General features: G+C 45.8%; 212 protein-coding genes, 1 pseudogene and 2 riboswitches (1 of these 215 cut by a window edge). Of the genes and pseudogenes, 33 read left to right on the plus strand and 180 right to left on the minus strand.

Features of this window, described 5'->3' with window-relative positions; genetic code table 11:
* On the plus strand, positions 1–95 hold a 95-nt coding region (locus tag LRL21_RS22950; protein ID WP_240415445.1), incomplete at its 5' end, for an IS3 family transposase.
* A gap of 64 nt (positions 96–159) precedes the next feature.
* Here LRL21_RS22950 and LRL21_RS22955 read toward each other — a convergent pair.
* The 3 genes from LRL21_RS22955 to LRL21_RS22965 all read right to left on the minus strand — a co-directional run bounded on the left by LRL21_RS22955 (position 160) and on the right by LRL21_RS22965 (position 3,170).
* Positions 160–1,026 carry a metal-dependent hydrolase gene (locus LRL21_RS22955; protein ID WP_240418133.1) on the minus strand — a complete coding sequence of 289 codons (867 nt, stop codon included), beginning with the start codon at positions 1,024–1,026 and terminating at the stop codon, positions 160–162.
* Between the two features lie 63 nt (positions 1,027–1,089).
* Positions 1,090–2,073 (minus strand): Gfo/Idh/MocA family protein, encoded by a 984-nt coding sequence (locus tag LRL21_RS22960; RefSeq protein ID WP_240418135.1) that lies wholly within the window; start codon positions 2,071–2,073, stop codon positions 1,090–1,092.
* 89 nt (positions 2,074–2,162) lie between these two features.
* Positions 2,163–3,170, minus strand: a complete 1,008-nt coding sequence (locus LRL21_RS22965) for an aldose 1-epimerase (protein WP_240418136.1) — start codon at positions 3,168–3,170, stop codon at positions 2,163–2,165.
* A 207-nt stretch (positions 3,171–3,377) separates the two neighbouring features.
* Between LRL21_RS22965 and LRL21_RS22970 the strand changes: the two genes are divergently transcribed.
* From LRL21_RS22970 to LRL21_RS22985, 4 genes are all read left to right on the plus strand, one after another.
* The gene (locus tag LRL21_RS22970; RefSeq protein ID WP_076233338.1) at positions 3,378–3,926 is read left to right on the plus strand and encodes a PadR family transcriptional regulator; all 549 of its coding nucleotides are present in this window, start codon (positions 3,378–3,380) and stop codon (positions 3,924–3,926) included.
* Positions 3,919–5,436, plus strand: coding sequence for a DHA2 family efflux MFS transporter permease subunit (locus LRL21_RS22975; protein ID WP_240418137.1), 1,518 nt, complete (start codon positions 3,919–3,921; stop codon positions 5,434–5,436). The genes LRL21_RS22970 and LRL21_RS22975 overlap by 8 nt, the downstream gene beginning before the upstream one ends.
* Positions 5,437–5,543: 107 nt before the next feature.
* Positions 5,544–5,717, plus strand: coding sequence for a hypothetical protein (locus LRL21_RS22980; RefSeq protein WP_240418138.1), 174 nt, complete (start codon positions 5,544–5,546; stop codon positions 5,715–5,717).
* Complete coding sequence (locus LRL21_RS22985) at positions 5,678–6,139, plus strand: hypothetical protein (RefSeq protein WP_240418139.1); 462 nt, start codon at positions 5,678–5,680, stop codon at positions 6,137–6,139. The genes LRL21_RS22980 and LRL21_RS22985 overlap by 40 nt, the downstream gene beginning before the upstream one ends.
* A 359-nt stretch (positions 6,140–6,498) precedes the next feature.
* Here LRL21_RS22985 and LRL21_RS22990 read toward each other — a convergent pair whose 3' ends face one another.
* The 11 genes from LRL21_RS22990 to cobJ form a co-directional block, all read right to left on the minus strand.
* Entirely contained in the window at positions 6,499–7,059 is a 561-nt protein-coding gene (locus LRL21_RS22990) for a nitroreductase family protein (RefSeq protein ID WP_240418140.1), read from the minus strand.
* 42 nt (positions 7,060–7,101) lie between these two features.
* A complete protein-coding gene (locus tag LRL21_RS22995; RefSeq protein WP_240418141.1) occupies positions 7,102–8,592 on the minus strand; it encodes a cobyrinic acid a,c-diamide synthase CobB in 1,491 nt (496 codons plus the stop codon).
* Entirely contained in the window at positions 8,582–9,832 is a 1,251-nt protein-coding gene (locus LRL21_RS23000; protein WP_240418142.1) for a cobalt-precorrin 5A hydrolase, read from the minus strand. The genes LRL21_RS22995 and LRL21_RS23000 overlap by 11 nt, the downstream gene beginning before the upstream one ends.
* Positions 9,829–10,611 (minus strand): precorrin-4 C(11)-methyltransferase, encoded by a 783-nt coding sequence (gene cobM / locus LRL21_RS23005; protein WP_240418143.1) that lies wholly within the window; start codon positions 10,609–10,611, stop codon positions 9,829–9,831. Before cobM ends, LRL21_RS23000 begins: the two co-directional genes overlap by 4 nt.
* Entirely contained in the window at positions 10,611–11,321 is a 711-nt protein-coding gene (cobI, locus tag LRL21_RS23010; RefSeq protein WP_076233331.1) for a precorrin-2 C(20)-methyltransferase, read from the minus strand. Before cobI ends, cobM begins: the two co-directional genes overlap by 1 nt.
* On the minus strand, positions 11,314–12,612 hold the full coding sequence (gene cbiE / locus LRL21_RS23015; protein ID WP_240418144.1) for a precorrin-6y C5,15-methyltransferase (decarboxylating) subunit CbiE: 1,299 nt from the start codon (positions 12,610–12,612) through the stop codon (positions 11,314–11,316). Before cbiE ends, cobI begins: the two co-directional genes overlap by 8 nt.
* Before the next feature lie 470 nt (positions 12,613–13,082).
* A complete protein-coding gene (locus LRL21_RS23020; RefSeq protein WP_240418145.1) occupies positions 13,083–14,198 on the minus strand; it encodes a cobalt-precorrin-5B (C(1))-methyltransferase in 1,116 nt (371 codons plus the stop codon).
* 14 nt (positions 14,199–14,212) lie between these two features.
* The gene (locus LRL21_RS23025; protein WP_240418146.1) at positions 14,213–14,863 is read right to left on the minus strand and encodes a precorrin-8X methylmutase; all 651 of its coding nucleotides are present in this window, start codon (positions 14,861–14,863) and stop codon (positions 14,213–14,215) included.
* Between the two features lie 5 nt (positions 14,864–14,868).
* Complete coding sequence (gene cobK, locus LRL21_RS23030; protein ID WP_240418147.1) at positions 14,869–15,642, minus strand: precorrin-6A reductase; 774 nt, start codon at positions 15,640–15,642, stop codon at positions 14,869–14,871.
* Positions 15,643–15,659: 17 nt separating this feature from the next.
* A complete protein-coding gene (locus tag LRL21_RS23035; protein WP_240418148.1) occupies positions 15,660–16,760 on the minus strand; it encodes a sirohydrochlorin chelatase in 1,101 nt (366 codons plus the stop codon).
* Positions 16,761–17,183: 423 nt separating this feature from the next.
* Positions 17,184–19,073, minus strand: a complete 1,890-nt coding sequence (gene cobJ, locus LRL21_RS23040) for a precorrin-3B C(17)-methyltransferase (RefSeq protein WP_240418149.1) — start codon at positions 19,071–19,073, stop codon at positions 17,184–17,186.
* A 174-nt stretch (positions 19,074–19,247) separates the two neighbouring features.
* Positions 19,248–19,462, minus strand: a riboswitch (cobalamin riboswitch).
* A 221-nt stretch (positions 19,463–19,683) separates the two neighbouring features.
* Between cobJ and LRL21_RS23045 the strand changes: the two genes are divergently transcribed.
* Positions 19,684–19,863: an anti-repressor SinI family protein gene (locus LRL21_RS23045; RefSeq protein WP_240418150.1), complete on the plus strand. Its 180-nt coding sequence runs from the start codon at positions 19,684–19,686 to the stop codon at positions 19,861–19,863.
* Positions 19,864–19,934: 71 nt separating this feature from the next.
* On the opposite strand, the gene LRL21_RS23050 is transcribed toward LRL21_RS23045, so the two are convergent.
* From LRL21_RS23050 to LRL21_RS23115, 14 genes are all read right to left on the minus strand, one after another.
* Entirely contained in the window at positions 19,935–20,273 is a 339-nt protein-coding gene (locus tag LRL21_RS23050) for a helix-turn-helix domain-containing protein (RefSeq protein ID WP_240418151.1), read from the minus strand.
* 161 nt (positions 20,274–20,434) lie between these two features.
* Positions 20,435–20,848, minus strand: coding sequence for a VanZ family protein (locus tag LRL21_RS23055; RefSeq protein WP_240418152.1), 414 nt, complete (start codon positions 20,846–20,848; stop codon positions 20,435–20,437).
* A complete protein-coding gene (locus tag LRL21_RS23060; protein WP_240418153.1) occupies positions 20,832–21,170 on the minus strand; it encodes a helix-turn-helix domain-containing protein in 339 nt (112 codons plus the stop codon). The genes LRL21_RS23055 and LRL21_RS23060 overlap by 17 nt, the downstream gene beginning before the upstream one ends.
* 360 nt (positions 21,171–21,530) lie before the next feature.
* Positions 21,531–22,703, minus strand: coding sequence for a DegT/DnrJ/EryC1/StrS family aminotransferase (locus tag LRL21_RS23065; protein WP_275900864.1), 1,173 nt, complete (start codon positions 22,701–22,703; stop codon positions 21,531–21,533).
* A gap of 44 nt (positions 22,704–22,747) precedes the next feature.
* Positions 22,748–23,437, minus strand: a complete 690-nt coding sequence (locus LRL21_RS23070) for an HAD family hydrolase (protein WP_240418155.1) — start codon at positions 23,435–23,437, stop codon at positions 22,748–22,750.
* Positions 23,427–24,416, minus strand: a complete 990-nt coding sequence (locus LRL21_RS23075; protein WP_240418156.1) for an ATP-grasp domain-containing protein — start codon at positions 24,414–24,416, stop codon at positions 23,427–23,429. The genes LRL21_RS23070 and LRL21_RS23075 overlap by 11 nt, the downstream gene beginning before the upstream one ends.
* A complete protein-coding gene (locus LRL21_RS23080; protein WP_275900876.1) occupies positions 24,403–25,008 on the minus strand; it encodes a sugar transferase in 606 nt (201 codons plus the stop codon). The genes LRL21_RS23075 and LRL21_RS23080 overlap by 14 nt, the downstream gene beginning before the upstream one ends.
* A gap of 22 nt (positions 25,009–25,030) precedes the next feature.
* Positions 25,031–25,993: a glucosamine inositolphosphorylceramide transferase family protein gene (locus tag LRL21_RS23085; RefSeq protein ID WP_240418158.1), complete on the minus strand. Its 963-nt coding sequence runs from the start codon at positions 25,991–25,993 to the stop codon at positions 25,031–25,033.
* Between the two features lie 17 nt (positions 25,994–26,010).
* Positions 26,011–27,090 (minus strand): EpsG family protein, encoded by a 1,080-nt coding sequence (locus LRL21_RS23090; RefSeq protein WP_240418159.1) that lies wholly within the window; start codon positions 27,088–27,090, stop codon positions 26,011–26,013.
* Positions 27,091–27,110: 20 nt separating this feature from the next.
* Positions 27,111–27,995 (minus strand): glycosyltransferase family 2 protein, encoded by an 885-nt coding sequence (locus tag LRL21_RS23095; protein WP_240418160.1) that lies wholly within the window; start codon positions 27,993–27,995, stop codon positions 27,111–27,113.
* A gap of 5 nt (positions 27,996–28,000) precedes the next feature.
* Positions 28,001–29,119: a glycosyltransferase family 1 protein gene (locus LRL21_RS23100; protein WP_240418161.1), complete on the minus strand. Its 1,119-nt coding sequence runs from the start codon at positions 29,117–29,119 to the stop codon at positions 28,001–28,003.
* Positions 29,104–30,258: a glycosyltransferase family 4 protein gene (locus LRL21_RS23105; protein WP_240418162.1), complete on the minus strand. Its 1,155-nt coding sequence runs from the start codon at positions 30,256–30,258 to the stop codon at positions 29,104–29,106. The genes LRL21_RS23100 and LRL21_RS23105 overlap by 16 nt, the downstream gene beginning before the upstream one ends.
* Before the next feature lie 12 nt (positions 30,259–30,270).
* A complete protein-coding gene (galU, locus tag LRL21_RS23110; protein WP_240418163.1) occupies positions 30,271–31,194 on the minus strand; it encodes a UTP--glucose-1-phosphate uridylyltransferase GalU in 924 nt (307 codons plus the stop codon).
* 15 nt (positions 31,195–31,209) lie between these two features.
* A complete protein-coding gene (locus LRL21_RS23115; RefSeq protein WP_240418164.1) occupies positions 31,210–33,042 on the minus strand; it encodes a polysaccharide biosynthesis protein in 1,833 nt (610 codons plus the stop codon).
* A 400-nt stretch (positions 33,043–33,442) separates the two neighbouring features.
* Here LRL21_RS23115 and LRL21_RS23120 point away from each other — a divergent pair, with 400 nt between their 5' ends.
* Positions 33,443–36,505 (plus strand): right-handed parallel beta-helix repeat-containing protein, encoded by a 3,063-nt coding sequence (locus tag LRL21_RS23120; RefSeq protein WP_240418165.1) that lies wholly within the window; start codon positions 33,443–33,445, stop codon positions 36,503–36,505.
* A 117-nt stretch (positions 36,506–36,622) separates the two neighbouring features.
* Here LRL21_RS23120 and LRL21_RS23125 read toward each other — a convergent pair whose 3' ends face one another.
* The 19 genes from LRL21_RS23125 to LRL21_RS23215 all read right to left on the minus strand — a co-directional run bounded on the left by LRL21_RS23125 (position 36,623) and on the right by LRL21_RS23215 (position 58,623).
* Positions 36,623–37,678: a glycosyltransferase family 2 protein gene (locus tag LRL21_RS23125; protein ID WP_240418166.1), complete on the minus strand. Its 1,056-nt coding sequence runs from the start codon at positions 37,676–37,678 to the stop codon at positions 36,623–36,625.
* 46 nt (positions 37,679–37,724) lie between these two features.
* Positions 37,725–40,118, minus strand: coding sequence for a right-handed parallel beta-helix repeat-containing protein (locus LRL21_RS23130; protein WP_240418167.1), 2,394 nt, complete (start codon positions 40,116–40,118; stop codon positions 37,725–37,727).
* 69 nt (positions 40,119–40,187) lie between these two features.
* On the minus strand, positions 40,188–41,732 hold the full coding sequence (locus LRL21_RS23135) for a lipopolysaccharide biosynthesis protein (RefSeq protein ID WP_240418168.1): 1,545 nt from the start codon (positions 41,730–41,732) through the stop codon (positions 40,188–40,190).
* Positions 41,733–41,747: 15 nt separating this feature from the next.
* Positions 41,748–43,016 (minus strand): peptidase, encoded by a 1,269-nt coding sequence (locus LRL21_RS23140; protein WP_240418169.1) that lies wholly within the window; start codon positions 43,014–43,016, stop codon positions 41,748–41,750.
* A gap of 53 nt (positions 43,017–43,069) precedes the next feature.
* Positions 43,070–44,041 (minus strand): polysaccharide pyruvyl transferase family protein, encoded by a 972-nt coding sequence (locus LRL21_RS23145; RefSeq protein WP_240418170.1) that lies wholly within the window; start codon positions 44,039–44,041, stop codon positions 43,070–43,072.
* 38 nt (positions 44,042–44,079) lie between these two features.
* Positions 44,080–45,279: a glycosyltransferase gene (locus LRL21_RS23150; RefSeq protein WP_240418171.1), complete on the minus strand. Its 1,200-nt coding sequence runs from the start codon at positions 45,277–45,279 to the stop codon at positions 44,080–44,082.
* A gap of 1 nt (position 45,280) precedes the next feature.
* The gene (locus LRL21_RS23155; protein ID WP_240418172.1) at positions 45,281–45,913 is read right to left on the minus strand and encodes an acyltransferase; all 633 of its coding nucleotides are present in this window, start codon (positions 45,911–45,913) and stop codon (positions 45,281–45,283) included.
* A gap of 26 nt (positions 45,914–45,939) precedes the next feature.
* Positions 45,940–46,677, minus strand: a complete 738-nt coding sequence (locus LRL21_RS23160; protein WP_240418173.1) for a glycosyltransferase family 32 protein — start codon at positions 46,675–46,677, stop codon at positions 45,940–45,942.
* A gap of 188 nt (positions 46,678–46,865) precedes the next feature.
* Positions 46,866–48,683, minus strand: a complete 1,818-nt coding sequence (locus tag LRL21_RS23165; RefSeq protein ID WP_240418174.1) for an ABC transporter ATP-binding protein — start codon at positions 48,681–48,683, stop codon at positions 46,866–46,868.
* The gene (locus LRL21_RS23170) at positions 48,683–49,882 is read right to left on the minus strand and encodes a nucleotidyltransferase domain-containing protein (protein WP_240418175.1); all 1,200 of its coding nucleotides are present in this window, start codon (positions 49,880–49,882) and stop codon (positions 48,683–48,685) included. Before LRL21_RS23170 ends, LRL21_RS23165 begins: the two co-directional genes overlap by 1 nt.
* Positions 49,883–49,893: 11 nt before the next feature.
* Positions 49,894–50,358 carry a lasso peptide biosynthesis B2 protein gene (locus tag LRL21_RS23175; RefSeq protein WP_240418176.1) on the minus strand — a complete coding sequence of 155 codons (465 nt, stop codon included), beginning with the start codon at positions 50,356–50,358 and terminating at the stop codon, positions 49,894–49,896.
* A 9-nt stretch (positions 50,359–50,367) separates the two neighbouring features.
* Entirely contained in the window at positions 50,368–50,664 is a 297-nt protein-coding gene (locus tag LRL21_RS23180; protein WP_240418177.1) for a lasso peptide biosynthesis PqqD family chaperone, read from the minus strand.
* Positions 50,630–51,622: an aldolase gene (locus LRL21_RS23185; RefSeq protein WP_240418178.1), complete on the minus strand. Its 993-nt coding sequence runs from the start codon at positions 51,620–51,622 to the stop codon at positions 50,630–50,632. The genes LRL21_RS23180 and LRL21_RS23185 overlap by 35 nt, the downstream gene beginning before the upstream one ends.
* A gap of 113 nt (positions 51,623–51,735) precedes the next feature.
* Positions 51,736–51,882, minus strand: coding sequence for a paeninodin family lasso peptide (locus tag LRL21_RS23190; RefSeq protein ID WP_240418179.1), 147 nt, complete (start codon positions 51,880–51,882; stop codon positions 51,736–51,738).
* 15 nt (positions 51,883–51,897) lie between these two features.
* Positions 51,898–53,838: a lasso peptide isopeptide bond-forming cyclase gene (locus LRL21_RS23195; protein WP_240418180.1), complete on the minus strand. Its 1,941-nt coding sequence runs from the start codon at positions 53,836–53,838 to the stop codon at positions 51,898–51,900.
* A 317-nt stretch (positions 53,839–54,155) separates the two neighbouring features.
* A complete protein-coding gene (locus LRL21_RS23200; RefSeq protein WP_240418181.1) occupies positions 54,156–55,850 on the minus strand; it encodes a hypothetical protein in 1,695 nt (564 codons plus the stop codon).
* A gap of 17 nt (positions 55,851–55,867) precedes the next feature.
* Entirely contained in the window at positions 55,868–57,160 is a 1,293-nt protein-coding gene (locus tag LRL21_RS23205; protein ID WP_240418182.1) for an efflux RND transporter periplasmic adaptor subunit, read from the minus strand.
* A gap of 55 nt (positions 57,161–57,215) precedes the next feature.
* Positions 57,216–57,848, minus strand: coding sequence for a CpsD/CapB family tyrosine-protein kinase (locus LRL21_RS23210; protein ID WP_240418183.1), 633 nt, complete (start codon positions 57,846–57,848; stop codon positions 57,216–57,218).
* 13 nt (positions 57,849–57,861) lie between these two features.
* Positions 57,862–58,623 carry a YveK family protein gene (locus tag LRL21_RS23215; protein ID WP_240418184.1) on the minus strand — a complete coding sequence of 254 codons (762 nt, stop codon included), beginning with the start codon at positions 58,621–58,623 and terminating at the stop codon, positions 57,862–57,864.
* 339 nt (positions 58,624–58,962) lie between these two features.
* On the opposite strand from LRL21_RS23215, the gene LRL21_RS23220 reads away from it, so the two are divergent.
* Positions 58,963–59,253: a hypothetical protein gene (locus LRL21_RS23220; protein ID WP_240418185.1), complete on the plus strand. Its 291-nt coding sequence runs from the start codon at positions 58,963–58,965 to the stop codon at positions 59,251–59,253.
* A 114-nt stretch (positions 59,254–59,367) separates the two neighbouring features.
* Here LRL21_RS23220 and LRL21_RS23225 read toward each other — a convergent pair whose 3' ends face one another.
* Both LRL21_RS23225 and LRL21_RS23230 read right to left on the minus strand, forming a co-directional pair.
* Positions 59,368–60,225 carry a polysaccharide deacetylase family protein gene (locus tag LRL21_RS23225; protein ID WP_240418186.1) on the minus strand — a complete coding sequence of 286 codons (858 nt, stop codon included), beginning with the start codon at positions 60,223–60,225 and terminating at the stop codon, positions 59,368–59,370.
* Positions 60,176–60,805 carry a sugar transferase gene (locus LRL21_RS23230; RefSeq protein ID WP_240418187.1) on the minus strand — a complete coding sequence of 210 codons (630 nt, stop codon included), beginning with the start codon at positions 60,803–60,805 and terminating at the stop codon, positions 60,176–60,178. Before LRL21_RS23230 ends, LRL21_RS23225 begins: the two co-directional genes overlap by 50 nt.
* Before the next feature lie 174 nt (positions 60,806–60,979).
* On the opposite strand from LRL21_RS23230, the gene LRL21_RS23235 reads away from it, so the two are divergent.
* Complete coding sequence (locus LRL21_RS23235) at positions 60,980–61,348, plus strand: helix-turn-helix domain-containing protein (RefSeq protein WP_240418188.1); 369 nt, start codon at positions 60,980–60,982, stop codon at positions 61,346–61,348.
* Positions 61,349–61,422: 74 nt separating this feature from the next.
* On the opposite strand, the gene LRL21_RS23240 is transcribed toward LRL21_RS23235, so the two are convergent.
* The 3 genes from LRL21_RS23240 to LRL21_RS46350 form a co-directional block, all read right to left on the minus strand.
* Positions 61,423–61,614, minus strand: a complete 192-nt coding sequence (locus tag LRL21_RS23240; protein WP_240418189.1) for a hypothetical protein — start codon at positions 61,612–61,614, stop codon at positions 61,423–61,425.
* Positions 61,615–61,768: 154 nt separating this feature from the next.
* On the minus strand, positions 61,769–62,218 hold the full coding sequence (locus LRL21_RS23245; RefSeq protein WP_240418190.1) for a hypothetical protein: 450 nt from the start codon (positions 62,216–62,218) through the stop codon (positions 61,769–61,771).
* An 88-nt stretch (positions 62,219–62,306) separates the two neighbouring features.
* Positions 62,307–62,576: a hypothetical protein gene (locus LRL21_RS46350; RefSeq protein WP_338044665.1), complete on the minus strand. Its 270-nt coding sequence runs from the start codon at positions 62,574–62,576 to the stop codon at positions 62,307–62,309.
* Between the two features lie 171 nt (positions 62,577–62,747).
* Between LRL21_RS46350 and LRL21_RS23255 the strand changes: the two genes are divergently transcribed.
* The 3 genes from LRL21_RS23255 to LRL21_RS23265 all read left to right on the plus strand — a co-directional run bounded on the left by LRL21_RS23255 (position 62,748) and on the right by LRL21_RS23265 (position 66,573).
* Positions 62,748–64,319, plus strand: coding sequence for a glycoside hydrolase family 26 protein (locus LRL21_RS23255; protein ID WP_240418192.1), 1,572 nt, complete (start codon positions 62,748–62,750; stop codon positions 64,317–64,319).
* Between the two features lie 171 nt (positions 64,320–64,490).
* Positions 64,491–65,123 (plus strand): DUF2306 domain-containing protein, encoded by a 633-nt coding sequence (locus LRL21_RS23260; protein ID WP_240418193.1) that lies wholly within the window; start codon positions 64,491–64,493, stop codon positions 65,121–65,123.
* A 157-nt stretch (positions 65,124–65,280) separates the two neighbouring features.
* A complete protein-coding gene (locus tag LRL21_RS23265) occupies positions 65,281–66,573 on the plus strand; it encodes a homocysteine synthase (RefSeq protein WP_240418194.1) in 1,293 nt (430 codons plus the stop codon).
* Positions 66,574–66,660: 87 nt separating this feature from the next.
* On the opposite strand, the pseudogene LRL21_RS23270 reads toward LRL21_RS23265, so the two are convergent.
* Together LRL21_RS23270 and LRL21_RS23275 are read right to left on the minus strand one after the other, a co-directional pair.
* Positions 66,661–66,864: pseudogene (locus LRL21_RS23270) on the minus strand (class I SAM-dependent methyltransferase); the annotation flags it as partial.
* A gap of 126 nt (positions 66,865–66,990) precedes the next feature.
* Complete coding sequence (locus tag LRL21_RS23275; protein ID WP_076233293.1) at positions 66,991–67,302, minus strand: DUF2325 domain-containing protein; 312 nt, start codon at positions 67,300–67,302, stop codon at positions 66,991–66,993.
* Positions 67,303–67,908: 606 nt separating this feature from the next.
* On the opposite strand from LRL21_RS23275, the gene LRL21_RS23280 reads away from it, so the two are divergent.
* A complete protein-coding gene (locus tag LRL21_RS23280) occupies positions 67,909–68,238 on the plus strand; it encodes a PadR family transcriptional regulator (RefSeq protein ID WP_076233292.1) in 330 nt (109 codons plus the stop codon).
* Positions 68,235–69,548, plus strand: coding sequence for an FtsW/RodA/SpoVE family cell cycle protein (locus LRL21_RS23285; RefSeq protein ID WP_240418196.1), 1,314 nt, complete (start codon positions 68,235–68,237; stop codon positions 69,546–69,548). The genes LRL21_RS23280 and LRL21_RS23285 overlap by 4 nt, the downstream gene beginning before the upstream one ends.
* Before the next feature lie 136 nt (positions 69,549–69,684).
* Here the strand turns inward: LRL21_RS23285 and LRL21_RS23290 are convergent, their stop codons facing one another.
* From LRL21_RS23290 to LRL21_RS23305, 4 genes are all read right to left on the minus strand, one after another.
* Entirely contained in the window at positions 69,685–71,643 is a 1,959-nt protein-coding gene (locus LRL21_RS23290) for a dihydroorotate dehydrogenase (RefSeq protein WP_240418197.1), read from the minus strand.
* Between the two features lie 182 nt (positions 71,644–71,825).
* The gene (locus tag LRL21_RS23295; RefSeq protein ID WP_240418198.1) at positions 71,826–72,608 is read right to left on the minus strand and encodes a hypothetical protein; all 783 of its coding nucleotides are present in this window, start codon (positions 72,606–72,608) and stop codon (positions 71,826–71,828) included.
* Positions 72,609–72,644: 36 nt separating this feature from the next.
* Positions 72,645–72,902, minus strand: coding sequence for a hypothetical protein (locus tag LRL21_RS23300; RefSeq protein WP_240418199.1), 258 nt, complete (start codon positions 72,900–72,902; stop codon positions 72,645–72,647).
* Positions 72,903–73,168: 266 nt separating this feature from the next.
* Positions 73,169–77,971 carry a DUF2252 family protein gene (locus tag LRL21_RS23305; protein WP_240418200.1) on the minus strand — a complete coding sequence of 1,601 codons (4,803 nt, stop codon included), beginning with the start codon at positions 77,969–77,971 and terminating at the stop codon, positions 73,169–73,171.
* A gap of 300 nt (positions 77,972–78,271) precedes the next feature.
* Between LRL21_RS23305 and LRL21_RS23310 the strand changes: the two genes are divergently transcribed.
* Complete coding sequence (locus tag LRL21_RS23310; protein WP_240418201.1) at positions 78,272–78,613, plus strand: MerR family transcriptional regulator; 342 nt, start codon at positions 78,272–78,274, stop codon at positions 78,611–78,613.
* Positions 78,614–78,949: 336 nt separating this feature from the next.
* On the opposite strand, the gene solA is transcribed toward LRL21_RS23310, so the two are convergent.
* From solA to LRL21_RS23370, 12 genes are all read right to left on the minus strand, one after another.
* Complete coding sequence (solA, locus tag LRL21_RS23315) at positions 78,950–80,083, minus strand: N-methyl-L-tryptophan oxidase (RefSeq protein ID WP_240418202.1); 1,134 nt, start codon at positions 80,081–80,083, stop codon at positions 78,950–78,952.
* Positions 80,084–80,124: 41 nt separating this feature from the next.
* Positions 80,125–81,099, minus strand: coding sequence for a THUMP domain-containing class I SAM-dependent methyltransferase (locus tag LRL21_RS23320; protein WP_240418203.1), 975 nt, complete (start codon positions 81,097–81,099; stop codon positions 80,125–80,127).
* A 74-nt stretch (positions 81,100–81,173) separates the two neighbouring features.
* Complete coding sequence (locus LRL21_RS23325) at positions 81,174–81,947, minus strand: NUDIX domain-containing protein (RefSeq protein WP_240418204.1); 774 nt, start codon at positions 81,945–81,947, stop codon at positions 81,174–81,176.
* Positions 81,948–82,124: 177 nt separating this feature from the next.
* Entirely contained in the window at positions 82,125–82,472 is a 348-nt protein-coding gene (locus tag LRL21_RS23330; protein ID WP_240418205.1) for a 4Fe-4S binding protein, read from the minus strand.
* A complete protein-coding gene (locus LRL21_RS23335; RefSeq protein WP_240418206.1) occupies positions 82,469–84,109 on the minus strand; it encodes an FAD-dependent oxidoreductase in 1,641 nt (546 codons plus the stop codon). The genes LRL21_RS23330 and LRL21_RS23335 overlap by 4 nt, the downstream gene beginning before the upstream one ends.
* A 25-nt stretch (positions 84,110–84,134) precedes the next feature.
* The gene (locus tag LRL21_RS23340; protein ID WP_240418207.1) at positions 84,135–85,172 is read right to left on the minus strand and encodes an ABC transporter substrate-binding protein; all 1,038 of its coding nucleotides are present in this window, start codon (positions 85,170–85,172) and stop codon (positions 84,135–84,137) included.
* 35 nt (positions 85,173–85,207) lie between these two features.
* Positions 85,208–85,540 carry a 4Fe-4S dicluster domain-containing protein gene (locus LRL21_RS23345; RefSeq protein WP_240418208.1) on the minus strand — a complete coding sequence of 111 codons (333 nt, stop codon included), beginning with the start codon at positions 85,538–85,540 and terminating at the stop codon, positions 85,208–85,210.
* The gene (locus LRL21_RS23350) at positions 85,537–87,141 is read right to left on the minus strand and encodes an FAD-dependent oxidoreductase (protein ID WP_240418209.1); all 1,605 of its coding nucleotides are present in this window, start codon (positions 87,139–87,141) and stop codon (positions 85,537–85,539) included. The genes LRL21_RS23345 and LRL21_RS23350 overlap by 4 nt, the downstream gene beginning before the upstream one ends.
* A gap of 41 nt (positions 87,142–87,182) precedes the next feature.
* Complete coding sequence (locus LRL21_RS23355; protein ID WP_240418210.1) at positions 87,183–88,028, minus strand: ABC transporter permease; 846 nt, start codon at positions 88,026–88,028, stop codon at positions 87,183–87,185.
* Positions 88,025–88,888 carry an ABC transporter permease gene (locus tag LRL21_RS23360; protein WP_240418211.1) on the minus strand — a complete coding sequence of 288 codons (864 nt, stop codon included), beginning with the start codon at positions 88,886–88,888 and terminating at the stop codon, positions 88,025–88,027. Before LRL21_RS23360 ends, LRL21_RS23355 begins: the two co-directional genes overlap by 4 nt.
* 23 nt (positions 88,889–88,911) lie before the next feature.
* Positions 88,912–89,688, minus strand: coding sequence for an ABC transporter ATP-binding protein (locus LRL21_RS23365; protein WP_240418212.1), 777 nt, complete (start codon positions 89,686–89,688; stop codon positions 88,912–88,914).
* A 328-nt stretch (positions 89,689–90,016) separates the two neighbouring features.
* Positions 90,017–91,966, minus strand: coding sequence for a sensor domain-containing diguanylate cyclase (locus LRL21_RS23370; RefSeq protein ID WP_240418213.1), 1,950 nt, complete (start codon positions 91,964–91,966; stop codon positions 90,017–90,019).
* 187 nt (positions 91,967–92,153) lie between these two features.
* Here LRL21_RS23370 and yhfH point away from each other — a divergent pair, with 187 nt between their 5' ends.
* Positions 92,154–92,348: a protein YhfH gene (yhfH, locus tag LRL21_RS23375; RefSeq protein WP_240418214.1), complete on the plus strand. Its 195-nt coding sequence runs from the start codon at positions 92,154–92,156 to the stop codon at positions 92,346–92,348.
* A 33-nt stretch (positions 92,349–92,381) separates the two neighbouring features.
* Here yhfH and LRL21_RS23380 read toward each other — a convergent pair whose 3' ends face one another.
* Positions 92,382–92,783 carry a hypothetical protein gene (locus LRL21_RS23380; protein ID WP_240418215.1) on the minus strand — a complete coding sequence of 134 codons (402 nt, stop codon included), beginning with the start codon at positions 92,781–92,783 and terminating at the stop codon, positions 92,382–92,384.
* Between the two features lie 194 nt (positions 92,784–92,977).
* A complete protein-coding gene (locus tag LRL21_RS23385; RefSeq protein ID WP_240418216.1) occupies positions 92,978–93,310 on the minus strand; it encodes a FlxA-like family protein in 333 nt (110 codons plus the stop codon).
* A 355-nt stretch (positions 93,311–93,665) separates the two neighbouring features.
* Here LRL21_RS23385 and LRL21_RS23390 point away from each other — a divergent pair, with 355 nt between their 5' ends.
* The 4 genes from LRL21_RS23390 to LRL21_RS23405 all read left to right on the plus strand — a co-directional run bounded on the left by LRL21_RS23390 (position 93,666) and on the right by LRL21_RS23405 (position 97,094).
* A complete protein-coding gene (locus LRL21_RS23390) occupies positions 93,666–95,429 on the plus strand; it encodes a hypothetical protein (RefSeq protein ID WP_240418217.1) in 1,764 nt (587 codons plus the stop codon).
* A 127-nt stretch (positions 95,430–95,556) separates the two neighbouring features.
* Positions 95,557–95,991, plus strand: a complete 435-nt coding sequence (locus tag LRL21_RS23395) for a hypothetical protein (RefSeq protein ID WP_240418218.1) — start codon at positions 95,557–95,559, stop codon at positions 95,989–95,991.
* Positions 95,992–96,047: 56 nt separating this feature from the next.
* Positions 96,048–96,557, plus strand: coding sequence for a GAF domain-containing protein (locus LRL21_RS23400; RefSeq protein ID WP_240418219.1), 510 nt, complete (start codon positions 96,048–96,050; stop codon positions 96,555–96,557).
* Between the two features lie 33 nt (positions 96,558–96,590).
* Positions 96,591–97,094, plus strand: a complete 504-nt coding sequence (locus LRL21_RS23405; protein ID WP_240418220.1) for a GNAT family N-acetyltransferase — start codon at positions 96,591–96,593, stop codon at positions 97,092–97,094.
* Here the strand turns inward: LRL21_RS23405 and LRL21_RS23410 are convergent, their stop codons facing one another.
* The 3 genes from LRL21_RS23410 to LRL21_RS23420 all read right to left on the minus strand — a co-directional run bounded on the left by LRL21_RS23410 (position 97,095) and on the right by LRL21_RS23420 (position 99,702).
* The gene (locus LRL21_RS23410; protein ID WP_240418221.1) at positions 97,095–98,141 is read right to left on the minus strand and encodes a hypothetical protein; all 1,047 of its coding nucleotides are present in this window, start codon (positions 98,139–98,141) and stop codon (positions 97,095–97,097) included.
* 200 nt (positions 98,142–98,341) lie between these two features.
* A complete protein-coding gene (locus LRL21_RS23415; RefSeq protein ID WP_420832481.1) occupies positions 98,342–99,268 on the minus strand; it encodes an SPFH domain-containing protein in 927 nt (308 codons plus the stop codon).
* Positions 99,268–99,702 carry an NfeD family protein gene (locus LRL21_RS23420; RefSeq protein WP_240418222.1) on the minus strand — a complete coding sequence of 145 codons (435 nt, stop codon included), beginning with the start codon at positions 99,700–99,702 and terminating at the stop codon, positions 99,268–99,270. Before LRL21_RS23420 ends, LRL21_RS23415 begins: the two co-directional genes overlap by 1 nt.
* Positions 99,703–99,949: 247 nt before the next feature.
* Between LRL21_RS23420 and LRL21_RS23425 the strand changes: the two genes are divergently transcribed.
* Positions 99,950–100,906, plus strand: coding sequence for a sigma-70 family RNA polymerase sigma factor (locus LRL21_RS23425; protein ID WP_240418223.1), 957 nt, complete (start codon positions 99,950–99,952; stop codon positions 100,904–100,906).
* Between the two features lie 118 nt (positions 100,907–101,024).
* Here LRL21_RS23425 and LRL21_RS23430 read toward each other — a convergent pair whose 3' ends face one another.
* The 27 genes from LRL21_RS23430 to LRL21_RS23560 form a co-directional block, all read right to left on the minus strand.
* Entirely contained in the window at positions 101,025–101,441 is a 417-nt protein-coding gene (locus LRL21_RS23430) for a VOC family protein (RefSeq protein ID WP_240418224.1), read from the minus strand.
* A gap of 166 nt (positions 101,442–101,607) precedes the next feature.
* Positions 101,608–102,120 carry an SRPBCC family protein gene (locus tag LRL21_RS23435; protein WP_240418225.1) on the minus strand — a complete coding sequence of 171 codons (513 nt, stop codon included), beginning with the start codon at positions 102,118–102,120 and terminating at the stop codon, positions 101,608–101,610.
* Between the two features lie 44 nt (positions 102,121–102,164).
* Complete coding sequence (locus LRL21_RS23440; protein WP_240418357.1) at positions 102,165–102,503, minus strand: DUF1801 domain-containing protein; 339 nt, start codon at positions 102,501–102,503, stop codon at positions 102,165–102,167.
* Positions 102,503–103,126, minus strand: a complete 624-nt coding sequence (locus LRL21_RS23445; protein WP_240418226.1) for a TetR/AcrR family transcriptional regulator — start codon at positions 103,124–103,126, stop codon at positions 102,503–102,505. The genes LRL21_RS23440 and LRL21_RS23445 overlap by 1 nt, the downstream gene beginning before the upstream one ends.
* A gap of 273 nt (positions 103,127–103,399) precedes the next feature.
* Positions 103,400–104,272, minus strand: a complete 873-nt coding sequence (locus tag LRL21_RS23450) for a carbohydrate ABC transporter permease (protein ID WP_240418227.1) — start codon at positions 104,270–104,272, stop codon at positions 103,400–103,402.
* A 44-nt stretch (positions 104,273–104,316) separates the two neighbouring features.
* On the minus strand, positions 104,317–105,273 hold the full coding sequence (locus tag LRL21_RS23455; protein ID WP_240418228.1) for an ABC transporter permease: 957 nt from the start codon (positions 105,271–105,273) through the stop codon (positions 104,317–104,319).
* An 88-nt stretch (positions 105,274–105,361) separates the two neighbouring features.
* The gene (locus tag LRL21_RS23460; protein WP_240418229.1) at positions 105,362–106,984 is read right to left on the minus strand and encodes an extracellular solute-binding protein; all 1,623 of its coding nucleotides are present in this window, start codon (positions 106,982–106,984) and stop codon (positions 105,362–105,364) included.
* Positions 106,985–107,196: 212 nt separating this feature from the next.
* A complete protein-coding gene (locus LRL21_RS23465; protein WP_240418230.1) occupies positions 107,197–109,518 on the minus strand; it encodes a helix-turn-helix domain-containing protein in 2,322 nt (773 codons plus the stop codon).
* Positions 109,519–109,885: 367 nt separating this feature from the next.
* On the minus strand, positions 109,886–110,500 hold the full coding sequence (locus LRL21_RS23470) for a glycoside hydrolase family 73 protein (protein ID WP_240418231.1): 615 nt from the start codon (positions 110,498–110,500) through the stop codon (positions 109,886–109,888).
* A complete protein-coding gene (locus LRL21_RS23475; protein WP_240418232.1) occupies positions 110,497–110,820 on the minus strand; it encodes a hypothetical protein in 324 nt (107 codons plus the stop codon). The genes LRL21_RS23470 and LRL21_RS23475 overlap by 4 nt, the downstream gene beginning before the upstream one ends.
* Before the next feature lie 40 nt (positions 110,821–110,860).
* Positions 110,861–111,136 carry a hemolysin XhlA family protein gene (locus LRL21_RS23480; protein WP_076233256.1) on the minus strand — a complete coding sequence of 92 codons (276 nt, stop codon included), beginning with the start codon at positions 111,134–111,136 and terminating at the stop codon, positions 110,861–110,863.
* A gap of 87 nt (positions 111,137–111,223) precedes the next feature.
* Complete coding sequence (locus tag LRL21_RS23485) at positions 111,224–111,838, minus strand: DUF4376 domain-containing protein (RefSeq protein ID WP_240418233.1); 615 nt, start codon at positions 111,836–111,838, stop codon at positions 111,224–111,226.
* A 12-nt stretch (positions 111,839–111,850) separates the two neighbouring features.
* Positions 111,851–114,922 (minus strand): hypothetical protein, encoded by a 3,072-nt coding sequence (locus LRL21_RS23490; protein ID WP_240418234.1) that lies wholly within the window; start codon positions 114,920–114,922, stop codon positions 111,851–111,853.
* 18 nt (positions 114,923–114,940) lie between these two features.
* Positions 114,941–115,582 carry a hypothetical protein gene (locus tag LRL21_RS23495; protein WP_240418235.1) on the minus strand — a complete coding sequence of 214 codons (642 nt, stop codon included), beginning with the start codon at positions 115,580–115,582 and terminating at the stop codon, positions 114,941–114,943.
* Positions 115,575–116,750 carry a baseplate J/gp47 family protein gene (locus tag LRL21_RS23500; RefSeq protein ID WP_240418236.1) on the minus strand — a complete coding sequence of 392 codons (1,176 nt, stop codon included), beginning with the start codon at positions 116,748–116,750 and terminating at the stop codon, positions 115,575–115,577. Before LRL21_RS23500 ends, LRL21_RS23495 begins: the two co-directional genes overlap by 8 nt.
* Positions 116,740–117,099 carry a contractile injection system sheath initiator gene (locus LRL21_RS23505; protein ID WP_240418237.1) on the minus strand — a complete coding sequence of 120 codons (360 nt, stop codon included), beginning with the start codon at positions 117,097–117,099 and terminating at the stop codon, positions 116,740–116,742. Before LRL21_RS23505 ends, LRL21_RS23500 begins: the two co-directional genes overlap by 11 nt.
* The gene (locus LRL21_RS23510) at positions 117,081–117,530 is read right to left on the minus strand and encodes a Gp138 family membrane-puncturing spike protein (protein ID WP_240418238.1); all 450 of its coding nucleotides are present in this window, start codon (positions 117,528–117,530) and stop codon (positions 117,081–117,083) included. Before LRL21_RS23510 ends, LRL21_RS23505 begins: the two co-directional genes overlap by 19 nt.
* Positions 117,527–118,321: a phage protein gene (locus LRL21_RS23515; protein ID WP_240418239.1), complete on the minus strand. Its 795-nt coding sequence runs from the start codon at positions 118,319–118,321 to the stop codon at positions 117,527–117,529. The genes LRL21_RS23510 and LRL21_RS23515 overlap by 4 nt, the downstream gene beginning before the upstream one ends.
* Positions 118,314–118,640, minus strand: a complete 327-nt coding sequence (locus tag LRL21_RS23520) for a phage baseplate plug family protein (protein WP_240418240.1) — start codon at positions 118,638–118,640, stop codon at positions 118,314–118,316. Before LRL21_RS23520 ends, LRL21_RS23515 begins: the two co-directional genes overlap by 8 nt.
* Before the next feature lie 18 nt (positions 118,641–118,658).
* The gene (locus tag LRL21_RS23525; RefSeq protein ID WP_240418241.1) at positions 118,659–119,102 is read right to left on the minus strand and encodes a phage baseplate protein; all 444 of its coding nucleotides are present in this window, start codon (positions 119,100–119,102) and stop codon (positions 118,659–118,661) included.
* On the minus strand, positions 119,090–121,528 hold the full coding sequence (locus LRL21_RS23530; protein ID WP_240418242.1) for a phage tail tape measure protein: 2,439 nt from the start codon (positions 121,526–121,528) through the stop codon (positions 119,090–119,092). Before LRL21_RS23530 ends, LRL21_RS23525 begins: the two co-directional genes overlap by 13 nt.
* A gap of 45 nt (positions 121,529–121,573) precedes the next feature.
* Positions 121,574–121,774 carry a hypothetical protein gene (locus tag LRL21_RS23535; RefSeq protein WP_076233247.1) on the minus strand — a complete coding sequence of 67 codons (201 nt, stop codon included), beginning with the start codon at positions 121,772–121,774 and terminating at the stop codon, positions 121,574–121,576.
* Positions 121,755–122,048, minus strand: a complete 294-nt coding sequence (locus LRL21_RS23540) for a hypothetical protein (protein WP_076233246.1) — start codon at positions 122,046–122,048, stop codon at positions 121,755–121,757. Before LRL21_RS23540 ends, LRL21_RS23535 begins: the two co-directional genes overlap by 20 nt.
* Before the next feature lie 49 nt (positions 122,049–122,097).
* Positions 122,098–122,493, minus strand: a complete 396-nt coding sequence (locus LRL21_RS23545; RefSeq protein ID WP_240418243.1) for a phage structural protein — start codon at positions 122,491–122,493, stop codon at positions 122,098–122,100.
* Between the two features lie 30 nt (positions 122,494–122,523).
* Positions 122,524–123,543: a DUF3383 family protein gene (locus LRL21_RS23550; RefSeq protein WP_240418244.1), complete on the minus strand. Its 1,020-nt coding sequence runs from the start codon at positions 123,541–123,543 to the stop codon at positions 122,524–122,526.
* A gap of 12 nt (positions 123,544–123,555) precedes the next feature.
* Positions 123,556–124,047: a phage neck terminator protein gene (locus LRL21_RS23555; protein WP_240418245.1), complete on the minus strand. Its 492-nt coding sequence runs from the start codon at positions 124,045–124,047 to the stop codon at positions 123,556–123,558.
* A 267-nt stretch (positions 124,048–124,314) separates the two neighbouring features.
* Positions 124,315–124,845 carry a sigma-70 family RNA polymerase sigma factor gene (locus LRL21_RS23560; RefSeq protein WP_240418246.1) on the minus strand — a complete coding sequence of 177 codons (531 nt, stop codon included), beginning with the start codon at positions 124,843–124,845 and terminating at the stop codon, positions 124,315–124,317.
* A 342-nt stretch (positions 124,846–125,187) separates the two neighbouring features.
* Here LRL21_RS23560 and LRL21_RS23565 point away from each other — a divergent pair, with 342 nt between their 5' ends.
* Together LRL21_RS23565 and LRL21_RS23570 are read left to right on the plus strand one after the other, a co-directional pair.
* Positions 125,188–125,628, plus strand: coding sequence for a helix-turn-helix domain-containing protein (locus LRL21_RS23565; protein WP_076233951.1), 441 nt, complete (start codon positions 125,188–125,190; stop codon positions 125,626–125,628).
* Positions 125,629–125,678: 50 nt separating this feature from the next.
* Positions 125,679–126,086, plus strand: a complete 408-nt coding sequence (locus LRL21_RS23570; protein ID WP_240418247.1) for an ImmA/IrrE family metallo-endopeptidase — start codon at positions 125,679–125,681, stop codon at positions 126,084–126,086.
* On the opposite strand, the gene LRL21_RS23575 is transcribed toward LRL21_RS23570, so the two are convergent.
* From LRL21_RS23575 to LRL21_RS23725, 31 genes are all read right to left on the minus strand, one after another.
* Complete coding sequence (locus tag LRL21_RS23575) at positions 126,083–126,664, minus strand: hypothetical protein (protein WP_240418248.1); 582 nt, start codon at positions 126,662–126,664, stop codon at positions 126,083–126,085. The genes LRL21_RS23570 and LRL21_RS23575 overlap by 4 nt on opposite strands.
* A gap of 445 nt (positions 126,665–127,109) precedes the next feature.
* Positions 127,110–128,219 (minus strand): toxic anion resistance protein, encoded by a 1,110-nt coding sequence (locus LRL21_RS23580; protein ID WP_240418249.1) that lies wholly within the window; start codon positions 128,217–128,219, stop codon positions 127,110–127,112.
* A gap of 21 nt (positions 128,220–128,240) precedes the next feature.
* Positions 128,241–128,882, minus strand: coding sequence for a hypothetical protein (locus LRL21_RS23585; RefSeq protein WP_240418250.1), 642 nt, complete (start codon positions 128,880–128,882; stop codon positions 128,241–128,243).
* Between the two features lie 327 nt (positions 128,883–129,209).
* On the minus strand, positions 129,210–130,262 hold the full coding sequence (locus LRL21_RS23590; protein ID WP_240418251.1) for an ATP-grasp domain-containing protein: 1,053 nt from the start codon (positions 130,260–130,262) through the stop codon (positions 129,210–129,212).
* On the minus strand, positions 130,259–131,095 hold the full coding sequence (locus tag LRL21_RS23595; protein WP_240418252.1) for an HAD family hydrolase: 837 nt from the start codon (positions 131,093–131,095) through the stop codon (positions 130,259–130,261). The genes LRL21_RS23590 and LRL21_RS23595 overlap by 4 nt, the downstream gene beginning before the upstream one ends.
* Positions 131,092–132,240 carry a cysteine protease StiP family protein gene (locus LRL21_RS23600; protein WP_240418253.1) on the minus strand — a complete coding sequence of 383 codons (1,149 nt, stop codon included), beginning with the start codon at positions 132,238–132,240 and terminating at the stop codon, positions 131,092–131,094. Before LRL21_RS23600 ends, LRL21_RS23595 begins: the two co-directional genes overlap by 4 nt.
* On the minus strand, positions 132,237–133,664 hold the full coding sequence (locus tag LRL21_RS23605) for a phosphoribosyltransferase family protein (RefSeq protein WP_240418254.1): 1,428 nt from the start codon (positions 133,662–133,664) through the stop codon (positions 132,237–132,239). The genes LRL21_RS23600 and LRL21_RS23605 overlap by 4 nt, the downstream gene beginning before the upstream one ends.
* Complete coding sequence (locus tag LRL21_RS23610; protein ID WP_240418255.1) at positions 133,597–134,811, minus strand: HpcH/HpaI aldolase/citrate lyase family protein; 1,215 nt, start codon at positions 134,809–134,811, stop codon at positions 133,597–133,599. The genes LRL21_RS23605 and LRL21_RS23610 overlap by 68 nt, the downstream gene beginning before the upstream one ends.
* Positions 134,812–134,893: 82 nt before the next feature.
* Complete coding sequence (locus LRL21_RS23615; protein WP_240418256.1) at positions 134,894–135,676, minus strand: TerC family protein; 783 nt, start codon at positions 135,674–135,676, stop codon at positions 134,894–134,896.
* 26 nt (positions 135,677–135,702) lie between these two features.
* A complete protein-coding gene (locus LRL21_RS23620) occupies positions 135,703–137,085 on the minus strand; it encodes a TerD family protein (RefSeq protein ID WP_240418257.1) in 1,383 nt (460 codons plus the stop codon).
* Positions 137,086–137,121: 36 nt separating this feature from the next.
* Positions 137,122–137,703, minus strand: coding sequence for a TerD family protein (locus LRL21_RS23625; RefSeq protein ID WP_240418258.1), 582 nt, complete (start codon positions 137,701–137,703; stop codon positions 137,122–137,124).
* Between the two features lie 107 nt (positions 137,704–137,810).
* Positions 137,811–138,386 carry a TerD family protein gene (locus tag LRL21_RS23630; RefSeq protein WP_240418259.1) on the minus strand — a complete coding sequence of 192 codons (576 nt, stop codon included), beginning with the start codon at positions 138,384–138,386 and terminating at the stop codon, positions 137,811–137,813.
* A gap of 52 nt (positions 138,387–138,438) precedes the next feature.
* The gene (locus LRL21_RS23635; protein WP_240418260.1) at positions 138,439–139,029 is read right to left on the minus strand and encodes a TerD family protein; all 591 of its coding nucleotides are present in this window, start codon (positions 139,027–139,029) and stop codon (positions 138,439–138,441) included.
* Positions 139,030–139,104: 75 nt separating this feature from the next.
* Positions 139,105–139,551: a tellurite resistance TerB family protein gene (locus tag LRL21_RS23640; protein WP_338044667.1), complete on the minus strand. Its 447-nt coding sequence runs from the start codon at positions 139,549–139,551 to the stop codon at positions 139,105–139,107.
* A gap of 229 nt (positions 139,552–139,780) precedes the next feature.
* On the minus strand, positions 139,781–140,674 hold the full coding sequence (locus LRL21_RS23645) for a nucleoside hydrolase (protein WP_240418262.1): 894 nt from the start codon (positions 140,672–140,674) through the stop codon (positions 139,781–139,783).
* Positions 140,675–140,731: 57 nt separating this feature from the next.
* Positions 140,732–143,095, minus strand: a complete 2,364-nt coding sequence (locus LRL21_RS23650; protein WP_240418263.1) for a helix-turn-helix domain-containing protein — start codon at positions 143,093–143,095, stop codon at positions 140,732–140,734.
* 29 nt (positions 143,096–143,124) lie between these two features.
* Positions 143,125–146,250, minus strand: a complete 3,126-nt coding sequence (locus LRL21_RS23655) for a glycosyl hydrolase (protein WP_240418264.1) — start codon at positions 146,248–146,250, stop codon at positions 143,125–143,127.
* A gap of 32 nt (positions 146,251–146,282) precedes the next feature.
* The gene (locus LRL21_RS23660) at positions 146,283–147,314 is read right to left on the minus strand and encodes a sialidase family protein (protein ID WP_240418265.1); all 1,032 of its coding nucleotides are present in this window, start codon (positions 147,312–147,314) and stop codon (positions 146,283–146,285) included.
* Positions 147,315–147,338: 24 nt separating this feature from the next.
* Positions 147,339–148,988: an extracellular solute-binding protein gene (locus LRL21_RS23665; RefSeq protein WP_240418266.1), complete on the minus strand. Its 1,650-nt coding sequence runs from the start codon at positions 148,986–148,988 to the stop codon at positions 147,339–147,341.
* Between the two features lie 135 nt (positions 148,989–149,123).
* Positions 149,124–150,008: a carbohydrate ABC transporter permease gene (locus tag LRL21_RS23670; RefSeq protein WP_240418267.1), complete on the minus strand. Its 885-nt coding sequence runs from the start codon at positions 150,006–150,008 to the stop codon at positions 149,124–149,126.
* Positions 150,009–150,024: 16 nt separating this feature from the next.
* Positions 150,025–150,906, minus strand: a complete 882-nt coding sequence (locus tag LRL21_RS23675; protein WP_240418268.1) for an ABC transporter permease — start codon at positions 150,904–150,906, stop codon at positions 150,025–150,027.
* 537 nt (positions 150,907–151,443) lie between these two features.
* The gene (locus LRL21_RS23680; protein ID WP_240418269.1) at positions 151,444–152,655 is read right to left on the minus strand and encodes a glucuronate isomerase; all 1,212 of its coding nucleotides are present in this window, start codon (positions 152,653–152,655) and stop codon (positions 151,444–151,446) included.
* A 32-nt stretch (positions 152,656–152,687) separates the two neighbouring features.
* On the minus strand, positions 152,688–154,253 hold the full coding sequence (locus tag LRL21_RS23685; RefSeq protein ID WP_240418270.1) for a type 2 periplasmic-binding domain-containing protein: 1,566 nt from the start codon (positions 154,251–154,253) through the stop codon (positions 152,688–152,690).
* Between the two features lie 24 nt (positions 154,254–154,277).
* Complete coding sequence (locus LRL21_RS23690; RefSeq protein WP_240418358.1) at positions 154,278–155,114, minus strand: carbohydrate ABC transporter permease; 837 nt, start codon at positions 155,112–155,114, stop codon at positions 154,278–154,280.
* A gap of 77 nt (positions 155,115–155,191) precedes the next feature.
* Positions 155,192–156,148 (minus strand): ABC transporter permease, encoded by a 957-nt coding sequence (locus tag LRL21_RS23695; protein WP_076233980.1) that lies wholly within the window; start codon positions 156,146–156,148, stop codon positions 155,192–155,194.
* A 184-nt stretch (positions 156,149–156,332) separates the two neighbouring features.
* The gene (locus LRL21_RS23700; protein WP_240418271.1) at positions 156,333–158,138 is read right to left on the minus strand and encodes an alpha-L-fucosidase; all 1,806 of its coding nucleotides are present in this window, start codon (positions 158,136–158,138) and stop codon (positions 156,333–156,335) included.
* A 22-nt stretch (positions 158,139–158,160) separates the two neighbouring features.
* On the minus strand, positions 158,161–159,975 hold the full coding sequence (locus LRL21_RS23705) for a cache domain-containing sensor histidine kinase (protein WP_240418272.1): 1,815 nt from the start codon (positions 159,973–159,975) through the stop codon (positions 158,161–158,163).
* Positions 159,972–160,988: a response regulator gene (locus tag LRL21_RS23710; RefSeq protein ID WP_240418273.1), complete on the minus strand. Its 1,017-nt coding sequence runs from the start codon at positions 160,986–160,988 to the stop codon at positions 159,972–159,974. Before LRL21_RS23710 ends, LRL21_RS23705 begins: the two co-directional genes overlap by 4 nt.
* A gap of 300 nt (positions 160,989–161,288) precedes the next feature.
* Positions 161,289–163,613, minus strand: coding sequence for a glycoside hydrolase family 95 protein (locus tag LRL21_RS23715; protein WP_240418274.1), 2,325 nt, complete (start codon positions 163,611–163,613; stop codon positions 161,289–161,291).
* A 62-nt stretch (positions 163,614–163,675) separates the two neighbouring features.
* A complete protein-coding gene (locus tag LRL21_RS23720; protein ID WP_240418275.1) occupies positions 163,676–165,238 on the minus strand; it encodes a type 2 periplasmic-binding domain-containing protein in 1,563 nt (520 codons plus the stop codon).
* Positions 165,239–165,448: 210 nt separating this feature from the next.
* Positions 165,449–167,116 carry a PAS domain S-box protein gene (locus LRL21_RS23725; RefSeq protein ID WP_240418276.1) on the minus strand — a complete coding sequence of 556 codons (1,668 nt, stop codon included), beginning with the start codon at positions 167,114–167,116 and terminating at the stop codon, positions 165,449–165,451.
* 349 nt (positions 167,117–167,465) lie between these two features.
* Positions 167,466–167,557: riboswitch (cyclic di-GMP riboswitch) on the plus strand.
* On the opposite strand from LRL21_RS23725, the gene LRL21_RS23730 reads away from it, so the two are divergent.
* The 3 genes from LRL21_RS23730 to LRL21_RS23740 all read left to right on the plus strand — a co-directional run bounded on the left by LRL21_RS23730 (position 167,538) and on the right by LRL21_RS23740 (position 169,091).
* A complete protein-coding gene (locus tag LRL21_RS23730; RefSeq protein WP_240418277.1) occupies positions 167,538–167,828 on the plus strand; it encodes a hypothetical protein in 291 nt (96 codons plus the stop codon). Its footprint overlaps the riboswitch before it by 20 nt.
* Before the next feature lie 173 nt (positions 167,829–168,001).
* Positions 168,002–168,616 carry a nitroreductase family protein gene (locus tag LRL21_RS23735; protein ID WP_076233991.1) on the plus strand — a complete coding sequence of 205 codons (615 nt, stop codon included), beginning with the start codon at positions 168,002–168,004 and terminating at the stop codon, positions 168,614–168,616.
* A gap of 127 nt (positions 168,617–168,743) precedes the next feature.
* Entirely contained in the window at positions 168,744–169,091 is a 348-nt protein-coding gene (locus LRL21_RS23740; protein WP_240418278.1) for a 2Fe-2S iron-sulfur cluster-binding protein, read from the plus strand.
* Between the two features lie 130 nt (positions 169,092–169,221).
* On the opposite strand, the gene LRL21_RS23745 is transcribed toward LRL21_RS23740, so the two are convergent.
* From LRL21_RS23745 to LRL21_RS23785, 9 genes are all read right to left on the minus strand, one after another.
* Positions 169,222–169,899 carry a GntR family transcriptional regulator gene (locus LRL21_RS23745; protein ID WP_240418279.1) on the minus strand — a complete coding sequence of 226 codons (678 nt, stop codon included), beginning with the start codon at positions 169,897–169,899 and terminating at the stop codon, positions 169,222–169,224.
* A gap of 148 nt (positions 169,900–170,047) precedes the next feature.
* Complete coding sequence (locus LRL21_RS23750) at positions 170,048–170,344, minus strand: hypothetical protein (protein ID WP_240418280.1); 297 nt, start codon at positions 170,342–170,344, stop codon at positions 170,048–170,050.
* 21 nt (positions 170,345–170,365) lie between these two features.
* Positions 170,366–170,839, minus strand: coding sequence for a RidA family protein (locus LRL21_RS23755; RefSeq protein ID WP_240418281.1), 474 nt, complete (start codon positions 170,837–170,839; stop codon positions 170,366–170,368).
* Between the two features lie 59 nt (positions 170,840–170,898).
* A complete protein-coding gene (locus LRL21_RS23760) occupies positions 170,899–171,183 on the minus strand; it encodes a 2Fe-2S iron-sulfur cluster-binding protein (RefSeq protein ID WP_240418282.1) in 285 nt (94 codons plus the stop codon).
* 86 nt (positions 171,184–171,269) lie between these two features.
* Entirely contained in the window at positions 171,270–171,743 is a 474-nt protein-coding gene (locus tag LRL21_RS23765; RefSeq protein WP_240418283.1) for a GlcG/HbpS family heme-binding protein, read from the minus strand.
* A 43-nt stretch (positions 171,744–171,786) separates the two neighbouring features.
* The gene (locus LRL21_RS23770; protein WP_240418284.1) at positions 171,787–173,265 is read right to left on the minus strand and encodes an aldehyde dehydrogenase family protein; all 1,479 of its coding nucleotides are present in this window, start codon (positions 173,263–173,265) and stop codon (positions 171,787–171,789) included.
* Positions 173,266–173,337: 72 nt separating this feature from the next.
* Positions 173,338–174,048, minus strand: coding sequence for an iron-containing redox enzyme family protein (locus tag LRL21_RS23775; protein ID WP_240418285.1), 711 nt, complete (start codon positions 174,046–174,048; stop codon positions 173,338–173,340).
* A 102-nt stretch (positions 174,049–174,150) separates the two neighbouring features.
* The gene (locus LRL21_RS23780; RefSeq protein WP_240418286.1) at positions 174,151–175,554 is read right to left on the minus strand and encodes a hypothetical protein; all 1,404 of its coding nucleotides are present in this window, start codon (positions 175,552–175,554) and stop codon (positions 174,151–174,153) included.
* Positions 175,555–175,556: 2 nt separating this feature from the next.
* Positions 175,557–176,303, minus strand: coding sequence for a creatininase family protein (locus LRL21_RS23785; RefSeq protein ID WP_240418287.1), 747 nt, complete (start codon positions 176,301–176,303; stop codon positions 175,557–175,559).
* 138 nt (positions 176,304–176,441) lie between these two features.
* Between LRL21_RS23785 and yyaC the strand changes: the two genes are divergently transcribed.
* Positions 176,442–177,029, plus strand: a complete 588-nt coding sequence (gene yyaC / locus LRL21_RS23790) for a spore protease YyaC (RefSeq protein ID WP_240418288.1) — start codon at positions 176,442–176,444, stop codon at positions 177,027–177,029.
* Positions 177,030–177,060: 31 nt separating this feature from the next.
* Here yyaC and LRL21_RS23795 read toward each other — a convergent pair whose 3' ends face one another.
* The 13 genes from LRL21_RS23795 to LRL21_RS23855 form a co-directional block, all read right to left on the minus strand.
* Positions 177,061–178,455, minus strand: a complete 1,395-nt coding sequence (locus LRL21_RS23795) for a hypothetical protein (RefSeq protein ID WP_420832482.1) — start codon at positions 178,453–178,455, stop codon at positions 177,061–177,063.
* Positions 178,456–179,014: 559 nt separating this feature from the next.
* The gene (locus LRL21_RS23800) at positions 179,015–180,004 is read right to left on the minus strand and encodes an aldo/keto reductase (protein WP_240418290.1); all 990 of its coding nucleotides are present in this window, start codon (positions 180,002–180,004) and stop codon (positions 179,015–179,017) included.
* Positions 180,005–180,096: 92 nt separating this feature from the next.
* Complete coding sequence (locus LRL21_RS23805) at positions 180,097–180,930, minus strand: AraC family transcriptional regulator (protein WP_240418291.1); 834 nt, start codon at positions 180,928–180,930, stop codon at positions 180,097–180,099.
* 516 nt (positions 180,931–181,446) lie between these two features.
* Positions 181,447–182,334: an ABC transporter permease gene (locus LRL21_RS23810; RefSeq protein ID WP_240418292.1), complete on the minus strand. Its 888-nt coding sequence runs from the start codon at positions 182,332–182,334 to the stop codon at positions 181,447–181,449.
* Complete coding sequence (locus LRL21_RS23815) at positions 182,315–183,094, minus strand: ABC transporter ATP-binding protein (protein WP_076234003.1); 780 nt, start codon at positions 183,092–183,094, stop codon at positions 182,315–182,317. The genes LRL21_RS23810 and LRL21_RS23815 overlap by 20 nt, the downstream gene beginning before the upstream one ends.
* 4 nt (positions 183,095–183,098) lie before the next feature.
* Positions 183,099–184,163: an ABC transporter substrate-binding protein gene (locus LRL21_RS23820; protein ID WP_240418359.1), complete on the minus strand. Its 1,065-nt coding sequence runs from the start codon at positions 184,161–184,163 to the stop codon at positions 183,099–183,101.
* Between the two features lie 36 nt (positions 184,164–184,199).
* Positions 184,200–185,246, minus strand: coding sequence for a Nif3-like dinuclear metal center hexameric protein (locus LRL21_RS23825; protein WP_240418293.1), 1,047 nt, complete (start codon positions 185,244–185,246; stop codon positions 184,200–184,202).
* A gap of 484 nt (positions 185,247–185,730) precedes the next feature.
* On the minus strand, positions 185,731–186,084 hold the full coding sequence (locus LRL21_RS23830) for a Na-translocating system protein MpsC family protein (RefSeq protein WP_240418294.1): 354 nt from the start codon (positions 186,082–186,084) through the stop codon (positions 185,731–185,733).
* A 50-nt stretch (positions 186,085–186,134) separates the two neighbouring features.
* The gene (locus LRL21_RS23835; RefSeq protein WP_240418295.1) at positions 186,135–186,503 is read right to left on the minus strand and encodes a DUF4180 domain-containing protein; all 369 of its coding nucleotides are present in this window, start codon (positions 186,501–186,503) and stop codon (positions 186,135–186,137) included.
* A 743-nt stretch (positions 186,504–187,246) separates the two neighbouring features.
* Positions 187,247–188,197: an MTP-1 family protein gene (locus LRL21_RS23840; protein ID WP_240418296.1), complete on the minus strand. Its 951-nt coding sequence runs from the start codon at positions 188,195–188,197 to the stop codon at positions 187,247–187,249.
* 33 nt (positions 188,198–188,230) lie between these two features.
* Complete coding sequence (locus LRL21_RS23845) at positions 188,231–189,763, minus strand: extracellular solute-binding protein (RefSeq protein ID WP_240418297.1); 1,533 nt, start codon at positions 189,761–189,763, stop codon at positions 188,231–188,233.
* A gap of 57 nt (positions 189,764–189,820) precedes the next feature.
* Positions 189,821–190,693: a carbohydrate ABC transporter permease gene (locus tag LRL21_RS23850; protein WP_240418298.1), complete on the minus strand. Its 873-nt coding sequence runs from the start codon at positions 190,691–190,693 to the stop codon at positions 189,821–189,823.
* 52 nt (positions 190,694–190,745) lie between these two features.
* Positions 190,746–191,681 carry an ABC transporter permease gene (locus LRL21_RS23855; RefSeq protein ID WP_420832483.1) on the minus strand — a complete coding sequence of 312 codons (936 nt, stop codon included), beginning with the start codon at positions 191,679–191,681 and terminating at the stop codon, positions 190,746–190,748.
* A gap of 292 nt (positions 191,682–191,973) precedes the next feature.
* Between LRL21_RS23855 and LRL21_RS23860 the strand changes: the two genes are divergently transcribed.
* Positions 191,974–194,292, plus strand: a complete 2,319-nt coding sequence (locus LRL21_RS23860) for a helix-turn-helix domain-containing protein (protein WP_240418299.1) — start codon at positions 191,974–191,976, stop codon at positions 194,290–194,292.
* 308 nt (positions 194,293–194,600) lie between these two features.
* On the opposite strand, the gene LRL21_RS23865 is transcribed toward LRL21_RS23860, so the two are convergent.
* The 14 genes from LRL21_RS23865 to LRL21_RS23930 all read right to left on the minus strand — a co-directional run bounded on the left by LRL21_RS23865 (position 194,601) and on the right by LRL21_RS23930 (position 214,410).
* Positions 194,601–195,482, minus strand: coding sequence for an ADP-ribosylglycohydrolase family protein (locus tag LRL21_RS23865; protein WP_240418300.1), 882 nt, complete (start codon positions 195,480–195,482; stop codon positions 194,601–194,603).
* Positions 195,483–195,631: 149 nt separating this feature from the next.
* Positions 195,632–198,370 carry a DUF5054 domain-containing protein gene (locus tag LRL21_RS23870; protein WP_240418301.1) on the minus strand — a complete coding sequence of 913 codons (2,739 nt, stop codon included), beginning with the start codon at positions 198,368–198,370 and terminating at the stop codon, positions 195,632–195,634.
* A 104-nt stretch (positions 198,371–198,474) separates the two neighbouring features.
* Entirely contained in the window at positions 198,475–199,752 is a 1,278-nt protein-coding gene (locus LRL21_RS23875; RefSeq protein ID WP_240418302.1) for a CehA/McbA family metallohydrolase, read from the minus strand.
* Positions 199,753–199,809: 57 nt separating this feature from the next.
* Positions 199,810–200,673: a carbohydrate ABC transporter permease gene (locus tag LRL21_RS23880; RefSeq protein WP_240418303.1), complete on the minus strand. Its 864-nt coding sequence runs from the start codon at positions 200,671–200,673 to the stop codon at positions 199,810–199,812.
* A 1-nt stretch (position 200,674) separates the two neighbouring features.
* A complete protein-coding gene (locus LRL21_RS23885) occupies positions 200,675–201,526 on the minus strand; it encodes an ABC transporter permease subunit (RefSeq protein WP_240418304.1) in 852 nt (283 codons plus the stop codon).
* A gap of 131 nt (positions 201,527–201,657) precedes the next feature.
* Complete coding sequence (locus tag LRL21_RS23890) at positions 201,658–203,094, minus strand: extracellular solute-binding protein (protein ID WP_240418305.1); 1,437 nt, start codon at positions 203,092–203,094, stop codon at positions 201,658–201,660.
* A 75-nt stretch (positions 203,095–203,169) separates the two neighbouring features.
* Positions 203,170–204,183 carry a LacI family DNA-binding transcriptional regulator gene (locus tag LRL21_RS23895; protein ID WP_240418306.1) on the minus strand — a complete coding sequence of 338 codons (1,014 nt, stop codon included), beginning with the start codon at positions 204,181–204,183 and terminating at the stop codon, positions 203,170–203,172.
* Positions 204,184–204,427: 244 nt separating this feature from the next.
* The gene (locus LRL21_RS23900) at positions 204,428–205,642 is read right to left on the minus strand and encodes a VWA domain-containing protein (RefSeq protein WP_240418307.1); all 1,215 of its coding nucleotides are present in this window, start codon (positions 205,640–205,642) and stop codon (positions 204,428–204,430) included.
* Positions 205,643–205,645: 3 nt separating this feature from the next.
* The gene (locus tag LRL21_RS23905; protein ID WP_240418308.1) at positions 205,646–208,126 is read right to left on the minus strand and encodes a DUF5682 family protein; all 2,481 of its coding nucleotides are present in this window, start codon (positions 208,124–208,126) and stop codon (positions 205,646–205,648) included.
* Positions 208,084–209,175 carry an ATP-binding protein gene (locus tag LRL21_RS23910; RefSeq protein WP_240418309.1) on the minus strand — a complete coding sequence of 364 codons (1,092 nt, stop codon included), beginning with the start codon at positions 209,173–209,175 and terminating at the stop codon, positions 208,084–208,086. The genes LRL21_RS23905 and LRL21_RS23910 overlap by 43 nt, the downstream gene beginning before the upstream one ends.
* Positions 209,151–211,049 carry a HEAT repeat domain-containing protein gene (locus LRL21_RS23915; RefSeq protein ID WP_240418310.1) on the minus strand — a complete coding sequence of 633 codons (1,899 nt, stop codon included), beginning with the start codon at positions 211,047–211,049 and terminating at the stop codon, positions 209,151–209,153. The genes LRL21_RS23910 and LRL21_RS23915 overlap by 25 nt, the downstream gene beginning before the upstream one ends.
* A gap of 50 nt (positions 211,050–211,099) precedes the next feature.
* On the minus strand, positions 211,100–212,569 hold the full coding sequence (locus tag LRL21_RS23920; RefSeq protein ID WP_240418311.1) for an SWIM zinc finger family protein: 1,470 nt from the start codon (positions 212,567–212,569) through the stop codon (positions 211,100–211,102).
* 135 nt (positions 212,570–212,704) lie between these two features.
* Complete coding sequence (locus LRL21_RS23925) at positions 212,705–212,974, minus strand: hypothetical protein (RefSeq protein WP_240418312.1); 270 nt, start codon at positions 212,972–212,974, stop codon at positions 212,705–212,707.
* 95 nt (positions 212,975–213,069) lie between these two features.
* The gene (locus tag LRL21_RS23930; protein ID WP_240418313.1) at positions 213,070–214,410 is read right to left on the minus strand and encodes a hypothetical protein; all 1,341 of its coding nucleotides are present in this window, start codon (positions 214,408–214,410) and stop codon (positions 213,070–213,072) included.
* An 83-nt stretch (positions 214,411–214,493) separates the two neighbouring features.
* Between LRL21_RS23930 and LRL21_RS23935 the strand changes: the two genes are divergently transcribed.
* Together LRL21_RS23935 and LRL21_RS23940 are read left to right on the plus strand one after the other, a co-directional pair.
* Complete coding sequence (locus LRL21_RS23935; protein ID WP_240418314.1) at positions 214,494–214,730, plus strand: DUF6953 family protein; 237 nt, start codon at positions 214,494–214,496, stop codon at positions 214,728–214,730.
* 218 nt (positions 214,731–214,948) lie between these two features.
* Positions 214,949–215,560 carry a TVP38/TMEM64 family protein gene (locus LRL21_RS23940; protein ID WP_240418315.1) on the plus strand — a complete coding sequence of 204 codons (612 nt, stop codon included), beginning with the start codon at positions 214,949–214,951 and terminating at the stop codon, positions 215,558–215,560.
* A 10-nt stretch (positions 215,561–215,570) separates the two neighbouring features.
* Here the strand turns inward: LRL21_RS23940 and LRL21_RS23945 are convergent, their stop codons facing one another.
* The 4 genes from LRL21_RS23945 to LRL21_RS23960 all read right to left on the minus strand — a co-directional run bounded on the left by LRL21_RS23945 (position 215,571) and on the right by LRL21_RS23960 (position 220,847).
* Positions 215,571–217,004 carry a tetratricopeptide repeat-containing glycosyltransferase family 2 protein gene (locus LRL21_RS23945; protein WP_240418316.1) on the minus strand — a complete coding sequence of 478 codons (1,434 nt, stop codon included), beginning with the start codon at positions 217,002–217,004 and terminating at the stop codon, positions 215,571–215,573.
* Between the two features lie 50 nt (positions 217,005–217,054).
* Positions 217,055–219,310, minus strand: a complete 2,256-nt coding sequence (locus tag LRL21_RS23950) for an Ig-like domain-containing protein (protein WP_240418317.1) — start codon at positions 219,308–219,310, stop codon at positions 217,055–217,057.
* Between the two features lie 153 nt (positions 219,311–219,463).
* Positions 219,464–219,673 (minus strand): hypothetical protein, encoded by a 210-nt coding sequence (locus tag LRL21_RS23955; RefSeq protein WP_240418318.1) that lies wholly within the window; start codon positions 219,671–219,673, stop codon positions 219,464–219,466.
* 130 nt (positions 219,674–219,803) lie between these two features.
* Positions 219,804–220,847, minus strand: coding sequence for an AI-2E family transporter (locus LRL21_RS23960; protein WP_240418319.1), 1,044 nt, complete (start codon positions 220,845–220,847; stop codon positions 219,804–219,806).
* Between the two features lie 453 nt (positions 220,848–221,300).
* Between LRL21_RS23960 and LRL21_RS23965 the strand changes: the two genes are divergently transcribed.
* Positions 221,301–222,032: a hypothetical protein gene (locus LRL21_RS23965; RefSeq protein ID WP_240418320.1), complete on the plus strand. Its 732-nt coding sequence runs from the start codon at positions 221,301–221,303 to the stop codon at positions 222,030–222,032.
* Positions 222,033–222,040: 8 nt separating this feature from the next.
* Here LRL21_RS23965 and LRL21_RS23970 read toward each other — a convergent pair whose 3' ends face one another.
* The 3 genes from LRL21_RS23970 to LRL21_RS23980 all read right to left on the minus strand — a co-directional run bounded on the left by LRL21_RS23970 (position 222,041) and on the right by LRL21_RS23980 (position 225,862).
* Entirely contained in the window at positions 222,041–222,967 is a 927-nt protein-coding gene (locus tag LRL21_RS23970) for a hypothetical protein (protein ID WP_240418321.1), read from the minus strand.
* Positions 222,968–222,991: 24 nt separating this feature from the next.
* Complete coding sequence (locus LRL21_RS23975; protein WP_240418322.1) at positions 222,992–224,809, minus strand: ATP-binding protein; 1,818 nt, start codon at positions 224,807–224,809, stop codon at positions 222,992–222,994.
* A gap of 135 nt (positions 224,810–224,944) precedes the next feature.
* Positions 224,945–225,862 (minus strand): nucleoside hydrolase, encoded by a 918-nt coding sequence (locus tag LRL21_RS23980; protein WP_240418323.1) that lies wholly within the window; start codon positions 225,860–225,862, stop codon positions 224,945–224,947.
* A 138-nt stretch (positions 225,863–226,000) separates the two neighbouring features.
* On the opposite strand from LRL21_RS23980, the gene LRL21_RS23985 reads away from it, so the two are divergent.
* Both LRL21_RS23985 and LRL21_RS23990 read left to right on the plus strand, forming a co-directional pair.
* Positions 226,001–226,756, plus strand: a complete 756-nt coding sequence (locus LRL21_RS23985) for a helix-turn-helix transcriptional regulator (protein ID WP_240418324.1) — start codon at positions 226,001–226,003, stop codon at positions 226,754–226,756.
* 68 nt (positions 226,757–226,824) lie between these two features.
* Positions 226,825–227,172 carry a hypothetical protein gene (locus tag LRL21_RS23990; protein WP_240418325.1) on the plus strand — a complete coding sequence of 116 codons (348 nt, stop codon included), beginning with the start codon at positions 226,825–226,827 and terminating at the stop codon, positions 227,170–227,172.
* Positions 227,173–227,253: 81 nt separating this feature from the next.
* Here the strand turns inward: LRL21_RS23990 and LRL21_RS23995 are convergent, their stop codons facing one another.
* The 4 genes from LRL21_RS23995 to LRL21_RS24010 all read right to left on the minus strand — a co-directional run.
* On the minus strand, positions 227,254–228,222 hold the full coding sequence (locus LRL21_RS23995; RefSeq protein WP_240418326.1) for an aldo/keto reductase: 969 nt from the start codon (positions 228,220–228,222) through the stop codon (positions 227,254–227,256).
* Positions 228,223–228,260: 38 nt separating this feature from the next.
* Positions 228,261–228,929, minus strand: coding sequence for a dihydroxyacetone kinase subunit DhaL (gene dhaL / locus LRL21_RS24000; RefSeq protein ID WP_240418327.1), 669 nt, complete (start codon positions 228,927–228,929; stop codon positions 228,261–228,263).
* A gap of 359 nt (positions 228,930–229,288) precedes the next feature.
* Complete coding sequence (locus LRL21_RS24005) at positions 229,289–230,284, minus strand: dihydroxyacetone kinase subunit DhaK (RefSeq protein ID WP_240418328.1); 996 nt, start codon at positions 230,282–230,284, stop codon at positions 229,289–229,291.
* 392 nt (positions 230,285–230,676) lie between these two features.
* Positions 230,677–230,686, minus strand: partial view of a helix-turn-helix domain-containing protein gene (locus LRL21_RS24010; RefSeq protein ID WP_240418329.1) — the final stretch only. 2,315 nt of this gene lie beyond the right edge of the window; 10 of the gene's 2,325 nt are visible here — the last part of the coding sequence; its start codon lies off the right edge, out of view — the gene reads right to left on this strand; its stop codon occupies positions 230,677–230,679.

Here is a 230,686-nt window from a genome sequence, read left to right on the forward strand (position 1 = left end):
GATATATCCAGTATTACAACCACAAACGCATAAAGGCAAAACTAAAGGGCATGAGCCCGGTACAATACCGGATTCACACCCATAAGGGAGCCTAATATATATTGTCTAACTTTTTGGGGTCACTTCATCCTGCACTTTCGGAGGTGGTCGGTTTTGCGTTTATTTATGAATATTTTCAAATAGGAAGGATTGCCCATTTCGATAAAAACGCGGATCATAAATGCCAAGCTGCTGCTCATCGTCCACAACCACTACGAATGGTGACCATTCATATAAGGTTCTGGCTTTGGGATTGTCAGTGAACAGGCGATCAAGATTGGCATTCTCGCTGGACTGCAAGGCAATCTGCAGCTTGGGGTCAGTAAATACGGTAGCCTCGCTGATTTCCACCTTGTCACCCTTTTTGCCAATGATTTGGAATTGTCCGGGCACAAATCCGGCGGAAAGAGCAAGCTGGTCATAGCGACTCGCATGCTGATCGTATAGTACATAGCCTTGCACAGATTGAATGATAAAATGACAAGCCAGCAGCAAGCCGACAATCCGATATACCCGATAAGATTTCACTGGCTTGCGAAGCTTCACGAACAGCAGACCGCCCAGCATGATGACCCATAGTGTCACATCAACGATCGGCACGGTGCCAAAGGTGATTCTCTGAGAAGAAAATGGCTCCAGGTACCCTGTGCCCCATGCATTGAACAGATCGCTTGTGTCATGAATCCAAACCGCCAGCAGTCCGAGTCCGAACAACTGCCAGCTGCCGGTTTTAAAAAACAGTTTATTCAACAGTGCCAGCAGTGCTGCCCATACCGGAACCAGAAAGATGGAATGAGTCAGACCGCGATGCCACATTTGGTAGCGTCCAGTCGTATCCCACCAGGCCGAGATCACATCGATATCCGGGATTTGCGAGCCGCCCACTGCGGTTACAAACAATGCTCTCTTTGCATTGCGGCTGTAGCCAGCCTTGTTCACTGCTGCATATAAGGTGAGTCCGAATAATGTATGTGTAATGGTGTCCATGCTTAAGAGCCTGCTCCTCTCGTTTCCCTTGCCAGTCTTGCCCGAGTCCGAAGCTCTGTCGAATTATCCGCTAAATTCATCAAGGCGCACCGGTAGGCCCGATGCGGCCGAATGCAGGGCGGCTGTTGTTACAGCCTGCGTCCGCAGGGAATCCGCATAGGTTGATAAAATACGTGAGTTGTCTCCTGTTCTGACCGCATGAAAAAAAGCTTCATGCTCACGAACATAAGGATTGTTCTGATTCGCGTACTCGCATACAGACGCTCGACTGATTTCCTTTAAGCTTTTGTCGGACAGCTCCAGCACACCTTGATCCGTGTACACATGCAGCCCAATCGGACCTGAGCCCGGCAGTATGCAGGTGTTCGATATGGTCGCTACCGCACCGCTGACCAGCTTGAGCGTTACAGTACCCACATCGGGTGTCGTAACTCCATCTTCCTTCTCATGCATCACACGGTTGGCGTACGCTGCATATACTTCCTTGACCTCGCCCATCGTATAACGCAGCAAATCCACCATATGCGAGGTTTGCTCAATAAATTGACCACCTGATCCGTCCTGTCTGCGCCACCATGGAACCTTCGGCATACTTCCCATCCAATACCCGAGAGCCATTCCTACAGTTCGATCCTTTAAAAGCTCAAGCGCCCTTTGTGTAGAATCCATATAACGGAAATGATAGCCGATTGAGGTAATAAGCGGCCTGGCTTGGATACGACTGGCTATGTCCGCAGGCTGCAACAGGTCCAGACCGAGCGGCTTTTCAAGCAAAAAGGGGATCCCGCGTTCAATCAACGCATATTCAATCTCTCCGTGCGCCATGGGGGGGACGCATACGAATACGGCATCCAGCTTCTGTTGATCCAGCATAAGTGTCAGTGAGTCGTAGCCGACAGCACCGTTCCAATCAGCCGCAGCCTGCTCTGCTTTTTCCAAGCGGGTTGCACAAAAGGCGCGAACCTGCACACCTTCCATTTTGCTTAACAGATTGCAATGAAAACGCGTAAATCCCCCGGTTCCAACGAATCCGATTTGTAAGGTCATCGGCGCTCCCTCCTTTGTATATCCGATGAGTAAGTCCCGCTGCGAGGCTATAAAACAACGGCAGCGGGCTACGTAAGATTATACCGAGTTTATTGGTGCTCAACGTATAGCCGGCTTGAAGCGGTCCATTCGGCACCAGGTGCCAGCAGCTGGAACCCGGTAACTTCGTCCGGTAAAGCTATATTAGGCGCATTGATTGCCCAGGTCTGAGGCTCTGGACAAATAAATCCGCTCACACCGTCATCATTCCATATCGTCCAATGCCCAAAGGCTGGGTCAACTTCATAAACCAGACTGATTTGTCGCTGCTGATCCGTGAGAACCGCTCCGTAGAAGTCTGAGCCCTTATGCTGGATAGTTCCCCCGGTCAAATGCCTCGCATAAGCTTCGCCAGTAGGTCGAATACCGTCTTGACGCAGCTTCCGGTCCATGTCGTCCAGTGGTAATAATACTCCCGTAGGCAGAAACTCCGAAGTCAGCTCCCATTGCTTATCGACGGATACCCGCAGCGTGTAGTCCAGCTCCTGACCCTCCTGATGAAAGGGGACTTTAAGTGCAGTATGAAAGCCTACACCCAATGGCATCGGTTCATCGCTCAGATTTGTAATCCGGATTTGCTGTTCAAGACCCTGCTCCGATAAGAAATAAGTTAATACATATGTAAATTCATGCGGATAATAGGCATACATGTCGCCATCGCGATTCATGTTCATCAATAGGCTAACCTCAACTGACCCGTCCTCGCGAACACCGGATGATTGGATCTGCCATGGTCTTTTATGGAGAATACCATGCATAAACACCTTGCCATCCGAACTATTAAGTGGAAATGTGTAATCGCGATGAGGTGTGGAGAAAATTCCCCCTTCAATCCGATTGGGTGGGAACAAAGGCGGTATCCCGTATCTTTGACCTGATTGGCGAAGCTGTTGGATGGTGCCAGGAGTACGTAAAAAGCTCAAGCCTTCCTCAGGACGGCTCAGTTCAACCATATTAGCACCCAGACCCGGAACGATAACTGCCTGATAACCTCCGGCATTTAATTGAATGGCTGGCTCGTCGTAAAATTGTACATTTTGAACTGAAGCTTGACTCATGCCTATCATCCTCCCAAATTTGCTGTTGTCGGTATAAAATTCCCCTTCCTATTATCTATCAAAATGTGCTGCAGCGCAAAGAACAGCAGGGACAATTCATTATTTATTTTACAAAAAAGCATACTTGTATCATGCGTTTATATATTGACTCGATATATATCATGCATTTATAATACATTTATTAGCTATCAGGGAGGCATACCGTTTATGACAGGTCAAGATGTAATACTTGGAATTTTGGCAGTTGAACCGAAATCCGGCTACGATATCAAAAAGAAGTTTGAGGATTTATTTTCCTACTTTTTTGATGCGAGCTACGGCACAATCTACCCCACGCTTGGCAAGCTGGAAAAGGAAGGATTAATTACGAAGGAGAGCGTTGTCCAGCAAGGGAAGCCCAACAAGCATGTATATTCGATTACCGAACAAGGCAGAATGAAATTCCAGAGCTATTTAGAAAGCGACATTCAGGAAAATGTGCTTCGTTCTGATTTCATGGTTCGTCTTATTTTTGGAGAATTAGCTGATCCACAAATGGTCGCTGGTTGGATAAACAATGCCTTACAGCGGTCACAGGCGGAGCTGCTCAGTTTGGAAAATGATTATGAACGTATGGGCCCCCAAATGAGTCCCACTCAGGAGTTATGTATCCAGATTGGTATCGGCAATATTCGGAGCCAGGTCCAGGTGCTGCAGGATGGTATTGCACGACTCCGTACAATTAACAACAATATGGAGGCGCCATCACATGAGTAAGCGGACGAACGGATTTATTTTACTGGCTATGGCACTTGGGTTGTTGATGGCGTCGCTTGATAATACGATCACCTCAGCTGCCGTCAGCCACATCATTAAGGACATCGGTGGATTTGATAAAATGAGCTGGGTTTTCACGGCCTACATGCTGGCGGCTACCAGTACGATGCTAGTGTTCGGGAAAATGTCCGACTTATTCGGCCGAAAACGATTTTATTTAATTGGCATTGCTATTTTTCTTCTCGGCTCCGCATTATGCGGACTCGCGCAAAATATCGATCAGTTAATCTGGTTTCGCGCACTGCAGGGAATCGGTTCCGGGGCTCTCTTCCCCATCAGCTTTACGATCATCTACACGATGTTCGCTGATCCGAAGCAGGCTGCCAAGCTTTCCGGGGTTTTTGCTGGCATCTTTGGCATCTCCTCCGTTGCGGGTCCACAGATTGGCACGCTGTTGTCGGATTACTGGGGATGGCGTTGGTGTTTTTACGTCAATGTACCGCTTGGTGCTTTGTCCTTTCTCGTACTGCTGATCGCTTTGAAGGAGTCACGTTCAGACCGTAAGCCCAAGATTGATTATCTCGGGACCGTCCTGTTGATCATTTCCACGATTTCGTTGATGTTGGCTATGGAATGGGGCGGCAAAAGCTACCCTTGGGCGTCGTGGCAAATTATCGGTTTATTCGCAACAGCTGTGATCGGCACGATCCTGTTCGTCCTTACCGAGCTAAAAGCCGAAGAACCGATACTGCCGCTGCAATTATTTCGCAACCGCATGATTGTCGGTACCAGTATTGCTTGCTTATGCCAAGGCGCCATTATGTTCTCAGCCATTACTTATTTGCCTATGTTTTCTGTAGCTGTACTTGGCAACACGAACTCCAATGGCTTGCTGACACCGATGATGTTCTCGCTGATGGTTGGGGCCGTTGTATTCGGAGGCCTGCAGACGCGCTTCTCCTTCCGGTCCTTGATCATCGTATCCATGCTGATGGGCATCGTTGTTACGTTTCTGCTCAGCAGGGTTGCTCATGATGCCTCTACTGTATACATGATTTCCTTGATGGTGATGCTTGGGTTTGGCGCCGTTGGTCCCTTGATGAGTGTAGCGCAAAATGCCGTTGCATACAGTGTCGACCCTCGTTACATCGGTATCAGCTCGTCCATTGTTGGCTTCTGGCGTAATATCGGCGGTATACTCGGAGCGACCTTGACTGCCACTATCGTAAACAATCAGCTTGCACAGATGATACGAAATGGATCAGAGGCACACCACATTCCTGCTGATAAAATCGATACACTGGCCAATCCCGAATTGTTAGTCCGTGCCGCCGCTAGCATACCTCAGGAAATTCGTGAGTTCTTACGTGACTCACTCGGTACGGCGATTAATCACGGGTTTATGATTGCCATCATCTTTGCTGTAATAGGTGTTCTGGCAGGAATCCTGTCCGGTCCGGGCAAATTTGATAAAATGAAACAGCGAGCAGGCGCTAAAGAGGCGGCTTAAATGGGTTTTACCTTGGGAGAGCAGAACAAGTTCTTAGCGCCTTCTTCTTCCTGTTGCCATAAGAAAAACCTGGCCAAGGCCAGGTCCTTATCTAGACCCATACAGCTGTGCGCGAGAAGGAACTGGGTATGGGGCTCCGGTCGCTGTTGAAGTTCGGATTGCAGAACCCTGATGGACGGGTACCTACAGTAGCGTCGTTAAATCTGGAACGGATTCTAGCAACCGTTACTTGTGCTCATGTATGGGGGCAATTGGCGCTACTGGAGCCACAGGAGCCGTAGGCGCTGTGATTGTTGTGGAGGTGACTTCTTTTGTGGAAGGCGCCTTTACTTCATTTAATGCCGGGGAAGCTTTAGAGGCTTTGGATGGTTCAGCTACCGGTGCTTTGGATGTTACTTGTTCCGGGGCTGGCTTTGAAGCCGGGGGTGATTCCGCTGCTAGGGCTTTGGAGGACACACTAGGTACCGATTTGGGAGCAACTTCAGGTGATGTGGTCATCACTTCTGTCTGTGTCGGGACGATTTCAGTTGGAGCTGCTTTTGGTGCTGTCGTCGAACTTGTTGATGCCTTTAAGGCTTGGGTTCCAGGGGCAGTTGTCGTCTTCGAAGGCGCTACAGGTGAAGCGGGTGTGGACGGCACTCCTTGCAATGGCTTCGCGGACTCTGGTACAGGTACTGTTACAGGGGCCGGCAGGTTTATCTGAGCAACACCCGATATGATCTTATCGCTTGATAATATCAAGGCAGCAGCTGATAAGATTGCAACGCCTCCAATACTCCCCCAGATCACCCACTGCTTTTTCATTTCATTACGCCTCCTTTCTGGATAAACATCGTCAAATGGTTGCTAAGCAAATAGGCGTTGAGGTGGTGTGCCCATGAAAGGGAGTGACAGAAGCCCAAGAAACGAACTCGTTACCAACATCTAACATCAGGTAATTAGGCAGCTTACCCCATTCAGTGTAAGCCACCCCTAACCTGGTATCACCACTTTTAAGCATACATATTTATCAAGACCGTTTTTCGTACAAACGTTAATTAAGCCTCGACTTAGACAAAGCGTTTATTGTAAAAATGTCGTTTTATCCCGATGAGGTGTTCTTGCAGTTGCCGCAGGCTCATCAATCGGATATCCAATAAACACAGTACCGATAACCTTTTTATTTTCAGGTGAACCGATAAACTCATGCATCCGTTCGTCATGGACCAGACCTATCCCACGAGTCCGCCATACCAAACCAAGTCCCAGCTCCCCTGCGGCAAGCCACATGGAATGAATGGCGCAGGCTGTGGCATATTCATTATCCTTGGACGATGCAGGATCATTCGGGATTACATCGGACGTCACTACAATGACGAGCGGGGTTGCGGTAAGTACCTTCAATGACTCCTCAACAAGCTTCGGTTTGGTCGGAAAACGCTCCTCCAAATAGGAAAGTGCCAGCGCCTCATAACGCTGCTTGGCTTCACCGCGGATCACATAAAAGTGCCAAGGCTCGCGCAGTCTGTCATTAGGCGCTAAGGCCGCAGCTTCGAGCAGAGCATCGATTTTTTCATCTTCGACTTCAATGGGTTGAACATTTCGGGTTGCGCGCCGCTTGCGCAGCAATTCCATAACAGACATGATTCATGATTCCCCTCTCGTTGGCTTGTACTTTATTGTGCTTTATTGTGCTTTATTGTGCTTATACTGCTTGCATTGTTCTACCCACCGCTGTGCTAAAGCCGGCTCGGATGCAAAATGAATATGTGTATATCCGGCGATCAAATTTCCTTGCTCGTTCAGATAGCCTTCCGGCTTGGTCCCACGCAGTCCCTTGGTAACGTACGCATGGCGCAACGCCAGCTCTGGCTGGGTAACTGACTCTTTCATGCTCTGTGACTGGCTGATATGAGACTGTGCGTCATCGGTTTGTATATCTGCCGCCACTCCGGGTTGAAACGTAGAATAATGAAATTCATGGCCTTTGGCCTTATCAGCAGCGCCGAGCAGGAAGTTGCCTTCAGTGCCGGTAATTTCCCGATAACCAAGAGCAGCGAGCTTTTTTTGCATGCGGACGGTACCAGGAATCAGTCCCAGCATCGGATAGGTTTGACCATTCGTATTTCCTATCGAATCCGTTAAATACATGAATCCTCCGCATTCTGCCAGCGTAGGCAGCCCACCGGAGATCGCTTCGCGAATCGACTGACGTACAGGCTCGGCTTCATCCGCTGCCAGCTTGTCAGCAAACTCCTCGGGAAAACCGCCTCCAAGATACAGACCATGCACATCCGCGGGAAGCGACTCGCCAGCAAGAGGGGAGAAATAGATGCACTTGGCTCCATTTGCTTCCAGCAGCTCGATATTTTCCTGATAATAAAAGTTAAAGGCTGCATCTTTGGCAACAGCAATCGTAACCTGCGGCTGCGGCAGGCTATCTGCTGGCATAAATATTCGCGGGCTGTCCTTTGAGAGCTCAACTTTCGGAGATTCCGCCAGCTCCCAAATGCGCTGAACATCGACGGTACTCGAGATTAAAGTGGACAAGCCGTCAAAAAACGGCTGCAGCTCTCCTCTCTCTATAGAAGGAACGAGACCCAGATGGCGCTCGGGCATCGAGAGTTGATCGTCGCGCAGCACATACCCAAGCACCGGAATGCCACATTCCTGCTCAATCGCCTCACTTACAATCCGGTGATGATTAGTGCTGCCTACTCTGTTGGCAATCACACCGACAATTCGTACGCGCGGCTCCATACACTGAAAGCCTTTGACGATAGCAGCAGCACTGCGCGCCATGCTCTGGCAATTCACGACCAGCAGAACAGGCGCATCCAGCAGCATGCTGATCTCGGCGGTGCTGCCTTCGTTGTTTTTCGGGTTTTTGCCATCATAGAACCCCATAACCCCTTCAATGATCGAAATATCGGCGTCATGGCTGGCTCTTGTATAAATTTCCTTAACAGTATCGTGAGACAGCATATAGCTGTCGAGATTACGTGAATTGCGCCCGGTTACAGCGGTATGAAACGTAGGATCGATGTAATCAGGTCCACATTTAAAGCCTTGGACTTGATGACCGAGATTTCGAAGAGCCGCCATCAAACCGATGGTTAGTGTAGTTTTACCGACACCGCTTCCGGTTCCGGCTATTACGATTTTTCTATCTGCCATCGGCTTGTACCCCTGCTCGATTGTTGTTCACTGCCGATGATGCTGCTGTGGACGCCTCTTTTGAAGCATCTGATGCATTAACCCCAGCAGCCTCCTGTGCTGAATTCTCAGCCAGCTTCACAAAATCGATGACACCGACAGAAATCGTCACGTTGCCGGACTTCTTCTTGGTCAGAACAAGCTTGGATGCTCCTGAGTACAGCTTCGCTGCAGGCTCGCTGACGCCATATGCGCCAGTAAACCGATGTACGGTATCGGAGGGCGCCTCGATATGCATTTCGTTTAATTGCTCAGGGGTATAGGTCACCAGCGGCCAGTTATACTTGTGAGTGACAGCAAGCAGCCCTTCCTCATCCTTTTTCAGATCAATCGTGCAGATGGCCTTGACGCTCTTGATCGAGAACTGCAATTCGGCCAATGTTTCGGTGATCACAGCCTCAATTTCCTCGGCAGCTGTGCCGCGGTTGCAGCCGATACCCAGTGCAAGCACCTTCGGACGATACAGCACACCATTATTTAGTATCGCTTCTTCAGTTGCAGACAGTACACGGTGCGTGACAACAAGCGCTGCCTGCGGCTGTGCGGCCAGTGCAGCCTCGACAGACTTATACTCTCGTATGGTCGCAGGCAGGGGAGAATCATGCAGCCACCAGCCCGGCTCACCGGACTCTTGCACGACGGCAACCTGCTCCTCGTTAACGACTGAGGCGCTGACCGGAGTCAGCTTCGCCGCGGATTCCCAAACCCAGCCGAAGCGGCGGCCGAATAGATCCACGGCTATCGTTTTTTGCACATCGGAGGCAGTTGTAATAACAGCTCTGGCACCGATAGCCGCAGCGACCTCGCGGGTCAGCTCATTCGCACCGCCCAAGTGACCGGATAGCATGCTGATTACGTGCTCTCCTTTATCATCGATGACGACAATGCCGGGATCTGATTTTTTATCAACCAGCAAGGGGGCTATCATTCGAACCACAGCACCCAAGGAAATGATCGTGATGATGCCTTTATAAGCAGGAAATAAAGCAGGGAACAGCATTCTTACACTGCCCTCGAACAGCTGAATACCGAGCTCCGCTTCGTCGCCGCGAGCAAACTTGGACATATAATACAAATCCGAATGAGAAAATGATTGCTGCAGCTTGCGGGCAAGCTCGACACCGTGCTTCGTAATAGCTACAATCGCGTAATCGCCATTTTGCTCAATCTGTGGAAATTGACCCTCGACTAAGCTGATCATGAGGGCTTCACTCCTCTGCGGAAACGATGCGTGAATTCCTTGTCATACAGCTTGGAGCGATATTCTTCATTGCTATGAATATCCGGGTCCAGCGCCCAGCCGGCCAAAATCATTGCATGGGAACGAATCCCATGCGCACGCATGTCCTGCTCCAGATTGGCGATTGTCGTACGCACGATGAGCTGATCAGGCCAAGTGGCACGCTGCACAACCGCAACCGGCGTATCCTCGCTCCAGCCAGCTTCCAGCAGATCACCGACGACTTTTTTGACCAATGTGGCACTAAGGAATAAGGCAAGCGTGCAGTGATGGGCCGCCAGGTCTTTAAGCTTTTCCAATTCAGGTACAGGCGTCCTGCCTTCCGCACGTGTGAGAATCAGTGTCTGCGTCAGCTCGGGAATCGTCAGCTCGGCACCAATCGCCGCGGCCGAGGCGAATACAGAGCTGACACCGGGAATGACCTCGTAACCGACGCCTTCTTTTTTGAGCAGAGCAATCTGCTCCATAATCGCCCCGAACACGGCAGGGTCACCCGTATGTACACGGGCAACCATTTTACCCTGACGTACGCGATCCACCATGATATCGACCATTTCCTTAAGGTCCATACCCGCGCTTTTCAAAATCTCCGCTTCCGGCTTCGCCTTGGCAATCAGGTCTTCATTAACCAATGAATCTGTATAAAGAACAACATCGGCCTCCTGCAGCAAACGTAAGCCTTTAACCGTAATCAAGTCCGGGTCGCCGGGACCGGCTCCAATAATATAGATTTTATCCATTATTTTCTCACCACCATTAATGTTAAGTATTCCAGTTCACGGCCTTCCAGCACGCGAATATCCCGCCAAATCATTTCTTCCGAGGAGGTTACTTTCGTCAGCACGGATGCCTTATCAACCAAACCAAGATCACCCAGCACACGCAGCATCAGATCAATCACCTTGGCCACCTTGATAAATACGATACAATCATGGGATTCGATTGCATACCGCATTTTATCGTAGTCATCTGTAGCCGGAACAATCGCGATTTTCTCATCACCATCCGCCATCGGCAGCCCCAGTCGTGAGGCTGATGCATTCACCGAGGAGATGCCCGGAATGGATACGATCTTCACCTCCGGGTGTCGCTCCGCCATTAACCTCATCAAATGAATAAATGTACTGTAAATCATCGGATCACCCTCAGTGACAAAAGCAACATCCTTGCCCTGCTCCAAATGCTGCCATACCGCATCCACGGTTTTATTCCATTGCAGCTCCAAAGCATCGCGGTCTCTCGTCATTGGAAAGATCAGCGGAACCATAATTTTCTCTTCCGTGTTGACATAAAGCTCTGTAATGGCTAAGGCGTAGCTCTTGGCTCCCCGCTTTTTGCGCGGATATGCGATAACCGGTGATTCCTTCAGAAGCCGGAAAGCCTTTACCGTAATCAGCTCCGGGTCACCGGGCCCAACACCCAAGCCATACAAAATACCTAAGTTACTCAACTGCCTTCGTCTCCTTTACTGCTGCACTCTCCGGCTCTTGATGCCGGGCCGTTATAATATAAACAGGGTTAAGTCCCTCAAATCGGGTCATATCCAAAATCGGCTTGCTCCGTGAAATTTGTGCCAAAGTAATATTCGTAGCAAAACCTTCCTCGGCAAATGTTCGGTTAGCCTCATATAAGTTTTCAATCGTCACCGCATTAAGCACGATTCTGCCACCAGGCCGCAGTCGTGTGCAGCACACATGCAGCAGCTCTTTCATTTCACCGCCGCTGCCTCCTATGAACACCGCATCAGGATCGGCAAAAGTCTCCAAGCCTTGTGGTGCGCGCCCCTGAATAGCTGTTAGATCAGCGCGAAAACGCGTCATATTTTCCAGGCAGTTGGCTAGATCCGCTTCATTCTTTTCAATGGCATACACCGCGCCTTGTCTGGCAATGCGTGCTGCTTCAATCGCTACCGAGCCGGTACACGTTCCAATATCCCAGACAATGCTGTCAGACCGAAGCCCCATCTGGGCAAGACTCAGAACCCGGATTTCCTTCTTGGTGATCAGACCCTTATCCGGCTTGCGCTGAGCAAACAGCTCATCGTCAATACCAAACGGCCACTGAGGCAACTCTACGCTGGAAATACCTGGTCTTTGACGTAAAATAACGACATTGAGTGGCGAAAAAGCTTCCGTCGCCTGCTCAGCCAATTCCTGCAGCTCATACCAGCCAGTACGTTCGCTCGGTCCGTCCAGGTTTTCCGCAACAAACACACGATATTCGGTCATACCAAAAGCGAGCAAATAACGGGCAATCTCCTGCGGGCTGTTTGTTTCATCCGTGAGCAGCGCTACCTTCTTCTTGCCGTCGATGCGTTGAGCCAAGCCCTTTATACTCCGACCGTGAACGCTCACAACCTCGGCATCCTGCCAGCTCTCTCCCATTCGTGCAAAAGCAAGCTGGATCGAGCTCAGATTCGGATACACCTCAACCGCCAGCTTGGAGCTCAAATACCCGCCAATCCCGTAAAAAAGCGGATCGCCCGAGGCCAGCACCACGACACTGCGTCCCTGCTCCGACTCTGCCTTCAAACGGGCTGCCAGCTCACTCAAACCACCTTTAATAATCAGCTGCTCTCCCTGATGATCAGGAAAAAATTGCAGCTGACGCTCACCACCAACCAGCAGCTCACTGCTGTCGATCCAATCTGCATACAGGGGCAACAGGCTATCCCTTCCGTTATCCCCTATGCCGATCACTTTGGGCTTCTTTATTTGTACATGCGGTTGTTGTCCGCTCATGGTTTAGTCTCCTTAAAGCGTTGCTTCTGCAACGCTGACTTCTTAAAAGTACGGATGAATAGGTCCCGCTTCGCGTGCGGATCATTCCTCCGATCGCTGTTGTCTCCAGATTTCTTGATGGTATAAGACATTTAGCGGTAGAAATCCAGAGACAAAGGCGAGCGCTTCGCTTCTACAGAACGATTCCGCCCACTCCGCTCTATATTCATCGGACTTTAGAGCGTTCCAGAGGAACGCTTGAAATCGCTTATCGTCTTCTTGAAAACATTACGTAACCATAATCTTATGGAAAACGCATGTTCTTTCTATTTTTAAAAACCCGGTGAATACAGAGCGGAGTGACCGTGGTGTTCTGGAGAAGCGTCAGCGTTCACCTTTGTTCCCGAATTTTAACCATTACATGTCTTATACAATCAGAAAAATTCGGGAACAACAGTGATCGGAAGAATACTTCGGTCGTGCAGCGGCACTTATTCACTTTTTCTCCGCGAACTGCCCAGCAATACAGCCTTCATCGAAATAATTACGGTATCCAGCTCCATACCGCCCCCCACTTCTTTCAAGCCCATGTCACAGCAGTAGCTGCTCAATAGCTCAAAAAAACCAGGGTATCCCCACTCCTGCATCCAGTCCCCGACCAAGGCTGCTGTGTTTGCTCCCCGAATCATTTCTGCCTGCTCCTCCGTGGCTCCGGCCTCCAGAGCAACCTTGGCGAGAAAACCAAAATCTATCGGTGCGCTTTTGCTGTGCACCATCATCACACCCTGCGCGATTTTGGAAAATTTGCCCATCATTCCAACCATCGTTACGCGCTTAATGCCTTGTCGCTTGCAATGCAGCAGGGCAAATCCGACAAAATCACCCATTTCTACAAAAGCTTCCTCAGGTAGCTCGGGATACATATCAATGCCATACTTCTCCGTCCGTCCGCCTGTCGATAGCACGATATGCTCGCAGCCGCATTTGACAGCGACCCGAATAGCCTGAGCCACACTCGCTTTATAGGCGGCTGTAGAAAAAGGTACCACTGTCCCCCGCGTACCGAGGATAGAGATACCACCGATGATGCCAAGCCTGCCGTTCAAAGTCTTTTTGGCGATTTCCTCGCCGTCCGGGACTGATATAACGACTCGTACACCACGGTCCAGCTCGAACTGTTTCAGCACATCGTTTGCTGCCTGACGAATCATTTTGCGAGGAACCGGGTTGATGGCCGCCTCTCCAACCTCAACCGGCAAGCCAGGCTTCGTAACACGTCCGACGCCAATACCGCCATCAAGCTCAATACCGCTCTCGTCCCGCCACGTAACCTCAGCAATAATCCGCGCTCCATGAGTCGCATCCGGGTCATCCCCGCCATCCTTGATCACCTCGGTTTCCGCTCGCTCTAACGTAAATTCGCAGCGTACTATCGTGAATGTCACATCTTGACCGATAGGCAAATGAATCGTAGCTTCCGTCTGCTCGTCCTGCGTGATTAGCGCCGTTAGAGCGGCTTTCGCCGCCGCCGCCGCGTTAGAGCCTGTCGTGTATCCATGGCGCAGTGGCTTGGCTTCTTGTGCTTCCTTGCTCCCGGACTTGTCCATCGCCATAGTGTGACCTAGCCCAGCCGTTCAGCCATCAGCGAGATCGCATTCACCGTTGCCACCGCTACCGGACTGCCGCCTTTACGTCCAATATTTGTAATAAACGGAATATCCAGCTTCGCCAATTCATCCTTCGATTCCGCAGCCGATACGAAGCCGACCGGTACACCTACGATAAGACCCGGCTTGGCAGCACCCTCTTTGACAAGTCGAATAAGCTCCAGCAATGCCGTAGGTGCATTCCCAATTGCATAGATGGCACCCTCCGCTTCAAGAATCGCCTTACGGATCGAAATAATCGCACGTGTCGTATTCAAACGCTTCGCTTCCTCCATCACATCAGGATCAGAAATATACACACGCACGTCACCGCCAAATTTGGCAATTCTCGGCTTGCTGATGCCAACCTGTACCATTTGTACGTCGGCAACGACAGGTCTTCCTTCGCGAATAGCACGAATTCCCGCTGTAATGGCATCTCTATGGAAAACAAGGCTGCGTCCTAGCTCAAAATCCGCAGAGGCATGAATAACACGCTGCACAACCGGATACTGCTCCTCTGTAAAAGGATGCTCGCCAAGCTCCTCCGTGATCATTTCAAAGCTGCGTTCCTCAATCTCCTGCGGCTGTACCGTCAATGGTTTAAATTCCGTTTTAAAATCCATCCTGCTTATTCCCCCTTCAATAGTTCGTTCAGCTTCTTGATCACATCTTCAAAATCACTGAAATGTACCCCATACTCAACCTCTGGCCGTCCAATCATGATCGTTTCAATACCAAGCTCCAGCGCCGATTCCAGCTTCTCATCGACAGCTCCTACCTTGCCGCTCTCCTTGGTGATCATCAGCGTGACTTTATAATGCTCATATAGTGCCGTATTTAAAGCTTTGGAAAAGGGTCCTTGCATCGCGACAATATTTTTTTGCAGCAGTCCAAGCTCTTCGCACTTCTCCATGTTATCTCGACGGGGAAGCATCCGCGCTACCAAGGTCGTATTTGGCTCATTCAACAATCGTTTGGCAAAAATATGCAGTGTCTTGCTGCCCGTTGTCAGCATAATGACACCCTGCTTGGCCGCGGCTATCTCTGCTGCCTGCTCGTAGTCATCAGCATAGGTAATCAGCGGATTGCCATCAAAAGTAAGCCGATCCCGTTCATAACGAATATAAGGCACGTCCGTTTCGCGGGCAGCGGTAATTGCGTTCTTCGAGGCTTCCTCGGCAAAAGGATGCGTAGCATCTACAATCGTACGAATACTGCGCTCCTTGACTAATGCAGCTAACTGCTCGGCAGTTAACCGGCCTACCATTACAGGCAGTCCGGCATTCTCCATCGATTGCGCAGCGCTGTCTGTTACTACAGTAGTAAGCAGGTCATAACCCGTCTGCTGAATGGACGCAGCAAGCTCTCTTGCGTCGCTGGTTCCGGCCATTACTAATATCATCGTTACGCCCCCTTCTATTAGGATGATGCAACAGTCTTGTTGTTGACAGGCTGTTTAGGGTTGCCATGATCTTCGTCATGCGAATGATCGTGGTCAGTCTCATTATGGACATGAGGATGATCGTGGTGGTGGTGATCGTCATGGTGGTGGTCGTGATCATGGTGATCATGTCCATCTGTATGTTTATGATCGTGAGTATGATCATGATCGTGCCCATGATGATGATCGTGGTCGTGGTCATGATGATGATCGTGTCCGTGATGATGATGATCGTCATGATCATGGTGGTGGTGATCGATATGCTCCATCGCGGCGATCCGGTACTGGCACATATCACAGTTCATTTTGGCTTCGCCCTGCAAAGCTTCCGTTGCACGTTCTATCAAAATTTGCCGCAGCTTCGGATGAAATCCAAAGTAATCGGCTAATGAAAATTGATGCTCGGGGTAACGTTCTTCAAAGGTTTCCAGCATGCTCTCCATCCGTTTGATCAGAACGCCCGTGAATAAAAAGTAGGGAAGTATAATGACCTTGCGGGCGCCGAGCTTCAAACATCGTTCCATCCCCTCTTCCAGCAAAGGAGCGGTTACACCAATGAACGCCGTTTCTACCCATTTTACCTTCAGCTTTTCCCAAAATAACCGGGAGATTTTGAACAGATCGCTGTTAGCGTCAGCATCGCTGCTGCCTCGTCCCACGACCAATATGGCCGTTTCTTCCAGTTCCTGTCCTTGCTCCTGCAAGGTAGCTTCCGTGATTCCGGCCGCTCCCAGTCGTGATGTAAGAATGTCCAAAACCTGCTCATGCACACCTATCGGCCTGCCATAATTGAAACGAATTGACGGGTGACGCAGCTTAGCCTCGTCAATAGCTGCAGGAATATGAATCTTGGCATGTCCAGCAGAAAATAAAGTAATAGGCACCACAGCGATCTGCGTCGCACCCTTGGCTACACATTGATCAATTCCCTGACGAATGTTCGGCTTCTCGAACTCCAAAAAGCACGTTTCAACGAGCGGCCCTTGAAGCTCCTTCGCAATCGCGCCAACAAATTGTCTGATTTCTTCATTACCCTCGGCATCTTTACTACCATGCCCTACAAATAATACAGCGTTCATGGGTTACCTCCTTATAGTTTTCCGAGGAAAACTGCATCGTAAGCTCTAACTGTGTTTCATAATCAAAACTAACTTCATAAAACGAAAGCTTCATATCACTTGGAAAAACTATTTTTTAAATACCTAAACACCATCTTACCGAAGCGGCTGTTATGCAAAACTTCTTATATAGAAGCATCTCTCTCAAAATAAGCGTCTGATCCGATATAAAACATCATAACAGCAGCAACTTTCATACGAAAAGTAACGGGTACGATGTAAAACATCGCTAGAACTAAACAATCGAGCAAAGTGAATGCAATAGCTCTCCCTAACGATGTTTTACATCGTTGCAGCTGCCTGTAGCTTTGATTCATTCGGCCATACGATGTTTTGCATCGTTACAAGCCTCATATTCGTATGGCCTATCCATTCTAAAAGCTCCTAATCTCCGCAAATTGCATTTTCTATAGTAAAGACAGGCAAATCTTGATGACGGTAGCCTTCAAGCTCCTTGACTCTTTTAAAAAACTTATGGAATCTTTCATTTGGATGACCTTCGGTTACGTATCGGTGCATAATATTTTCAATCGTTGTGACCAAATCCTCAGGCTTGATCCCTTCAGCAACCGGCTGAGCCGGGTGAACATTGCGACCTACGGTTTTACCGCCCAGGAACAAGTCGAACTTCTCCCTGCGGTAGACGATTCCGATGTCCTCGTTGACGGCACCATAGCAGGCCATCCCGCAGCCATTGAAGCCGATTCGCATTTCTTTGGGAACGCCCAGCCCACCGAGCTTCGCCTGCAGCTCCTCAGCATAGGGAATAGACTCGCCCTTCTCGCCATTGCAAAAATCGCAAGCCTTTACCTGTGCGACATCACCAATCGGAGCCAGCAAAAATCCCTCCATGCTAAGCTTTTCCGTAATTTCAGCTGGATTGTCTGTAGGTACACGCAGGATCAGTTGATGATGTGGTGTATATTCCATCGATCCCTTGTCGCCAACAACAGCTGCCAAAGTCAGCATCTGCTTCGCCGTAAACTGCTTGTTGGCCACGCCTGGGCTGACAGCCAGCTCAAAGATCGACTGCTGCCTGAACAAACCTGCTGTGACTGCAGCAGGTGCTGCAGTCACCACAGATGGTGCCGCCAACGTGTTGACTACTGCCACTCCGTTCCTTCGATCTACAAGCTGCAGTGCCTCCATAGCCAACAGCAGCGGATCTGCGCTGACCTGCCGTTCAGCAACTGCTGCAGCACTCGGCCCAACAGCAGTGAAGACACCTGCCAGCTTCGGTGTGCCTGTTGTTCCCGGGCTTGGTGATACAGAGCTCGCTAACGAGGTACCAGGCTGGCGGATTGCCGCTGACGTCGTCCCACCGTTCGGGATGCGCTCATCCTCCTCGTCATCCCATTCTTCATCGTCTATATCCTCAATCAGGGAGCCACCTTCTTCTTCGGATTCCCATTCATCCTCGTACTCGTCATTCGCTTCCTCAGGCAGCTGCTCCAGCGCCCAAGGCTCGGCTTCCTGCCGCAGCCGCTGATGCGGCCGCAGTGGTTGCACATCGGCACCCAGCGTGTACTTACGCTGGTAGCCACGGGGCGTAATCATCAATCCGTCATAGACCATTGTTGACGAATTGCCGATGATAACCGTAGTCAGCATGCCGATATCGTGATCCAGCATATCCCGCAGGTTCGTCAGTACGATATGCTGACGATCCCGATAAGCGCTTTTTACTATGCCGACCGGTGTTTCCGGCGAACGATACTTCAGCAGTATCCGCTGTGTCTCCACAATTTGCCGGGTCCGTCTGCCGCTGCGCGGATTGTACAAGGCGATAACGAAGTCCGCCTGTCCAGCCGCTTCAACCCGCCGTTCAATTAACTCCCAGGGCGTCAAATGGTCGCTTAGACTGATTGTACAAGAGTCATGCATAATCGGTGCGCCCAGCAGTGAAGCCGATGAGTTAATCGCCGAAATACCGGGAATAATCTCAACCTCCACGCCACTCTCCGGATGCCAGCCCTTTTCCATCAATACTTCGTATACAAGACCCGCCATCCCGTATACGCCAGCGTCACCGCTCGAAATGACAGCAACCTTTTTCCCTGCTTCGGCCTGCCGTACTGCCTCTTGGGCACGGCTTACTTCCTCGGTCATACCCGTTCTTACAATTTGCTGATCGTTCAGCAACCCGCTGATCAAGTCCACGTAGGTGTTATAGCCGATAATTACATCGCTCTCCTGGAGCGCTTCACGAGCCCGTTTCGTTATATGTTCAAAGCTGCCGGGGCCAAAACCGACAATCAGCAATTTCCCTGCCACAAGCTGCACATCCTTTCCCTATCCACATCCATAAAATGACAACAAAAAAAGCACTTCCAATGTGTTAGAAATGCTGTTGCATCACATACATACAGGGTAGCCACAACAGGCTCTCTGCCCTTTACCTCTGTAAGTAAGCCAGTCTCTAACACTTGCCTAAATCCACGTAGGTTAACAGTGTTGTTTAAACAGGCAGGTTTCCTGACTCAGAACAGCGTGCCCGATTCCTTCCCAAAGCACTTGTGCGGCTTCAGTGGACTCTTCTTTCAGGCATTTGCCAATCTTGATTGGCGTTCTCTACAGTGGCGGGTCCGTGCCGGATTTGAACCGGCTTCCCTTTTAAGCGAATGAGATTTTTCAACACTCGCACCTATTTTATCACGTATACAATTGTCTGGTTTCATCATATCACCCGTAAGGAAGCTTTGTCTATGTTCGAAGTTCACCCTCACGGTACCAAACCGTTTCAGCTCCATCAAAAATGTTAAATATGATACATTTTGTATAAAAACTAATAATCGTGATTGATTTCGCAAAATAAACATGCAATAATACATTTAATGATACATATTGTATCCAAATGCATTCATTTATTTAGGAGGGGTTACCTGTGAGTAGCACGAACCGAGTGGAGCTTGAGTTGCTTGATGTGGAATGGGTGGATCTTATTATGAGTGCTCGTAAGTTGGGGCTTAATCCGTGCGACATTCGCGCATTCCTGACAAGCCCCGAGCAGCCTGTGCCGCATCTGAATATGACTGCTGAAAATGATCATTATGCACTTAAGTGAAATACGAGACGAGTGGTTATATATTTACTGGGGGATACCTAATGAAGTGTCCGATACAAAAAGTCACAAAGCTAGTCTTCGTTAGGTCGGTTCATTACCCATTTGTTATACTCCAAATACTCTCGAAACCGTTTCTTGTCCACCCCTGATGACATCGCGTCTTTAATAATGTCATACCACTCCTGATCAAACTCATTGTCATTTGCAGCTGGTTCCTCGGAATCAATAAGTCTGTTTACCGTCACGTTTAATACAGCCGCAATTTTTTCAAGAAACTCAATGGAAGGATTCTTCTGAATATCACGTTCTAATTTACTTATATATGATTTAGCAACGCCCGCACGTTCGGCCAGCTCCGTCAGAGACATTCCCTTTTCTTTTCTAAGCTGCTGGACACGTTTACCTATCATTCTGAATCTTCCCTCTTCACTTGATGAATTCAGATAACTTAGTGACTACAGTATATCAAAATTCTCTTTAAAGAACAAACTTACTTTTCGTACGAGCTCCCAGCATTGTATACAAAAAAGCCCCGGAGGGGGCTATTTGTCGTACAGTCGCACCAACACAATTATCGTCGTCTTTTGATATACACAAAAAGCAATACAAATAAGAACGCTGATAATGAATCAAGGATGACATCCTGAGCTAATGGAGTCCGATCAGGTACAAAGGATTGATGCCATTCATCCAGTGCAGCGATCAGGGTAGCACCTAACCACGCGTAAGTTATTGAATGATGTCTGATAACTATATACAGCAATACTCCCAGTAGTCCATAGATCAGGATATGTGCAGATTTGCGAACTATTACATTCATTGCATATGCATGATTTTCAGTCATACCCGATATATGCTGAATGATATCCTTGGTGTGCTCTCCGGTAAAGGTCTGAAAAACGGCTAACCAAAAAATAACTCCCAAAGAAACCACCAATACGATCCGCCACAACCAAGGCTTTATCGTTTTACTTGTTTTTGTCATTGTGCCATTTCATAAACTCAATAATGATTTTGTATTCATGAATCTGTTCCTTATTAATACCTGATTTTCTCAAATCATAAATAAAATCCATCCACTCTTTTTCAATCTGCTTTTTTTCCGCGTCACCGGTAATAAGCAGCAGCCTCTTGAGATCAACCTTTAAGACAGAGGCTATTTTTTCCATGACATGAATGGATGGATTTTGTTGAAGATTTCTTTCGATACAGCTCAAATAGGATTTGGATACACCTGTCCTCTCTGAAAGCTCAGATAATGTGTACCCTCTTTGTTTCCGAATAGCAGAGATATTGTTACCGATCATGTACATCACTCCAAAGTGACACTTTTGGCAAGATTTAGGATTGCTTCAACCACCAATGCAACCAATCGTTCTTGAGAACATAGGGTCCCTTCCAACCACCTCCTCCGCTATTCACACTGTAGCTTTAAACTGAATACACCCGTATAATAGTACATAAATATTGAACGAGGGGGTCATGTTATGTACTCGCTTATGAAGGTATTATTGAAAAAGGCTGCTTTCACTTATCATAAGACTTTGTATACGTACAATTTTATCCTCTACAGGGATTGTCTTGACTCTAAAATGAAAAATCAATTTTATACGAGGCTCCGGCATCATGCCCAGAAAATCAGTTAATGGTTTGGGTCACAGGCTTGTTCAGGCAATATTGCTTGCTTTTATTACAAAGCACCTTTTAATACAATCCAATACCCTCTCCTGATCATTTTCAGTCAATGCAGACCCGCTGGGAAGGCAAATTCCTTTTTTAAATAAATGCTCGGAAACTACTCGACTCTCGCTGTGAGGGTAAAGCTTTACACCCGCAAAAAGAGGCTGCAGATGAAGCGGCTTCCAAACTGGACGAGCTTCGATATTATCCAAGGCTAGGGCTTCCAGCAATGCATCTAGGGACACGCCAGCTTCTTTCTCATCAACCGTAAAAACGGTCAGCCAACGATTCGATCGGGTATTAGCCAGCTCAGGAATAAATCCTGCTCCCGGCAGCCGAGATAACTCTTGCTCATATCGATTGAAAATGGTTCTTCGTGCTTGAACCCTCTCTTCGAGAACTCCCAGCTGAGCTCTTCCCATTCCTGCCAGCACATTGCTCATTCGGTAGTTATACCCGGTCTGGCTATGCTGATAATGGACAGCCTGATCACGCGCCTGGGTGGCCAAAAAACGCGCCTGCTTCAATCCCTCCACATCATTGGAAACGAGCATGCCTCCCCCTGAAGTCGTAATGATTTTATTCCCGTTGAATGAATAAATCCCATAGTTACCGATGGATCCGCTAGCCCGCCCTTTATATGTCGAACCAAGAGATTCTGCTGCATCCTCAATGACCGGGATCTGATACAAATTGCACAACGCCATGATTTCGTCCATTTGGGCACATTGACCATATAAATGAACGACGATAACCGCCTTTGGCATTTTTCCTTCTCTAGCTGCGTCTCGCAAGGCGTTCTCTAACGCTTGAGGTGACATATTCCAAGTGTCAGGCTCGGAATCTATAAATACAGGCGTCGCTCCCAAATACACGATCGGATTGGCGCTGGCTACGAATGTCATAGTTGAACAAAAAACCGTATCACCCGCTGTTACATTCAGCAAGCGAAGACTCAGGTGTATGGCAGCCGTACCCGAAATAACGGCAGCGGCATCGTCGGTCCCGACATAAGCGGCAAGCTCCTTCTCAAAACCGTCGACGTTGGGTCCAAGCGGTGCAATCCAATTGGTCTCAAAGGCTTCCTTAATAAAGGTCTGCTCATTCCCACTCATATGCGGAGGGGAAAGATAGATTCTGGATTCACTGTGCATGCACATTCAACCTTTCTGTAGTTAATAAGAACATGAAAATTCAAGTATTATTAAATAAACATATGCTTGAGCATAGGTAGATCAGATAGTTTTCTTAAATCATCGATTATATAATGTGCCATATATTCCGGTTCAACGGTGACCCCTGCATATACTCCTTCTTTTCGATCGATAAAGATTGTTGTCCAACCCAGCCGTTTGGCAGTTATAAAATCTTTTTTTACATTATCCCCGATATAAACGCATTGATCATGCGGAAGCTGTAATTCACGACTTGCTTGTTCATAGGCTGCTTGACTGGGTTTCCAGTATTCCTTTCCCCATTTATCGGTAAGAATAACGGAGTGACATTTCTCACGGAGCTTAAGTGCATGGACCTTTTTTTCCTGGGCAACTAAATATCCATCTGAAATCAAGCCAATTTTGACTATGTTGTTTAAATTCTCAAAAACCCACTTGGCATCGTCTAGCAGATGAATATTCGGATCATGGGATCGATAATAATCCACTATACTCATAATCAAATTATCATCTATCTTCATATTTAATTTCTTCAGCGTTTTATTAAAGATAAATTTTTTTTCGCCTGAGTGAAACACCTCTAATGCTGTTTCATAAAAACCAGAGACTTGAAAATCTCTCCTAATCCAATCATCAATAGCTTTAAAACCGCTTTTCACATAATCCTTTTCTTCGTACAAGGTGTCGTCCATATCAAAAACTATCGCATTAATAGCCATGACGAATACTTTCGGTAAACACTGCCTCATCGTATCTAAGCATCGTGAGATTTTCTCGCCAGTTATAATCACATTCAGCAAAGGTCTCACCACTACACATTTCGATGACCCATAACGGAAAATTAGCACCTGCTTCTATGGAGAGTGGAATACCTCCGCCGAAACGGGGATTGATTTCAATAAAAGTAATATCACCATTTTCTTTTTTAAAGCATTGCAAAGTAATACATCCCACCGCTCCAGGCAAGACCTTGACTACATGTTGTACTGCGGTAATAATTTCATCATCTTTCTTAGTAACTCCTTTACTAACTTCTCCTGCCCTCGTTTCTAAGCGCAGCCTTGGCACGATTGTTCTAATATTCCCATTAAAATCGACCATCACATCAACCGTATACTCTTGTCCAACCACATACTCCTGAACCATAGCATTAGGAATATAGTCTTTGAAAAAATACAACTCTTTTTCATTATTGATTTTCACTACCCCCTTGCTTGAACTTCCGTCAAAGGGTTTGATCAATAAAGGAAATTCATACTGCTTTTTATGTAATTCATCATCACTGTACACCTTCGGGGTAGGAATACTTTTATCTTGGAAAAACTTATATGTTTTCGTTTTATCACTTGCAATTTCGTTTAATTCCTTACTTGAAACTAATAATTTGACTCCAATTTCTTCAAAAACATGTCGATTCTCCGAAAAGATAACCAATTCGGTGTCGATGAGCGGAATGATAATATCCACATCTCCTAATTGACATATACGAAGTAATTCCATTATGTAATTATGATCCGTTACTCTTGGGACAATAAAATGTGTATCACTTATAAAAGCAGTGGGAGCTGTTGCTCTAAGGTCCGCTGTCATGATTTTCCCGTTAATTTTCTTTTGAACGAACAGTTCCTTAAAATCCCTTAACAGAGACATTCTTCTTCCGGAGCTGGTAAACAAGATATTCATTTTATTGTCTAGCATTTTTCATACTCCCTTCAAAAATAGGCATCGTTGCATGATTACCGTTTTGTATCCCATCTGATTTAAGCACTTTAAACACAGTTAAAATTAAAATTTTGAAATCAAGTAGCAGGCTCTGATTTTCAACATACCAAACATCAAGCTTAAACTTATCTTCCCATGATATTGCATTTCTACCATTAACTTGAGCCCATCCAGTCATTCCCGGTTTTACACTGTGCCTTTTGCCTTGTTCCTCCGTATATAAGGACAAATAATCCATCAACAAGGGTCTCGGTCCGACTAAACTTAAATCACCTTTTATAACGTTAACTAGTTGCATTAATTCATCCAGGCTGTATTTTCTGAGAAATTGTCCAAAAGGAGTCAGTCTTACATCATCGGGTAAAAGGTTCCCCTCCTCATCCCTCGCATCCGTCATTGTTCTAAATTTATATAAATAAAAAGGTTTGCCATGCAATCCCGGACGCTGCTGTTTAAACAATACCGGTGACCCTAATTTTGATCTAACCAGCCATGCAAGTACAATAATAAAAAAAGACGCAAATATTACTAATGAAATAGAAATAAATAAATCAATTAGTCGCTTCATCATTATCATGCTCCTGATCATTTTAGCTAAAAGCCTTGGCTATCATACGGTCAAGCTTCCATGCAAAATAATTTGACTTTTTAAACATATGGCCATCAACTGCTACCAGCCATTGATGATCATTAATTTTAAGCTGGTCGATATGGTGCATCCCGTCTCTTCTCCAATCACTATCTTTATGTGTACCACTCATAACCTGTGAGACTTCTTCTTCCTCGTACTCTGATTCTGATAATACATTCACTTTAAATACTTTTACCGAACTTCCATAATACAGATAGCAATCCTGCGTATATCTATACAAATGGTCTCCAGAAACAATAATTCGCCCACCAGGCCTCGAAATACTATGATCATTTCTAATAATTGGACTTGCAGGGTGCTCGATCCAAGGCCCCTCCAGGTTTTCTGAAACAAATAAATGCAGGTTTCTCTCCGCTGTTCCCGCGAAGATCCACAATCTTCCTGCATACTCTACTATGGAAGGATCTAAAAATTGACCATTCAATAGTTCACACGCTTTTTCCCAATGGGTAGGAAATTGTTTGGCTTTATACAGTAAAACACGATTCGTTTCAGCTGTTTCCGGGATCATAAATATTTCATCTTTAACTTTAAAAATCTGCGGATAAGATAAATGGAAAGGTTCACGCATGACTACTTGTTGGTAATCCCACTTGGATCCATCCAAGCTCGTAGCTACTGCAATTTCACCACGTCCCGATGCTTTATTCATTACTTCAAAAAACATGAAGAACTGTAAATCATGTTTTATTATAAAAGGGTCCGCTACAAATTCAGCTTGTACATCCGTGACATTCGAGGCTTGTAATGTTGGAATGTCCAAATTCATATCATATAATATTTTTGCAGATACAATAATGTCGTCGGCATGGAATACTGCGATTGACCATTTCTGAACCATCATTCCTTTGCGAATAAGATAAAGCCAATTCATGATCATTTGTATGTGCTTCTTCACCATGTTTGCAGCCCCATTTTTCAAAAATTCAAATAATCACTTCTGTAAATAATATTCAACGTGATCACTTGCTCATAAAAAAAATAAACAAAATAGCATAGGATAATCGCGTAATAAATAAGCTTTTGATATTTCCTGGTAAACAGCTTTACAATCCACGAAATTAATATTAAATTGTACATGCCGAAATAAATCGTGAACCTTGCAAAAATCCAGTTTTGTGTTGCTATTACCATGAAGACCAAACTTAGTATCGACATATTGACAATATAGTCGCTACCCGGGAATATCTCCCTTAATTTGTCTCTTCCCATGTAAGCGATTAGAATGGGTACTGCTTCAACAGCGACCCTGATTATGTTTGCACCACCTTCTTTGAAGTCTTTGTAGCTGCCATATTGGGTATCCTGTAAGGCTGAAAACATTGCATCGGAAATTTGATTGTATCCCACAACAAGCAGGATCGATAAAGAAAGAAGCAGGAACGTAGCCGAGGTCCAGGCCTTCCTTCTAATAACAAAGTAAATGGGAATGAGAATAAGAGCACTCAGGTGAAAGGTGGACGCGAACAAAACGACTAAAAAGTATTTTTTCCAGCTCCCTTCAAATATATATTTAGTAGCCGCAAAAATGATTGCTCCCGCCAGAAATTGCCTGATCCCATTCATGGAAACGATATAAAGTCCTGACGTTATATACACGTATATGCTCAGCTCAAACAATCTTGAATATTTATATAAGACGCAGACAATCAATACATTTGTAATTAATGCAGCTGTAAAAACCATCACCTGAGGATCATCTGAAAACTTTTTTAAAATCATTTGGAGAATACCGAATCCGATATCTTTGTCGGTTTTAATATATTCCCAAGTGAATTCATTCCGCACATAAGAAAGCATATAAAAAAATGTATCTCCGATATTTTTGCGAAGACCTGATATCGATACGAAGATTAATATGACGATAAAAGTCATGTATTTATTAGGCTTTATGATTGGGGGAGCAAGCCCATACGCATTCGTTACAGGTTTGCCCAGGAATCGAGACATAAAAGAAAAGAAATAAACCAAGACCAGATTGATCCATATGATGGACATATTAGTTTCCCTTCGATCACTTAGGACGTTCTTGTTTTTCTGATAATGTAGCAATAGAACATAAACCCTAGTGGAATCGCAAATAATGTCAGCAGCTTGCAAGGCGTCTCACGCATAAACCTGCGGTTTTTTGAAATCAGACTGCTTGAAACATAATGAATCGATTGTCTAAATTTAAATAATTGACTGGCAAAGGGATGCTTCATAAGCTCCCTCCGATAGAAGGCAAAACCTCTGGGATTCCGAAGATACTGGCCTAACATGTTCATCGACGAGCCATCCGGCAAATATTCAACGCAGCAGATTATCTCATTCATAAGCAGCATCTCATATTGCTGGTCGAGCATATAATATTTGTAAGCCAGGCCTACGTACTTCTCATTGTTGAATAGTGGATATGGGTACTGCTTAGTCAATTCAGTCCGATAAACAAGCTTCTTGTCACCGGTAATATGCTGTCGGTTGTTGAGATCAAACAGGGTCGAACACTTAAGATCGTCCGGCAATCTCGAACCAACGATTCGTCCATCCGTATACGAGTCAAGACCGATCAAACCGCTTACTTTATCACTTCCGTGCTGCTCCCAAAAGGTGAGTATTTTCTCAACCGCGTCGTCGGGCATGTAATCATCCGAGTCAATACAAACATTCAATTCGGTATCGATCAGCTCATACGCTGTGTTATGGGCTCCATGCATACCTTGATTGTGCTGCCAGTGATAACGAATCTGCACGACCTTTTCGTTCATCCAGCTCTCTACCAGTTCCTTTGTATGATCCGTGGAGCCGTCATCTATTATGAGCCAAATAAAATCTGGAGAGGTTTGGCGTTTGAGACTCTCATAACAATGATGCAGGCAGTAAGCTCTATTATAGGTGGGAGTAAATACAGTTAGCTTGTTCAACCGGCTCACCTCGAAACTGTTGAGTAAAAGCTTTCCGCCCATTGCGCGGTATTTTTGATATCGTATCCTTTGCTGGACAAGAAATAAGCGGATAAGTTTCGCGGTGCCTGGCTGGTGGGTTGTGTAATCAAGGATTTAATTTTGGATACCCAAGCCATTTTATCGCTCAAAGGTAAATATTCGACCAATTCAATTCCCGTATCGACCTCCCGCGTAATAGACTCCGAGATTAAACAAGGCAAACCCGCTGCTTGAGCTTCTATGAGCGTTACAGGTAATCCCTCATGCCAGGACGGAAATACAAACACATCAAATGCTTGAAGCAGACGGTTAATATCGCCTCTTATCCCGAGAAAAAGAACGCTGTTTCTTAAATTCAGGTCCCTAATTTTTTTTTCAATTTCAAACCGCAGCGGACCGTCTCCTGCTAATACCAATACCGATTCCGGTCTTTCTTTATTCAACTGAGCAAAAATATCGATAAGAAATGAATGATTCTTCTGATGCGCAAATCGACCTACATGGCCAACTACAAAATGATCTTCGGTGAGCAAAAGCTCCTGTCTAACCTGTTCTCTGGTTTCTAATGAAAATGCAAACTGTTCACTTTCAATTCCATTCATGACGATCACCGTCTTTTCTTCCTGATGTGCGAACAACCACTTGGCGGCTTTCTTCGAGCATGCCACTCTATGCGTAGCACTGTGTCCGATATACCTCCCTGCATACCACTTATAGGCTTTGACTGCGGCGTTGCCTTCACTGCTGGTATTATGGCTGTGAGCGATCCTCGTCGGTACATTGCCTTCTTTGGCAGCTTTTAGCACGAAGCCGGTCATTTTATCCATGTGCGAATGTACAATTGTATATTCCGGATGTGTGGCAAAAAAATGATTTAAAGCTTTGACGTAACCAAAGTGTCCCACATCATTAACATAAGGAATTCGATGGATCACCCCTCCCATCTCCATGATTTCCCCGTCAAAAACGCCCTCTTTGCAGGTCAGAAAATCAAATTGGAACTTGGAGCGGTCCATATTACGGTACAGATTCATAATAAGGGTTTCAGCACCACCCCGGTTCATATTGACCACTACGTGTAGAACCCTTATTGGGTAGCCCACTTTACATTCTCCCTTCCGCCCATAAAATCGGTATAAATACTGCACTTCTCATTCAATACCTCATGAATTGCATACGTTTGCTCCATAATCTCACGCCCTGATTTGCCAAGCTGAAGTCTCAGATCCTGATCCCGGATGAGCAGCTTTATTTTATCGGCTAGCCCATGGCTGTCGTTCTGCTCCAGGATCCAACCGTTCTTATGATTGCTGACTAACTCCCGGTGCCCTCTATTGTCACAAGCTATAATAGGAAGACCGCTGGCCATCGCTTCCATAATGTTAACTGGCAAGCCTTCACGAATGCTTGAAGCTACGGCAATATCACACATCGGCAGTATTTGATCGATATCATTACGATACCCGAGGAAATCCACCTTGTCTGACACACCAAGCCGCTTAGCCAAATCGCTGCATTTGGCTTGTAAAACTCCCTCTCCCGCCAGCAGCAGCCTTGCATTCGGGCATTCGTCCTTGATCATGGCCAACGCTTCGATCAGTACCTGTTGGTTCTTGTTCTTATTGAACTCTGCCGCATAAAACATCAAGAAATCGTCCGGTTCGTAACCGAGTTTTAACCTTATTTCCTGCTTATGTATATCATCGAACGGTCGAAAGCGATCTGTATTGACACCAACTCCATGCACATGCTCAATTCTTAGTGCCTTGAACCCGCGTGTAACCGCCAGTGCGTAATCTTCCTCGTTAATCGTAATAAGGCAATCTGTGAAGTGCGAGAGTATTTTCTCAATAGGATAATACACAAGCCAATTCAACAGTGGAGCTCCCTTACAAAAATGAAACCCGTGCGCGGTGTAAATGACCTTGGTTCCGTGTTTCCTTGCTTCTCGCGCAGCCAACCGAGCCAGCATTCCCCCCATCGGGGTATGACAGTGAACAATCTCATAGCTCTCTCGATTCATAATCGCTTTAAGCTCATGGTAGGCCTTCAGGTTGTTCCACTGAAGAGGGGACCTTTGGATCGGCAAGTTTATTTTCCTATCCACGTAAGGAAGCTCTGTATTGCCGTTCGCCGCTACGTGGACTTCCCAACCTTGTTCCTTGAACCACCTCATAAAGGGCAGATGAAATGCTCTAAAGTGAACATCGACGGTAGCGCAAAACAACACCTTCTTGGACATGTTCCGCATCACCTATTTAGGTACAACCGAATAATAACTGTCAATTATTTTCGGTTGTTCCATAATTAATTCTTGCTCCAATAGTTTGGAAAGGTACGCTAGTAAACCGTATCTTAACTCATCATGCTGCAGCGCATATTCAATAGTCGTTTGGATAAAACCCATTTTGTCACCAACGTCGTATCGTTTCCCGATAAATTCGTAAGCGTACATCGATTCAAATCGGTTTAATTCGGCTAACGCATCCGTAAGCTGAATTTCTCCGCCGGCTCCAGGTTGTTGAACACTTAAAATTTCAAATATGCGTGGAGTAAGAATATAACGGCCCAGGATGGCGAGATTGGAAGGAGCTTCCTCTTTCTTGGGCTTCTCAACCAAGTGATTAATACTGAATAATCGTTCCTCGATTTTGAATCCGTCCACAATGCCATATCTGGAAACTTCCTCATCCGCAACATGCTGCACGCCGATAATGGAAGCCGCATGAAGTTCAAATTGTTCGATCATCTGCTTGAGGCAAGGCTTTTGTGCACGCACAATGTCATCGCCCAAGAGTACGGCGAAAGGTTCGTTTCCAATGAATTTGCGGGCGCACCAGATGGCATGTCCCAAACCCTTCGGTTCCTTTTGACGAATATAGTGAATATCTACGAGGTTGGTAGACTTCTGGACCGCATCTAATAAATCAAATTTTTGCCTTTCCAATAAATTGTGCTCCAGCTCGAATGAGCTGTCGAAGTGATCCTCAATGGCTCGTTTTCCTTTGCCCGTAACGATGATGATGTCTTCAATTCCAGATTCTATTGCTTCCTCTACAATGTATTGTATAGTCGGCTTATCGACTATCGGCAGCATCTCTTTGGGCATGGCCTTGGTTGCCGGGAGAAATCGGGTACCCAGCCCCGCTGCCGGTATGATCGCTTTTCTTACTTTCATGTTTAAACGCTCCTTTTAACCTATTGAGATTAATTTTTTGGAAATCGGGATCACATTGCTGCTGTTAGCTAATTTCAACAGCTGTTCCCTTAAGATGGCTTTATCCAAAGAGGCGTAATTCGAGATCATTTTAATAATTTCCTCGGTATACAGATCCGCTGTTTTACCAACATAAATCTTCGGATATACTTGCCTTTCATCGACTTCATTTGCTTTAAATAATTCTTCAAAAAGCTTTTCGCCGGGCCGCGTACCGGTAAATTCAATGCCGATGTCCTCAAGGGAGTTCCCGGAGAGCCTGATTAGATTTTTGGCCAGATCGACAATTTTAACGGGATCACCCATATCGAGAATGAAAATTTCCCCGCCCTTGGCCAGTGCTCCAGCTTGTATCACTAATCTCGAGGCTTCAGGAATGGTCATAAAGTAACGAACCATATCCGGATGGGTAACGGAAACGGGTCCGCCCTTTTCAATTTGCTGTTTAAAACGGGGAATAACGCTGCCTCGGCTTCCCAATACATTACCAAAGCGTACGGCAACGAATTTCGTATCGCTGGTTTTGTCCATGCTCTGGATGACCATTTCAGCCAGTCTTTTGGTAGCACCCATTACACTTGTAGGATTGACTGCTTTGTCGGTCGAAATCATGACAAATATGTTCACGCCATACATACTTGCTGCTTTGGCGACATTCATAGTTCCGATCAGATTGTTCTTGAGTGCTTCCTCCGGATTTTTTTCCATTAACGGCACATGCTTGTGTGCAGCGGCATGGTAGACCACGTGAGGTCGATATTTATTCATGATTGCCATCATTTTGTTCGCATCCTGCACATCTGCAATTTCGGTAATGCATTCGATTTGTGAGCTTCCATAGCTGTCCTTTAGCTCCATTTCAATGGAATATATACTGTTCTCACCATGTCCAAGCAAAATGATTTTGAGCGGATCGAACTTCATGACCTGGCGGCATATTTCTGAACCGATTGAGCCTCCAGCACCAGTGACCAAAACGACTTTATGTTTGATATACTCGGATATGCTGTCAATATCCAGCTCAACGGGTTCACGGCCGAGTAAATCCTCTACCTGCACATCGCGAAATTGGTTCACCGAAAGCTTGCCAGTAACCAGATCCTCCAGCTTTGGCAAAATGAGCGTCTTCACTTTTGTTTTTGCACATTCCTCAAAGATCGTGTTTAGCTGCCTTTTCCCTAATGAAGGAATCGCGATCACAATGTTATCAATATTTAATACATGGACTGCTTTCTCGATCTGATCGACACCGCCGATTACGGGAAGTCCCATAATATCGAGGTTTCGAATATTCACGTTGTCGTCAATAAAAGCGATCGGCAGCAGCTCTGAATCGTTATTCTTAGTTAACTGTCTAACTACCATCGTTCCCGCAGAACCAGCTCCAACGATCAGAGTGCGTTTTTTATCGTCATTCTTCTTGATGTAGGTATCCCGTACAATTCGCCAACAAAAGCGGGAGCCTCCGATTAGCAGAATGTGCAGCATCCATGTTACAGCGAGCAGCCGGAAGGAAATATCCTGAAAAATAACGAGTTGAATCATCGCAGCCGTTGCAATGGAAAACGTGATGGCTTTCAAAATGAACAGTAATTCCCCGACACTCGCGTATTCCCAGGCTTTTTTGTACAGCTTGTAAATCATTGAAAACAGGTGGTGACAGAGCAGCAATGTGATTGAGCTAACAACGACCGGCAAAGTGATCACATGGATATCGGCGCTTACCAAAAAACGGCTGAAAAAAATTGACGTTAACACGATCAAGGAGTCTGCCATGATTAGCAATGATAACCTTTGAGTATATGACAAAAATTTCACCCTCTCACTAAAGTACGGAACTTTTAATATTCTCATGGGTCATCTTACACTTTAAATCACCTTCATCATGTACAGTTCATTATAGATATTCTCTATAGAGAACCTTATTGTAAAAAAATTTCTCATTTGAAAGTCAGCTCGTGAACAACCCCTGCCAATCTCATATAACCATAATCAAGAGCTTAAGATACATTTTGTATCATAATTGTAGTTCTTTATAAAGAACATGTCAATACTCTATTTTTCTAAATCCAATCCCCCCCGCACCTCCCAATGTTCGGCAAATTCCATATGACATTCACCCTTCTTTCTCTTTCACAGGCTATTGTTGAAACAACCTCCCCACCATGCGCATAGTATATCCTACAACCATAAAAGGGGGGAACTTTCAATGATAAAGGCCAATATTGGGGATATTGATGATATCGATCTTATAAGTAAATTACCGGCAAATAATGATATACTAGCTTTTGATAGTACTACATCAAAATGGATTCCTAAAGCACTTAGTAGTGGAACTGCCAATAGTACTTATGTAATTGAGTTAGCTAGATGGGGCATTTCTAACAATGGTTTAAATCCATTAGCAACAACTCAAGGAATAAACAATGCTCTCATTTGGGCAAATCAAAATGGATTTACGACTGTTAAACTACCCGCTGGTACCTATATGGTTAGTAAAGGATCTGCAAACGCTGATTTTAGTGTAAATGCTTGCATTCAGCCACAGAGCGACACGATATTAGACTTGTATGGCTGTGTAATCCAAAAGGAAACAAACGGCTGGGAATCCTATAATGCAATAAAGATACAACGCAAAAAAAATATAACTTTATTGGGTGGAACCATTATTGGGGACAATGATACTCATGATTTTGTTACCTCACAAGGCATACATGAAGGATGCATTGGAATAAACATTGACGATGGATCAAAAAATATCAAATTAGAAAATATGGAAATCACTTCTTTTGCGGGTTATTCGACATGCCTGACAGGACGATATTCACAACTAGTATTAACTTCCTTTGCAGACTGGGAAGCGGGCACATTCAGTACATCTGATGGAACTGCCGTGGTTAACGCCAACATGATGCGAATGAATAAATATATTCAATTATCTACACTGGCCACTGTTTCTGGTCAGGGAATTACTAATAATACAACAACAAATGGCGGATATTTCGTAATTTGGGGAAATGGGTATGGTTCATATGGAACTAGATATGATGGAGAACCTATAAATCTAAGTAAATCCATATTTGACATCCATTGCTATGACGCGGGTGGCGTTTATAAAGGCAGATTACAAAAAAGAGGAACAGATGCGATTTATTTAAATACATTACCTTCAGGAACTACGCAATTTAAGCTTGCATTTAGATATGATATTACCCAAATCATTCCCAGCACTTATCATGTTGAAATCAATGCATTCACATTTTCTAGCGTTATTGAAATCCAGAACTGTAAAATTCATGATTCATTTTCACTGGCCATTGCTATTACAGGAGCTCAACAAATTCTTATTGAAAACTGCGAAATGTACAAGATCGGCAATGCGAAGACAATAATAGGGAGAAGGTTATACCCATTCCCTATGGCTATTGATATTGAAGATGGAGCCAATATTAATCAACATATTATCGTACGAAACAGCATATTCCGCGATAATGAAAGCTTGCATATTAGTGCTGTACATGCTAGAAATCTAATTCTAGAGAATAACAAATTTGATACGCCTACAAATGGTAATAATGGTGGTGTCATATTTCAAGGGGCTCGGGGTGCAAACCTGTTATCTAAAAACAATTACTATAGCTGTTCAGTAGGTACTGGACAAGAAAATACAAAATTTCAAAATGATACATTTGTCAATGCACAAATTCAGATGCAATATGAGACTATTTATGAGGGTTGTCTTTTTGAAAACATGTCTTTTCAACTTGATATCGTTACCTATGGGATATGGTCGGCTACGGCTTATGATGTTGGTAATGCAGTGCTGCCTACTGTTAAAACCGGCACTTGGCTCAGCAATCCACTCTATTATGTATGTATAACTGCTGGAGCTTCTAAATGGGCTGTTAAAAGATATTTTGTTAATGATCTTGTCATCAATAATAATAAAATATATAAGTGTATAGTTGCACCTGCAACCAACAGCACTAATCAGCCTACAGGAACGGGTACCCAGGCAAACGCTGATGGTTATACATGGCAGTATATCGCAGATAATATTGAGCCTGTATGGAAAACGGATATGACAGACACAACTGATAATGCCAACAATGTATGGAGAGCAAATGTATATTATGGAGACAAAAGTTATGAGACTATAAGATTTAAGGATTGTAAAATTAATTATACAATAACTGAAGGCGTGATTCCTTGGATTACTCGCAGGGGTGCGGCAGAATTTGAACACTGTAAATTTAATTTAACAAATGTATCAGGTTACTTTACGGATACTTCTTCAAATAGTGATTATCTTGGCAAAAATAGATTCAAATTTATATATTGTGAATTTAATAGTCCGAACTATATGGGTGGTGTCAAAGGCGAAAAGGTAACTTTCAGTCACTCCGTATTTAACGGTAAAGCAGGCAGTGCTTCTAATGCCGCTAGTCAAGCAAACGAATTTGTTGTTTCCAATTGTGTCTTTAATAACTTTGACATCAAATTAAAAGGAAATCCTAACACAGTGACTAAGAACCTTTATTTCACTGACAATCGCATTTATTTGAATAAAACTAATAGAGTATATGGAGTTAACAATGAAGGCATCCTTATCCAGAACTTCGAAAATGTATTCATTGAAAATAATAAAGCATTTATGACTAATTCCAGTGTAGTAGCACGAGCCTTAACCATCTATTCAGAGAAATATCTAAAAATAACAGGTAACTATTTTGAATCTGCAAATAATAGCAATAAGCTGGAGCTATTTGGAGCTCTCAGAGATGCCACCTATACAAATACTATTCCTTCTTTAACTGCATTTATAGACGATAACTATATGATTCAGTACAATTTTTCACTTGATTCTACTTACATTTCACAATCACGAAAATCACTGGGCGAAGGATTAACAGATATCAATTCACCATCTGTAGGTTCAACAGATCGTATTTCCGCTCCACCAACTTCTGGTGCTTATGTGCTTGGACAAATATTGTATCATTCTACGCCAACTCCTGGTGGTTATCTGGGTTGGGTATGTACAATAAGTGGGATAGCTAACGCTAATGCTTGGACTGCGGGCACGACCTATACATTAAATGCTGTTGTAAATATGGGGGGAAATGTATATAGATGTACGGCTACTAAAGGCGGCCCCAGCATGAATCAGCCTACAAGAACTGCAAGCATACCTTTGAATCCAGATGGTTATTCGTGGCTTTACCTTGGCCCATTAGCTGTATTCAAAACCTTTGGTGTAATTTCACCTTAAAAATAAACATGGAGAATAGAGCGATTACTCCAACTTGAGCGGATTTGGATGACTTAATTTTTGATTAAAAGCCTCGTCCAACTCCGCTTTTAATGTTGCCATACAAGTCATCCATATTTATGAAATCTTGGAAATAATACTTAGCAGATATTTTTTGGGTATATTCTTTTTATACATCCCTTGCCCTAATCTGAAAAGGTATTCTGCATCTTTGCTTTGTATGGCATTTAAATATTCAACCGGAAAGTATTCTTTTGCGTAATCCGTACTTATCCATTCATTGAAATAATCATTGCAAACATAACTCATAATCAATTCTTTCATTTTATCTTCTTTTAAATTACTGCTAAATATATTACTCAATACGGTTTTAAATGTATTTAATGCACCTACACTAATGACATCATATCTCTTCTTTAAAGAATCTTGGTAATATTCCCCTATAACCTCTTTTTGAATCTCATAAGCTTTGACCGTGTCAGCAAATAGGAATGGCATATATTTGCTTGTGTTTCCGCCTGCCCTATAATAGTACAAATATTTATCGATTACTTTTACTTTATTCGCCTTTAAAAACACCTCTATATTGTAAAATAAATCATCGCCCATAAAACTAATATCTTTTAAATACTTTCCGCTCTTTAAGAGTAATTCTTTTTTATACAGCTTTGCATATAAGCTTGTTGGAAATGGATGCGCATGAATGAATGCTGCTACAAGTTCATTTCTTATTTCTTCTTTATTGTAAATTCGATCTCCAATAAAGTACTTATTGTTATTCTTTCTCTTAATCAGCATTCCATTTCCCACTACTTTATAAATGTTGCATACCGTGATATCGGACTCACAATGGAGTGTTTCATTATAAAGAAGCTCGATCGTAGTGGATTCAATCCAATCATCCGCATCGACAAACATAATATACTCTGACTTGGAAACACTTACTCCCTTATTCCTTGTTGGAATACTCCCTTCGTTGTGTTTATCAATTATTATTATTCTTTTGTCCTTTTGTCCGAATTTCAGACAAATATCCAAGCTGTTATCCCGAGATCCATCATTAACTAAAATCAATTCAAAATCTGTAAAGGTTTGATCCAATATAGATTTTATGCATTTTTTTAGTTTGTTACCAGCATTGTAAATAGGAACTATAACACTGACACTGCTCATTATTATCCTCCTCATTTTGGAATAGCTAGTAATCAGTCCACTTTTTTTATTTAAGGAATTGTTTATTATTAATATTGATATCACTCGTTTTAAGGTCAAGTTTTGCATTATATAAAATATTATCTTGAATATCGTAAACTGGCGCACCGGTACCAGCATCGATCGTAGAAATACCTTTTGCATTGTTGTTTGTAGTAATTGTGTTTCCTTTGATAGTGGCTCCCAATACGGTTGCAGGGTTCATTGCTTCATCCGTTATGTTGATTTTAATCGCGGCAATATAGCTTTGGGTAAGACCAAGGGCATTTAGTGAATTGTTCAAGATATTAATCTGTCCCGCTTTCTTGACAAGTATAACTGCTTGATTTCCAAACATGGTCCCACTGACATCCATTGTGCTATTTTTAATAGTCACGTTAGCTTTCGGGTTATCGACGGCAAGCGCTGTATTTTTCTTTGTTTTAATATCACATCCATCAATTACCCAGGTTCCACCGATCCCAGAAATAGTAGGAGGCACATCGCTCTCTGCAGCTGCTTCAAATACACAATTGGTATATATACCTCGTGGTAAAGCAACTCCTCCGCCATATGCAAGAACTTTTACATTATCAAAGGTACTTCCGTCCGGTGCGTTTCCGCCAAGACCTGACAAAGTGGATTTACCTGTTATCGTAAGGTTGGTAACATGAAGAGGGTGATTGTCCATAAGAAATCTTCCGCCACTGCCATCTGTATTGTTTAAAGTGATATTAGATGGTGTAATTCCATAAGGTAAATCAGGTTGTAACCATAACGTGGCGTTGGTTAATATCATTCCATCGATGATAATACCGTGACCAGTAATACTCGCCATGGTGCCATTAACCTGGTTTCCAATATAAGTAGCTTCATTCTCATTGGCAATTTTCGATCCGTCAAAAATATTATTCTTAATAATGGCACCGGTTCGAAATGGTGAGGACACAGCAACTCCTACAGAGGATTTGGTTTCATTCGGACCCAAATAATTGTCTTCAACCGTCACGTCCTGCCCGTCATATAAGATGACATTATACGAATTATTGTTGTAAATTTTATTACTTTTAATCATAAGATTCGTATTTCGATTACCATATTGACTGGTACCGCCCTCTAGATCAATCCCTGATTCAGGAGCTGTTCCTTTAATGTCATGAATATTGTTATTCGTAATCAAAACGTTATCTGCGCCAGCAATGGTTATACCCTGTCTGCGGCTAAATGAGAATTCCGAATTTTTAATAATCGAATTTCTTGTCACCGCACGATTCCATGTCATAAACTGAATCCCTGCTGTATCCGTCGTTTCCAAGACTGCTTTGAAGTAACTCGCTTCCTTAGGTACAGTAAGCAAGCTCCACATCAATTCCTGGTCTTTTACGCTTGATATGAAGGTTCCATCCGACTTATAAAAATAAATGTGCAGCGGCATCGTTTGCTGTCTTCCCACTTGCAGTGTGGGGCCGAACATATTGCTGATTTTGAATACCGGATCACTCAAGCTGGTTACTTTATTGTTTTTTGTGCGAACTTTGGTGGGATCCGCAACCAAGTTTCCTTTATCATCAATGGATCCAGATTCAAAATCCTTATCATAGGCAATTGAAACTTGTTTACTGTTCCCGCAAATACATAGAGCGTCACCTGTAAAATTAGTTGATTTTATACCATCCACCACTACGTTGTCCGGACCGGCGAGCATAATACCTGTTCCACTTTCATGGGTACCGTAGCTCCATGAATTATCCTTTCCTGAATAGTCATGTGTATCCTTGTCGCCACGATATGTTCCGCCTTTTAGCGTAACATTCTTAACCTCTTGACCAACGTACATCAGGGTGTAACCTTCCCATCCGTTCGTTTCTTTTTGAAGAACAGCATTATCATCCAACCAGAATGTCATATTGGAAACCATGTTAATTTGTGCCGTTGAATCATTTAAATTATCCGCTTTAGCGATAAGATAAGTGCCAGCTGGGACCTTAAAGGTCGTCTTGCCATTCTGGCTTGCCCATTTTAACGCATCGTTAAATCCTTTTGTGGTTTCCACAGGATTCTTACCGTCGGTTTTAATATTCCATCTGCTTGTTTCTAACAAATAATAGGTGGGATCTACATCAGTTATCCACATGCTACCCAGCCAAGTTTTTATATGGTACCAAGTCTTATTTTTAGCATCGGTCCATTTCTCAAAAGAATAAACGTTTTGAGGTGATAAATAACCGATTTCTGCTATGTCGTCAAAAGGGGATGAGCGAAAAGACAATTGTTTATCAAGCGATAACACTTCATCTGATTGGATCACTTCACCGACGATGGCTCGGGGATTCTCTGAAGCCTCATAATCCAATGCATAATTATAATTTTGGGGAATGAACAAAATCAGAACAAATATTATAAACAAAAATATATTTTTCATTATTGCCCTCCCTATACATATCTGAGGTTAGCCGCAATTGAGATTGAACAGATGAAGCTATTGGCTCCTTTATGGTGATTCCTTTACCAACAATCTAGATGGTATTTTATTAGTTATAGAATGTGCTATATTCCACAAATATTTAAATTCTTCAGATTTCCTGAATATCATAAAGAAAATGAAATTCGGAATAATGAGACATAATACTGCTCGTATGACGATATTTAAAATAAGGGAAGTACTAATCAAGCCACCAAGTGTATCTGTTATGATTGCTGAAAGAGTAACCAATAATACAAAACATATATATCTCACAAAATAGCTCATTACCGACCTTTTGAAAACAAATCTAAATATGACATAAGGGTCATACCAGAAATATGTGCAGAACCTACTAATAACCGTGCCTAAGAGGACACCAGCAATCCCCATTTTTTGAACGAGGATAATAGAAACGACGACATTAATAATAGCCGCTATAATGGGTCTATATTTCCCCCTTTTAAATAAACCTGTAGTATCTCTGAAGGTTGTGGAGGCATTTTGCATCCCAGCAGTAAAAAAATTTAATAATATTGCAAACACAATGTACTTCTCAAACACATACTTATCACCTAGCCAAATATTGATAAATGGATTGATTAAGCTCCATAAGCTCACTACACAAAATCCGTATATCCAGAAGTTAGCAAAGTTCAATACACGGAAAACAAAATACTTTTTTTCTGCATTCTCATTTACATTTAAATTTCCAACACTGGCAGTAATAGAATAAAATAAGTAACCCAACAAGGTATTCAGTGTACTAATAATCAGTAAGTAGTTTGAGTAAACCCCCACCCATACAATCCCTACAAATTTAGAAATAATGATATTATCAGTTCCACTAATTACTACACCACTTATTTTATATAACATTAAAGCATATAGATTTTCGAAAAACAATTTTCTATCCTCTTTGGATAATGTCGCATTATTTTTCGTGGCCAAATAGGGATATAATTGATTTGCTTTATTTGCAACATATACGTTTTCGATTACTCTGAATGCTATCTGAGTTGAAAGAACAACAATATAATTACCTATACTTACCAATACTATAATTTGTGCAATATTGGATACAATCGTAAACACAGTATGAATTTTCGAAATAATGTGATTACGCTGATCAGCAATAATAATAGATTGTTTGTATACAAAGTAATAGGACAAAACGGAATTAGACAAGAACAATAAATAAATAATAGTGATGTTACTAATCGTGGTCTCGCCATTCATCAGATTTGGCAGGAAAGGTAGCAACGATAATCCAATCAATAAAATAATGATGCCTATCCGTCTATAAGCTTTTTGGTACAAGTTCATTAGGGCCTGTATTCTATTAATATCATTTTCAGCCAAAGGTTTATATAAGCTATATACGATTGCCGTGTCAAAACCTAAATTCGCAAGTGATAACATAATTAATATACTTGTAAAAAGTCCATCTACACCCAAGTATTCTATGCCCAAAGTATATATAAAAACGGTTCTAACCATAAAACCCATAATGGCACTAATGACTTGACCGGAAAGGCCAAAGAACATATTATTTAATGAATTTTGAATTCTCATTTTATTACCTTCTATTTATGTATTTTGCTCAAACACACGATTAAATTTAGTGGAAATCTTCCTTTTTAAAATGGGAAAGAACTTTGTCACCCTGTATTTGATTAATGCCCTCTTACGCTGGACAGCAAAATCATAATCTAAAAACCAGTCTAACAAATCCTTATGTACAATATTTTGGCGATTTTCCCTCATTCGGTTTTGAATGATATTCCAATAAATATTAATAAATGTGTGGGTAAAAAACTTAACTTCATTATCCAAAAAACTTTTTACATGTTCGGAAAAATGGCTTGGAATATTAAATCCATAGTCCCTGGGCTCTTTTCCTTCAGCAATGATTGCCAAAATTGTTCTTAAACATTTTTCACAATTACAGCAATTTTCTCTATTTTTAAAACAAACTCTTATATTCACTGATTCCTCAGAAGCCGAATAATAGTCTACCATAAACTTAACCTTATCCTGCCTAGTTAATTCGTAACCATCATGAAACACACTACCGGAAGCATATTTAATTTTATTGTCCACTGTAGGATCAGAAGCACATGCAACTTTATAGTATGGAGAGTTCGAGCTTGCAATGTATATGCATTTTACTTTAAGTTTAAAGGCTATTGGGATGGCCGCAGATATAATTGCTAAGCCATGATGTAAACCATGCCACCAAGAATCTCCTAATTTTCTCGAAAAGTCATTATCGATATTCACGGCATTCATAAAGCTTCCATAATTAGATTGTATAAGGATGTTTTCTAATCCATGCTCCTTTGCAAACTGTATCGCATTCTCTTTATCAGCCTCCCATACTTCACTATCCTGAATATCGTTCTCATGCCAACCATACTCAGTAATTAATAATGGTTTTTTGTTCTTGTTTCTTATAAATGTAGTAAGCGCATCAAGGCCTCCGCTGAACAATGCGGCCGCCTCGCGCTCATATTTGTAACTGTTTTTTGTAATTTTATCTACAACCATTGTGCCTTTAAACTTAACGTTCGGAAACATATTTTGATATGCATCCCTGATAGGATTTAAACTTTCGTAAAAAGATTCATCTATTTCATTCATGCAGATCGTTGCGTCAGAAATCCATATGAGCGGAATGACATTGGCAACGAACGGAATCGTTAGAATGCTTTTGGGGATATCTGTAATGTCGAAATTGTATTCAAGGAACATATGATTTTTTCCTTTAAAATACTTTTGCAGGTTCCCGGTAATACTAAAAAAGTAGTCCACTCTATTATCTTTCACAAAGACTTTATTAAGAGTTATACTGTTCATACTATCAACCTCTTTCATCTTTTATGAACCATTCACTTCCGATACAAAGACCATTATTTAAATTGGTTTAACCACTTGTTTACAATATCGAAATTCACGTTCACCTCTGTTACTATATCTGAATTAATCATATTTTCCAGGTTACTAAGCTCACTTCTGTCAACGAGGTTAAGATTATAGGTTTCCTTCATTCCCCGGGCTCTTTCATCTATTGCAATTATAATTGAACGCTTTTTATGCCTCATTGCAAATATACCACCATGTAGCCGCGTTCCAATATAGTCAATATCTTTATTAAGAATGGCTTCGTACTCTTCCACAGAAGGTGGAATCACTTTAATATTTTTTGTATTCTTAAAGCATTTGAAATATTCTAAATCATGCTCACCTTGGATCCAGTAGTATATATGCTTATAATTTTTGTTCAAAATATCAATCAACATCTGATCTTCTTTTAAAGGTTGTATAGAAGGATCCGGAGTAAGAGTGAAGATAACGGAGTCCGACTTTCGGGTTGGAATTTCTTTGCAAAACTCGGGTGTAAGAGACCATAATGTCGCACAGCCTGTATTTAACGCTTTAAAGCCCATTTCCTCCAAAAATTTCTTTGTTCGTTCATCTCTAACGCTATGTATGTATTCATGCGACAATACTTTCTTGTATAACATTTTTGTATACCTGTTAATCTCATTGCCTTTACCGGCACCAACTCCAACTAAAATACTTCCTTTTAATGGACCGTAATTAAATATATTAATATTCCATTGAGGGAAGTGGGTAAGCATATTCATGGTTAATAAATTTGAGCCTCCGACAAACTTATATTTAGCATTACTGAACATCTTAACCACATTGGATCCTCTGGCTACTTGATACCAATGAAAAGGTGATACATGCGTCGGTAACGTGAGGACATTGGTATGTTTAGTTATGTTCAGCAGCTGATATCTTACACACTTCATAATAATATCGTCTCCCTTATTAAAGGAACCCACAGATGTATCTAACATTAAAACATTTTCCATGAAAATAAATACCTCCTAGATTTTTATGAAGTTTATGATCACCTAATTATCTTGTATAGCTTATTCACTTCCGCTTCGTTACTATAACTGCGCTGACATGAATTATTCGCAATTTTGTTCCTGAAGTCGACATCTTCAAACATTCTAGTAATACCCTCAACAATTCCATCAACATCCATTGGACAAATATGTCCATCAAAACCATCCTCAAGCTGACTTTTTGCAGTAGGGAAGTTTGTAATAACGACTGGCTTACCGAGAATTTGAGCTTCTGTCACTGTAATTGCCTTGCCTTCGTATCTGGAGGGTTGAACATAGAGGTCGCATGCTTTGATATATGGATATGGATTTGTTTTTTTGCCTAATAACACAAAACTATCTTCTAAGTTGTATTTGGTTATTAACTGCCTTAGTGTATCCTCATAGCCGCCATATCCAATGACATACCACTTGATATTAGTAAAACCTTTATCATGCAAAACCCTAAGTGCTTCTATCGCCATATCAAATCCCTTGGTATAAGATAATCGTCCTACAGATAAAACATTAAAACTTTCATCATTTTTTTCTTCAAGGGAGTTATGACTATTAGACATTTTTTTTATAAAATCAGGTGAAGTTATATTTTCAATCCCTACAATTTTATCCTTTAATGAAGGATACTTGGTTAAAAAAGAATTTGTACAAGCATCTGATATCGAAGCAATATAATCGAATTTGTTCCAAATATGAAAGTCCAACTCATTATCTATTTCTAATTGGCTGTAATCGGTATGAATCCAGGCTATCTTTTTAGTAGCATCTACCTTACTGATCATAATGTCATGCGGCCAGGCATAGCTGATACCCAGTTCATATTTTTTTTGTATTTTAGGCATTAAATAAGATAAATATTTTAAAACAAGCTGCATTTGGATATACCCTGATCCTTCTTGCAAGCCCCTCAGCTTAGATTTTACACTTGCAATTATTTTACATAGGATTCGAACGATAGAAGTGGAGTAATGCCCCTCCCTGATACATTGAATAATGGGTTTTCTAAAAACGGTATACTTGTCTATCTGAGGCAGAATATTAACTTTACTTGGTATCAAATTCATAAAATCTCCTGCATGATTAAAAATAAATAAATCCACATTATACTGATGATAATCAAAGCTTTCCAACAAGCTGATTAAGCTTCTCTCTATACCGCCTATTTCCATATCATAAATCGAAATCAACACATTTTTTTTCATTTTATCCCCCGCTATGAACATGTCTATCGATCGTGTAGTTTATATAAGCGTTCTCTCTTTTATTTAAAAACAATGTGTTAGAAGGAACATTCCCCTTTACAACACTTCCAGCAGCAATAACAGCATTGTCACCTATTGTCGTATCCCTTAAAATAACTACATTAGAACCTATCCAAACATTTCGCCCTATGATTACCTCACCCTTAATTAGATGGCCATCTGTAGCATTTTTATAATTATGGTCATGATCATTTATACATACATTAGGGGCTATTTTAGTATTTCTGCCAATTGAGATCTTGTATACACAATTAATATTACAGTTATCATTTATGAATACTTTCTCCTCAATATTTAACTCACCATTAAAATCAATTCTTATGCTGGCGTTTTTTCTTATAAACACAAATTTACCTATATTTACTTTTGAATTTTTATTAAAAATTTCTACTCTGCTATTGGCCTGAAGGAAAAATATGGAGGAATTTAAATTTTTAAAATAAACTAATTTATAAGAAAAACCTCTAATGATTCCTATTAAATATGAAAGATTCATTATTACTGTTAAATAAACACCCCTAGTTCGACATTCTGCAATAAGCACCACAACTATTTTTCTCAATACTGGGATCATAATAGTTCTCCTTAATACTTCGTATCTCATTTATATATTTTCCTTAGCCTTGCAATATTATTGCCACCTATTATTTTGGATAGAGCTACTTTCATATTACTTTTAAATCTCGCTTTAGGGGGCAGCCAGCTCTTGTAAAAATGATGCATGGTGTAAGAATGCTCCGTTATCAATTTGCGGCAGTTGATATAATCATAAGGAGAAAAGTAGGTTTGAGGATAAAAGGTGCCAATACCGTCTAATTCCTGATATTCCCCATTGAATTGAAGTCCAATGTCCCCCAGCATCCTTGTAATGATAGCTACATTCGTTAATTCGTCGTGGCTTCCATCTGGATTAATAAACGTTTTGTTCTGGTAGCTGTCCAAAAAGCGTTGGATCAGCTTGTTGCCTTTGGCTGCTCCTATCGTACTCGTAGCAATAAAATTTTCCTGCTCGAACCCCCAAAAGGATTCGTGATGCAGGAGATCATCAAAAGGCTTGAATACTTCCACGTCCGTATCCAGATAGATACCGCCCATCGTGTACAAAGCGTATACTCTGACATAATCGCTGACAAACGCGAATTTTTTCGATTCATAAGCCTCACTCACATATGCGTTGCAGTGGATATCAAAATTTTGTTCATTCCACTCGATAATGTCATACCCGGATAAGTTTTTATGCCAGCTGGATATACACTTCTTAACAATGTCCGGTTTCTCTTTCCCGCCAAACCAGCAATAGTGAATCTTATTCGGTATGTTGTGACGATTTGAAATCATAGCCCATTCTCCTTCATCATGATCTTGCAGGTTCATCATAGGTGAAGCGGATTCGTTACACCGAACAAGATGTTTCTTATTGAGAACAAAAGTGCAAAAAGGTATTCCTACAACAAAACGTATAGGTGTATACTCTCATTTTAGTTCTTTATTGAGAACGTGTCAATACAGTATTTGCTAAACAAGAACTACCGGATAGCCCTCATTTTGGAATCATGCATTTGTTTGCCCAGCAACTTCGAAAATAACCCATCTCTGTCTGAAGCCAATTGGTTAAATATTCCTTGCTGAACGATGTTCCCTTTGTCCAGTACGATTACTTGATCCGCATTGCGTAAAGTCGTCAACCGATGGGCAATCACAATAATCGTCATCGTACCCTTTAATTGATCCAGCGCATCCTGAATTTTGGCTTCATTCTCTGTGTCCAAGGCGCTAGTGGCTTCATCCAGTATAAGAATGGAAGGCTTGCGTAATATAGCCCGGGCCAGAACAAGCCGCTGTCTTTCGCCTCCTGAAAGTCTGATTCCGCGATCTCCGATGAATGTTTCCAGCTTCAACGGCAGCTTTCGGACAAATTCAGCAGCAGCCGAAAAATGAAGCGCCGTCCACATCTGCGCCTCAGTGGCATTGGGATCAACCAAAAGCAGATTTTCTCTTATAGTGGCATTAAACAGCACCGGATCTTGCGGAACATAACTAATACCTTTTCTGAGATGCAGCAGATTATCACGGGTAAGCGGAACACCGTCAATTAGCACTTGACCGTTTTCTGGCTGTAACAGTCCCATCAGAATGTCGATTAAGGTGCTCTTGCCAGCACCTGAGCGACCGATAACGGTCGTCATTTGTTTAGCGCGAATATGTAAACTAATATCCTGAAGAGCATATACCTGCTCCTGTCCATTATATCGATAATGGATATTGCGGACTTCAATCCCCTCTTCGATAGGTATCGGCTGAATGTTCGTGTAGCCCTCCGATCCTCTGACTTCCCTAGACTCCACACATTCGGTCTGCAGCTGCCTGAGTGCTTTAAATGCCGGAATTTCTGCGGCGAGCTGCTCCAGATTGGATTGAATTCCCGTAAATCGCGGCCACAGCCTGGAAAATATAAGGATAATCAGCAACAGCTGACCCCCTTGGACATGGAACCATACCGCAGATACATAAACAAAAAAAGCAATGATCAATGCTGCTGTAATTTTGTAATACATCTGTGTATTCGATCTTAATCGGGCATGCTCCAACCGTTCGATTCCTACCCTCTGGCACCATTCCTGCAGCCAGCTATTACGTGACTCTTCGAGCATATTGCTTTTAATATCTTTAATACCATTAATATGATCGGTAATTCCTCCAATATAGCTTCGCGATAAATCCGAAGTTTGATTGCCGATTTTTCTTGACCTTTTAATAAATCTACGAGAAAAGAAAGCCATGATTGCACCACAGCATAGAACAAAGATCGTCATTTCAGCAGACAGCCAGAAAGCTATACCAACCTGTATGAGCGTAAACACGAGCGAAGCCAGGAATTGTAAAAATACGTACGTCCCGTTCGCAACACGCCCCAATTCCTCGGTCAACGAATTGATAAGGTCAGACTTTCTTTTTTTAATAAAAAACTCCCAGTTGGCTTGCAATAAATGCCGGTATGTCTCCATTCGAATGTGATTAATAAAACCGATATTGATCTTGATGTCACGCAGACTTAAATTTCTTTGTATCAATGATTGACCTATAAGTAATACAAGATAAGCACCCAAGATCAATAACAGACCCAACGGTTTGGGGATATTCTTCAGAGATTCGAATATGGCCAGATAAGAAGACATCATACCGATATTAATGTCCTGAATGCCGCTAAAGCTTAGCAAAGGAATTAACAACAGGATACCCATGCCTTCCAGTAAACTGATGATCACCATCCCTAATAGGTTGATGTACAATATTTTTCCGGAAAAAGCATGCATTTTTTTTGTGAAATACAGGATATGCTCCATTAGATTCCTTCCTTCGATACAACATTCTTTTTTGTTTTTCTCCACGCCCATAACAGAGGTCGCAGAACAAAATAAAGGAAATGCAGCCGATGGGGCAGCGGCAACGTATCCGCATCCTCCGGGTAAGGGTATAAGAAGCTCAGGACGAACAACATCTTGTGCTGATAGGACATCAAAGAGAACAAATGATGCTTATGATACCTAGACACCTCGATAGGTATAGGATAGGAATGAAGGTTCACCATTTGACGTATATAAAAAAGCGCATCTTGGGCCAAGCGCTCTCCACGTTTTCTCTCGGATAGGGATCGCATTTCTGCTGTCAAAGGAACATTCAGCAACTGCGAAACGAGTACAAGTGCCTGCGCTCCGATATGCAGCTGATTGTATTTGGCGAGAAGTCGAATGAGCTTGGTCCAATCTATTGGCTGCTGCACCATTCGATCCATATCAACGAGCCATCGAAGTCGGGACCAGCCATGACGCGCGCCATGGGAAGCCAGAAACAACAATAAATCCTCTCTCCCTAAATAATAGATAGGATTATTGGTCATGGTGCTGATTCTTTTCCTTTCCCATAATTCATGAAAGCTCGGCTCCTTACCTGGCCCTGGACCTAATCTCCAATGGATTTCAAGCTTGATTTTCTTGCTCGGGTGGAAAAAGGTAATATGATGATGTCGCCATTTCCAATCATTAAGTACTGTTTGAATGTAATCATCCTGCACATACCCCAGATCTTCGAGCAACCGCTGCGCAGATTTTAAATCTTTTAACGGTAACAGGATATCCAGATCCCCAGAGGTCCGCAGGGAAATATCTCCATAAAGGTCTGCTGCCAAAATCGGTCCTTTCAGAATAAGTGTTCGGATCCGGGAGGCTGCGAATAGCTTGCTCACATGCTCCATCTCCGCACTTAAGTGAAGCATTTGAAACGTATTCCAATGGTAGCCTTTATGAAGCGCCTCGATGACAAACGGGGGTATCCATGCAGGCTTTGTTTTCTGAAGTTTTGCAGAAAGAACCGGATATACCCGATGGTGCTGGGTAAGCTTCAAAAACCGTTCCCAGTTAATATCGGCCAACTGCTCCTGAGTATGGAACAGCGTGCTTGTCGTATCTTCCCTGCCGATTAACGAAAGCAATAGCTTCAATTCTTTAGGAAAGAGCGACATGTCCAAACGACAATCGATGCCCATACTATTCTCCTTCATTTTTGTTGTTCGCGTATACGTTTTGCAAATTTCCCAACGACACCAAACCGCTCCATTCCCTCTGATCCTGTAATCAGAAACGGACCGCTGCGCAGCCATGCATGAGCAATCATCTTGCTGGATTCATCCCTCGCTGTTCCTAAATAAAGCGTGCTTTCAATTTGACGTCTTTCCAGCATTTTTAATGCAGCTATAGCCCTGACCAAGCACCTGCTTTCCCATAAGGTATGTTCACTCATAATGTGGATCGCACCCTGTACTCTGGCCAAAATAACCATATCCTGATGAAGCCTCTCATACGTGGTTTCCTCCATAGGATCACCGAGAGAAGGAGCAATCCGGGAAAATGGAAACGAAATAAGAATACGCGACCACCCTAAATAAAAAAAAGCTTCCACAAAAAAAAGCATTGTCCTTCCGTCTAAGGCCAAAAGCTTTCTCACTTTACTTACGATACCCATAGGTTGTCCTCACCCATTGAACTGGATAATCTCTTCTTCCAATAAATGCTCCAAAAAGGAAACCACCCGCTGCTCACATTCGCTTTGTTCTACGTTATATTCCGTCATTAGTGTACTGACAATTTGCTGGACAGTTACTGGTGTAACAAGAAGATCCCATATCCTTCCCCCAACCTCACCCAAATTGTAGTACTTGCCATTATGGACACTTAGCATAACCTTTTCCGTACCCATGTCACTGACAATATTATCTTTTCCTTGGATCAGACTATCATGTAGCGAAATGTTTTGGCTTTTGATCATCATGTATTCCTCCCCATATAGGTCTTTCCTCGTAAGTTCCGGATTGTATGGCGTCCAATACTAGAGCTGCTAAAAGAGGGGCTGTAAAACCGGAGGTGGGTCTACGCAACTGGAACATGCTAATATGATTGACGATTGCAGCTGAGGTTTGAAAATGCCATTTTGTTAATCCCAATTGTGGGACAAAAAATTGCCGGAAGGTATGGCAGAAAAGAGTTTGAAATCGATCCATTTTTTCAATTCGAACGATATCTGCTTGAGGATGATCGTCTTTAACCAGTTCAAAAACGCCTGCTAAAGGTAAAGGATCTGGATAATAACTGGTGGTGACTGGGATGTTATATTTGGTTTCTCGCCCGTACACCGATCGATAAGAATTAGTTGTCATGCCAAATTGGTCCAAGCTCTCCTGCCATAGCTTTTGCTGCGGATAAGAGGGTGTCACAACGGCCGCTTGCTCCTCCTTGCTCAGTGATACAGCAATGACATCATCGCTTAACAATGGATATCCGAGGCTTATGAAGGCTGAGGCTAAGGTCGATTTGCCTGCACCCGATTCACCAACAATCGCATAGGCTTTTCCATCAATCGCAATTGCACTGCCATGTAACGGATAAATACCTCGTTGTAATAATAAGGCGCCCATGCACGTCCCCAGCACGTAAAGACGGATTAAATCCTGGTCTGCATCATGGACAGGGGCTACGGTAATCGTTCTGCCATCCTGAATACAATAATAAGCATTGTTTGGAATATAAAACATCACTTGATTCGGTTTGACCACATAGGTGTTCGGGGTGGCGTCTAACTCATGCTTAAACATCCCTTTGCCATCATTAACAATATGAACATCGCATGGCTCCATTGGCGTATCCAGCCCTAACAGCTCTGGCAAAGCCAGTTCACTAGCAATTCGCAGGCCAAATGCTTTATACATAAACCTTTGTTCCGTCTCTATCATTAGGCTCACTCCAAATGGTCTCGATGATGTAAAAAGTCGTGTTAAAAGCCCTTTATACTAAGCTACCGATGAAGTAAGAGGGCTTTTAACACATTTAATCCTTAAGTAAGTAATTAACTCCAGGTCAGTTCATTAAAAGGAGTACCATCTGCAAAAGTTGCATCTAGTTTTGTAGGAGTCTTGACGTTAAGCATAGTTTGATTAACATCAAGAACTTCCAATTCTGGTGTTTTCCATTCTTTCTTTTCTGTCAGTTTCATTTATACCACCTCCTCTCATGTAAAGCTGTTAATAAATCGACCTACAATCAAGCTGCGCATTAGAATTCTGTAATCTTTGTCATAGGCTAATTCCGGTCGAACGCCTTCTCGAATCTTCGAAAGCGCCGACCTGACCACTTGACCATCCAGAAATTCTAAAGCCCTTTTATTCGTGCTGAGCTGTTGGGCTTCTTCAGTAAATGCGGACCAATGGGGAATCATGCGATGAACCCAATCTGATCCTTGTACGCCGCGAACACGTTGATTTAACCTGACTTTATCGGGTAGTAATGCTTCGGTTGATCTACGGATCAACGACCGATCCTGCCCATTTTGCACATATTGGTTCTCCGGTACGGATAAGCAAAAGCGAACGACCCGAATATCATTCGTCGGATCACGCTTCCATAACGAATAACGTAAGGAAAATTTCGTCGAGAAGGTATTCGTCGCATTCCAGGTAAACAAATCTGCAAAATGCTTGTTCTTAAGCTCAAATAAATCTGTGGACGTGTACCAGCCTGTTCGATCCATGCCATATTCTTTAAGCCTGCTGAATACATCCGTTCTTTGTGCAAAGTCCGAGTTGATCAGCACAGGCAGCTGATAAGGGACGCTCGAGGGAAAAAGTCGTTCTATGAACGGGAAGGCTACCCGGGCGATAAGCGGCAATCTACGGTATCTGCTTCCACCGGCAATATGGCTGTAATGGTGCAATTCTTGCGCGAGACGAACCCACTTTAGTTTTTTTAACAGAACCGCATAGTAATCAATCGCTGAACCCCAGGATATCGTTAAATTCCCTCTTGCACCACTTAGCAAGATGCCGATATCTTCCTCATGGGCTTTTTCAAATATTCCTTTTAACCAGAAGGAGTTTTCAAAAAATTTATATGGCATTTCCATCGTATCGAGCAGCTCTTGAACATCCGACAAGGAATTTCTTCCTTCAAAATCCAGGTAATGATCCTTAATACCTCCCACGTGCCGTACTGTTGATTGGATATAGGGACTCTCGTCGGCTACCGAAGATTTTGGCAAAAAGTCTTTAAAATCCTTGGGAGGAATATAACTGAATGTATGTAATCGTTTGTTCTCCAAACTCAGAGCCCTGACCGCAAAGCTTACTACTGAGCCCGAGTCCAGCCCTCCACTGAGCTGCGACCCAATCTGCCGATTTGTACGCAACCGTGAGGTCACTGCTTTTTGGAATATTTCCTGAAAGGCTTCGGTGTACTCCTCATTGGATTTAAGCCGCAGTGGCTCGCCCAAGGTTAGTGTGCTGTATCTCGTAAGCGTTACTTGATTTCCAGTAATGACAATACTATGAGAAGGAGGTACCTGTTCGATATCCTGATACACCGTTGATGTTAAATCAACAACATCGACTAAACCGGTTATAGCCAAATATTCAGCTAGCCATTGTTCATTAAGCTCCCTCTTTACATAGGGTAACGATAGCAGAGGCTCGATAACTGTGCAGAAGGCAAACCGTGTACGATTCCTGTAATAGTAGAGAGTACGGCTTCCCGAAAAATCTCTTGCCCCGAAGAGCTGCTGCTTTTTCTCATCCCAAATCATAAAAGCAAAGTCGCCCACTAAAAATTTTGGTGAATCTGCTCCCCATCTATGATAAGCAAGCAGCACTAGTTCACTATCTGACATTTTCACTCTTTGGTTACGTTCCACTTGCAGCTTATCAAACAATTCTTCGCGATTATCAATGATAGCATCTGCCGTAATCGCCAGCTGCCGTTCTTGATCATAGTAGGGAAGCAGCTCGCCAACCGATTCTGGTGTAATCCATTGTGCGTGACACCCAAGAAAGATGCGTCCGCTATTCCAGGATTGAATGTCGTTGGCAGGATACTTTTGCAGGGTTGTCATTAAACAAGTGCTATGTTCTATGCTTACGGGCTCTTGATCGAAATGATAGATTCCAGTTATTGCGCTCATGCTTCCCTCCACAATCATGCATAATTGATTATTTGAAGCTATCTCAATTGTTCTCATTTAAGAACTAATATTCACATCTTAATGTGAAATTAAACAATAATATTTATTTTAATAAGAAATATCACTTTGACAGCTTATTAATTGTTCTTTATAAAGAACGATTTTAGAATATCATTATCATTTCAGACTGTCAATGCTTTTTTTCCTTTTATTTAAAAATATTCTTTTTTTTGAACAACTCGTATGATCGTAGACAGGGCCAATGGTAATAAACCATTGACCCCCGTATACGAATTTCACTCCTTTAGCTATCGTTCTTACTGCTTAAATGTGGCGACCAACCGTTCAGCCTCACCAAAGGACGTTTCAACCGTTTCATAAAAACGAAGGGTGCGCGAGTAGTCCCATATCTCCGAGTTGAAGTTGAACGTCTGCATACCGCTGACGAACTTATTTTCGCCAGTGAACGCAAGTGTCTTCGAGCCTATGATTTTACCTTGAGAATCAATAAGCTCCACCTTCATTTTGGGAAAGCTTTGATCAACGACAACTTCTTCCTGAAGGTTAATATCCATATCCAGCTTAAGTCTGTATGTGTTATCCTTGCCTATGCCCATAAATACATCTATGGCCCAGTTGTTCAATTTTACGTTAAATGGAAAGAACAGCAGCTCGGTATCCGACTTTTGTGGTTGGACCTGTGTTTTAAACGTAGCTATTGGAATCTTATAGGGGGTGATCGTTTCACCATCGGCAATTTCCATCGCCAATTGTGCCCCGGTTTCCGTACTCGGCAGGACAAATGAATAATAAATCACATAGCTTACATTGGGAATAAGCGTTTCTACGATCGTCGTTTGTCTTGTGCCTGTGTACTTGTTTCCGTTAGCGCTCATCAATTCCGCCTGAAAGCGAGGAACAGGAGTCGGACGGTCACTTGTGTTTTGCAGCTTGAATTTGGCAACGGCTACCTTAAAGCCACCTGCCGTGCTGGTATGCATCTGAAGAGACGACATGGAGATGGCAACCTCCGGTTGAATGACTTTATTCAACGGATCAAGCCGAATCCTGTTATTCCATATGTAAGGCTCCAATTGATCGATGAGCTTAACGGCACTATTCTCTGTAGGCAAATTAATCATCAGCTGACCGATCGAATATGGAATCGACGTTTTATCATCCACCGTATATACTTCTGGAGTAAGTACAGACAAGCTGCTCAGCTTGACCTTGTCGCCTGCCGGAATGGCAAAGTGAATATAGCGCTGCTCACCCGGTTCCAGTGTTATCTTCCCCTGCTCCAGCCTCTTTCCGGTGTATACCTTTTTATCGGATTTACCATCGACACGAAAATCCGGAATCGTTTTTTTCATATCACTTTTATTTGCTGCCAGCAGCCCGACGATGGTCATTGGACCCTGCAGCGTATTCTGCTCCGTCATACGAACGGTCTTATATTCGAGCGAATTCGACAATACAGAAATCGTGAATGGCTCCCCCCAGTTTTTGATTGCAGCCGGATCCGCCGAAATTGCATCCGCTCCCCTCCATTCTATGGAGGAAACAGGAATCGCCGTAATGGTCCGCTCCAGTCTAGGGGAAGCATATTCGTCAACATCAACCCAAACAAGCTCAGATACGGAGAAGCTGTCACGTCTGTCCACCATAACCATAAAGCTTAATTCCACCACTTCTTTGGGTTGAATAGCAATTACGTTGGCAGCACTAGAGCGCATGATGTAATCAATACCCTCCGTCGTCCTGGCTCTAACCTCCAGGTCCGGAACCCTTGTCAAGCGCGTTCCTTCATTATACATACGGACAACTGCGATTATTGTGGTCCCCTCGGGGGTTTGTTCATTAAGGACACTTTTTACCGCTGCTTTTATTGAATCCGATACATGATAACTTTCCTCTTGCTCGTTAGCCATTACATGCAGCGGCACGCTTGGGATCAACAAGGAGACTAATAAAATGAACGTCATTATCGTTTGCTTCCACATCATTTTCAATTATGTTCACTCCATATTCATTTTGGCACTTCCACAGCAGCCCGCTGAACCTTTTCTTTGTCCCTTAATTGACTTGGATTGGATATGACAACCTGTTCACCCTCACTTACACCAGAGAGCACCTCTTGATCCGGTTCGTTAACCCTGCCAAGCTGTAACTTACGTTTTTCGACAGAATCGCCTACGAGTACGTATACATAGGAATCCTCCCCTTGCTTGACAATGCTGTAAGTTGGAACCGTCAATACGATTTGATCCTGCTCTTCAGTCAACTGCAGCCATACCTTCATTCCTGGCTTTAACGTCATCTCTTTATTGGGCACATCCAGATTGATTTCATATGCCTTTGATTCAGGTTCGATGACCTTGGAAAGAAAGCTGATCCTGCCTTTATATTTTTGTGTGGTTCCAGGCAAATAATAGGTCAGCTCGGTTTTGTTGCTCACATATTTGGCTTCTTCGGTGGATAGCATCGCCTTGATTTTAATCGGATCCAGCTTCTGGATCAGGCCAATTTTACTGCCCGGCTGCAGCGTCATTCCTGCTTCCAGATTCATTCCCGTTAAAATCCCGCTTGCTGGTGATTTGATATCGAGGTAGGACATCGACTGCTCGACCTGCTGTAAGGAAAGCTGAGCACTTTTTAGCTGCGTTTCCATATCAGACAAGGAATCGCCAGAATCCTGTATACTTTGCTTTTGTCTTTGTTTCAGTTGATCCAGATCCATTTGAGCATTTCTCAGCTGAACGTCCATCTGATACAGTTGGGCTTTCGTAGCTTTTCCAACCTCATAGTCATTTTTCAGCTTATTATAATTTCTTGTCATGTCGCCCAGTCCCATCTCCAACTTCAGAATGGAGTTGTTCAATTCACGTTTCTGGGTTTCCATGTCTTTTCGAGCTTTTTCCCTCGATTTAGTAATCGCAGTTTTAATCGTTTCAACGGCAAGCATTGCCTTTTCCTTCTCAAAATTCGCGTCAACCGAATTCACTCTAACGATGACTTCTCCTTCCTGAACCCATTCTTCGCGGTTTTTCAGGACCTGTCCGATGTCTCCTCCGGCCTTCGCAATAATATCAAATTGAACAGAGGATAGAACGTCCGCAGCATGCTCAACCGGATCACCGATTTTCTGTTTCCCCACCTTGTACAGCTTTACGCTTTTCAAAGGCTGTTCCTGTACGGTAGCACTGGTTTCATGACTTAATGGGATCGTTTCTGAGCAACCTGCAATAATCGTAAAGCTTATTGCCAAAATACTGACAGTTTTCACGACCTGCCTATATGGTCTGCGTCTTTTTTTTCTCATCTGCTAAGAGTCCTCTCCTAACATCATTTTATAAAGTCCATCTTGGATACTTGTGCTATACATAGTCATCTGTATCCTGGCTGTTGATTTTATTCATAACAACCCCTAACAATGTGGCCTTGGCGAGCATTAGCTCGTCTTTCACTTTTTTGCCCTCCTTGCGTTTAACCTTGCCATATTCGACAACCAGCAGGACCCCATCACACTTGGATGCCATTACTTTAGCATCGGTTAACATTAACACTGGCGGCGTATCGATAATAATCAGATCATAGCTGCTCTTCAATTGTTCCAGAAGCGCGTTCATCTGTTTCGAGGCGAGCAATTCGGAAGGATTAGGTGGAATAGCTCCGGCTATAATAATCGATAAGTTTTCCACGTACGACTCGTGTATGATTTCATTCATAGTACTTTTACTTGTAAGATAGCTCGTCAGCCCTCTGCTGCTATCCCCGCCAAAGGCAATATGGATGGACGGTTTACGCAAATCAGCGTCAAGCAAAACCACTTTCTTGCCAATCTGTGCATAGGCAACCGCCAAATTGAGCGCCGTCGTTGTTTTCCCTTCTCCTCGATTAGCGGATGTAATAACGATCGTCTTGACCTCGTGATCAAAGTTCGTAAATTCGATATTAAACCTTAAAGACCGATATGCTTCCGAAGTAAGCGAATTTGGATTAATCTGCATCACAATAGGGGGACTAGTGGATGGTTTTGGCATAGGCTTCTTCTCCTGTTTTCGTTCGCAATTTCTTTTTTTTAGGTGACTTCAACTCTTTTTTCTTTATCTTGGGTATATACGCAATGATTGTGAGTTCCATCACTTGACGAATATCCTGATCTGTTTTCAAAGTATCATCCAAAGATTCCAACAGGACAATAATTCCGATAGAAACCAATAAAGAAGCCACAAAACTAAGAATAATATATTGGTTGGACTTTTTATTCACCGGAGAGGGGTCATCCTGCAGCTTCGCTCTATTCAATATTGTGATGTTATCAGTCTTCATAATCTTGGGAACTTCCGCTTGGAACACGTCTGAAACGGCGTTTACGATTTTCACAGCCTGTTCTTGAGAATAATACTGGACAACGATCGTCATTACCTGTGTTTCACGTAAGTCCGAAACCGTAGTGATATAACTGAGCTGTTCAGCAGATAAATTGATATCCGGGTACCGTTGAACGACTTTATCCATAATTGCCGGAGTTTTTATAATTTCTTTATACGTATTTATGAGTGCGAGATTAGTGCCAATAGCACCGTAATCGATTCGTTCCTTGCCCATCTGATCCTTTTCGGCAACCTTATTAACAATTAATTTAGTAGATGCCTGATATAGCGGTCTATAATTATAGGTACTGTACATTGCTGTTAATGATGTTGATACAAGAACGATGACAACTACAAGCCATAAACGCTTCCTTATAATTATAAAATATTCATTAAGATTGATCTCCACGATTCCCCTCCAAAGGCAGTCATCTTTCCCTATTTTTACTGCAATAAAATGATAATAATGATACTATTTGTAACATTGTCTACAATGCTAACTGTATGATACTTTTTGTATCATGTCAACCATATTTTTCGCCATATACTCCGAATTGTATCAAGTTATACAATGAATTTCAGAGATCATTTAAAATATTAAGGTTAATTCTAAAATTAAAGGTCGACCATCCAAAAATAGTTTTTTTTGATAGATGGTAATTTTTAGTATTCAAATCTAAAAATTTGATGTATGATTCTTTATAAAGAACATATGATTAAACTATTAATAAAGAAGGAGGATTGCGCAATGCTCTTATTAAAAAAGTTAGTCTGTTCAGTCTTGCTAATCAGTGTTCTTATGTTTCCTACATCAGCCTTTGCCTCAAAAAATAATAATTCACAGAATTCAAATGACAGCTATAACCAATCTATTATTAACAAGATTCTTTCGTTTGCCTCCGGCGGTCACAATTCGCAAAACGATTTAAAAGATTTTTGGGATAAAAACAAAGACGTAAAAGACTGGTATGATAAAAACAAAAATAATCAGCCCAAAATTGAATCCTATGATATCTGGAAAGATTGGTATTGTAAGTGAGGCAGTTAACGAACTGCGATGCTCGATCGTAAATGTGATAACAAGCAAAAGGACAAGAGGCATTGCTCACTCTTGTCCTATTTTTCCATTCAGCACCTTGTTAAATCGTAATGTCTAATAGCGTACACTGCTATTTCCCACTACTTTTTTGCGCATATCCAGCATCCTGTTGCCGGCCATTGCCATAGCTGCCTTTCTTATTTTCCATTGAATGGCACACCTTAGCCGCAGTACTGGATCTCCCGCAGCGATCGCTGCCGCTGTTTCTGGCGAGGTCGCCTTCTTCATCACATAACGTCCTGCAATTACACAGCCGTCCACCCTTGTGGTAACAACCTTGGGCTCGGATGTAAATAAATATTGAATGCCTGCATGTGCTGCCGCTTTGGCAAGCTGCAGGTTATAGGCGTCTCCTGGAATGGATGCCGTTGTTACTCTTTTACCAAGCACTTCGGATAATGCTTGAACGCTCACTTTCCATTCATGCACCTGCTGCTCCCAGGAGCATTCGTTAAACCTGCTGGGGTGTGTGCAGGAATGGGTACCAATAATATGCCCCCTTGCATCCAATGAACGAATTTGCTCCTTGGACACAAATCCGTTGGCCCCAATTTGCGATGTTGTAATGAAGAAATGCCCTTTCCAGCCTTTGGCTTCCAATAAGTCAGCTATGATGGTATAAGCACTGATACCGCCGTCATCAAAGGTTAAGGTAACAGTATCCCCAACTTCCGAGGGCTTTTGCAAATCCTCTGCTACCGTTCTGACCTTTACATGATCCAATCGAGATATTTGTTCAAGATGCATCTGAAATTGCTCTTTGTTCAGCTTGTAAGCCCCAGCTTCTCTTCCCAAAAAACCGCTGGAATCTTCTTTCCCAACCAAAACAACATCGTGGTATGCGAGCGAAATCATCAAACGATCACCTCTTCCTGTCCCATTCATGGATATCCTGCAAATTTTCTTCATCATCACTACCAGACAGCGACTGGTCAGGTGCTTCCTCACATCGCTTGTGACGAAACCACATAACCGCTTCCTTCCACATAATAACAGCATCCATCGTTACAGAGTGATTCTCCACATAATGGATGTCCATCGCAAATTGTTCACCCCGCTTCATATGAACAATCCCACTTACTTGGGTTAATCCCGTAATACCCGGTCTAATTGAAAAACGTTTTTTCTCTTCAGCTGTAAAATACTGCTGAGAAGAAAGTTGAAGTGGTTGTGGTCCAATCAGGCTCATATCGCCCTTTACTACATTCATCAATTGCGGCAGATGATCTAGACGAGACCTGCGTAAAAACAGTCCAAGATCATTACACCCTGCTTCATCAACCAGCAGCACCTCATTGTTATCCGTAGAATCCGGCAACGTTCGAAACTTCAGCATGGTGAATGGCTTCATGTTCCGCCCCGTAAGCCTTTGTTCAAAAAGTACGGGTGACCCCAGTTTGATTCGTATGATGATGGCAATAATGATATAAAGGGGTAGCAGCAGCAGCAAAAGAAATAGAGAAACTGAGAAATCCACGCCTCGTTTGATCATCCACATATTCCTATCCTATTTATTTGACACGAATAGTATCAATTTTAGAATAAATAATATACATAATGTATCAGATCAGCCATTTTCGACAACCTTCTTTTATAGTACAATTAATGTTATAACTGAGATTAGATTTACCAATGTGGTTTAGGTGTGAGGAGGAAATGACATCTTATGAAATATGGGCATAGAATTGCAGATCTTCGGGATGAAAAACATTTAACCCAAGAAGAACTAGCCCTAAAAGTTGGGATAACGCGCTCAGCCCTATCCCATTATGAGAACAATCGCAGAGAACCTGATTATGAGACCATTCAAAGAATTGCTGATTTTTTCACTGTATCTGTCGACTATTTAATGGGCCGCAGTGAAGACCTCACTCATACTGCGAACGAACACGCTAAAGAATTTGTCAGCCAGCTGGAGCTTTCTGACCAAGCGGTATTGGACAAATTTACTTTGACGATCGATGGCAGAGAGCTGACCTCGGAAGAGGCCACACGTTTTATTCATTTCATCCGCGCACAACGCTCGTCATCTTAATTGATACGTATGTAACAACGGATTGTATTGTGGACGAACCTATGTATCCTATTCGGAACATGGGTTTTACTTTGTTACCTGCCGAGTGGAGCTGTGTCCATTTCCTTAGAATACGATTCCAACAGCTCGAATCTTTTGGGAAAGGCGGCAGCTTGCTGAAATCCAGGGGTGCAATCCAGTACATTCGAATCTTCCAGCTTTTCTATTGAGAGATTAAGCTCAGCCATAATGGCATATATATCCAGAGTGATCTTGGAACCTATCATTAAAACTCCACGCTCCATCCTATGTTTATAATTTCACTTTACTGTTATCATTATAATAGAAGCTTTTAAAAAAAAGTGTCACTTGATGGTAGGCTTTTAAAAAAATACCTGTTATTTTTGTCGAAATGAATGACATTTTCCATTTTTTATAAACTTATCCTTGCAGATCCAATTGTAACCCATCATATATGACCTTATCCCGACTCAATTCACTGTAGCTTGTATTCCTGTGGACTAGCAGAGGATGCCGCTCATCCATCACAAATCGCACCTCATATTCATACTGCTGAACCTCATCTTCAAGCGGAAGCTCACCCACGCCAACTATAATTCCTCTTAAACCTGTGGACTCCGTCTCCACTCCAATCCTGAACTCCCACAGCACCTGATAGTCGCAAGGCAGCCGCAGATGCGTGTGCAGCCGCAACCCACGCATATCTATATGCCTTACACTCATGAGCGCCCACTTGCATTCCACAAGTCGCCCATTCATTTGTACCATCTTCATCAGACCTTGACAGACCACTTTCGGCTTTAGCCGGACGATTTGATCCCCATCCACTTCGACATTCACTTGGTCCCGCTCCTTCGTATCATGACTCACATGACTCCTTTTGGATTAACGATGTATTTTATTAGCTGCAGGTGATGATTATGCATTTTATATGTTACATTTTGTATCATATTTCATGTTACATATCGTATCTAAAAATAGTTATCCCTGCAATAGGAGGTTTTGTCGTATGATAGGAATTAAGAAGCTTAATCACCACACCGTTGAACAGAAAGGGCATTAACCCATGAAAGATAGAAGTATTCCAGAGCAGACTCTGCCCATCAACTGCATAAAATGCGTTCATTATTATGTAACGTGGGATCCCACCTTTCCCAAAGGCTGCAGAGCCTTCGGCTTCAAAACATCCGAGATTCCCTCCATGCTCGTCAAAAGATCCTCCGGTCATCCTTGTCTAAAATTTGAATCGAAGCGATAAAGCCTGGTCTCGTATAGGCGCTGCTTATTCATGGACAACGTTCTGAAATTCAGCTGCTATCAACAAACCATCCCGTACTTTTTTAAGGTATAATGAGTCTTACACGAAATAGTTAAAATGAATGGCCGGGGGATGCTGCATATGAGAAAATTCGTGTTGTTAGCTGCATGTGTTTGCGTAGGAATCACATTATATTGGGGACAGCAGCGCTGGCAGCGCACATCCCTCGCATTAACGACACCAATCGCTCAGACTGAGTTCACAAATCCGACCCTTGCCTGGTGGAGCATGCAAATTGACAATGCCGTGGAGAAACAGGAATGGCGGCTGGCCTCCGATTACACAAGCCGCAAAGCGGCGTTCTATAGAAGCAAGAGTGAGCTCACACAAGCAGCTGCGATGGAAAAATTAAGCCAGCAATATGCTGACAAGGAGCCCGACAAGCTGCTGATCGAGTCTGCTTCCGCTGTAATTCCGGCAGACAGTCCAATTACACTTGACGCCTATGTAAGCATGCCTGGTGCGCCGAATCCTAAGCTTGCCAAGTTCGAACCGGTTACCGGAGTTTATCTTGGCATGCTGGGAGCCGATAAGCGGGTCGCTTTCAACTGGAAGCAGATTGAGCCTGTATACGGACGGACTCATGCGATGTATTTAACCTATGTTGGCTGGCGTAAGGTTCAAGCGCAGACGAATTCCTATTTCCCCATCCAGCAAGCTGATAATGTAAAAGCGATGGGCGGCTCGCTGCAGATTGGTTGGGAGCCTCGTTATGGCTTGGACGATGTGCTGGATGACGAATATGTGCGTACGTTTGCGAAGGAAGCCAAGGCATCGGGAATTCCGGTGTTTTTGCGTTACGCCTCGGAAATGAATGGAGCATGGGTACCTTGGCATGGAGATCCAGTTAAATATATCGAGAAGTTCCGGCTGATTCATAACATCATGAAGGAAGAAGCACCGAATGTCGTTATGGTCTGGTCGCCCAACTTTATGCCGATGGATAACATTGATGCCTATTATCCTGGTGATGAATATGTGGATTGGATCGGCTACTCACTATATGCGATTGATGGTCCACAAGGTGCGAACGACGACAAAAGCGGATTTTTGCAATCGTTTCGTCCTCTAAGTGAAGCCTATCCCAATAAGCCGATTATGATTTCGGAAAGTGGCGTATCCCACTATAACCTGATCAAGAATGAAAGCTACGAGCGCTGGGCAGAGGATCAGCTTGGTGATTTGTACGCGTATCTGTCGCGGATGTATCCAAGAGTAAAAGCGATTACCTATTTTAACTTCAGCAAAGAACGGGCTGTCCGAAGCAAAATGGAAGCCGTATACGATCTTGGGGAAAATGCCTTCGCGGATCGTCTCTATCAACGATTAATCCAGAGTGACTTTTATTTGAGCCAGGTGAAAGATCAAGCCCAAACCAAGGAAAATATCGTGTATAAGCCGCTTGCGCAAGCAAACGGAATTCCTGTTCAGGGCAAGCATAAGCTGTTCACTTATGTGTCGATGCCGCATAGCGATCAGCCCTTTGCTGTAGGCTACTCACAGGCAGGTAAGCAGCTTGGTATTTCCTACGAGCTGCCTTGGGAGGTCGAATTGGACTTTGGTCAGCTTGACCCTGCGCAGCCACTGACCCTTACAGCCTATAACCGCAGCATGGATCCAATCGCCAAGCAGCAAACTGCGCTTCCCAGATAACGTTATCATTCATCCATGCATCGAATACCCGATCATGACAAAGCCCAGGCCAACAATCCGCTTTTGGACCGTTGGTCTGGGCTTTGTCATGCACGAAGAACAACGTTGGTTTTGAAGGGCACGATGCAAATCTAACGTCTTAGTAGGAAAGATATGGAGGAGGAAATATCGATGGGTAAAAGTACGATAAGAACACTCGTTATTGTATTGGCATTAGCCATAAGTGTTTACGCAGTTATTCAATACGGGTTTTTCGAGCCTCGCAAAGCCGGATTCATTTCAATCAAGCTGAGAGATGTGAATTTTCACCTGGAGCCATGGATTTATGTTCTGTATACCCATATCGCGACAGCAGTACTGGCACTGGTGATCGGCCCGTTCCAGCTGTATTTGAAGCCGAGGGGCACTATACGGCTTCGTCGCCATCGCTGGCTTGGCTACGTCTATGTGGGAGCCGTCACCATCAGCGGGATCGTCAATGTTTATTTGTCGTTATATGCGACAGGCGGGTGGATTCCAGGGCTTGGTTTCCTGCTGCTGGATGTTGCTTGGGTTGGCGCCACATGGATCAGCGTTTTCAAAATTATCGGCAATAATACTCAAGCACACAAGACATGGATGCTGCGCAGCTATGCGCTCACGTTTGCGGCCGTCACGCTGAGGCTTTGGCTGCCGGTGCTGCTTATCGTTTATCAGGGCAGCTTTGTTCAAGCTTATCAAGTCGTCGCCTGGTTATGCTGGATTCCGAACCTTCTGTTTATTGAAGCATGGATCCGTTTCCGCCCCAATCGTATCGGCCGGTAGTTCGGGTAACCAGTTATACTGCCTTCGTTCCCCCATCCCCCCTACATGATTACTGTTCTGCATTTGTCCTCCTCTTTCGTTTTGCTGGAAAATATGAGAAAATGAATAGGTTCAATGGAATCATGTTACTTCATATTCACGAGGAGGAATTTATTCAATGTCTGAGGAACGCAAGCTGGGTCTTGAAACATTAGCTGTACATGCAGGACAGGAAATCGATCCGACTACGATGTCCCGCGCAGTCCCTCTGTATCAAACTACTTCATATGGTTTTCGTGATACGGATCATGCAGCAGATCTGTTCGCGCTCAAAGAGTTCGGCAACATTTATACACGTATTATGAACCCGACTACGGATGTTTTTGAGAAAAGAGTTGCTGCCTTGGAAGGAGCACCTGCGGCACTGGCCACGGCCTCCGGACAAGCAGCTATTACATATTCGATTCTGAATATTGCGGGATCAGGTGACGAAATCGTCTCTGCAGCCAGCCTGTACGGCGGAACTTATAATTTGTTCGCGATTACACTCGCCAAGCTTGGCATTACCGTTAAATTCGTGGATCCTTCCAATCCGGAAAACTTCCGCGGTGCCATCACCGACAAAACCAAAGCGGTTTTCGCTGAAACGATTGGTAATCCCAAAGGGGATGTTCTCGACATCGCTGCTGTTGCTGCGATTGCTCATGAAAACGGTATCCCGTTGATCATCGACAATACGTTCCCGAGCCCTTACCTGTGCCGTCCAATTGAGCATGGTGCTGATATCGTTGTGCATTCAGCGACCAAATTCATTGGTGGACATGGTACATCGATTGGCGGTATCATCGTCGATGGCGGTAAATTTGATTGGAAAGCAAGCGGTAGATTCCCTGGCTTGACGGAGCCGGATCCAAGCTATAACGGTGTTGTGTATACGGACGCAGTTGGACCGGTTGCTTATATTATTAAGGCGAGAGTTCAGCTGCTTCGCGATATGGGTGCTTCCATCTCACCTTTCAATTCCTTCTTGCTCCTGCAAGGATTGGAAACGCTCCATTTGCGGATGGAACGCCACAGCTCGAATGCATTAAAGGTAGCTCAATTCCTTGAAGGCCATGAAGCTGTCGAATGGGTCAGCTATACAGGCTTGCCAAGCCACCCATCCTATGAGCTGGGGCAAAAGTATTTGCCAAAAGGCCAAGGCGCAATCATGACCTTCGGCATCAAGGGCGGAACCGAAGCAGGACGCGGCGTTATCAATAACGTGAAGCTGTTCTCGCATCTGGCCAACGTAGGCGATTCCAAGTCGCTCATTATCCATCCGGCAAGCACAACCCACGCTCAGTTGAAAGAGCAGGAGCAAATCGCGGCAGGTGTGTCCCCGGGCATGATTCGTTTGTCCATCGGTACGGAGTCTATTGATGATATTCTGTACGACTTGAAGCAAGCGATCGAAGCGAGCCAAGGCTAATCTAATAAAAGCTTGTAAACAAGGAACTGTCATTGACCGTAAATGGGTCGCTGGCAGTTCTTTTGTTCGTGCTGCAGTATTATCAAGCTATTTGAGCCTAAACAGTACCGTCCACAAAAAGGATTCGCCAAACGATGCCGCTGGCTGTACGATCCTGTTCATCCTGCGAAATTCAACTACCTCAAAATCAGCAAATATTTGCCGAAGCTTCTTTTCGGTGTAGGCCAACCCGCCCTTCAGGCTTTTTTGACGATATACCTCCCAGTCCGAGATCTCTGCTCCATACCCTTCACCATGCTGAGGGATGATTAATAGCAAAATAAACTTTTCCATGATGCCATTCGTCTCTTGGGTATTAAATAGCAAAAAAGCCCCGATTCATGCATCAGGGCTTTACGTTAGGCTGCTTGTCGTTATTTATTGTTGACTTTCCATAAACTTACATACGTGTTCGCAGGAGCAAAGTGCCTTTTGTACGGAGCACCAGGATCTTTTTGCATAATAAATCGGTAATTCCTGGTCCTTCGCCTGCTGCTTGATGACCTTGGTTAAATTATGGTTAATGTAGTCTGTCAATACGAGTACTGCATCTATTTTTTCCGGTATTCCTTTGCGTACCGATTGAGATTTACGTCCTGACAAATGCATAACGTCATCAAAACCGATATTTGCGAGCTGCTCCGGCATATTCCCTAAATGATCCGCACCTACAACCAATAACGATGGCATTCCTTTATCCTCCTATACGATTCTGTAGTTTATTTGTGTGAATTCGTCGTTCGCCGCGCGAATTTCCTTTTCAATCCCAATGACTCATATGTATGGTAATCCCGCATACTCCACCAATAGCATACAACCAGCGTTAATGTTACAAACAATACAGGCAACAATATACACAGCAGTAACAGCATTGGGGAATATCCTCCTTTTGGGATTGATCTTAAGCTAAAGCTGATAATGGTTCTCATCTCGTCTACAATTAAATGATAATGGTTCTCATTATCATTGTCAACTATTGATTTTTTAGGAGAATTTATATATTTTCAGCAAAGCTGAACGATTCTTATCTCGCAAGAAAAGCTACATTTATAACACGAATGTAGCTTCACCGAGTAGACTTCGATCAGAAGCTTTTCTTATAAGACTCTCTATAGTGCAGGATGGCCTCAATCCCCCTGCTGAGCACGCTCTTGAAAGCATAATTGTTTTCTGTACGGACAGCTGTTATACTATACATAGATATTCGATGCATTGAAAGTCAATGCTTATTAGACAAGCTTCGCTGAACCCTAAAGCGCAGCTTATCGAGAAAGTACTTTTACGAGGAGGTGCACCATGGTTAACAAAGAACTAATGAAGGGCAGTACAGCGATGCTGATCCTGACCCTTCTTGGGCGCAAGGAAATGTACGGCTATGAAATGACCAAAGAAATCGAAAGCCGTTCCAGCGGTCTTTTTACCTTCAAGGAAGGAACCCTGTATCCCATTCTACACGCTCTGGAAGCCGAGAAAATCGTCGAATCGTACTGGAGCGAACAGGAAGGCCGCAAAAGAAAGTATTACCGAATAACGGACAATGGGAGAAAGCAGCTGCAAACGAAGCAGCAAGAATGGAATATGTTCCGCACAGCCGTTGACCGGGTGATTGGGGAGGGTCAAGCATGAAACAAATCGGATATGAGGAAGCAGTGAGACAGTATTTGAAAAAGGTATGCAAGCAGGTCAATGCGAGGGAATTGCATCCTGAGATCAAGCTGGAGCTGCAAAGCCACATCCAGGAGCTGGTTGAGGAGCAAATGTCCTCCGGTCTTGGGCGGGATCAGGCAATTGAAATAGCAATCCGCCAAATGGGCGATCCTCTGCTGGTCGGCGACCAACTGAACAAAGCGCACAAAGCGCGGATTGATTGGAGTCTGCTTGGTCTCATCGCGATCTTTATAGGTATCGGGATACTGGCGATGTATGCTGTTGAGTTGGTTTCTTATAGGGATTACAGCTATTTTATGAATAAAATTACCTACTCGATTATTGGTATTATTTGCATGCTGGGCTTATGCTTTTGGGATTATCGGAAGCTGCTTCCTTACTCGAAGGCGCTATATATCATTATTTTGCTGGGCATGGGCTGGGTTCTGCAATTCGGGCAGCAGGTAAATGGGGCACCTTATTTTTCACTTGGATTTATAAGGTTCGATTTTCTGGCGATTTCCCCTTTTCTGCTTATCCTTTGCTTAGCCGGAATTATGGCATCCCGCTGGGAACAACAGGGCTATCCCTTAAAGTTAGCCGTCTATGTACTTATTCCAAGTGTGCTGTATACAGTCGGAAGCTCCATTATTTCCTTGATGATCTATTTGGCAGGCTTTAGCATCATGTACTTGTCCCTGCGAAAGCATCTGGGCAAGCTGCTCTGTTACATAGCGCCACTTCTAATCATTGTTTTTCTTTTATCGCTTGGAACTAACTCTCAACGTATCCATCGTTTCTTTGCCTATTTGAACCCCTATACCGATCCCCAGGGCGCTGGCTTTATGGTCGTACAATCTATCCAATCGATTCATTCCGCAGGCTGGTGGGGGCATGGCTTTGCTGCCGCTATTCGTTTGCCAACCATTGAGAGCGAGATGTTGTTTACTTATTTAATATACAGTCTGGGATGGATAGCAGGAATCGCCATCGGTGCCCTGGCGCTTATATTCCTGATCAGATTGACAAGTATAGCTGGTAAAGTAACGGATCTGTACGGAAGCCTGGCTGTAAAAGGTTTCCTTGCCATGTTCACGATTGAATTCATATGGAGCATATTGATGTCATTCGGTATGCTGCCAATTGCAGGAGTCAGCATTCCATTTATAAGCAATGGCGGGATGCTCACTTTGATTCAGCTGGCGTCGATTGGTATCATTTTAAGCATTTATCGCCAAAAGAACAGGATTCCCGCTCGTTCCAATTCCACCAATCCACTCTCACCCTAAACCAAATGCTTGTCCATATTTAACGCCAACAAACCGGTTTCCTTTAATAGGAAGGTCGGCTTGTTGGCGATTTTTATCGATGCCCAATGATCCTGAGCGTGTGCTGTGAAGCTTCTGTTAACCTACCTAGCAGCTGCTATGAGGTTGCTGAAATTGTCGAATTAAGTCGTGGGTCCTTCTGCCCCTGCATTAAGTAAGGATATAGAAAGATGAGTCCAAACACGTACAGCATCAAGGCAAAATAAGCAGGCAGCAAATGGACGAAATCGGTGTAGCCTATGGTCAGATGCACACTAAGTCCTGCGACGAATCCAGGCAAGCCGCCCAACAGAAACGTCCACCACAGCCAGCGCTGACCTTGATTAATACCCCACAACGCAATCGTCAGAATCGCAATGGCATCTGAAAATAAAGCGCCTCCGAAGCCTGCTCGATCATGCGCGATCAAGGGCAGCAGTCTTTCATTGATTTCATTAAGCATAGCAGGCGTTGCACAAAGGTACTCCAGATCCTGCGGCACGAATACCTCTGTAACGCCCACCGTGGAGATGACAATGCCGCCGACTGCTAATGAAAAACCTAACGTCACCATCATGAGCTGTCCCCATTGAGCGAGTCTCCAGGTACGATCGTTGATCAAATTCGGCCTTTCCCAGGAGGGCAACTCCCGGTGACGACGCATGGACAGCATAAACATCGGGAACAGGATAAGCGCCGCTGCCGCATGAAGCGGATCAAAATAGCCGTAGCCCAAATATAGAAAAAAGCTGCTGAAGCCTACAGCGGCTGACGTTATCAGTGCGGTTCTCGTCCAATGCAGACCACTACGCAAGCCATATCGGGCAAGCTGATAATAAATGACGCCAATCGAGATCATCGTCCCTGCGAGGGTGACTCGATCATGTGACATGAATTGCAGCACAAGCGGATTCGCCTCATTCAGCTCCGACGGCAGCATGCCGAGAAACAGAGTATCATAAGGCAGCACTACCGACGTTGCTGCGATGATCCAGGTGAGCGCTCCACCAAGGATCATTCCGATGCCTAATAAACACATCCAGCCCCAGTTCATCCAAAAGGAAGGTGCTGGCGGCGGCTCCACGCTCTGAAGCTTTTCATAAACGATCGCTTCGTTAATGCGCTTGGGCAGCCCTGGGCCTGAGTACACAAGCCCGCTGTGCAGCTGGACGTAATCAGCGCCTGCCTCCAAAAGCTCCAAGGCATCTAATGGTTGATGAATACCTCCGAAAGCAATAATGCTGAATGAAGCGGATAGACGCTGCTCGCGAATGCTGCGGACTATCTCGATACTGAGCGGCTTGAGGACACTTCCCGTCAAGTCTCCCTCGGCTGTTCTCAGCATATCGCCAACAACGACGCCGCTCCAGCCTGGTGACAATCCAGCCAGCAGCAGCTTGAGCGATTCGGGCGGATAGTCTAGCGGTACATACAGGAACATCGGCTTCACTATAGGCAGCTCACGGGCCGCCAGCTGTATAGCCTGCAAATGGGCTATCGATGCTTCGACTGACCCGTTCTCATCGAGCGATTCGATATAAAAGCCGGCCGCATAATAGGAGAGTGCCTCCAGCATCGTCAGCAGCTCCCTTTGAGCTTCCATAGGCGTGCGGCCCGGTGTGCTTTTAACACGAAGCATGAGCGGCAAAGCATGCCCCTGGTTTCGGTCGAGCCTCTTCATCAGCTGGGTCAACCCTTCACTGCGGCCTGCATCCGTGTATATAATGGTTTCGTTCTCAGGGTAACGCTGTATCGGACTTTCATTATTCACATAGGCTTCAAGGGTAACAGGGCCGATTTCAATGAAACCAAACCCGAATTGCGCCAGCGCTTGATGAGCAGTTCCCTCCGGGTCCAATCCTCCTGACAAGCCTACGGGATATTTAAGCGGTATTCCTGCCAGCCTGGTTGCCAGTATGGGAGAAGCCTCCATATGCCCCATCGTCCGGATGATGAAGCTGCCTCCCGGCACCCTGCTCAAAGTTCCCATCGCCCGCAGGGTGAAATCTCGGGCAAGCCGGGACGGAAGCTGAAATAACAAAGAACGAAATATCGTTTGATACGACCAATCCGGCATAGACTTCACCCCAGACTCTCATAGTCCTTATACATTCAATGCCGCTCGGTCAAAATCCTTTATTCGGTCACCTATCTGACCTGAGAGGCATCAGGAACCTACATAAGCAAAAACCCTCCTATCTCACTTTAACAGTGATCCGGAAGGGTGTGGCTGCCATATCAAAGGTTTCTGCTGGTTTTTTATAAAGCTTTTGTAAATGGTTTACGATGTTCGAGCTTGCCCTGACCGAACAGCAGCATAGCTGTCAACACAAGCAGTAGACCAGCTGCACTCCAGGCTGTATAAAAAATCGTATCGTTATACGAATTTGCAATACCGATCGCTATTAAGCCCCATGCAGCAGGCCATATAAAGGCAGAATCACGGAAATTCATTCCTGTAATAGCCGCCACAGCTACTATGATGAACAGCATGAGCACCGTCCATACCATACCCGAGAAATCTAAACCGCCTTGATTGAACTCTTGCAAAACTGCTGAGATTCGTACCATTGTCATGACGAACACCCAGCTCAGATAGACACTGAAAGGCACCTGTACCAGCCAAAGAATGCGAGGATCGGATGACAACCCGTTCGGCCTGGTCCGCGTATAGATCACAATTAGAGACAGCAGCAGGATCATCATCGCCATTAATGCTGGCACAATAAACAGGTAGTGCCATAGCACAAGTGAAGCGATATTGAACAAACAGCTAATGACAAACCATGGTCCAATGCGTCTAATTTCTTCATGCTTGTACATGCCAGGCAGTAGCTGTACGATCACGAACCCTGCCAGAAATACATAAACCGCTCCCCAAAGAGCAAGCGAATACGGTGCCGGGTTCATTGTACTGGGAAACATCGCTGTAAGATCACTCGTATTTAATCCATTGAACGGGCGCGCATCCGCAAGCCAATTATACAAGAGCACAGCGAATAAGGCTAATATATGAAGCCAGCGAAGTACAAATGTGGTCATGCCTGTTACCTCCCTCTTCTGCTGAAGTTGTCCTGCCTATATATGAGCACGCTCTTGATGTCGAATAAATACATCCTTGCCTGCTATCAGCCAAAGCGTCAATATTAACAATAGTGCCGCCGCGCCCCATGCGTTATACATGATGACAATGTCATTTGTATTGGCAACCCCGATAGCGATCAAAGCCCACACACCTACTGCCGTAAACGCAGGATCACGGTAGCTTGAACCAATGATAAGATTCAATAACACTGCGAGCAGGATGAGAATGACCGTCCAGGTCGTGCCAGGCAAACCAATAAAACCTCCTTACGATATGGGTTTGATGCCTTGAAACCTGCCTATGCGTGCCTGTCTTACACCCTCTGCTAGCAGTATATGAACACATAGCTGCAGTCATACTGAGCACAGCTGTTTTTTGCTATATCATTTAATAACCCATCCAGCCGTTCTCTAATCGACCTGCTTATGATAAAGACAGAAAAACCCGCTTCATGCATGCAAGGAAAGCAGCATAAAGCGGGTTTGCCTGTAATTGATAATGATAGGTTGCCTTAACCTTAATCGATAAATTGCAGCCTTTGCAGCAAACGCTTCAGCATCGTAGTCGCTTGAGCTCTTGTTGCCTGGCTGTCCGGTACGAAAGCGTCGGCAGTCATCCCCTGGATGATACCTGCGGCTACGGCCTGAGCCGCGGCAGGCTTTGCCCAGGCTTGAATGGACGCCTGGTCCTTGAATGACACCAGAGCCGTATCTGTCTTCACCTCGGTCAAGGCCGTCTGATCTGATGCCTTCATCGCACGTGCAATCATCACAACCATTTGCTGGCGTGTCACCGGATCGGCAGGACGGAAGCTGCCGTCCTCGAAGCCGTCTATCAATCCAGTCTTGGAGGCTGCACCTACAGCACCTGCTGACCAATTATTACTTGGTACATCCGTGAAGCGATTCGCTTCCCGATTCTCATTTAATCCCAGAGAACGAATCAGCAGTGCAGCAAACTGTGCTCTCGTGATGTTCGTATCGGGATCAAAGCTTTGCTCCGAGACACCGTTAACGATCAGCTTGGAGCCCAGCAGCTGAATATCCGCTTTGGCCCAATGTCCGTCAATGTCTGTAAACCTGTTATTCGTTTGTACAATAGCATACACACTATTGCTCGGGCTCATAATAATCGCCTGGTTATCGGTAAATCTCGAAGGGATAAAGCTGAAGCTCCCGTCCGCTTCCACCCGAACCGCCGTAGTGCGAGCGCCATCCACATTTTGTCCGGTTGAAATCGTTCTTGCCACGTAATGATTGGATAATGCGGCATCCAGCTGCTTACCGTTAGCCTCCAGAATGACCTTAAAGTCGATTGGAGCTCCTACTACCGTCATCCCGCCTCTTGTCGCCATATCCGTGATTTGTGCTAAGGCTGCGCCCGTTACTTTTTCAGTAACTATCGTGACTTTGATATCCTTGGCATCTACACCAAGCTGAAGGGCTGCCGCAGTAAAATCAATCGTTTGGATGGGCAGGCTATAGCTGGCAAGCTCAGACTTCACTGTGATTATTGCATTCGGTACCGATTTAAGGGCCTCCATAAGTACCGCAACCGGAAGCTCCACCATCGCAATCGGGTCGTTACCTTTGGATTCAATCACAACTTGAGGTTTGCCTGCATCCTCTTTTTTCAGTGATTCCAGAGCCTGGGTCAGCTTGAGCGAATCCACCGTCAGTCGGGTAGCGATTTTACCATCAGCTGTTGTTTCTTTGCTTTCTTTAACAGCACCATCTCCAAGATGAACCTCACCAGAAACAGTTGGCCCTGTGCTGCCGCCTGCCGAGCCTGTCGATCCAGCTCCACTGCCCGTTCCTGTACCCGTTCCACCTGTACCGCTGCTGCCGTTTGAACTGTTATTATCATTAATTCGGGTCAATGTCACCGTATACACCTGAATCGTCCCGTCCTGCGCGGTTACTTGAACCTTCATTTCGTTCGTACCCACATTTAAAGCAACCGTAGATGGGGTACCACTTGTAGCGGCATTGCCGTTAATAAGGATTGCTGCCTTCGCATCTGACGCTGTGGCTGTAATAATAGCCTGCCGCATTTTCCCTGCATAGCCCGTATAGCTCGTCGTGCCTGCTGTAAATTCCGGAGTAATCACGATATCATTCACGATCATCCCGTTCAGACTGGCATTGCTGCTGAGCACAGGGTCAACGGGTTTTGGATCAACAGGTGTTGGATCAACAGGTGTTGGATCAACAGGTGTTGGATCGACAGGTGTCGGGTCAACGGGTGCTGTTCCCCTATTTACTGTGATGATGTAGGTTTTGTTCGTTGTCATATCCCTGGCTGTGACTTTGACAGCTATGGAGGTTGTATCGCTGGTCAAATTAATCCGCTTGTACATATTGCTGGCATATACATCACCATTGACCGTCATGGAAGCCTTTGAATCCAATAAAGCTGCATTTACGTCTACAGCCGCTGTACCAGCAGGGACGGACACCGTGTAATTCATAGTATTTACGGCAAAAGCAGGCGTTAATGTGCTGCCACTTACTGTTAAGCTGCCAAGATCTGCTGAATCCACTAAGGCTCCAGCTGCCAAATCAGCTTTGACCAGATTATAATCCGAGATGACCTGTCTATAATAATCCTCGCCTAAATTAACGAGATTAGTCCTGAAGCTGTCCCACTTGCCCCCGGCATATACATTGTTCAGGACACTTTCTTCGAAACTGTAAGCCACATGGCCAGCAGGATAATCATTGTCCGAGCGGGCATGTGCATTGGCTAGTGCCTGAGCGGTATAAAATAAATAATTTTCAAATTCCACCTGATTCGCAAACTTGGAGTCCGTATAGTCACCTTTATAAGGCGAAATTTTCCGAATCAGAAAGTTGTGGTTAGCGCCTTGAAGTGTGCCCAAATGATAATCAGGCTTGGTCAGCATTCCTTGATAAGCCAATTTGGAGCGCTCCGCATCCTTACCGTTGAACGGATCATATGTTGAAGACGGGAACAGAGGATGATCTATGAAGCTCGGCTTGCCCTGCTCCTTGACATCCAAAATAATATCATCATCATTGCTGGCTGTCGGTCCTTCGATGAGAACATTATAACGTTTCACGCCGAGGCTTCCTAACCCTTGGTTAATACGCAGAGCAACATCCTTGATCTTGAAATAATCGCTCGACTGCCCTACTGCAAAGGGCTGAACACTGTTTACATAGGCAGACCAATTGTCTGTAATATCCTTCAAGTCTGCACCCTTGGCCTTAATATATTTGTCTGTCTTGCTGTAATCAAAATTACGTGTAGCCGGAGTTGTCGAGGTCAAGGGCGCTGCTTTATCCAGCTGCGATTTTATTGTCGTTTTTACGAAATCCTCCATCAACTTCTTTGTAAAACCGCTCAGCTTGTCAGAGGTGAGCTCGGCACTCTTTTCATTATTATTGCCGTTCACATTATTGAGTGTTTGTATATAGACATCCAAATAGTTTTTGGCAATTTGTCTGGTCGTACTGTCGTCCAATGCAGTGGTAAAGTAGGACTTGTCATCAAAGCGGGACAAATAAATGCTTGCCGTGGAGCGAATCAAATCCCAATAGAATGGTGCTATATAAGACTCGTCCATATCGTTAAGATCAAATATAGCCGTACCTTCATTGTTATCGAAATAACCGACATTTTGAATGTGAAAATCACCGGAGATCCAGGTGTTAATGTTGTTAAGCTGATTCCAATCCGCTGGAACCGGAATGACACCACCTAAATCCTTGTAAAATAATCCGCTGGTCGCGCGGTAAAAACTGAAAGCCGATTTGGACATTGATGTGTACTTGTATTCCTTTGTTGCCGGGCTGTTGAAAAAAGCATTACGATTTTTAATTTCCTGCAGCAAAAATTGCTTTCTTGCCTCGTCCTTGCTAAGTACGGCGGACGGTCGAAGCAGCGTGATACCGTTAATGGCATCCGAATCCAGTGTAGCTCCGCCGGTAACTGCCGTGGCTTTGATAACTACACTCAAATTCACGCTTTCGGTTACAGGGCTCGTCGCCGAATTATATACCGTAAAGGTCACCGTATTCGCGGTGCTGTCACCTTTGGCTTTAATACTCAGACCTGATGGAAGCGATGGTGCATATGTATAATCCGTTACGCTCAAGTCCCCGTTTTTCACATTCCCGACCTGTAAAGCGATCGTAAACGTATTGTTGTTCGGATCTACCTCAGTAGCTGTCCGCATAGCCGCATCCGCATCAGCAGTGCTTACAGCTCCTTTTATTTTCGGGGTATAATGAGAAAGTGTAACGCCGCCGATGCTGGCAGAGCTGCTGTAAGCACCTGCAGTCACAGCAGAGGGCTTCAGGATGACCGACAACGTCTGATCAGCCAAGACATTGGCGCTAGCTGTTCCTGCTATTGTGAAAGTGATGGTTTTCGCTGCAGTATCCCCAACCGCGCTGCTCGTAAGACCCGCCGGTAAATTGTTAATGATATAATCATTAATAGGGTTCAGTGGACCTGCTTTCACTGTGCCTGTTGTTACGTTGATTTTAAATGTGGCGTTGGCCGCATTGACCGTAGTTAAGCTGTCCATCATCACCATGCTGGCTCCAGTATTCGCTGTGCCTTTGATGATGGGCTCCTTGGGGCTGCTGCTGTTGCGGGGCGGTAAGTCCTTGCTCACCGGGTCTACAATTTCAAAGTCAGCCTCAACCGTGTCCGAATCCGTGTCCCAGCCATTGCCCAATCCTGGGTTGGTAGACGGCTTCAAGCCAGCCAAAGGGTTTAACGGGTTATAAGCCTTTCTTTTGTAGCTTTTTTTGTAGGACAAGCTTCCATAATCATATACGAGATCAATCAAAACCGAGTTGTCCAAGGTCGAACGCGGATCATTAACACTAATTATTGATTGATTCTTGACCAGAGCGACCTTTCCATTGTCTTTATCCATGTTAATGGTCGTATCCACAGCATCAGGTGTAGGCAAATCCGCACCAAAATTAGCCGCTTCCTGTCCGAGCTTAACCAAATAATAACCGTGCGCCGGAATCGTACTACCCAAATCGACTTTTTTCCAGTTGGTCTTATTTTTACCTGCGTATTGCAGCGACCACGTGCCTGCTCCGAAGTTCACGTCCTGATCGGTAGGGTTATATAATTCTACATAATCGTTTTTGAAAACCGATGGTTTGTCCGAAGCCGAATTCCCCCCGTAGCTGTAAATATCACTAATCACTACGTATCCCGCCTCTGCAGCATGAGCCTTATCGATGCTTACAAAATTACCGATAATTGGATTCATGATCAGCAGAGCTGTGAGCAGCCCAATCACCTTCCGCAATGTTTTCTTCTCAACCATTCATGTCGAGCCTCCTGTGAACTATCCTATGATATCGCTAATGAATACAAAATCTCCATAGCTTATCCATCATAGCAGTGGAGTTTCAATAGAAGATTCGGGCTATATAAAGATATTGTAAATAACACGGCATCTTCATAACAGAACAGGATTAGGTTGGTAAGCTGAGCTTTTCTTACATCACAAATCTCTTGGTATCAAATGGCACCCTTAAGCAATAGCTAACGGACATTGTAACCTTGTGACATTTACAAGGATTTATATTATAATGGAAGGAAGAATGACACAGGAGGACTTACCATGAGTTCTGAAGAAAGCTCCAATGAAAAAAAATACGTCATTTACGATATGGAATTGTTAAGTAAATTAATTGTAGGCATTGGCGAGGTTGCCGAAATTACCGGCGTACCGACTCGCAAAATTCGATATTGGGAAGAGAAAGGCATCATCAAGTCGGTTCAGGAGGCAGACGGATCGACCCGGCGATATGATTACGTAAATATTAAAAAAATCGTATTGGTTCAAGAGTTATTGGAGGACGGTTACACGCTGGATACTGCCGCCAAGAAGGTCGAGGATCGTATCAAAAATATTGATGATGTTTTCCAAAAAATCGCATTGCAGACACTTGAACCATCGTAAACCGAGCATGCTAGGCCGCCTGTTACCATTGCAGGCGGCTTTTGTATGTTAAGCAATCACGACCATTTGAGCAATCTGCCTGCGAGGCCGACAAAGATGAGAACTGCAATTTCCAGCGAGTCCTCATCAATCGTAAATTGGGGATGATGATTGACTCGATATCATCACTCCATGTACTCTTATTTACATATCAGGGAAATATAATATTTTTGTTATGAAATCATTACATGAAATATAACAATATTTAAATCTATTTCCAGTCAATAAATTACAATAAATTTAATAAATTAACAATTAATAGTATAAAATGATTATTAAACAAACTTTTTACATAAATCAATAAAATCTAGAAATTGAAAATGGCTTGAGGTGCTCATTATACCTGCTATGAAGCATCCAATCACTGACAGTCTGTCCAATACTACTGGCAAATTTAAAGCCATGCCCGGAAAAGCCTGTCGCAATATACACATGGGCATATTCCGGATGTTGATCGATAATAAAATGCTCATCCGGTGTCCTCTCATACAGGCATACATTGCCTTTAATCAGCCTTCCCTCCGCCTTGGGCATAAATTGCTTCAGCAGCTGACGGAATTCAAGCTCATCTGCAGGACTGCTTCCAAATGGTGCAGTCGGCTGCCTCCCATCCACAATCTCGCCTCCATCGTGCCTGCCAATTTTCAAGCCTGAACCAGAAAAGCTGGGAAATCCATAAAACTCCCCAAACTCCGTGTTAATATTAAAGCCGGGAAAAAAGCGACTATCGAATACAGCTTGTTCCGCCTTCGGTTCAAACCAGGCTATCGGTTTCCTCACTGCTTCTACAGGAAGCTTCAAGTCAGGGAGTAGGGTGCCTGAGCGAGCGCCAGCCGTCAGCAAAAGCTGCCGTCCTGCATAACGATCGTTTCGGGTTGACACCTCTATGTGCATAGGCTTATAAGCTATCCGTTCGACAGGGCTGTTCACCTGCAGCTTGGCACCATGGTGAATAGACAATTGCAGGAACGCTTCTATGATCGCCTCACAGCTCAATACCCCTCCCCGCTGCTCATACAGACCTCTAAATCCACTCGGGACGGTAAGTCCAGGCCAACGGTATTCCATTTCCTCCGGTGTCAGCACTTCAACGGGCAGCCCAAATTTCCGAGCCTTGGTCTCCTTTCCCTGAGTTAAAGGTGAGCTCTCCGGGTCCAGATTCAAAACCCCCGTACGATGGAACAGCTGCCGGCCCACTGCTTGCTCAAGCGCCTCCCATTCTCGTTCAGCATGCAGAGCCCAATGGATATACGCATCCTCACCGCTGTAGGCGTGACGAAAGAGTCGCGTTTCTCCATGATGGCTGCCCTCCTTATGAGGAGGCTCAAAAGCATCCAACAGCAGCACGGAGGCTCCTGAACGGGACAAATAATACCCGGCGCTTGCTCCCATTGTGCCTGCTCCGATAATAATAACATCAAATACGGTCATCCTGTTTCCTCCCTAATCAAGTATACAAACAGCATTCACAACTAATAACAGACCAGTACTTGTCTGGAAAAGCTCCCCTTTCTTACTACACAGCGGTCGGAGATCGTAAATCCGGCTTGAATAACAAGCTCATCGATCGTTTCTGTCGTGACGATAACGGCTTTAGCCGTAAGTCCTCGTAGACTTTCGAGCATAGACAGCTGATCTGATGGTGACAGGACGGAGCATAGATTATAAGGCATATCCAGTACGGCCGCATCGTAGCTTCCAGTGAGCGTCCGCATATCCTGAAGTGCGACAACATCCGGAAATCCAAAGTGAGCCAGATTCGTCCTTGCTCCCCGCACAGCCAGCGGATTCATATCGCTGCCAATCATATTGATACCCATAGACAGTGCCTCGATCAGGACCGTTCCGATGCCGCAGCACGGATCAATAGCCGTAATCCCCTCAGGAAAGGGTACAGCGATATTGGCAATCGCACGTGCCATTCGTGTACTGAGTGCCGTTGAGTATTGCTGCGGCTTGGTATTATGCTTGAGCCAAATGGCTTCATTGGTCATGCACTCACCGAACAGCCAGCGTCCATCCAGGCAAGTAATTCCAAATAATCTGTCGGGACTACGCATCTCGGCCTTTCCCCGTATTCCCGCTCCCACTTCACGCTCTATCTGCCGCTGCTCGTTATAAGGTACAGACTTGTCGATAGCTGCAAAAACCACCTTGAAGGTGGCGCCATCCAGCTCTATAGCATTCACAGCAGCTGCAATAGCTTGAACCGTATCTCCCACGAAGCTCACTGTGAGCCGCTGCTTGATAAAGGGGCTCCGGCTCGGGTCCATGCCAATAGAGCTGACCACACAGTGGGTGCCTTCTCCCTCCGACTCCATGCCGAACAAAGAACGCAGCTCCAACTGACAGAGCTGCGCTTCTTCTTCGTGGCAAGCATACATATACACATAGCTTGGTGCCATGCTGTTCGTTTCATTATCAAGATCATACTGGTATTGTTTCATCTTGCACGTTCCATTCCTACAGCTCAGGCCTCAGCCATCCGCCAGTTATTTGGTCTAATTATTTCAGATTGGAGCTAACTGTACAAGGAAAGCCTCGGCATGCTTCCAGTAAATCGATACAGCTGTGCAGCTCGCTGTGAATACTCGTTGGACTTCTTAGGCTCTCCCTTTGTATCCAGCACAGGCTCCAATACGCCGCTGCGGCTCTGGGTCGATTTCATTTTACGGATAAAATTAGCTTCCTCAAAATCAGGCACAACCGTTTGAATCACCTGGTACAGCTCGCTGAGTGTGAACTCGTCGGGAAGAAACTCTTTGGCAATCGAGGTGAGCAGCATTTTGCTGCGAATCTGTTCCACAGCGTCCTGAATAATCTGCTGATGGTCAAAAGCAAGCTCAAGACCCGGTCGCCCCAGCTCGTTGACAGCAAACAGTCCTACATCTGCCGCATCATCAGAGGCTTTGCGCTGTGCCAAATAATCCTCGTGCACGAGAGCAAAAAAAGCATGTGAAATGATCCACCCCCGCGGATCGCGCCCGGGCTTGCTGTATACATTAAAATATTCCATATGGACATCCTTGACACCCGTCTCTTCTTCCAGCTCCCGTCTTCCCGTTTCATACATGGATTCCGTATCGTTCGAGAAGCCTCCAGGCAGCGCCCACCGCCCCTCAAAGGGCCAAAGCTTGCGTTTGATCAGCAGCACCTTCAGCTCCCGCTTGGGCAGCGACTTGGTTGCTCGATTGGTATGCTCAGCTGTTATTGTGAAAATAACAATATCGGCAGGCGCACCGTCAGGTGTACGATATTTTCCGGCAGTATAATTTGAAGCGTTCTCCTCAGTCAAACCGCTCCCCCCTTATTTTCAATTCGATATATTCATTATGACATTTATAATTAATTTGTCAATCTATTATATCGAACTTTTAGGATGCAGCAAAAAAGCCAATACATACGAACATGTACTGGCGCAATCTTTTTCTTAATATTTTGCATTATCGAGCAACGCTCCATGAAATCACGATCATGAAGCCTCCGGCTTTTTCGGCAAAATCCTGTCAATGAACGGGGTTGTGTCGATTTCGGCAAGCCGAGTACGTCCAGGCCCCCAGCCAATCGTTTCTCTCCAGCTGCCCAGCAAGCCAGTTTCGATAAGCTTATCCTCATCAACGTGCACATGATCATCTGCCTGAGGTGAAACGTACAGTGCGTCAACCGGGCAGTAGGCTTCGCACATGAAACAGGTTTGGCAATCCTCTTGCCGAGCAATAACCGGGATACCGTTAGGGCCGACATCAAATACATTAGTCGGGCAAACCTTCACGCAGATGCCGCATTCTACACAGCGATCCGAGCTAACTAACTCAATCATCTGCTGGGCACCTCCTCAGAAGCAATTAGTCTGCTGTCTAAATCGAATGGCACTGCAACCGTATCCGGCTTCTCGAATCGCACCTTGATCTGATCGATGCCCGATACGAGCAGACGATACTGCTGGGCCACATCCGCACCCGGATATTCCACAAGGCTATGCAGTCCTCTTGTCTCACGGCGGGTAAGCGCTGCGGTATACATCCATCTGGCCGTGGCCACCATAGCTGCCGCCTCCCTTGTCCTGACACGGCTCTGCACTGACTCTGCGACCTTGCCATGGACTAGCGGCCATAAACCATTCAGTCTCTGAAGTGATGCCGCCAGCACAGACTCGCTTCGGAAATAATTGATGTCCAGCGGGAACACTTCCCGTTGAACCGAATCTACGATAGCTGCTGTGTCGATAGCAGCAGTACGGGATTCGCTGCGATCCAGAAGTCCAGCTTGCCCGGCAGGACGCAAATTCCGCAGTCCGGCTTTTTGGCCAAGCGACAGCGCATATTGGCCTGCTGCCGCTCCTGACCATGTGCCTGAAGAAATCGCCCATGATGCGTTAAAAGCACCGCCTCCGGATTTGGCGCCCGTAATACGCTCACGGGTTGCTGCGTCCCCTGCCGCATATAAGCCCGCGACTGAGGAGGAGCAATCCTCACCTATTAACCGGATACCTCCAGTTCCACGAACCGTCCCCTCATAACGCAAGGTCAGCGGAAATCGTTGTGTAAACGGATCAAGCCCTATCCGGTCATAAGGGACAAAAAATATCGAATGTGAGTTCCTCAATATTTGCTGCTTTTCTTTCGTATCCGCCTTATCCAGCACCGCATACACCGGCCCCTTGCTCAGCATGCTCGGCAAGAAATCTCCGGCACGCGGACCACCTCCGTTCAAAACCGTTCCATCCTCTGATGTATAGGTAGCCCAATTCAGCAGCCTCCCTCGTGTAACCGTACCGAATGCCGCACTCGGCGCATATTGCTTGCTGAATTCCATGCCCGAAAGCTCTACACCAAGCTCCGCAGCCATCAGCACACCTTCTCCGGTCAATACGTTGCATCCGAGACCCTTGCTTAAAAACGCGCACCCGCCCGTGGCTATAACGACGGCCGACGCCCTGACCTCCCACTCGCGTCCTTGTTGTCGGGATATGCCTCGCGCCCCGCCCACTCCGTGCTCATCCACCAGCAGTTCGAGCGCCGGAGATTGGTCCAGTATGCGTACACCCGCCTTTTTAACGGCAATACGCATTAGCTTCATGTACTCGGGCCCTTGCAGGTGATCACGAAGTGGTGTTCCTTCTTCATCGCGTCGAAACGGATAGCCCCATGACTCCACAAGCTTAAGGCTCTCATACACCTGGTCCAAAACCCGATGGATCCATGAAGGATCGGACAAATATCCTCCTTCCACCATTCGTTTCTGAACCGCTTGTTCACGAAGCTCCTGATCCGGAGGCAGATAGAGAAGATTCGTTCCGCCAGGAGCCGTTGCTCCGCTAGTTCCCAAATAGCCCTTATCCACAAGCACTACCTTAGCGCCTTGTGCGGCAGCACTCCAGGCTGCCCAAGCCCCTGCGGGCCCACCGCCTATTACAAGAACATCAGCTTGCAAATCTAGTCGATCGATGCCGCTCATCCTGAAAGCCTCCCTTGTCAGCGTATTACTTTAATATCCATTGCTTAAGGTCAAAATCGGTTTCAGCAAGCTTCTCATCAACCAAAAATTTCTTCGTACCCTCCAGCAGCTTAATTCCATCATCGGTAAAAGGCACATCCTTAATCAATTCAATCGGGGTTACCTGCTTATTAAGCTCCACTGAATATCCGTTGAGCTGGCTTAAAAACTGGTAATACTCATCCGGCTTCGATTTGAGGTCCTTCAAAGCTTTTAAACGAGCCTCGTTCCAGATTTTTGGGAAATCAGGGAATTTCTTTAGATATGCTTCTGATGCAACCGTTGCTGAAGTTCCAACCAAATTGGGGTGCTTCGATGCGTCATCAAGTAAAAGATACCCTTGCTCGATTTGCTTCAATGCGAATATTGCGCTATTCGTCATCGCATCTACTTCTCCGCGTGATAAAGCAGCCTCAGCATCAGGTCTTAGCATATGAATAAATTTAACGTCGGTTATATTTTGCTCCTTCAAGAGTCCGACTATATACCTGTGCATGAAAGATCCTTTTTGGATCGAGATCGTTTTGCCTTTTAAGTCTGCCAACGTCTTGGGGCCATTCTTCTTGGCAATCAAATAACCGATGCTATCTGTCGCGCCCTGTGTGATCAGCCTCGTCTTGGCTCCGGTGGAACGGGCAAGAATCGCTGGAGTATCTCCCAAGCTTCCTGCATCCAGCCTTCCACTAATTAACGATTCGCTTTGATCGGGACCATTGGGGAAAGCCGTCAGCTTCACTTCGGTAATTCCGTGCTTCTTTAATTCATCTTGAATAATGCCTTTGTACAGCCCCCAACCTTCGGCTCCGCCTGGAAAATTGAGCTTATTCGTTCCGATATAGCCGTAATTAAATACGGTCGGTACTTGCGCTTTGGTATCCGCTGCAGGAGCGCCGCTTTTTGCTGCTTGTTCCGGTGAAGCTGCTGTTCCGCAAGCCTGGAGTAATAGGAAGATAGATAAAAGACCTATGAAAAATCCAAGGTGACGAGCCTGACGCGTCCTTTTTTTCTGTGTATGCTGAAACATGATTAATTGTGCCCCTCTCTTATTAGCCCCTGTACTTAAGGGATCGCTCTAGTTGCCAATTGGTACATATACGCGTGTGCTGAGACTGGCTTTCTGCCTTTACCCCAGCCTACCTTCTCTTTGTAGCCTCCAAACAACCCCAAGTCTTCAACTGCTTCCTCTTTCACATCGGCAACACCTTCAGCATCATGCCCTACATACAGAGCATCCACAGGGCAATATAGCTCGCACATGAAGCAGGTTTGGCAATCGCTTTGCCTGGCTATAACGGGAATGCCTCCCTCAACACGATCAAATACATTTGTCGGGCAGACAGACACACAGAGATTGCATTCGATGCACTTGGATTCACTTATGATTTCAATCATTGTAGAACCGCCTCATTTTCAGCTGGTGTGGTTGTAACCCATACTCGATCCAGGCCTCCGCTTACCAAACGATAATGCTGGGAGCTATCGAGCTTAGGGAAATCATCGCGCTTGTGCATTCCTCTTGTTTCCGTACGCGCCTTAGCGGAATTGTACATCCATCTCGCCGTAGCCGTCATAGCAGCTGCCTCACGCGCTTTTACCGCACCTGCATGAATAGGTACCGCACTCTCGCGAATTTCTTTCCATAATTGGTCCAGACGTTCCAAAGAACCGGTTAAGCTTGACTCTGTTCGGAATAAATTACGGTCATACGGTATGACTTCCTGCTGCACGGAACGAATGTGCTCTTCGGTTTTAAACGCTTTGTCGCCCGTTTCTTTAACAGTCAAGGTAGTGGACGAAATCCCTTTAAGATTTCTTTTTCCTGCAAGCGAGCCAAGGCTTTGTGCATACGCTGCTGCACCTTTGCCAGCGAAGGTTCCGGACGACATCGCCCATGCTGCATTGTGGCTGCCGCCTCCTGTAAAGCCTCCGCATATGAATTCCCGAGTCGCCGCATCACCGGCTGCATACAAGCCTGCCACCTTGGTTGCGCAGTTTTCATCCGTAATATGGATACCGCCTGTACCGCGTACCGTACCTTCCAGACGCAAAGTAACCGGAAATACATCTGTAAAAGGATCAATCCCGGCACGGTCAAAAGGCAGGAAGAAATTCGTTTGGCCTACACGCAATAGCGGACGGATATCCTCAGGTGCTTGATCCAATCGGGCATACACTTGACGATTTTGCAGCAAATTTCTAGCAATGATCGAACGGCCACGGGTCGAGCCCGCACCCTCAACAATCGAGCCATCTTCGTAATAAAAGCTTGCATAGCGATAGTAAGCTGTTTTCGTAACCGAAGAGAATGTCGGAGAAATCGCATAAGCATTGGAGAACTCCATGCCGGACATTTCCGCGCCTGCTTCCGCTGCCAGCAAGTAGCCGTCACCCGTAAGCACATTGCAGCCAAGCGCTTTACTCAAAAAGGCGCATCCCCCGGTCGCAATGATGACGGCACTGGCATGGACCGTCCAGGTTTCTCCAGTTTGCGTCCTTACCCCTCGTGCTCCGCCAACTCCATGCTCGTCTGTAAGCAATTCCAGTGCAGGACTGTGATCAAGAATTTTAACGCCTGCTTTGACAACCAGCTTACGCATCAGCTTCATATATTCAGGGCCCTGCAGGCCTCTGCGGTATTGCTTGCCTTCATCATCCACCGGGAAGGGATAACCCCATTCGCCCAGCTTGTTCATATTCTCATATGTCTGGTCAAGCACTCTGTTCATCCAATCATACTCAGCCAGCTCGCCGCCAAGCTCGAAACGCGATAGCCGAGCTTTTTCTCTTTCACTCGGATCGGGATTGATGTACCATACGCCTGTGCCGGATGGCGCTGTAGCTCCGCTTGTTCCGCAATATCCTTTATCGACCAATATAACTTTAGAGCCCGCTTGCGCTGCGTTTATAGCTGCCCATGTCCCTGCTGGTCCACCGCCGAGAATCAGTACGTCCGCTTCTAAATGAATATCGTTTCCTTGTCTTGGATTGCTCATGGTCCTTACCTCCAGTAAATAATTTTATCTTGCTTGTATGCTCAGCCTTGAAAGCCTTCACGCCATTGCAAGTACTTCCGTTCCAGGAAGCGGACGCTTACGTCAACGAGTAAACCGACAGCCGCAAATATGATGATGCCGACAAAAATAACTTCTGTATTCGAATTTTGTTTGGCAAAATTAATTAAAAACCCGACACCCTCTTGAGATCCAATCAATTCAGCGACAACCAGACCCAGCCAAGAGAGAGCTAATGAAAGTCTGAGACCGAGAAAAATATTAGGCAATGAGGCAGGTAATATGAGCTTGAAAATTTGCTTCGTTCGACTGAACTCCAATACGCGGGATACTTCAAACAGCTTGTTGTCCACGTTGCGGATACCCATAAAGGTATTGATATATAAGGGGAAAAAAGCGCCATTTGCAATAATGAAAATCTTCGATACTTCGCCAAAGCCAAACCATAATATGATCAGTGGAGCAAGCGCCAAATGCGGGATCATTCTAACCATTTGCATGGATGGATCGAGCAGCTTTTCCATCTTATCCGAGAATCCAACCCCTAATCCAAACAATAAACCGATACTACCGCCAATAAGAAGCCCGACTGCAGCCCTGCCAAGACTAATTTGCAGATGCCTAATCAAATCTCCGTTAACTAACAGATCTTTAAACGAAGCCGCAATAGCAAAAGGCGTAGGTAAAAAGTTAGCCGAGATCACACCGAATGCACCAAGAAGCTGCCACAGAACGATTACAATGATCGGAAGAACGGCGCCAACAACGATGATATGCAATCGTTCCCGCCATTTCGCGTTAAGCCATGCTGCTTCGGGCTGGCGTACCCGGCTTATGGAGTTTCTAAGCACTTCTGCTTGGTTACTCATGTTTTTCCCCCCTTCCCTTGATAGTTGTCGCGCCAGTGAAGCAGCCGCCTTTCCAATAGCCGAACCCCTGAATCAGTCAGCTTGCCGACTAATGCAAATATAAGAATCCCGACAAATACGATAGGTGTTTTAGAAAACTGTCGGGCATCTGACATTAAATAGCCGATACCGGAGGTAGATCCCATGATTTCCACCACAACCAAGCCGAGCCAGGCAACACCAAGTGATATTCTCAAGCCTAACAAAATATTCGGGAGCGCTGCCGGAAGAACGAGCCGGATAAACTGCTTGAACCTGCTGAATCCGAGCACTTTAGCTACATCGAACAGCTTGTTATCTACGTTGCGGATACCAATAAAGGTGTTAATGTATAAAGGGAAAAACGCCCCCTTGGCAATCAACAAAATTTTGGAGGTTTCACCAATGCCGAACCAGAGAATAAACAACGGAACTACCGCCAGATGCGGAACCATACGGATCATTTGTATAGATGGGTCAAGCGCTCTTTCAGATTTTCGGTACAAACCGACCAAAGCTCCAAACAATAGTCCCAGACCGCCTCCAAGAAGAAAACCCGAGAAAGCCCGGAATACACTAATATTGAAATTTTCAGCCAGCTCTCCAGAAGCAGCCAGTTTGGTGAAAGCATTCATAATTCGAAGTGGTGTCGGAAATAGTAATGTCGATACATACCCGAGATCGCCTAATATTTGCCACGAAACCAGCAGCACTACAGGTAACACCGCTCCTAAGACGAGCGTGTTGATTTGTTCTTTGTATTTATTAGGAGTGAGTGAAGCATCCGCAGCTTTGGAGCTGCTGTCTTTGCCTCTCGTGAGCGCTTCGGCATGATTGTTCATTAATGGTTCACCTCGACCGTTGTTTAAATTCCCGAGCTGTCAATCAGCTCTAACTCTTCGATTTTTTCAAATTCATTTAATACCTTGAATCGCAGCTCCTGAAAGGACACATTCGATTTTTTCCTTGGAAACGGCAAGTCAATGGTAACTACGTTACGGATAGAGCCAGGACGCGGTTTTAAAATAATGACCCGATTCGCCAAGTAGATGGCTTCATCAATATCATGAGTAACAAAGATCATCGTCGTCTTGTTTTTTTGCCAAATATCAATTAATACTTCCTGCATATGCGCTCTTGTGAAAGCATCCAATGCACCGAATGGCTCATCCAGCAGCAGCACCTTCGGATTTCGCAGCAAGGCTCTGGCAATCGCGACACGCTGGGCCATACCACCTGACAGCTCTCTCGGGTATGACTTTTCGAAGCCTGTTAACCGAACTAATTCAATTAATTCATCTACTTTTTTGCGGATGTCGGCATGCTTCAAGGATAGGTCGGCGGCAATATTTTTTTCTACCGTTAACCAGGGAAATAATCGAGGCTCCTGGAAAATAAACCCTTTTTCTATGCCTGGCCCTACTATTTGCTGATTTTCAAGCTTCACGCTACCGCTGTATTGTGTATCCAGCCCGGCAATAATTTTCAACAGTGTACTTTTCCCGCACCCACTTGGCCCGATCACCGTAATAAACTCGCCTGCTTTAATGTTGAGTTGAATATCTTGCAGCGCTTGGACCGACCCCTTGTTGGACTGAAACGTTTTGTTGAGACGGCTAATTTCCAGTAATGTTTCACTCATTGTTGCACTCCCTCTCTAAGCAGCTTTAGGTTGAAATAAGAAAAGCTTCTGATCGAAGCCTATTCGGTGAAGATACATCCGTGTTTTACATGTAGCTTTTCTTGCAATATCAGAATATTCAGCTCCGCTGAAAACTTAGAAATTCTGATATTATAAAAAAACAGAGAAATCCCTACGAGTCTGGGATATCTCCGTTTATACGGTCGACATTATGTTGTTTTTGGCTGGATCGTTTAATTCCGAGTATTCCAATAAGATTTAATAAAATTTATTCTATCAAGGTTCATCCTGGATGTCAATCCTTTTATTTCTCTGTGTACAACAGAATCTATTCACTATATGTATAGAGAACATATTGATTCTTACCACCTTCCTTGGCTTTATACATCGCCATGTCCGCATGCCTCATCAAGGTCGATGCGTCCTCCCCATGTTCAGGGTAAAGACTGATTCCAACACTCGCTCCTGCCGAAACCAGGTGGCCGTTAAGTGTAAAGGGTTGATTGAGTGTAATCAATATCGCGTCCGCAACCTCGTTCGCATAATCGCCTCCCTCCAAATCGGGGAGTATCATCGTAAACTCGTCGCCGCCCATCCGTGCAACAATATCCTCTGGCTTGACACACTGCACAAGCCTTGCAGCGACCTCCTGCAGCAGTAAATCACCCGTATCGTGTCCCCATGTATCATTCACCTTTTTGAATCCGTCCAGGTCGATGAACAGAACGGCAAGCTTCCCGTTCGTGTTCTCTGCTTCTATCGTTGCTGCATTCAGCTTTTCCGAAAAAGCGAGACGGTTAGGCAGCTGTGTCAATGCATCATGATAAGCCTGGAAACGAATCTGCTCCTCGTACTCCTTACGTTTGGTAATATCCTCAACCATTCCGATAAAAAATTCAGGCTCGTCCTCTAATCCTCGCACCAGGGAGACGATTGAATTACCCCAAACCATGCTGCCGTTTTTATGTAAGTAACGCTTCTCAACCTGATAATTTGCCCGCTTCCCGTTCAGCAGCTCATTCATAGCTCTCGTGTCCTTCTTCATATCATCCGGATGTGTAAAGTCGGATAAGCTCTGAGCGTGAAGCTCCTCTTCTCTCCGTCCAAGCATTTGCTGGAACGCCTCATTGGCCTCCAACGGCTTTTGATTCAGGTCGAGCCGCGCTATCCCTACCGCAGCAAATTCAAAAATCGTGCGAAAGATCCGTTCCTGCTGCACAATCCGATGATACAAAATCCGAATTTGATATAAAAGTATGCCTAATACGAGTGCAGCCGATAAAATACTGTTTAACCTTGCCACATACCAGCCTATGCTGTAACGGCTTCCCGAGAATAACGTCAACGTGACATCGAGCAGAGAAGCCAATATGGCAACCGTCAGCCACAGCTGAACAACCGTTCTCCCCCTCGCAAACCAGAGCAGACTGGCCAAAGCAAGCAAATTCAATATCCAGACGACTGGCCCTATGCCTGAGGTGATCAGGATATTAAAATTGTCCTTTTGAATAATTTGGGGCAGCAGCTGATCCGCGGCTAGCGCCAATAAAGTCAAACCGGCCAATAGCACAGCGATCGCTCCAAGAGCTGCCCACAGCCCAATTTTGGCTTGCTTGAGAGTTAATCGTATGTTGCCGAATCTGGCTTCGGTCAGCACGTAGAGAAACACCAGAAACGGATAACCCCCATGCCAAAACACCCATAGCCAAGTCGCCGTCTGAGTTCCCGCGTTCAGCAGTCCTGTCTCAGAGAACACACCCGGGATCGTAAGGAGATGCGGGATCGTAATCAAGCCGGTGTACAGATAAGCCATCGCCAGAACGAGCAACGCAGGTGATCTTGTAACCTGAAACTCGCTCAGCATCAAATAAGCTGTGATCAATTCACAGAATAAAACTGCAGCAATAACGGCAGGTAAAAAAGGCTGTATTGCCGTACCTGGGACCTGCGCATAAGGGAACGTTATCGCTACAATAACAATCAAAACTACTGCAGTCACAATGGCTGCAACCCGTTGATAATAGGAGGAGCGGTAGCTGCTAATACTCATGGATGCGTCGTTGGACTTGTTGCTGTGCATGCTCATAGCCTCCTCCTTCTGCTTGTCTCGTAATTTTCGGGCAATAAATTCTATGATTCCCGAGATCATAACAACGAGCGATAAGACACCCAAAGCATAAGGAGCAACCAGAGGAATGACTCGCAAATCGGAAATATGAATCAACCGTAAAAATAACGGGTACATCAGCATCAAGATGATAAAAATGATCAGTTTCATCAGGCTCTCCTCTAACACGACTGTAGGGATAATGGGGGTTTTCGACAGCTTCAGCGTGTATTCATCAGCGATAGTATATCATTGCTTCCGCTTATTCGACAAATTGGAAAATAGTTTTTAAAGCGCTTACATTTTGCCTTTCAATCGTGCTATAGTAGTAGTATCATGAACAAAGGGAGTGATCCGCATGTTAATGCGTACAACCGAGTTTTATGAATCTTTACCCGCCAAATGTTGTGATACGTGCAGCGAGCAAATGGAAGAAATGGCCGATTGCTACAGCCATACCTGTATCAAGTGCCAAGGCTTGACCTTCTATCCACTCAGTCCCTTGTCGCCCTTAGGAGCTTTACCCATCCGCAGCCATCCACTCATCGAGTAAAGCTCAAACGCCCAGATCAAGGGCGTTTTTATATTAATCCACAACCCGCGCAACCTGTCCTCCGCATTCCGCGCACGCGCCTTTTAGTACCAGACCGGATCGTTCACTATATATAGTATAATCGCGAATGAGGACAGCTTTGGCGCACTTCCCGCACCAGACATTTTCGACGATGGCCTCGCGGGTATTTACTGGGATTTCCATCCATTTCTTCCACACGTTCAGCTGTACGACGCTTGTGCTTTCCTTATGATCCTCATTAGGGAAAATCGTCAAAATGACCGGACCTTCCTTGAGCTTGGAGCCCAGATACTCCTGAACCTCTTCACTTCTCTTATAGCTCTCCACCAAAAGCTTCATCATTTCCTGCTTTGACAGCTGATTCAGCTTGCTTTTGAGCTCTGATATTTTCATCTTCGCTTTTTTGTCGCTCATCGGTCTCACCTGTCCTTTAGACTATTGTACCATGTCGGGAATACAGCGTTAAGTGGTTGTGCTTACCAGAAGTCAAAAACAGATTTGGCTGCAATACGAAAAATCCCCCTACGACAATAGGAGGATTGCTTGAATGATCGTTTGAATGAAAATCTATATGCTGCGAGGCACACATTATTGTCCAGCCGCTAAGCTTAAATACGAATATCTATGCTACTATCAGAATTAGTGCTGGTATTGATGTTCTTATTGTTACTATTATTGCTTGTCATATCCTTTGTATTAGTTTGTGCTTGGCTTCCACTGCTAGAGTTCGATTTCTTTTGTGCAATTTGTGCTTCTATTTGTTGGATCTGCTGCTGATATTGCTGTACCTTTGCCTGTTTAGTTTTTACATCGTCCTTGCTTGCGTTTTCCTCCTTTATTTGTTGCTCCAGCTTTGTCTTTTGTTTTTCAAGGTTTGTCGTGTCATTGGTGCTTGTTGAATATGAATAATTACTGCCTTGCGATACTGATGTTATACTCATTCGTTTTCCCCCTCTCTATGCAAAAATGAAGTTACTGTAAAGATAAACCTGCTGTCAGATGCGGGCTGACCATAAGAATTAGTTTTTTTCAGAAAGCCCACTTTACAGGTATCGATTTTTAAATTGAACGCTCGCTGAATTCTTGCTGAAAGTATACTTAAAATCATTCAGAATTGAACATAACAGCAATGCTGCTCTGGAGGCGTATGGTGCTCAAAAACCACCTTGGCCGCGAAGTGATACTGAGTGATTTGCCTGAGCAAAAATGCTGATTCGGGTAGACAACGCAAGGGTATAAACGGTATATTGTGAGTGATTCCCAATCAGGTACAATGTGGAAAAGCGAGGGAAACCTATGACATTTCAGTATGGCTCTAACGATCCGCAAATAAAAAATCCGTTTAAACAAGAAGGCCTTCTATATCTGGCAAGCGGTACGATAATCCTCCTATTAGGCGTACTATCGCTTTTTGTTTTACGAAATCAATTGGTGGAAACCGGTCAGGCTGCAGGATGGCTGAATCTGGTTATTTGCCTGATTTTGATCACTGGCGGCGTCGCATATGTAACCAAGGGTTTGATGCAGATTTTCCGCTTCTATGTCGGCCGGGGTATTCCGTCCAGCATTAGCCGCAATGTGGCACGAAGCGAAAAACATGTCTTTGAAGCTAACCTCGTTTACCAGCCCGAAGAACTGGATCAAATGCTAACCGGAAGAAAAAATATTACGTTTCGGGAGCCTTCCACACTGTTGGATCGCTTGATCTACAGTATATTTCCAAAAATGATCTTTTTGCCCTACTCCATGCGCAATTTCATGCATGTGCTTATTCAAAATACCGGATATTCCGTGATCGCCTTACTTTTTTACTGGCTGGCACTGCTGTCCGGCTCACTGGGTCTTACCCAATTGTCCAAATCGTCCTTCAGCAGCTGGCTCGGAATGGGTCTGGCCGTTTGTTTATTACTGCTTTGGCTGTTCAACAAGCTCTCAGCCAAGCATACGAACAGCTTTCGTTTATTAGGAAGCAAGGGTACTCTCGTATGGGTGATTGTTCTCAGTATACTCGTTCCCGGCGCAGGAGAGCTGGCCCTTCGACAAGGCATTGAATTTCCCGATGCGCCTTTTCATCCAATCCTGCATCTGATTGCGCTGTATCTGATTATGCCGCTCCTTGCAGCCGCGAGCATCGTCTTGGCCAAATTCCGCTCCGAGCTGTATGAGCCAAAGACCGAAATATCGGAGTTCCGCGAGCATTGGCAGGAAAATGTACATCCCAAGGATTTTTTCAGATCTCTAGATATGGAGCTAGCCAACCTCCGGTATAAGGAATTCCCGAATAGGGTTTACCGCGAGCTTAGCCCGAATCTTAATATGGAGGGCAGTATGGATAAAGGCTGCTTCGTCGGTGACACCATTCAGGAAACTCAGCCTGTTTACGAGGAGATTGCTTATCCGCCAATGTTTCAGCAGCTGCGGCTTTACATAGCGATAGCAGGTCATGTGCTGGTTGTGTTGTCTGCCGTATTGTTATTCTTGCTTAATCGTCAGTATATCGATGGTCTGGTCTGGAGCCGCTTGTTTGACGGGATCTATTTTCCGCTTTTACTGTGGATATTCGGCAGCGCGGCCCAAACTCTTGCCCACCTCTACTGGGCTGAAATGCATTTTACGAGCTACCTGATTCATTTTCAAGGTGAAGGCACCTACACCGAATCCAAGCTGTCCGTAGGCATGGCGATCACCGATTCAACGCGCAGCGAGAACACAATCGTCCGCACCTCCTTCAGCCCCTGGCTGTTGGTTACCCGACTGGTTACGAGTACACAGGCAAGCTCCGGTTCGGGCAATTTGGCAGGGCCGCGTTTTGTGACCAGTATGCATAAAGCGGACGATTTGCTGGACCATCTTGTCGGCAAAATCCGGCATTACCTGGGTGAACGTGAGGTCATCGCTACGACAGTTTCAAATAAGGATTTGCAATCGATTCAAACCTTGTATGCCTTCAACGAAGCCGCTCCATCCAAGGAAGCCACCACCAGCCTCAAACAGCCGGAGCTCAAGAAATCCATTAACCGCAGAGGTGATGCAGACCCAAATGGGGATAATAGCAACTGATCCCATACCATACCATGCAGAGTCAGAAATCGCGAGCCTGGGGTGATAGAAAAGCATGTGGAGATTGTACAGGATGATACTATTCGTTGGTCTATTGACGTTAATACTAAATGGATGTAACAAAGAGATGAACGTTGATGAAACAACAGCCGCAGCCTACGTCAAGGCACAAGGTTATGCCATTGTGAAAAGTAACGGTATAATCGATACTTATACGTTAGAAAAAGCTAAACTATCCGGACCCATGGAGTCGACGCCCTATCAACAGGCCTGGGGGGTTCAAAAGGTGGACCCTGATCCATATTTCGGGAAAATGATAACCGTATACGGATTCACAGTCTCCCACCATCCTTTGGAAAAGATATACCACTCGAACACAAAGGTTTCGATCATGCTCTGTGAAGGCAAGGTGATCGGCGGCACTTCATTTCCTGATGATCATGGAGCCATGATGCGGGCAGGTGCTCCTTACTCGATAGACGGCAAAACTCTGGAGGAAGTCACCGGTATAACTTTTATAGAATGGATGGCAAATTGGAAAAAGAAATACGGCAGTTCCTAAGCAACCTCTCTCCCACACAAATGAGCTGTACAATCCCATCTAAGGAGGTCGATTTTATGTTTCAAACCCAGCATTACGAAGGGAGTCCTGAGGAACGGTACACCTTGCTGCTGAGCCAATTGGAAGCCTTAATTGAAGACGAGCCGGACCTTATCGCCAATCTCGCTAACGCCTCTGCTCTTCTTGGGAAATTTCTGGAAACCATCAACTGGGTCGGCTTCTATTTGCTGAAGGACGCTAACACACTTGTTCTCGGGCCGTTTCAGGGCTTGCCTGCCTGCACCCGCATTGCCTACGGCAAGGGAGTATGTGGAACCGCTGTTGCACACAGACGCACGCAGCGTGTGGATGATGTCCATCTGTTTCCGGGCCACATCGCGTGTGATGCTGCTTCAAGGTCAGAGCTCGTCATTCCCTTGTTCCACCACAACACGCTTATAGGTGTGCTCGACATCGATAGCCCTGTAGAAGCCCGGTTCACGGAAACGGACCAATACTATCTGGAGCAGTTTTGTCAGCGCCTTACAGCTGATTGTGCAATTGAACGGCAGGAAGCCGCCGAATGATCATTATCTGTTTGGACAATTGGAGGGATACACATGCACAATGAATACAAGATCGTGGACGCAAAGCTTGAGGATTTGGATGCCATTATCGACATTTATAACTCAACCATAGCCGGGAGACAGGTAACCGCAGATTTGGAGCCAGTGACTGTGGAAAGCAGACTTCCATGGTTTGAGGAGCATTCTCCCGATTTCCGACCTTTATGGGTGGTGAAGCATGAGGAGCAAATAGTCGCGTGGCTGAGCTATCAGTCGTTTTATGGCAGACCTGCCTATAACGCAACAGCGGAGATCAGTGTCTACATCGCCGAGTCCTACAGGTCGAAGGGGCTTGGAGGCCTGTTAATCGCAAAAGCGATTGAGGAGGCCCCCAGACTCCATCTACATACTTTAGTCGGTTTTGTATTCGCACATAACGAGGCGAGTCTGGCGCTACTCCGCAAGTTCCAGTTTGAGCAATGGGGGTATTTGCCGCGGGTTGCTAATTTGGATGGGATTGAAAGAGATTTGGTTATTTTGGGAAAAAGACTCGAATAATTATGGTTCCGTCACGATGTCCGGGTTCGCTAATAAAATTGCCTCTGTGGTATCCCAGAGTCGGGGCAAGAACTCGATCACATCCTTGGCACGGCGGAGGAGCGCAGCCGTTGAGGTGATGCCGAGGTCGCTAATGATCGCATGAAACGCTGGACGGTGTGCATCCAACAGTTCCGGCGGGGCGTCTGCGGCCAGAATCTTGTGGCAGCGGGCAAAGGTCGCGACGATCCAGAAGACCGCTTCGCGATGATTACCGGCCTCTATCAGCTCACGGCTTCCATCGATTGCGACCGATCGCGTCGCAGCGGTAATGTCGGTGCTGAAGAAGAACGGTGTTTGGGCCACGGCCGCAGCGGCGTCGAAGGTTTGTTCAAGCTCAGTGAGATGATGCTCAACACGTTCAGGCGACAGATGAGCGCAGCCAAGCAAATCCAGCAGCTCCAGATATAGATCATCATGACCGTAATCGATAAGCACTTTGCGCGCGGCAAGATAGCGCAGCCGCACAGTAGGATTACGAAGGGCAGCCACCAGCAGGACATGCGTGGTCACGCCTGTCGGAAACAACCAGGACGTCACCTGGTCATGCAGCGGGGCTGTGACGTCGATAGTCTGCAGCCCATGCTCGATCTTTTGCCGAACGTTCTCGCATCGACGGCGCACCCATACCCGATCAGCAAAATGGCGAGATACCTCGGACTGCAAGCTGCGCAAATGTCCGGTAGGGTCAGCAATGATCGTATCCGTACGAAAGCTGCCTGCCAGGTGATAGGACGTCACAACCTCCTCGACCGAGGCGAATTGCTTCCAGGACAAATAAGTAGCCTCTAATAGTGTGCCGCGGTAGATAAATTTCCCCAGCTTAAGTCGAGGCTCATCCTGTGCGGTGACGATCACAACGTCTATATCGGAGGCCGCCGGCAGTTCTGTATCCTCTGACAATCCGATCGTCGAACCGCTGAAATACGCACCTTGAAACCCTTCCTCTCGGCTGGCATGCTGCAGAACCCAATCAGTCGCAGCAGCTCGTGCAGAACCGACTCTCATAGACAACACACCTCACTTTCACCAAGCTTTAAATCCTTAGGATTTGCCATATCAACTACCTCCAGCGAATTATTAAATACGATTCAACCTGATAGCTAAAAATACAAAAATTTTAACAAAAAAGGCCGCATCTCGTTAAGATACAGCCCTTTTTTTGCTTGACTCTATTACCTATGCTTCATCTTGTGCTGTAAATCCAGTTACTCCTTTGCTTTAAATATTTCCCCAATCGCCCCGATACTTCCGAGCGTTTCAATAGCTTTGGTAGGAATGAATATTTTGTTGGCAGGTCCCTTGGAGATCTCGCTCAACGTCTCTAAAGAACGGTACGCAAGCACGTTCTCGTCAAGCCCTGCTGAACGCAGCAGCTCTATCCGATTTTTCTCCGCTTCGGCAATCGCATGGATCGCTTTTGCCTGTCCTAATGCCTCAAGCTCCTGAGCTTGGCGCAAGCCCTCAGCTTGACGAATTCTAGCTTCCTTATCCCCTTCAGCCTTGAGGATTTTCCCCTGCTTGTCGCCTTCTGCCCGTAGAATCATATCCTGCTTGGCAGCTTCCGCTTCCAGGACAATCGCACGTTTACTACGTTCCGCCTTCATCTGTTTGTCCATCGACTCTTGAATATCGAGCGGCGGTTGAATATCGATAACTTCGACACGCTCGATACGCACGCCCCATTTTTCCGTTGCTTCATCCAGCGCGATCCGAATTTCACTGGATATTTTCTCACGTCCGGATAAGGTTTCATCCAGCTCCAGCTTACCGATAATCTGCCTCATGGTCGCTGTACTAATATTACGAACCCCATACACATAATCCGAAATTCCATACGTAGCCTGCTCAGGACCTACCACCTGATAAAAAATGATCGTATCGATCTTCACCTGAACATTATCCTTCGTGATCACCGTTTGTGGTGGAACATTCGCCTGCTGTACACGTAAATCGTGATGTACACGAACCTGATCGACAATCGGGATCAAAATATTCAGTCCTGGCGTCAACAGTCTGTTATATTTACCAAGTCTTTCGACAACAGCAACACGCTGCTGCGGTACGATTTTAACCGTTAATGCAACGAATACAATGACAAGAATCAGAATAATAATAGCAACTGTAGCACCCATTATGAAATACCTCCCCATTTTTGAACCTCTATTATTGTATTACCGCGCTCGACAACAATGACAATTTCATCCTTTAACAGCTGTTCATTCGAAGAAGCACTCCAGGTTTCATTGCCGACCTTCACAATCCCATGCTTGCCTGGTTCGATAGTCTCCAGCACAATCCCCTGCTTGCCAATCATCTCGTCAATAACGTCCTTAAATCCTCTCGATGCACGAAAGCGGCGTGTGAGCGGTTTCGTAAAAAAGGTGAGAATAAGAGCTGTCAAACAACCTGCCAATATTTGCAGCACAAATGCATCAGGAGCTATCCAGGCCACAGCAGCAGCCACAACCGCGCCGAGTCCAAGCCAAAGTAAGTAAAATGTGAATGTCAGCATCTCCACAACCAGCAGTACCCCGCCAATGATGAGCCAGATCGACCATAATTCCATTTTATACACCACCCCTCTTGCCTTCCTAATTATCGTTCATTAGTGCCTTACACTAGTTTATTCGCTAACAAGTAGCTTCTTTCCTCTTTTCTATGGAGAAACAGTGCAAATTTACCAACAAATTGCGACAAGTTGCATGTGTCATGAGAAAATAAAGTATTTTCTTTATTTTTCGGATTGAGGCTGTCCGCTTCATTGCATATAATGAAGGTACCACCCTTCGGGGAGATCATTAAGGGAGGCCGTGATGAACGAGACCGCATTTGACGAACCATTATTTGCAAGCTTAAAGCCGGGCTTAACCTCGTTCTGTTACCGAATGCTAGGCTCCATGGACGATGCGGACGATGCCGTTCAGGAGACGAGTATTCGGGTCTGGCAGAGCTGGAGCACGTTCAGACAGGATTCCTCGTTCAAAACTTGGGTCTATCGGATTGCCTCCAACCTGTGCTTGGACAAGCTGAGACAATCCAAACGCCGCGCGCTTCCCGTTGACCTGTTCGACCCGGCCGTCGCCATCGTCGAGCCGCGCGACACGCTGCCGGACTCTGCCTGGATCTGGCCGTCTCCCGACTTTGGGGGCAATCCGGAGGATCGGCTCGTCCGCAGAGATACCCTTCAACTGTGCTTCATCGCTCTCCTGCAGACCTTGCCTCCGCGGCAGCGCGCGGTACTCATTTTGAAGGATGTATTTGAATGGTCCTCCAAGCAGATCGCGGAAACGTTGGCGATGTCGCCGGCAGCGGTGAACAGCGCCTTGCAAAGAGCCCGAGAGACGATGGACCGGGCGCAGCTTCGCTCGGATGAGCTCAGCAGCATGGACGTTCAACCGGAGCAGCAGTTGCTGTCCCGGTATGTGGAGGCCTTCGAGCAATTCGATATTGCTGCGCTCGTCGCGTTGTTCCACGAGGAAGGCTGCATGTCGATGCCGCCCTTCGAGATGTGGATCCGCGGCAAGGAAGATTTGTCCGCCTTCTATTCGCTTACTCGCTGGCATTGCGAAGGTTCGCGATTTGTGCCCATTACGGTAAATGGCGGTTATCCGGCGTTGGCCCAGTATATGCCGGGCAAAGAGGGCTCTGGTCTGGTACCCTGGGGCATCCACGTCATCGAAACCAAAGAAAATCAAATCCTGCACGTTCAAAACTTCATTCAAACGCCATTATTTTCGCGATTTGGGCTGCCTGAGCGAATTGACCAATGAATTTCGTCATTGGCTTACGTCTATACCGAACAAAACTAATCATCGCGAAGAAGACGCCGGGGAAGATGCCCGGCGTCTTTCTTTTTGAACCCTAGTACGAGCGTGCTCTCCGTTAGCCTTAACCTTGTGCCGCATCCATGTTCATGTAGTTAATGGCCCACAGATGGCCGTCCAAGTCCACGAAGCCCCAATGATACATGAACCCATGATCTTCAGGTTCAGCGTGCAATTTCCCGCCCAAGGAGACCGCGGTATTCACGATTTCATCGACCTTTTCCCGGCTCTCGAAGGCCAATGCGATCGTCATCTGCGCATACTTGCTCGTATCGACGGATTCCTTCTCCGTGAGCGTATTAAAGAATACTTGATTGATCAGCATGACCTGCAGGTTGTCGCCGATCACGATAGCTACCGAATTCTCGTTATCGGGGAATTGCGGGTTGAGTTCGAATCCGAGTCCGGTGAAGAACGCTTTCGATTGTTCTACGTTTTTTACAGGCAGGTTGAAGCTCGTGAATGCGGACGTTAATGCCATTTTCAAAACACCTCTTCGTCAAATTGGTTTGTGTTCATTTATGCCTTCGTTTATATAGACGACAGCCGATCCGGGAATTCATCGGTCTCATGGATTCGGAAGCGTAAACCGAAGTACGAAAGAAAGTTCGAAAACGTCGTTTTTTGGCCTATTTTTTAATCGCATTCTACTTCAGAGAGACAAGATAGTCGGCAAGTTGATCGAAAGTACCCTCAAGACCTTGTTGAAGCATTGGAGCCATACCGTTGTAGGTTTCTTGTTCCTCAGCGGAAGCGTTCACAGGGCCACCTTTCAGTTTTAAAACAGTTTTACCTTCGTCATCTTCTAGCGTGATGATATTCATAATTTCAAGTGGCCAACTCGCGCTAAAAGGCGCTCGGACCGTATTGCCTTTCTCATCGGAAAAGGATTGGATATAAGCCACTTTCTCAGGTTCGACAACCTCTTGGTATGCAAATTTCCCCCACAAAACGTGATCTCCGTCAGGAGACGTCTGAAAACCTAAAAACTCGCCACCTGATCGAGCGTCCATTTTGACGACTTCGAGGGTGAACCCCTTTGGACCCCACCATTTCGCGAAATGCCCAAGCTCTGTCCATGCTTTAAATACGAGTTCGCGAGGGGCATCGAATGCACGCGTAAATGCAATTTCGAACGATTGATTCAGATTGTTATCCATGAAAATCCTCCTTGTTTTTTGAAGTGGATTATTCCCCTACTTTGCTACAGAGTGTTTGAAGCCTGAACCAGAAGATCGGCCAGGAGATCGTAATCGGGTGTATCCTCTTTACGGATTTTTAACCATTTCCTCTCTTCTGGCCCTTCAAATCCTTTCGGAAACGTAAGACCGGAAGCATTCATGATCATGAATGCAATGGTATCCTTCGATGGTGATATAACCGCCGCATAGTGTCCATTTTTCAGGAAATGGGGCTTCTTGTACTGAATGCGTTCCTCGGCTTCCGGAATAACCTGATGGACCATCTGGCGTAGTTGGTTGCTGACCTTGATTTGCCATGGTTGACCAAGGTTCTCGATAAATGCGGAAACTTCCTGATTCATCATTTCTTTTGCCGCTCCTTTTCACAGTTTATTTTGGAAAGAGTTAGAGACTGGACGAAAATTTTCACGTTCTCTTGTATGAACTGATCGAGACTGATATCAGGATAATTGTTACCAGCTTCCAAATCGTTAATGAACGCGCCATATTGAGCCATCAAGAATGTAAACGCCTGCATGGTGGGGTTCGTACAGACTATATTTCCTTTTTCGCACATCGATATAAAGTAATCTGTCAGATACGTCAACAGTTGGCGAGGATGTTGCAGTCGACGTTCTTTAAATCCGGGGATATGGACCTCATCTTTTAAGGCGATCAGAATCAGCTTTCGGTCTCGGTTCATGATGTCATGATACTTTTTACTGATGGCTAGTAGGTCGATCTCTAACTCCCATACAATCTGCTCGTTGAAGAGTACTCGCATCTCTTCGGCATACTGAAATCGTTCAAGGGCGGCTTCAAGCAAATTTTGCTTGCTACCGAAATGTCGAAAAAGCGTCTTTTCGCTTAAATCGGCAGATGAAGCGATTTCCTCTGTCGTAACGCCGTGGTAGCCTTTCTCCGAGATTAGGTCGATCGCAGCCCGTAACAATTTCTCCGTGCTCCCTTGCTTAGTTTGACGCATGATCAACTCCCTTTCTGTAGATTACCAAATGTCTGTCAGTGGTGACTGACATTATAATATTACAAATTTATCCTCACGTCAAGAGGCCTGCACCTCGCTTGTTATGAAAAAACCTCCCGCAAATCGTAAAGCTATTAGTAATGGCCTATGTATGCAAGATTTCTCGAAGCACTTGCTGAGAAGGCTGCGATTGTTTCCCGTTAGATTTCAGGCTAAATGCAAACGGCGCGCCGATTGCGTATCGGCACGCGTTAGCTGTATCGTCTATGAAGTTTATCCTTTAACTGCTCCCAGCATAGCCCCCTGAATAAAATATTTTTGCACAAAGGGGTACACGACCAGAATGGGCAAAATCGCAATGAATACGACCGCATACTTCACATTTTGAGCCATAACGGAGCTATTTTCCCCTGCTCCCATCTCTGTCGTTTGCGAGGACATGTCGCCTTGAATAACGATGTTCCGCACAATAATTTGCAGCGGGTACAGCTGCTTTTCATTCAAGTAAATTAAAGCGGGGAAAAAGCTGTTCCAGTGCGCCACCGCATAAAAAATGAACATCGTGGCCATCACCGGCATCGACAGCGGCAGCACAACCTGCAGCAGGATCCGCCATTCACTGGCCCCATCTACAGTAGCCGATTCATGGAGCGCATTGGGAATTTCTGCAAAAAAGGTTCTCATCAGTATCATGTTAAACACATTGATCGCCGTAGGAATCAAGATAGCCCAGATCGAATTGACCATCCCAAGCGAATGGACAACCATATATCTCGGAATCAACCCGCCATCAAAAAACATCGTGAACACAACGAAGAAGGACAGCAGCGCTTTGCCATACAAATAGTTTCTCGACAAGGGATAGGCACAAAGTGTCGTCATGATCAAATTCACACACACACCCAGACACGTGTACAACAAGGTGTTGCCATATGCGCGTAGTATCGAAGGATCGTCCAACACGACGCTGTAAGCCTTCAACGTAAGCTCAATGGGATAAAGGAAGACGTCCCCTCTTTGCACAGATAACCCTGAGCTTATGGAAACAATTCCCATATAATACAAAGGATACACCGTGATAATAATGACTACGAGCATAATGATTACATTTACTACATCAAAAAGACTATACTTCTTCAAGCTCATCGGCTGCACCTCCTGAACTAAATACCCGAACGGGCTTAAATTGGTTAAAATAAACGGGTTCCATTCACTTTTTTCGAAATGCTGTTAGCCGACACAATAAGTACAAGCGATAGCACCGATTGAAAAATACCTACAGCCGCTGCAAAGCTGAAGTCTGCGTCTATGAGTCCTCTTCGATAAACGAAGGATTGGATCACATCGGCTGTTTCATAAGTAGGACCGCTATATAACAAAATAATTTTCTCAAAGCCTACGGATAACATGTGACCGATCGTTAGCAAGAATAAAATCGTGGCCACAGTAGAAATGCCCGGAAGCGTGATATGCCGAATTTTATGCCACCGATTAGCACCATCAATCGTTGCTGCTTCATAGAGCAGCGGATCAATGGAAGCCAGAGCAGCCAAATAAATAATCGAATTCCAGCCCATGCCCTGCCATATTTCCGAGCTGATAAAAATCGTCCGGAACCATTCCGGCAGCGACATGAAGGTCTTGGCCTCCATACCGAACATATGAGTAATCTGATTGATCAATCCGGTTGTTGACAAGAAGTTAACCAGCATGCCCGCTACGACTACCGTAGATAAAAAGTGCGGCACATACGTGACAGTTTGAATCACTCTTTTAAATAGCTGAACTCGGAGCTCGTTCATTAGAATCGCGAATATGATGGGTGCCGGGAAATAAAAAATCAACGAGTAGACATTGATCATTAACGTGTTGCGGACAACCTTCCAAAAATAAGGATCTGTCAAAAACTGCTGAAAATACTTCGTGCCCGCCCACGGACTGGCGAAGAAACCCTTCATAATGGAGTATTCCTGAAAAGCCATTAAATTGCCAACCATTGGCGCATAATGAAAAATCAGAAAATAGATGAACGGGAGCGCAAACATCGTATAAAGAAACTTGCTTTTATTCAGCTTCTTGAGGGTCACTGTCCATCTATTTTTGCGGACGGCGACGTGCTGGGGCGGCAGCTTCTGGTGATCGATCACAGTTGATATAACAATCCACTCCTTTATTTAGAAAGTAAAAGGAACCAAGGCCCGTAACCTGAGACTTGGCTCCCTCTAGATCTGCTCCTTATTTCACTCTGGCTAGAGCATCATTATAAATTTTTTCGATATCGCTGGCCCCTTTATCCTTACACTGCTTGATAAAATTATCCCAATCGTTCAAAGCCCCATCGGTCATAATATATTTATCCATATTTTGCGTCATAAAGGCATCCAATTGTGTTCTCAATTGTTTTAATTTCTCGCGCTCATCTTTGTTAAACGGAGGATCAAACGACTGTCTGAAGGCAAGACCATCGGTTAAAGCCTTCAGATTCTTATCTCCCCATTCGAGGAATTCCTTAGGCTGTGACGCAATACTCGGATTGTCATCCGCATACAGACCCAAGCCCAAATAACCTAGGCCAAGCGCAGATGCCATAGCACGGTATGGGTCCGGCTTATCTTTAAACTTATTCAGGGTAGCATCGGAAATTTTGTACACGTTATTCGCGAAGGTGTAATCGGTGTTCTCTACGCCCCAGCTCGTCAGCTTCATGCCTTCATCGCTGTACATCCAATCGATAAATTGGATCACTTGATCCGGATTTTTGATTTTGGCACTGATCGCATAGGATTCACCCAGATGGTCTAATTGGTACACGGCATTTCGTTTAACTCCTTTATCGCTCTCCATCGTAGGCAGCAGGTCAAACTTGGCTTCAGGCTCCTTCTTTTGCAGAGCGAGGTTGAAATTCGTTGCAAATCCATTATTGTCCTGGAAGAACAAGGACTTGCCTGAGCTTAGCTTCTCCTGCCAAATTTGCGATGTGGCTGTTGCGTAATCAGGGTCCAGCAGCTTTTCCTTATACAGCTTATGCAGGTATGTCACGGCATCTTTAAATTCGGGCATCGCCGGGCCGAATTTGTATTGCTTCAGCTTCGGATCATAGTATACCTTTGTGCCGTTAATATTCGTGTAACCGCTGCCAAATCCAAAAGCAATCGGATTGAGCAGATTTTCTGTTCCTGTCAGGCCATTCGCAGCGCGGCTTGTGAAAGGGAACGTGTCGGGATAGGCTTCTTTAAATTTCTTTAACACCGTATAAAGCTCCTCGTAGGTTGAAGGCGCCTTCAAATTGAGCTTGGTCAATAAATCAACACGGATCATCGGTACCTGACCTGCCTGAACCGCCCACTTTTGCACCAATGGAAAGCCAAACAGCTTGCCGTCAAATTTGTTTTTGTTAATTTCCGGGTGCTCTTGTAGAATTTTTTTGAAGTTCGGCATCTTCTCCAGATAAGGCGTCAAATCCAGAAAAATACCTGAATCTGCAAAGTTGGACAGATCATCCTGCTTCACCATAATAACGTCCGGAATACTGTTCGTCGCGATCAAGGTTTTCTTTTTATCATCGTAGTTGCTTTGAGGTGTACTTTGTAATTCCAGCTTCACATTTTTCTTTTTCAAAATTTCCTGAACGGCTTGTGAATCGGATACCAATGCCTGAGACGGATGCTCATATCTCATCCATGATAAAACGAGAGGCTTGCCGCTATCCGCCGGTTTGGCCGCTTCTGCCGGCTTGGCTGTTTCCGCTGGTTTAGCTACCTCGGCTGGCTTCGCAGTTTCCCCGCAGCCGGCTAGCAGACCTCCTAATAAAGCAACCGCACAGCCCGCCCCTACATATCCCTTTTTTCCCTTTTGCATGTGTCTTCCTCCTTAGTTTTTTCGCAAAAAATAACTTCGTAGGGCTGAACATCCTGTACTCGCTTGTTGACACTTTCAGCATAAGGGCTGCAGACTGCCTTTGAATATAACCAAAAGGGAATAACGTAAGCCGTTATTCCTCCTCAGGTTCGATGATTCATTTTTCCCCTATGAACTAAAAAGTCGCTTTAAGTCTGGAGCTTGGCCTGTGTTCAGGCATCCTTGCGATAATGGGCATTCCGGTAATCCATGGGGGATATGCCTTCGTGTTTTTTGAAAATGCGCAAAAAGGTGGTGCGGCTCTCGATTCCAATCTGCTGGGCGATATCGCCGATTTTCAGATCTGTATTCAATAACATTTCTTTCGCTTTGGACATCCGAATCAAGCTGATATAATCCGTAATACTTGTACCTGTGATTTCTTTGAAAATGCGGGAAATATATTTGGAAGAGAGACCTATTTCATCAGCAATACTTTCCAGATATAAATCTTTGGCATAATTGTTTTCAATATGGCTCGTGATCAGAGATATGACGGTCACCGCTTTGCGCTCCGGCTTCACTACCGTCTCGGTAATAATTTGCTCATAAAAAATGAACAATCGCCGTGTTCGTTCTGCCAGCTCGTAGGGTGACATATTTTTGTCGGTCAGCGCCATATAATCCTCTTCTGTCAGCAGCGAATACGTGCTCACCTGTCTTTCCGTCAAATAACGATTGCCTGTATTGAATAGCTCAGCCAACAAAGCCCCCAGATAGGTGTAGGAGACGCCTCGTTCCTGATTGATGCGGATGAGACCCTCCACTTCGGTAATAAGCAGCTCCAGATCGCCTGACTTCAGAGCATTCACCACTTTATTTTCATCCAAAAATGAATAATAGTAGTTTTGCTCAATCGCCAAATCGGTGGCATCCATAATCGACATTTCCGAATCTCTCAAACTCTGCATGGCCGTAACGGCATCGCTATACGATTTTTTAACATCATTGACCTTACTGTATGGCTTACCAAGACCAATAATAAGCTCGCAATAAATCATATCGTATTCAAAGGTTTTCTTGATCGTCTCCAACGCCCGGTTGAGTGAAGCTCGTTCATTATCCTGCTTGAGATTAACGACACAGACGTACAAATTCTGATCGTGTTCCATTAAATAGCTATTCACATACTGCTGCATAATACCCTGTAGAACCTTCTTCATTTTCTCGATAATCATGAGCCGGTCTGCTTCTAAGATATCGTGATAAAACCGCTCCTTGTATTGAAAGAGGAAGCAGCAGCATAAGTAGGTCCCGCTCTGAAACCCGATCTCCTCCAGCATTTGCTTCATCGGTTTTTTTTGCGTCCAGGGGTTGCCCTTGATCAGACTGGAGAAAAATTGATCCAGCAGCTCGTTCGAATACATGCTCAGCTTCTGGTTTGTATCATAATTTTGCTGCACCAGCTGATGAATACGACTTCCGATCACTTGAAATTCATCTCGTCCGCTGCCGATTTGGCTGCCTTTTTCACTTTGCAGCAAAATATCTCTTATATTTTTGATCGGATTATAAATGTTGACGCTAAAGCGGAAGGAAAATAAGATCCCGATCACGACCAGGCTGATACAGATCCACCAAATCAGGCTAAGAATGCTGGAGGATTCATTGTTAAAGGAATGCGTTGGCGTGATTGAATAATAGTCCCATCCGTACGTATCTGATGAAATCCGCACAATCATGGACTGGGTTTGGTCGACCTTGGCATATACCGTCTGGACGGGCCCCTGCTCAAAGAGGCTCCTGATCTGCTGAATCGTGCTCTCCTTCCACGCGCCGCCGTTTAATAGTGTATGATTATTTTTATCTATAATGACGTAAGCCGTCGAGGGGAACAGCGAGTTGTTAGTCAAGGTTGTCATGATTGACTGTACCGATATCATCGTGACCATAGCAGCCAGCTTGCCATTGAGATATTGCGTCGTCACGCTTGGAATGACCATCTTGTTCGAGCTTTCCGCATAACGGGAAACCATACTTGGCGGCAGCAGCTCAAAGAAACCGCTCCTCTGGATTCTTTCTCTCCAGTACTGTTTATTATAAGCGTCCAGATGATACGATTTATCAAAAAACGTCTCGAAATTGATCGCACCTTCACTTGTATACACTTTTTCATCGTCTATATACAAAAATATATTATCTATAAAAGAACTCACCATATTCTGGTTCGCCGCTATCGCTCGCACAATAAAAGGTAAGCTCGCTTTTTCCTGATCGGTAAGCACCGAATACGGTTTGATCGTTTGGCTCACGACATCGCTGATAAGTAAATTATTGTTGGTCGATTGGGCCATGCCTAAATAAACATCGATCGTTTTGGAGGATGACTTCAGATTGACAACGAGCTTCTCTGAAACTTCCTTTTTAATCAGCTGATCCACATTAAAAAATACGATCAATCCGATAATTACGATTGGAATTAATAGGGAAAGGAAATATAGCAGAATCTTTAGAAAAAGCTTATTCTGGGTATTGGGCAGCTTGACCCGGTACATAGACATCCCCCTTTTCTCTCTAATGTAATCGATTTCATACACTTATTATAGGCTGTCTCCAGCTCTAATTACAATAAAAAAGAAATTAAAGAAAACCTGGGGAAGGTTCTCCGCCAGGTTCATGGGTCTGTTGCGCTATGTATGTGAATTGCCGGGAGACCATTTTATAAACCCGCTGTTAATTAGTTAACTCCTCTGTAAGCTTGATCACATAATCGGTCAGCTCTTGGGATACGGCTTCATGGTAAGCAACAAAAAAGGGCCCTATCCCATTAATGAGATTAGCCCTCTGTATGCTTGGCTCGTTATACAGTTCACCCGCTTGTTGCGCACCCTTTCCTGCTAACCTGTTATGATTGGAATAGGCCTATTCCTCAGGCTGTCCTGACGCCTTGCGAAGCTCGTTGGCCAAACGGTGGCATTCCTGCCGGGACCCAGGATCATCCACAGCTTCATAGGCTGCTTTCAGAAAAGCGATGATTTTATTAGCATCATTCGGAACTAGCATAAAGGGTTCAACCTCGCTTTCTGCATCACATGAGAGATCCCAGTTATTCAGGCCCCATTTGTTAATAATCGCAATCAGCTTTGCGGCATAGCTCGGATCTGTTGCGTAACCAGCCGTTTGCAATGCCTGGGCAGCACCCTCGTAATCTTTATCGGCACATCGGTCAAAAAAACCAGCTCTCGCATAACGTCCATTTTCGATTAAAAACTGCGAATGATCCCATACACTGCCGATCCAATCATCATACACGCGGAAGCCATCCGTCACATTCAGCCAATGACCGTTAATATACTCCTGTGTTTCCTGCAGCTGCCCGGAACCTTTAATGCCAAACAGATTGTTACCGGGTGCCGCTGCGCCCCAACCGCTTTCCAGTGCACCTTGGGCTATCGTAATGCTGGCCAAAATCCCCGTACGCTTCATTTCTTCAACGGCCCAAGGTGCGAGCTTGGCAATAAAATCTTGTGGGTTCATCCGTTGCGCTCCCCCTTCTCCTTGGATTCGCTAAGCTCTGGTGGGTGAATGGATTTATTTTGCAAATGCCCCGCCGCCGCTGCCACCAGAAAAGAGTTAGCAAAATTAAGCATATACAGCCGCCAATCGCTGCCGTTCGCGCCAATAGCGAGCTGTGAAGCGAGCAATATCGCGTAAGCAACTATCACTGCGTATATATCGGTAGGCATCCTCAGCCAGCGATCCACTTGGTTTTTCGTATACTGCACAATAAAAAAAGTCAACAAAGAAGCCCCGCCCATAGCAGACAGAGCCTCCCATGTAAAAAATTGATTTTCCATCCTGTCACTCCTTTCCTCCCTACTCTATGTTATACAGCTATCACGGGGTCGTATTGAGGCCTCCCTTAATAATAAAACCGATAATAGCCAGGATGATCGCTCCAATAACGGTAGTCGCCAGCCAGCTGGTCAACTTATCGATCTTATCCAGCCGCCGATGCGCCGACTTCGTTGACTCCATCGCTTTCTTGGCAATCGTCTCGACTTCTTCCAGCTTTTTGGACATATCCTTGAGGGTATCCATTTTCGTAGAAAGCTCCCGCAAATCAATTCTCACATTGGTTAGCTGATCCTGAATCTTCTGAGCTTCTTCCATTTATTCTCCTCCTCCTCCACCAACTTTCTTGTGAAAAAAATAGCCCCGCTAGGGTGCAGGGCCGTTGTATGCGTATATTCAAAAAGATTACTTGGACCAAGTCACCGATTCGATGTCATCCAAGCTATTGGCTGACAATACTTGTGACTTTAATGTCCAGTACTTGGTTATTAGACTATTTTTGTGGGTTAATCCATCCGCATATACTTGTTTAAATTGATTTATCGTATGCGGGACGGGTAGCCCTGATGCTTTCCAGTAGATTTTCTCTGTAACGATTTCAGCCATGATCGCATTCAGCATTCCACCCAAATTGGTCTGTGCTTCGTAGTCAAAATCGTAGGTGTGTTCGTCTTCGAGTGCATTTGAAGTAAAACCGGACAATATAGCGGCATTGCAGGCATTATTTAATATGGATATTTTGGATTGTCGAATGTCCTCCAATATATATGAAGCTGCACGGCCTTCCCCCCATGTCTCAGTCTCGAGATTAAATTGAGGTTTGTAGAGTCCTTCTGGGGGCCTGATCGAGACTCTGTGTCCTACTACTACAGGTGCGATAGGTTCTGAAGGCTTCTCAGCCTCGCCTTCTTCGTTAGAATCAGGTAACTTGTATAAAGGAAATACACCTGTTTCGTTGTCGTCCACTAATGTTACGTCCGTCATATATCCGTCAAGATTGATTATGATTGCTTCTTTCATGGTAGACCTCCTTTATTGTTCAGCAAGAAATGAAATATTACTTAATGAAAAAGACATGTTGTTCCCAGAAATAAACATGACACGTCCGTCATCGAAAACTTGTGCTGTACCTATCACAGTACCATCACCTGAATATACAGCAAATAATTCACGGGATGACGGTCTATAACCCTGTGGTAGGACAAAGATGGGCACATTTGTTGAAGCTGTGCCTGACTTAATAGCCCCGCGAAGCCTAACAAACCCATTAGCTTTATAGTAACTTGCTGTTGCAAAAAAAGAGCCAACGTTAACCCACCCATTTAACAATGTTGGCGTGATCCATTGTATTTTCTCTTTCTCTGCCTTCGTATTCTCCAGCACTCCTACTCTGGTTGTCACATCCGCTTGATTATCTGCCAGCATATCGACAACCGTTTTGAGATTGCTGGCGTACACACCTTGGATGGATTGAACGTTGCTGGTTAGGCTGTATTGATCGAGCGCGAGATAGGTGACGGTATAGGATGCTGATAGATCATAGTCACCCCAATTTGTGTAATATCTATCATTGCCATAATTGGATACATCGGCAGATATAGTTGACCATTTCGCATCCAGCATACCATTCTTGTAAATTGCAAATTTCTTTGCCACCCTGTTTTTGAGTGGACTTCCGGGAGCTATACGATTTATTTGTGCTGTATTACCCGTGGACCAATAGAGATCAGCCCTTTCCCTCACAATCATCCCATTGCCTACCTCGATATGATTCAGCCCTTCGTGTAGTGTGATATCGCCCTCTACAGCGATTTCCTCCACTGTTGGTGTAACTAGTTGGTATTGGAGTTTGTAGGGTTTCACGCTTGGTGGGCGATTTGTCGGATTTGAAGCATAAGTAATATCAGTATACCACTGTGAATCCAACGGCACAGCACCTATAGTATACCAATACTTGTTGCCCGAACCTGTATACGGTGCTGGTGATGCTGTGTTAGTAGACGACATCTTCCACCCATTGAAATACGCCCGTATCTCTTCGGTAGACGGTGTGTAGGATTCTCCCCACCCACTATCAGTGTCGGCAATGGACAAATAAACAATGTTACTGACACTACCATCTATATAACTTCTATCCATAGCGCCTTGAACACCTGCGCCTGTACCAAAAATAGTTGTTTGAAGCGGTTTTCCATCGTACTTTACTGTGTTGTGGGATATAACCCCTCCATTAGAGCTAATCATATTGCCAGATGAAGTAAACTTAACAGTTTTAAATCCCGATTGATCACTATCATAAAGCCAAGTTAAACTCCCATCCAAGTCCATCCACTTTATTCTTGATAGCTTCCAATACTTTCCGTCCCTCTTATACAGCGTATCGAAAATCGTGTTATCCATATTAGAAGCAAGCTGCACGTTAGGGAAGAACAGATAATCGTCTGCTTTGGGTTTGAATGGTAGGGCTGTTGATCCAATGTTGAGCATGAGGTTGTCTGTATAAAATGAACCCGTTGTTGGATTGTTTGTTGATACCTTGATAAATTTAGTACCTGTCGGTGCTATGACAGATATATTGCTACCACTTGATGGCACATAATAAAACGATGGCGCGCCTATGTTGACTTTATTTAAATCCAAAAACTCCATATATAATTGTGGATGAGTGAAAGTGCCTGATAGCGTATAAGAAACACCTTCCATTGCATCTACGATAACATTGGATGCTTGATAGTTTGCTGTGGCAGTTTGCTCTAATCGATACGGTTTTGTAACTGTGACTGTACTAGCTAAATTCCATTCACTGAACGGCGGCAGCAAGTTTTCCCCTTGTTTAATCACATATGGATTCACAATCGACTTCATGTCATCCACGTAAGGATATTTGGCTGCGATTTGTGCGGCTGTCATGCCTGCAAGTGCGTTATACTCGGCTTGGGTTATGTTGTACAGCCTAATCCCATCGAAAAATCCAGTTGCCCCTGCACCTCCTGTTACAATCGCACTCACTCTTGCACTCGTGGTTCCAGTACCAAAGGAAGAAGGTTGAATACCCGTCCAAACAAAATTCATTTTACTTGTATCGGTAATCAATTGCGATGTAGTCTCGCTACTTCCAGTGCCTCCTGTTGGGAACAACGTTAGTTTTACATTGGTTCCCGTTCCGTTTCTTATAAATCCTGCTAGAAGGTAATATTTAGTAGTATCAATACTTGGAATTACCTCTTTGCGAAATGCCCCATACGTCGATCCCGAAACCGTAATTTTCAAGGCATTAGAACCATAAATGGCGTTGGCTGTATCTAACGCAAGGGTAGATGCTTCCGCTGTCCACTTACTTATGTCCTCACAATTCCCGTCCCTACCCAGCAAATTAATCAACGTACGCCCCGTGATATTCAGCAGGTTATACGGTGTATTACGTGGCACAGTCACTATCTGGTGACCATAACCAAGGTTGAGCGGTGTAGCTGCTGGGCTTGTGGAAACAACCGAATCCACGTAAGCAGTCGTAGCTATTTGTGCATTGTTGGAACCTGCCGTAGCCGTGGGTGCAGTGGGCACACCCGTTAAAGCAGGAGAGACCAGCGGTGCCTCGGTCTGCTGAAAGGTTAACGCTGTAGAACCCAGTATTACTGTACCGGTATTGGTCATTCTCCATAGGGTTTGTCGGCCCACCGTTCCCTCACGAACAAATACCTCAACACCATTGGCAAGCTTTGCTGACGTATCGGCATCTGCTGCCCGTGCCCAAGCTCCAGCCTTTACGACATAGATACCATTTTGGCTGTCTGTGTTTTGATTTTTAACCAAAATACGATCTTCAGCAGTAACAGCAATACCATTAATCGTTTGGGTTCCAGACAAAGTGATATTCTCCGTAGTTCCAACACGCACATCAGATTTCACAGACAGCGATTGTATGGAGGTGATCTCAGCTGATTTCTCCTGCAGCTCCTTCAAAGCCTCATACGTCCTGTTCTGCGTCCAGTTCAGCCAATCAGCAGGCGGTTTCTCACCGGGCTTCCAGCCTTCGTTGCGTTTTGTCAGAGGCGGCTCGATACCGGCTGCTTTCCATTCGGGTAGTTCTTTATTAAAAGCCATGCTATCCACGCTCCTTGTTTATATAGGTAATTCCGTTTCTACAGAAGGGGTGAAAACCGCGCCTAACGTGCCGCCTGTAGTCTGATCGGTATCGGCAAAACCGACAGCTGTATCCGTCTCAAGCTCTTCACCACTGGCTAATGAAAAGGTTCCCTGCAGCTCAACGGCATCAACCCTTACACCAGCGGCAACAGTTCTCTGAATAATACGTGCAAATTGCCTCAAATCGATTTCCGAATCACTAATCCTACTTAATGGAAGTCTCAGCAGCGAGATCGCAGCAGGCTCGGGCTCCAGGGTCTCGGTATATTTCTCCTTAATTTCAATCTCCGAATACTCAGCTTTGACAGCCAAAGCTATGACGCGGATTACCGTATTGATGTCTCCCCGAGATAAGTTCCGGGCAATTTTGGTTTTGATCAAGATCCGGTATACCTGATCCGATGCCGCTCCTCGCGGTTGTGCAACATTTTGGCCTATGCCATCCAGCGTTGTGCCCTCAGCCAGATCAATATCCCGCCATTTTTCCATCGTATCCAAGGTTTGCAATAAATCATTCAGCTGATCATTTATGATCGACAGCAGCTTGCCGATGTTGCTCTGCGGGCTTTTATTGTAGTTATCCGTTAATAGCCTCAGCATATCGCGAACATTAAGCATGGCTGACCACCTCAATATCACTGTGAATCACCTGAGCTACCTGATTGCTGGAAATCACAATATTGTCCGATGTATAGCCACCAGCTGCTGCCATTTGCAGATTCACGTCCTCAACACCCTCAACTTTGTAGATCGCGCTAATCAGCTTCGTATAAATGACGTCACTACCCATAGCCAAGCCGCTGTATAACGATCCATCACTGTCCTCTCCACCAATGTACCGAATGACAGCCGAGCGTATTTGTGCGTTACCATCTGCAGGAAATTGCGCATTGGTCCTGATGTTCGCACGCACATGAATGGCAACCTCCTCGGCATAACTGAATTTGATCGTATGAGGAGCTCCAGACAAATCGGTCACTGTACGTGACACGCCACCGTAGGACTCAATGCCAACAGCCTTCGTATCTAAAATACTTTGTGCAATCGCATCCGTATCGCCTCCCAGCACATAAGCCTCAAAGCTTTTGCCTGGCCGCCCTTCCGTATCTGTGAGCAGCGAAGTGTTTTCGATGATCGTTGCAGCACGAACACCGGGAACACGCAGCAATGCACCTCGAATCGAATCAAGGGTACCTGCCCCGCCTCCAGATACGGAGAGTGTGAATCGTTCACGAAATTCGGGATCGGTCTCTTTTTCCCTGCCGCCAGCAGCAGCCACAGCATTCGTTACAGAGGTCACATTCGGATTCGGATTCACAATTTCAATGATTGTTCCTGCTGCTACATTACCACGAGCCCCAGCGACAGAAGCACGAATAGCTCCAGTTCCCAAGCCCGTCCCATCGAGGGTCACACTGTTTACTGTTGCAAAATAAATCCCGGTTTGGGTACGGACGGCAAACCCAGCGGGAATCGTATACCCTGCTGTCCCGACAAAATTCACGGTGCCCGAAGCATATTGTTCAGCAATTCTTGTAATCCCGACATGAGGTCCGAGACGATCCTGCTGGACCCCCTGTGCCGTGTTAATATATGCGGAAAAATACACATCCTCCGCCTTCTCCCAAGGTTTACTCAGAAACCAGGCAAAGATGCGCAGCAAAATGCCCAAAGGTGATCTCTCCGAGGTATTGACGGTTTCCCCATAGGCTACCCGCGCTTTTGCTTCCATTTCTACGATCAGATCGGCATACCTTTTTCGTTTAAAGCCCTGACTATCCAACATCCCGAATCACCTCGCCCTCAACTTTTTGACCATCAACAGCTGTTGCGCTAAACCGCACATCCATCGTCCGGTTTTTGGTATCATAATCAAAAGCGATTTTATCGACCGTCTTAATACGAGGCTCCTGAAACAAGCCCTGCCGGATTTGCTCACGCATTTCCTCTTCATTCAAGTTCTTCTCCAGAAAGGCGTTGAACTTGATCCCCATATTCGGATTCAAAAACCATTCGGCTTTGTTCGTACCGAGTACATTCTTTACACATTGGGCAATCTCTTCCTGTCCATTAACAACCACAAGCTCCCCCAGCTCCATAACCAGGTCTCCATTGATTAGTTTAAAAGACTCCATGGCAGCACCCCCACAATAACAGCATCATTTTTACTATGCCTGCGCTTGCTGTCCGGCGAAGCGATCTGGCCTGACAGCGTATTTTTGATTTCCACATCGGCGCAAACGACCAGAACGATGTCGCCCGCCATCACTTTCGGTATACCGATCAAATCGTGCTCCTTCACAGTAACCGTCCGTTCAACTCCATTATCAATGATCGTCAGCTCATGTTCCTTCACTGTACTTTTCTGACCAAGCATAGGTACATTTTGGATTACCGCTGGCTGCATATCACCTGCACGAACCAAAGGCTGCACAACCGCCCTGCAGTTGACCCGATCAAAGGAAATCACTTTACAAGGGAAACTTACATACAGATCATTTAAGGCCTTGTCCAACATTCCGGAAATAAAAGCATTCGCAGCACTTCCCGCATCTACGACACTCATGGATAAATCCCCTCCATTTCCGTTACAAAATCCGAACTGCTGCATTTGTGCGAGCCCTTGCGGATATGCAGCTTTTTGATAGAGCGCTTGGCAGTCAGCTCAACGACAGAAGCGGTTGTGATGAGATGCTGCAGCTGGGATTTGATTCTCATGCCTTTAAGCTTGTCCTCACCATCGTCGAATTCTTCAGGCTGGCCGATCAAGCCGCTGTCTGCCGACAAATAAACGACGGCATCGTTACCGAGACGCAAATTACGAATATATAACTCACCCTTGTTGATATAGGCACTTGTTCCGCAGTCGGCAGCTATTTTTTTGATAATATCGGTAATTTCCCCGGTGGCCGTGTAACCATCCTCATAATTCATATCTTCGTTTAAATACATCTGGGCAACTTTAATACCGAGTTCTTTTGTCATTTGTTCGAGAATCGTGCTTGCCTTCGTATTTTCAGCAAAAGCAAGATCGTTGACCTTACGATCAGACATTTTCTCAGCATCCAGTACATGGATCATGGTAATTTTATCTACACCGCTGTACTGCGTTGTACATTTGGAAATGTTACCTTTCAGAATGGTTCCTGTATTTCCTATATAACCGGCGTTAATGATAAGCTCTTCTTTTAGCTTGAAGAGATTTATGGTAGTATCTGTAAGATTGTAGATTTTAATCTCACTTTCATTGGGCAGCAGATCATTATCAAATGGGACGGTAAATTCTATCGTAAAATCCTCGCTGGACAAAGCCCTAGACCCCACCTGAATTTCCACAACACGACCGAAATTAACCATATGCAGCCTCCCACTCGACCACACGCAGAAATACAGTAGTTCCCAACGTTTGAGCGTTGACTTCCACAGATTGCCCCGATGCATCAAGCGGTATTAGCCCTACCTTTGGTAATCTGGCATCCTCTATATCGTGAAATAAAGGCAATCCGTACAGCAGCTTTTCGCCATAGACTAAAGGCTCTTTATTTTTATAAAGATCGACAGTAAAAAAATCGAAACCGGGATTATAATGAAATTCAATCTCATAAAGAGTACCGGCAAGTGAAATCTCAAAACGATATGGTATTTTTTGTTTATCGATATTAATGATTAATGCCAATAGTATAACCTCCTAACGCTACTCATTCGTCGTTTCAACCGGTTGTTGTACCCCTGATACAGTAACTGGAGCCGTTTCCGTACTGACAGGAAAAGATTGGCTGCCGATTTCAGCTGTTCTGGCTATGCGCACTTCCTTAAGACTAGCGGAAAAAGACATACCATTGGCTATCTGGTGGGTGTGTGTACTGCGAAAGCTGGTCAGAATTCCATAAAATCTATTGCGCCCCTCGTATACGACAAGAGTACCGGCTTCCATCAGATTCAAAATATTTTGCCGGATTTGCCCCGCTTCTTGAAGGTTTTCACTGACAATGATTCCGCTAATGTTCATCGTTTTTGCTTTTGATCGCACATGATCCATCAGGTCCAGTCCACTTTCAACCGGCTGCTCTGTGACCTCAATTTCATAAGAAGGATCTTCCGTTTCGACCAATATATGAATACCATTTAAAGTTGCCATGATTGAACCCCCGCAATTCCTTGCCTGCGTGCAGCGCTTTCGAATACTTCCTGAATCGCCAGCTTGACCCGCTCAGCAATGTCTTGGGCATTGGCCCCGCTGCCATCACCGTTAACCGTGATATTGATGACGGGATTGATTTCTGTGCTTGCAGTGTTGGTTGGAGAACCCTGATTATTAAAAGAAAATACATTTGCAGGCATAGCCGAAGAAAAAGACGTTGGAGATGCATCAGGAAAATTCAAATCCCCATTTAGAGCAATATCATCATAAGGAATTCTAATTCCCTCAGCTACCTTTTCTGATGAACCCGCTACTCTAGCCTGTCCATCTTCCAAGCCAAGTGCCAACCCTTCAGTAGTCATAAAGCCTACTTCCATCATGACTCTGGAAGGTGAATGTATTCCCAGAAAATCACGTATCCCACCTGAAATACTGTTCGCAACGTTTTTTATAATATCCGTTACATTGCCTATAGTTTCGTTAATACCACTAATCAGCCCCTGAATAATGTTAGACCCAAGTGTCTTCATACGTTCTGGCAGGAGTAATAACCAATTTATCGCAAGATCTATTTCTGTACTTATCATATCCATTATCGTTTTAACACCAGTTTGTAAATCAAGGAACAACATGGAAAAAAAATCACTTACGGTTGTTCCGATAGTCATGACTAAGTCACCTATAGAATCCCAGTACGCTAGAATACTATTAAATGCTTCTGTAAAGATCATTTGGAATTTATCCATTGCCCCTGTAAAAAAAAGCATTAATCCATCCATTATAGTAACCAGACTGCTTACTATAGATTGAAAAATAATAATCGTTTCTGATACTATTTTATTCCAACAAAAAGAGATTAAGTCACTTACATAGATAATAGGAAGAAGAATTAAGTTCAAAACATAAGGCCAATAAGTAGAAATGAACGACCCGATTTCATTGAATACTCCAAACATCATATTTTTAAACTGCTCCCACTTTTCTCCAAGCCAACTTGTTATGTTCCCCCAATTTTTAAAAATAAAAATCCAGTAAGCAATGATACCTGCCAATATAAGACCTGCCGCGATAAATAGCAGCAATGGAGAGAGTGCCGCCCATTGTGCAGCTGCAAGTGACCATAGCGCAGAGGCAAGACCCACACCCACGAAGACACTAAAGACGGCAATTGGTGGCCCTAAAATATCTATATGTTTGACAAAGAAATCTATTGATGCTACTACTCCATCCAATGTTTTTCCAAGTACATCACCTATACCATTAGCGAATGTATCAATAGCTGGCATTGCTTCAGTCAGACTTTTTGATAAATCATTGAAAACTCTTTCAATTGTCGGGAGTGATTTTTCTGCTAAGTCTTTCAATTTATCTCCGAGTGGAGCAAGTGCTATCGAAATCTTATTTTTGAAGGTATCGAACTTATTGGCTAAAGTTTCCGTCTCTTTTGATGTACTATTAATAATTCCTTGAGAATTTTGCATTTCCTGAAGCATCGTTCCTAATTCTAATTTTCCTTCACGAATTGCTTGTGCCATTGACGGACCACTCAAATCACCAAAAGCTTTCATAGCAATTTGTGATGCTTCTGCAGTTGTCTTGGCTTCTTTAATTTGGGCAATCGTTGACTGGAGTCCCTTACCCGGATCTTTTATATCCTGTGCAGCCATTTTTCCTAAAGCAGTAGAGAACGACCCCAATACCATGTCAGCATCCAATCCATTGCTGGCCCATGTCGCCATAAGACTGGCACTATTATCAAAATCATAGCCCAACTGTCGCATTGGAGCTCCAAATTTATTCAATTTGTCAGCAAGTACATTAATGCCTACCCCTGATTTTTGTGATAAAACATAAAGCTTGTCAAACATTTCACTGCCTTGATCAGCGCTTATGCTCCAGCCATTCATGACACCAGAAAGCGAAGTTGCTATCGTATTTGTGCTTACTCCTGTTAAAGAACCTAATCTCATAATCTTCCCAGACATCTCTTCCAAATTTACACCGGCTGCACCCGTACTCTTATGAACTTGCGCCATTACAGTAGCTACTGCATTCAGATTATCTGGAACACTTGATCCAAGATTTTGATAGCTTGCCATTAAGCCCTTTAACTCAGCTCCTGTTGCACCTGTACCTACTTTCATAATATTGAGCGATTTTTCGGCTATATTTGACGCATCCCAGCTGGCGGTTCCAATATCTTTCAGAGCCGTATATATACCTGAAGCAGCAGCTTCACCAAGACTTATCAGTGATTTCCTAAGCTTAGAGAATCCAGACTCTACCTTATCTGTGCTATCTTTGACTTCATTCGTAATTTGGATAAATTGATTAAGCTGTGAGTTGATTCGTGTGAAATTCTCTATTTGATTAATTTGTCCAATCACGCCACTTGAATGTTCAATAGAAATAAGACCCGCCATATTCCCTCCACCAACCTTTCCTTCAAAAGAACAAAGAAGCGTCCATCAGGAACGCTTCTTCGATTTCTCCATATTTTTCTCCATCATCTCGATGTACATATCGAGCGCCGCATTAGCCTCGGCCAGATCGTCCTGGTCCATCTGGTTCAGCTCGCTATAAGTGATATTCATATCACTCAACAGCAAACGCCACATGCCCCAGTTGCGTTCCGCCCGCTGACGCGCTTCACTCCTGGTTATGGTCATCCGAGGCTTCCTCGTCTTCGCCTTCAAGGAAACGGAAGGAGGCCGCAATCACATCGTTGAATTCCTTTTTATCGCTGCCAAAATAATCCCACGAGATTTTCGGCTCGACGATGACGTTCTTCATCATTTCCTCAGCAAGCTTCTCTTCCTGTGGAACTCCGAACTTATTTTTTACACGGTCGCTGATTTGTGCCGCCGCACGTACGCCCGGGAATTGGAATGTATAGGCTTTACCGCTGCGGGATGTATAGTTTTTTTGCTTAAAGTTGCTCATGTATCCATCACTCCTGATCGTATTGTTATTGATATGCGATTGACCAATCTTAAGCTAAATTAAGATCCATGGCCTGGAATTCGTATTCGCGGTCCTCGGAATCCTTGCCGTACTTGCGGTCAGCCTGCTTTTTTAGAAAAGCCTGCGTTACCGTGGTCGTCTGCTTCGGCTCGTTGTACGAAATGATGCTGATGGGAACCAATTTACCGGTATTAGCCAAGCTGTCAAGAAATGTAGTCTGCGGACTTGTTTGCTGCAGCGTGATTTTGATCGTGCCCAAGCTGTTATTAATCTTGGTGCGCACCGCATCACCCATAGCACCAACCTTGGTATCGTAATTATTTTCATCCTTGGAGATTTCCACCATGCTTTCGCCAAGTCCAGTCATAAACACACCGTCTACGGTAATTGATACGTTCTTCGGATCATAAGTTGTTATAGCCATTTCTATTCCTCCTCATAATGTTATTGCATCTTAAAATTGGATAACTCCATGGATCGTAGCATCATGTACAGCTCCGGCAAGCTCGAAGTAAAAAGAGCCATCATTGTAGCTGCGGGCCGCACGGTCGGCAGGGTCTACTTCATCGCGGGATTTGAAGGTCGTTCCATACAGGCCCAAGCCATCCTCGTCACTTGCAATAATGCCCTGATTGTGCGCACGCTGAAGCACGGTTTTGACTACACCCTCGATTTGGGCAATACCCGCTGTGGTGTAAGGAACCTTTGGTGTGCTGTTCAACAGCTTTTGAACTCCATATTCGATCGAAAACTTCACATAATCTCTGGCGTGGATAATATCGATATATTCGGCATCGACCACCCGGCCTTCCGTCGTTACTGCATCACCGGCTTTGGAAATATATGCGTTCGCACCCAGATTATGAATCGCCAACAACTCACTGCTGGACAGCTCCAACGGCTGGATACCGTTCAGCTTTTTGAATTTCCAGGTGATGCTGCCTACAGGTGCAGAGCCAGCCGCTCCAACCCATGCCGCTTCCGGATAATTGTTGATCGTCGTATGGTAGAGAACGGTCGTGCGGGTATAGTTTTTGGCCTTGATTGCCGCCAAATCCGTTAAGCTTGAAGAGCGAGTGAAGAACTGATGGGTTCCATCGGCTTCAATCTCATCGGCAACAGCCAGCACATCCACCTTGGCAGCTGAGGTGCTGATCAGGAAATACCAATCTTTATCCAAAACAGTCTGCAAGCGCTGAGCCAGTGTTTCCTCGGACTCGCCTGTTGTCGAATTGCGGCAAGTAATAGCAATCACGGAAGGTGCTTGATCACCTTGGGCAAAAATCGCCTGTGCCGCTTTATATTCCTCTGTGGTTTCAATAAAATCCGCTTTAACACCCGCCAAATCGGCGTATTCTTTATATTCGGAACCACCTGCTTTTGCTCCGAGAATAAGTACCTTACCAAATCCTAAACGCCCTACGGGCTTTTGAATATCAATGACAACTGTTACGTCTTTTTTTGAGTTGACCATGTTAATTCCTCCCTATTTCCAATTTACTGTTTGAATAATTCCTTGATTCATATCCACTACACTTGCGGTGCGGAAGGTCACATACAATTGACTCCTACGCTCCCATACCCCTTCAATAAACGAATCGCGGTTTTTAATCTTTCCAGCCTGCACGACGACCAGATCGGCCCCCTGCTTTAAAGCATCGTGACCGACGATACGGAACCAGTCGTGCATCCGAATCGCATTCGTCCAGCTCTCCAGCTGTTGGTTCGAGCAGGAATTCAAGCTAATGCGACAAGTAGGCTGCTCCGTGTACCGCTCCATCACTTCTTCAGTGCCAGCTTCAACAAGAGTCATGACCGGTGTACCATTTGGATATTTGATGGGCCCGGAATAGCTGTACGTGATATAAGGATATTGTGATGGCCTTACTTCATCCACCTGCACAACCGGTATACCAAGATGAGCACTCAAGCCATCGGCGATTACCGTTTGAATCAGCTCCAGATCAATCATGGACATACCTGCCTTCCACTTGATGAAGCCGACTTGTGAGCCATCTGTTGTTGAAAGCGGGTGAACGCGACTGCTGTCGGCAACTCTTCTTCTTACTCGTCAACTTGGGTTGCTCCTTTCCTGCTTGGGCTCTTGCTGCATCCTGCATGATCATGCTTTCGATTTAAAACAAGAACACTTGTTCGTATGTTGTTCTCATTATTAGGTGGCAGTCGTAAGGGGCAGCTTACTAAAACTCTCGTGAAAGCCGATGATGATTGCTTTTACATGACATCAAGCATGCTGGTCGCCTGTACTTGCGCTTTGCTTCGCCTGCACGACCTTCTTATTCGCCGTCTGCACATAGCCCTGCACGGTGCCTTTCTTCACGCCCAGCAATTCTGCGATCTCACTCAAGGAATAGCTCATCCCATGATGAAGCTCATAGCATTCCCGCTCGCGGACGCTTAAGCTGGCTAATACTTGTTCAATTTGCAATCTTTGTGACTCTGTAACCGCGGCAGGCTCGTCCATTACCGGATTGTGCTGCTGCATGTAGATTTGCATTTGGAACGGATCTACAAGCTTTTCCCGCTGGTAAGCGGCTCTGCGTTCGATACCTCTGCGGTTACCCGGGCATTTGCCGGTATGCATCCATTCAATGGCATAATTGACATCTGCGATCATTTCGGCAATTAACTGCTGCTCCTCGGGCGGATGGGCGACTTTTTTAGCCTTAAGCAAAATATGATGAGTGCTGCGGTAAGCTTGTTTCAGCTCGTCTATATCTGTAAGCCATGGTTGATCAGAACTTCCTCGGTTCATCTGCATAACCTCCTGTATATTGTTTTATTAAATAAATACCTTTTGGTAACACTGGCTCAACAAAAATTTGCCCTTTCTTCTTCCTCACGCTTTTACGATGACAACCCCTTGTTATCGTTTACTCAAAATGGTTTTTTTTCACCTCTTTCCCGAACACTTGTGCTATAATACTATTAAAATTACTCTCTTTGGTAAAGCTGGAAAAACAGGCAAATAACCCCTATAACAATCAATTATCTGTCTTTTTAACCTTTTGGTAACAGTTTTTCGTTATTTCTCTTTACCTTTTGGAATATTTTCGGTATATTATTACCAAGAGGTAATGAAGGGTAGGTTCTTACTATGAGCGAAACGCAGTTTGGCAGCTATCTGAAATCCGTCCGTGAACGCAAAAAAATCAGCATTAATCAGCTGGCACTGGATTCTGGAATTAGTAATGCTCAGATCTCGCGCATTGAAAATGGTCTGAGAGGCATCCCCAAACCGGAAACGATTCGCAAGCTCGCCGATGCCTTAAAAGTGCCCTATGAGGAAATGATGAGTCAGGCCGGTCATATGCCGGAGGAACGGTTGAACGAAATTCCTGAATGGGCTACATCGAGAGACAAGCGGGATTTCAAAAAAATGCTGGAGGAAGATGGCGAGGTCATGTTTGACGGTATGCCGATCAATGATGCGGACAGGCAGCGGATTATGGACGTTTTGACCGGCTTTTTCTGGGAAGCCAAGCAGATGAACAAACGCACCAAACCAAAGAACTCCGATACCACACCCAAGCCGTGAACATCACAGGTCGTAACTGCCTTACTAATTGAATTAGCCGGGTGATGATAATGGAAAATACCGTATCCAAGCTTATACAACGACATAAAACGAACTGCCCCTTTACGATTGCCCGTGCGATGGGGATCCAAGTGAGATTCCATGACCTGGGGACGAATACAAGAGGCATCTATTATCGCAAGCTCAAACGACGGTTTATCGTCATTCATAATCAGCTTTCTTCAGAATGGCAGCGATTCGTCTGTGCCCACGAGCTTGGACATGATCGACTTCATCAGGGGATCAGCCGTTTTTTTCTGGAGGAGCATTCATTTTTTAATCCGGGTAAATTTGAAATGCAGGCTAACCGCTTCGCCGTTAAGCTGCTCGTATTCAACAGCGAATTTCATCAGGAAGAAACGATTGAACAGTATTGTACACGCCATGGCATTCCCGAGGAGATGCACAGATTTTTCTAGAATCGTATGTGATTGTTCCCGTTAAACAGATCATCCTGGTTCCCCAATTTCTGTGCAGCCTCCTCATACACTTTTACAATTCCGCGAACTTTCTCAAACTCCTCGTCATTAGGGCCAAGGCCGTCCATGAACATACGTTTTAAGATTTCACGAAAATAAGTGATGCGACTTATTACGAGGTTTTTCTCATGCTCAATAACCTCTTCTATTGAATTCCCTTGAATAAAAGCGTCCATGTCATCCAAGCTGTCCTTATGATCTTCAGGCTCGGGTTGATCCTCGATTCTGCCGCGGAGCGGAATTTGCTGTTCCGACTGCTGCCCCAGATCCATCGAGGCATGAATATTCGACAACAAAATTCTCTCCTTGGCCAGCATAACCAAAAAGGTTTTATTCGTGAACATATCGGATATGACCAGTCGGCTCATTTCCTTGTTACCGAGCAGTATCCCTTCAAAAGGATGAAGAATCCAGACGTCATCACTCAAGTAAAGATTAAAAGTGAACCATTCGCCACCAAATAAATAACGCAGGTTTATCGAAGATTCGTTAATAATTTCGAATTCAAATTCTAGCATATACAGCCTCCGATCTATAGATACTATTTACATAGTACCAGATTCATAGGCATTGGCAAACATCACCTTCACTGACAATAATCGTCCTCAATTCTCATATCTCATCGTTTAATGACGCTATATACCGAGCCCTCTCTATACTGGCCAACACAATCAGCGTAATAATCGTCCCAAGTGCTGTCAACATATCAAGCATAGGAACACCTCAATTTCCTTTTAATGTGATTCCTGACCATACCTAACCTTATGCACAACCGACTTGCCCATATTCCATACATTGTATGCGAATGAATTCTGCTGGTTACACAAGCATGTCGAATGAACCAAGACTGGTTCTCACCGGACAAATCGTTCTGACCCACAACATACGTACAACGACAAAAACCGGGAGCTGAGTGCTCCCGGTTTCCATTTCGATGATATGCTTGTACAACTTTACCTTGGCCTATTCCAGAAAACTCGACAAAGACTGGTTCTGCTGTTGATTTTGGATCGAAGCTTGTCCACCAGGGTTAAGACCAAGACGTTGATTCAAGGTTTTGTTGATCTCCGTCATTTTGGAGGTATGCTCGGTTGCGGTTTGAATAATACTGCGGTTCGATTGCTCATACAAATCCATCGCGGTGAACAAGTCACCAATCGCCTGATTAATCACATCCATCTGCAGCGCTGGTTTGCCGAGTAGATCATTCGTTTTCTGAGTCGTTTCCTTCAGCTGCCTTGAATTTTCGGCAAACATCGTCTCCAGCGTCCGATTCGCGGAATTGACCGCATCAATCGTATCGAGCTGATCCTGAAGCGCCATAGAGATCATCGCAGATACAGTAATCAAGTGCTGGGTTTTGTGAATCGTACTGTCTACCGCGTCAATCAGCTTATCATTATTGTCATTAATAATATCCGTGCCTGCAATCGCCTGCTGGTACAGCAAAATCATTTCAGTAAACGATTGGATACGGGTGACGACCTTGCGCAGACCACGTTCCAGATGGGTTTTTCGATTCGCATTTTCCGGCTTGCTGATCTCTTGCTCAAACAATTCCTTCAGCTTATTGCCCATCGCAATTCGCGCCTGAACATTGTAAACCTCCTGAATCGCGGTACGCTTCAAATTTTTCATATACACAATATTTTCCTGCAAAGTATCCTTGCCATTGCGTAGTGATTGGACAATCGCCGCTACATTCGTGTTCACCGATTGATATTTATAGACAAAATTTTTCATCGGTGTTTTTTTCAGCAGCTTGTCAAAAAATCCGACCTGCTTGCTTTTATTCAGCGCATCCACCTCGCCGCGGAGCTTCAATATGTTATTGGAAACCTCAGCCCGCTTGCCGGACATCAGCTCATTCACGGGACGTTCAAGCATCGCCAGCGACTGTCCTGCCTTTTCCATCGTTCGTTGACCCATATTACCGATCTCATCCATAAGGCTGTCCAGATCTAATGTATCGGTCGTCGATACTTTTTGAATCAGCTGCTGCGCCTCCTGCTCTACCTTGTTCACATCCTCCTGTTTAAGTAGAACAAGCTCCGTCAATGGTTGTGTTGACAATCTTATCAGCTCCTTAAAAGGTTAGTTTTGTACGTTGTAGCGTTCATGAATAAGGTCAATTTTAGTTTGCAGATCAATTAAATCCCGATGTTCGATAGATTCCACATAAAAGGAAATTTTTGAATTAATATCTTTGAGTCCTGTCAGCAGCAGCCGACGGTTTTGTCGTTTGGCTTCCCCACTCAGCTTCAAAAACGGATTAACCGCCCCGTTCAAATCCTTGAACACCAGCCGATGAATATTATGATTGATATTCCCATCATTCAGCTCCTGAAGCTGCGGAATGACCCGCTGAAGCCGGGTTAAGAGAGAAAGTGTTTTCTCCACAATTTCATTATCGAGATTATCCTTCTGCCCTTCGGATATCATCATATCCTCAAGCACGCCAATATACTCAAGAACAGGCCCCCATACCGGGTCCTTAGCTACTGCATCCTGCAGACTGGACGACAAAGGTGTGGATGAAGCTTCGGATGGAGCTATAGGCTCGGCAAAAGGCTTTGCACCCTGCATCGGATGCTTCGGTTTGTAGAAAATAAGTGCCAATAACGATAGTCCTGCCGGAATCAGAAGCGCGACATAGATGGGAACGAATAAGGTAGCCAGCAAACCAATCAAGTAACCTGCAATAACGAAAATGGAAAACAGCTTGAGTCGTGACATTCGCTTCTTTCACCTCCTAAAAAGTTTTGCTTTAGCAAAACTGACTTCGTAAGCATTTGCTATGTTTTGCTTTAGCAAAACTGACTTCGTAAGCATTTGCTGAGTTTTGCTTTAGCAAAACTGACTTCGTAAGTATTCGCTTTTCTATATCACCATCATATCACAAAATCACGGCAGGCTAAATTAATGTACCGTGAAATCCTCTTTTTAGATGCCGTCCAAATATCTCCACATATGAAAATGCTTATAGTTGAAGCCTATTCGATTCGATGAAGCGTTGTTTAGATTGTAAAAACAGCCCCCTTCTCAGGGAGCTATGCCAAATTTTTAAATAGATTTTTCCAGTTCCAGCTGCCCAGCTTCACTTGTCACCAGCATAATCGGCTGCTCGACGTAGCTCGCTGTAATCCCCAGCTGCGGGACGGGGATGGCAATCTCCTCACCCAGTACCGCTTTGACGGCCAAATAAGGGATATTGACTCCGGACAAGCAAGTAATGTACAGTCCGCCAGACATTCTTGGGTTAATCTCGAGCAATTTGGGAATACCATTATTGTATTTTACCTGAATGTTATATACGTATGGGATCCGATATTCCGCGGCAAAGCGTCTTGAAATTTCGAGCAGCTCTGGCACATCCTCCAGGAAGTAAAGGCGTCCAGCCTCCTTACGGCGTGGTATCGCGGCCTGCAGCTCACCGTCTGCTGAAGCCAAACAATCAATGCTGTACTCATTCCCCTCCAGCAGCTCCATCACCATAATATCCTCAAAGGTGTCTTGCGAGGAAAAGGCTTCATACGCCTGCTCGAAGGTAATATTGAGGTTCACCCAGCCATACAGCTCCTTCAATCGGTTCTGTTCCTCCACAACAACTCGAAAGCCCATGCCGCCTTCGGCATTTGTTGGTTTGAAGCACACCTTCAGCCCTTTGGAGGTTAAGCTTTCGTAGGCTTGCTTAAAGGCTAAGGCCGTATTGACGACATAATACTCAGGGATCTCCACGATCTGCTTGCCACGAACGGACTCATAAAATAAATCCTTTTCCATCAGGTTCTCCATTAATTCCGTATCGCGGCAAAGCATGACTTTAGTGCCAATTTGATCAAACAGATCGACATACTTGGCGATTTCCAGCATCTTCAATCTCGGAATGAACACATCAATACGATGGCGCTTGCAGAAGTCCAGGCAAAACTCCACATATTCAAAACCTTCCAGCACTGGCTCCGTTTCTGCATGATCGCAAGCCTGCAAGGACATATGCTGAATATTAGGATGCGTCCCATACAATTCGAACCGCTCACCATAAGGATTATTGCGGATCATATTCATATAATGATAAGCTACTGAAAACCAGCGATTAAACCAAATCCGCTTCATACTACGCCTTCTTTCTTCTCATAGATGATTCCGTTCCTGTATGCATGCCGTTCCAATACTTTCTCCAAAAGCTCTTCAGAGGCATAGATTCCTGGAAGCTGCGTGTACGTGATATGCGGATGCTTAGGATAGTGCTTAAACAGCTCGCCATGTCTCGGTGCTATGGCTTCATCTGCCGCCAGCAGCAGACTTTCATCCAATAAAGAATCGCCCGCGGCTATAACATGTGCGGCACCCAGCCTCTCCTTAAGGTGAAGCATCGCAGCGCCTTTGCTTAATGCAGCGGGCACCAGATATATTTTCCTGCCTTGGATTGACAGGTTCCAGCCCAGCTCTGCGATGACCGCCCGAAAATCATCAAGCTCAAGCTGCGGAATCTTGTCCCGCACGATGACCAGCGAATAAAACAGCTCATCGGCGTATTTTTCCGTTAGCACCCACTCTGGCGTTGCGATCCGATCCCAATATTGTTTAATATGTGCCGCCGGAGCACTTGAACGGGCAACTGCCGCGGTTACCGTTTGCTTCCAATGCTCATCAGCTTGTCCATTGACCAGAATGGTGCCGCCATTGCTCGTAATCGCATAGGTCGGCCTTACCGTGTCCTTGAATACAAAAATACGTTCATACTGCACCACAGTCCGTGTCGTAACCGGAATAAACTGCATGCTCGCTGTTACTTCGGTTAGCAGCTGTATTGCACGCTTTGTCATGAAGGAAATATATCTTTCCTCATACAGCTCAATAGGAACAGTCTGCTCATGAGGCTTCAACGGCCCCATCGAGGCTTCCGAATAAATCAGGGTTTGATCCAAATCACTGGCAAATATCACGCTTCGACCTCCCCTTTACGCAATGGCTTAATAATCCCGCAGCATGAATAAGTAAGATTCGGATACACTTCAACTGACACCTTTCGATCCTCAGCCAACAGCAAAATGTGCTTGAGGTTTGGGTTGTCCAACCGATCTACGAGAATTTTCCAAGGCACTCTGCGCAGTAAGACACGGGTCGTCTCGCCTACTCCGGGTTTAACCAGATTCACATCATCAATGCCATAATCCTGTTGAATTCGCTTAATATCGTGAAGCCCTTTCCACGTCGCTTCCGTTTGCTCCGGATGAAGCTCGAAGAATGAAGCTGTGTCCTTCGCCTTGGCCTCAATACGCTTGAAGCAGCTGGATACCTTGTCAATAAACAGATTGGATAAATCCTTGGACAGCCACTCCTTATAAAATTTCGCTCCGTGAAAGTCATTCGGACCAATCAGATCATCCCGCAGCACTGTTCGGCTCATTAATCCCGATACGGTGGAGTTCAGGCAAGCACTCGGTATCAAGAAGTCCTCACGGGTACCGAAGGTTTCCGAGCAGTAGCCTGGGTCCGCGAGTACAGCGAGATCATCATTCAAGCTCACTCCATACTTATTCTTCATATGCTCGCAGGCGTCAACCAGCACCTTGCGAATAGCGCCTTTTCCTGTCCAACCATCAACAAACTGGATCTCATGATCAGGATGCTTGTGCAGCATATAACGAATCGCATTTTCATCGATACCTTTACCGCGAATAATCGAAATACTGTAATGAGGCATATCGATTTGATGCACCTCTTGAATATACCGTTTAATCAAGATTCCGATCGGTGTACCTGCACGCGCCAAAGAAGCCAATACCGTATGCTTGCCGCGTTTACTCAGGATCAATTCAGCGACGACGCCCGCCGCGGCTGCTACCTTCTCAGCAGACTCCTCGAGCGTATCGTGGAACAGCTGGATGTAATCATCCGTAGGCTGGTACTCCACAGGCAGCATTTCCGAATAATGCACACCGGACTGAATCGCCTCTTCACGATCCTCGGTCCCTCGTTCAAGCGTAATGTCGCTTAAATCCTTTAACAGAAACTGCACATCCGCTGGGTTGTAGCTTCCAACTGCTGATGGAGCTTGAATCTCCTTGGCAAATAACTCTGTTTTCATGGGGTTAGCTCCTTATCTACATCGTTCACAGGTGGGCTAAAATAAACAAGATGAATATGCGGTGTATGCGTGCGTCGTAAAGCTTCAACAAAAGGTCTCTCTGCTTCTGAGGAAGCTTCCCTTTCCATAAACACAAACAACTCATCATAATGACTAGGAGGAATATTATACAGGAAATTCATCACTGTCGGATCATCTGGTGAGGTATAGGCATCCCTATATTGGATCGCATAACTTGCTTCTTGACTCGGATGGATCGGACTGCGTGTGGTAGATTGATAGAGGATTCCATCACCCATAGCAGCGGCAATTCGCATCGGAACGTACATAAATTCGCCAGTACCGATACATAAGGTATTTGCACCTGTTCTAAGTGATCTCAGGAAGTCTGCCGCCTGTTGAACCTGCTTATCCAGCAATATATTGTCCCCATAGTCAAGCCCAAACCGACCTGTCAGGCTCACGTAAGGATTCAAATTCACATCGCCTATGGAATTGCCCGAGCTTACCTGCATATGATCAAAGTTATTGTACACATAATGTTTTGTAATTTTTGTAGACTCGGCTGCTGCAGATATAGAAGGTGCAGTCTCTTCCATGTATTCAATAGAGCTGCCTTGAACCTCGATCTGTCCTTCAATTAACGAAAGGCACACAATCTCAATGCCCAGCTCGGTCTCGAGTTTCGTAAATTGTTCGCGATCTGCATCCGATCTCCAATCGAGTAGACTGGCCACGATGTATTTGGAACGCGGAAATTTCATATGTAAATCGCGAATCATATTCAGTGCGGTTTTACCCGTCGTGATCTCATCGTCTACCAGGACGACCGGCTGTGTTCCTTGAAAAAAGTGCTCATTACGCGCATAGCAGCGGTGCGCCGTCGCATGCGAATGCTCCTCTTCAAAGCTAAGAATGGAATCCAGCTCTCTGATTGATTCTCGTGTTGTGTGCAAATATCGGGTAGGTCCACTAAATACTTCATACATGCTATGACCCAATGCTGTTGCCGTCTCCGCAAAGCCTATAAAGAGATGCGACTGGTCAATAAGTAATGGGCTGCTTTTTAAATTGGCATATACAGCTGCTGCATAGACGGCTGGGTTGCGGATCGCTTGAACAATTTTCGGAAGATCTACCGACACCAGACCACCATTTTCTTGCTGCAGCAGCACAGCCAAGGCAGCTCCTCCGAGTAAAGATACATGCGGATCAACAGGAATGTGCTTGCCCAAAACTTTGCTGACAAACAAAAAGCTTCTTTTTTTATTAATTCTCGCAGCCATCAAAAATAGCTCTTCCATGGGTAGATTCAGAGGATTGCTCGTGACATGAACAATAACCTCTAATTGATCCTTAATTTTGTACGTATGCTTGCTCTTGACCGATGCGGACGAGCAAGGAATTGAAGCTTTGATTTTCATGAAACACCCCATATACTTTTGATCTGTTCATAATCCGCTGTGCCCAATTCAGATGAGGTTTCATTTCGTTCATTTTATTTGCATATTGACTCTTCATAACACCGAGATAACCGTGACTGTTGGCGATGATGGAGGTGGCGTCCATATATTCTTCGTGACTGACGACAAGAAGTGCTTGAACCAGTGTAAGATGCGTGGGGTGAATAATCGTTTTACCAATAAGTCCATTTTCTTTATCCAATGCAATTTCACGAAGCAATCCATCTGTCTGGCGATTGACGACCTGCATCTTAACCCTGCGGCCCTTCCGCCCCATCGCATCCTCAAACAGATTTTGCGGGACAATCTGCGTCGGGGATCGGTCACTTTTGAAATATTCCCACACAGGGCCGGAAATCACATAACCATCCTCAATACGTCCAAAAACATTAATAATATCCATGATGCAATCCCTGATAACTCCTAATTCGTAGATCGTCGTATCCGAGCTTCTCCGAATGCCGAACAAACTTGAGAAATCCGTTGCGCCGATCCGAATATTGAGAATATAAGCCTTGAAAGGCTCCAGCAGCTGTTTGATCGTCAGTAACGTCTCCAGCCTGCTTTCACGATAAATCACGGCAGCTGTTTCCAATATAGGCATTCCGTATAGCACAGCTGTTGACGGAGCCTTGTACCGATTGTAATCCATGAGAAGCTGGAGGTAATGCTGGGCATTATCAACCGTAAACTTAGGAAATACAAACCCGGTAAGCAAAGCGGCGTCTTCCTGGAGCAGAGTCAATATTTTGCCCATTTGTTCTGGAGAGCGTACACGAATGAACAGCAGCGGCAGGCTGTGTGTCAGCAGAGTGCCAAGTCGAATCCAGGCAGATAACCTGCGCAATTGCTGGATCAAGCATTCCTCGGCAAGCTCTACCTGATGGTCGCCTACGGCATCCTCCAGATCTAACACCAGAGTGGTCAATCCTTCATGTTTACCGGAAACAATATCATCCGCAATTGTAAGCCTTGTGGCTGGTGTATACAAAGCGGCTCCGACAGCAATGGACAGCAGCTCCTTGTCAGATGTATTGTCAAAAGAGACCGGTGGTTCATAGAAGAGGAGCTGTTCCTCTTCTTCAGAGAGGTAATGAAAATAACGCATGCAATCGCTCCTCCATTTCTATTTCACCTAATTTAAAATATCCTCCCGAAATTGGAAGGATATTCGCTTACTATAACATCCATTAACTGGATTTAACCTCTTTGCTGCCTTTGTTCTTAACCGCACTGTAGATGATCGTGCCTACAAATATGGCAATGATCAAAGAGAAGAAGATAACATGGGATACTTCGAATCCGAACGCAGCTGCAATCATTTTGGCACCGATCACGATGATCAAAACAAAAGCTGCTTTTTCGAGCTCTGGATACTTTTCAATGAGCTTAAGGAATACTTGAGCGACACCACGCATCATCAGAACGCCTAGAATACCTCCAAGGAACAATACCCAAATCTTCTCACTAACACCGAAAGCAGCCAGTACACTGTCAATACTGAATGCAATATCCATCATCTCAACAGCGGCTACTGTTTTCCAGAAGCTCATTCCCTTATTTTCAATTTCTCCTTCTTCCTGCTCAGCCTTCTTACCGATATAAGGCAGAATGCCGTACATTTTGAATTCGAGATTGAACAGATTGCTACAAGCGATCCATAACAGGTACACGCCGCCTGCTACCTTCACCCATGTAATCTTAACCAGGAATGTTCCGATACCGATGGCGAGGAAACGAAATACATAAGCCCCGACAATCCCGTAGAACAATGCTTTCTTTTGCTGTTCTTTCGGTAAATGCCTTACCATGACAGCCAGCACAAGTGCATTATCTGCAGATAACAATCCTTCCAACAAAATCAGAGTACCAATAATTCCCCAGTTAACCGGATCTGAAAGTGTGGAAACAATAACAGACCAACTAAAAAAGGTACTGAAATTGGCAATAAAGCTGCTTATAAAATCTGACAAACTCGATCCCCCCTTTTAACTAACAGTTATTTGGAACCGGCAACCCATCTCAAGCCCCATTTATAGGCTTCATCCATCTTAGCGTGACCCGAATAATAGGAGACCAGTTTTTCAATGCTCAAGGTTTGGTCATTCACATTTTGAATCAATGCAATGGCACACATACCTTTATTTTTCTCATGCTCATCCATACGGACCTCGATATCGGGACCGCCGCTTTGCTTGATCGTGACAATGCCGTTGGCTTCTGCCCAGTTGGCAGCTCCTTCATAGATAAAGGCAAATACGAGAATCCGCTTGAATTCCTTCAGCATATTTCCATTAATCCGCAAATTTTCGCCAGTTTTCACTGTACCCGTCCGATCATCTCCATCGAGAGAAATATAAGGGGCACGCGTAAGCGAACCAAAGGAATTGCCCAATGCCTGTACAACACCCTTGCTGCCATTCTTTAATTCATATAAGCAGGCCAAGTCCAGATCCAGATTGCTGCTGCCACCGAACCAACCGGATTTTTTCTTCTGATCCCAGTTCAGATTGACGAGAATCTCACCAAGTGAGCCGGAATTTTTTTGAAGATTAATCGTATCGCCGCGTTTTTTCAGCTCGATTTTGTTCAAGTTGATCGGATTGGCTGCTGGTGGAACATTTGGTGCTGGCGGTACCTGTGCAGGCTCCCTAGAAGGCCGATTCAAATTAAGCGGCTGCTGCTGTGGCGGGTTATTGGGCTGCTGGCTGGGCCTGTTCAGGTTCAGCGGCTGGTTATTAACCGGCGGCTTATCTGCTTGGACAATTGGCGGCGGTTGAGGTGTCGGTGGTGTTGGTGCTTTGACCTCTTCTTCCTTCACCTCTATGCCAAAGCTATTGCACAAGGCTTCCAGGCCACCAGAATAACCGGAGCCGATCGCATTGAACTTCCAATCGCTGTTGTATCTATATAATTCCCCTACGACAACGGCCGTTTCGACGGAGAAATCTTTTCCCAGGTTGTAGCGAATCAGCTCGCTGCCAGACGTTGGGTCTATGATACGAATATAAGCATCGTCTACTTGAGCGAAATTTTGCTTTCTTTTCTCTCCCTCATAGACAGTTAAGGTAAAAGCAATCTTGGAATATTGTGTGGGCACATTTCCCAATTGAATGGTAACCTGCTCCCGGTCGGTAACTCCCGCCATATTCCGCTTGTCACCTGTTGTCAGGGAAACCGCATGATTAGCTCCTACAGGATTTCCATAGAAAATAAGGTCTTCATCACGTGAAACCTTCCCATTAGCCCCCAGTACAAATGCGGAAAAATCAAGATCCACACCATTTGCATTACGCCAACCCATGCCAATTATAACCTGAGTCAACGAAGGGTTGTTTTTAGTCAGATCGGCTTTCTGACCCTTAACTACTGAGACCGCCATGACTACACACCTTTCTTACGTTTTATGTTACAAAGTCTAGTTGGCGTCAAGTCCGTAGTTTTTGCAAAGAGCAGCAAGACCGCCGGAAAAACCGGAACCGATTGCCTGGAACTTCCAATCCGGTCCCTGACGATACAGCTCACAAATGACAACTGCGGTTTCCACGGAGAATTCCTCTCCCAGATCATAACGCAGCACTTCTCTGCCATTGGACTCATCTACGATGCGAACAAACGCATTGGAAACCTGTCCAAAGTTTTGTGAGCGGGCTTGTGCATCATGAATCGTTACGGTAATCCCGACTCTTTCAATATTTGCAGGCACTAAGGAGAAATCCATAATGATTTGCTCATCATCGCCTTCACCTTCACCTGTACGGTTATCGCCAGTGTGCACAACAGAACCGTTAGGAGTTTTCGGATTGTTATAGAATACGAAGTCATCAACACCTTTGGCTTTACCATCGGCATAGAGCATGAATGCAGAAGCATCGAGGTCAAAGTCGCTACCACCGTTATATTTGTTCGTATCCCATCCTAAACCTACAATAACCTTGGTCAGTCCTGGATTGGTTTTGGTAAGGTCGATACGTTGTCCTTTGGATAAGCTGATTGTCATATAAGAAACTCCCTTCAATTTTAAAGAGTAGCTGTTACTTGTAATAAGCCGCCTTGTAAAGGCGGCTTATTGTCCATTTCATGGAATACATGAGAGGGAATTATTGTTTATGCAAGCCCGAAGTCACGAACCAAGCCATTCAAACCGTCTTTGTAGCCGCTGCCGACTGCGCTGAATTTCCATTCGCCATTGTTGCGGTACAATTCAGCTACTACGATAGCTGTTTCGATGGAGAATTCTTCTCCCAGGTCGTAACGAGTCAATTCCGAATTGGTTTCATCGTTTACAATTCGCACATATGCATTGGAAACTTGTCCAAAGTTTTGGCCGCGCTCTTGGGCTTCGTGTATCGTTATGCAAATCGAGATTTTGTCGACGTTAGCCGGAACCGCAGCCAAATCTACTTTGATTTGTTCATCATCTCCGTCGCCTTCGCCTGTTCTGTTATCGCCTGTATGTACAATGGAGCCATTTTCGTTCTTCGGGTTGTTGTAGAAAATAAAGTCCTTCTCGGAGCCAGCCTTGCCTGTAGCATTCAAGGAAAACACGGATGCATCCAAATCAAAGTCCTTACCGCCATCATATTTGTTCGTATCCCACCCAAGACCGATTAATACCTTGGTCAGACCTGGATTGGTTTTAGTTAAATCAATTTTTTGTCCTTTAGTTAAGCTGATTGCCATAATAAAATTCGCCTCGCTTTTCTATAATTTAGGTTAGGTTTTGCTGTAAAAATTATGTGTAGCGTCTGGCCAACAAGTCGATATGAGCAGCTTGCTCGCCTTCGCCAATTGCATTAAATTTCCATTCGCCGTTATTACGGTAAATTTCACCAACAATCAATGCAGTTTTGCCAGCATAGCTGTCAGTTAGATTAAATCGTACCAGCTCCTGATCATTCGTATGGTTAAATACACGAATATAGGCGGACTTGATCATGCCAAAGTCCTGTTTACGGGCTTCACAGTCATAAATATTGACGACCATCAAAATTTTCTGAACGTGAGCAGGTACTCTGGTCAAATCAACAACGATTTGCTCATCGTCGCCATCACCTTCACCTGTCGTATTGTCTCCAGAGTGAACAACAGAACCACATGCGCTTGTTTTGTTATAGAAGCATACGAGATCTTCTTTCCTCTCCAGCTTGTTGTTCGCGTTCAGCAATAATGCCGATGCGTCACAATCAATAGCCGGCTTTTTGCCGCCGAAGAAGCTTCTCTTCTGTTCGATGGCATCCCATCCAAGACCAACTACAACTTTCGACAAACCTGCGTTACCTTTTGTCAAATCAATCTTCTGACCTTTAACCAATGAAATCGACATGTATTCGTACCTCCTTCGCTTGATCTCTATCTTTCACCTGTAATACGGCATACGCCTGTATGTGGTTTCAAGATTTTATAAACCAAATTCTCCGGAGTTCAGTCCAAGTACCTTACAAATATCACGGACCGCATTTTTCTCTGTTTCGTCAAAATCTCCATCCGCTGCACCGATCGCGCAGCATACCCCAACGATGATACGGCCGACCTCGGGCTTGGAATTGAACGGAGCAATTGCTCTCAACGCCTCCTGCTTACCAATGGTTACATCAAAGTCCATATTGCCTGTATAATGGTTGAACCTATTGATAACATCCGTAATATTGTATACCTTCAGCTCTTCACTATGATTTAAATAACCGGCCATCTTTTGCTTCTCTGCTGCAGAAATATTACCATCCGCTGCAGCTACTATAGCACATCCGGCAACTATGGCTTCAAGTAGATCCTTGTTTTTATATTTTTTGACGGAATCCTGTAAACTGGTTTTACCCTTGGATAACCAATTTTGAAACGAGTTCAATGCGCTCATGTTTTGTTTTCCTCCATTTTTATAAGGTTATGTTACCCATTTCTCTATATCTAATAACAAACAGGCGGTGCTATTAAGATTTCCCACCTTTTCCCTACTATATAACTTTATACATATCCCTAAAATATTGCAAGTTTCGATAGGATTTCTTAACATACACAAAAGATGACAATATAGTGCATTGTCATCTTTCATTATCGTACGAAAATATGAAATTTAATCAGTTTGTATTCGAGCTACGGGCAAAACGGGCAATTTTGGCGAAGAAGTCCTCCAAGATAAAACGCGGGTCTACGGTCTCGTACACTTTAATCGCCCGATGCTTGCCATTATGGATATAATGCATCAGCGGATCAATCTCGGGTGCCGGCCGCCATTCCGATCTACCGCATTCGGGATAGAGGATCAGCCCGATCACAGGCGAATCTCCTAATGAGCGGTATTCGATAGCTTCTTTTTTCCTGCTGTTGTATTCCAGCAGCTGTTCGACCAGATAGGCACCGATCCTGCCGTGCGGATATACCTTTTCTATCAGCTCCGAATGACTGACAGGCATCATCCGATAGGCATTATAGGGTACCTGCCATACCTCAAGCCTGGATTTAAAAACAACATTGGCCGCATGGATATCATTGGCCAGATTATACTCTCTGCCACCTGCGGGCCACGTATAACCGCCAATCCAGATGACGCGAATATTACGGCCCTCGATAGCCGGCTCCAGCAGCAAAGCTGACGCCATATCGGTCAAGGGTCCACAGAAAGCGATGTTCAGCGTCCGGTCGTCGTCCTTGAGCGCTTCTTCTATAATAAGGCGGGCTCCAGGCGAATCCACAGGTGTCCATTCATCCGGCATTGCATGGGGAGCTCCGTTCTCTGCTCTTATGCTGCCCTCCAGTCCCATCAACCGCAGCAGCAAATCGATTTCTCCCCTGCTGTCCAGCATGCTGGTCTCGGAAATTTTGTCTCCAAAATGGGCTGCTATAATTCCATGAAGCTCAAAGGATGGCGTCAAAATGCCATGAACGATAGCATACTGATCATCTGCCTCCGCCTTTGTGTCGGTATTGATTATGACGCGCAGCTTTTTATGCTGTGGGTAATCAAATTCCATCAGAATACCTCCATGTCGTACAGGCCGCCCGTCACACTCGACTGAACTGCAGCCAGCCTAATCGTTTTTTTTATACAAAGTGCGATATTCGTTGGGTGAGACGCCTTCTACTTTTTTGAACACGCGTAAAAACGTGGTCCGGCTGTGAATGCCGATGCTTTCCGCAATATCATTGACCTTCATCTCGGTCCGGGTCAGCAGCTCCTTGGCTTTTTCGATACGCACCTGATTGATATAATCGGTCAAATATACGCCGGTTTTACCTTTAAATACGCGAGACACGTATTTCACGGAAACGCCCATTTCATCGGCTATTTGCTCCAAGCCCAGATCCTGTGTGTAATGCTCCTGAATATATTTTTCGATAAGCGAGACGAGGCTGCCCGATCTTTGACCTTTTTGTGCCTTGGTCACTTCAATAATTCGGGCGTAAAATGACTGAATGATCTGCTGCAGCTCCTCCTTCGTTCCGGTCAGCGTATCCCCAATTGCGGGACTTGTGAACTGCTGAAGCTGCTGATCCATCTCCAGAGACGTAACATTGCGGCCTTTTTCCGCCAAAAAGCGGACACCGGTTACATACATTTCTTTAAACAGCTGCCCCATATGCTCATAGGACATGCTGCGCCGCATATTATTTTCGACAATTTCCTCAAGCACCGTACTTACGGCTGATTCGTCGCCCAGCTTCAAATAATTTAATAGCTTCTGCTCGTCGTACAACGAATATTGGTAGCTGTTGCGGATAGACATGTGGTTGGAATCGACAATCTGAAATCTTTTTTCCTTATTTCGTTTGCCAAGCGCTGTCATCGCTTCATTATAGGAAATGCCGATATCATTGACGTTGGTGTAAAAGGTGCCGATTCCAATCGTGATGTCGTAATACATCCGTATGTCATATTCAAAAATTCCGAGCATCCGGTTAAAAGCCTCGTACAGCAGTTCCGTTTCCTGCGCTTCATCCACATTCACCAGCCCTACGAACAAATGCTGCCGATGCTCCAGTACGTAGGCGGGCAAATCACGACCGAGGAGGGACCAGATGATTTTTTTGATCCCGTTGATGACATAGATCCGCTCGGTATCCTGAATATCCTCGTAAAACGCCTCTTTAAAATCAAAATGGACCGAGCAGCATATAAAGCCCGCACGCGTGAAGCCGAAGTCCGCCTTTAACGTTTCTCGTAATATTTCCTCCTGATTCAAGGTGTGGCCTTTAAGCAAGAACAGCAGTGAATACTCGACATACTCGCTTGTATGCTTGTCGTATTTAACCTTGTACTGCTGGTTGCTGTCGGATAGACGGTCAATCCCCTGGCGGATCAGATCAAACTCATTGGAATGAATATTATCTGCAGGATCTCCTTTGCCCAAATCGCTTTTTAAGGCAATCACATCACGAATGTTGCGAATTGGATTGTAAATACGAATGCTGAACACGAACGAAAAGATAATGCCCATTACAATCAACACGATAGATAGCAGCACCGTCATTTGCAAAATATTAACTGTATGCTGGTTGAACTCGCTAAGCGGTGTGAACGAATAATAATCCCAGCCATACAAATTGGACTTGATATGGGCAATCATATAACGCTTTCCCTGTATCTCAATATCCTGCGCTCCGCCTTGCTCATGAAAAGCAGGCAGCCAGGCCGAGCTTTCCGGCGAACCGTTCATCAGTCCATGCTCATCGTAAATAATTTGCTGATTCCCATCCAGTACCACAAAATTCGTGGAATCGAAAACGGCATTACCTTTTAACGCATTGACGATTGCATTGATGGAAATATTGACAACCATCACAGCATTCTGATTCTGAATCCGGTTGGTCATGACAATAGGTACAACCTGCTTGATTGCCATCTTCTCCTGGATCACTCTGGAAACCGGCAGCAGCTCTATGCTTTTCGTGGAATTCTGCTTATTGATCCAATATGCCGTATCGTACTTGTCGTACTTATAAATGTTATTGAAATAGGAGCTAAATGTGTTAACGCCCGCACCGACGTAAACCTCCTGATTATCAATGTAAACAAAGGTTGAATCCGTAAAATTGCTAATAATGTTCTCGCTTCTTTGCAGAATGCGCGGCAAGCGCCAAAGCTCTGATTTGATGGTTAGGCTTTGTTGGTCCTTGGGAATAAGCAGATTCATGACGGTATAATCAAACAGAAAATTGATTCCCGTCTCCTGCGTCGTATTAATATATAAATCTATCGTATTCGCTGCAGATTCCAGATTAGTGGTAATCCGCTCGTTAAACTGATTTTTTATCATGCTGATCGAGTACGCATATTCGGACACGCCAATAATAATAATCGGAATCAAAAGAGACAGGAAATACGATAAAATTTTGAGAAATAATCGGTTCTGCTTGCTCTGGAATTGTTTGAATCGCATGATCCCGTTGTTCATCGTTGTTTCCTCTCTTTTGCTTCCGGCAATTAATGGATTTGCACAATCTTGATTTGTTCAAACAAACCATAAGGCTGCACAATATAACCCGGCGTGAATTCGTTACCCTCCCTGCGAAAGGAATCCCAGCCGATCATAGCCTGCCGTGGTCCCCGAGCTTCATGAAAAGGTCCGAACATATTGCGCGGGCTGCCCATGACTTCGATCTCCAGCGCATTACTGCCGGCGTTCAGATAAGGGGTTAAATCGACTCCATCGGCCGATTTCCAAGGCACGTGTCCGGCAGTAACGCCGTTCACTCGGATTTCCACAGTGACCGCAGAATGGTCACCCAGCAGCAGGATGGCTTTTCCCGTTTCATTGTTCGGGTGAATATAATCTACATGGTAAATCATACTTCCATTATAATGATAATATCCCTGCAAGCACCAATCTCCTGTATGGAGCGTGTCCGGTTCTTCTACGATACTCCGCGACAGATTGACCGCAAAATCGCCGATCAGGTAGCAGTCCTCGATTTCCATCGCCTGCGTATAGTCAGCATACAGCTCCAGCTCGTTGCTGCCCTGCCGGATGCCGGGAAGTGTTATACAATCCATCGATCTGTCAACGAACCAGCCCACAGCCTTATTGGATATCTCGTGACCATTGAGCAGAATACGGAACCGCTGCGAGCCTTCCAGCACAAGCTGAATTTCTTGGACAGGCAGCTCCGTCACATTGAACTGCAGCCTGAACCCGACAGGTGTACCATTATGGGGGTGCTCTTCATGAATCCACTTGTATCTCTGCGTGATCCCATTATAATACACCTGCCGCATGCTTAATGTATTGCGGATTTCCCTTTGAGCAGACCATACCTGCATCTCCTCCGACCAATCGCCGTCACCCATACGGTACTTACATGTATCCAGAGTGAGCACATTGGGCATCGTCCTCGTAAAACGGAATTCAGGACCTGCCGCCGCGTAAAGAATAGGTTCAGACTGGGATTGTGGTAACGCCTTTGAAAATGAAGCTGCATTTAAGGTGCTCGCGTCAACCGGGTGGATTAAATACAGCTTGGAAGCGGCTGCACCGAATTGAGCATTAAAGCACAAACGATCTTTTTCGATCCATGAATCGATCTCCGTAATCTGCCCGGTCAATGCATCCCATTCTTCAACACGGCCTATCAGCTGAATATCGATACGCACCTCATAACCTTGATCACGATCATTATTGACGACGAACAGCGTATGTCCATCCTCAACCTCCTTGAACAAAATGAACAGCTCGGAAGCCTCAGCCGCATAACGATTACGAATTCGTACAGGCCGCGGTTGGATGTCCTCGAGCTTGGCAATAACCTCCTCCGGTCTCGATGCGATGGTGACGCCCGGATGGGCGTACAGGCCGATCAGCTCCTCGGATGGCTTGCCTTCGATCATGGTGGCGAATGGTGTCATCGCAACCACTTTACCACCCTGCTCCAGAAACCGGAGAAGCAGCTCAAACGTGATGCGCAGCATCGTGCGTATCGGCGGAATGACGGCCACCTCATAACCCGCCAGATTCACGAACAGCTTGTTATCGCGAACCGCTCCTGTCTCAGCCATAATCGTTTCATCGCCAAGATCAAAATCATAATGAGCTCCCAGCAAAATACGTAAAAAATCATTAAATTCAAACCCATACTGGTCAATAGCCGGAATGTCACGGTCCAGGCCGCGTTTCTTACTTCCATAAGGATTGGTACCGAGCATCGACCAGGCCGTTGAAGCCGGATGCAGCACCAGAATATCTCTGACCGGCCGCCCTTCGCTCATAACCGAACCGATCCGGGCAAAATAATCTTCCATAATATAATTATATTTCCACCAGCTATTCTGGTAATTAAAGACGGGAGGGTAATCTCTTTTGCGGCAGCCCTTTAATGAATACAAAGCAAGATGCTGGGATCTCAGGTTGATGCCCAGTACGTACTGCCAATCCCCAACCCATTTCTGGCCTTCGAACGTAACTTCCCAGCCCGTGCAGCCATACGTTTCAGAAATCGTAAACTGACGTCCGTATTGATTGGCAACGCTGGTACACTGCTTGACGGTTAAGTGTTCGTTGGTCTGCTCACAGAGCAGGTCGATTCCCGGCACATGCTGGTACCGATAATGCGGCATAATAGCTCCGCCGACCCGTGTCGCCACTCCGAGAGAGCCTTCCCACAAAAAGTGACCGGTAAAGGCAAGTCCGTTATCCTCGCACCAATCACCTAACTGTTTGGAATACGACTCGCAAAATTTATCCGATACGGTCCGCCAGTAATCATGCCGTGCATGTGGGGACTGCTCTCCGTTAAAGAAAATGTAAGGCAGCAGCTCAAGAATATCATACCCGCGCTTGTCTGCGAAGTAGGCCGGGAACGTGGTTGTCCATGGAATCCAGCCGCGCCCCGCCGTATAAGTGCTGTGCCGGTCATGTACGCTCGGCTCGTCGGTGAAGATACCGGCAACCGTGTGGCCGAACTGCTCGCCAATTTCAGCTTTATACACCTCATAGGTCGAATCAATAAAAGCACGGACCGTGTCCGAATTCATGCTGTCCGGCGGCGCCTGATCATTAAACCATTCACTCGGGGCTGATACCTCGACCCTGAATACGAGCAGCACTTCATCCTCGACCAGTACAGCGGCTGTTTGGGCGGTTAGGCCGGCTATCTCCGGCAGTTGAAGTTGAAGCCGCTCGCAGCGGAGCACATTCATATCATCAATTACTGCTTTGAATACGGCGACAATGGCACCATCAGGCTCGAAGGAGCCCCGTACCACTTCAATTGTCAGCCCTTTGGAGCGGTGCTCATCCCCTATAGCTGGAACCTGACCGCCCGCAGAGCCTGAGGGCCAGCGATCCTCGTCATATAGCCACGCCTTCATCCCCTGCTGTTCGGCTTGAGCCACCGACTCCCGAATGGCTTTCATCCATTCGGGTCCCATATAAGGTGTTTCCAGCCCGTCACGCGAATGCATGAAAAAGCCGCCCATGCCCTGAGCCTTCATATCCTTAATTTGCCGCGTCAGCTCTTCCTGCTGCAATTCGTCATTCCAGGCCCAAAAAGGCAATGAACGGTATTCCGCAGGCGGCTGATTAAACCGTTCTCTCAATTCAGGCAAAGTTGCCATATGGGTAGACCTCCTCAATGTTCAGGGATTCCTTACGACTCCAGTTCCAGGCTCCAGCACACAACCCGCTCCCGTTTCCATGTGTAGGTCACGTATATATGTCTGCCTTCGGCAATCACTGCCGGGTACGAGTACTCCCCCGGTTCGATCGGCTTCGTATAGGTCCGGTAGTCGCCTTCCAGCACAATCAGCTGCTCCCAGTTCTCGCCATTGTCTGTGGATACGCTCAGCAGGAGCGGCATCCGCGGGCCATTGTACATACCGACCGGATTGTAAGCGAGTACAAGTGTACCGTCATCCATGCGCGCCAAATCGATGCCACTGTTGTTATTCGGCAAATACGTTCGATAAGCAGGCGACCAGGTCCGGCCTGAGTCGGAAGAATCACTCCGGTAAATAAAACCGGCGGTGCTGCGGTGCAGCATGTGAACGTAACCAGGCTCCGATTCCCAAATGGTCGGCTGAATGAGACCTTTGCCGCGGACAAGATACTTTCCTTCCTGCCCCTTGCCGCCCTCGGCAGAAGGGCGAAGCACAGGCACCATCGCGCTTTGCGTCCAGGTCTGCCCCTGGTCTAGTGAGATATCGGCGAATGCATCCCATGTTTCTCCTTCAATAGAGGCGGGAGCTAGCCAGGTCCCATCCTGCAGTTCAATCAGCTTGTTCTTAACCGGACCTCTCCCGCCTGAATCTCCCGGCACCAATTCAACCGGCTCGCTCCAGGTTTCACCGTTATCATCGGATACGATCATTCTTGTATACCACTGTGGAATTGGGCTGCCCACCTTGTAATGCAGCACGATTTGTCCATCAGTCTTGCGGAATAATACCGGATTCCAATGTACGACGCCTTCTTCGTCCGCTACCAATCGCGGCCTGGACCATATACCGTCCGTTCTCGTCGAGCACCAGATCGCTACATCCGGCGCACCCTCCTTGCTCCCGGCAAAATAGGCAACCAGCAGATCGCCGTTCGACAGCGTGACGATCGTCGAGGCGTGGCAGGCGGCGAATGGGCGATCCTCCTCAAATACAAATTGTCGGCTCTGTTCCTTCAGCTTCATGGTTTCACTCCACTCTCTCTTGTCTTATTTCTTCTGGTTCAATCTGGCTAACGCGCCGTTATAAATTTTTTCAAGCTCGGCGCCTCCGGAATCACGGGCTTTTTTCATGACTGCATCATATTCATCCAGCTTTTTGACACCCATAATAAATTTGTCATATTCCTGCTCCAGCATCGTGTTCAGGTTGACCAGTATTTCCTTGACACGAGCAGCCTCTTCCTTTGTAAGCGGCGGTTCCAGATAAGGATCATGGTAAGCCTTGTCATTAGCAATCGTTTTCCAGAACTGCTCATGCATGTCGCTCCAGTTGCCCGTCAGCTTCTCTACCTGCACCTGCGGCTCGGAGTTGGAGAACCATGGCGTAAAGCTCAGCTTGCCGGAGCCCAGGTCGGAATACATCGCATAGAAAGCGGTAGGCTGGCCGTCTTTAAATTTCATCACGTAATCGCTGTTCAGCTTGGGCTGGCCCTTCTCGTCCAATGTATGGTGGACACCCTCAACACCGTAGTTCATCAGGTTGGATGCCTTCTCGGTGTACATCCAGTCGATCAGTTTGACAAGTGTTTCCGGGTCCTTGGCCTTGGAGCTGATCGCAAAAATTCGGTCGTTCGTTATCGTTGTTGCGTAAAATTCGGCTCTGGCTTTGCCAGGCTTATATTCCGGGATTGGAATAAGCTCAAGCTTGCCGTCCGGAACTGCCTTTTGCAGCTGCTTCGTATAATCAAGCGCAAAGCCGCTGTTGTCCATAAAGAAGAACGATTTACCGCTGGTCAGCTTCTCGGTCCACTGCTGCTGTGTCGCGACTGCATAATCCTTGTCGAGCACCCCCATCGTGAAGGCTTTGTTCAGGTAAGCCAGTACGTTTTTGAATTCGGGCGTGCCTTGTCCGTACACATATTGGCCGCCGTTCACATCCTTATCAAAATATATCCCGTTGCCGCTGCCCACTCCCGAGCCCAGCATATAAGACATCGTTTTGAACAATTGGTGGATAGGTCCGCTTCCCTTACGTGCGGAGAACGGCGTCGAATCGGGATAAATCTTCTTGAGCTCAGCTAACACAGTCAGCAGCTCGTCAAAGTTTTTGGGTGTCGGCAGGTTGTGTTTTTTCAGCAAATCGGTACGGATGACCGGCCCGAAGCCATTTTTCAGCTCATTGCGTCCTATCGCCGGAAAGCCGTACAGGTCTCCGTCCGCGGTCAGCTTCGCCATGTCCGGGTATTGATCCCATACTTTTTTGAAATTGGGCATCAGTCCCTTGTTCATATATTGCATCAGCGGCACAAACACACCTGTCGATGCAAAGCTGTTAATATCAGCCATATCGACCTGGATAATGTCCGGCAAATTATTGGTGGCGATCAGTATTTTTTTCTTATCGTTATAATTGCTGTTGGGCACGGTTTCGAATTTCAGCTTGATGTTCGTCTGCTTGAGAATTTCCTGCTGGATCGGAGCCATATTTTTGACCGGCTGGTTCGGATGCTCCGGGAAAGCGATCGTAATCTCGCGTTCCTTGGCGGAAATTTTACCTGAATCTGCTCCAGCCGTATTAGTTCCCGGTGCAGCGGGTGCTGCCTCTTTACCGCCGGTCCCTGAGCAGCCGGCAATAGCCGTGGCCACAATGATAATGGACATTGATACGGAAACCCCTTTTACCCATGCTTTAGTCATCTTGGATAAACCTCCCTTTGTGTGGATCAAGCGTTAATTTTGAAGCATGCAGAGCACGCAACAGTCAATGAAGCCAGGTGCCCGGTGATCCCGGAGCATTCCCCCTCTCATTAAGGATGTGAAATGTAAAGGTGCTTAACCCTTTAAAGCGCCAATCATCGCGCCTTTGACAAAATACTTTTGCAAATACGGGTACGCTACGAGGATCGGCAGCACGGTAATAATAATGACCGCAAACTTGTAGTTGGTTGCAACGACACGGAAATTGGATGACGCACTGCCCACATCCGCGGTCTGATCTGCGAATTCGCCCGCTATGACGATGTTTCTCAGCAGCACCTGCACAGGAAACTTATCGCTGTCGTTCAAATAAATCAAAGCCGGGAAAAAGCTGTTCCAATGATGTACAGCGTAGAACAGCACCATCGTGGCCATAACAGGAAGCGAGAGCGGCAAAATAATTTTCCACAGCACCTGCAGCTCGTTGGCTCCATCCAGATAAGCCGATTCCTGCAGAGCGACCGGAATCCCTTCAAAATAGGTTTTCATAATGATCATATTGAAGGTACTGATTGCCGTAGGCAGCATTAATGCCCACATCGTATCGATAAGCCCGAGCTTCTGGACGACCAGATACACTGGAATCAAACCACCGCTGATGAACATCGTAACCGCAACCATAAAGATGAAGATGTTGCGCCCGTAAAAATCCTTTCGGGAAAGCGGATACGCACACAGCGCTGTCAGAATCACGTTAATTGTCGTCCCGACGGTCGTATACAGCAGCGTATTGCCGTAAGCCTGCCAAATTTTCGGATTTTTAAATACGACCAGATACGCATCAAACGTAATGTCCATTGGAAGCAGCTTGATCAGACCGCGTGTAACCAGATTGCCGTCGCTAATCGACACGATAAAGATGTAATAAATCGGGTATACCGTTATGAAGATCAAGAGCAGCAGCACCGCGATGTTACACACGTCGAAAATTTTGGACCCTAATGAAATATGTTTGTTCATGACAGCCTCCTGTTATCTACCACAATCCGGTTTGACTGATTTTTTTGGAAATGCGATTCGCCGAGACGAGCAGTACAAGCCCGATCACCGCCTGGAACAGCTCTACCGCAGTCGCATAACTGAAATCGCTGCCCAGCAGCCCTCTCCGATACACATAGGTCGAGATCACATCTGCCGTTTCATAGGTCGAACCGTTATAAAGCAAAATAATTTTGTCATAGCCGATCGACATCAGCTTGCCGATATTGAGGATGAGCATAATCGATATCGTTGGTGAAATTTCGGGCAGTGTGATGTGAATCAACTGCTTCCAGCGGTTGGCTCCATCGATTTTGGCGGCATCATACAGCTCCTCATCTACAGCAGTCAGCGCAGCCAAATAAATAATCGAGCCCCAGCCGATGCTTTGCCAAATCCCCGAGGAAATGAAAATCGTCCGAAACCATTCCGGCTTCATCAGAAATTGAATCGGTGCCAGACCAAACCATGTAATGATTTGATTGACCAGACCGTCCAGTGTAAGAAAATTGACGATCATCCCGCAGACGACAACCGTAGAGATAAAATGCGGCAGGTAGCTGACGCTTTGAGCGAATTTTTTCAATGCCTTGCTTTTTAATTCATTGAGAAGCAGAGCCAAAATAATTGGTGCCGGAAACGCCCAGAACAGCTCGTATATATTGATGAGCAGTGTGTTGCGAACCAGCTTCCAAAAATATTCATCATTCATAAACTTTTTGAAATGCGATAGTCCGACCCAGGGGCTATCCGTGATGCCCTTGACGATATTGTAATCCTTGAAAGCAATGATAATGCCATACATCGGCCAATAATGAAAGCATACATAATAGCAAAAAGGCAGGAAAAAAATCAAATATAAATACCGGCTTCGTTTCATATTTCGCAGGATCGGATGGCTCTTGCTGCTGGGCGCGCCGACTGCTGGCTGTACGTGTGATGTTTGAATAGAAATCCCTCCTGGCTGACGATCTCGTACGGTTCACGCCGATCAAGCTGATGTCTAATCGGCGGCCGTTTCCGTAATCCCTATTATGAGAGCGGCTGAACGCCTTGAAAAGCACCGATAACGGTATTCCACGAACCACTTTTCGCACAAATTCGCCGATGATTCAAATTTCTAAGGGTGTCCAAATATCGCACACCATGGCTGCGAGCCCAGTCTGGGCAAGGGTTAAGGACATTCTCATGCAGAAGCCAGGGATTTCTTCTCGCACGTCTAATTGACTCATGGGACAGCAAAAAAACCATAGTCGCTCCATAATGAGCATGCAATGGTTTTGAGCTGCTTGGTGAGACAAAACAAAAATCCCTGTTTCGCTGCAATCAAGCAGCAACAAGGATTTTGGCAAAACCTTCCCTTACAGGAACGCGCTTATTCGATTGGGTCAATACCCATAATGTGAAGCAAGAAGTTCTAACCTTTACTATTCAGCGATGGCACACGGTATCTGCGCGCTGCACTCTCATACAGCCAGTCACGGGCGACTTCAATCGCCTGAGCATGATCCAGCCAACCAGAGGCCACACGTTCAGCCAAAAATTCACTGAGTACACGCTTGACCAGCCAAATTTTCCCATACGTCCATTCAATGCACCTTGAATCAGATGCGATCAGTGAAGATTTCAGTGCCGGCAGTGCCTCCAGCCTGTACTGCATGGACTGCTTGTAGGTGGATGCCCGGAAGTTATACCACCAATGCCCCCCCACATGAACATTAGGGAAATTCCATGCCGCCTGCACCACATCGAGATTGTTGATTTCCGAGGCGACCACCAATTCGAACGGGCAGCTGTATTTCTCAAACAAACTGCTAAGCTTCAGAATGCGCTCCGGGTCGTTCGCAGGCAGTGGTTCCCCGCACCAGGAGCGTTCGACACCGAGAAAGAACTGTATGAACAGCACATGACGCTGTGCAGCCTCGCAGATCAGATGAAGCACATTCATCAGAAGCTGATCACGCACCAAGCCCGATGCAGACAGGTCATACAACTGGTTAGCCACAGCCTCATATCGCGGAAGTGTGGTCATAATGCCCGGACAGCCCTGCTTGCTGTAGCCGCCCAATAAGGCGTCAACGGTTTCACGCAGCTTCTCGAACGTCTGGAGCGGATTTGAGCTTTCTATAATCTCAGTGACCCATCCGAAAATCTTCCCGTCGATTCGCGGAATCAGAATTGCATTCCGCCTCATTCCTTCAAAAGGAGCATGCTCAGGTACATTGACTACGTACTCACGAACGCTCAGGCGGTCCGCTACCTGCTGTGCCCAGTCTACCTGTACTGCAGATTGCTTGACAGCTTCATCTGCCGCCAGAACGGACGCTTCATCCTTCAGCTCGATTCCATATAAATCCTGGAAAATCCGCGACAGGGCCACGTTCATCATCGTATGTCTGGAAGCATGGTGAGCGCTAAGAAATGCCTGGATTCGCTCACGAACCGGCAGCTGCTCGGCATGCGCCGGATAACCGGCTGCCTGCAGCTCACGGAATAACCAGAAGTAATGGGCGATCTGCCAGAAATCCACAGCATTCAGCCGATCTCCAACCAGATGGGTATGTGTGTCCACAACGTCAACCGTCTCAAGCTCTTGCATGATTCGCTCGCGGATCGTTTCCTGCTGCATCCTGTTATCCTCCTATGGCGCACTGCACCCGTTTACTTTTTAATATCCAGCACACCGATCTTTTTCGTATAACGTTCGTTGGCTTCTTTAAGAATGTCATTACCACCCTTGGTTTTGTACTCTTCTATAACTTTAGGCCAGTCACTAATCGGTTCTTTGCCATAGATCATTTTAATCATATGGTCGATGATCAGCTTCGGTCCAACATCAGGCTGTGGCGAAGCAAGATCCGGATATTTGCTGAAAGTCGATAGATCCGGATAAAATCCGATACCCGGCAAGCCTTCCTTATCCAGTACATTATCGAAAACAGCTAGCTGATCCTTACCGTTTTGATCCAACTCCAGACGTTTACGCGGCGGGTTCAATGTCGCATCCTGCCCCATCCACAACGTACCTGCACGGAAGCTCTCTTCTTCCTGCTCCTCTTTGCTGGTTGGAATTTTATAGTTGATTTTACCGTTATCGACGGTGTAATTTTGTCCCTCTATACCAAAGGTGAAAAACTTCTCAGCCTCAGGGGATGCCATCCAGTCATAAAATTTAATAATTTTCGCCGCTTTATCTTTATCCACCTTGGCATTCACATAGAAGGAACGAACAACCGGGGTATAGTAGAAATAGCCTGATTTACCTTCTGGTCCTTTGGGAGAGGAGATAATATCCACTTTGGCAGCCGGATTGGCCTGGGCAATAGCGGTACGGAACGAGATCAAGCCTGCCCCATTGGAGGACCAAGAGCCGGATTTGCCGCTGTTAATGTTTTTTGAATAATCAGAGGACGAAATGGTTGCAAAATCCTTCGGAATCAAGCCCTCATCGAACATTGTCTTGTAGGTTTGCAGCGCTTTCTGCATGTTCTCGACGTCAAAAAACTTCGGCTGCACCTGCCCATTTACAACTTCAAACTGATCCTTGTATGGCAGTACATCAAACGCGCCCAGGAACGTATCGGCGTATTTGAAATTTTCACGCATTTGATACGGATTTTCAACACCCGCCTTTTTAAAGGCACGCAGAACATCCAGAAATTCATCGACGGTTTGTGGAGCTTTCATACCTGTTTTCTCTAAAAGATCCGTACGCATATAAGTTCCACGTCTGGACGGATTGCTCAAATAATCGGGGATCGCATAAATCTTGCCATCGTAGGATACCGCATCCCATGCCGCCTTGGGCACCTTTTTCATCAGGTTGGGGGCATACTGCTTCAATAAATCGTCAAGCGGCATAAAGACGCCGGCTTCCACCGAGCCTGACATGGATTTACCAGTTGGTGTGCCGATGCTGCCGACCACGTCGGGAATATCATTACCAGCGAACATAATACCCATTTTGGAATCTTCGAGAATACGCACTGAGAGGTCTGTGTTGGTCAGTTCCTCCAGCTTTTTCACCAGCTTGTTATTTTCCCAGTCCGTTACCGTAGCTTGATATCCAGTATTGGTAGTAACCGGCAGTGATAGCGAAAATTTGACCGGTTTCGTATCAGCACTGGCTTGTCCGCCTTGCTTATTATCTTTAGACGCATCCCCACAGCCAGCCAAAGAACCTGCAGCAAGCGCAGAAACCAGAATAACACCCCATGTTTTTTTCATATCGCACCAACCCTCTCTTTTTCATTACGATTTAATTGATCCTACCATCATGCCTTTAATAAAATGCTTTTGCAGGAACGGATACACCAGCATAATCGGGATCGTCGCAATGACGATAACCGCCATTTTCAATCCTTCTGGTGACACAAACTGCATCATTTCCGAGGTAACATCCGACGCGCCCATGTTGTCTGTGATTACGATCTCCCGCAGCCTTACCTGCAGAAGGATTAATGAACGTTTGTCGATATAGTAAATGGCTTGAGAGTACATATTCCAGTTGGCGACCGCATACATAATCCCCATCGTTGCCATTACCGGCTTGGACAAAGGAAGCACGATACTCCAGATCATCCGAAACTCACCACAGCCGTCCATCTTCGCCGATTCCAGCAGCTCTGTCGGCAAATTAACAAAAAACGACCGCATGACGAACAGATTGTATGCGCTGATCGCACCAGGGATCATTAACACCCACAGCGTATTCAGCATGTTCAAATTTTTGAGCAGCAAATAGTTAGGAATTAACGGTGCATGAAAAATCATCGTGATGAGCACAATAACAAGTGCCATTTTTCTATAAATGTACTCTGGACGAGACAACGGGTAAGCCAGGCTTGCTGTTGCTGCCAGATTGATTAATGTCCCGAATACGGTAACGATAACGCTGTTGCGGAAGGCTAGCCAGATTGAAGGATCCTTCACAATCATATGGTAGTTCTCCCATGTGAACCCTATTGGCCATAGTCCAACGTCCCCGCTGTTGATCGCTACGGCATTACTGAACGACTGCGCAATCACATGTAGAATCGGCAGTACCATGGCGAGCCCGATCACAAACAGCAAGATGTTGTTGAACATCTGGAACGCACGCTGCCCTTTTGTCAGAATCACGCCTCTCACCCCTTTGACCGAAGATATGTTAGTTAAAATAGTAGTTAGTACAGGCCGTCTCCGGTCGCTTTTTTGCTTAGTGTGTTACCCAGTACGATGAGCACAAGGCCAATGACGGATTTGAATAATCCAATCGCTGTTGTATAGCTGTACTGCCGGTCTATCAAGCCTGCTCGATACACATACGTGTCCAGAATCTCTCCATTCTCACTATTAAGCGAGTTAATAAAGACGAACACACGCTCAAAGCCAAAATCCATGAATCTACCCATATGCAGCAGGAACAAAATCATGATCGTAGGCAGAATGGATGGAATTGTTATCGACATCACCTGGCGGAACCTGCCTGCGCCGTCGAGCTCAGCCGCTTCATACAAGTCAGGATTAATACCGGCAATCGCTGCCAAATAAATAATCGTTCCCCAGCCGCTATCCTTCCAAACACCCGATCCTATCAAAATACTGCGAATGTAGCTATTTTCGCCCAGGAAGTAAATCGGTTCAATGTTGAATATCCCCAGAATATGATTCACGATTCCTGTTGTTGGGGATAGAAGACCGATCAGAATGCCTCCAACGATAACCCAGGAAAGAAAATGCGGCATGTAAATAACCGTTTGCAGCACCCGCTTATAACCATTAATGCGAATTTCGTTCAGCAGAACGGCCAGTATAATCGGGATCGGAAAAGCAAAGACAAGATCGTACAAGCCAATTAACAGCGTGTTTTTTAAGATAATCAGAAACTCGTCATAAGCAAACATCCGCTCAAAATGGGCCAGTCCAACCCATGGACTATTAGTGATTCCCTTGAAAATATTGTAGTCTTGAAAAGCGATCGTCGAGCCCAACAGCGGTACATACTTAAAGAGGATAAAATACACAAGTCCTGGTATCGAAATAACATACAAGGGCCAATGCTTAGCAACAAACGCGCGCTTCGCCTTTTTTGAAGCGAACGTGTATAGGGTTTGTCCGGAAGTATCCGTTTTTGAAGCCATATGATCTCTCCTTTCTCTTGAAGCAGAGTAATGTTGTTTGATGGATTTATCATACTATGGCTATGAAAACCCAACCATGGAGTAACTTAAAGCGCACATGTGTTTTTTTACGATCGACTTCAGTAGGTACACGAAAAAAGCCAGAGTATCCCGACTTGCGGATGCTCTGGCTTATGCTGTTTATTTATCCACGTTCCAAAACGATTTTTTTCAAGCATATGAATGCTCCGTTTGGCAGGCTCAAGGCTTTAAGCCTTAGCACATAATTTCCCGCCTCGGGAAGGCTTAGATGGCCTACAGGGAAGGCTACGAATTCGTACCCGCCTCCGGTAGTCTTCACTGTCTGCGCTATCCGCGATACCGTTTCACCAGAACGCTTCGAGATCACAGAAAGCTCATAGGAGCCCCCGTCCGCGTCTGCTGCTGCCCCGTATTCCAGAACAGCCTGCAGGCGATCAGGTCCGTTAGCACGGAACGTCCAGGATGCCTCGTCCTCCAGACGGGTCCAGTTGATCAGATTATCGTGGTCCTTCTTCCCTGTATCGTAGCGTACTGTCGGTCCCTCAATATCGGCATCAAACGCGCCGAAGTTGTTCGGATAATCGGCCGTATACAGCAAACGTACCGGATTGGCATCACACTCGCCCGTGAATTCTATTGCCAATACCGGAATCGTCGATGCTGTCGGGCTGATCGGCACCTCGATCACGATATCCTCTTCACTTATGCGAGTCACTGGCAATGCCGTGCGATCTTTGTCAGCCAGCGCGTAAACTTTGAGAACACAATTGCGCAGACCCGGAACCAGCAGCTTCCCATTGGTTGGCCATTCGAAGATATGGAGGTATAGAATTCCATCCTTCATCGTGCATCTGCCCCAAGGCGGCTTACCGATCGGGCTTTGACGAGTGCCATGCACAGCTTCACCGTTCGTTTGCATCCAATGACCGATCTGCTCCAGCAGCTCGACAGATTTGGGATCAAACGCTCCATTCCCCATCGGTCCGACATTGATCACAAAATTGCCGTTTAAGCTGAGCACATCAATCATTTGCCGCAATACGACATCTGCCGTTTTCCAGTTATGATCGGCGACTTTATACCCCCAGGAATCGTTCAGGGTAGCAATCGATTCCCAATCCTTACGTGGAACCCTCACATGCGGCTGGTTATCCGACGTATTACCGTAGTCCCCATAGGGGTCCATCCAAACACGCCGATTGATTAGGCAATCCGGTTGTACCTCTCGCACCTGCTTGACGAAAGCGGCTCCCTGCTCAGCTGTCAGCTTATGCCCACAATCGAACCAGAGCAGTCCGACAGGACCATACTTCTCCAGCAGCTCCTTAACCTGAGGCAGTGCCGAGGTGTGCAAATAATGCTCGTAGCGAGTTCGCTTATCCTCATCGTTAATCCATGAGGCTACATCATCATAAGCGCCAATATTTTGAGGGTAATCCCATGTATTCCCCTGTGAATCCGGATGATGCCAATCCATGGAGTGTGAATAGTAGATGCACAGCTTGATCCCCTCTTCGCGGCAGACCTCCGCCAGCTCACGGAGCGGGTCACGGGCAAAAGGCGTTTTCTTCACAATATTGTAATCCGATACGTCCGAGTCATACATCGCAAAGCCTTCATGATGCTTGGCTGTAAAAATCAAATACTCCAGCCCGGCCAGCTTGGCTGCTCGGACCCATTCCTTCGCATCAAAGTGTTCGGCGTGGAACTCCGTCGCGATTTGTTCATATTCACTCACCGGAATACGTGCCCTGAGCATCAAATGCTCGGCATAGGAAGCATGGATTTCCTCCCCATTCCAGACTCCTGCCGGAAGCGAGTACAAGCCCCAATGAATAAACAGCCCGACTCTTGCCTCCCGCCACCAGGCCATTCTGGCGTCATGGTCTGGATCTATGGCTTCCAATTGCTCTACAATCGGTTGCTCAGTCCCATCGGCATTATCCATTAAATCCTCTTGTTTTGCCATTGCATATTCTCCTCTTTTCCACTTATTTACCAGGTTTGCTTGCAGGCATAATCATGAGCAGCTTCGTCCCCTGATCAACCTCACTTTCGATTTTCAGACCATATTGTTCACCGAACACCATTTGAATTCGGCGATGAACGTTCACAATGCCAATCCCGCCAATACCTTGGGAAGATCCCTCTTCATTGTCAGCAAGCCGATTGGCACCGAGCTTCTCCCGCACCTCGGCAAGGCGCTCTTCCTTAATACCAGCCCCATTGTCCTCCACGCTGACCCAGAATATATCATCGTCTTCTCCGGCATCGATCCGAATATAATGATAATCCTCCACACCATCGGGGAACGCGTGCTGAAATGCATTTTCCACAAGTGGCTGCAGCGTGAGCCGCACCATACTGCGAAGTAAATAGTCGGGATGAATCGCCACATCCACTTCAAATTCACGACCGATTCGATGCCTGAGCACCATTAGAAAATACAGCACATGCTTTAATTCATTAGCAACCGTAATTTCCTCCAGATTGGTTTGTACCGAGTAACGCAGCATATAGGCGAGTGCCTTAACAATTTCGGATATTTCCTTGGAGTCTCTAATCACTGCATAGCAAACAATCGTTTCCAGCGTATTGTACAAAAAGTGCGGATTGATCTGCAGCTGCAATGACTGCAGCTCGGCTTTCTGCCGCTCCATCCGACTCTCCCGGTCGCTGAGCTCGGCTTGATATACCTTGTCCACCAGCTCCGAGAGCCGGTTGACCATCAAATTGTAACGGCTCATCAGCTCGACAATTTCGTCACGGTGCTCTGGGAGCGGAATCGTCACCCAGTTCCCTTTTTCCGTCTGGCGCATGGCTGCCTTCAAAGTGCGTATAGGTCCCGTGATCGATTTCCCGAAGCGAAAAGCCAACCACAAAGCGATCCCCAGCGTAAAGCAGCCAACGACAATAGTGGTGGTGCGAATCGTATCCGTTGGCTTGCGCAGCTCTTCTACGGACATGGAAACGACCAGCCGCCAATTCCCATAATTGGAACGGCGGCTCATGAACATTTGTGCTTGATTATCGATAACCGCCGTAAATGCCTTATCGCCGGCATGGAAAACCTCGTCCCTTATTTCAACAGGCAGCTCCGTACCAATTCGGTTTTTATCGGGGTGGTAAACGTACTTACCTTTATCATCGGCAATAAAAAAATACCCATGGCTTCCCAGATCAATCCCCTTCCACAGCTCGGAAAGCTCAGCTGCGCGCAATTCGATCGCAAGAATACCTTTGGGCTCGGTAGCGGTAAGGCCGCGTATACGCCGAACAAGCGTGAGCATCATATTTTTTTGATCCGACAAAATACTGTGATTCAGCACACTCAAGCTGCCTTCCTCGGTGTTCTGTTTAAAAAACTCAAGCTGCTGCTTGACTTGCTCATTGTCAAACGATTCACCACTCGAATCGTTGTAAAAATACATCGCATTATCATGAAAGCTGATCATAAAAATATTGGCAATTTCCGGGTTGCGAATAAACACCGGCTCGATCAACAGCTCTTTGATCAGCTTGCGAATTTCATAGTAAGGAAAGCCCTTTTCTCCGGTAGGAAGATCGATAAAGCGCTTCACGTCATTGCTGTTGAGCAGCGATACCATCGAACGCTCGTAAGTGCGAATATACAAATCGGTATGATGTACCGCATTGCCGACCACCTGGGATAATTGATTCTCCACCAGTTGATCCAGCTCATTGGAGGAGGTCCGGTAAGTAAAGACACCAACACTGGTTAAGGAGATGAGAATGACGATCAGGTAAGATAGAAACAGCTTCTGGTACAAGTTGAGATTTTTCATTTGATTCCCAACAGACTGCGGTATTCCGAAGGCGACATACCGGAAATTTTCTTGAACGTTTTCGTAAAATGAGGATAATCCTCATATCCGACCTCCGCGGCAACATCGACCGTACGCATATGGGGGATCGACAGCAGCTCGCGGGCCTTTTCCATTCTTTTATGAATCCGGTAGCTGACGAACGTTTCACCGCTTACTTTTTTGAACAGTGAGCTAAAATAGGTTGGCGTAATGCCCACCATGTCGGCCACTTCTTTTAAGGAGATTTCCACAGACAAATGATTATCGATATAAGCCTTCGCTTCCTCCATCGGATCCTTATAATTGCCGCGACGCGCGGTCAACAGATCGTTCATGACCACCTGCAGGCGTCCTTCGAATTCAAGAAATAAATCTGCTTTGGACGCAGCCGCATAATCGCCCAATAAATTGGAGCCCAGCGGGCGGTTTTTCTCTTGAAAATATTTGTGCAGCAGCACAGCCACATCATGCAGTTGTTCCTTCAGCTGCTGCGCGGACAAATGCGAGCAGTGCTCTCTCCACTCTGCCATCAGCCTTGCGATTTCATCCTCCTGCAGGGACCAGATGCTTTGCTCGACCCGTTCAATCCAATCCACATAACGGGAAACGACCATATAGCCCTGTGGGCGGCTTTTCATGATCACATCGAATACCTCATGTAAATCAGGGGGTGTAACCGGTTTTAACAAATAATGCTTAACACCGTAGGACAAACATTTTTGTGCGTAATCAAAATCACTGTACCCCGATACGACTACTTTCAGGATATGCGGGTATGCTTCGTTCACCTGCCGGCACAGCTCCAAGCCGTCCATTTTGGGCATGCGGATATCGGTAAGCAGCAGATCTGGCTCTGAGCAACCGATGCGTTGCAGCGCATCCTGACCATTGTCCGCGGTTTCTATTTGGGCGAACTTGTGTGTATAAATCTGAGCCATTTTCACCAGTCCGCTGCGAATGATAGGTTCATCGTCCACAATTAGCAATCTCATCCTGTAAGCCTCCACCTTCCATGCTTATGACTTCGTAAAAACTCCATTCGAGTTTACTACGTATAGACGACAGGTACAATAGAGCCCCAGCTAACATGACCTCAGCATACTGCAGCCCAAAAACACAAGCTATGGAGAAACTTGCATCTGTTTTGTGTTTTTTTACGATGTCAGTCTGAACGATGTCAAATTACTTCCATTATTTACTTACCTTAAAAGTCTGCTTCGCAAACCGGCTAATAAACTTCTGCTGCGTTTTGCGAAGCAAATCTGACTTTCATCCGACTGCTGTCAGCCGTCTTACATCGGCAGCACGCAATATACAGACCCAGCCTCGCAGGCAAATTCGGCAATCCCATCTACCAGCACGTAAGCGACATCCGTACCGTCCTCATGACAGATCAAGCTGGGCTGTTTCATTCGAATGCGGCATGATCCAGATCTTCCGGCTCGGATTACAGCATGCTGGACTTGTCCTTCCTGCCAGCGAATATCGATCCCGAAGGCTCCTCTTGCCCGCAAACCTGTTATTTCACCTTCTGGCCAAGCCGCAGGTAGAGCAGGCAGCAATTCAAGAACATTGCCATGCGATTGAAGCAGTAGCTCCGCAATCCCGGCAGTTCCGCCAAAATTCCCGTCGATTTGAAATGGCGGGTGGCAATCAAACAAGTTCGGGTACGTCGAAGTCGCCAGCAGCTTGGAAATATGCTCAAATGCGCTGTCACCGTCTCCTAACCGTGCATAGAAGTTGATGATCCAGGCACGGCTCCAGCCTGTATGACCACCACCGCTTGCCAAGCGTCTTTCAAGCGTCCTTCTAGCTCCCTCAGCAAGCTCCGGTGTTCGATGCTTGTCGATCATTTCACCCGGATGTAAAGCAAACAGCTGTGAAATATGCCGATGTCCAGGTTCGGCTTCGTCATAATCCTCCAGCCACTCCATAATTTGGCCATACTTGCCGATTTGCGGACGAGGCAGCTTGCCAATCGCCGCTTCCAGTTGAAGACGGAACACTGCATCACTATCGCCAGTTACTTTCCCTGCTTCCATACATGCGGTAAACAAGGTGTATACCAGCTGCATGTCCATCGCCGGACCCATGCATAGATTCCCCTGCACACCGCTCGGTAAAATAAATTTATTTTCCGGTGAAATGGACGGGCCTGTAATCAACCGACCCTGCGCATCCTCAACCATATAGTCAAGCAAAAATTCTGCCGCTTCCTTCATGACAGGATAAGCCTGCTCAGCAAGGAATGCCTCATCCAGTCCATAACGGTAATGCTCCCACAGGTGCAGCGAAAGCCAGGCGGCTCCAAGCGGCCATATAGAGGAAGAGACGAGAATACCCTCAAGCCGTGTTTCCCCCCACAGGTTGGTGTTATGATGAGCGACGAAGCCGCGGCTGCGATACAGCTCCTTGGCCGTCTTTCTCCCGTTTGGTCTCATTCGCTCAATCAGATCAAAGAGAGGCTGATGACATTCAGGCAAACCACAAACCTCAGCAGGCCAATAATTCATTTCTGTGTTTATATTAATCGTGTATTTCGATTCCCACGGCGGACTGTAGCTATCGTTCCAAATTCCTTGCAGATTGGCAGCAAGACTGTCCGGACGCGAGCAGGAGACGAGCAAATAACGGCCATATTGGAAAAATATCTCGATAAGTCCTTGATCTGTCCCGCCTTTTTGAACTCGTTCAAGCCTGCGATCGGTTGACAGCAGCAAGGTCTGTGCTTGCTCCGTATCCAGCTCTTCGCCAGTTAAGCGGATCGATACGCGATTAAACTTGTCAGCATATTCGGCAATATGCCCGCGTTTCAATTCTTCATAACCTTTGATAGCCGCGGCATCCAGTCGCTGCAAACAAATCTCCTCCGGATTCGCCGAGCGAAAGGTTGATTCGACCGCAATGAGCAGCGTCACAGCATCAGCCTGCTCAATCGATACGAAATCACCGATGGTCTGCACCGTTCCTCCCTCCGGTATCGCCTTCACTACACAAGAGAAAGCAATGCCATCCTTGCCGCATTCTCCCTGCATCACGACCGTATCATCACCAATCGCTCGGCTGCCTGCATCATAAGGACGCCTCATCAGATTGGCGCTGAAGGTAAGCCCCCGCGGGAGCTCACTTTCCAGTCGCACAACGATTACCTGATCAGCTGCACTGCTGAAATACTCCCGCCGGTAATGAGCGCCATCCATCCGGTAGCTCACCTGTGCAATTGCTGTTTCCAAATTCAGCTCACGGATGTATCCTTCTACAGGCCGATTATGGTCCAGAAACCACAGACACAAATCGCCAGCCGGCACATACGGATGATAATACTTGGGCCCCGACATTAGCGCCATTCGGCTCAAATGCTCCGCTTCCTGCTGCCTGCCATCCATGAGCATCTTCCGAATTTCCGGAAGATAGGCTTGGGCATCCGGATTATCCGCATCCTTCGGTCCGCCGTACCAGATCGTATCCTCATTAAGCTGGATTTTTTCGTTAGCCGTTGTCCCGAAAATCATGCCGCCCAATCGTCCATTACCGATTGGCAGCGCTTCTGTCCAGGTTTTTGCCGCTTTATCGTACCATAGCTTTAACTGGCTTCCTGTATGGCCGCTTACTTCCATTGCTTATCCCTCCCTCGTTTCGCAGAATCGGCTCCATGACCAAGGCGATCCCATTGCCTGTATTAGCCTCTATTTTCCGCAGTGATCACACCATTTTTCTTTTTATAGCGCTCTGTAGCTTCTTTCAGAATCTCATTGCCGCCCTTGCTCTTGTATTCTTCAATAACTTTTGGCCAATCCGAGATCGGCTCCTTGCCATAAATCATCTTAACCATATGATCAATAATTAATTTCGGACCTGTATCATCACCAAGAGGAGCGACATCCGGATAACGGGAATACGATTCAAGCGACGGAACAAACCGCAGGGAGCCTAAGCCTTCCTTGGAAATCACGGTATCCATGTACTTCATCATGTCACGACCGTCCTGCGTCAGCTCTTCTCTGGCTTTATTATAGATCGTATCATGCACGAACCAGAACATGCTGCGGAATCCATCCTCATCAATGGCATCAGGTGTAGTCGGCTGCTTGAAATTAATTTTACCGTTATCCATCGTATACGTTTCGCCTTCGATCCCAAATGAAAAATACTTTTCTGCTTCAGGCGTCGTCATCCATTCAAAGAATTTAACGATTTCAATTGCCTTCTCCTTGGAAACCTTATTGTTGATGTAGTAGGAGGTATTGATGCTTGAGTAGAGCACATGTCCGCCACGATTTTCCGGTCCACGAGGTGAAGGGATAATTTCGATCTTCGCTTCCGGTACTGCTGAAGCTGCCTTGTTGCGATAGTTGGATAACCCTTGGGCATTGGCTGACCACATGCCAACTTTGCCGGCTTCGATATTTTTACCGTATTCAGTCGAGCTGATTGAAGCAAAATCCTTGGGAATGAGGCCTTCATCAAACATCGTTTTGTAAGCTTGCAGCGCTTTCGTCATATTCTCCACATCAAAAAACTTCGGTACCACCTGCTCGCCCTGCACTTCGAATTGTGACGGGAGTACGTCATAGGCTCCTAGAATCGTATCCGCATACTTGAAGTTTTCCCGCAATTGATAAGGATTTTCAACGCCTGCCTTTTTCATCGCCCTCATGACATTCAAAAAGTCATCGACCGTTTTCGGTGCTGGCAGCCCGGTTTTGGCTAACAGATCAGCCCGTATGAACAGCCCTCTTCGCGAAGGATTGGATAACCAGGACGGAATCCCGTAAATTTTCCCATTGAAGCTTGTTTCCTGCCATGCTTCTTTTGGTACCGCTTTCATTATAGTTGGCGCATACTGCTTTAGCAAATCGTCAAGAGGCATAAAAATACCAGCTTCAATAGAACCGGACATTCCCTTTGTTGTAGCACCTCCGACATTTTGCACCACATCAGGAATATCGTTGGAAGCAAACATCAGCGACATCTTTTGATCAAAATCCTTCAGGGGAATCATTCGAATATCAATATCCACCTTGGCAAGCTCTTCAAGCTTGTTGACCCATTTTTCCTTATTAATATCACCCGATTTTTCGGCATATTTATTACCGCTTGTCGCCATCGACATCGAAAATTTCGGTTTCTCATTAGTTTTTGCGGCATTGCCAGATTTCGGACTTGCCTGATCTGTACTACAGCCTGCAACTGCACTGACTGCCATGATGCCAACCAATGTTGTACCAAGCATTTTTTTCATTCTATCCATCCCATTCCTTATGTTATTAACCAATGTGTTTGGCTTCACCATCTTACCCTTCCTGCACGGGATACGATATGTGTTTTTTTACAGTCGTGTTGTGTTTTGTTTTTAAAGTTTGTCCTTACCCACAGTTGAATAACCTAAAAAATAAAAGAGGCATCCGCTTTTAAGCGAATACCTGCACGATCCCAATCTTACATATTCGGCTTATTCATAGGCTACCACTCTATTTCTCCCGCCTTGCTTGGCCATGTAGAGCGATTTATCGGTGTACTCAATCAACAAGCTACTCGAGAGCTGTGCCGAAGGAATCAAGGTTGCTGTGCCAATACTGATCGTAACCAAATCACTTACCTTCGATGTAAGATGAGGAATCTGCAGCTCCTCCACCCATTGCTTGATCCTCTCCGCTACCTTACAAGCCCCGTTCTTGTCGGTATTCGTTAATATCACTGAAAACTCCTCGCCGCCGTAACGCGCCGCGAAATCATTAGGCCGTTTCAGCGCTCTTTTTATCGTATGAGCAACCTGCTGCAGACAAGCGTCGCCTCCTTGATGCCCATACGTATCGTTGTACGATTTAAAAAAATCAATATCACACAGCAGCAGCGATATCGGCTGACCATATCTGGCAGCGACTCCCCATTCACGCTCCAGCGTCTCGTCAAAGCAGCGACGGTTGGCAATGCCGGTTAATCCGTCCGTCATCGAGAGCCTCATCAGTAATTCATTCACCTCTTGCATCTTGAGCTCAGATGACTTGCGTTCCGTAATATCTCTGGAAACGGCTATGATCTCCCTGACTCTTCCTCTTTTATCAAGGATCGTTTGACAGGTGGTTTCAAACCATATATAGTCGCCGTCTTTTTTGCGGATGCGAAAGCTGAAGGTATTAATCTGCTGGGTGTTCAAAATAGCATTATACATGGAAATGATTTGCGGGTAGTCATCCGGATGAAGCAGCGAGTCACCCCAGATTCCAATCAACTCTTCTGGCTGGAAACCTAACAGGGTACTGCAAACGGGGGAAACGTATGTGCATTTGCCTTGCGGAGTATGGCGGGTAATCATATCTGTTGAGTAATCCGCAAGCATTCGAAACCATTCTTCGCTGCCCTTTAGCTTCTCCTCGGTTAATTTGCGCTTCGTCACATCCTGAAAATAAACAGACAAGCCTTCCTTGGTCGGATAAATATGGGTTTCGATCCACTTTTCATCCGATTCCTCAGTGGCTGGTATATATTCCTCAAACTGAACCTTCATTTTCTGAGTAAAGGATTCCCGAAAATAGCTGCCGTATTCCGTCATTTCCAGCTCGGGGAATTCATCCCATAGAACCTTTCCCTTCAAATCGTCATTTTGTTTACCCAGATGCTTTTCGGCCTCTCTATTCATATAAACAAAGCGCCACTCCGCATCCAGTGAATAAAAAGCGTCCGAAATATGATCCAGAATACTTCTATTCGTATCGTTCAAATCACTGATTTCTTTTTCGGCGAGCTTCATCTTGGAAATATCGACAATTTGCGAAATAAAATATTTGGGTGTCCCATCCTGATTGTGAACAAGCGATACGCTCAGCAGCGCCCACACCGTGTGACCCTGCTTATGAATATATCTTTTTTCAATCTGGTAGCTGGTAATTTTACCGTCCAGCGTCGCTTGTAGGTAATTTAGATCAATTGGCAGATCGTCAGGGTACGTAATAACCTGAAAGCTGGTTGCTTCAAATTCCTGCTCCGTATAGCCCAGCAGCTTGCATAGTGAAGGATTCACGTTAAGCCATTTTCCATCCAGATCAACCAGCGCAATACCTATAGGGGCATACTTGAAAGCATTAAGAAACAAATCATTCTCATGATGTATATTCTGCAATGGGTATCGCCCCGCGATTCGTTGGATTTAAGAATAGTTACCTATAACATAACAGATTTCGACCAAATAATCTAAGTAAAATCCTATACACTTTGTTAAAGTGATTCAATCACAAACGAGTTGAAATCGGCATAAGCCCGACTGGATACAATCTCTTTGTTGATTGCAAATATTCCAACCTAATTTCTAACTGCATCGTTTGTGCTTATGTGCCATAACTCCCACCCAAACCATCTATACGCTGCATAGTTATATATACCTAATCGATTCACGAATAGGTCTAAAATACTATGTATTGACTGTTCCACGATTACCTGATATTCTGAATATAACATCATAATTCGACAAGCACTGATAATGGCATACTTATTGAAAAATAAGGACGCAAAGTTATGGGTCTAAGGCTCTGCACGAAGGAGCTATGATTGCCAGACCGCCAAAGGGTCAACCAAACCCTCATTATATGGCTTTATGGTTGGGTTTTTTTGTTGTCCTACAAACTACAAGAGGTGATTCCATGTTCGTGTTAAAAAACGACAGCAATTCCTTCCAAGAGATGACAATGGATTTAAGAGAATATGTCGGCTACGCAACCTCCAAAGATATCATCAATGAGATGAAACAGATGGAATTTGATAAAATCCTCCTTTTTAAGCAGTCCCTAGAGGAAATTCTGAATATAATCGGTTTGCAGCAAGACATTGTACATTAAACAGCACTAACAGCCAAATCTCCCTCTGAGCAAGAGAGGATTTGGCTGTTTTTGTGTATATCGCTAACGGACAATGAGCTTTTGTCTGATCATACATTTGTTTGCATTGCGGACTTTTTGTAAGTATGATATATTTAATAAGCTAATTCCGACGAAAAAGGTGGTAATTATTCATGAGTGATCAGCGTACTGTATTCGAACAAGCAACAGAGGAAGTTCAAGCACACCGCAAGCCCGAATATCCCGTCACACCATTATTTTTAAATCGCTGGTCTCCACGTGCATACTCCGATCAACCCGTTTCTGAACAAGATTTAAATACCGTATTGGAAGCAGCTCATTGGGCACCTTCTTCGTTCAATGACCAGCCTTGGCGTTTCTTTGTAGCCAAAACTGATGAGCAGCTCGCTGTGTTCCATGACTTTCTTGTTGAATTCAATCGCTCATGGGCATCCAAAGCCCCTGTTCTCATCCTTGTAGCATCCGATACAAAAAGAGGGAATGGCGATCCTAACGGCGCTCACGCCTTCGATAGCGGTGCAGCCTGGGGCTCACTCGCTTTGCAAGCCAAGCTGCTTGGATTGGTCACTCATGCTATCGGCGGCTTCGTTAGAGATCAGGCACGCACGGCATTGAATATTCCAGACACATGGGAGCTTCATGCAGTTGTCGCACTTGGCTATCAAGGTGATAAGCTTACACTTGCTGAAGGTTTGCGGGAGCGCGAGTTGCCAAATACACGCCGTCCTCTGAACGAAGTTGTTATAGAAGGAAAGCTCAACGTTTAATATATCTAATTCAACAAAAAGGAGACCATGCTGTCTCCTTTTTGTTTTTGCATTTTTGCATTTTTGGTATACCATAAACCAAAGTTATGTGATAAAATATAATCATACTTAGAAGGAGGGATACCTTATGCCATCTATTCATTTCCTAACATCAGGTAAAACCATTGATGTACAACCGGATGCCAATTTGTTAAGAACCTCCATTCGATACGAGGGCTCGGTCCCCTTTAAATGCGGTGGCGGCTTATGCGGAACCTGTCGTGTGCGAATTGTAGATGGACAGGAAAATCTCAGTAAAGTCATGAAAAAAGAGCTTGATCGACTAGGTAATGAGGCTATTGATCAAGGATACCGCTTGGCTTGCCAAACGTTTATCGTCGGGGATGTTACAGTAGCCTGGGATGAAGCAGATCTTGAGCGCAGAAACAAAGTAGCACAAAGACAAATGGCCAACTCCGCTCAAAAAAACTCCTGATTGATGTGTGTTCGATATAGTTACATGCGTGTTTTCAAATGCAGCTTTCCTCGATACAACACAAGGAGAACCCACGCCTAAGAGCAGCAAGGTCAATTGAACCCTGCTGCTCTTGTTTGACTTGCTCGATTTACTCTCTTTCCAGTGCTTCCATATACGCTTTTTTGGAATTTTCCAGATGGATTTTGGTCAAGCTTTCGGCAAGCTCTCCCTCTCCGTTATACACCGCCTTGGCCAAATCCCTATGCTCATCCATAGCTTTACGCAGCCGACCTGGAAGCTCATAGCCCAAATGAACAAAGGCCCGGATATAATCGGACAGCCCGTCGAGCATTTGCGTTAATCTCGGACTTTGCGCTGCACGACAGATGACATCATTGATTTTAAAATGGAACTTCCAATCCACTTGATCAAAATTCGATTTCGTCAGCGCCTGATCAATCTCTTCAATAATAACCTTCAATTCTTCCCGATGGGAAGGCTCCGCTTTTTGCGCAGCCATCTTCATGGCCAGGCTTTCCAGCGCCGCCAATATCGTGAAGATTTCAATAATTTCTTCCGGGGAAAGCTTGGAGACAACGACCCCCTTACGCGGCAACGTTTTGACAAAGCCCTGCGATTCGAGTCGGAATAACGCTTCACGAATCGGCGTACGGCTTACATTCAATTGGTCCGCAAGCTCACGTTCAATAATACGTTCCCCTGATTTATATATGCCCTGAACTATGGCTTGTTTGACATATTGGTAAACCTTATCCCGTATGGGGCTTAACTCTTCATCTTTCCATATGACTGGCGTGTCTGGCATCTGGTATACCTCCATGTGGTTATTTCCTTAAGTTTAATCGATATACGGTTATAATTCCAACATTCAATTTACATCGCAAAAAAAAGCAACAAAGGGCAGGCTTATCATCTCCTGCACACCTTCATTGCTTTTTACCGTATCGTCATGCTTATACCTTGAGAATTTTACTTTCCTCATCCTGGTCCAGCTCATAAATTTCCTTTTCGATCTCGGCGGTCGTTTCGAACTTAGGAAATACCTTTAGCGGAATGCTGTTGTCGGCAAACACCTCGGACACACCTTGAATGACAATTCTCGCATCCTGACTTTTGATCCGACATATCGAGAAGGTTGTCTTCTTTTTTCCAAAAAAATAGTATTCGTAGTCGGCAACCTTCTCCAGATTCGGATTGTCGGTTACCGTACGGTAACGTTCTGTGGTGGACACCAAAATAAATTCACTCATTGTCATTACCTCCCCTTATCATCATTCATAATGAACAATCAGTTCCACTTCAACAGCAGCACCACCAGGCAACGAGGCAACCCCTATTGCCGAGCGTGCATGAACGCCTGCGCTGCCAAACACCTCGACCAATAAGTCAGAAGCACCATTCAACACGTAAGGAAGCTCGTGGAAATCTGAACCTACATTCAGGAAGCCTTCCAGCTTCACAATACTGACGATTCGGTCCAAATCTCCGAGTGCCGAACGCAGCGTGCCCAGTTGGTTAATGATACATTGACGGGCTGCCTGATAGCCTTCTTCCTTCGTTAAATCCTGACCGATTTTACCTTTATATTTCAGCACACCATTTGCTTTGGGGGTGACACCGCTCAAGTAGATCAATGGAGCCACCATCGTATACGGTACATAATTGCCACTTGGCTTGGGAGCGGCTTCCAATACAAGGTTCAGTTCTACCAGCTTCGCTTCGATTCGTCCTTTAGGCTGCAGCAAGCACTAGACCTCCTCAGGCTGTTTGTTCATGTTGCTACGCAAGTCAGCTTATAATGAGCTTATTCCTGTGTGATTTCCACATCTTCGTTAATATACAATTGACAGCAAAGGCGAAAGCCTTCCTCCAGCTTGCCGTTCAGCATTTTCTTTTCCTTCCAGTTCGGTTCGGGAAGGCCCTCTCCCCCAGCTAGAACCTTGACCGTGCATTTGGTGCACTTCCCCATTCCGCAGCCATATTTCAGATAGGGAAATTTTTTGATTCCGGCTAAAACAACCAGATTGCTATTCGCACTGACTTCCTGTTGATACACTTGATCGTTGTGATGTAATTTCACAATGGGCATAGAAGCACCTCCATCTGCAGCTGAATCCAGGCCAAAGCTGTTGTCACTTCTTGCCAGCTCAAGGGCGCTTCTGGCCTCACTGCCGTTTATTTCTTGATATCTGCTGCGGTAATCACTTCATATTCGTTGCCCAAATAGCTCTGCAGCGCCTTCAGTGCCGCCACACCCACAGCCGTATCCTGCTCTCCATTGCCGCCACTAATACCCACGCCGCCTACAACCTCGCCATTCACTACAATCGGGAAGCCCCCGACAAAAATAGCGAATTTGCCAGGAAGCATCGCATGAATGCCGAATGCTTCCCCTGTAGTCGTTGCCGGTCCACCAGGTTGATTAAATAAATGGGTTGAACGCTTATGTCCACTTGCGGTAAAAGCTTTGGCAATTGCGATTTCCGGACCGGTAATTCGGCCGCCGTTCATCCGCTCCAACGCAATGACGTACCCGCCATCGTCAACAATACAGATCGTTTCCAGAGCTTTGGCATCGACCGCAGCCTGCTTGGCCGCTTCCATCATCACTTTCGCTTCTTCGAGTTCCAGCTTCAACACGGATTTCATCCGATTCCTCCATACACGTCTGTCTTTTAAAACGTTCTACGTTTTATTCGATACTATGAGTGCCATTATAGATTGTTTTTTCCTGCAGGTAGAAATCGACTGCGGAACGTCCCGCCTCCCGGTAGGTGGCCGTACTGGACATTTTCATCCCGCCAAATGGCGCGTTATAGGCTACGCCTGTTGTCGGTCGATTAATCTTCACAACACCAGCCTCGATATGCTGAGTAAAGTATTGAGCACGGTTCGGATCGGTTGTGCAGATTGCCGCAGATAACCCAAATTCGATGTCATTGGCAATCTCAATGGCTTCTTTGAAGCTTTGTACACGAATAACTGATATAACGGGTCCGAATATTTCCTCCTGAGCAATTCTCATCCTCGGTGTCACATTAGTGAATATCGCCGGTTTTACAAAATAGCCGTTTGCGTATTCGCCATCGCTCAGATGCTCACCACCATACACCAGCCCGGCTCCTTCTGACTTGCCGATATTGACGTAATCCAATACATTATCCAATTGACTTTTATTGGCCAGAGGTCCGATTTCAATCCCTTTGTTCATTCCATTTCCTATGGTCAGCGATGCCGTCTTGGCAATCAATTTGTCTACAAACAGCTCATGCACAGCATCCATCACAATAACTCTGCTGGTACCCGTACAAGCCTGACCCGTCAATTCGAAGCCGCCTTTGATAGCCAATTCAACCGCTTGATCAAGGTCAGCATCCTCAAGAACGACAAGCGGGTTTTTCCCGCCGAGCTCCAGCTGTACACGCGTCGATAAACGAACCGATTGATTGATTTTCTCCCCGGCACCCGTGGAGCCTGTAAAGGTTACCGCTTTGACTGCCGGATGTGTAACCAATGGTTTCCCCGTTTGCGAAGCCGAACCGGTTATGAAATTAAGTACGCCTGCCGGCAAGCCTGCCTCATGAAGCACCTCAACGAGACGAAAAGCAATGAGCGGCGTATCGGAGGCTGGCTTGAACACTACGGTGTTGCCAGTGACCAGGGCCGGGGCGATCTTGCGTACGGGAATCGAAATGGGAAAGTTCCACGGCGTGATCACAGTGACAACACCTAAAGGTTCTTTTCTTGTATACACAAAAGTTGTTGGATCATCTGAAGGCAGCGTACTTCCGGCTACATTCAAGCCCTCTGAAGCGTAATAGCGCAAGGTCTGGGCGGAGCGTTTCACTTCCATCCGGCTGCTGGCCAACGTCTTGCCTTCCTCACGAGTCAGCTCCTCCGCGTACAGCTCCAGATTCTTTTCCAGCAAATCCGCTGCTTGATACAAAATTTCCGCCCGTTTGCTTGGAGCCGTGTAACGCCAGGTCTGGAAAGCGCGTGCTGCGGCTTCCATCGCTTGCTGTACATCCTCCTCACCAGAGGCTTGAAACCGTCCGACAATATCTGTGACCTGAGCAGGATTCGTACTGATGAAGGTGTTCCCGCTTATCGAGTCCACCCATTGTCCATCAATCAAGTTTTTGAAGGTTTGTACTGCCGTTTCAATCGCCATAACAATCTCCTTCCTTACTCATACTTATACTTATACTTATACTTATACTTATACTTATACTTATACTTATGCTCATCCTAATCCGAATTCACGGGAGATCGCTGCAATATACATTCTGCGCATTTTCGTAGCTTCTTCCACTATGGCGATGCAGCGCTGCTGATCCTCCGGTGTTTTGGCATATTCCAACACAATTTGATAACCGCGTTCGCCGTGAATTTCATCAGACACGATATGCAGATCGAAGAATTCCACTTCTTCATCAGTAAACCCGTACTTTTCACGAAGCGTCGGTGTTTGACGGCGATAAATGGCAGGCACCTGAGATTCCAGGCCGACAACCAATGCCGCAGTCGCGAATAAAAAGTTTTCCTTGAAAGCCATCCGATAGCACCAGGATTGCAGGCCGATCGTTTCTGGGAGCAGGTGCTCCATCGACTCCACACGTTCCCTTGTTGTACCGCACGCTTCACCGAAGCGGATCAGCAAATCAGTATGACGATCGCCGCCCAACTCCTCTTCCCACATGTTTTGCAGTAAAAAATCTCTCGCATCCTGATGCGGGCAGTTCGCAAATATATAAGCCAGGTATTCAGCAAATGGACCAACGTATGCGTAATGCTGTTCAACCCATCTGGCAAAATGTTCTTTTTTCAACTCACCATTCGCCCACATGATTGTAAAAGGAGCCTTAGCAACAGCGTTACCTTCAATGGCTTGTTCCAAAGCAGTGCGGAATTCCTCTTTGTTCATTAAGCGGGACTTCGTTACGGTTTGTGTCATGGGTAATTCTCCTCTCAAATTGTAAGATGGTAATTTTTTATTTTTGGTATATTGTATACCAAATTTGTTATAGGTTTATTATTGACTGTCTGGGCTTATCTGTCAACCTATATTTTTCAGCACCATCAGCAGCACCATTGCCAGTAGTATATAAGCCGTTGTAAACGGCACATTCCAATTCGATATTTGGTATGGACTCTCCCTTGTCAGACTGGACATCATCCCCGCGGTTGCATTATAGGGGCCCATGAGAAAAGCCGTCGCCGCCCCGGTCAACATCGCAATAGCCGTTAACTCGACAGAAATCCCCAAGGACTGCGGATTCAGCGACTCCGCCGTTAAGGCCAAGCCTACAGCAGGATGCAAGCCAATAAAGGCGAGAGCAAGCGGAATCAAGGGAATACACAATAGAAACATATCGGCTCCTATGAAATCTTTTATCGCTATAATCGATAGGTTAATCTCATGTCCTGCACCCGTAGCTTGAATAGAAGCAATCAGGAAACCAGCACTCAAAAAGACAAAAAACTGTTCCCTCATCTTCAGCAAATGCTCGGACAGCATCGCTTTACCTTCTACTATAAAAGCTCTTCCTTTGCCCAGCAGCAAAGACCATACAAAGGCAAAAGGAATCACTAACAAGGACACCAGCAGTAGAAAGCTGAATGACGTAAAGGTTTCCAGCACAAAAAGCAGACCATTAAATACAATAATCGCAACTATAATGTGCATAGGATGATTCTTCTTGTTCTGCTCCAGCTGCTGCAAGCCAGACTCGACCGCACTTTCACGGACAGCAGAGGTTTCATCCACAGCCAGTTGTCCAATCAGTCTGGCCCGGCGGTTCGCAATCTGTTGTCCCATAAACCAATCCAGGACAAGACCAATTAAGCTGAACGGGATCATGATCGGCAAAATCGAGCTCCAACGAACGCCCGTCATTTCCACGATTACCCCGACAATCGGCGCCACCGGCGTCCACACAATCGGCATACTGTAGCCATGTGTGATCGCACGGCTAATAAATCTTTCCTTCTTCTCGATCGGATATAAATCAAGAGCAGGACGAATCGTATGGTATACCATGGGCAAGGTGGCCACATTCATAAAGGAGCTTAATATATAAGACATAAGCGATGTAATCGCGTAAAGCACCCCGGAATGCTTGATTTTACTTTGAATCCTATGCTGCACCCGGAATGCATATTGCCCTAATTCAATCGGAAGAGCAATTAACGGGATGAGAGCGAACAAGCTTAATATATTAAGCATATTGCCAAAGCCAAGGATATAGCTGCTCCAAGGCACCCTATGTATCCATAACAAACTCATGCCCGTTACCAGAAATACGACGCCTAATCCTTGGACAAACCGCTTGACAGAACCAAACACCATAAGTACAATACATACGCTTACTATGGAGATGGTCCATTTCAGAAAGTCGCTCGGATATACAACCGAGACCAGATAAGCAGCGATAGCCCCAATAAAAATAGCTTGTTTCATATTTACAGCATGTCTTGAACAGCCTTGGTTAAGCGTTCCAGAGCCGTCTCGACAATTTCCTCTCCGATCTCCCGGGTCGCTTTGGTCGCATCACCAAGGCATCCGTTGCGCGTCATTTCCTCATAATAGTAAAAGCCTTGCAGCACCTGGCCAGGACGCAGCTTTTTCCATTTGCCCTCTGTCAAATCGGCTTTTTCCAGCTGATCCGGCCGTACCAGCTGCGGAGCCAAATACATGGCCTCGGAAACCTCGCGGTCACAGCTATGCCCATACAGCTTGGACTCCAGTCTTCGATCCATCACATCTTTGGCTGATGCCGTCGTTTTGGCATAATAAATCTGAGTATTAAGCTCCCTTGTAAGCATCTCGGCAGCTACCCCTAACGTAGCCTGATTACCTCCATGAGCATTTAAAATAAGAAACTTCTGAATGCCGTGATGCTGTAACGATTTGATCATATCTCTCAGAATGGCAATTAATGTAGTCGGCTCCAGAGAGATCGTACCGGGAAAATGCATATGGTGCGGCGATATTCCCATATTAATAGTAGGTGTCAGAATAGCCTCCGGATATAACCGTTCGGTTAATCGTTTACCCATTTCTTCAGCAAGAACGGCATCGCAGCTTTCAAGCATATGCGGCCCGTGCTGCTCATGAGCTCCGAGCGGTATAATCGCTATTTTCACTGTTGTAAGAGCCTGCTCAACCTCCGGCCATGTCATCTGAGTTAAACAGTAAGATGTTGCCATTGCTTTAGCCTCCTCTCAATATATGATATATTGTTCATTGTATACCAAAAAAACAAACACTCACACGTATTTTTGTTATTTGTAGTGAATTGGTTTATGATTTATAGAGATCATTTACAAGGAAGCGGGTGCGTGCACATGCTGCATCATATCCACTATCTGGATAAGAAATCAGCAGCCTTTTTATCCGAGGCATTGATCAAGCATTTTTCCAAAAAAACCGACTATACGGAAATCGTCGTCGTCTGTATCGGGACGAACCGTTACTCCTGGGACTCCTTAGGCCCCGTTGTCGGGAGCCGATTGTTCGAACGACTCGAAGGCAATCGTCATGTCCATATTTACGGTACACTGGATAAGCCGGTTCATGCGCTGAATTTACAGAGAACCTTATCCTATATCGCAAACAGGCACAGCCAAGCTTACATCATTGCCGTTGACGCATGTCTGGGCCAATTTTACAAAATCGGCACGCTTCAATTAGTAGAAGAACCGCTTCAGCCCGGAGCCGGACTTGGCAAACAGCTGCATGCCATCGGACATATCCATATTAAAGGCATCATTAATAATCATGGCCCTCTCAATCATAAGGTTATGGAGCATACAAGCTTAACCTTTGTTAATGAAATGGCCGCCGTCATCAGCCGGATCTTGGTCAAGGCCAGTCAGGAAATCATTCCTCATCTGTTATCCGTCAATTCCAAGGGCAATCAGGCTTCAAGCTAAGCCTTAGCAGGAAAATCCAAACTGCTGCTCATCACCAAACCAGAATAGCTATGATCGTTGATACGGAGAGTCCAATAATGACAGGCAGGAAATTTTTGCGGGCTAGATCAATCGCAGATACACCTGCAAAGCCTGCAACCGCAACGAGTGATGACCAAGCAATTAATGTTCCTCCGCCTGACCATACGGAGCCCATTTGTCCGATTGCAGCCAAGGCCGAAGGGTCCATGCCCACCGTCGGCGCTAGTGCACCCGATAAGGAACCGGTTAGCGGCAGCCCGGAAAACCCCGAGCCTTCCAGTCCGGCAATGATCCCAATCACCAGAATACCAAATGCAGTTATGAAGCTATTAGAAGGAATTGCATATTGAATGGACATGACCAGATCGTACAGAAAAGCGGGTGCCGCCACACCTTCGCCCAGCGACAGGATGCTTTTGGAGAAATCGGCGTTTCCAAGAAAGAAAAATCCCGCAATCGGAATAACAGGTCCCATCGCTTTAAAAGCAAACACAAAGCCTTCGATCAGATGCTCACTAATATTATCCAAAGCCTTGAATTTGGAAAACACCGTACAGGAAAGAATGAGCAGGATGACCGCCACACCGCCAATAAAAGCAGCCCCATCTCCTCCCTCGAAGCCCCCCATGCTTGTGCCTCCGAATTTACTTGCAGCCATGACCACGATCACACCGAGCATCGACAACGGAACCAATATGGAAAAGAACTTCGACCACCGATGGACAGTAGGATCAACCGTTTCGATAGCTGCTGCTGCTTCCAAATATTCCGTGCTCATCTGAGTTTTAATCGCAGCCGCCTGTTCATCCTGAAGCTCGGTCGTAACAGGCTTACGAATCGCTTTACGATTTAGCAAATAAGCTCCACCCAGTGACACAACACCGGTAATCAATGATAATATCATCGCTTTATCGGCAACCAGAGCTGTAGGTAAACCTGCCCCCTTGGCGCTCAGCATTGGTGCTACCTGCATGACATAATCCGAAGACAATGCCATCCCTTGTCCGGCAAGAGCAATCGCCATCGCCGCTCCCATTGCCGGAAGTCCAACACGAATCGCCGCAGGGATCAAAAGCGCTCCGATTAGCGGGACTGCAGGGGTAGGCCAAAAGAACAGCGAGATTACATAGGTGACTAATGCCAGTACGAAAAATGCAATGTGACCGTTCACCATCAGCTTTTGAATCGGTTGTACCATTCGCCTGTCTGCACCGATATCGCGAAGTGATGCCAATAGAGCAACCATAAAAGTGATAATCAGAAAAATAGTGAACAGTTCCTTGGCTGCCGTCAAATTAGCATTGTATACCGCTTGAAATCCGCTGACTATACTGCCCTTGTAGATCCATCCGATCAGGAAGGTTCCAACCAAAGTCGGAATGATTACACCTCGTCGAAATAACATTACCAATATTACTCCTACTGTCACTAAAGCATACATAAAATGCGAGATTGTAATCATTGACATCCCTCGTTTCAGCGATTATTTGCCTTTCAAACGAATTGTATCACAGATTATTAGTTCTTAATAGAGTTTTATGGCATTTGGTATACAATTATTTTATGATTTATTAGATTTTACGACTTTTTAATGGTTTGGCGGGGGATATATTTGTTATGTTTTCTAACTTAAACCAGACATGTTTCACAAGATACCTTCAGTTATCCATCTCTTCCCTTGCTTTCACCCTTTCTTTACGATTTTTAAAGTCTATTCTATTTTTTTGAACATATTGAAAGCGCATCCATTAGTATATTAACATACTTTTAAACAAAATATAAGGTTTATTGTATATGGTATACAAAATTATTTTAGTCCAATATTTTTACAAAATTGATGGAACAACAGCAGTTACATATCATGAACTGTATGTCGTTAACTCCAAGTTAGCATCATAAGGCTGCAACAAAAAACGAAACGTCTCCTTCGGGGCAGCCGTTTCGTTGTGTAATTTACTTGATATTTATTTCAAAATAGCGTCGATGCGTGACAGCTCATCCTCGGTGAAATCCAGCACACGCAAAGCATCAACAGCATCTTCGATCTGGCTTACCTTACTTGCCCCGATCAAAGCCGAAGTTACCCGACCTCCACGCAGTACCCAAGCCAATGCCATCTGGGAAAGCTTTTGCCCACGATTCGTGGCCAGCAGGGTTAACTCTTTTACTTTTAATACCCGCTCTTCATTAATATCTTCCGGCTTCAGGAATACACTTGGTCCTGCAGCACGCGAATCAGGCGAGATCCCGTTAATGTAGCGATCTGTTAGAATACCTTTTTCTAATGGTGAGTAGGCAATGCTGCCAATGCCTTCCTCTTCCAGCACATCCTGCAATCCGTTCTCTATGGATCTGGACATCATGGAATATTTAGGCTGATGAATCAGACATGGCGTACCCAATCTCTTCAATATGCGTGACGCCTCACGCGCTTCCTTGGCCTGGTAATTGGAAATTCCCACATACAGCGCTTTTCCTTGTCTCACGATGAGATCAAGCGCCGCCATCGTTTCCTCCAGCGGTGTATTAGGGTCCGGACGATGGTGGTAATAAATATCCACATAATCCAGCTGCATCCGTTTTAAGCTTTGGTCCAGACTGGCGACCAAGCTCTTCTTGGAGCCCCATTCGCCGTACGGTCCAGGCCACATGTAATAACCAGCCTTTGTCGAAATGACCAGCTCATCGCGGTAAGCTGCCAAGTCATCCTTTAACAATTTACCGAAGGTTTCCTCTGCCGATCCTGCAGGCGGGCCATAATTGTTGGCCAAGTCCAAATGGGTAATTCCTAAATCGAACGCCCTTCTAACCAAAGTTCTTCCATTCTCTAAGGAATCAATACCTCCAAAATTATGCCAAAGCCCCAATGAAATAGCCGGAAGCTTTAATCCGCTGTTACCGCAATACCTATATGTCATCTTGTCGTATCGTTGTGAATCTGCCAAATACCCCATAATATGTACCTCCTCTAAGAAATTAATAACATTGTAACGGACAACTACCACAAATCCAATGTCATCAAGGATGAACTTTATGGAATAATGTCTTAATCAATGAGAAGAAGCCGATAATGCTTTGGTGAAACACCTTTCATTTTTTTGAACATTTTTGAAAATAAAAGCGAGTCCTTGTATCCAACAGAGCTTGCCACCTCTCCTATCGAGTAGCTGCTTCTCTCGAGCAATTCTGCAGCTTTGTTAATCCGATACCGGAGAAGGTACTGCTGTGGCGGTATGCCTACTGACTCTTTGAATAAGACGGATATATATTTTCTGTCCAGACCCAGAAAGGAAGCTAACTGGCTTACTGTAATATTTTCGTTATAATGGGCATGGAGAAACTCTATGCTCTGAAAGACGTACTTAGCCTGCTTTTTCGGATTCGTCTGTGCTGTATGATAAGCTGGGACCACACTCACCAGGACTGATAAAAACTCGTACATCAAAGCTTTTATTGCTAAATCACGGGTTACCTCCTGAGAGGAGGCTTCCGTTAGTTGATCGGATAACCCGGGCATTACTTTCCAATCCATCGGAATAATAGGCTGCTCCGGAGACAGTCGGGTACGAGACAGAATCGATTCTACTTGCGCTCCATGAAAGGCTACCCAAGAGTATGTCCAAGGATCCAAGCGATCCGCTTCGTAAAAGGTGATGATTTGCGGGTATATCAGAAAGGCTTGGCCCGAAGATAGTGAGTACGTTTGATCTCCAACCTGAAGCTTACCTTTTCCTTTATGAATAAAATGAATCTTATATACATCTCGGACTCCCGGTCCTACGGAATGCCCGGGAACGCAATCTTCCTTCCCCCAATAGAGGAGGTGCAGGTCCGGGTCATCCCGAAACAACCGTTCCTGATTGTGCTTAAAAGTAGCCACGTCTTATCCTGCTTCCCTTGTGAAATTATTGATCAGCCCTTGTGCTCTATAAAAAAAGAGAAACCTGATTTCTCAAGCTTTCCAAGTTGATGATTTGATATTATCAGAAACCGGGCATCATTGTAACGTAATATCTTTGTATGATGCTGAAGTTGAATCATCAATATCACTTTGGGCGGCGCATCCTCTTACAATAATATCATGTGGAAAGCGGCGGTGCATAACGAAGCCGGAAACCTACAAGGTCGTAAAAAAGCCGCTTTCCTTATAAATACAAGGAACAGCGACCTTTATTTTTTTAACCTTTAGAAGACCGGTGAATACAGAGCGGAGCGGCCAAATGGTCCTGGAGAAGCGTTAGCGTTCGCCTACACGCTTTCTGTAAGAAAGCGACTACGAAAGCATATGCTGTTTGCGTAATTTTACCGCTAAATCTCTTATACAATCAAAAAAATGCGGAAACAACAGCGATCGGAAGGATATTTGGCCGCGCAGCTGGACTTATTCACCGGTCTTTTACCCCTCCATATGGTATTTCTTCATCGCAAACCGCCCAACGACATTGACCAGCCCATACAGCACCACCGATAACGCAGCCAGCATCGCAATACTGACCATCACCATATTCATCTGAAACACTTGACCGCCATATATGATCATATAGCCCAAACCCGCCTTGGACGATAAAAATTCTCCCATGATCACACCGACCAGTGTCAAGCCTACATTCACCTTCAAAGTCGCGATCACATTCGGTATACTCGCGGGCAGCAGCACCATACGCAGCATTTGCCAATGGGTAGCACCAAACGATTCCATCAGCTTGAGCTTTGTTTTGCTAATTTCCTTAAAGCCGCTCTCGATCATAATGATCGTCACTATAATCGAGATCGCAATGGCCATACCATAAACCGAATAACGATCACCCAGCCATATATAAAATATAGGGCCAAGCGCGACCTTGGGCAGTGCATTCAACACGACAATGTACGGCTCCAGCACCTTGGAGGCAAAGGTTGACCACCAGAAAACAATAGCTATTCCGATCCCCAATACCATCGAAACCACAATGCCAATCAAGGTCTCCAGGCTGGTCGTCCACGTATGCTTGAATAAATTCCCTTTTACAGCAAGCTCCTGAAAAGAGGTAATTAACTGCGACGGCCTGCTGGTCAGCATCGAGTCCACCCATTTCCACTGGGCAGCCAGCTCCCATAGGACGATAAAAGCAGTAAATACCAGCAGCTGTGCTAAACGAATCATCCACAACCTGCGCTTTTGTGTTTTCAAATATTGTTGGTACTGCGGCGATCTCGGTTTATCCTTAACATTGATCAAAGTCGGGACTTGCTCTATCCGTGCTTCTGTAACGACGTTGGGCTTACTAGCCGGTAGCGACGACATGGCCTTCCAACTCCTTCCATATGACATTGAAGTATTCCTTATAGCGGACTGCTTCCCGCTTTTTCCATGGCGTGACATCTGTACCTTCACCCAGCTGTATCGAATAAACAGTGGAGATTGTGCTCGGCCTTTTGGACATGACCATAACCCGGTCTGCCATACTGATCGCTTCCGATATATCATGGGTAACCAGAATCGCCGTCTTGCCTTGATCCTTGATGATTCCATAAATTTCATCGGCCAGCGTCAAACGGGTCTGATAATCAAGCGCGGAGAACGGCTCATCCAGCAGCAAAATATCCGGCTCGGTCACCAGCGTACGAATTAACGCCACCCGTTGGCGCATACCGCCTGAGAGCTGTGAAGGACTGTGATGGGCGAAACCACCCAAGCCATAACGCTCCATCAAATCAAGCGCCTTATGCTCGGCCTTCTTTAAATCCATCTTGCGAATTTCGGCCCCTACCAGCAGGTTGCTCAATATATTGCGCCATTCGAACAAATGGTCATGCTGCAGCATATACCCGACCTTCGGGGAAGTGCCCGATACCTCCTGTCCGTCAATAAGCACTCTGCCGCTTGTTGGCTTCACCATGCCGGAAACGAGGGAGAGCAGCGTGCTTTTCCCACAGCCGCTCGGTCCTACAATAGAGATAAATTCCCCCTGCTCAATGGAAACATTAACGCTTCTCAAAGCCTCTGTTTCCTGCTTGATCGTGAAATAACTTAAGCCAATATCGTTTAATTCAATTTGTGCCATAGGCTTATTTCCCTGCCTTTCCGATATTTTTCACAAAGCTCATATCCACGACGGCTCCCATATCAGTTAATTTTTGGTCCGGCTTCAGCACTTCGTTCTCGATCAGCATTTTTTGCAAGGTCTCAAATTGCTCTGCGGTCAATTCAGGAACAGCCGACCAGGTATCCTGCTTCTTGTATCGGTCGATCGATTGAATGATAATATCCTTCGGTGTTCCTTCGAAAAAAGGCATCAAGGCTTCGGCAATTTCATCAGGTGAAGCTGTGTTCAACCACTTGGTTCCTTTGGCAACGGCATTAACGAATTTCTGAATCGTCTCTGGATTTTTCTTAATATAATCCGACGTTGCGACGTAAGAGGTTTCCGGGAATGGACCAAACGCTTGTCCTACAGCTGCTGCATAGAACGCTTTGCCTTCCTTTTCCAAAGTAGAGGCGATGGGCTCGAACACCTGAATAAAGTCACCCTTACCGCTTGTAAAAGCGCCCGCCATTGCCGGGGAAGCGATATTCGTGATCACCTCGGCTTTCACCTTTTCCTGCTGCAGCTTGGAGTTCAGTACCATTTGCGGAGCACTGCCCGGACGCCATCCGACTACGGATTTCCCCTCCAGATCGCTCCATTTAAAGCCATTCAGCTTCGCCCGTGACATTAGGAAGGAACCGTCCTTGATCGTCAGCTGGTGGAAAATTTTGAGCGTTTTATCCCCTTTTTGATTATAAATATAAATGGCGGTTTCCGGTCCTACCAATGAAATATCGGCCACGCCAGCAATTAAAGCGGCTGCTCCCTTATCCGAGCCCTGCGCCGTGTTCATATCGACATTCAGTCCCTCTTCCTTGAAAAAACCTTTTTGCATCGCGATATAATGGGGAGCATAAAAAATCGAACGGATGACCTCGGAAAATTTAACGGTTTTGATTTCCTCGCTTTTCTTGACCTCTGTTTTTACTTCCATCTTCGCTTCTGCAGCCGGTTTCGCACTCGTTTCCGTCACAGAAGCGGTTCCACAGCCCGCAGTAATCGTCAATAGCACAGTGGATAACAGCAGACAACCCAGTTTGTTCATTTTTATCACGGTTTGTTCATCCTCCCTTATATAGTGCTAATTTATTTGAACAGCGAGTGGTTGTCCCGAAACCAAATGTGTTCCAGCCATCTCCCTGCCGTATTCAACCATTTTTTGGAAACCAACCTCTTTTAAGGGCACAGCTGTTATCCGTTCTCTAAGCACGAAGATTTCGACTTCGGGAAGCAGCATTTCCAAAGCGTAAGCAAGCGGGAGACCATTCTCCAAAATTTCAACGGAATGTGGATTGCCTACGATAAAGTTAAGTCCGTTTTCCTTGGCGTACTTTACAAAAACATGATCTTCTCGTACCCTGCTGATACTGACAATAATCGTATCGGTTTCTGGATACATATGCAGCGCAAGCTCCAAATGCTCCAAGGAAAATCCGGTATGCGGGAAAAAATGAAGAATGTGCTTTACCTTACTATCCATGGTGCCGCTGAGCAGCTGCGCCGGATTAGCCAGCGTCGCTTCCTCAAGTGAGGCTTCACCACGAATCGCCCGCTCCGCCTCCAACAGATCGAGATCGATATCACGTCCCATCAAGCCGTCAATTCTGGCCAAGATATCACCTGTGGTTTTCACTTCCTCCAGTGCAATGCCCTTGTGAAGCACATTGCCTGGAATGCCGCCAAAGCAAATGTCTGTTTTCAGCTTATGATGTCCGTGCAGCAGCGTCAGTCCGGGATGCAGTCCATGAAAAGCCTCGTGCATTTCAATAAGCGCCAATCCGTACAAGGGCAAATAATCCGCAAAAGGTACCCCTCCCGAGCTGGCTGCATCAGCTACCGGATGATGCACGATGATCAAATCAAGCTTCATGGCGGAAGCCAGCTCAATGACCGATTCAGTCAAAGTCATCCCGACTCCAATACGTGACACTGGCTTGTGCTTGTCTCCAAAAATCAGCCCAGGGATTTCAAGCACGCTTTTACCTGGAATATTGGAGGTTTTCATCACGACATACGGATTGGCTCCAGCCGTGATCTCATTCCAATCCATAACCATTCTTCCCTTGGATATGGTGTTCAGTGCTTCGACTACGTGCCTTGCTTCTGTGCGGGTTTTGGGTGCTTTCATAGACTTCTTCCTTTCTGATTTGGATCAAAACCATATACAAAAAAACCGCTATTATGAGCATACTAGGACACTAAAGTCCCGTATATGTCACAATAGCGGTTGTAAAGCTCTCCACGCGGAGTTCCTTATGACCTGCTATATGTATGATTGTTGCTTGAACATTACAATGGAATCCGATCTCTTTTGTGTAAAAGGATTCGATTCCTTAATAGGTCCAAACATCATATTCAACATGGGTAAAGCATAAATGCTGGTTAAAATATAGAACGTTTACCTCTTGTTAGGTAATGTAACATAAAGGAATCAATAAATCAATCAAAAAATGATTATAACGACTAAAACTAATAAAATAAAGCAAGTTTACGTAATATAACCTTACATAAAACTCTAAACGAGAGCTATTATCGTTTTGCAACCGTTTTCATATTTTATGATAACATACTTTATAGAAAAATATAAGCTTTTTTTGTATTTGGTATACCGTTTATTCTAAATTATTTTCAAAAACAATAACGGTTCCTGAATATTCCGTTACGGGATCATAATCCTTAAGCACCAACTTCACCTTCAGACCCAGCGTTGTTTCCAACTGCTCCTTCAGCATTTTTTTGTTAGCCTCCATGAGCAGCGTATCCACACTGGCTGTCAAACTCCGATTCGATTCGTCAAGAATTTTCAAAGCAGGAATTCGTTTGTGAGTAGCAAAAATCAACACTTTATCACCGGAGATTTCAATCTTTTGCGATTTGATCCCTGTTCCGAATATTTCCTGATTAATCGAATTATAAATCTTGATAATCTCCTGCTTCAAAACCCCAATCGGAAATTGCTTTTTCATAGAGGCACCCTTCTCCTTTATACCATTCCGAGATTGTACACCTTCAACTTCTACTTCAACATGCTTAACTTATCAATCGCTTGTTGCTCGGTAGCCAAGAAAAAGATATCGTTTCCGTTATTGGATTCATAGATGAAATCTCGCAGACTTTTGCTTGAATATATAGAGAAGTCTCCAACAATTGCCACCTTTACGCGATAATTGATGAACTTCTGAAGAATTTCGCCTGCCAGACGAGTTTTCAAATCAAAAAAGCTTTCGCTTAGCAGAGATTTGTTTATCACGATACGATTACTATCGGTTTCATATTGTACCGTTGCCATAAGATCCAATGCCGACTGAACATCCTCTATTAATATCTCACTGCTGCTCACGACGGCTATATTTTTCCCGCCTGCTTCTATTTTCACTATATTCATAATCGCCCTCCTGATAGCTTATTCTCACCATTAATCGGTAACCATTTTTATTAGTTTAACACCAGTAGTATCAGATTGCATAAAAAACTCATATTACATTGTTATCGGATCACGATGCCGTGTGATAAATAAAAAAGTCTGGAACCAATTTTGTTGATGTTACTGGGTTTGCCGCGGCATGTGATAAGACAAAAAAACCAATACAGTACTACATTCCAATTCATCTACCGGACTATATGGTTCAGTGGGTACAATCATAAATATGGATATTCAAAATGGTGGTGTTATGAATATCAAAAGCTGGCTGCGAATCCAGTAGATCCATAACAATTAGTAGTCCTGTCAAAAAGTGGTTTGATCGTTTTTGGTAGCAATGCTGGGGATGTATTTAAAGTCAATTTGGATCATGATTAAGTATACTTTTTGAAACACAAAACCAGTCTCATCCTTTGGAATTTCAGTCTCATTCTTAACGAGAGTGGGAACATTTTCGAAATTTAAATATATTGCACATCAAAGAGGACGATGGCACATAAAAACACCATCGTCCAAAAAAATTCACTTTAATTAGTTTCTACTGCATTCGTTCTGGTCGCGTATTAAGCTATAGTACCCGTTGCCATTCATGCAGCGCAAGACCAGCGCTGCAACACAGACTATCGCTCCCTTTTGGGAAGCACTTAAGGTAGCTTAATCCTATTATGGTCTTTGCACCAGCCTCCACTTCATTCCCATCTTTCCTCTTAGACAAGACACCCGTGTCCTGCGAACGGATAGTCGATTGTAATACGCCCCGCCTGGCAATCGCCAATGCCGCTGTACAGATCGGCCTTGCCGTCGGGACGCATCACAATGCCCGAAGTAAAGACACAGTCGACCAAATCCGGTGCCTTGGCAGGTCCCGGCGGGTAGCAGGGACGACTTCCGATCAGTTGAGGGTCCGAGGACTCTCGGGTTGTTGGATCGAAGACGAAGGCCATGTTCAGGTACACCTTCACTTCCCCTCCGTTCTCATCCTTATCCCGGTAGCAAATGTGGCCGATGACGCCGACTTTGCCGCTGTCAAGCAGATAAGCCTGATTCACGCCTCCCCATTCGCCTTCCCCGAAGATGCCATGAATGTACGGTGCGTTCTCGATGACGTCCGCAGTCAACTCTTCCAGTCTGTCAACGACCGTGAAGCCGATCATGGATTCGCTCCCGTATTTGCTCCTCGTCTCCGTGCCGCGCGGACGCGAGAAGACGCCGATCTTGCCGTCCGGCAACGGAACAAGGCGAATATCCTTCATTTTGTTAGGTCCGGTAGTGAAGTAGTACAAATTGTGGAGGTCGACGCCCCGGAAGAAATAGCCGAAAAACGTGCTGTATCTTCCACTCTGATATTGCACATGAGTCCCGCCCATTACAAGCTCATCACCGATCTCACTGATGTAGGGGTCCTCCAGGGTATAGATCATGCTATCTTCCACCACGGTCCATTCATCCTGTCCCGTCTCCTCGAACAGACGAACCCAAGAGCGGGCCCATTCCTCGCGACGTTCTACCCGCCCGAACAAATAGCGCTTCCCGTCCCGTATGAACGGAATCGAAATATTGTAGACATCAAAACCGTCCACGCCATGAAATACCAAGGTCGCACTCTCATAGATCTTTTTTGTCGTTTCAAATTCAATTCTTTGCGTCTGCAGGGTCAATTTTCTCCACACCTTCCTTTTGTTTCGACTCGTTTATTTTTGAGAAGCCTGATATTCCTTGAATTGCTTCCGGTATTCCGCAACTACCTTATCCAGACCGGCTTTCCTCATTTTTTCCAGTGCTGCCGGGAAGGCCTTGCCGTATTCTTGAACGCCCATATAAATCGGAGTGATGCTCGCCGAAGCTTCCGACAAAATATTGGTGTACTCGGTTCTTACTTTCGTCGGGTCAAAAACAAAGTTCGCCGCGATACTGTTGATCGCTTTCGGATTTGGCTCAAACAAGACTTTGTTGTTGTCGGGAATGCTATTCTCCAAGTCAAAACGCATGAAGTTTACGTTGCCGTTCTGTGAATCAGATCCTCTATATCTCGAATTGTTATTGTTTTCCGGATCTCTGATCGGCTTAAAGCCCTTCTCGCCGTCCTTGGTGTAGTGCTTACCCTCGATGCCATATTGAGCCAGATCATAATTCTCTTGACTTGCCAGCATCCAATCCATGAATTTGACGGCCGCTTCCGGATGCTTGCTGTTCACAGGCACGGCATTCCCGTTCTTGAAGGTGAGCGGACGCAGATATTCTTTCTCCGGGTTAAACCATACAACACCGATATCGTCTACAGTCGCTTTTGGATTGTACTTCTTGAGCCCGTTCAAGCTTCCGCCGGTTCCCAGGCGGACGAACCATTCACCACTGTCGAGTTGCGCATCTACCTGCTCCTGCTTCATGACCAAGATATCAGGATTGGTAATTCCCTTTGTGTACAGCTCGCGCATGAAGGACGCATCCTTCTTGAACTCCTCGGTCTCAATCCAAGACTTGACCTCGCCGCTTTGATTTACATAGAAGAACTTATCCTTCACCGTGAACGGGAAGGTGTCATAAGTCCGGTGCAGAATCGACGTATGCAGGTAGATCGGATCAAAGTCCGACCGAGTACCCAGATAGGGCTTGTTGCTTCCCTTCCAGTTCTTCATGACAATCTCCCAAGCGCTGATCAATTCAGCCGGAGTAGTCGGCTCTTTGAGATTGTTCTCGCGGAGAATGTCGCGACGAATATTGAATTGGCCTTCACTCGCCATTTCAACCCAATAAGATGGAACGGCATAATACTTGCCATCGATTTTAGCCCCGTCGAAGATATCGTGCGGAATAGACTTCTTCAGATTTTTTCCATACTTTTCGATCGCATCCGAGATATTCGCCAATGCACCGCGATTATAGTAGCTGGAGAACGGCGTGCGGTCCTGCATGACATGGAACAGGTCGAAATCTTCGCCAGTGGACAGCATCAAGTTCAGCTTCTGATCCCACGCATCCCACGGAATATAGATTTTCTCGACCTCAACGCCGACACCGTCCGCAGCCAGCTTCCCGTTGACCTTTTGGAACACTTCCTTGTAGTCTTTCGGCTCCGTGCCGGGAACCAAATATTTGATTTTGACCGTCTCAGCAGGCCTGCCTCCCTTATCCGCTGTGTTGGCTGAATTAGAATCCTTGCTGCATCCCATCAAAGTCGAAAGGACAAGCACCGCAGCTAATAGAAATGCGTAACGCTTCTTCATAAAAATATTGACCTCCTTATATAGTACTTTATTTATATTAACCCTGAAGGGATTATATCAGCCTTTGACCGAACCGATAACCATGCCTTTCACGAAGTACTTCTGCAAATACGGATAGAGGAGGACGATCGGCCCGATCGTCACGATCGCCGTCGCCATCTTGACCGATTCCGAAGGAAGCGTCATTTCGCTTGTTCCGGCCAACATCGTCATCTCGTTCAGCATGCTGATCTCCGATTGCAACTGCAGAAGCATAAATTGCAGCGGGTACAAATCCTTGCTGTCGATCAGCATGATCGCATTCCACCAGTTGTTCCAGTAATCCAGTCCGTAGAAGAGCGCAATCGTCGCCAGAACGGGCATGCACAGCGGAAGATAGATCCGGAACGCAATCGTAATGTCGTTTGCCCCATCAATGGTCGCCGACTCTCTCAGCGAATCGGGTACGCCGTTCATGAAGTTGCGTACCAGAAAAAGGTTGAACGGGCTGAACAGAAGTGACGGAATAATCAATGCTAGAATATTGTTGGTCAAACCGAGCAAGCGGTTCATCAAATACCAAGGCACAATCCCGGCGGAAAAAATCATGGTGATGAAAAAATAGAGCGCCAGCAGGTTACGGTATTTCACATTTTTGTTCGCCAGCGTATAGCCAGCCATGGATGTCACCAAAACCGCAAGAAACGTGCCGACAATCGTGACGAAGATGGAAATGGTGTAGCTCTGCATCACCTGGGAGCCGCCCGTAAAAATCAGTTTATAGGCATACAAGGAAAATTTCTCGGGGAAAAGACTGTAGCCGTTCTTCAATACGGCATCCTCATCCGTGACCGAGATCATCAGCACCAGCAGCATCGGAAGAAGGCAAATCGCCGAATACATCGTGATCAGGGTATACATGACCGTCTTGCTGAGGGAAAACTTCTTCATTACTATTCCTCCTAAAACCTTACTTCGGCAGACTTTTGCCGGGCTCGGGAATTTAATACAAAGCGCCTTCTTTGAAAAATTTGCGGGTAATCGCATTCGTACCGAAGACGAGAATGAACCCGACCACGGACTGAAACAGCCCGACGGCCATCGCTTCGGAAGGGTCGCCGATCTGACGCAAAGAGCGGAATACATACGTATCGATGATGTCCGTGGTCGAATACAAGGTGCCGTTGTCGCCGACCAAGGCATAGATCATGCCGAAATCCCCATACATAATTTTGCCGATCGAGAGCAACGTCAGAATGACGACCGTAGGCATCATTAGAGGAAGGGTGATGCGCATGCACATCTGCCAACGGTTGGCCCCATCGATTTCAGCCGCTTCATACAAGGTTTCATCGATGCCGGTAATGGTAGCCAGATAAATCACGGCGCTCATCCCCGCTCCCTTCCATACATGCATCACAGTGAGGATGGCGGGCCATACCTCCGGCTCCGTATACCAGTTGACAGAGGCGATTCCGAGCTTATTCAGCAATTGGTTTACAAGTCCCATATCCATGGAGAAGAAAGCATACAGCACATAACTGACCACGATCCAGGAAATGAAATGCGGGAACAGCATTACCGATTGGCTGATCTTAACAAAGAGCTTCTTGCGTAACTCGTTCAACACGAGTGAAATCACAAGAGCCATCAGCGTACCAAAGATAATAAAGAGCAAATTCAGGAAAATGGTATTAAAGGTGACGGTTAAAGCCTTGTAGGAGCGAAAAAAAAACTCGAAGTTTTGCAACCCCACCCATTCGCTATTGAATATCCCCCTCGTATAATTGAATCGTTGAAAAGCAATGATCATATACGGATAGGTCATATACCCGAATATAAAAGTATACACCATCGCCGGAAGAACCAGCAGGTAAGACGTTCCGTTCTTATGGATATCAGAAAACATGCCGAATGCCAATCGCTGTCTCTTTTCCAATTTCTTATCCTCCCAAAAGTTTTGTGTGCGTTGCTTCCTGAATCGGCTTCGTACAAAACTCACTTCGGAAGCATAAGCTCAGTGAATATTTCTTGGCTACGTTGTCGCTTGCTATAACTCTATATCAGCGGGTAGGTGTTGCCAATTTTAAATACCGGTTTTCGCTTTCACGATTCGAATAAAGGGCTTTCAAATATCCGAACTGATTTTCATTTTTTAAGAATGGAGTATCTTTTTAACCTGCTTTATTTTATATTGAAGAAATTATACTAGCTGCAACGGAGGAATCTTTATGCGAATCACCATGGATCGGCTTGTTCGATATAAGGCATTCCAGAAACTCACCATTTCATATTTTCTGCTCATTCTTCTCACGGTGAGTCTGCTGTCCACCTATCTCTTTTATTTTTTCTCCATGAGCGCAGTCAAAGAAATAGATCGCAATTCCAAAGCCATGCTATCCCAAATCAGCTACGCATCCGATGTCATCTATAACCAAGCCATGACGATCGGTAATTCCCTGCTTACCCAGCCGGAGATTACTTCATTCCTGAATGATACGGAGGAGGATAAGACGAGGAATTACCATGTCTTTCAACAATTGTCCCAGATTCAAAGCGCGTATCCGTACATATACAGTATCGGGATCTATCGACCATCCACGAAAACTGCAGTCGATACGGCCGGGCTGCCGTTTGATTCCTCGCTCTACGCCATCAGCGCTGAGCAATATATGGAGTTTTACCCGCGGAGTCTGACCGTTCCTAACCGAAATAACGATACGCCGCTGCAGTTCCTGACCTTTCTACTGTACCCGAACTATTCACTGCGAACCACGAATAATCCACTAATCTACATCAATATTGAGGAACAGTCCATCCTGACGACGATCCGCAAAATCGGCAAAGCGGATTCAGCCAATAACGTGTTCGTCATCAACAAAGAGGGCAAGGTGCTGTCTCATACGGATTCGAATCTGTTTCTGGAAGATTTGTCCGGCACACCGTATGTGCAGCAGATTTTGAGTCAGGATGAGACGGAGAACAGCTTTACGGCAACTATTCAAAATGAGAAGCATCTGATTACTTATGTGAAGTCCGAGGAAATGGACTGGTATTTTGTAAGCGTTACCCCATACTCCAGTCTGATCTCCAATATTGACCATCTTCGCAATGTTACAATGCTTGTGACGGGAGGGATCGTGCTGATCGGCCTGCTTGTTTCAATTTATCTGAGTAAAAACATTTATAGGCCGCTTTCGACATTGTTTGAGAAGATCATACAGAATTCGGCTACCCTAAAGTCGCCGTTCATCGATGAATATAAAGTCATGGCTGAAATGTTCACAACGCTAGAGGAAAGAGAAAAGTCGATGCAATTCGTTATCAACCGCTCATCCCGAACGATTCGGGAGCATTATCTGCATTCACTGATCAGAAGCAATTCGCTCGATACCTCTGTACCTGGAGAACTCATTCGGGACATCGATAAGGAGCTTTCAGGGCCTTATTTCTGCGTGATCGTGTTCAAAATCCATGATTTGGAGCCAGCGAAAGGGGGAACGGAAGGCGGACAGAAGTCGCTGTTGCGCTTCGCCCTAGGTAATATTGCAAAGGAGATGCTGGAGCCTCTCGGGGCATGTGATTATTTGATTACAGGGGAAAATGAAGCGGTAGCCATCTGCCAGTATACGAAGAACGAGCGGCCTGATGCGTTGAAGCCTGCCTTGCGCAACGTACAGGGTTTCCTAAATCGATACTTCAAACTGACGGTCTCTATCGGGGTCGGAGACATGAGCTATGGTAGAAAAAATATCTCGTTCTCCTATACCTCGGCACAGCAGTATGTGAAGTATCGATTGATTTATGGAAAAGAATCGATTCTGGATGCCCAGACAACCCGATCGCATATTATGACCACCGTAAATTACCCTATCGATTGTGAGAAGAGGCTGATTGAAGCCGTTCAATCTGGCAAACCGGATTCCGTTCGGGATGCCACCGAACAGTTTATCGAGCAAATCTCATCCGGTTCCGTGAACCAAGTGATTACTTACAGCATTCAATTAATGCTCTCCCTGCTCAAGCATTTTGATTATCTGCAGCATCTTTCAGACTCTAATTTCAATGAATATTTGGATGTGGTTACCGATATCGAGGCTGCCGAGAACTTAACGGAAATCAAGAACATTTTCATCCGATATTGCACCAACATTTGCGCCCTGATCGAGGAGAAAGACCGTTGGATAAACGCTCAAAAGCACAACATTGTCATTGAAAAGGTACAAAACTATATCCAGGAGCATTATGCCGAACCGAATTTATCCCTTGAGCTAGTATCCAATATTGCCAGTTTGTCTCCAAGTTATCTGGGAAAGCTGTTCAAAGTAGCAATCCGGCAATCGTTCAGTGAATATCTGAATCATATCCGACTGGAAAAGGCCAAGGAACTGCTCACGTCGACCAATGAGACCGCCGCAAATATCAGCGAATCGGTCGGTATATATAATGCAACCTACTTTTCCACGTTGTTTAAGAAAAAGTACGGCCTGTCCCCTTCGGCCTTCCGGGAGCAGGAATCAATGAAGAAAAAGAAAATGTTAAATGATTAGCTGCAACAACTATGCCATACCAGGCGTAACCCCAAAGAACGACTAACTATCACTTCCCTTTAGCATTCCTGTTAGATGGTTAGTATGGCTGGCTAAGGTTTGCATACACGCTCTAGTCAGATCTGCCTGATTAGGGCCATGCCGTGTTCGAATTGCTTTAACGATACAATGGTTATTCATCATTTTCACCTCACAAAACGAATCTGGGCCGCCCTAATATCTATATTAGGACGGCCCATGTTGTCGTTTAATTCCTTTAGCGTTTCCACACATTTTTATCATCTGACACACGATTTAGACGAAGCCACTTAACGAGTTCTTGCTTTCCGTAAGTCAAATATTCTCCCTGCCAGCTCATTCAGTTGATCCTTGATTAATATGACACTACTGTAGGTATCTGGAATTTGTCCAAAGCCGCAGTGCACGCCAGCCAATCCACCGGCAATAGCACCTATCGTATCAGAATCACCACCAAGATTGGCAGCTTTTTGTACCGTATCTGCATAGGAATCTGAATTTAACAAGATGTTCAGCACCCATCGAAAGGTATGAACGACAAATCCGCTCGGTTCACAATTGGGCTCCGTAAACAAAATATCTTTATAGTCGGTATGTCGAATTTCCTGTTCGATCGCATCGGTCAGGCTCTCGTTTTGAAGCAATCTCCATACGATTCGATTATAAATCGAGCAAGCTTCGTTGCAGCGCTCATCATAGTGCGTCATTTTGGACTGCATGCGGGAATACTTATCCATCTCGGTCAGATTGGCATAAACCAGCCCTACAGGCAGACAACGCATAAGAGAGCCATTGCCGGCGCTTTGTCCCATATCCTGATCGGTTAAAAAGGCGGCTTCAAACCAATTACCCTCAAAGGTCGCCAGCACGCGTCGAATAATATTGCCGATGTCCTTGGGATCTGTCCGGTACCAATTCATAAATTGCTCACCAATATACGGCATCGGGTCCAATGGATTGGCCAATATACCTTCAGCCACGCAGAGCGTCATCATCGTATCGTCGGTAACTTCACCCTTTTCAAGACTCCAGACTCCGCCGCCTATAATCTCAGTTAAATATCCATACTTCGCTTTGATCTCTTTACTGGACATAAATTCCGTTGTACCGCCCAACGCATCCCCAATTGCCACACCGTAAAGGCCACCTTTAATTCGATTGAATACGTCCATGCTGCATTCCCCTTTCTTATGAAAGTACTAACCGTATTTTAGCACAGGTTAAACAGTGTGTTGTTAAAAGTGTGATGGACAAGAAAAAGAGGCAACATATCATGCTGCCTCTTTACTGAACACCGAAGGGCCGAACACAAAATTAATTGTTACTTTCTGTAGAGGGCAGATTCGTGAAAACGCAAACGCAGTGTATGAACCTCAAAGCTTTGAGTAGAAAAGTACAACTCTTGTTCATTCATATTCGATTTCTTCAACAAGCTTAAACCTCTAAGGTCATATTCGAGTAGATCAGTCAGACTAGCCTGACTTACTTGAGCGGGCAATTGAATCATTACCAGCCTTGGCTTCCCGATCCAATCACGAATTCTCAGAATATAGCCATCCCCATCTTCTGCCGGTTTAAAGCAGGTCACTGCCATTCCCTCCAAGCCGCCGGGGAGCAGTTCGAGCTGGTCGATATTGTAGGCTATACCCGAACGTTCAGCGGGAGCTGGTACAGGAAGTGCGGAGGTCATCGTTTCCTGTGCAGTTTTCCATACAGATCCTTCGATCCAATCCCCTGCGTGCGGAATTAGCCGATACCGATACGTGAAGCTGCCACCGGTCCATTGCGGGAAGTTAGTCCCCCACCAGTTATTGAATATGTTAAAATTCATTTCCGGCTTCTCCGGCACATAATCATGCTCAAAATCCCACATGCCATTGCGACCGATAAAAAACAGCGGAGAATCAAGAGGAATGATCGCCATCCCAACCTTGCCATCCGACACATCGACGAAATTTTCACAGCAGTTCAACAGGGTACTGGCGGAAGGTACAATATCCGCAAGCGGATCAATGACACTGCCCATTTTATTGATCCGGTAGCTCGGATTTTTTAATTGCAAAGGAAACACGATATGACCCGATTCCGCTAAAGGCGTCTCCTCTTTACCGCTGATCTGCCATTCCATATCGACAAAAGGAGAATCCTCTGTCAACGTTACTGTCCACATCACTTCTCTTGCATTACCATAATCCGTGATTGATTCCTGACTATTCCCGGCTACACACTCCACTTTGACCATGTGCTTTTCCTGTACAAGACGAATATGCCGCAATTCAGTTTGAAAGGAAACCCGCTTCTGCTGCTCGGGATAATCGGTTTTTCCAAAATCATGTACGCCCCAATCATAGAAACGGTACGCATATTTTTTGATAAAGCTCGTTATTTCCAGATTCGAATAAATGTTGTATTCGTACTGCCCAAAGCCCTGCGCAGATTCCGCATCCACCCATTCCTTATTCAGACGCTTATCAAACAGGCTAATGATCCATCCGGTTTTTCTATCTATGGTGACGACAACATATGGGTTCTCGATGACGGCCTGCGTCTCGCTTAAGCTTCCAAATGCAAGAGGCTTCTCCGAGCCTTCGGCTACAGTTTGAACCTTACCGCTGCTTGCTGCGTATGCTATCGTCTTATATCCAAGTGCCGGTAGGCCCTTAACCTCCACCAACACACCATGCTCATCGTTAACTGCCTTCAGCTGCTCACCGCTGACATCATCAATCCAGGTACCAAGTTCATTTGGACTATGCTCCGAATTGGCAGCAATACGAACCCAGGCATCACGCTGCCAGCCAAGGTTATTGTACACACGCAGCTTTCTTTCCGCGCCATGATCGTCCGCAGATAAGCTGGTTTGATTCCACTGTGGTTGAACCTGCAGCCTTTCCTCAGCAGCCTTTAGGGAAGTTTCAGCTCTATTGAGATAATCAATCTGCTCCTGCCAGGACTGCTCCATCAACATATAACGCTCACTGCGTTTGTCTTCAATAAACTCCGACTTCTCATATCGTCTCGGGAACTGCCTCGAGAACAAAAATGTTTTGCAATCCAGTCCCCACGTATGCTCTCCAAAATGAAGCGTATATTCATAAGCAGTATCAATAGCTTGCTTAATCTGCTGCTTATCCTCCAAGCTCAGAGCTTCGCCTGCAACAAGAGAATTCATCGACAATGCACTCTCTACCGCTGCGATTCGTCCTCTCAGCTCGCGCACCCGCGATACCTCCCGAGGAGCAGTTCCAACTCCATGAATCCATGAATCAGCCATGTCTCCGCGAATAACAGGCAGATCGGGATTACGCGCTAGAAAGTCTTCCGCAAAATCCGTCAGGCTCCCGATATGCAGCTCAGCCTTGGACCCGCTTGCCTCAATGGAAGCCTTCATTTCCTGTATGTAGGAAGCCTCATGCGGACCATGATTGTCGTTCGTCTGGATCATAGCCAGCCAGATCGGATGCTCCCAATCCTCGGGAGGCAGTATGCCTGAGCCATAGGCCCCTTTGGAGTAAAACGTGAGCAGCCGCTCGCCGTCCGGCCCCTCCCAGTAAAATACAGGCGGAACATCGGGTGGTGTCGTAGCCGGATTGCAGCCTAAGTGCAGCACCTCCACACCTGCTTTTTTCAATAACGAAGGCACAATCCAGGTGTGACCCGGGACATCGGTCATTTTGGCATCTTTGGGACGGTAACCGTATTCTTCGCTCAGACCGCGCGAAATGTACATCCCGCGTATCCATTCCTCCAGCCCGCAAAATTCCGTATGTGTCGTGTAGGGGAGCATATGCCAAATGAGCTGGCGGTTCTCCAGAAATTGCAAAGCTTTACCTTGCGCCTGCTCCCCGCTGCCCTCCAGGGATTGCAATAAAGGCCAAGCCGACATAGTCCAAACATATTGTTCATGCTCCGCGTTGCCATTCGTTTCTTCACAAATCTGGATTACTTCCTCCAGCATCTCTGTCCTGTATCTGTGAACCACCTCCGATACGAGCCCGGTGAATCCAATATCAAAATGTGTTTTGAAAACCACATAAATTTTTTCAAGGTTTGCATTCATTGCCTTTATCTCCTCTACTCCGAAATCATCATATAAACAGGTCATTCAGCCTCAGCTGTGAAATAATCGAATTATGATCAGAAGATGATCTCTTTACCATTATTTTAATCAAAATAGATCGGGTTCGACAGCGCAGCCATACTCATGGAATCTACGTTCGGAAATGTTCTCCACACCTCAGCACGGACGAATCGCCTGCCTGCCGCATCCAGCGTAAGCTCCAGAGCACCGTCGTTGTTCACGGTTACATGTTGTTCCAGCCCCTTGCTGCTAATGAGCTTCACTTCATCGCCTGCCAAGAGATGCCGGGCTTGCAGCTTCACGATTTCCGATTCCCCTGCTGGCACCGAATTCCCCATTTTGTAGGGTCCACATTCTAACTGTACAAAAGGCCCATCAGGTGCATAACTAATGGTTACATGGCCCTCATCGATTCCAGCCAATATCCCGTTTACAGTTTTGGAGGACGCATATACCCATGTACACGGCATCGCATGCTTGACATAAGGATCAGGGCGGTGAACATCACTGCCGCCTATCACATTCAACTTCCTACCACTCAACAACTGCTGCTGCCACCAGGCCAAAGTGCGTGCATTTCGTTCAGTCCAAGGGCCGTTCCATATTTCCACCCAATCATGATCAACATCAAAATCCCATTCCCATGGACAATAATCACAATGAGGATGGTTCAACACGATCCTGGCGCCCCGTTCACGCGCAGTTGCCAATCTTGTATTCACGTCAGCTTGATTGCTTACCCGAAAATCATCCAAAGGGTCCGTTACACCAAGGAAATTGCTGTGACCAAAGTTGGTTGTAAACTCCATTCCCGGTATCATCACCAGGCTGGTGGTGCGTGGATAGTCCAAATTTTGACTACTGGTATTATGATCTGTCATGGTCATGAAATCGCAGCCCAGCTCTTCCATAATGGATACATTCTCCTCCAACGTGTAAGTGCCGTCACTGTGCAGACTGTGCATATGCAGGTCACCCTTGAGCCAACGCGGGGTCATCAGGAAAAAGGTAATGGTTACCGTAACCTTGCAGCCCTCTTGAGGGATCTTATAGGCATTATGCACAACCGCCCATTCACCAGCGTCCAAAGGTCCAGGCAAATATCCCGGTGTTGCCTTCTCCAACCCCATATTGAAAAGTTTCCGGGCTCCGCCGCTCCACCCTCGGATTCGACTCAGGTCGCGAATTCCTAAATCGATAACCGCAATATCACCACCGGAAGACTCCACCTCATAGCTGACCTGAATCTCTTCCACATGCTGCGGCATCTCAAAAGGAACCTCGATATAGGAGCTCTGCTCCGAATGTTCAACAGTTCTGGTAAATGTAGCTGTGTGGCTTACTCTGTCCGTTTGGTTCATATAGGGTTCCACCGTCTTTCATTATTTGTCTAAAAGTGTAGTTCATCTATTAAACCGCTACTCTTTATTAGCACCGACCATAATGCCCTTGACGAAATATTTTTGTACAAACGGATAAATAATGACCAAAGGAAGCAGCGCAATCACAATACCCGCCATCCTGACATTCGTCGTAATGATGAAGTTGCTTGAGGTCGCATCCGTATCAATAATGAGTGCCTTCAAGGCAATCTGCAGTGTATATTTCGCATGATTATTAATATAGAGCAGCGCAGGAGTGAATTGATTCCAACGGCTGACAAACTCAAACAAAGCCACTGTGGCCAGACCTGCCTTCGCCAGCGGTAAATACATCGTCGTAAAAATTCGGATATCCCCGGCCCCATCCATACGTGCCGATTCCGACATTTCCAAAGGTACAGTTGAGAAAAAGTTACGCATCAGCAGCACGCCAAAGCCGGAGATCAGCCCTGAAAAAATAAGCGCAGATAATGTGTTAAGCAGACCCAGCTCCTTGTTGACGACATACAGTGGGATCATGATCGATTCACTCGGTACCATCATCGTAACAAGAATCAACGATACCATCATCTTTTTACCAGGCAAACGCGGTTGAACGAGTACATAACCTGCCATAGCACACAGAAACACATGCCCGATGGTGCCGATCACGGTGACAATGATATTGTTACTGAATGGTTGATAAAGCTGCAGTCGATTCCATACGGTATTAAAGCCTTCAATACTGAATTCTTTGGGCCACAGCACAATAGCCGGCTGCATGGAAGCAAAGTTGGTGGAAAAGGCCAAAGCGAACGTATTTAGAAAAGGAATGATCATCGTAGCTACAAGAAGAAGCAAAAAAGCGACATTCACTACATCGAAGAGACGTCCCGACCATCCTTTGGATTCAAGCTTCATATTATTTGTCTCCTCCGTCATCATAGCGAATGATCATTCGGGTTATAAAAGTAAGAATTAATGTAGCCAATATAACGATAAAGCCTGCAGCGGTCGCAGTTCCGATATTGAATTCGAGAATACCTTTTTGGAACGTATACATCATGATCACATCGACCTTGCTGGCAATCGCTCCATTTCTCATCACAATGATTTGATCAAACATACGAAGCGCACTCAGCACATTGAGCATAATGACAACCTTCATTGTGGAAGCAAGAGAGGGTAGTGTGACAAAACGAACCAGCTGCCAACGATTCGCGCCATCCATTCTGGCCGCTTCATAGAGAGACGGATTGATGGAAACGATGGAAGCCAAATATAAAATAACAATGAATCCCATGTCTTTCCAGACGGCCGTGAATACCATAATGGAACGTGCATAGATCGTACTCGACATAAAGCTGATCGGTTTGGCGCTTCCAAGCAGCTGGAGAATTTGGTTCACGATCCCTGTATCGGGAGACAGCAGCATGATCCACATACCGCCCACAACGACCCATGAGAACAAATGAGGTAAATATACGATCATTTGGGTTACTTTCTTAAACCAGACGGACAATACCTCGTTCAATGACAGAGCAAGTATAATCGGCATAATAAATCCGATAACGAGCGTAAATCCACCGATAATGAGCGTATTTTGAAAAGTGGTCCAAAATGTGGGGTCTTTCAGAACAAACAAATAATTATCAAAGCCTACAAAAGGTCGATTTCCGATTAATCGAAAATTTTGAAAGCTGATGATAAAGCCGCGTACTAACGGATAATACGAAAACAGTAAAAAATAAGCCAAAATGGGTATCATCATCATATAAAGCGTTCTATACTTCAAGACGGCTTTCAAAAATCAGCCACCACCTTATCCGCTTGGTAATTTCAGCTATATCGAAGGGAGCAAACAAGCGGTATACTCCCTTCGAACAGCTGAAACTTCATCTTAGATTAGTCGATCAGTTTGCTTGCTTTTAGCTGTTCACGCATTTTTTTAACCGCATCAGCGGCAGGCATTTCACCAAGAATCGCTTTAAATGAATTTTCGTTAATAATTTTTTCGGCATCGGCCCATTTGGCTGGTGTCAGCTCAAGCGTTGCATATTTCACAACCAGCTCCTGAGCTTCCTTCACCCCTGGCAGCAGACCGAAAGGAGGTTGAACTTTTTTGTTGTACCAGAAAGGGACCCCATGGTCCATTGCATGCTCTTTACCTGCTTTAGTAAGCTCGTATTTGCCGCCGCTCTCCGTATAATCGTTGTCTTTAATGCCCAGGCTTCCGAGCATAATGCCGTCTTTGGAATGCCACCATTCTATAAATTCAAAAGCTGTTTTCGGATGCTCCGCATTGACCGGTATCACCCATACGTCCGGATCGCCGCGACGAATCATATGCTTGCCGCTTGCATCGGCTGCGCCAGGAAGTCCTTTGGCTTCAAATGTCGTTGCAGCATCCTGCTCTTTTCTCGTATTGTTGAGCATCCCTACCCATGCGTCCCAATAAGTGATCATGCCTACACGGTCGGTCAGAAATAAATTACGCATTTTACCGGTATCGTTGGTCGCAAAGTTAGGATCCAATATGCCTTCTTTATAAAGCTTGTTCAGCCACTCATAAATCGGGATAGCTGCATCCGTCGAGTACGGCACATCCAACTTGCCGTCCTTCTCCACATAACGCTGCTTCAAGCCCGCTGCGCTGAAAATACCTTGCAGCTCATACATACCCGCTGTGCTTAAACCATAGGTGTCCTTTTTACCGTTGCCGTCCGGGTCCTGCTCGGTAAATGCTTTTAACACCTTGTAGTAGTCATCCAATGTTTTGGGTTCCTGCAAATTCAGCTTTTTTAACCAGTCATTACGCACAATCGGCATCGTTCCGCCTTGAAACTTCGTGAACACACCATAAATCTTGCCGTCTTTCGTTTTGATCTGATCCCATTCACCCGCAGGCAATACCTCCGGATCGGACAATACTTTGGAAGCCTTCACTTGATCCGTAAGAGGCGTCACAATACCTTGCTCGATAAACAGGTTCATTTTTTCTTTACTGATCTGAAGCAGGTCGAACTTCTCGCCGGATGCGATGGCTGCCAGCAGCTTCTGGTCATAATCGGATGCCGGCTTATCCAGCTTCGCTTTAATACCGGTCAACCGTTCAATTTCTTTTTCGAACAATGTGTTCTCTTCAGGAGTTTTACCGCCAATAACGCCTGACATGATACGAAGAGTTTTTTCTTCTTTTTTGTCATTTCCTTTTGGCGTGTTCGCACCTGAATTGCCTGTTGACGGTGCTGCAGTGTTGTTATCGGTACAACCTGCCAATAGGGTGCCCACCAGTGCAATTGCCATCGTTAAGCTCATAACTTTCGATTTGGTTATCATCATATACCTCCCAGATTATATAAAACCTTTACACAACCTTAATAAAGCGTTTACATTTATAACCCGCCTATTGGCGGCTTATTTCAGTAATCTGCACGATTCGCGAATGACCAATTTGGCTTCAATGATCTTTTGCTCGACGATATCCACATCTTTCATTTTCTCGACTAAAATTTTGGCTGCTTCCGTACCCAGCATTTCTGCGGATAATTCAACCGAGGTTAACGCAGGCGTCATTTCCTGTGCCAGAGTAGCATCATTGCTTAAGGCTATGAGCGAAAGCTCGCCGGGTATATCGATGCCAAGCTCTCTTGCAGCTCTCATGACACCTAGTGCTACGCGGTCCGTATCCGTTATGATGGCGGTAAATCGATTAGGCTCATAGATGTTCTTAAGTGAAACATACCCATATTCAGTTGGATTGGCGTGCTGCCTTCTCGAATAGTTCATAACGTGCACTTGATCATAGGAATGACCGCTTTGCTTGAAAGCTTCTGCCAAACCATTTTCGCGGTCAATAGCAACCGTCATATCTGCACTGGCATTAAGAAATAAAATAGCTGTGTGCCCGAGGTTAATTAAATATTGACCTACCTGCAGGCTCAAGTGTCGGTTATCATTGTCGACATAACTGATTTGCTCTTCAATCGGATCAGGACGGCCGATCAATACTAACGGGATACCCATTTGATTGTACCTTTCAATACGGGGGTCCTGTTTTCTCGGGTTCAGCATAATGACACCATCCACGGGATCGATGGAAAATTGGGTTGGATCATCATGTTCAGGAAGTGTATCTAATAAAAGTCTGTAGCCCTGCTTGGAAAACTCTCTTATAACACCATTGATCATCTGAATCTCGAAACCCGACATTACGCTATCTTTGGAAATCGGCATTTTCAAGCCTGCTATCATCGTTTTCTTAATAGCCAGACTTCGCGCTACATGGCTCGGGTAATACCCTAAGTCCTTGGCAACCTCCAGAACCCGTTCAGTTACAGGACGGCTGATAGGTCTTTTTTTGCTGAATACACTGGATACCGTTCCCTTGGAAACACCCGCAGCTTTGGCTACGTCATCGATGGTTGCCATTTGATCCCCCCCTTTAACGATTGTTAAGAAATCATTAAACCGGTTTAATGATTTCCCCAATAAAAACCGATTCATTAAACCGGTTTAACTTTGATCATGTCATTATTATACAAAGCGTTTTGTTAACTTTCAACCTCTTTTTGTAAAATATAAGTAAATATTTAATGAACCCAAGGCTTGGAGCCCGATGAAATGACCGTAAAGATCAGCTTCATCGGACTTCAAGCAAGGAATGTGATAGGATTTATGGGTTCGAACCCGCCTGTACCCGATTAGCGAGCATCAGCAGATCCTGTCCCTTCAAGGCCCCTTCGATCAACTCAGGCAGACGGTCAGGAGAGCAACCAAAGCAGGGAATCCCAAACTGGGATAGCTTTTTGGCTACCGTTTCGTCGTAGGAAGGTGTACCTTCATCGGATAAAGCGAGCAAACAAATTGTTTTCACACCAGCCTGCTGCAAATCGTCCAATCTGCGCAATAGCTCTGAACGGTTGCCGCCCTCATATAAATCCGTTACGAGAATGAACAAAGTCTTCTTCGGCTCCGTTATGAATTGCTCGCAGTAGGCAACCGATTTGTTAATGTCCGTGCCTCCGCCAAGCTGTATACCGAACAGCATATCCACCGGGTCTTCCGCACACTGCTCACTAAGATCGACAACCTCGGTATCAAAGGCGACCACACACGTATCAAGTGCCGGCATACTGGCAAAGATCGAACCAATAATTGAAGCATAGATTACCGAATTGGCCATTGATCCGCTTTGATCGATATCCAGGATAACGGTCCATTCCTTGCTTTTGCGAGCGCGATCGAAAAAGTAAACCTTCTGCGGAATAAGCAGCTTCCGTTCCTGATCGTAGTGCTTCAGGTTAGCTCTGATCGTACGATTCCAATCAAGACCTGTAAAGGATGGCAGCGGCGAATGCTGCCTCCGGTTGAGTGCCCCAGTGACGGCACGCTGCATGTTCGACGAGAGCCGTTTCACAATTTCCTCGACTACAGCTCTAACCAGCTGTCTGGCCGTTTCCTTCGTTTTCTCGGGTATCCTGCCTTTGAGCGCCATCAAGGTCGCCACCATTTGAATATCCGGTTTCACCTGTGACAACAGCTCAGGCTCGAACAATAGCTGTGTTAATCCCTTGCGCTCTATCGCATCTGCTTGAATAACAGATACCACGTCCTGCGGAAAAAAAGAACGAATATCTCCCAGCCATTTGGCGAGCTTCGGCGAGGAAGGGCCCAGCCCGGCCGACCTTGATTTGCCCGAACTACCCGCATCTTGGCCCGATGCATCCACTGTGTCATCGTAGATGGCAGCCAATGCCTCATCCATCAACACATCATCTCCGTCGAGCAGCCTGCCGGAGCCACCGCCGCATGCCTTCAGCTTCTCCTCTGAGGCCGCGCCCAGAACCAATCTCCAACGTTTTACCTGTTCCTGATTGATGGCTGTCATAGTTTACAAATCCCCGAAATCAAAGTCGTTAAGCTCATCGAGTTTCCCCTTTTCTTCCTCACTGAGCGGCTGCTGCAGCATTTCACCTGTCTGGCCTGCATCGACTCCCCAGATATCACCCATCATCTCGGCAATCGCTGCCTTTTCCCTCGGCTCAAACGATCCAAAGGCTCTCCGTAAAAAAACGAGCGAACGGTGAAATTGCTCCTCCTCCAGTGATTCCATATAAGCGTCCAGCTGCTTCCACAACGATAAACGAGAGAGCAGTGCATAGCGGTTGCGCATGGACAAGCCTTCAAACCAGCCAGCTCCGAGATCCGCAGGGATGCCGGGCGAAAGCCGTCTTGATACCTCCTGAGCGCTTTGCTCCTCGGAAATCTCGTTGCGCTCCAGCAGGATGGCAAAAGCAAATCCGGAGCATTTGGCATTCCGGTCATCACGCGAGGACAGCTCATGCAGTCTGTTCAGCCAAAGCCTGTCATCGACAATTTCATAATGCTCCTGAGCGATACCATGCAGCGTCTGAATGGCGGTCACGATGGCTTTGGCAGCATCATCATTACAATTTGCGGCATCTACGAGCTGCAGCGCCCCGCGCAAAAACAGCTGCTGCAGCAAAGGAATTAAGGAGCTGGTCTCAATCCTGCGTAGTGATCCATATTGGATCAAGACCGACAGCTCATAAGCAGCTGCAGCAATTTGATTTAAATTACCCACATCGACAGCAAGCTGCTGCAGGGTAGCCCTGGCTTGCTCCATCAGCTTCGGCAAACCGCAGTCGCATGCAATCCGAATGAGACGTGATGCTTCGGTAATATCGTCGCATGACTCCAGTCTTTCATTGATCACAAAGGCTGCCGCCAGCTCTATCGTCTCACCCTTTAAGGTTGACTCCACGGTTTGGATTTCGGCTTCTGGCGTCCATTGCAAAATCCAATGCTCAGCCCATGAAGCTGCATCCTGATGAACCCGCTGCTTGCGCGCGAAGTTGATGCCAAGCAGCTCCAGCCGATGAAGGAGAACAGACCTCGATAGATCGATAAAAGCGGCATCCTCCGACTTCACCCGGCGATTTTCTCTTAGGTCAAGCTGCAGCGTGCTCGCTACTGTCGATTTGTATTTCTCCAGCTTCAGCCGCTTCAGCTCACGATTCATATCATCCTGAATCGGTGTCTGGCTGACGCCTTCCGGCAAGCTGCCGATTGCTGTCCCCACATCGGTTCTGGCTAATGCCTCCGCTATCGGTGACAGCTCTCCGTATCCGAGACAAACAACTGCCGCGTCGCGTAAATCCTTCCAGGTTGGCTGACTGCCTCCCTGCAGCGATACAAGTGCTTCGGCCAATCGCACCGCTTCAATAATCGCTGCAGTCGAGCGATAGGTGCCCTGCTCGCGAAGAGCGGCGGCTACATGGGAAAAATATAAGGAGGGCAGCTGACTCAAATCACCCTTTTGCAGGCATTGCCAAAATAAAGTGAAGTAAGCTGGAGCCTGATTCCCGGCTCCGTATCCCGAATGTGTGGACAGCTTATAGAAAGAATAAGGCATCAATGTAAGCTTGGTTGAAGCTTTGGGTAAGCTCCCCAACTGCTTGTCATTCATGACAGGAAGTCTCAGATCAAGAGCCGAAGCATGGTGCGCGCCTGTAACGACCACTACCCGCTCCGGCGAATGTCCTGCCTCCAGCAGATCGCGGATTCGACGCCTCATATACGCTTCACGAATCTCATTGTAGGCAGTCTCTGCGGCGTCGTGCTCCCGTTCATCCTGCTCGGACAAGGCACGCAACTGGTATGAAAACTCGTAGATGGAGCGCTGATAAGCATCCTTCTGCGTGTTGTGCTCAAAATGACGCTCCCAGTAAGCATCGTAATCGGGCTCACCCGCAAGCTCGGCTATGCGCCCATAACGCTCATGCTGCTGGCGCAAATAAGCCTGCAGCGCGTTTTCCCGGGGACTGTCTACTGCTTGCTGTTCTCCATGCTGTTGAACATCCTGAGACTGTGCTTGTGACCGACTATCCTGCTCATCCTGAACGTCTGGCACGGCCTTGCGCTGGCTCCGCCGCTGCTCATACAGCGCCAGCGCCGTGTTCGACGGCAGATCGATGAATTCGGTATGCACACCATGACGGTTGGCCCATACGAAAGCCTGATATTCCGGCGAATATTCAGCCAGCGGGTAGAGCAGCGTCCGTACCGGAAGCTGGTCCGTATAGGCGAGTATGGCAATCGGCGGTACGACACCACGGGAGGTCAGCTGCTGAATAAGGCCGCTTGCATCACTCGGCCCTTCGACCAGAATGGCAGTCGGCTTGACCTTATCAAGGAAAGACAACAAATGATGGGCACCGGCAGGGGATAAATGCCGAATCCCGAATACGTGAAAGCCATTATCCAGTTCTTCTCCCACGGGAGAGCCGTTGTGAGCCGCGCTGCTATTCAATTGTTCATCTCCGAGCAAGCGTTGTACAGACTTCTCCATGATGATCCCCGCTTCTTCATCACATTTTCCAAATATTCCTTCCAGACCAGACTGTCCTTCTCTTCATCCTTTACAATCGCACCCTGCAGTCCTGCCGCGACATCTTCATCCGTAATCGTACCGTTCCCGAAGCTGGCTGCCAGCGCCATACTTCCCGTCAGCAAGGAGATCGCCTCCGCTGTGGAAATGACTCCGCTTGGGGGTTTGAGCTTGCTCTTGCTGTCAAGCGTCATTCCGCTTCTTAATTCACGGAAAATTGTCACGACTTTACGTACCGCTTCATCGTCCGGAGGGGAAGCGTTCAGCTCGTAATTCGCGGAGATTTCGCCGACACGTTTACGGACAATGCCTACCTCGGTTTCAATATCCGACGGTGCCGGGAGCACAATAATATTAAATCGCCGTTTCAAGGCTGCCGACATTTCATTAACGCCACGATCCCTGGTGTTCGCTGTCGCAATCACCGAAAATCCGCGTGCCGCCGACAACTCCCGATCAAGCTCGGGAATTGACAATGTTTTTTCAGATAAAATCGATATTAAAGCATCCTGAACCTCTGAGGCACAGCGTGAAATTTCTTCAAATCGCGTAATGCCGCCACTCTCCATCGCTCGGAAAATCGGGCTTTTGATCAACGCCTGATCGGATGGTCCCTGCGCCAGCAGCATCGCATAGTTCCATGAGTAGCGGATATGCTCCTCGCTTGTACCCGCTGTTCCTTGAATGACCTTGGAGGAGTCTCCATGGATCGCAGTGGTCAAGTTCTCGGAAAGCCATGACTTGGCTGTTCCCGGCTCGCCAATCAGCATCAGCGCCCGGTCGGTCAGCAGTGTGGCAATGGCCATTTCTACCAGACGGCGGTTCCCGATATATTTGGGCGTGATATCCACGCCGCCTGCGGTACCTCCAGTAATGAACGTCAGCACGGATTTCGGAGAAAGCTTCCAGCCTGAAGGCAAGGCATCCTTATCCGCTTGCTTCAAAGCCTCAAGCTCGTGTTCGTATAACCGCTCAGCTGGGAGCCTTAAGACATCTTGTTTTTGATCCATCCCCATAATCCCTTTCCCTTCTCGGTAACCGATTCATTTGCTGCTAATTCTTCCGGCTTCGCTGCTACAGACTCAGCAATTTCAAGTATCTGATTTTTGATGTTCTCATACGTAAGCGCCTCAGCGAACTTCTGCAGCCTGTCAGCATAGGAACGCGGCAGCAGATTCAGAAGCGCACGCTGCTCGGTGTCTAAATAATACAAATTTTTGACCGATTCCTTCTCCAAAATGCCCATTAACAGCTCCGGCGCTTCTTTGTAACCAATTCGGAATAATGCCAGCAGCAGCGAGGAGGTACGATGGGTCCGAAAGCTTGGTTTCAATTGAGCCTTTCTGGACATATAAGCGGCAATTTGTGGGTTCGGACGATCTGCAAGGCACCATACCAGCTCTTCCTCATCAATTTCCACAAATACATCAATCCATTTCGGATCAAGCTTGGATGCAGACTCGCCTGCTGCAAACGATGTGGCATTAAAGTCCTCATCATCCCAGCCTGCTGCCAGCAATTGCTTGGACAACGAAGGTGTGACCCGATGTATCGCGCCTAATAGCTGCTTGGCAGCCACCTTTTTAGGATTTGACAATACCGGTGCAAACCGCTTATACACCTCTTCAGGCGAAAGTGTTTTATAGGCTGCACGGAAGCTGTGGGCAATAAAGGTGCCGTTATACGCGTCCTGTAGGCTGATTGCAAATTCGTAGGCTTCCGGTGTATGCATCCACAATAGCTGATTAGCGGCCTGCTGCTGGATTTCTTCTGTTTCTGGAATGATAAAGTCGGACGTGGAAAGCAGCTTCTTCAGGAATGCCAGCACTTCTTCCGGCTGCTTCTCATCCAACGCCTGCACATCGGCAAGCAGCTGCTTAATCGCTTCTTCTCTTTCCTTATTCACAGCGGCATTCGCAGCCCCGACCTTTCCCTGTCCGCTAACGATAAGCTGCAAATTTTCCTCGGCATTGGCAATAATCTTGCTTGTCAGCGTTGCTGCGCGGCATTGTGATACAGGCTCTGCGGCAAGCTCGCGATCCTTGGACGAGGTTAAAGCCTGATACAGACGATCGACTGCCCTCTCCGTTCCGAGCTTTGCCAGGCCGGCAAATGCTGCGCTGCGAATCTCCTTTTTCTTATCATCGGCTTGCTCCAGAATATAGCTTTCCTGTTCCGAATAATTGCCGAGCAGCTCTATTGCAGCTGAACGGACGTCCAGAGAGCCCTCCTGTGCAGCCTGAAGATAGAGGTCCATACCGGAAGCATCCAGCAAACGATGCAGCAGCTTGAGCCGACGCCCATCCGATTTGCCTCCCTGTGGATTGTATTGCTCCCGAAGCGCTGGAAGTGCATCCGCACCATAAGCCGGAATGACCTTCTCATAGACGAATTCAGCAATCTCCGAGTAACCATCATCCAGTGCAGCTACCACAATCGGGATGATTCGGAAATCCTGCAGGCATCCATCCTCAAAAGACAGACGGAGCTGCTCCATTCTTCCCTGGCCCTTGGATGTTAGTGCCTCGACAGCCGGATGAAGCTTGCGGTGAGGAATTGTGGTTGAACATGCGATATTCGTTCCCTCAACCTGTACGCTCTCTGCCATACCGCCAGCAGGCTCTGTTGTTCCCTGTGTATACAAAATCGAATTCACCAGTATGCTGAGGTCTAGCAGCTTGACGGCAGCCTGCTCGGCTTTTTGCGGCTCTATTACCTGCGCCAGCGACTGGGCCACCCTATTGAAAACAGGCGCGGCTTCGCCTAGCTTTTGCAGCTGGGGCAATATTTTCGTCAAACGAAGGTCGCCTTCTGCCAGCCCGCTGCCGGCAATAAACAAACGTCGTATCTCTTGCTGCAAATCGGATAAAATAGCTATGCTCATCACATGATCTCCTAACCTTCTCAGTTATCCTTATGACCTAATCTGATCCATCAATACAGCAATTGAATAATTTCATCAGGTGTCACAATGCTTATCGGTTGGGCCTGCAAGCGGTTGGTTTGCATATCGTGACCGAAAAGGACAAGCATGGCCTGATTATGTACAACTTGTCTATTCAACAGAGGAATTAGCGGCGTGGTGGCACGATCTGCAAAGGCGACATCTGCGAGCATGATCGATTTCCCTTGTCCATCCACGATGACATATCCGTCATCCACCCGCCTAATTTCGGTATAAGACAGCAGCAGGGCCGGATGTTTATCCGATAATGGATTTTTAATCTGATTTTTCACCAGCTTAATTGCTTCTGGAAACGATTTGTGAGTTGCAGTTGCAATTTGGACATAGTCCCCCTTCACCACATCCCGCAGCGCGGCTTCCTCGAAGCGTACCCTCGCATTAATCTCACCCGGATACATGAACAGCTCCTGAGGCATGACCACCTGATAGACAGAGTCCTCCTCCCGCATATGCTTGGCTGCCCGAAAAGGCCGATAGGAACGCGTCACATCGATCCGTCCCGAACACAGGTCAACCCAATAGCCTTCATCGACAAATTCACTGCGAGCCTGGTCCGTATAGGACAAGAATGCCAATTGAACCAGCTCCGCGCCAGACCGCGCACGTCCGTGCTCCCGCAGCTCGGCAAGCTGCCAGGCATGACCGATCCGTTCCTCCAGCGTCGTTTCGATGTCGATTGGGGTGTCCGGGTTATCAAGTCGGGCAGTTAAATAATCGCGGCTTTTTTTGACTAACGTATGTAAGATTCCCAGGTGTTCAACGATGGCGGAATACATCGATTCTTTATCCTTCAAGTCATTAGCAGAGCCTATCTCAAGCAGCAGCTCGCGAAAAGCAATTTGCAAGCCTGGTATGTAATAATTGCCCAATTGCTTCGATTGATCCTCTAAGGTTTTCAATGTTTTTTTATCCAGACTGCCAAGTCCCGCCTGCGTCAGCTGATGAATCAGCTTTTCCAATAACGAGATACCTTCGAGCTGTGCAGCTATTTTTTTAAGTAAAGCCGCTTGGTTGGTCTTTTTCTTCTTGGGAGAGACTTCGCCTTGTGGCTCATTCTTTTTTTCCTCCCGCTTCTCTTCGCGTTTCTCCGCCTTCTCTCGTTTTTCAACAATATCAGCGGGAATATCAGCAGTCACAAAAGAATCACCCTGTGCATATGCGTACATCAGTCCAAGTATATGCTTGCAAGGAAATTGCCGGCTTGGGCAGGAGCAGCGAAACACCGGGTCCTCCGGCTTCACCCAATCTACCGAGCAGCGATACGGCTCCTTGCCGCTCCCCTTGCATTCGCCAAATATAAGCGATTCGTCAACCGATTTACCCAGCATCGGAAAGCTTTTCTTCTTGGCCAGATCGCGGCCATTTTTCATAGCGCTGGCGTTAATCGCCAATGAATCGACATAAGCTTCGGTAATTGAGATCATCGTTGTTCCTTTCATGTACAAGAGTATGACGATAGTTTTTGAGATAAGGCACTAAATGATTTCTACATTTTCCTTAAGTTTCCTTTATTTTTACCCGTTCAACAAAAAAACGAACCCCTGAAAAGAAAGTTCGTTTTGTATGGATCAGCATTATTTTTGCTGTGTATCGGTATGGTTCGCACCTTTTTTCTCCGGTGTAATTCTCGCTGGCCTTGATACCCAATTCGTACGATTCATCGGTTTAATCTGATCAACCCGGGATACTTCTTGAACAACAGCTTGTTCAGTCGCAGCAGACTCTTCTTGAGGCGGGGCGATACTGCTTTTGTTAGCTGCCGCGATAGCCTTGCTGCTCTTTCCTGCTGGCGGTCCGCCTCCCCCGTTGCGTTTCCCCTTATTCCATACTCTTCCCTTGCTCATCTCACCACTCCATTATTTATCGATCTTAATCATACCTGTAGTATAAGGAATATCCGCTAGCAAATCCATTCTTATCTGACATTCCTTAGACCTCTCTAGTGAATAATCGTAATAATCCCGATCCCCAGCACAGCTACGATCAGCAGATGCCAGCCATTATAACGAAGTCCAACCTGAAGCCCGGAAAGGCCCGTAAGGCGGCTAACCATCAAATTTAGCGGATTCACAGGGCTTAACACCGATGAAATCGACCAAGCAAGCATCAGCAGCATAGCCAATATGGGATTTGTGGTACCCAGCTGTTCGGCGTTCATTTGTGTAACCAGCGCAGTGACAATCACCATCGGATGAATGCCGATAAAAGTGACGGCAACTATGGTTACGACCACACAAACAGCAAATAGCATAAATGATTGATTTGCAAGCGTAGTGAGAGCCCAACCAATGCCGCTGCCGAGGTCGGTGCCCTGCATCGCTCGTCCCAAAAGGCCTGCACTTGTATACAGCACAATTTCATTATTCATGAGGGGTACGGACTGATCCCTGAAATCGATCCAATGCGGGATTAACCGGCTCCAGCCCTTTGTGATCAGCCCCCACCCGAGCGGAAAAGCAATCGCAAGCAAGCTGACGATCACCAGCATCGACCAATGCGTCAACGCTTCCAATACAAATGTGGTCGTCATCAAAACAACGATAATGATTCCCAATTGCAGCAGCTTGGTGCGGTACCCTTTCACGATGTCCTCTGTGAATTCCGTGTCTTCAGATTCCATATTCAGAGGATGTCGGCTTTGTGAAATTGCAAACAGAATATTGCCTATAAGTAGAAACAGCAGCGCCAACCCGATCCCGTAAGCCATATAACCTGTGACTGGAATTTGCAAATAATAGAGCACCAATCCGACAGCCGCATAATAAGGCGACCACAGCATCGTCGTCGAGAAGCCAACCAGATAGCTTTTGGCTAACAAGGCCGGAGGGAGCTTCAGATCCTTAAGCAGCTCGTCCACCATACGAACCGAGCCCAGATTCAGAATCGGGCCTAATATAAATAAGACGCTCGTAATTCCTGAAAACAGACTGCGCGGATGATGCCTTAGGCCCTGCAAGAACAAATGAATCGCGCTAAAATATCCACCCAGCTTCAAGGGCAAGGACAGCAGCGGTACCAAAATGACTAACGTCAACAGCGGGAGATTCATCGAGATGCCATCACTGATCCCTTGAAATCCGGTGCCTTTCCCCCATTCCAGGGTAACGCCTACAATGAGCATGACGATACCATACCAACGTGCTGTAGGGTTCGCCTTCGTGGCACTTCCCGCAAAAGCGATCAGTGTCATCACAATAATAACAGGCTCCAGCCAATGAAGGCGGGCAAAATATTGAATCAGAAACAAACCACACATTCCCAAAATCAAATAACTTCGCACGTACAATTTCTCCTTTGTTAAACATCTGTCAATTAGTATGATATATTAATAGTTAATCATATCACAGCTAGGGAGCGATTCGTTTGGAAATTACAGCAGAAGAAGTAGCTGAATGGATGTTGAAGGAAGTACGATTTGCCGGAATTTTATATCAAGCACAAGCCGTTGCCTATATTAGTGAAAACTTTGGTGAATCCTTTATTTATGTGAATGACAATGGCAATCCGTCCATATCCAAGGAAGTCAAAAAGATTTTCAAAAAACTGCACAAGGGTCGTGTAGCCTGGGATCGGGATGGCTTTTTTTGGGGCTGGACCTAGAAGTCCGGTGAATAAGTCTCGCTGCGCGGCCAAATATCCTTCCGATCGCTGTTGAAATCGTGAAATTGGATGAGATTAAGCGGATTTTTCACGATTTCAAAGGCGAACGCTTACGATTCTCCAGGATCATTTGACCGCTGCGCTCGTTCTTCACCGGACTTTTAGGACTTGGTTTATTTACGAATTGTATGCTTCCGTATGAATCATAAGGAGAGCTCATGAAAAAATGGTATACCGGCCTTACCTATGCGGCCATGCTGCTGATCTTCTTCCTGTACAAGGATGAAATTTTATTTTGGATGCAAAATGGAGATGCTCCGCTCTACGTTGTATTTCTCATCGCAATGGGTTTTATAATCATCCCTGTCGTTCCTTATAAAGTGATCATCGGACTGCTCGGTTTTGTGTATGGACCATGGATAGGTGCTCTGATAAGCTGGGCTGCAGCGTCGGTTGCTTCGGTGCTCATCTTTTTAATGGCACGTACCTTCTTTCAAAAACAGGCCAGAGCTTTTTTATCCAAATTCAACCGACTGGAAAAGCTTCATGAACGGATAGAACGCAACCCGTTTATGACAATCCTGTTCGCTCGGCTGATGCCGTTTATTCCGCAAGCTGTCGTCAATATTTATCCTGCGGTTCTCTCTATACGCCTGCTACCCTTTGCTACGGCTTCTGCTATCGGGAAAATTCCAGCCATGCTGTTGTTTGCTTTTATCGGGAGCAGCTTGACGTCCGATACCCGCAGCCTGCTGCTCTCGATTGGTGTGTACGTGTTATTCTTGTTGGTTACGTTCCTGATTTACCGAATATGGAAACAAAAAAAGTAACCCTCAGCGGTTACTTCCCATGTCCTTCTAATTGTACCAGCCTCTTGCGAATAACATCCAGATCAGGGTACTGCTCCAGGATGCGTTTGAAAATGGAAATAGCCTCTACCTTTTTACCGGAAATGAGTGCCAGATCAGCAAGCGCCACATCGGTTCTCCACTGTGGGATCTGTGTGTCAGCGGGCGTTGATCCACGGTATTCCTGATAATGTCCTTTCACACTGCGCAGCGAGACCTCTGCAGTCTGAAGCAGACCTATCGCCTGACGCATCTGAATTTGTGCCATATAATAGATAGCATCCGGGAAATTAGGAGCGATCTGAATGGCGCGCCTGCACGCCTGATCCGCCTGCTCAAGCTCCTTGCGTGACAAGTGGATCTTCACCAGATACATAAGAATATCCAGGGTTCGCCCAAAATTCGTCAGCCCCGCTGCCTTCTCCTCCGCCAAGGACAATACCTCAACGGCCTTGTCCAGGATGCCAGCTACCATGTTCTCCCTGCCGTAGTACAGCAGCCATCCCGGGTTGTCCGGCTCATCCTCAACCATCTGCTTAAGCAGCTTCAGATTGCGTTCAAGCTTCTTCTCCTGCTGAACAACGGTCGGCTCATATCCATCATGAAGAAGACGAATACGTACCGATTGACGATACGTATCCCCTTCAAAAATCCCCTGTCCATCCAGCACAATCTGCTCATGAACACGTCCTTTATAGCTCAAGCCGCGTTTCGTCGGAAACATCCGGTGCTGGGTAAATTCGTCCGAGACCGTTCCCTGCATCTCATTGACCTGCCAGATCATCAGCACAGGGGGAAGCGTTACCTCATCGAATATTCCAGCCACCTGGCGGATAGCATGCTGATCCTCTGGAAACAGATATTCATCAGCATCCACCCACAGCACCCAATCGCTGTCCACATGCTCAAGTCCCTGATTGCGCTTGTCAGCAAAGTCCTCATGCCAATCGACATTGACAAGCTTGACCTGCGGGAATTGACGAACAATATCAACCGTTCGATCGGTCGAATAGGAATCGATTACGACAATCTCATCGACGGCATTCGTCACAGTCAATGCTCTCAAACAACGTTCTATGGAGCGATCACTGTTGTAGGCGAGAATAGCGGCGGCGACAGTAACCTTTTTTACGGCAAGCAGCTCCTGAATGGACGCTCTCTCCGGCCCATCCGGCACGCCGCTAACCGCTTCATATACGGCACGAACCCATCCTGACTGCGGGTCAAGCAGCCATGCCCGATCAAATACCATCCGCGCCGCCCTGCCATACCCCTGATGCATCAAAGCTTCACCGAGGTATACCCATACCTGCGCAACCAGACGGTTACGTTGTAAAATTCCGACAGATAAAGTCTCTGCTTCCTTATACCGCTTCATTTTTAAAGCTTCGATGATGGGTTCAAATTCAAGTACGTTTGTTTGCAAGGGATCCACCTGTTTCATATAAAGCATTTTGGTGCCATTTATTTCTAGAGTCAAGGAGGAGATACATTAAATTGAAAAGTAGTTGTTAAAGCTTCTCCGTAGCTGTCGTAAGCCTTGACTGTTATCGTTGCGGTTCCCATCGTACTGCCTGCCGTTAAATTATAATCCGTACCTAACGGACCCGAAACCTGGGCTATATTTGAATCACTGGATACAACCGTGAAGGATGTAAATTCGCTAAAATAACTGGATAGATCTAATTTTTTCGTCAAGTTCGGACTTGTCTGTACGTCAGGGAGCGGATTATACACTTTAAACGGAAGTTCAAGACCTTCTGGAATGGGGGTATAACCATATTCTGTAGTTATCACACCACCATGGTAATCGTTAACCGTAACTGCAATCGAACCTGAGCCTACACCAATTCCCGTTACATACAACGTTCCACTTGCAAAAGAGGTTGTCACCAGCCCACTTGTGCTTATACTTTGGAAAGCAGTAAGGGACATGCTATCGCCATCGATATCGTTAAAAATGTCATCCGCCACAATGGCTACGGACTGACCGTTTATAACGGAAATCGGCCTCTTGACCATGGGTGCATTGTTTTTGACTTCTACCGAGAAGCTGGCTGTTCGATTGCCGCCAAATGGATCCGTAGCCGTCAGAGTTACGGTGTGCGTTCCTCTGGACAGACCGCTAATATAGGCTCTGGCACCGGAACTTGATAATGCGGTCGTAACGCTTAAAGAATCGCCCAAATCAGATATGGCAGAATAGACCAGGTTATCGTTGTCAGCGTCATGAAACCCACCAATATACGCGATTGCGTTCATAGTATGCTGAATAGAATACGAAGAAGGTACAAGAGAACCTGTGAAAGTAGGCACGCTGTTAAACAGCACATCAAAGCCATAACTGACAATACCGCCACGATTATCGTTCGCTGTCACCGTCACTGTCGTTTTACCATGAGCTGCCCCCTGCGGAGTAACCGTTAATAGATTACCTGATATGGAAGCCGCAGCTATGGAAGCGGTACTGCTCGCGACTGAATACGTTAGATTATCATTATCCGGATCGGTAAAAGCATTCGTCAAATCAATCGTAAACGGATTGTACGCATTCGATTCAATGGATGGATCGATTACCCTATTGACCAGCTTATTCGACGCTGAATTATATTGCGGCGGGTGGTTTACATAAGTTGCATTCGTTACTGTTACATTAAAGGAGCCTGTCGTCATTCCACCATATGCGTCCGATGCATTTGCCGTTACGGTGGCAGATCCTGTCGCAATACCATACAATTTAAAGGTATCGTCGGTTCTTACAAGCTGTACAGGCGGGTTGGGCGACGATGATGAAACCTGCACAGTGCCAAATTGTAAAGGATCTCCATCCGGATCGTTGAACAATGTATGTAGATCGATGGTTGGCGAATATGTATTTGTTGTTACCGTTACATCAGAACCTGTAAAAATGGGAGCACGATTGCCTACGGTTATATTGTAGCGATTGCTTGCTTTCCCTCCGCGTCCATCCCTTACAGCTATATCCATAATCGTGGAGCCGTGCTGAAGCGCAGTAACGGTAAGCTGGTTATTGGTTGCATTCACTGTGGCATATCCGGTTGGACTCAAACTAATGGAGTTGTTGACAATAATAAGCGCATCCTCATCCGAGAATAAGTCAGCGGGGCTTAATGTAGTCGGACTGTTCTTGTATACCGTAATCGATGTGTCCAGAGACTTCGGAGCCGTATTAGGGGAAGTGAGCTTTTGAGGAACAATGAAGCTCAGCGTATCTTGTAAAATATCTCGGGTCATCGAATGACTGCCTGCATAAGACACAATTTCACTAATATCTACCTGACCGTTGCCATCCTTATCCAAGCTTTCCGGTATTACGGCAACATCAAAGGTATCCGAGACGGTTCCCCCGTTAGCTGCAGTTCCCGTTACACTGACTGTGGCCGTTCCTGTCCGCGTGTTGGTCAAGATCAGCGAGCTTCCGTTAATCGTCGCCGTAAATCCAGTCAGATTGCTGGCTGATACCGAATAACTGTTAATCCCGTCAAAATATTCGTTCAAATTCAACGTGAGGGGTATACCTACTCCGGTATGAAAATTCGGAAGCGCTTTACTCACATAGGGAGCTTTATAACTAGCCGTCGAAACGGCCTCTACAAAAGCTTTTTCAAATGTGAGCATGTACAAAGCAGGATTCAAAACGAGCGATGCCGTTAATACCTTGACCAGCCTGCTGGTCTTGGAACCCTTTCTCACTTTTTTCTTGTTTATCACATTTATTTCTCCTTTAAATGACAAAGTTCCCCGAATATACTATATTCTCTTAATTTATCATAGCTTTGGTAAAAAATATATGTTAGTTTTCATACAATTGGTACCATGAACAAATGCTGTTAATCAACGTTGCTCTACCGTACATGCTAGTATTCAAGGGGTATATTCATTGATGCCGACAACTTTACACATATAGGTATTCTTTTCTACCTGCCTGACCACTTGCCAATAAATCTCCTTCTGACCTTCAGCCTGACCTTTTGCTTTGAAAATATCACCATCGGCCAATTTCAAGTTAGTTTTTAATTTATGAGTATCCACATCACCGATATCATAGGCTTGATAATCCATATCTTTGTCCACTTTTCTCTCTCCTCCTGTGCAAATAAGGGTACTCCACGAAGTCATAATCCGTTATCGGATTCGCGTAGGGTAATGGAATAGGGGACGCTGCCTGACGATACATACCGTCGCTTTACGCCCCCTGACTGCTTTATTTTATAGGTTCATGCTCGGATTTTGATTTGCTGATCGGCTCTTCCCGATAATTCACATCCAGAATATCCAATAGGAAAACGAACACCGGAACACCAATAATTAAACCCCATATACCAAAGAAGTGCTCTGAAAATATGAGAATAACGAACGTGTAGAACATCGGGAGCTTTGTCTTGGATGACATTAATCTCGGATTAAGGAAATAGCTCTCGAAAGCATGAATGACCATGATCATCACGATCAGATAGACGACCATCATCACACCACCAAGCTGAAGACCAATAATGCTGAGCGGTATCAAGGAAATGATCACACCGGCAACAGGAATCAGACTTAGCAGGAAAACGACAATCGATAGGGCAACCAAGTAATGAAAGCCAAGAATCCAAAGACCAATTACAGTAAAGATCGTATTAAAAATCGCAATCAGGATTTGCGCTTCGATTACCTTACCGAAGGAAACGATGAATTTACGGCTAAAATATTCCATTTCGTTATAGAACCATGCGATTTTACTTGTCTTGAACTTCGCTGTGAAATTTTTAATTCGGTTTTTTTCGAGCAGGAAGAACAAGCTTAGCAGCACGGACAAGAGGAAGGTTTTGCCCCAATCGCCTACTTTGAATACATAACCAAGACCTTGTCGAGTGTAGGATTGAAAGTCGAGACCGATGATCGTATTCATAATATATTCCGACAGCCAATCATTAGCAGGTGTGTTATAGCGATGAATCAAACCGTCCGATATCGCTTTATATTGTGAGATGATTTTGGGCAGGACGTTGGATATGCCTGAAACCAGCAAAACAATCAACACGATATAGATGGTGATCACCACGATTTTATCGTTGATACGAACATATCGATTTATTTTGGATGAAATAAAGCCCTGGAGACTGTTGATGATATAGGCCAATAAAAATGTGAGTAAAACGAGATTCAGCATGCCCCCCAGACTAATTAATAGCAACGAAATCAAGAAAAGAATTGAGAATCTTTTTACGGTTACATTTGCAAAAAGTTTTTTAAGAAAATCCATTACCCCAAACACACTCCTCAAACTTTTCATGAAAATAACCGTGACTTTATTACTATAAAAAGTCTACCATGTTTACGACACTAACTCAATGTGCTTAATAGGGTTTTCCGGTGTATTTTCACATAAAATATTCATTATGTTAAAATCTTTGGTGCTTAAATGAAGGATAGCATCACTGTCTTCAGACCTATATGGCTGCCACTGTGCACGTACGGCTAAATCGCAGAGCTTCAACATGCTCCCAAGGACCATGCTGCGATTGACGGGGAAGCAATCTCTACATGCAGCGGAACTTAAACAAGCCCTGTGTCTACCTATACGTGAAAAACCGAAATTCGTTGCTGTTTTTTTGTGTATTTATGTATTTTTTTATCGAAAAAGGAAGGATTGAGCCGCAATTCTCGATTCTGCTATAATGAGAGGATTAGAAAAAATTAGGTGGAGGTTTATCGGATGGGCTTGCCTGTTACACATGTGAATCTGTTTATGCTGGCTGGGGTGGCGACAGCTCCGCTCTTCATGGAAGACTTTAGGCTGGCCATGATTGCAAGCTTAACGCAAGCAGGCTATTCCGTGTCAGCCTCCAGACTGCTCTACCCTTATGGCGACTGGAGCCGCAGGCTGCTGCATCAGCTGCACGAGCTCCGCCACGATATGTGGACCGCACGCTCCCGTCCATTACGATCTATTGGCGGAGGCAGAGCCGCTACGTCGATTAAAGCTTGCGGCGAGGAAGGCTGGCCGCTGTTGATCGGTCATAGTGGTGGCGGAGTAGCTGCTGTCCAGGCTGCCAGCATTCTTGCTGAAGAGCGGGTTTATGACGCGGGCTGGCCCATTCGTGTTGTGCAAATCGGCTCACCCAAATGTCCTGTACCTCTATGGCTTCAGGACTCCTGGATGTATGCGGAAGCTGGCCGCGACAAAGGCCGTTCTTCTGATCCTGTAACTTGGCTTGGAAGCCGGGGCATGTGGCTGCGAAACGCACACGGCTTGCCGGTTTGGCGTCAATCAGCCCCCGCTGCTCACACGACACAGCTCCGCTTGCCGTTGATTGGCGGCCATCCGGATTATTTTCGAGCGAGCAGCTCCTACCTGAACAAAGAAGGTAGGACCAATCTGGACATCACGGTTCAGGCCGTAACCGATTGGCTGTATACGACACTAGAGCATAAACAGCAGCCATAGGCTGCAGCTCACAGCATTCGGTCCAGCCCTATTGCACTAATCATCATTCTTTCTTTATGGTTGCCCAACAATTGCTGCGACCAATCGACCAAACCACCATCGCCAATTCGCACTTCCTGTTCACGAATCTTGGCAATAATAGTGAACTGCACACCCTTATAGTATCGGTTATCCGTCTTGCTGCTGTTCTCGCTAACGATGATGTCCGGCATCATCTCACGTATGTGATCGCTTAATCTCTCAATAAGACCGGCTCCATCGGTATACCCAACACGTTGATTGAATTGAACTTCAATATTGACATCGAACACAGCTTTGAAAATTTGTTGGTACACGTTAATATGATCCAGCAGAGCTCTTTTTTCAAATGAATAGGAGCCTGCGTCCCGTCCTGAGGTCACCATGCAGAACAAGCTGAAATGTGTCAAAGCCCCAGGGAAATTAAACGGCTGTGCCCGCACATGCCGGTGTGTGGTGCTGAATTGTAACGGCTGCTCCTCGTTGCTAGCCTTACGTGCCTTGAGCAATGTACACATATGAAGCGCAAGCAGATTAGTCGCATCGGCTACGACCTCGGTTCCTCGGAGAGCCGATATGATTTTGTTCTGATCAGCCGTTGCCACTACCGAGCATGAACCCAAGGGTGCTACCGGCGACAGCTGAATAGCCGGAAATGAGGCTGCCTCCGCGATTTGCAGCAGCGTGATTTCCAATCGCTTAAGTGCAATGGGATTCACCGCGGCAGGCTGAACGAAGCTGTTCGCTGCATATTTGTTCAACAAATCGCTCGGGGATGCTGAATGCGTCTTGTTTCTGAACAGCTCAAGCAAGAACGTATTAATGTCCGATAGAGAAGCCTCCTTGCTCCATACCTCTAACAAATCCTCATTGCCCGATTGCTGCAATATTCGCTGCATTGCTTTATTGTGATTCATCACAATACCCCCATTTTCATGCATTCACGGCTGTTCAAATTCGATGCGATTGCTGATCGGCAGTCTCACGCTGAACGTTGTACCTTCCCCAAATACCGATTCAAAAGTGACAACGCCTCCGTGCGCCTCTACAATTTTTTTGACAATGGTCAAGCCCAGCCCGGAACCGCCGATCTTGCGTCGATCCGAATTGTCCACGCGGTAAAACTGCTCAAATATACTCGACCTCGCATCATCAGGGATACCCAGCCCATAATCGACAAAATCAACCTGAACATCCGACCCGCAGCGCGATATCCGCACATCAACACGTATGGCGTCGGGGGAGTATTTAACAGCGTTGCTGAGCAGATTTAAATATACCTGCTTCAGCTTATCCCGATCTGCCAGTACAGACAGCTCCTCATCGGCCACCTGTAAAAACAGCTGATGCTTCTGTTTGCTCTGCTGCCATTCTCCAATCATTTCTTGGGTAAAGGAACAAAGCTCCATCAACTCAAAATGGTACTCCTCCCTGCCCGCCTCCAACCGCTGAATATCGAGAAAATCATTGATCAGATGACTTAAACGTAAGGACTCGTCATAAACCGTTTGCAGATACCGCTTCTGCTTCTCCTCGTTCAAATTGCGATGCAGCAAAATTTCAAGAAAGCCTTGTACGGAAGAAAGCGGCGTTCGCAGCTCATGAGAGACGACGGAAATAAATTCATTTTTAATTTCATCAGCCTTTTCTTCCTCAGTTCTGTTGCGAAACAAGAACAGAAATTCAGCTTCTTCTTGAGCCGTAGAGATGGGCTCAACACGCATTTCTATGTAATACCTGACTTTATCGAGCGGCATCGAGAAACGTACCCGATAGGAGGCTTCGCGTCCTGCGAGTACATCTGCCACATGCTCACGAAGCTTCAAGTCCGCCGGCTGTACGAGACGCTGCCAGGAATGCAGCCAAACCGTAATATTATCCCAATGAGCACCATCCAAACCCAGACGCTTCATTTGCTCGTTGGAATAACGGATATGACCCGAAGCATCGCATAGGATCACCCCATCCGAGCTGGCTTGCAAAATACGCTCAATCATCCCGTATTGCGATTCGTTTTTTTTCAACATCATTTCCAATTCATCCTGTTGGGCTGCGATTTCCTCGTTCTGTGCCTCCAGCTCCTCATTCTGCAGCAGTGATTGCTGCAAATATTTGCGGTTCTGTCTGGCCATCACGGCTGAGCTCTGCAAGAGCTCGACCAGATAGGTAACACCTGCACCACCAAATACGCTTATCAATGAAAAAGCGGCTGCACTGCTCCATAATTTATCGGTACCCCAGAGCCCCAGAGCCAATAAGCCCAATGTACAGATGAGGCTCCATGCAGTAGCCACGGACCATACTCGCCATAGCCGGCCTATCCTTGTCACAGCAGCCACCCCTAATGTGGTCACAATAATGGACAATGCTGCAATCAATGAAGCCTCATTAAAGCCAAAGAGCAAATAACGCGCCAACGCAATCAAGCCACCTGCCAGCATCGCCGGAATTGGGCCACTAAATGCGGCAATAATGATAATCGGTATATTCCGCAGATCGAGCCGAATATTATTCGTCACTTCAACAGAGAAATACATCAAAAGGATACCCAAAAAAGCAGCACTGAAAGCCGCCTTTATTTGCTCACTCCTGCTTAAATCAGGCTTGAAGGGCTCCTTGACAATAATACTGACCAGAAAGAAGTAGGAGATCATGATACCTGCATTGAGAATCAAATCTTTTATGATGTAAACCCCATCCTTCGGCGCAATGATGATGCATTTATTATATAACGTTTCAACCTTGTTGAATATAGCCATACCTTAAGCTGCAGCGTTTTGCAACACTACGGCACATAGTGCAATCCCAGGCTTAAAACAATCGAAAAGCCTATATGCACAAAAAACTGCAACCGGTTCGCCTACACCGATTGCAGCATTTTCAATTTGAATGTGTTATTTGTTGGCAGCAAGCCGCATTTTGGTAAACAAATCCTTAAAAATATCATCTCGCTTCAAATCATGAACATAACGAATGAAGTGCCGATTAGAATCAAAGCTCCAGCGAAAATCCTCTGAAATCATTGGACTGTGTACCAGCGTGCTAGGCAGCCAGTCTGACTGAACGAGATAGGCAATGGCCGATATGTCCCAGATCACCCGAGAGTATGCATAGTGGTCCTCTCTGCAATTCTTGTAAGTCTCATACAAATATTCGCCTATAGGCCCACTGTCCTTGACGTAGTCCCTTATTTCCGAGAGGCTCGTGCTCAGATGCGAAGCAACACCCTTGCAAGGAATCAGCACCAGCGGCACCCCGCTGTCAAACACGATACGGGAAGCATGCAGGTCCTGCTTTAAGTTAAATTCCTTCGTATCCTTCCAATGCAGCGCATGACCACCCAGCCAGACGACGACGATTTTATCAATAATTTCAGGCTCCATTAATAAGGCCGAGGCTACATTCGTTATTGCGCCAATTGAAATTACATATAGGGGGTCATCTGCCGTCGATGCCATCGCCCTCTCCACCAGGTTACGCGCCGCTTCGCTCTCTACAGGAGTTGAAGGATCAGGCAAATAAGCTTCCGATCCCCGATAGGATGGAACGGACTCCCGCACCCCCATAATCTCTAATATACGCTGCAGCTCATCAAAGCTTTTTTCCATGCCATCCTTGGGTCCATTCGATAACTCATTATAAAAGGGTGCTGCGTAGAACGCCTCCATCTGCAGCTTTTCTTTGGACAGCAGGCTGTAAACAACGGCAAATTGGTCATCGATCTCATTAAAGGTGTCCGTGTCCAGAACCGCCCGTATCCGGCTCGTAGGAACCTTTAATCGATTTATTAATTGTTCAGTGGTCAGTGCCATAATTCAATCTCCTCACTATTTACGATATGTAAATCCCGGTGCTATTATGGTAACAGAATAACGTTGAAAGCCTTATCATGTTTCGGTCAATTTTTTATATGATCTGGCTATTTAATGAAAGTGAGGCGTAGCTGATACTTGAACAGATTTGAATTTCTTTCCCATCTGACACACCCGCAAGCAAGCTACGTTCAGCCTCATCAGCATGCCTGCTGTGAGCTGGTTTATTATATACAAGGAAGCGGACACACCCGTATAGGCACCCAAACCTCGACATACGCTGCCCACTCCTATTCTTTTATTACACCCGGGATGGTTCATGATGAAAGGCATCTGGAAACGACTGAGGTTCTGTTCATCGGGTTTACAGCAGATACAGCGATATCGATCGATAAAAATGCCATCTACCGCGATGATTCGCAGCACAGTATGCTTGAACTGCTGTTACGCTTAAAAAGCGAGTTTACTCTGCAAAAGCAGGACTACGATAAAATGCTCAATCTCCTGACCGGAGAACTCATTATTCATCTGCAGCGCTTATGGGGGCAAAAAAGTCAGCCTGTGCAGCACTACGATCACCTCGTCTATACGCGCAATTATATGGATGAGCATTACCGGCAAAAAATTCATATCGAAGCCTTGGCAGATATGGCAGGATACAGCTACGACAGGTTTCGCCATCTTTTTAAAGAAAAGTATGGTGCTGCTCCGCTGCAGTATATATTTCGCAAAAGGCTGGCATACGCCCGTCACATGCTGATCCATTTCAATCATAGTGTGGCTGAGATTGCTTTTGAGGCCGGATTTTTCAATGATGCCCAGTTTTGCAGTATGTTTAAGCGGGAAACCGGACTAACCCCCAAGCAGTTTCGCAAGCAGAACGCTCGGGTCTAATTGATCCTCCCATCCCATACATATGAAGAAAGGACTGTAGAAATGGTGAGATGGGAGGGCTAAAACCGTTGTCCGATAAAGTCATTGGCAAATATTCATTACTGCCGTTAGGCGGCTTGCTGCTGCCGATTGTGCTGCACAGTATCCATCTGCTGCTGCCGGTACTTATGGCTGGCAGTGCAAGCTTGAACAGCGGCCACAATCATGCGCAGCATCAGGGTATGACGGGCACGATGGTACCGTTCACTATGACACCCTGGTTTACGAATACGTTGAGCTTGATAACGATTGTGTCGGCTGGATTCACTCTGTGGTACTTGATTCGGTTGTGGAAAAACAAAGCCTACAGTCGAAAATGGACCTGGTTCTATACAGGTCTTTCCATTGTCTGCTTTGGCTTGATGGCTGCTCTGTAAAGACTAATAAGCAAATGAACCTCCCGTCCACAGCTTGCGTGGCATTGGAGGTTCATTTATTTTCATACTGCTATCTGGTGATTACACTTCTTCTGCACGGTCTGTTGCTGGTGGAGGCGTTACAGACATCGCCGATATTTGCTTACGCAAATCCGGTGTCATCTCAATGTCGAGCGCGCCCAATAAAGGCTGCAGCTGTTCCATGTTGCGGGCACCAATGATCGGAGCGGTAACTGCCGGATTGCCCATAACCCAGGCAATAGCCAGTGAAGCGGGATGTGCTCCGAACTCACCTGCGAATTTGATAAAACGATCAGCCACCTCATAGTTCATCTGATCGGCGTAACGGTCCTGTGTGCCCTTATGGTCGATAAATCGACCTTCCTGAGGCTTAACGCCTTGGTTATACTTGCCGGATAACAGACCTGCCGCAAGCGGACTGTAAGAAATAACGCCAATTTGCTCGGATGCTGCCAGAGGCAATATTTCGACTTCAGCTTGACGCTTTACCAGATTGTACATCGGCTGGATACATTCAAAGCGCGCCAAAGCTCTATGGTTTGAAATCCCCAAGGCTTTGGCAATTTGCCAAGCCGCCCAATTACTGACCGCGGGATACAAAATCTTGCCCTGCTTTTGCAAATCGTCCAGACCGCGCAGCGTTTCTTCCATATCTGTCGTGGCGTCAAAGTGATGGACAAAATACACATCCAGGCGATCTGTATTCAGACGCTTCAAGCTCTTCTCAACCGAAAGCATCATATGTCTGCGGGACATCCCCTTCGAATTGATCCCGTTCCCCATCGGCAGACAAAACTTCGATGTAATGACAACCTCGTCCCGACAATCGGCGATACATTTGCCCAAAATTTCCTCTGAACGTCCACCTGCATACACATCTGCGCAATCAAAAAAATTGATGCCTACCTCGCGGCAGCGATTAAACATAGCCAGGGATGTCGCTTCATCAGCAATCCCGCCAAATGACATCGCTCCAAAGCAAATATTGGATACCTGTATTCCTGTCTTACCCAGCGTACGATAATTCATTATGTTTCCTCCACGGATTCTTATTTGGATAGATCCTTTTATTTAAATAGTGATTTCTGCACATTAATGCGCTGCAGTTCTTTGATTTGTTCATAAAAGGTAGACAAAATCACGTAAGCTGAGGTTGCCCCCGGGTCCTGATGTCCCAAAGCGCGGTCGCCCAATTTGTTGGATCGCCCTGTTTTGGACAGCATGCTTTTCGTCAATTCCATCCCGAATTTGCCTGCCTGAACGGCTTCATGGAAGCAAGCTGCCAGATCCTTGTCCTCACGATACGCTTGCTGCAAGCTCTCGATAGCCGGTATCCACGTATCGAGCATTGTTTTGCTTCCTCGCTCGGCCTTCCCCCGTTCTTGAATCCCTTGTACCACCGCTGTCCAGAATGCGATCATATCGGCCTGACTGATAACCGATTGGCCTTGCAGCACAGCTCCCCCCCGGATAAAGCCCGTGGCATACAATGGACCTACCGAGGAGCCCACCGCATTAAGAAAGCTCATTGCAATGTCCTTGCACAACAACCCGCAATCTTCCTTTTCAAAAGCATTTACCGTATCAGCTATCGCCTGCCATCCCAGTGACATCGTTACACCGTGGTCGCCATCGCCTAATGCTCGATCCAGCTCGGACAAATATTCTTTTTCTTCTTCGATGCGAACTTGAGCAGCTAACAGTATGTTTTTGAATTGTTGAATCGATATGTTCATGGATTTCCCTCCTAAGAGTTTTGCGTAGCAAAACTGACTTCGTAAGCATAAACTTAGAGTTTTGCGTAGCAAAACTGACTTCGTAAGCATATGCTGAGCTTCCGTAGGCAGCTGGCTTCGTAAGCATAGACCTGGAAGTTAGGTGAATAAAGAGCGGAGCGGCCAAATGGTCCTGGAGAAGCGTCAGCGTTCGCCTTTGAAATCTTGAATAAACCGCTTGATCTCATCCATTTTCATGATTTCAACAGTTGAGAGTTTGCTAAAGCAAACTGGCTTCGTAAGCATTATCCCGGAGGGATATTTGGCCGCGCAGCGAGACTTATTCACCGAACTTCTGTAATTTTGCCTATTCGCTTGATTTACACCTGCACAAACATGGCGCAATCGGCTGGCTCGTCGATCAATTCGGCAAGCTCATCATCCAGCTTCATAATGGATACGGAGCAGCCACCCATTTCCAACGATGTCACATACTCACCAACGTAGGAACGGTGGATCCGAACGCCTCTTTCCTCCAGCAGCTTTGCAATACTTCTATATATAATGAATAACTGCATTTGTGGGGTAGAGCCCAAACCATTGACAAGCACCGCAGCACGTTCACCTGTACCCATCGGCATATCTTCCATAATGCGGTCAAACAAAATCCGTGCAACCTCATCAGCGGTTTGGAGCGGTCCCCGCATTACTCCAGGCTCACCGTGGATGCCCAAACCAATTTCCATTTCATCATCACCCAGCGTAAAGCTCGGCTCTCCGGTTTGTGGCAAGTAACAAGGCGATAATCCAACCCCCATGGTTCGAACGCTATCATTTGCATGGGAAGCTAGTCTGACCACCTCGTCCAGTGACAAACCTTTGTTAGCTGCTGCCCCGGCCGCTTTATAAACCAGGAAACAGCCGGCAATCCCACGGCGCTGCTCCGAGCTGGATGCTGAAGCTACATCATCCGTTACCCGGACCGTCTCCACACGAATGTCCTCAAAGCCTGCCAACTCAACCGCCATGTCAAAGTTCATACAGTCTCCTGCATAGTTTCCATACAAATAAACGACACCTGCGCCCCCGTGTATTTCCTTGGTAACCTCCAAAATAGGGGCGGGTGGTGGGGATGCGAACACATTGCCGACGGCAACACCATCAGCCAACCCTTTACCGATCAATCCCAAAGAAGCAGGCTCATGACCTGAGCCTCCACCGATCACGATACCCACTTTGCCGGGACGAGACGTATTGACGCTCACGATCGACCGCTTGTTTTGTGGCAGAATTCTCACATACTGAGGATAGGCCGCTGCATATCCTTCCATCATTTCATCAACTACCGAGTTAGGTGCATTGATTAGCTTTTTCATGGTTGAATGTTAGCCTCCCATTGATTTCTTGCAGAAAAGCCGGATTGTCAGCTTTCCTCATTCACGTACTCATTATAGGGTCACTTCCATACAGCATTAAACTGACAATTCATATGAATCGGGACTGAACAAGATTTGTCAATTGAATCGAGATGCGATAAGCGGATCGCAAAGGGTTGAGGCTGCACTTTTTACGGATATTTTCCTTACAGGACATTTTTTGTCCAATCTTGAGTAGCCGAGAAATCCGGTGAGTAAGCCTCGCTGTGCGTCCAAATATCCTTCCGATCGCTGAGAAATACTACTCCGTCCTTCCAGTAATCAAATTTCACAGGAAAGACTACAGCAAAAAAAGCCGTTCATAAATGAACGACTTTAAGTACATGACTAAGCTAACGATTC

The sequence above is a fragment of the Paenibacillus periandrae genome (assembly GCF_022458865.1).
GTDB lineage: Bacteria > Bacillota > Bacilli > Paenibacillales > NBRC-103111 > Paenibacillus_S > Paenibacillus_S periandrae.

Coding starts and splice junctions, on each gene's coding strand:
- LRL21_RS22955 (WP_240418133.1), bottom strand. CDS start 1,026: ATGGACACCATTACACATACATTATTCGGACTCACCTTATATGCAGCA.
- LRL21_RS22960 (WP_240418135.1), bottom strand. CDS start 2,073: ATGACCTTACAAATCGGATTCGTTGGAACCGGGGGATTTACGCGTTTT.
- LRL21_RS22965 (WP_240418136.1), bottom strand. CDS start 3,170: ATGAGTCAAGCTTCAGTTCAAAATGTACAATTTTACGACGAGCCAGCC.
- LRL21_RS22970 (WP_076233338.1), top strand. CDS start 3,378: ATGACAGGTCAAGATGTAATACTTGGAATTTTGGCAGTTGAACCGAAA.
- LRL21_RS22975 (WP_240418137.1), top strand. CDS start 3,919: ATGAGTAAGCGGACGAACGGATTTATTTTACTGGCTATGGCACTTGGG.
- LRL21_RS22985 (WP_240418139.1), top strand. CDS start 5,678: ATGGGGGCAATTGGCGCTACTGGAGCCACAGGAGCCGTAGGCGCTGTG.
- LRL21_RS22990 (WP_240418140.1), bottom strand. CDS start 7,059: ATGTCTGTTATGGAATTGCTGCGCAAGCGGCGCGCAACCCGAAATGTT.
- LRL21_RS22995 (WP_240418141.1), bottom strand. CDS start 8,592: ATGGCAGATAGAAAAATCGTAATAGCCGGAACCGGAAGCGGTGTCGGT.
- LRL21_RS23000 (WP_240418142.1), bottom strand. CDS start 9,832: ATGATCAGCTTAGTCGAGGGTCAATTTCCACAGATTGAGCAAAATGGC.
- cobM (WP_240418143.1), bottom strand. CDS start 10,611: ATGGATAAAATCTATATTATTGGAGCCGGTCCCGGCGACCCGGACTTG.
- cbiE (WP_240418144.1), bottom strand. CDS start 12,612: ATGAGCGGACAACAACCGCATGTACAAATAAAGAAGCCCAAAGTGATC.
- LRL21_RS23020 (WP_240418145.1), bottom strand. CDS start 14,198: ATGGACAAGTCCGGGAGCAAGGAAGCACAAGAAGCCAAGCCACTGCGC.
- LRL21_RS23025 (WP_240418146.1), bottom strand. CDS start 14,863: ATGGATTTTAAAACGGAATTTAAACCATTGACGGTACAGCCGCAGGAG.
- cobK (WP_240418147.1), bottom strand. CDS start 15,642: ATGATATTAGTAATGGCCGGAACCAGCGACGCAAGAGAGCTTGCTGCG.
- LRL21_RS23035 (WP_240418148.1), bottom strand. CDS start 16,760: ATGAACGCTGTATTATTTGTAGGGCATGGTAGTAAAGATGCCGAGGGT.
- LRL21_RS23050 (WP_240418151.1), bottom strand. CDS start 20,273: ATGATAGGTAAACGTGTCCAGCAGCTTAGAAAAGAAAAGGGAATGTCT.
- LRL21_RS23055 (WP_240418152.1), bottom strand. CDS start 20,848: ATGACAAAAACAAGTAAAACGATAAAGCCTTGGTTGTGGCGGATCGTA.
- LRL21_RS23060 (WP_240418153.1), bottom strand. CDS start 21,170: ATGATCGGTAACAATATCTCTGCTATTCGGAAACAAAGAGGGTACACA.
- LRL21_RS23065 (WP_275900864.1), bottom strand. CDS start 22,703: ATGTGCATGCACAGTGAATCCAGAATCTATCTTTCCCCTCCGCATATG.
- LRL21_RS23070 (WP_240418155.1), bottom strand. CDS start 23,437: ATGGCTATTAATGCGATAGTTTTTGATATGGACGACACCTTGTACGAA.
- LRL21_RS23075 (WP_240418156.1), bottom strand. CDS start 24,416: ATGCTAGACAATAAAATGAATATCTTGTTTACCAGCTCCGGAAGAAGA.
- LRL21_RS23080 (WP_275900876.1), bottom strand. CDS start 25,008: ATGAAGCGACTAATTGATTTATTTATTTCTATTTCATTAGTAATATTT.
- LRL21_RS23085 (WP_240418158.1), bottom strand. CDS start 25,993: ATGGTGAAGAAGCACATACAAATGATCATGAATTGGCTTTATCTTATT.
- LRL21_RS23090 (WP_240418159.1), bottom strand. CDS start 27,090: ATGTCCATCATATGGATCAATCTGGTCTTGGTTTATTTCTTTTCTTTT.
- LRL21_RS23105 (WP_240418162.1), bottom strand. CDS start 30,258: ATGTCCAAGAAGGTGTTGTTTTGCGCTACCGTCGATGTTCACTTTAGA.
- galU (WP_240418163.1), bottom strand. CDS start 31,194: ATGAAAGTAAGAAAAGCGATCATACCGGCAGCGGGGCTGGGTACCCGA.
- LRL21_RS23120 (WP_240418165.1), top strand. CDS start 33,443: ATGATAAAGGCCAATATTGGGGATATTGATGATATCGATCTTATAAGT.
- LRL21_RS23125 (WP_240418166.1), bottom strand. CDS start 37,678: ATGAGCAGTGTCAGTGTTATAGTTCCTATTTACAATGCTGGTAACAAA.
- LRL21_RS23130 (WP_240418167.1), bottom strand. CDS start 40,118: ATGAAAAATATATTTTTGTTTATAATATTTGTTCTGATTTTGTTCATT.
- LRL21_RS23135 (WP_240418168.1), bottom strand. CDS start 41,732: ATGAGAATTCAAAATTCATTAAATAATATGTTCTTTGGCCTTTCCGGT.
- LRL21_RS23140 (WP_240418169.1), bottom strand. CDS start 43,016: ATGAACAGTATAACTCTTAATAAAGTCTTTGTGAAAGATAATAGAGTG.
- LRL21_RS23145 (WP_240418170.1), bottom strand. CDS start 44,041: ATGGAAAATGTTTTAATGTTAGATACATCTGTGGGTTCCTTTAATAAG.
- LRL21_RS23150 (WP_240418171.1), bottom strand. CDS start 45,279: ATGAAAAAAAATGTGTTGATTTCGATTTATGATATGGAAATAGGCGGT.
- LRL21_RS23155 (WP_240418172.1), bottom strand. CDS start 45,913: ATGATCCCAGTATTGAGAAAAATAGTTGTGGTGCTTATTGCAGAATGT.
- LRL21_RS23160 (WP_240418173.1), bottom strand. CDS start 46,677: ATGATTTCAAATCGTCACAACATACCGAATAAGATTCACTATTGCTGG.
- LRL21_RS23165 (WP_240418174.1), bottom strand. CDS start 48,683: ATGGAGCATATCCTGTATTTCACAAAAAAAATGCATGCTTTTTCCGGA.
- LRL21_RS23170 (WP_240418175.1), bottom strand. CDS start 49,882: ATGGGCATCGATTGTCGTTTGGACATGTCGCTCTTTCCTAAAGAATTG.
- LRL21_RS23175 (WP_240418176.1), bottom strand. CDS start 50,358: ATGGGTATCGTAAGTAAAGTGAGAAAGCTTTTGGCCTTAGACGGAAGG.
- LRL21_RS23180 (WP_240418177.1), bottom strand. CDS start 50,664: ATGATGATCAAAAGCCAAAACATTTCGCTACATGATAGTCTGATCCAA.
- LRL21_RS23185 (WP_240418178.1), bottom strand. CDS start 51,622: ATGATAGAGACGGAACAAAGGTTTATGTATAAAGCATTTGGCCTGCGA.
- LRL21_RS23190 (WP_240418179.1), bottom strand. CDS start 51,882: ATGAAACTGACAGAAAAGAAAGAATGGAAAACACCAGAATTGGAAGTT.
- LRL21_RS23195 (WP_240418180.1), bottom strand. CDS start 53,838: ATGAGCGCAATAACTGGAATCTATCATTTCGATCAAGAGCCCGTAAGC.
- LRL21_RS23205 (WP_240418182.1), bottom strand. CDS start 57,160: ATGAGAAAAAAAAGACGCAGACCATATAGGCAGGTCGTGAAAACTGTC.
- LRL21_RS23210 (WP_240418183.1), bottom strand. CDS start 57,848: ATGCAGATTAATCCAAATTCGCTTACTTCGGAAGCATATCGGTCTTTA.
- LRL21_RS23220 (WP_240418185.1), top strand. CDS start 58,963: ATGCTCTTATTAAAAAAGTTAGTCTGTTCAGTCTTGCTAATCAGTGTT.
- LRL21_RS23225 (WP_240418186.1), bottom strand. CDS start 60,225: ATGATGAAGAAAATTTGCAGGATATCCATGAATGGGACAGGAAGAGGT.
- LRL21_RS23230 (WP_240418187.1), bottom strand. CDS start 60,805: ATGATCAAACGAGGCGTGGATTTCTCAGTTTCTCTATTTCTTTTGCTG.
- LRL21_RS23235 (WP_240418188.1), top strand. CDS start 60,980: ATGAAATATGGGCATAGAATTGCAGATCTTCGGGATGAAAAACATTTA.
- LRL21_RS23240 (WP_240418189.1), bottom strand. CDS start 61,614: ATGATAGGTTCCAAGATCACTCTGGATATATATGCCATTATGGCTGAG.
- LRL21_RS46350 (WP_338044665.1), bottom strand. CDS start 62,576: ATGACCGGAGGATCTTTTGACGAGCATGGAGGGAATCTCGGATGTTTT.
- LRL21_RS23255 (WP_240418192.1), top strand. CDS start 62,748: ATGAGAAAATTCGTGTTGTTAGCTGCATGTGTTTGCGTAGGAATCACA.
- LRL21_RS23260 (WP_240418193.1), top strand. CDS start 64,491: ATGGGTAAAAGTACGATAAGAACACTCGTTATTGTATTGGCATTAGCC.
- LRL21_RS23265 (WP_240418194.1), top strand. CDS start 65,281: ATGTCTGAGGAACGCAAGCTGGGTCTTGAAACATTAGCTGTACATGCA.
- LRL21_RS23275 (WP_076233293.1), bottom strand. CDS start 67,302: ATGCCATCGTTATTGGTTGTAGGTGCGGATCATTTAGGGAATATGCCG.
- LRL21_RS23280 (WP_076233292.1), top strand. CDS start 67,909: ATGGTTAACAAAGAACTAATGAAGGGCAGTACAGCGATGCTGATCCTG.
- LRL21_RS23285 (WP_240418196.1), top strand. CDS start 68,235: ATGAAACAAATCGGATATGAGGAAGCAGTGAGACAGTATTTGAAAAAG.
- LRL21_RS23290 (WP_240418197.1), bottom strand. CDS start 71,643: ATGCCGGATTGGTCGTATCAAACGATATTTCGTTCTTTGTTATTTCAG.
- LRL21_RS23295 (WP_240418198.1), bottom strand. CDS start 72,608: ATGACCACATTTGTACTTCGCTGGCTTCATATATTAGCCTTATTCGCT.
- LRL21_RS23305 (WP_240418200.1), bottom strand. CDS start 77,971: ATGGTTGAGAAGAAAACATTGCGGAAGGTGATTGGGCTGCTCACAGCT.
- LRL21_RS23310 (WP_240418201.1), top strand. CDS start 78,272: ATGAGTTCTGAAGAAAGCTCCAATGAAAAAAAATACGTCATTTACGAT.
- solA (WP_240418202.1), bottom strand. CDS start 80,083: ATGACCGTATTTGATGTTATTATTATCGGAGCAGGCACAATGGGAGCA.
- LRL21_RS23320 (WP_240418203.1), bottom strand. CDS start 81,099: ATGAAACAATACCAGTATGATCTTGATAATGAAACGAACAGCATGGCA.
- LRL21_RS23330 (WP_240418205.1), bottom strand. CDS start 82,472: ATGATTGAGTTAGTTAGCTCGGATCGCTGTGTAGAATGCGGCATCTGC.
- LRL21_RS23335 (WP_240418206.1), bottom strand. CDS start 84,109: ATGAGCGGCATCGATCGACTAGATTTGCAAGCTGATGTTCTTGTAATA.
- LRL21_RS23340 (WP_240418207.1), bottom strand. CDS start 85,172: ATGTTTCAGCATACACAGAAAAAAAGGACGCGTCAGGCTCGTCACCTT.
- LRL21_RS23345 (WP_240418208.1), bottom strand. CDS start 85,540: ATGATTGAAATCATAAGTGAATCCAAGTGCATCGAATGCAATCTCTGT.
- LRL21_RS23350 (WP_240418209.1), bottom strand. CDS start 87,141: ATGAGCAATCCAAGACAAGGAAACGATATTCATTTAGAAGCGGACGTA.
- LRL21_RS23355 (WP_240418210.1), bottom strand. CDS start 88,028: ATGAGTAACCAAGCAGAAGTGCTTAGAAACTCCATAAGCCGGGTACGC.
- LRL21_RS23360 (WP_240418211.1), bottom strand. CDS start 88,888: ATGAACAATCATGCCGAAGCGCTCACGAGAGGCAAAGACAGCAGCTCC.
- LRL21_RS23365 (WP_240418212.1), bottom strand. CDS start 89,688: ATGAGTGAAACATTACTGGAAATTAGCCGTCTCAACAAAACGTTTCAG.
- LRL21_RS23370 (WP_240418213.1), bottom strand. CDS start 91,966: ATGAAACTGATCATTTTTATCATCTTGATGCTGATGTACCCGTTATTT.
- yhfH (WP_240418214.1), top strand. CDS start 92,154: ATGTTAATGCGTACAACCGAGTTTTATGAATCTTTACCCGCCAAATGT.
- LRL21_RS23380 (WP_240418215.1), bottom strand. CDS start 92,783: ATGAGCGACAAAAAAGCGAAGATGAAAATATCAGAGCTCAAAAGCAAG.
- LRL21_RS23385 (WP_240418216.1), bottom strand. CDS start 93,310: ATGAGTATAACATCAGTATCGCAAGGCAGTAATTATTCATATTCAACA.
- LRL21_RS23390 (WP_240418217.1), top strand. CDS start 93,666: ATGACATTTCAGTATGGCTCTAACGATCCGCAAATAAAAAATCCGTTT.
- LRL21_RS23395 (WP_240418218.1), top strand. CDS start 95,557: ATGAACGTTGATGAAACAACAGCCGCAGCCTACGTCAAGGCACAAGGT.
- LRL21_RS23400 (WP_240418219.1), top strand. CDS start 96,048: ATGTTTCAAACCCAGCATTACGAAGGGAGTCCTGAGGAACGGTACACC.
- LRL21_RS23405 (WP_240418220.1), top strand. CDS start 96,591: ATGCACAATGAATACAAGATCGTGGACGCAAAGCTTGAGGATTTGGAT.
- LRL21_RS23410 (WP_240418221.1), bottom strand. CDS start 98,141: ATGAGAGTCGGTTCTGCACGAGCTGCTGCGACTGATTGGGTTCTGCAG.
- LRL21_RS23415 (WP_420832481.1), bottom strand. CDS start 99,268: ATGGGTGCTACAGTTGCTATTATTATTCTGATTCTTGTCATTGTATTC.
- LRL21_RS23420 (WP_240418222.1), bottom strand. CDS start 99,702: ATGGAATTATGGTCGATCTGGCTCATCATTGGCGGGGTACTGCTGGTT.
- LRL21_RS23425 (WP_240418223.1), top strand. CDS start 99,950: ATGAACGAGACCGCATTTGACGAACCATTATTTGCAAGCTTAAAGCCG.
- LRL21_RS23430 (WP_240418224.1), bottom strand. CDS start 101,441: ATGGCATTAACGTCCGCATTCACGAGCTTCAACCTGCCTGTAAAAAAC.
- LRL21_RS23435 (WP_240418225.1), bottom strand. CDS start 102,120: ATGGATAACAATCTGAATCAATCGTTCGAAATTGCATTTACGCGTGCA.
- LRL21_RS23440 (WP_240418357.1), bottom strand. CDS start 102,503: ATGAATCAGGAAGTTTCCGCATTTATCGAGAACCTTGGTCAACCATGG.
- LRL21_RS23445 (WP_240418226.1), bottom strand. CDS start 103,126: ATGCGTCAAACTAAGCAAGGGAGCACGGAGAAATTGTTACGGGCTGCG.
- LRL21_RS23450 (WP_240418227.1), bottom strand. CDS start 104,272: ATGAGCTTGAAGAAGTATAGTCTTTTTGATGTAGTAAATGTAATCATT.
- LRL21_RS23460 (WP_240418229.1), bottom strand. CDS start 106,984: ATGCAAAAGGGAAAAAAGGGATATGTAGGGGCGGGCTGTGCGGTTGCT.
- LRL21_RS23465 (WP_240418230.1), bottom strand. CDS start 109,518: ATGTACCGGGTCAAGCTGCCCAATACCCAGAATAAGCTTTTTCTAAAG.
- LRL21_RS23470 (WP_240418231.1), bottom strand. CDS start 110,500: ATGAACCCACAAGATTTTATTGCCAAGCTCGCACCTTGGGCCGTTGAA.
- LRL21_RS23475 (WP_240418232.1), bottom strand. CDS start 110,820: ATGGAAAATCAATTTTTTACATGGGAGGCTCTGTCTGCTATGGGCGGG.
- LRL21_RS23480 (WP_076233256.1), bottom strand. CDS start 111,136: ATGGAAGAAGCTCAGAAGATTCAGGATCAGCTAACCAATGTGAGAATT.
- LRL21_RS23485 (WP_240418233.1), bottom strand. CDS start 111,838: ATGAAAGAAGCAATCATAATCAATCTTGACGGATATATGACGGACGTA.
- LRL21_RS23490 (WP_240418234.1), bottom strand. CDS start 114,922: ATGGCTTTTAATAAAGAACTACCCGAATGGAAAGCAGCCGGTATCGAG.
- LRL21_RS23495 (WP_240418235.1), bottom strand. CDS start 115,582: ATGCTTAATGTTCGCGATATGCTGAGGCTATTAACGGATAACTACAAT.
- LRL21_RS23500 (WP_240418236.1), bottom strand. CDS start 116,750: ATGTTGGATAGTCAGGGCTTTAAACGAAAAAGGTATGCCGATCTGATC.
- LRL21_RS23505 (WP_240418237.1), bottom strand. CDS start 117,099: ATGGAGTCTTTTAAACTAATCAATGGAGACCTGGTTATGGAGCTGGGG.
- LRL21_RS23510 (WP_240418238.1), bottom strand. CDS start 117,530: ATGAGTGTCGTAGATGCGGGAAGTGCTGCGAATGCTTTTATTTCCGGA.
- LRL21_RS23515 (WP_240418239.1), bottom strand. CDS start 118,321: ATGGTTAATTTCGGTCGTGTTGTGGAAATTCAGGTGGGGTCTAGGGCT.
- LRL21_RS23525 (WP_240418241.1), bottom strand. CDS start 119,102: ATGGCAACTTTAAATGGTATTCATATATTGGTCGAAACGGAAGATCCT.
- LRL21_RS23530 (WP_240418242.1), bottom strand. CDS start 121,528: ATGGCGGGTCTTATTTCTATTGAACATTCAAGTGGCGTGATTGGACAA.
- LRL21_RS23535 (WP_076233247.1), bottom strand. CDS start 121,774: ATGACCATAACCAGGAGTGAAGCGCGTCAGCGGGCGGAACGCAACTGG.
- LRL21_RS23540 (WP_076233246.1), bottom strand. CDS start 122,048: ATGAGCAACTTTAAGCAAAAAAACTATACATCCCGCAGCGGTAAAGCC.
- LRL21_RS23545 (WP_240418243.1), bottom strand. CDS start 122,493: ATGGCTATAACAACTTATGATCCGAAGAACGTATCAATTACCGTAGAC.
- LRL21_RS23550 (WP_240418244.1), bottom strand. CDS start 123,543: ATGGTCAACTCAAAAAAAGACGTAACAGTTGTCATTGATATTCAAAAG.
- LRL21_RS23555 (WP_240418245.1), bottom strand. CDS start 124,047: ATGTCCATGATTGATCTGGAGCTGATTCAAACGGTAATCGCCGATGGC.
- LRL21_RS23560 (WP_240418246.1), bottom strand. CDS start 124,845: ATGAACCGAGGAAGTTCTGATCAACCATGGCTTACAGATATAGACGAG.
- LRL21_RS23565 (WP_076233951.1), top strand. CDS start 125,188: ATGAGCGAAACGCAGTTTGGCAGCTATCTGAAATCCGTCCGTGAACGC.
- LRL21_RS23570 (WP_240418247.1), top strand. CDS start 125,679: ATGGAAAATACCGTATCCAAGCTTATACAACGACATAAAACGAACTGC.
- LRL21_RS23575 (WP_240418248.1), bottom strand. CDS start 126,664: ATGCTAGAATTTGAATTCGAAATTATTAACGAATCTTCGATAAACCTG.
- LRL21_RS23585 (WP_240418250.1), bottom strand. CDS start 128,882: ATGTCACGACTCAAGCTGTTTTCCATTTTCGTTATTGCAGGTTACTTG.
- LRL21_RS23590 (WP_240418251.1), bottom strand. CDS start 130,262: ATGAAGCGGATTTGGTTTAATCGCTGGTTTTCAGTAGCTTATCATTAT.
- LRL21_RS23600 (WP_240418253.1), bottom strand. CDS start 132,240: ATGAAAACAGAGTTATTTGCCAAGGAGATTCAAGCTCCATCAGCAGTT.
- LRL21_RS23605 (WP_240418254.1), bottom strand. CDS start 133,664: ATGAAAATCAAAGCTTCAATTCCTTGCTCGTCCGCATCGGTCAAGAGC.
- LRL21_RS23610 (WP_240418255.1), bottom strand. CDS start 134,811: ATGCGTTATTTTCATTACCTCTCTGAAGAAGAGGAACAGCTCCTCTTC.
- LRL21_RS23620 (WP_240418257.1), bottom strand. CDS start 137,085: ATGGCGGTCTCAGTAGTTAAGGGTCAGAAAGCCGATCTGACTAAAAAC.
- LRL21_RS23625 (WP_240418258.1), bottom strand. CDS start 137,703: ATGACAATCAGCTTATCCAAAGGACAACGTATCGACCTTACCAAAACC.
- LRL21_RS23630 (WP_240418259.1), bottom strand. CDS start 138,386: ATGGCAATCAGCTTAACTAAAGGACAAAAAATTGATTTAACTAAAACC.
- LRL21_RS23635 (WP_240418260.1), bottom strand. CDS start 139,029: ATGTCGATTTCATTGGTTAAAGGTCAGAAGATTGATTTGACAAAAGGT.
- LRL21_RS23645 (WP_240418262.1), bottom strand. CDS start 140,674: ATGGAATTTGATTACCCACAGCATAAAAAGCTGCGCGTCATAATCAAT.
- LRL21_RS23650 (WP_240418263.1), bottom strand. CDS start 143,095: ATGAACAACGGGATCATGCGATTCAAACAATTCCAGAGCAAGCAGAAC.
- LRL21_RS23655 (WP_240418264.1), bottom strand. CDS start 146,250: ATGGCAACTTTGCCTGAATTGAGAGAACGGTTTAATCAGCCGCCTGCG.
- LRL21_RS23660 (WP_240418265.1), bottom strand. CDS start 147,314: ATGAAGCTGAAGGAACAGAGCCGACAATTTGTATTTGAGGAGGATCGC.
- LRL21_RS23665 (WP_240418266.1), bottom strand. CDS start 148,988: ATGACTAAAGCATGGGTAAAAGGGGTTTCCGTATCAATGTCCATTATC.
- LRL21_RS23670 (WP_240418267.1), bottom strand. CDS start 150,008: ATGAACAAACATATTTCATTAGGGTCCAAAATTTTCGACGTGTGTAAC.
- LRL21_RS23675 (WP_240418268.1), bottom strand. CDS start 150,906: ATGAAACGAAGCCGGTATTTATATTTGATTTTTTTCCTGCCTTTTTGC.
- LRL21_RS23680 (WP_240418269.1), bottom strand. CDS start 152,655: ATGCAGCAGGAAACGATCCGCGAGCGAATCATGCAAGAGCTTGAGACG.
- LRL21_RS23685 (WP_240418270.1), bottom strand. CDS start 154,253: ATGAAAAAAACATGGGGTGTTATTCTGGTTTCTGCGCTTGCTGCAGGT.
- LRL21_RS23690 (WP_240418358.1), bottom strand. CDS start 155,114: ATGTTCAACAACATCTTGCTGTTTGTGATCGGGCTCGCCATGGTACTG.
- LRL21_RS23695 (WP_076233980.1), bottom strand. CDS start 156,148: ATGGCTTCAAAAACGGATACTTCCGGACAAACCCTATACACGTTCGCT.
- LRL21_RS23700 (WP_240418271.1), bottom strand. CDS start 158,138: ATGGCAAAACAAGAGGATTTAATGGATAATGCCGATGGGACTGAGCAA.
- LRL21_RS23705 (WP_240418272.1), bottom strand. CDS start 159,975: ATGAAAAATCTCAACTTGTACCAGAAGCTGTTTCTATCTTACCTGATC.
- LRL21_RS23710 (WP_240418273.1), bottom strand. CDS start 160,988: ATGAGATTGCTAATTGTGGACGATGAACCTATCATTCGCAGCGGACTG.
- LRL21_RS23715 (WP_240418274.1), bottom strand. CDS start 163,613: ATGGAAGTAAGCGGCCATACAGGAAGCCAGTTAAAGCTATGGTACGAT.
- LRL21_RS23720 (WP_240418275.1), bottom strand. CDS start 165,238: ATGAAAAAAATGCTTGGTACAACATTGGTTGGCATCATGGCAGTCAGT.
- LRL21_RS23730 (WP_240418277.1), top strand. CDS start 167,538: ATGATTGCCAGACCGCCAAAGGGTCAACCAAACCCTCATTATATGGCT.
- LRL21_RS23735 (WP_076233991.1), top strand. CDS start 168,002: ATGAGTGATCAGCGTACTGTATTCGAACAAGCAACAGAGGAAGTTCAA.
- LRL21_RS23740 (WP_240418278.1), top strand. CDS start 168,744: ATGCCATCTATTCATTTCCTAACATCAGGTAAAACCATTGATGTACAA.
- LRL21_RS23745 (WP_240418279.1), bottom strand. CDS start 169,899: ATGCCAGACACGCCAGTCATATGGAAAGATGAAGAGTTAAGCCCCATA.
- LRL21_RS23750 (WP_240418280.1), bottom strand. CDS start 170,344: ATGAGTGAATTTATTTTGGTGTCCACCACAGAACGTTACCGTACGGTA.
- LRL21_RS23760 (WP_240418282.1), bottom strand. CDS start 171,183: ATGCCCATTGTGAAATTACATCACAACGATCAAGTGTATCAACAGGAA.
- LRL21_RS23765 (WP_240418283.1), bottom strand. CDS start 171,743: ATGAAATCCGTGTTGAAGCTGGAACTCGAAGAAGCGAAAGTGATGATG.
- LRL21_RS23770 (WP_240418284.1), bottom strand. CDS start 173,265: ATGGCGATTGAAACGGCAGTACAAACCTTCAAAAACTTGATTGATGGA.
- LRL21_RS23775 (WP_240418285.1), bottom strand. CDS start 174,048: ATGACACAAACCGTAACGAAGTCCCGCTTAATGAACAAAGAGGAATTC.
- LRL21_RS23780 (WP_240418286.1), bottom strand. CDS start 175,554: ATGAAACAAGCTATTTTTATTGGGGCTATCGCTGCTTATCTGGTCTCG.
- LRL21_RS23785 (WP_240418287.1), bottom strand. CDS start 176,303: ATGGCAACATCTTACTGTTTAACTCAGATGACATGGCCGGAGGTTGAG.
- yyaC (WP_240418288.1), top strand. CDS start 176,442: ATGCTGCATCATATCCACTATCTGGATAAGAAATCAGCAGCCTTTTTA.
- LRL21_RS23795 (WP_420832482.1), bottom strand. CDS start 178,455: ATGTTATTTCGACGAGGTGTAATCATTCCGACTTTGGTTGGAACCTTC.
- LRL21_RS23800 (WP_240418290.1), bottom strand. CDS start 180,004: ATGGGGTATTTGGCAGATTCACAACGATACGACAAGATGACATATAGG.
- LRL21_RS23810 (WP_240418292.1), bottom strand. CDS start 182,334: ATGTCGTCGCTACCGGCTAGTAAGCCCAACGTCGTTACAGAAGCACGG.
- LRL21_RS23815 (WP_076234003.1), bottom strand. CDS start 183,094: ATGGCACAAATTGAATTAAACGATATTGGCTTAAGTTATTTCACGATC.
- LRL21_RS23820 (WP_240418359.1), bottom strand. CDS start 184,163: ATGAACAAACTGGGTTGTCTGCTGTTATCCACTGTGCTATTGACGATT.
- LRL21_RS23825 (WP_240418293.1), bottom strand. CDS start 185,246: ATGAAAGCACCCAAAACCCGCACAGAAGCAAGGCACGTAGTCGAAGCA.
- LRL21_RS23830 (WP_240418294.1), bottom strand. CDS start 186,084: ATGAAAAAGCAATTTCCGATTGGGGTTTTGAAGCAGGAGATTATCAAG.
- LRL21_RS23835 (WP_240418295.1), bottom strand. CDS start 186,503: ATGAATATAGTGAAAATAGAAGCAGGCGGGAAAAATATAGCCGTCGTG.
- LRL21_RS23845 (WP_240418297.1), bottom strand. CDS start 189,763: ATGAAGAAGCGTTACGCATTTCTATTAGCTGCGGTGCTTGTCCTTTCG.
- LRL21_RS23850 (WP_240418298.1), bottom strand. CDS start 190,693: ATGAAGAAGTTTTCCCTCAGCAAGACGGTCATGTATACCCTGATCACG.
- LRL21_RS23860 (WP_240418299.1), top strand. CDS start 191,974: ATGCGAATCACCATGGATCGGCTTGTTCGATATAAGGCATTCCAGAAA.
- LRL21_RS23865 (WP_240418300.1), bottom strand. CDS start 195,482: ATGGACGTATTCAATCGAATTAAAGGTGGCCTTTACGGTGTGGCAATT.
- LRL21_RS23870 (WP_240418301.1), bottom strand. CDS start 198,370: ATGAATGCAAACCTTGAAAAAATTTATGTGGTTTTCAAAACACATTTT.
- LRL21_RS23875 (WP_240418302.1), bottom strand. CDS start 199,752: ATGAACCAAACGGACAGAGTAAGCCACACAGCTACATTTACCAGAACT.
- LRL21_RS23880 (WP_240418303.1), bottom strand. CDS start 200,673: ATGAAGCTTGAATCCAAAGGATGGTCGGGACGTCTCTTCGATGTAGTG.
- LRL21_RS23885 (WP_240418304.1), bottom strand. CDS start 201,526: ATGATGATGATACCCATTTTGGCTTATTTTTTACTGTTTTCGTATTAT.
- LRL21_RS23890 (WP_240418305.1), bottom strand. CDS start 203,094: ATGATGATAACCAAATCGAAAGTTATGAGCTTAACGATGGCAATTGCA.
- LRL21_RS23895 (WP_240418306.1), bottom strand. CDS start 204,183: ATGGCAACCATCGATGACGTAGCCAAAGCTGCGGGTGTTTCCAAGGGA.
- LRL21_RS23900 (WP_240418307.1), bottom strand. CDS start 205,642: ATGACAGCCATCAATCAGGAACAGGTAAAACGTTGGAGATTGGTTCTG.
- LRL21_RS23905 (WP_240418308.1), bottom strand. CDS start 208,126: ATGGAGAAGTCTGTACAACGCTTGCTCGGAGATGAACAATTGAATAGC.
- LRL21_RS23910 (WP_240418309.1), bottom strand. CDS start 209,175: ATGGATCAAAAACAAGATGTCTTAAGGCTCCCAGCTGAGCGGTTATAC.
- LRL21_RS23915 (WP_240418310.1), bottom strand. CDS start 211,049: ATGAGCATAGCTATTTTATCCGATTTGCAGCAAGAGATACGACGTTTG.
- LRL21_RS23920 (WP_240418311.1), bottom strand. CDS start 212,569: ATGAAAGGAACAACGATGATCTCAATTACCGAAGCTTATGTCGATTCA.
- LRL21_RS23925 (WP_240418312.1), bottom strand. CDS start 212,974: ATGAGCAAGGGAAGAGTATGGAATAAGGGGAAACGCAACGGGGGAGGC.
- LRL21_RS23940 (WP_240418315.1), top strand. CDS start 214,949: ATGAAAAAATGGTATACCGGCCTTACCTATGCGGCCATGCTGCTGATC.
- LRL21_RS23960 (WP_240418319.1), bottom strand. CDS start 220,847: ATGGATTTTCTTAAAAAACTTTTTGCAAATGTAACCGTAAAAAGATTC.
- LRL21_RS23965 (WP_240418320.1), top strand. CDS start 221,301: ATGGGCTTGCCTGTTACACATGTGAATCTGTTTATGCTGGCTGGGGTG.
- LRL21_RS23970 (WP_240418321.1), bottom strand. CDS start 222,967: ATGAATCACAATAAAGCAATGCAGCGAATATTGCAGCAATCGGGCAAT.
- LRL21_RS23975 (WP_240418322.1), bottom strand. CDS start 224,809: ATGGCTATATTCAACAAGGTTGAAACGTTATATAATAAATGCATCATC.
- LRL21_RS23980 (WP_240418323.1), bottom strand. CDS start 225,862: ATGGCACTGACCACTGAACAATTAATAAATCGATTAAAGGTTCCTACG.
- LRL21_RS23995 (WP_240418326.1), bottom strand. CDS start 228,222: ATGAATTATCGTACGCTGGGTAAGACAGGAATACAGGTATCCAATATT.
- dhaL (WP_240418327.1), bottom strand. CDS start 228,929: ATGAACATATCGATTCAACAATTCAAAAACATACTGTTAGCTGCTCAA.
- LRL21_RS24005 (WP_240418328.1), bottom strand. CDS start 230,284: ATGAAAAAGCTAATCAATGCACCTAACTCGGTAGTTGATGAAATGATG.